We start from the raw sequence: 224,926 nt of genomic DNA, 5'->3' as shown, positions 1-224,926 counted from the left end.
TCGTCACCGGCTGCCTCGGGGCGGAGCCCGACTACATCACCGGCGCGCATCCGAAGGTGCTGGCCGTGACCGGGCCGCATCAATACGAGCAGGTGCTGGACGCCGTGCACGCCGCCGTCCCGCCGGCGCCCGATCCGTTCGTCGACCTGCTGCCTGCAAGCGGCGTCAGCCTGACGCCCCGGCATTTCAGCTATCTGAAGATCGCCGAGGGCTGCAATCACAAGTGCAGGTTCTGCATCATCCCCGACATGCGCGGGCGGCTGGCGTCGCGTCCCCATCGCGCGGTCGTGCGCGAGGCCGAGAAGCTGGTCGAGGCCGGCGTGAGGGAACTGCTGGTCATCAGCCAGGACACCTCGGCCTATGGGACCGACTGGAAGGACCGCTCGACCCGCCCGGGGCAGGAGATCGTGGACCTTGCGCGCGACCTGGGCAGCCTCGGCGCCTGGGTGCGGCTGCATTACGTCTACCCCTACCCCTTCGTGCGCGACCTCGTGCCCCTGATGGCCGAGGGGCTGGTGCTGCCCTATCTCGACGTTCCGTTCCAGCACGCCCATCCCGACACGCTGCGTCGCATGGCCCGGCCCGCCGCCGCCGAGAAGACGCTGGACCGCATCGCCGAATGGCGCGCGATCTGCCCCGAGATCGCGCTGCGCTCGACCTTCATCGTGGGCTATCCCGGCGAGACCGAGGCGGAGTTCCAGACCCTGCTCGACTGGCTCGACGAGGCGCAGCTCGACCGGGTCGGCGCGTTCCAGTACGAGAACGTCGCGGGGGCGCGGTCGAATGCCCTGCCCGACCACGTCCCGGACGAGGTGAAGGCCGAGCGGTTCGAGCGGTTCATGGCGAAGGCGCAGGCGATCTCGGCGGCCAAGCTGGAGGCGAAGGTCGGCACGCGGGTCGAGGTCATCGTGGATGCGGTCGACGGCGAAGGCGCGACCTGCCGCACCAAGGCCGATGCGCCCGAGATCGACGGGAACCTGTTCATAGACGAAGGCTTCGAGGGACTCGCGCCCGGCGACATCCTGACCGTCGAGGTCGAGGAGGCGAGCGAGTACGACCTGTGGGGGCGGCGGGAAAAAACCTGACCGGCGGCGATCAGGCGACCCGGGACAGACCCGCCTCCCTCCCGCCAAAACCGCCGGCCCGCTTCGGGCGCAGGGGCCGAGGCAGGTCACCCCGGCAGCACGATCTCGCGCAGCAGCGGGGCGTTGGCGCAGGCGCCCGGGATCTCGCGGCGGCCCTCGTAGGGCTCTGCCAGGAAGCGGCGGCAGCCCTCGACCCAGCGGCAGTCGCGGCAGCGGTTGACCGCCTCGCTCCAGCCCTGCGGATCGAGCGTGCCGTCGTCGAAGGCGCGGACCGTGTCGGCGCCGGTCTGCGCTGCCATGGTCCGGAGCAGCACCAGGTGCTTGCGCACGTCTCCCATCGGATGCGGTCGGCTCATCGGGCGGTCCTCCGTGTTGAGGCCTTGAGCTTGCGCGGCGCCCCGCGCCCGCGCCTTGATCCAGCGCAAGTCAGCCGAGGATTTCGTCCAGCAGACGGGCGAACCAGCCGCGCGGGATCAGGTGGCTGGCGGGATGGACGTCCATCGACACGCGCCCTGCGGCACAGTCCCATTCATGCCGGTCATGGGTGAGCCAACTCACCGCCTGCCAGTCGTAGCGCCGGTCCGGCGCCTTGTCGCAACCGAGCCGTTCGCGCCAGAGGGCGACGGCATGGGTCGGCGCGCCATCCGGGCCGTAGGGGAAGTCGAGAACGGTGTCGTCCGTGCCGTGGACATGGGCCACGCGCCTCGGCCGTCCCGCGCACGGGGTGCCGGGCGGGAAGGCGCCCGCGACGAGCAGCAGCGCATCGACCTCGGCCCCGCTCTCGCAGGCGAAGCGCGCGGCCATCAGCGCGCCCCAGCTGTAGCCGGACACGATCAGGCGGCCGTCGGTCGGGTAGCGCGCGGCGACCTCCGCCAGCACGGCGCGGGCGAAGGGCGTGTCGCGTGAGTTCGGGCTGCGGAACGCCCAGGACCGGCCCAGCCCGTCCGGCGCGACCAGCAGCACGCCGCGCGGCACCGTCGCGCCAGCGATCCGGGCGTGGGTCATGATCGTCTCGCCCTGCCGGCCCCAGCCGTGGAAATGGAGCATCACCGGCAGGGGCGTCACGCCGTCCCAGCCCTCTGGCTCCCGGACGTGATAGGCGCGGTCTCCGAGCGCGCATTCCTCGGCGCCGGTGCAAGCGAGGGCCGGGCCGGAGAGGAGAAGGCACAGAAGAAGGGTCAGGCGCATGCGCCCGACCCTATCGCCCGCGGGGATGCGGGCCAGTCACGTTCGCGTTGGCCGCTCAGGCCTCGGCCGGCACGAAGTCGAGCGCGACCCCGTTCAGGCAGTGTCGTTTGCCGGTCGGCGGGGGGCCGTCGTCGAAGATGTGACCCAGATGGCCGCCGCAGCGGGCGCAATGCACCTCCGTCCGCGGCAGGACGAGCTTGAAGTCGGTCTTGGTGCCGACCGCCTCGGGCGAGATCGGCTCCCAGAAGCTGGGCCAGCCGGTCCCGCTCTCGAACTTGGTCTCGGAGGAGTAGACGGGGTTCTCGCAGCCCCCGCAGACATAGGTTCCTTCGGCCTTGTTGGCGTTCAGCGGGCTGGAGAAGGGCGGCTCGGTCCCCTCCTCGCGCAGGACGGCGTATTCGGCGTCAGTGAGGCGCGCGCGCCACTCCTCGGGGCTGAGATCAATGGGATAGTCGCCGCTTTCGGCGGCGTTGCCGGGGCGCTGGGTGGCCCACCAGACGCCGCCCCCGGCGAGGGCGGCGACGGCGAGCGTCCCGGTCAGGACTTGGCGTCGTTCGGTCATCGGATCCTCCGTGAGTTACCCGGAAAACCCCCTCGACCGGCCAGACGTTCCCCTGATCTCAGAGAGTTGAGGCGACACGCCGCACGACGGCGATTCGGTCGGCATTGGGCGGGTGGGTGCCGAGGAAGCGGTCGCCCGGATCGGGGATGCGGGTGAAGAAGGCGGCGCCGCGGATCGGGTCGTAGCCCGCGCGGGCGGTGATGATCGTGCCCAGCGCGTCGGCCTCCAGCTCGTGCTCCTTCGAGAATCGCCGCGCCCCGACCTGCGAGCCCGCGCGCGCCAGCCCCTCGACCGTGGCCTGATCCCCGCCGAGGACGGACCCGATCGCCGCGCCGATGACCAGCCCGGCGGTCGCCGAATCCCGCTGGCGGGCGATGTGCTCCTCGACATGGTGGGCGGCCTCGTGGCCGATGACGAAGGCGATTTCGTCCTGGTTGCGCGCTTCGGCGATCAGCGCGCGCGTGAAGGTCAGCACCGGGCGCCCGCTCCGGTCGAGCGACTGGAAGGCGTTCGGCGGCAGGCGCGGATCGGGATCGACCCGGATCAGGAAGTCGCAGTTGAGGCGCGGCGCCCGGTCGCGGCAGAGCGACTCGGCCGCCGGTTCCACCCGGGCGACGGCGTCGCGGAAGTTGGCCACGGCGGTCGCGCTGCTCACCCGGTCGGTGGCCGGGACGGGGGGTGGCGCGGGGACGGGGGCGGGCGCGCCTCCCGTCTCGATCTGGCATCCGACGAGCAGGAGCGCCGAAAGCGCGGCGAGGATGGTTCGACGCATGGACATTGTCCCTCCGGTTCATACCTTTCCATGCAGTATAGACCGGAGGCGCGCGATGTCAGGACATGACGAAGAGACAGGCGAGGAGACCCGGGTGCTCTACAACGCGGAATGCCCGATCTGTTCGCGCGAGATCGACCACTACCGCGGCCGGGCGCAGCGCAACGGCCTGCCGATACGCTTCGACGCGTTGCAGGGGCCCGGGCTGGCCGACTGGGGCGTCGATGCCGACGCGGCGGCACGGCGGCTGCACGTCCGCCACCAAGGGCGCGTGGTCTCGGGGATGGAGGCGTTCCGCCTGCTCTGGCGGCAGATGCCGCAGATCGCGTGGCTGGCGCGGGTGACGGGCGCACCGGGGCTGCGGCAGGGGTCGGACTGGCTCTACGACCGGGTGGCGGCGCCGCTGCTCTACCGGATGCACCGGCGCCGGGTCGCGCGGAGGGCGCGCTGATGTTCACCATCGAGCACGAGTTCGACGCCACCGTCGTCACCCTGGTCGACGAGCCCGAGCCCGGCACGCCACCGGGCGAGGACGTCACCGTCTCGGCCTTCGAGGAATGCATCACGCTCAGGCAACTCGACCCGCGCAGCGGCGAGCCCGTGCAGGTCACGCTGACGATGGGACAGGTCCGCGACCTGCTGGTCGCGCTGGACCTGCCCGAAGGGGTCTACCGCCGCGAGGGATAAGCCCGCGTCAGGCGGCCAGGCCCTGCGAGCCCATCTTGAGGAACTTCTGCCGCCGCGCGTCGCGCAGCGCGTCGCGGTCCTGCCCGGACAGTTCGCCCAGCATCTGTTCCAGCGCCTTTCCGACGGCGGCGATGGCGGCCTTGCCGTCGCGATGGGCGCCGCCCAGCGGTTCGCGGACGATGCGGTCGATGACGCCCAGCTTGTGCAGGTCCTGCGCGGTCAGGCGCAGCGCCTCGGCGGCCTCGCGCATCTTCTCGGCGTCCTTCCACAGGATCGAGGCGCAGCCCTCGGGCGAGATCACCGAGTAGATCGAATGCTCCAGCATGGCGACGCGATTGGCGGTGGCGAAGGCGACGGCACCGCCGGACCCGCCTTCGCCGATGACGACCGAAACCAGCGGCACGCCGAGCCGAAGACAGGCCTGGGTCGAGCGGGCGATGGCCTCGGACTGCCCCCGCTCCTCCGCGCCCTTGCCGGGATAGGCGCCGGGCGTGTCGATCAGGGTGACGACGGGCAGGCCGAAGCGGTCGGCCATCTCCATCAGGCGGATCGCCTTGCGGTAACCCTCGGGCCGGGCCATGCCGAAGTTCCGCTCGATCCGGGTGCGGGTGTCGTGGCCCTTCTCGTGGCCGATCACCATGACCGCGCGATCGCCCAGCCGGCCGAGCCCGCCCATCACCGCGTGGTCATCGGCGAAGTTGCGGTCGCCGGCGAGCGGGGTGAACTCGGTGAACAGCGCCTCGATGTAGTCCTTGCAATGGGGGCGGGAGGCGTGGCGGGCGACCTGCGCCTTCTGCCAGGGGGTCAGGCCCTTGTAGAGCCCGGCGAGGATGTCCTTGGCCTTCTTGTCGAGCGCCGCGGCCTCCTTCTCGACATCCATCTTGGCGTCGGAGCGGGCCATCGCCCGGAGTTCTTCGGCCTTGCCCTCGATCTCCGAGAGCGGCTTTTCGAAATCGAGATACTGCGTCATCGTCGCCCCACGCCGGTGTCGCGCCTCATATGGCGGGGCCGCGGGGACGATGCAACCGACGCTCAGAGCCCGGTCAGGCGGTCCCGGTCGGTGGCAGGGCCGATCAGCCTGACCTCGAACAGGCGGTCGGCGGCGTTGAACAGCCGGGCGACCCCCGAGGGCGTGCCCTGCGCAGTGACGGCGGGCGGTGGCGCGGGATGCGCCGCGCGGGACCCGCCCGGGTCGAAGGCGCGGGCGAGTTCGCGGTAGGTCGGCAGGACGTCGAACCCCGCCGCGCGCCCCTCCATCCGCAGCCGGACCGAGGCCATGCCGGGCATCGCGATCGGCTCCTTCGTGGCGAAGTCGCAGGTCCGCGCGATCATGGCCTCGGCGTCGCCGACCGAGCCCCGCTCCAGGAAGGCGAGCACGGTGCCGTGCTCGATCATGCCGAGCTTCGCGCCCGGCGGCAGCAGGGCGAGCAGCCGATCGCGCAGAACGCAGAGCACCGCCACCTCGACCTCCGGCCCCCAGAGCGACAGTGCGAGGCGGCTGGACCGGACGCGCAGCGACAGGACCACGGCCCCGTCGCGGAAGCGGCCGGCGGCCTCGGCCGCGGCCAGGCTGCGGGCCAGCGCCTCGGCCCCCTCGAAGGTGGGCGCGGTGCGGGCGCCGACCGCGGCGCGGGCCCAGGCCTCGCGCTGCATGTCCACCCGCTGGCGTTCCAGCAGAAGAGCCAGCGCCGGGACGACCGTCAGATAGACCCCGCCGAGCAGCGCGGCGTTGTGCCTGAAGAACTGCAGCGCGAGCTCGGCGGGCAGAAGCAGCGCGGCCGCCATCGTCAGCCAGCAGCCCATTCCCAGCGCGACTGAACTGCGGATCGGGCGGTGCGCCGGCCCGACCGTGGCGAAGGACCAGGACATGCCGACCACCGCCGCCATCCAGATCGCCGTGACCCCGGACATCCAGCCGATCCCGCCGACCCAGAGCCGCATCGCCGTCGCGATCACCACCGCGATCATCGCCCCGCGCAAGCCGAGGAACGCCCCGGCCAGCACGATCGGGACCACGCGCAGGTCGACGATCACGCCGTCGGCAAGCTGCAGCGGGATGTTCATCATCAGCACCGCCACCCCACCAAAGAGCAGGCCCAGCAGTTGCGGCGCGAGCCAGGTGCCCGGAAGGCGCCGGCGCAGGATGCCGTAATTGCCGACCAGCAGGGTCAGCAGGCCGATGCTGAGGGCGATGTCGAGAATGGCCTGTGGGTGCAGCAACGCGGGCCTCCGGTCAGATGCCTCCCGCGCAGTCTAGACCGAAGAACCCCGCTTCGCCGAACGCCGAATGTCAAGAATTCGAGGCAATCAGCTCGGCCTGGCGCACGACGACCTCGGCCTGCTTGATCGAGGCGATGTCGACCAGCCGCCCCTTGTAGACCGTGGCCCCTGCCCCTTCGGCCTTGGCCTTCTCCATCGCGGCGAGGATCTCGCGTGCCTCGGCGACCTTGCCTTCGGAGGGGGTGAAGACCTCGTTGGCGAGTGCCACCTGCTTCGGGTGGATCGCCCATTTGCCGACCATGCCCAGCACCGCCGAGCGGCGCGCCTGGGCGCGGAAGCCCTCGTCGTCGGAGAAGTCGCCGAAGGGCCCGTCCACCGGCAGCACCCCATGGGTGCGGCAGGCGGCGACGATGGCGGCCTGCGCCCAGTGCCAGGGATCCGACCAGTGACGCTGGCCGTCCTGCAGCATGTAGTAGTCTTCCTGAGTGCCGCCGATGCCGGTCGTCTGCATGCCCATCGAGGCCGCGAAATCGGCGGCGCCGAGGCTCATGGCGGTCAGGCGTGGCGAGCCGGCGGCGATGGCCTCGACATGGGCCAGTCCGGCCGCGCTCTCGATGATGACCTCGAAGCCGATCTTCTTCGACCGCCCGCTCGCTGCCTCGACCGCCGTCACAAGCGCGTCGACGGCATAGAGGTCCTCGGCGCAGCCGACCTTCGGAATCATGATCTGGTCGAGCCGCTCGGAGGCCTGCTCCAGCAGGTCGACGACGTCGCGGTACCAGTAGGGCGTGTCGAGCGCGTTGATCCGCACCGACAGCGTCTTGTTGCCCCAGTCCTGCGCGCCGATGGCCTCGATGACGTTGGCGCGGGCAGCGTCCTTGTCGGTCGGCGCGACGCTGTCCTCGAGGTCGAGGTTGATCACGTCCGCCGCGCTCGCGGCCATCTTCGGGAAGAGCTTCGGGTTGGAGCCGGGGCCGAAGAGCTGGCAGCGATTCGGGCGGGCGGCGGGCGTGGGCTGCAGGCGGAAGCTCATGGCGGATCGGTCTCCGGGCAAGGATATTGCGTCAGGTTCTGGCCCTGCGCTACATTCTGCCCCGCAGCGATGCAAGTGCCGCGCCGCAGCGCGGCATCGGTCCGGCCGGGATTCAGATCATCGTCCAGAGATAGACCGCGTACCCGGCCAGCAAGGCCCCGCCCCCGAGCCGCCCGATCCGCCCCGAGGCCCCCAGCGCCAGCAGCGCGGCAGTCACCGCCACCATCACCGGCAGGTCGAAGCTGGCGAAGCGCGGCGAGGCGTCGAGCGGCGCGATCAGCGCCGTCGCCCCGAGGATGCCGAGCAGGTTGAAGACGTTGGACCCCAGCACGTTGCCCAGCGCCAGGTCGCCGCGCCCCCGGCGCGCCGCCGCGGCCGAGGCGGCAAGCTCCGGCAGGGAGGTGCCGACCGCCACGACCGTCAGCCCGATCACCGCCTCGCTGATCCCGAACCCGCGGGCCAGGCCGATCGCGCCGCGCACCAGGAACTCCGCGCCGAGCAGCACGCCCACGAGGCCCAGCGCGAAGAGCAGGATCGCGCGACCCATCGGCGGCGCCTCGACTTCTTCGACGGCCGCGCCCGTGCGCAGCTGCCAGGTCATCCAGACCGCCATCGCGCCGAGGAAGACCGCGCCGCCGATCCGGTCGAGCCCGTCGGCAAAGCCGAGCCACAGCGCGCCCGCGACGCTGATCGCCAGCAGCACGATCCCGTCGCGCAGGAAGGTCCGGCGCTCGATCACGATGGGCGCCATCAGCGCGGCGACGGCGAGGATCAGCAGGATGTTGGCGATGTTCGAGCCGACGACATTGCCCAGCGCCAGGTCCGGCGCGCCGGCCTGCGCGGCGCGCAGCGAGGTCAGAAGCTCCGGCATGGAGGTGCCCATGCCGACCAGCGTCACGCCGATCACCAGGGGCGACAGCCCCATCCGTGCAGCAAGACCCACGGCCCCGCTCACCAGCCAGCCGCCGCCGAGAAGCAGCGCCACGAGGCCTGCGAGCACCAGGAGAATGTCCATGAAGTGAGGTCCTTCGGCCGTTCCGCACGTCGCCCTCGAGGGTCGCGCCCCGGGACCGGGGAAGAGATTGGGCGCGGACCGGCGCTGGCAAGGGGCGTCGCGCGGTTTATTCCGCGAGCAGCGACCGCAACAGCGCCAGCGTCTCTGGCGCGTCCCAGTGGGCCTCGCCGGCGAGCTCGGCGAGGACGCGGCCCTCCCGGTCGAGGATCGCCGTATGCGGCAGGCCCTTCACACCGAAGGCGCGCGCCAGCTCCGACCCCGCATCGAGATGGAGCGGCAGGGACGTGATGCCTGCCTCCTCCCAGAAGCGCTTCATCTGCATCGGGTTGTGGCGCCCGAAGGCGACGGTCACGACCTCCAGCCCCTCGTCGCCCAGCGCGTCCTGAAGCGCCTGGAGCGAGGGCATCTCGGCCTTGCAGGGCGCGCACCAGGTCGCCCAGAAGTTCAGCACCACGACCTCTCCGGCATAATCGGACAGGCGGCCGCGGGTGCTGTCCTCGCGCGCGAATGTCTCGACCTCGGGCGACCAGGGCGTCTCGGCCGGATCGAGCCGGGACATCGTGCCGGTCAGCAGCGCGGCGTCGAGGGCCGCGGCGGGGGTGGCGAGCGACAGGCCGCCCAAGTATAGCGCGAAGGCAAGTCGATGCAGCATGATCGGGACCTCGATGACCAAATCCAACACCATGTGGGGGGGCCGCTTCGCCGAAGGCCCGGACGCGATCATGGAGGCGATCAACGCCTCCATCGGCTTCGACCGCCGCATGGCGCGGCAGGACATCGAAGGCAGCCGGGCCCATGCCGCGATGCTGGCCGCCACAGGCATCGTGACAGCTAGCGACGCGGAGGCGATCCGGGAAGGGCTGCTCACGGTCTTGTCGGAGATCGAGAGCGGGACATTCGACTATTCGACCGCGCTCGAGGACATCCACATGAACGTCGAGGCGCGGCTGACCGAGCTTATCGGGGCCCCCGCCGGACGGCTGCACACGGCGCGGTCGAGGAATGACCAGGTCGCGCTCGACTTCCGGATGTGGGTGCGCGACCAGGCGGATGCGGCCATCGACGCGCTGCCCCGGCTGATGGCCGCGCTGGTCGACCAGGCCGAGGCGGGCGCGGATTGGGTGATGCCGGGCTTCACGCATCTGCAGACCGCGCAGCCGGTGACCTGGGGCCATCACATGCTGGCCTATGTCGAGATGTTCGCCCGCGACCTGGGACGGATGCAGGACGCCCGGCGGCGGATGAACGAATGCCCCCTGGGCACGGCGGCGCTGGCCGGGACCAGCTTCCCCATCGACCGCGAGATGACGGCGAAGGAACTGGGCTTCGACCGGCCGGCGGCCAATTCGCTCGATGCCGTGTCCGACCGCGACTTCGCGCTGGAGTTCCTGTCGGCGGCGACGATCTGCGCGATGCACCTGTCGCGCCTCGCCGAGGAGCTGGTGATCTGGTCCAGCGCGCAGTTCCGCTTCGTGCGCCTGTCGGACCGCTGGTCGACCGGGTCTTCGATCATGCCGCAGAAGCGCAACCCCGACGCGGCCGAGCTTCTGCGCGCCAAGATAGGGCGCATCCTCGGCGCGCAGGTCGCGCTGCTGACGGTGATGAAGGGCCTGCCGCTGACCTATTCGAAGGACATGCAGGAGGACAAGGAACAGGTCTTCGACGCCGCCGACAGCCTGATGCTGGCGCTGGCGGCGATGACCGGGATGGTGTCCGACATGACGGCCGAGAAGGAGAACCTGGAGGCGGCGGCTTCTTCTGGCTTCTCGACGGCCACCGATCTCGCCGACTGGCTGGTGCGGGTGCTGGACCTGCCCTTCCGGGAGGCGCATCACGTCACCGGCGCGCTGGTGAAGCTGGCCGAGGAGGCGGGGATCGACCTGCCGGAGCTGTCGATGGAACAGATGCACGCGGTCGAGCCGCGCATCACCGAGGACGTGTTCGAGGTGCTGGGCGTGAGGAACTCCGTCGCCTCTCGCACCTCCTACGGGGGCACGGCGCCCGACAACGTGCGCGCCCAGGCGGCGCGCTGGAAGGAGAAACTGGCATGAGACTTCTCCCCGCGGTCCTTCTGGTCCTGCTGGGCGCCTGCGGCGTCGACGGCCCGCCCGTGCCCCCCTCCGAGGTCGAGGAGGAGGCCCGCCGCTCCGGCGTGACGGTCACCGGCAGCGCCGAGATCGGGGTCTCCGGCAGGCTCTGACGGCGCGGACTGGCCGCCGGTCGCCGGGCCCCTCCCTCCGGGGCGACGCGCTGCACGCCCGGAGACCGCCCACGCCCTGGACCGCCGCCACCTGCACGCCGGAGCCGGAGACCGCCCGCGCGATGGCGAGGCCCCACATCCCGAGCAGCCTCTTCTGAACGTCGTCTCCAATGCCGGCCGCACCCGGCCGCCGCGTAGCGTGTTCCATACCGACACATCCTATGAGGACCGCCCGCCTATACCGCGCTGAAGGCCGAGCGCATGCCCGAGGCTGGCGGCGAGACCGTCTTCATCAATCTCCGTGACGCCTGCGACCGGCTGCCCCCCGCCCTGCGGGAGCGGCTGCAGGGGGCGCAGGTGCTGCACGAGGTGACGGGCGTCACCCCGTCCGAAGGCGCGCAGAGCCGTCCCTGGCACCCGCTGTTCCGGCGGCATCCCGTCTCGGGCCGCGTCGCGCTGTGGTTGTCCACGCCCGAGCGCTGCACCGACCTGCTCCTGCCCGGCGGGACGCGGAAGCCCGAGCTCCCGGTCGAACTCTACGCCCACGCGACCGACCCGGGGCACGAGATGCGGCACACCCGGCGGCCGAGCGACGGGGTGATCTGGGAAAACCGCTGCATGCTGCACCGGGGCGACCATTCGGCGGTCTCGGGCGACCGGGCCCTCGATCGTGGCATGATCGAGGGCGAGGCGCCGCTCGCCGCTTAAACGTTGTTCATTCGGGGGCGAATGGCGGAGTTTCCCCTTGCGCCCAGCGCCCCGCCGGCTCACCTTTAAGGCGAGCGACCGCTCACGGCGCAGTCCCGCGCGAAGATCGAAAGCCCACGACCCATGAAGGCGATTCTCCTGGGCTCGCTCGAGGTGCTGTCGGACACGTCCGACCTTTGGCGGAAAGCCTTCCGCCAGGCATTTCTCGACCACAGCCTGTCTTTCGGGCCGCGCGGCGGCCGATCCCGGCTTTCCGGGCGCATGCCCGACCCTGCACAGGAGGGCCGCGTCCCGATCGATGCCGTGCTGCGCAGCCGCAACGCCCATTACCAGGCCGCTCTCGCGCGCGGGCCGATTCGGATGCGGGCCGGGCTGGTCGACACGCTGGACTCGATCGCGGCGCAGGGCCTGGCGCTGGGCCTCGTCGCGACGACGCCCTTCGAATGGGCGGTCTCGTTCTTCGAGGGCATCGGCCTCGCGCCCGAGCGGTTCGACGCCATCGTCACCGAGGATCATGTCCTCGCCGACAAGCCCGCCCCCGACTGCTATCACCTCGCCGCCGCGATACTGGCCGTGGCCCCCGAGAATTGCCTCGTCGTCGAGAACTCCGCCGCGGGCGTCGCGGCGGCGCGGGCCGCCGGGATGCAGGTGATGGACCTGCGCGGCGGCATGGAGCCGCTGTCCGGCCTGCGCGCGGCGCTGCCCCGGCCTCTCGTCGCCGCCCTGCCCGGCTGACCGCGCGCGCCCCGTTGCGCCCCGCCCGCGCCGTGCCTAGTGTCTGGCCAATCGAATTCGACCGGCGTGGGCCGCCCCCGCCGCAGGAGAGACCTTTGGAAAAGATCCCGATGACCCCGCGCGGCATGGCCGCGCTGCAGACCGAATTGAAGACGCTCAAGTCCGAGGAGCGTCCCGCGATCATCCGCGCCATTGCCGAGGCGCGCGAGCATGGCGACCTGTCCGAAAATGCCGAATACCACTCCGCCCGCGAGAAGCAGTCCTTCATCGAAGGCCGCATCAAGGAGCTGGAGGGGCTGATTTCCCTCGCCTCAGTGATCGACCCGGCGACGCTGTCGGGCTCGATCAAGTTCGGCGCGACCGTCACGCTGGTCGACGAGGAGACCGAGGAGGAGAAGACGTACCAGATCGTCGGCGAGCAGGAGGCCGATATCGAGAACGGGCTTCTGAACATCAAGTCGCCGCTGGCCCGCGCCCTGATCGGCAAGGAGGAGGGCGACTCGGTCGAGGTGCGCACCCCCGGCGGCGTGCGCGACTACGAGGTCACCGCCGTCTCCTACCGCTGACATGAGCGAAGCCCCGCGCCCCTTGCCCGTGCCGCACGTCTCGGGCGGCATCACCGCGGTCGAGATCGCGGCGCTGGTCGTGACCCTGCTCTGGCTGGGCGTGGTCGGCTGGTTCTTCCTCGCCGTCACCGGGGCCGAGGGCAACGTGGCGCGGGGCGATCCCCTGGCCTTCATGATGTCCGTCATGGGCATCTTCCTTCCCGTCGCGCTGATCTGGGTCGCCGCCTCGGCGGCGCGCACCGCGCGCACCATGCGCGAGGAGAGCGCGCGGCTGCAGGCCGCCATCGACGCGATGCGCCTCAGCTATGTCGAGAGCCAGGAAGCCGCCGGCGCCCACCTGCGCCGCGCCGTCCAGGAGCGGCTGGAGGGCGTGACCCGCGCGCAGGCCGTACTCGGGGCCGAGATCGCCGGGCTGCAGGCCGACCGCCCCGCCGACCGGCAGCCCGAACGCGTACTGACGCCGCCCGCCCGTCCCGAGGCCGTGTCCCCGGCACAGCCGAAGCTCGCCCTCGAGGAGGCCGAGCCCGGCGCGCCCCTGCCCCCGGCCGACTTCATCCGCGCGCTGAACTTCCCCAACAACGACCGCGATGCCGAGGGCTTCGAGGTGCTGCGCCGCGCGCTGGCCCACCGCCCGACTGCGCAGCTGGTCGCTGCGGCGCAGGAGGTTCTGACGCTGCTTGCGCAGGACGGGATCTATGTCGATGACTTCTCGCCCCACCGCGCCACGCCCGAAACCTGGCGGTCCTTCGCCGAAGGGGCGCGGGGTCCGTCCATCGCGGCGCTCGGCGGGGTCAAGGACCGCTCCTCGCTGGCGCTGACGGCGCGGCGGATGAAGGACGATCCGGTGTTCCGCGACGCGGTTCACTTGTTCCTGCAGACTTTCGACAAGGTCTTCCCGAGCTTCGCCCAGGACGCGACGGGCCCCCAGCTCGCCCGCTTCGCCGACAGCCGCACGGCTCGGGCCTTCATGCTGACCGGGCGCGTCGCGGGGCTGTTCGACGGCTGAGGCTCCGGCGATCCGGCAGGGGGCGCAGACGCTCCACCAGCCGAAAGCCCGAAGGTGCAGGGTTCTCTCCGAGGAACGTTTCGGGGGTCGCGTGGCGAGTGCGTTCGAACGCTCGAAAGGGCCTGCACCGAACGGCAGGGCGGGCAGGCGACGGGGGCGCCCGGTTCGCAGGCGCAGGCCCTCCGTGCGGCGGGATCGGTTTATCCCGGAAGGCGGGGTGCTACCTTCCATGCGGCAACGGATGGAGGCACCCCATGGGACAGCTGATCGACGGCACGTGGCACGACGACTGGTACGACACCGAGAAGACCGGCGGGAAGTTCGTGCGCTCGACGGCCGGATTCCGCAACTGGATCACCCCGGACGGCGCGCCCGGCCCCTCGGGCGAGGGCGGCTTCGCGGTCGAGGCGGGGCGCTACCACCTCTACATCTCGATGGCCTGCCCCTGGGCGCATCGGACGCTGATCTTCCGCGCGCTCAAGGATCTGGAGGAGCTGATCGGCGTCTCGGTCGTGCATCCCGACATGCTGGGCGACGGCTGGACCTTCGAGACCGACCCCGCGGGCGCCACCGGCGACAGGCTCTATGGATTGCCGTTCCTTCGCGACATCTACGTCAAGGCCAAGCCCGACGTGTCTGGCCGGGTGACGGTGCCGGTCCTCTGGGACCGGGAGCGCGAGACCATCGTGTCGAACGAGAGCGCCGAGATCATCCGGATGTTCAACTCGGCCTTCGACGGGCTGACCGGCAACGATCTCGACTTCTATCCCGAACCGCTGCGCCCGGAGATCGACCGGATCAACGACCGCGTCTACGACACGCTCAACAACGGCGTCTACAAGGCCGGCTTCGCCACCACGCAGGAGGCCTACGACGCCGCGGTCCACCCGCTGTTCGCGACGATGGATTGGCTCGACGGCCTGCTGGCCGGACGGCGCTACCTGGCGGGCGACCGGCTCACCGAGGCCGACTGGCGGCTGTTCACGACGCTGCTGCGCTTCGACCCGGTCTACCACCTGCACTTCAAGTGCAACCGGCGGCGGCTGATCGACTATCCGAACCTCTGGCCCTATGCGCGGGAACTGTTTCAGATCCCCGGCGTGGCCGGGACGGTGAACATGGCGCATATCGTGCGGCACTATCACTACAGCCACGAAAGCATAAACCCGCACCGGATCATTCCGATCAACCCGGAGATCGACTGGACCGCACCCCATGGGCGCGAGGCGCTGCCCGCTGCCGCGTGAAGCCCGCGGCCCGGGCGTATGACGGCCCCATCTACGTCGAGAACGCCCGGAGGGGTCTCCGGCGGACGATGCGCGGCAGCGGGCCTTCCGGTCGACTTCGCGCCCGGCGCTCTAGCGCCGCTGCGTGTCCGCCGTGGCGTGATGCGCGACGAGCGCGACCATGTCGGGCTCGGCCATGCCACGGGGGACATGGGCGCGGACGTTGGAGCAGTGCTGGAACAGCGATCCGTCCGAGAACATCGCCGTGTCGCTGACGAAGATGACCCGCGCGTCGGGGTGCCGGAAGCTGACGAAATCGGCCACGGCGAGCGGGCTGCCATCGGTGAGCCCGAGGTCGATCAGCACCACGGCGGGCTGCAATTCGAACATCATCGCAACGGCCTGCGCCTGGCTGTGGGCGACCTCGCTGCGGAAGGCGTTCAATTCGGCGGTCGCCTCGGACCCGGCCTTCAGGGCGAAGCCGACGCTCAGCACCAGCGGGCGGTCGTCGGAGGAGGCTTCCGCGGCGTGGCAGATCGTCGCCGCGGAGGGAGATTTCTCGTTCATGTCGCGGTCTCCACAGCCCTGCCTTCTCTTGATCCGATACTCCTCCGAGGATGGTTAACGTGCGGTTAAATAACCGGGACCGATCGGGGGTCATCGGCGGGTTTCCGCCCTGGCGGCGATAAGGCCGGCGGTCGCCCGCCGACGCTTGTCCTCGCCGGGACGCTGTGATCGACAGGCGCCGACCGAGAACGCCGGGAGCGGGCCATGACCACGACCATCACGATCTGCGACACCTGCAAGCGCGAGGGCTGGGACGCGACCTCCGGCGCGACCGACGGGGAGCGTCTGGCCACGCTCGTCGAGGCCGCGGCCGCGGGCGCGCCGGGCGTCGTGACCCGGCGGCATTCCTGCCTGATGGGCTGCGCGGGCGCCTGCAACGTGACGCTGCAGGCGCCGGGAAAGATGGCCTATACTCTGGGCCGGTTCGAACCCTCGGCCGAATCCGCGGAAGGCATCGTCGCCTATGCCGCGGGTCATGCCGCCTCGCCGACCGGTGTCGTGCCCTTCCGGGAATGGCCGCAGGCCGTGAAGGGGCATTTCGTAACCCGGCACCCGCCGCTCGGCTGAAATGGGCGCGCCCCGCGACCATGGCGGCGGGCTGGACGCGGCACGGCGGCGGCATGGCGGCGCGCGGGCCGACTGGCTCGACCTGTCGACGGGCATCAACCCGGAACCCTATCCGCTGCCCGACCTGCCGCCGGAGGTCTGGACTGCGCTGCCCGACACTCATGCGCAGGACGCACTGATCCGCGCGGCGCGCGCGACGTGGTCGGTGCCGGAGGAGATCGGCATCATCGCCGCGCCGGGCGCCTCTGCCTTGATCGCGCGGATGCCCGCGCTGGCGAGGGGCGGGCCGATCCATGTGCCGGGACCGACCTATAACGAGCATGCCGCCGCCTTAGCCGCCGCAGGGATCCCCGTGGCGGATGCCGCGCCGGAGGAGGGGCGGGCCTGCATCGTGGTGCATCCGAACAATCCGGACGGGCGGGTCTGGACGCGCGCGGACCTGCCCCGGCCGGGTCCGCTGACGGTCGTCGACGAGAGCTTCTGCGACGTCGACCCTGCGGCGAGCCTTCGGCTCTGGGACCGGCCCGGGGCGGTGACGCTCAAGTCCTTCGGGAAGTTCTGGGGGCTCGCCGGGTTGCGGCTGGGCTTCGCCATCGGCCTGCCCGAGACACTCGCCCCGTTGCGCGACGGGCTGGGGCCCTGGCCGGTCGCGGGTCCGGCGCTGGCCATCGGAACCGCGGCGCTGTCAGACGCGGACTGGGCGGCGGCGACGCGCACGCGGCTGCATCGCGATGCGGCCCGGCTCGACGCGCTGATGGCGCCGCATGGGCGTGTGCTGGGCGGCACCCCGCTCTTCCGGCTCTACGAGGTGGGGGACGCGCCGGCCTTCCAGGCGCGGCTTGCGTCCCACCGGATCTGGTCGCGGGTCTTCCCCTATTCGCGGACATGGCTGCGGCTGGGCCTGCCCGCTGCCGCGGGCTGGGACCGGGTGGCGGCGGCGCTGGCCTGATGCTCGCGCTCGCGCTGATCCTCGACGCGCTGTTCGGAGAGCCGGACTGGCTTTGGTCCCGCCTGCCGCATCCCGCGGTGGCGATGGGGCGCGCCGTCGGATGGCTGGACGCGCGGCTCAACCGGGGGACGCGACGGCAGGCGAAAGGCGCGCTGGCGGTCGCCCTGCTGGTCTCGGGCGCGCTGGCGCTTGGCGCGGCCATCGCCTGGCTGCCCGATTTCGGCCTTCTGGAGATCGCTGCCGCGGCGATCCTGCTGGCGCAGCGCAGCCTCGTGGATCATGTCCGCGCCGTGGCCGACGCGCTGCGGCGGGGGGTGCCGGAGGGCCGCCGCGCCGTCGCGATGATCGTGGGCCGGGACACCGGCGGGATGGACGCTGCCGAGGTCGCCCGCGCCGCGATCGAGAGCGCCGCGGAGAACCTTTCCGACGGGGTCGTCGCGCCCGCCTTCTGGTTCGCCGTGGCCGGGCTGCCGGGGATGCTAGCCTACAAGGCCGTCAACACCGCCGACAGCATGATCGGCTACCGCACCCCGCGGCATGAGGCCTTCGGTCGGGCCGCCGCCCGGCTGGACGACGCGCTGAACTGGATCCCGGCGCGGCTGACGGCGGTGCTGATTCTGCTGGTCCACGGCGCCTGGCGGCACTGGCCGCAGGTCCCGGCGGACGCCCGCCTGCACCGTTCGCCCAACGCGGGCTGGCCCGAGGCGGCGCTGGCGCCGGTGCTGGGCGTGGCGCTGGCCGGGCCGCGCAGCTACGACGGGGTCCTGCAGGACTTCCCCTGGGTGAACCCCGCCGGCCGCCGCGATCCCGGCCCGGCGGAGATCGAACGGGCCTCTGCCGCGCTCTGGCGCAGCTGGGCGGGCCTGCTGGGCCTGGCGCTGGTTCTCGCCTGGATGGGGCGCTGATCCGCACCCCGTGCTCCGCCGGGAAGGGTGGCGCAAGATATTGATCCGTCGCATCCGGAGCCGCCTTGACCCAGATCAAGGAAGTGACAATGTGGTCGTCATGAAGCTCCAGCCCATCAGCCCTTCCCTGACCGTCAACGGGTGCACCGACTGCCCCATCCGGGCGCGGGCCGTCTGCGCCGACTGCAACGACACGGAGCTGGTGAAGCTGGACAAGATGAAGAGCTACAAGTCCTGGAAGGCGGGCGAGACCCTCGTCCACGAGGGCGCGCCGCTCGAATTCGCCGCTTCCATCGTGTCGGGCTGCGCGACGCTCAGCCGCTCGCTGGAGGACGGTCGCCGCCAGATCGTCGGCCTGCTGCTGCCGTCCGACTTCATCGGACGGCCGGGGCGCACGCGCTCCGAATACGCGATCGAGGCGACGACCGACGTGACCCTGTGCCTGTTCCGCCGGGGGCCGTTCGAGACGCTGCTGCGCGAGTCGCCGCGCGTGGCCTCGCGCCTGCTGGAGATGTCGCTCGACGAGCTCGATGCGACGCGGGAATGGATGCTTCTGCTCGGCCGCAAGACTGCGCGTGAGAAGGTGTCGACCTTCCTGCTGGCGCTGCTGCGTCGAACTGCCACAGGAGTCGGCCCGTACCGCACGGACCTGCCGCTGAGCCGGGAGGAGATCGCGACCTTCCTCGGCCTCACCATCGAGACCGTCAGCCGCCAGCTGACCCTTCTGCGCAAGGCCGGCGTGATCGAGCTGGATGGTCTGCGCACCGTCATCTGCGCCGATCTGCACCTGCTCGCCGCCGAAAGCGGGGACGAGGTCGCCGAGGCGCTGCTACCCTGACGTGATCTTCTGACTTGACCCAAATCAAGGCGGCCCTAGGGCGCCAGTGAGATGTGCGATCCGTTCGAACGGAGCGGATGCACATGAACACCGACGTATTGAAGCTCGTGGTCTTCGCGCTGGTCGCGCTGGTCGCGGCCATCGCCGCCGACAAGGCGCACGATGCCGCCTACATGGTCCACGCCATCCTGATCTTGGTCCTCGCGGGCGGGGCCTTCCTGTGGCAGCTGCGCACGATGCCCGCCCCCGGCACCGCCCCGCTGGAATCGGTGCGCGAGGTGCCGACGGGCTACATGGACGGCCCCATCCGCGCCGGCGTCATCGCCACCGCCTTCTGGGGCGTCGTTGGCTTCCTGGCGGGCACCTTCATCGCCTTCCAGCTCGCCTTTCCGGAGCTCAACTTCGACTGGGGTCAGCCCTTCACCAATTTCGGCCGGCTGCGCCCGCTCCACACCTCGGCGGTGATCTTCGCCTTCGGCGGCAACGCCCTGATCGCGACCAGCTTCTACGTCGTGCAGCGCACCTGCGGCGCGCGGCTCTGGGGCGGCAACCTCGGATGGTTCGTCTTCTGGGGCTACAACCTCTTCATCGTGCTGGCCGCGACCGGCTACCTGCTGGGCGCCACCCAGTCGAAGGAATACGCCGAGCCCGAATGGTATATCGACCTCTGGCTGACCGTGGTCTGGGTCGCCTATCTCGCCCTCTTCATAGGCACGATCCTGCGGCGGAAGGAGCGGCATATCTACGTCGCCAACTGGTTCTACCTGGCCTTCATCGTCACCGTTGCGATGCTGCACGTGGTCAACAACCTCGCCATCCCGGTCTCGATCTGGGGTTCCAAATCCGTCGTCGTCTTCTCGGGCGTGCAGGACGCCATGGTCCAGTGGTGGTACGGCCATAACGCCGTGGGCTTCTTCCTGACCGCGGGCTTCCTCGGGATGATGTACTACTTCATCCCCAAGCAGGCCGGGCGGCCGGTCTATTCCTACAAGCTGTCGATCATCCACTTCTGGGCGCTGATCTTCCTGTATATCTGGGCGGGTCCGCACCACCTGCACTACACCGCCCTGCCCGACTGGGCCGCGACGCTGGGCATGGTGTTCTCGGTGATCCTGTGGATGCCCAGCTGGGGCGGCATGATCAACGGCCTGATGACGCTGCAAGGCGCCTGGGACAAGATCCGCACCGATCCGATCATCCGGATGTTCGTCGCCTCGCTGGCCTTCTACGGCATGTCGACCTTCGAGGGCCCGATGATGTCGATCCGCGCGGTCAACTCGCTGAGCCACTACACCGACTGGACCATCGGCCACGTCCATAGCGGCGCGCTGGGCTGGAACGGGCTGATCACCTTCGGCGCGCTCTACTTCCTGACGCCGAAGCTCTGGGGCCGGGTGCAGATGTACTCGATGCCGGCGATCAACCTCCACTTCTGGCTCGCGACCGTGGGGATCGTCCTCTACGCGGCCTCGATGTGGGTCTCGGGGATCATGGAGGGGCTGATGTGGCGCGAGGTCGATGCGAACGGCTTCCTCGTCAACAGCTTCGCCGACACCGTCGACGCCAAGTTCCCGATGTACGTGGTCCGCGCCCTGGGCGGCGTCCTCTACGTGGCGGGCGGGCTGGTGATGGTCTGGAACATGTGGATGACGATCCGCGCGCCCCGCGCGCAGGCCGTCGCAACCCCCGCGGAGTGATCGGACATGACCGACAACGACAAGAAGGGATCCCCGGATCCCCAGTCCCCCGACTACGCCCCCGAGGCCGACCCGAAGGTCGTCACCGGCACCGAAGGCATCAGGCAGGGCGAGGTCCCGAACGAGCTCGCGCCCGAGACCAAGACGATCACCTTCCACCAGCGGCTGGAGCGCAATGCGACCCTGCTGCTGGCGGGCAGCTTCCTGGTCGTCGCGGTCGGCGGCATCGTCGAGATCGCCCCGCTCTTCTGGTTGGAGAACACCATCGAGGAGGTCGAGGGCATGCGCCCCTACTCCCCGCTGGAGCTGGCGGGCCGTGAAATCTACGTCCGCGAGGGCTGCTATGTCTGCCACAGCCAGATGATCCGCCCGATGCGCGACGAGGTGGAGCGCTACGGGCACTACTCGCTGGCCGCGGAGTCGATGTACGACCACCCGTTCCAGTGGGGCTCCAAGCGGACGGGACCGGACCTCGCACGGGTCGGCGGGCGCTATTCGGACGAATGGCATGTCGACCACTTCATGGACCCGCAGAGCGTGGTCCCCGAAAGCGTCATGCCGAAATATGCCTTCCTCGCCGATACCCGGCTCGAGATCGAGCATATCGGAGATCTGGTCGCGACCCATGCGATGGTCGGCGTGCCCTACAGCGCCGAGATGGTCCAGGCCGCCAGCGCCGACATCCGCGTCCAGGTCGACCCGTTCGGCGATTTCGACGCCCTGCTGGAACGCTATCCCGGCGCGCAGGTGCGCAACTTCGACGGGCTGCCGGCGCTGACCGAGATGGACGCGCTGATCGCCTATATCCAGATGCTCGGGACGCTGGTCGACTTCTCGACCTTCACCCCCGACGCGAGCCGCTGAGGAGGGGACGATGGAGACCTATTCGTTCCTTCGCTACCTCGCCGACAGCTGGGTCCTGCTGGTCCTGACGCTGTTCTTCGTCGGGGTCTGGGCCTGGGCCTTCCGCCCCGGCTCCCGCAAGATCCACGACGACGCGGCGCAGGCACCCTTCCGTCACGACGACGGCCCCGCTGAGACGAGGCGATGACCGACCGCCCCGCTCCTGCGCCCTGCGGCAAGGGCTGCGACGACTGTCCCTGCCGCCGCACGGCCGAACGACCCCTTCCCCAGGAGAGCCGACATGGCTGACAAACCCCGGATCGACCCCGAAACCGGCACCGAGACCACCGGCCATGACTGGGACGGGATCGAGGAGTTGAACACGCCGCTGCCGCGCTGGTGGCTCTGGACCTTCTACGCGACCGTGGTCTGGGGGGTGATCTACGTGATCCTGTTCCCGGCCTGGCCGCTGGTCAATGGCGCCACGGCGGGCATCCTCGGCTGGTCCACCCGCGGCGACGTCGCCGCCGAGACGGAGCGCGTGGCGCTGTCGAACGCGGAGCTGACCGAGAGCCTGATGACCGTGGACCTGCGCGTTCTGGAAGAGAACGAGGCGCTGCACCGTTTCGCCGTCTCGGCGGGCGCGTCGGTCTTCCGCAACAACTGCTCGCAATGCCACGGAGCGGGCGCGGCGGGGGTGCAGGCCTCGGGCTATCCGAACCTGCTCGACGACGACTGGCTCTGGGGCGGCACGATCGAGGACATCGTCTACACCGTCCGCCACGGCATCCGGAACGAGGACGACCTCGACGCCCGCTGGTCCGAAATGCCCGCCTTCGACGGCATCCTGACCGAGGAGGAGATCTCGGCTGTCACCGCCCATGTCCGCGGCCTGTCTGGGTTGGAACATGACGAGGCAGTCGCCGCCATGGGCGCGGAGCTTTTCCTCGACAACTGCGCCGCCTGCCACGGCGACAACGGGCTGGGCGACCGCAATCTCGGCGCGCCGAACCTCGCCGACGCGATCTGGCTGCGCGGCGGCACGCAGGAGGCGATCGAGGCGCAGATCGCTGTGCCCCGTCACGGCGTGATGCCCCCCTGGGGCGAGCGCCTGGGCGAGGCCGAGGTCCGCGCCGTCGCGGCCTATGTCCACGGGCTGGGCGGTGGCGAACGCCAGGTCGCCGAGCCCTTGGACGCCGCCGAAAGCGAGGAAGCCGCCGACGTCCCGCCGGCCAGCTTCCCTGCCGGCGCCGAAGAGACCCCCACCGAGGCCGGGGAGCCTGCGGTCCGTCCCGTGGACTGACCGCGGCGCGCGTCGCCTGCGACGCGAGGTCACGCCCGGTCCGGCGCCCAGGTGCCGGGCCGGTTGACCCACATCAATGCCTCCTTCCCTGCCGATTGCGACACCCATCCCATGTCAGACGCCCCGCCCCTCTTCGCCGCGCGCGAGCCGATCTTCCCGCGCCGGGTGCGCGGGCGCTTCCGGTCGCTCAAATGGGCGATCCTGGTGATCACGCTCGGCATCTACTACCTGACGCCCTGGATCCGCTGGGACCGCGGCCCGAACCTGCCCGACCAGGCGGTGCTGGTCGATCTGGCGGGGCGGCGCTTCTACTTCTTCTGGGTCGAGATCTGGCCGCACGAGTTCTACTTCGTCGCGGGCCTGCTGATCATGGCGGGCCTCGGCCTCTTCCTCTTCACTTCGGCGCTCGGCCGGGTCTGGTGCGGCTATGCCTGCCCGCAGACGGTCTGGTCCGACCTGTTCTATGCCGTCGAGCGCTGGATCGAGGGCGACCGCAACGCCCGCATCCGCCTGCACAACGCCCCGTGGGACGGCCACAAGGCGCGGCTCCGGCTGACGAAATGGGCGGCGTGGCTGCTGATCGCGGTCGCGACCGGCGGCGCCTGGGTGTTCTACTTCGCCGACGCGCCGACGCTTCTGCGCGACCTCGTCACGCTGAACGCGCCCGTCGTGGCCTATGCGACCATCGGCATCCTGACCGCGACGACCTTCGTGCTGGGCGGCTTCATGCGCGAGCAGGTCTGCATCTACATGTGCCCCTGGCCGCGCATCCAGGGCGCGATGATGGACCCCGGCACCCTGACCGTCGGCTATCGCGACTGGCGCGGAGAGCCGCGCGGCAAGGGCGGCATCAAGCGGAGGCAGGAGGCCGCGGCCGAAGCCGTCGGCGGTGGCGACGCGACCCCGCGCTACGGCGCCGCAGCCACGCCTGACGGGGACAAGGACCATGCCGGCGGGCGCGTCGCCCGCGACGGGACCGTGCTGGGCGACTGCATCGACTGCAACGCCTGCGTCGCGGTCTGCCCGATGGGCATCGACATCCGCGAGGGCCAGCAGATGGAGTGCATCACCTGCGCGCTCTGCATCGACGCCTGCGACGACGTCATGTCCCGGATCGGCCGCCCGCGCGGGCTGATCGACTATCTCGCGCTCGACGACCGCCCGCCGGTCCTGCCGGGCGAGCATGCGCCGGTCCGCCCGCTGGCCACCGAGGGGGGCGACGCGCCCGAGACCGCCGTGCCGGCGCAGACCGCCGCGGCCCGCGAGGGGCTGGAGCCCGGCCGCCGCGCCACCGACGTCGACGGCAGCCCCGCGCCCGCAGCCCTGACGGCGGACCGGCCCTTCATCACGCAAGGCGTCGGCGACTGGAAACCGCAGCCGGTCTGGAAGCACATCTTCCGGCTGCGCACGATCCTCTACACGCTCGCCTGGGCGGGGATCGGCGTCGGCCTCCTCGTCGCGCTCTTCGTCCGGCCCGAGATCGACCTGACCGTCGCTCCGGTCCGCAACCCGACCTTCGTGACGCTGTCGGACGGCTCGATCCGCAACGCCTACGATATCCGGCTGCGCAACAAGCATGGCGAGGAACGGCCGTTCCATATCGGCCTGACCGGCGACGGCGTCCTGCGCATCGAGTTGGAGGGCGAGGACGACCTGACCGTCGACGTGCCCGCCAACGAGACCCGGCTGCAGCGCGCCTACGTGACCGCCCGGCCTCAGGACGCCGCCGCCGGCGAAGCGCGCAGCGACCTGCGCTTCTGGGTCGAGGACCTCGTCTCTGGCGAGCGCGCCTTCGAGGACACCATCTTCAACGGAGTGGAAAGCAATGACGAACGCTTCGGAAGCGCGGGCTGAGCGCCCGCTCACCGGCGCCAGGGTCGCCGCGATGTTCTGCAGCGGCTTCGGGGTCATCATCGCGGTGAACCTGGCGCTGGCCTACAACGCGGTCCACACCTTCCCCGGCGTCGAGACCAAGAACGTCTACGTCGTCAGCCAGGCCTTCGAGGCGGAGCGGGCGGCGCAGGACGCGCTGGGCTGGACGGTCGAGACGGTGCTCTCGGAAGACCGGCTGCACCTGTCGGTCACCGACGCCGCCGGTCCGGTCCGCGCCGAGATCGTCACGGCCACCTTCGGGCGGGCGACGACCGTGGCCGACGACATGTCGCCGGACTTCGCCTGGGACGGAACGGGCTGGACCGCGCCGGTCGCCGCTGGCCCCGGCAACTGGAACCTGCGGCTGGAGATGGCCGCCGCCGACGGAACTCCCTTCCGCCGCCGCATCCCGATCCGGATCGCGAAATGACCGCTGCCTGCCCTGCCTGCGTCGTGGCCCCCGACGCTCCGCGCCTTGCCGCCGAGGCGGCGGGCGAGGTCGTCCACCTGTCTCTGCCCGGCATCCATTGCGCGGCCTGCATCGCGGGGGTGGAGCAGGTGCTGGGCGCGCTGCCCTCGGTCCGCGCCGCCCGCGTCAACCTCGGCCGCCGCCGCGCGAGGGTCGTGCTGGCGCCGGGCGCGGAACTGGCTCCGGCCCTCTCCGCGCTGGAGGCGGCGGGCTACGACGCCCGCGAACTCGACGAGGCCGCGCTGGAGCCGGGCGACCCGGCCGCGCGGATGATCCTGGCGCGCATCGCCGTCGCGGGCTTCGCGATGATGAACGTGATGGCCCTGTCGGTCGCGGTCTGGTCCGGCGCGGACGACGCGACGCGCGCCCTGTTCCACTGGGCCGCCGCCGCCATCGCCCTGCCCGCGCTGGCCTTTGCCGCGGTGCCCTTCTTCACCTCGGCCTGGAGCGCGCTGCGCGCCAGGCGGCTCAACATGGACGTGCCGATCGCGCTCGCCATCGCGCTGGCGGGGGCGAGTTCGCTGATCGAGACGATCCGCGACGCCGGCGCCGACACCTGGTTCGATGCGGCGCTGTCGCTGACCTTCTTCCTGCTCGCCGGACGCTATCTCGACCAACGGGCGCGGGCGACCGCCCGCTCCGCCGCAGCCGAGCTGACCGCGCTGGAGCTGCCGCGCGCCACCCGGCTGGACGACGACCGGCCGGTCCGCGTCGCCGTGGCCGAGCTGATGCCGGGCGACCGCATCGCGCTGGCCGCAGGCGCCCGCGCGCCGGTCGACGGCATCGCCGAGGGGCCCGCGCGGCTCGACCGCTCGGCCCTGACCGGCGAGGCGGACCCGGCCCGGATTGCACCCGGCGACCTGGTCTGCGCGGGCGAGGCAGTGCTCGACGCGCCGTTGATCCTGCGCGCCACCGCGCGGGCCGAGGACAGCACGCTGCGCCGCCTCGCCGCGCTGGTCGAGATCGCCGAGACCGGCCGCCACCGCTACCAGGGCTGGGCCGACTGGGCCGCACGGCTCTACGCCCCGCTGGTCCACGGGTTGTCGGCGGTGGCGTTCCTCGCCTGGTGGGCCGCGACGGGCAGCGTCGGTACGGCGATCGCCGTGGCGACCGCCGTCCTCATCATCACCTGCCCCTGCGCGCTGGGCCTCGCCGTGCCCGCCGTGACGGCCAGCATGACCGGGCGGCTGTTCCGCGCGGGCGTCCTGCTGAAATCGGCTACCGCGCTGGAACGGCTGGCGGAGGTCGACACGATCCTGCTCGACAAGACCGGCACGCTGACGAGCGGGCGGCTGACCACGCCCGATCTCGACCCGGCCGCCGCGAGCGTCGCGCTGGCGCTGGCGCGGGGCTCGGACCATCCGGTCTCGCGCGCCGCCGCCGCCGCGCTGGCAGGCCACGCGCCCGCGCCGCTGACCGCCCTGCGCGAGGTGCCTAGCGAAGGGATGCACGGCCTCTGGGACGGGGCGCCCGTCTTCCTCGGCCGTGGACCGCAGGGCACCGAGCTGCGGCTGCCGGACCGGACCCTTCCGCTCGACATGCGCGAGGAGCTGCGCCCCGGCGCCGTCGAGGCCGTCGCGGCACTCACGGCGCAGGGTCATGTCATCCACCTCGTGACCGGCGACCATGCTCGTCGCGCCGCCGCTCTCGCCGCCCGGCTCGGGCTGGAAGAGGTCCATGCCGGCGTCGCGCCCGAGCAGAAGGCCGCGCTGGTGGCGGAGCTGTCGCGCCAAGGCGCGCGCGTGCTGATGGTTGGCGACGGCATCAACGACGCCGCCGCGCTCGCCACCGCCCATGCCTCCCTGGCACCCGCGACGGCGCTCGACGCCGCGCGCGTCGCGGCCGACGGGGTGCTGCTGGCCCCCGACCTGCGCGCCCTGCCCGAGACGCTGGCGACGGCACGCTGCGCTGCACGCCGCATCCGGCAGAACCTCGCCATTGCGGCGGCATACAACCTTGTCGCCATCCCGGTCGCGCTGGCCGGGCTGGCCGGGCCGCTGGCGGCGGCGATCGCGATGTCGACCTCCTCGGTCAGCGTCGTCCTGAACGCGGTGCGTCGATGAACGTCCTTATCATCCTGATCCCGGTCTCGGTCGCGCTGGGAGCGCTGGGCCTCGCCGCCTGCATCTGGACGCTGCGCCACGGGCAGTACGAAGACCTCGAGGGCGACGCCGCCCGCGTCCTTCTGGACAAGCCGCCGCCGGACGGCGAAGAGGGGGACGCGCCGAAGGGCGGTGTTTGACAGGGCCGCCTCCTGCCCCCTACTTTGCGCGCGTAAATCCCGGAGAAAAACCGATGAAATCGCGCCGTGTCCGCACGATGGAGGAGTTTGCCGCCCGGAGCGGGATCTCTCGCCCGACCGTGTCGAAATACTTCCAGGACCCGACCAGCGTCCGCGACACGACGCGGGCCCGGATCGAGGCGGCGCTGGAGGAGCTGGACTACCGCCCGAACATCTACGCGATGAACCAGAACCGGCGGCTGACGCGGAATATCGGCGTCGTCGTCCCGCTGCTGACCGACCCCTTCTTCTCGGAGATCTCGCGCACGATCGAGCGGCTCTGCGTCGCCGCCGGGTTCCGCCCGATCCTGCTGAGCTCCAACGGCGAGCCCGCGCAGGAGCTGGAGAACCTCCAGACGCTGCTGTCGCTCAAGCCCGCCGGCACGCTGATGGCGCCGCTCGGGCGCAGTTCGGACGTGGCGGGCCTCGCCGCCTTCGCCGCCGAGGTGCCGACGGTGCTGTTCGACAGCAATATCGACGGGATCGGCGCCGCCTTCATCGGCTCCGACAACGTGAGCTTCGTCGAGGCGACGGTCGACCATCTGTGCAGGACCGGCACGCCGCCCTGCTTCTTCGAGATGTGCGAGCCGCCCAACCCGAATGCCGGCAAGCGCCATCGCGCCTACATCGCCGCGATGGAGCGGCGCGGCCTGACGCCAACCTTCGTGCGGATCGAAGGCAGCAGCTGGGACTTCGAGCGAATCGGTCGGGACGGTGCCGCCGCGGCGATTCGGGATCGCGCGCTGCCTTCGGACACCGTGCTCTGCAGCAACGACCGCCTCGCCATCGGCTTTCTCGCCGCGGCCTATGCGGCGGGGCTGCGGGTCGGGCGCGGCGACGGCTGCGCGTTGCGGGTGGCCTCGATGGACGACCATCCGGTGGCGCAGTTCACCTGCCCGGCCCTCACCACCGCGGCCCACAATTACGAGGCGGTCGGCAGCCGCAGCGTGGAGACACTGCTTTCATTGATCGAATGCGAGGGTCCGCCGCCCGAGCGGACGGAGACCCTGATCCCGGCACGGCTGGTCCTGCGCGCCTCGGCCTAAACTTTACGCGCGTTACTTTTTTCTTGACGTAACTGCCCCCTGTATCCCATGATTGCTTCATATAGCATCAGGGAGGAAACGATGCGCCTGAAGACAACATTGCGCGCGGCAACGGCGATGGCCGTCTGCGCCGCGGGAACCTCTGCCTTCGCCGACAGCCATGTGACCACCGTCACCATCGCCACGGTGAACAACGGCGACATGATCCGCATGCAGGGGCTGACCGACGACTTCACCGCGAAGCATCCCGACATCGCCCTCGAATGGGTCACGCTGGAAGAAAACGTGCTGCGCCAGCGCGTCACCCAGGACATCGCCACCTCGGGCGGGCAGTTCGACGTCATGACCATCGGCATGTACGAGACCCCGATCTGGGCCGAGCAGGGCTGGCTGGAGCCGCTCGACGACCTGGGCGAGGAGTACGACGCCGACGACATCCTGCCCGCGATGCGGGCCGGTCTGTCCCATGAGGGCACGCTCTATGCCGCGCCGTTCTACGGCGAATCGTCCATGGTCATGTACCGCACCGACCTCTTCGAGGAGGCGGGGCTGGAGATGCCGAAGCAGCCCACCTGGGAGCAGATCGGGGAGTTCGCCCGCACGCTGACCGACAAGGAGGCCGAGCAGTACGGCATCTGCCTGCGCGGCAAGGCCGGCTGGGGCGAGAACATGGCCTTCATCACGACCGTCGCCAACAGCTTCGGCGCGCGCTGGTTCGACGAGGACTGGAACGCGCAGCTCGACAGCCCCGAATGGCTGGAGGCCGTCACCTTCTACAACGACCTGATGGCCGATGCCGGCCCTCCGGGCGCGGCCACCAACGGCTTCAACGAGAACCTGGCGCTGTTCCAGCAGGGCAAGTGCGGGATGTGGATCGACGCCACGGTGGCGGCCTCCTTCGTCACCAACCCGGAGGATTCCGAGGTCGCCGACTCGGTCGGCTTCGCGCTCGCGCCCAATACCGGCAAGGGCAAGAACGCCAACTGGCTCTGGGCCTGGGCGCTCGCCGTGCCGTCGGGTTCGGACGCGACCGACGCGGCTAAGGAGTTCATCGCCTGGGCGACCTCCAAGGACTATCTCGAACTCGTCGCCGAGAAGGAGGGCTGGGCCAACGTCCCGCCGGGCTCGCGGACTTCGCTCTACGAGAACCCGGCCTATCAGGCCGTGCCCTTCGCCGAGATGACGCTCGAGTCGATCCAGACGGCCGACCCGGAGAATCCGACCGTGGACGAGGTGCCCTATGTCGGCATCCAGTATGTCGCGATCCCCGAATGGCAGGGCATCGGGACGGCCGCGGGGCAGGAGTTCTCGAACATGCTGGCCGGGCAGCAGACGCCCGAGCAGGCGCTGGCCCGCGCGCAGGAGCTGGTGAACGAGGAGATGGAGGCCGCGGGCTACCGCTGAGCCCCGGCCGCATCCCCGCCGAGGGGCCGCCTGGCGGCGGCCCCTCCCCCTGATCAGGTCATGAGGCGTGTCCGATCCCGGTCTGATATCGGTCTGACGTCGGTCTGACCCGGACCGGCTGGCGCGCCCCTTTCCGATCCCGCTTCCTTTACGCGCGTAAAGTCGCGCGTGCCCCTTACGGTCCCGCAGGAAGGGTGTCCCGAGCCATGGCGACCAAAGCCTCCGCATCCGCCGCGCGCCTGATGATGGCGCCCGCCGTCACGCTGCTGCTGGGATGGATGCTCGTCCCGCTGGTGATGACGCTCTATTTCTCCTTCGCGGACTACCGCCCGCTGCGCGGCGCGTTCGAGCCCTGGATCGGCTTCGAGAACTACGAGCGCTTCGTCACCTCGTCCTCGTTCTGGGACGCGGTCACGACTACGCTGACCATGGTCGGCGGCATCCTCGTCATCACGGTCTGCTTCGGCATCCTGCTGGCGCTGCTGCTCGACAAGCCGATCTACGGGCAGGGCGTCGTCCGCATCCTCGTGATCGCGCCCTTCTTCGTCATGCCCACCGTTTCGGCGCTGGTCTGGAAGAACATGATGATGGACCCGGTGAACGGCATCCTGAGCCATGTCTGGCGCTTCTTCGGAGCCGCGCCGCATGACTGGCTGGTGCAGACGCCGACCCTGTCGATCATCCTGATCGTGTCGTGGCAATGGCTGCCCTTCGCCACCCTGATCCTGCTGACGGCGATCCAGTCGCTGGACGGCGAGCAGCTGGAGGCGGCCGAGATGGACGGCGCGCCGCCGCTCAAGCGCTTCTGGTTCATCATCCTGCCGCACCTGTCGCGGGCGATCACCATCGTGATCCTGATCCAGACGATCTTCCTGCTGTCGATCTTCGCCGAGATCTTCGTGACCACCCAGGGTTCCTTCGGGACGCGCACCCTGACCTACCTCGTCTATCAGCGCGTGCTGGAGAGCCAGAATGTCGGGCTCGGCTCCGCCGGCGGCATCATCGCCGTCATCCTCGCCAACATCGTCGCGATCTTCCTGATGCGGATCGTCGGCAAGAACCTGGACGCCTGACCCATGGCCCGTGCCGTCTCATCCCGCGCCCGCCTCGGCTGGTCCGCCGTCGCCTGGGTCATCGGGCTGCTGATCTTCTTCCCGATCCTCTGGACGATCCTGACCTCGTTCAAGACCGAGTCCGAGGCCATCGCCTCGCCGCCCTCGCTGGTCTTCTTCGACTGGACGCTGGAGAACTACGAGGTCGTGCAGGAGCGGTCGAACTACGCCCGGTTCCTGTGGAACTCGATCGTCATCGCGGGCGGCTCGACGCTGCTCGGCGTGCTGATCGCGGTGCCGGCCGCCTGGGCGATGGCGTTCCAGCCGACGCGGCGGACGAAGGACATCCTGCTCTGGATGCTGTCGACCAAGATGCTGCCCGCGGTCGGCGTGCTCTACCCGATCTACCTGATCTGCATCAGGCTGGGCGTGCTCGATTCGAAGATCGCGCTGGTCGTGATCCTGATGCTGATCAACCTGCCGATCATCGTCTGGATGCTGTACACCTATTTCCGCGAGATCCCCGGCGAGATCCTGGAGGCCGCGCGGATGGACGGGGCGTCCCTGCGCTCCGAGATCCTCTACGTGCTGACGCCCATGGCGATCCCGGGCATCGCCTCGACGGTCCTGCTGAACTTCATCCTCGCCTGGAACGAGGCGTTCTGGACGCTGAACCTGACGGCAGTGAGCGCCGCCCCCCTGACCGCCTTCATCGCCAGCTATTCCTCGCCCGAGGGCCTGTTCTTCGCCAAGCTTTCGGCCGCGTCGACCATGGCCATCGCGCCGATCCTGATCCTCGGCTGGTTCTCGCAGAAGCAGCTCGTCCGCGGCCTGACCTTCGGGGCGGTCAAATGAGCCGGATCCCGAACATTCACATCGGAGGCGCCTGAGATGGGCCAGATCACGCTGAACCAGATCACCAAATCCTTCGGCGAGACCCAAGTGATCCCGCCGCTGGACCTGCGGATCGAGGAGGGCGAGTTCGTCGTCTTCGTCGGCCCCTCGGGCTGCGGCAAGTCGACCCTGCTGCGCCTGATCGCGGGGCTGGAGGACGTATCGTCGGGCCATATCGAGATCGACGGCCGCGACGTGACCGACGTGCCGCCCGCGCAGCGCGGCCTCGCCATGGTGTTCCAGTCCTACGCGCTTTACCCGCACATGTCGGTGAGGAAGAACATCGCCTTCCCGCTGCGGATGGCGGGGATGGACGAGGCCGAGCAGAAGAAGCGCGTGGAGCGGGCGGCGACGGTGCTGAACCTCACCGACTATCTGGATCGGCGGCCCGGCCAGCTGTCGGGCGGCCAGCGCCAGCGCGTCGCCATCGGCCGCGCGATCGTGCGGGAACCGGCGGCCTTCCTCTTCGACGAGCCGCTGTCGAACCTCGACGCCGCGCTGCGCCACGGGATGCGGATGGAGATCGGAGAGCTGCACCAGTCGCTCGCCACCACCATGATCTACGTCACCCACGACCAGGTCGAGGCGATGACGATGGCCGACAAGATCGTCGTGCTGCGGGCGGGCGTGATCGAGCAGGTCGGCTCTCCGCTGGAGCTCTATCGCGAACCGCGGAACCTGTTCGTGGCGGGCTTCATCGGCTCGCCCACGATGAACCTGCTGACCGGGCCCGAGGCGAAGAAACACGACGCGACGACCATCGGCGTGCGGCCCGAGCATATCGAGGCGGGCGACCCGGACGCCTCGCCCTGGTCCGGCACCGTCGGCATCTCGGAGCATCTGGGCTCGGACACGTTCCTGCACGTGCATGGCACGGGGCTGGCCGAGACGATCACGGTGCGCGCCGACGGGGAAGTTCCGCTGCGCCACGGCGACCGGGTTGGGCTGACGCCGCATCCCGACCGCATCCACCGCTTCGACGCCAAGGGGCTGCGGATCGCATGAGCGGGCGGCTGGACGGAAAGGGCGCGCTGATCACCGGTGCGGCGCGCGGCATCGGCCGGGCCTTCGCCGAGGCCTACCTGGCCGAGGGCGCGCGGGTCTGCATCGCCGATATCGACGCCGGGGCGGTCGCCGCCACCGCCGCCGAGATCGGGGCCACGCCCATCGCGATGGATGTGACCGACCAGGCGAGCATCGAGGCGGGCGTGGCCGAGGCGGACGACGCCCTGGGAGGCGTCGACATCCTGATCAACAACGCGGCGCTCTTCACCGCCGACCCGATCGTCGACATCACCCGCGCCGATTACGACCGCGTCTTCGCCGTCAACGTCGCGGGCACGCTGTTCACGATGCAGGCGGTCGCGCGGGGCATGATCGCGCGCGGGCGCGGCGGGCGGATCATCAACATGGCCAGCCAGGCGGGGCGCCGGGGCGAGCCCTTCGTCGCCGTCTACTGCGCGACGAAGGCCGCCGTGATCTCGCTGACGCAGTCGGCCGGGCTGAACCTGATCTCCCACGGGATCAACGTGAACGCCATCGCCCCCGGCGTAGTCGACGGCGCCCATTGGGACGGGGTCGATGCGCAGTTCGCCCGGCTCGAAGGGCTTGCGCCGGGCGAGAAGAAGAAGCAGGTCGCCGCCGGCGTGCCTTACGGCCGGATGGGACGGGCCGAGGACCTGACCGGCATGGCCGTCTTCCTCGCCTCGGCCGAGGCCGAATACATCGTCGCCCAGTGCTACAACGTCGATGGCGGCCAATGGATGAGCTGACGGAGACAGCGATGGATGCGACCGCCACCCCCCTGCGCCGAACCGAGGTCGACCGCCTCCCGAAGGGCGTGCTGCGCCCCGCCTACACGGCGGAGGAGCTGACCCCCGGCATCGTCCATATCGGCGTCGGCAACTTCCACCGCGCCCACATGGCCTGGTACACCCACCGCCTGATGCAGGCGGGCGGCGCGCGCGACTGGGCGATCCTCGGGGCCGGGGTTCGGCCCTACGATGCCGAGATGCGCGCCCGGCTGCTGGCGCAGGACTGCCTGACCACGCTGATCCAGCTCGACCCCGCCGCGGGCCAGGTCGAGGTGACGGGCGCGATGATCGACTATGTCGAGGTGGCCGAGGGGCATGGGCCCCTGATCGCGGCCATGACGCACCCGCGCATCCGCATCGTCTCGCTGACGGTGACCGAGGGCGGCTACTACCGCGACGCGGCGGGCGGGTTCGACGCGGACCACGCCGATATCGCCCATGACGTGGCCCACCCGGACGCGCCCCGCACGGCCTTCGGCGCCATCGTCGCCGCGCTGCGGGCGCGCCGCGCGGCGGGGCATGGCGCCTTCACCGGCCTGTCCTGCGACAACCTTCAGGGCAACGGCCGGGTGCTGCGCGCGACCGTGCTGGGGCTGGCGGAACGTCAGGACCCCGGGCTGGCCGCCTGGATCGCCGAGCACGCGGCCTTCCCCGACAGCATGGTCGACTGCATCGTCCCCGCCACCGGCCCGCATGAGGTCGCCATGGCCGAGGCGGAGGGCATCGCCGACGCGGCGCCGGTGACGCATGAGCGGTTCCGCCAATGGGTGATCGAGGACCATTTCGCCGCCGGCCGTCCCGACTGGGACCGGGCGGGCGCGACCTTCGTCGCCGACGTGGTGCCCTACGAGGAGATGAAGCTGCGGCTTCTGAACGCGGGCCATCAGGTGCTGGCCAATGCCGGGGAGTTGCTGGGGCTTCGGACCATCGCGGACTGCATGGCCGACCCGGAGGTTTCGGGCCTGCTCGATGCGGTGCTGACCCGCGAGGTCGCGCCGCATGTCGCCGCCGTGCCGGGCACCGAGCCCGACGCCTATATCGAGACGATCTCGGCCCGCTTCGCCAACCCGATGATCCACGACACGGTGCGGCGTGTCGCCTTCGACGGGTCCTCGCGCCATCCGGGCTTCGTGCTGCCCAGCGTGCGGGACGCGCTGGCGGCGGATGCGCCGCTGGACGGGCTGGCGCTGACCGAGGCGCTGTGGTGCCGGATGTGCGCCGGTCTGCGGGAGGACGGCAGCGAGATCGCGGCAAACGACCCGCATTGGGCTGTTCGCGCCCAGGCGGCGGCGGCCGCGCGCGACGCCCCGGCGGCCTGGCTGGCGCAAGGGGACGTCTATGGCGCGCTTGGCAGCGAGGCGCGCTTTGCCGAGGCTTTCGCCGCGCAGCTTCGCGCGATCGAGGAGAGGGGCGTGCGCGGGGCGATCCGGAGGTTTCTTGGCGGCTGAGTCGCCCAATGGATGAGTCAGGGTCTGCATCGACAGGGGCGCGCATCGATGGGCCGCGGCGCGGCGATCCGACCTTTGAGCAGCGCGATTTATGCCCGCCGTATCAGGAAGATCTTCGAGCTAGGCGCCGAACCTCACCAAATCGCCGTGCCGTGGGTGCGGTCGCCAGCGTGGCGCCACCGGTACTAGCCCGCTGGCGACGCGATGCGCGGCATCCGCCTCCGGCGGATGCTGTTTCGCGCGGGGTGCATCGGCTTTCCCCTTGGAATTTGCAGCAAGCAGTCCCCCTTGCGTCCCCGCGCCCGAGCGGCCACCTGACGGCCCGACGCCATCCGGAGGTTCCCCATGCGCGCCCTGCCGCTTCTCTTCGCCCTCGCCGCCACCCCCGCCGCCGCGCAGACCTGCGGGGGTCCGTTCCCCGCCTTCCTCGACGGGCTTCAGGCCGAGGCGGAGGCGCGGGGCATCGACCCCGCCGCCGCCCGCGCCTTCCTGCAGGGGGCGCGGCTCGACGACCGCACGCTGCGCGCCGACAACAATCAGGGCGTGTTCCGGCTGGAGTTCGTGGAGTTCGCCCGCCGCGTGATCTCCGCTGACCGGATGCGGCGCGGGGCGGAGAACGCCGACCGTTGGGACGAAATCTTCGATCAGGTCGAGGCGCGCTACGGCGTGCCGCGCGGCGTGTTGCTGGCCTTCTGGGCGCTGGAGACGGATTACGGCGCGGTGCAGGGCGACTTCAACACGCGCGACAGCCTCGTCACGCTGGCCCATGACTGCCGCCGGCCGGAGCTGTTCCGCCCGCAGGTCCTGGCCGCGATGGAGCTTCATGCGCGGGGCCAGTTCGATCTCGACACGACCGGCGCCTGGGCCGGGGAGATCGGGCAGGTCCAGATGCTGCCGCTCGACATCCTGGAGCGTGGCGTGGATGGCGACGGCGACGGACGGGTGACGCTGAAGACCTCGGTGCCGGATGCGCTCATGTCCGGCGCGCGCACCCTGCAGGATTTCGGCTGGCGCGCCGGGGAGCCGTGGCTGGTCGAGGTCGACGTGCCGGCGTCGCTCGACTGGTCGCTCTCGGGGCTCGACACCAAGCGCCCGGTCGCGGACTGGGTGGCCGATGGCGTCGCTCCGCGCGGGCCGAGCTTCGGGATGACCGACGGGATGGAGGCCTCGCTGATCCTGCCCCAGGGCCGCGGCGGCCCCGCCTTCCTGGCCTTCCCGAACTACGAGGTGCTGTTCGAGTGGAACCAGTCCTTCGTCTACGTCACCACCGCCGCCTATTTCGCCACGCGACTGTCGGGCGCCCCGGTCTTCGACGCGGGCGATCCCGCGCCGCAGCTGTCGGGCGCGGAGATGGAGGAACTTCAGCGCAGGCTGATCGCGCAGGGCCATGACGTGGGTGCGGTGGACGGCATCCTCGGCCGCCAGACCCGTCGCGCCGTGCAGGCCGAGCAGCGCCGCCTTGGCCTGCCCGCCGACGCCTGGCCGACCCGGGAGCTGCTGGGCGCGCTGTAGGCGCGCTCAGCTCTCGATCAGGCAGGACACTTTCTGGAAGTAAAGCTCGGCCGAGCCGAAGACCGTAAGGAAGGACACGTCCGCCGCGTCGCGGCCGACGCCCATTACCGCCGTCTCGGACGGCTTCGCCATGCCGGTCGCATCCACCAGGTGCCAGGCGTCGGACAGCCAGACCTCGGCCACGGCGTGGAAATCGGGCGGATCGACATGGGGGGCGTAGACGCTCGCCATCCGGGCGGGCACGCCGCCCGCGCGAGCCAGAGCGATCATGACATGGGCATAGTCGCGGCAGACGCCCTGGCGCTGCACGAAGGTGTCGCGCGCCGAGGTGTCGGGGCCGCTGGAGCCCGAGACGTAGGAGAACTTCTCCTCGATCCAGTCGCGCAGCGCCGCGATCAGCGGGCCGCCGCCCAGCCCCTCGAACTCGGCGGCGACGAAGGCCTGGAACTCGTCCGAGGGGCAATAGCGCGAGGGCATCAGGAAGGGCGTCGCCTCGCCGGTGAGCGTCCGGGGCGCCGCGCCGATCAGCGAGCCGAGATCCGGATCGGGCCGGGTGATCGTGACGTCCGCCTCGTAGGTCAGCTCCAGCAGGCCCTCGGCGCGCATCCAGGCACGGGTGCCCAGCGCGGCATCCGCCGGGATGCGGCGGAAGTCCTCGACCGGCGTGGTGTAGAGCGCGTCATGGCGCACCTCCTGCCCTGCCATGCGCGCGACCTCGACCTGCAGCAGCAGGTCGGCGGGGGCGGCAAGCTGGTAGGAGAGCTTGGTTTCGATCTTCAGATCCATCGGGATAGACGCCTCGCAGCCGGTCCGGTTCCATGCCGCCTCACGCGACGAGCGCCTCGGCCCGGCCCAGATCGACCGAGACGAGCTGCGACACGCCCTGCTCGACCATCGTCACGCCGAACAGCCGGTCCATCCGCGCCATCGTCACCGCATGGTGCGTGATGACGAGGAAGCGCGTCTCGGTCCGCTCGGTCATCTCGTCGAGCATGTCGCAGAAGCGCGTCACATTGGCATCGTCGAGCGGGGCATCGACCTCGTCCAGAACGCAGATCGGCGCGGGATTGGCAAGGAAGACCGCGAAGATCAGGGCGAGCGCCGTCAACGTCTGCTCGCCCCCGGACAGCAGGCTGAGGGTGGAAAGCTTCTTGCCCGGCGGCTGGCACAGGATCTCCAGCCCGGCCTCCAGCGGGTCGTCGCTCTCGACCAGTTCGAGCCGGGCCTCGCCGCCCTGGAAGAGGTGCTTGAAGAGCATCGCGAAATTCTCGTTCACCGTCCCGAAGGCATCGAGCAGCCGCTGCCGCCCCTCGCGGTTGAGCGAGGCGATCCCGGCGCGCAGTTCCGCCACGGCGGCCTCCAGGTCGGCCTTCTCGGCGATCAGCGCGTCGTGTTCGGTCCGGATTTCCCTCGCATCCTCTTCGGCGCGCAGGTTGACGGCGCCCAGCGCGTCGCGCTGGCGACGCAGGGCGGCGATCTCTGTCTCCAGCGGGTCGGTCGCCGGGATCGTGGCGGGATCGGCGTCGAGCGCCGTCAGCAGCGCGGCGGGCGTCGTCTCCAGCGCCTCCATGATCCGCGCCTCGGCCTGGTCGACGGCCTCGCGCGCGGCCTCCAGCCGGGCTTCGGCGCGGGCGCGGGCCTCTCGGGCCTCGCCGGCGGCGCGGTCTGCGTCGCGGGCGGCGGCAGTGGCGGCGCGCTGCGCGCCCTCCCCCTCGGCCAGCGCATCGCCGGCCTTGCGGCGGCGGGCCTCGGCGGTCTCGATCTCGCGGGCGAGATCTGCGCGCTTCTGCGCCAGTTCCGCCGGGACCGGGGCCGCGGCCGTCAGGTCCCGGTCGGCGGCGTCGCGGCGGGCGGCGATCTCGGCCATATGCGCATCCGCGCCCTCCAGCCGCTTCGTCCAGCCCGCAAGCTCCTTCGCCACGGCGGCGGCGCGCTTGTCGCGGGCGGCGGCGTCGCGGACCAGCTCGTCGGCCTGGGCGCGGCGCGCCATCATCGCCATGCGCGCCGCCTCGACAGTGGTGCGGATCGTGTCGAGCGCGGCGCGGGCGCCGTCGAGCGGCGCCAACTCTCGCCGCGCCGCCTCGGCCTCGCTTTGGGCGGCCCGCGCCTCCAGCATCTCGGCCTCGTGCCGCGCGACGGCGAGCTGCGCCGCCTCCAGCCGCGAGGCGGCCAGCCCCTGCGCGCCCTCGGCCTGGGTGACGCGGCGCGCGGCCTCGGTCTGGGCGCGCTCCGCCGCACGGCGCGCCTCGCGGGCGGCGGTCTCGGCCTGTTTCGCCCCTGTCAGGGCGGCGCCCAGCGCGTCATGGGCCGCGCGCGTGCCGCGGGCCCGCTGCTCGGCCTCCTCCAGGTCCTGGCGCAACGAGGCGAGCCGGTTCACCTGCCGCAGCCGCAGCGCCGCCGCCGAGGGCGCCGCCTCGGCCGAGGCGCGGAACCCGTCCCAGCGCCACAGGTCGCCGTCGCGGGAGACGAGGACCTGTCCCGGCGCGAGCCCCGCCTGCAACGCCGCCCCATCGGCGACCACGCCGACATGCGACAGCCCCCGCGCCAGCACCTCGGGCGCGGTCACGTGGTCGGCCAGCGGGGCGACCCCCTCGGGCCAGTCCGGCCCCTCGGGATAGGCGGCAAGCGTCGTCCAGCCCGCCTCGCCCTCCTCCTCGCCGAGCCGCAGATCCTCGCCGAAGGCCGCGCCCAGTGCCGCCTCGTAGCCCGGCGCGACCATGAGCCGGTCGAGCAGCGGCGCCCCGTCCCCCGCATCCCGCGCCAGCAGCTTCGACAGGGCGGAGACCTCGGCGCCGATCGTGCCCGCCGCGCCCTCGGCCTCGGCCCGCTCCTGCCTTGCGGCGGCCTCGCGGTCCTGCGCGGCCTCGCGCGCCGTCTCGGCCTCGGCCAGCGCCGCATCCGCCGCCTCGGCGGCGTCCTGAGCGCGGGTCAGGTCGGCGCGGGCGGCGGCCTGCGCCGCCTCGGCCTCGGCCAGAGCGGCGCGCGCGCCCTCTCCCTGCCGCCTCGCCGCGGCGACCGCGTCCCCGGCCTTCGCCAGCCGGGCCTTCGCCTCGTCTGTCAGCCGCGTGACCGACTGGTGCCGCGCCGAGAGCCGGGCCAGGTCCTCGGTCAGGACCGAAAGCTCCGCCTCGCGGTCGATCAGCACGCGCGCGGCCTCCTCCGCCTCGCGGCGCGCCCCGGCGACGGCCTCGTCCTGATCGGTCCCGGCCTCTGCCAGTTCTGCCGCCTCTGCGCGGAGCCGGTCGAGATTCGCGCGCGCATCGGCGTTCAGCCCGGCCTCCCGATCCGCATCGCGGGCGAGCCGGGCGATCGCGGCCGTCAGACGTTCGACGGTGGCGCGGGCGGTGCTCTCGCGCTCGGCCAGGGTATCGCGCGAGACCTCAAGCCGTTGCAGGATGGCGAGGGCGACAGCCTCCTCCTCGCGCAGGGGCGGCACGGCCTCCTCGGCGGCGATGCGCGCCTGCTCGGCGGCGCGCGCGGCGCGCTCGGCGCCCGCCGCAGCGGTTGCCGCGGCCCGCAGGGCGGTGTCGGCGTCGCCGCGTCCGTCCTCGGCCTCGCGCCAGCGGCGCCAGAGCAGCATCCCCTCGGCCCGGCGCAGCGCCGTGCCGATCTCGCGGTAGCGCGCCGCCTGCCGCGCCTGCCGGGCCAGCGTGGCAAGCTGCGCGGCGAGTTGTTCGACCACGTCGTCGACGCGGGTCAGGTTGCCCTCGGTCGCGTTCAGCTTCAGTTCCGCCTCGTGGCGCCGCTGGTAGAGGCCGGAGATCCCCGCCGCCTCCTCCAGCACGCGGCGGCGGCGCTGCGGCTTGGCGTTGATGAGCTCGCTGATCTGCCCCTGCCGGACCAGCGCGGGCGAATGCGCCCCGGTCGAGGCGTCGGCGAACAGCATCTGCACGTCGCGCGCGCGGACGTCCTTGCCGTTGAGCTTGTAGGCCGAGCCCGCCTCGCGCGTGATTCGCCGCACCACGTCCAGCGCGTCCGCGTCGTTGAACCCCGCCGGCGCCCTCCGCTCCGAATTGTCGAGCGCCAGCGTGACCTCGGCGAAGTTGCGCGCCGGACGCGAGGCGGCGCCGGCGAAGATGACGTCCTCCATGCCCCCGCCGCGCATCGCGGTCGGGCGGTTCTCGCCCATGACCCAGCGCAGCGCCTCCAGCAGGTTGGACTTGCCGCAGCCGTTCGGACCCACGACGCCGGTCAGCCCGTCCGCGATCACCAGATCGGTCGGGTCCACGAAGCTCTTGAAGCCGTTGAGGCGCAGGCGGGAGAAGCGCATGGCGCGACATTCGCCCATGAGGGGGCGAGGTCAAGCGCGGAGGCTCCAGGTTTCGGCAAGGCGGCTCCTGCGCCCCCTCCTTCCTCACACCACAAACATCCCGGGGGCAGCGAACCCCCTCCGACGTCGCCCATCGCACCGGCGATGCCGCCTTCGCGCTTGCCCCGCCCCGTCGCCCCGCGCATACCGGAAGGCGCAAGGTTCCCCGACGCGCCACACGCGCAGGGGATCGAATGGGAATGCGGAGCGGGCGACCCAAGCCGGGGCCCGAAGCCGCAGCCGCCCCCGCGACTGTGAGCGGAGAGGGACGGGCGACATGCCACTGGGGAAACCCGGGAAGGCCGCCCCGACCGTCGACCCGCGAGCCAGGAGACCAGCCTTGCACCGTCCCGAATGGGGCGGGCCACGTAACGGACGGGGTGTTCCGTGACCGGGTGATGCTGCGATGCCCCCCGGCCGACCCCTCCACTGGATCCGGAGGGGATTCGAATGAACCGCACGCTCGCCGCCACCCTGGCTGTGACCTTCGCCACGCCCGCGCTTGCCCACCACCCGCTGCAGGGCCTGCCGATGGAGACCTTCGCCCACGGGCTGATGTCCGGCATCGGCCACCCGGTCCTGGGCTTCGACCACCTGTTCTTCGTCGCCGCCATGGGCGTCGCCGCCGCCTTCACCGGCCATGCCGTCCGGGCGCCGCTGGCCTATGTCGCGGCGATGCTGGCGGGCGTGGTTCTCACGACGCTGGGCCTCGCCCTGCCCGCCGCCGAGGCGATGATCGTGCTGTCCCTGCTGGCGATCGGCGGGGTCGTCCTGTCGGGCCGGGCGCTAACGCTGACCCCGGCGCTGATCCTCTTCGCGGCCTTCGGCCTGTTCCACGGCGCGGCCTTCGGCGGCGCGGTCGCGGGGCAGGAAGGCGGCGTCGGCGGCGCGGTCTTCACCGGCTATGTGCTGGGCCTCGCCGCGATCCAGTACGCCCTCGCGCTGGCCGCCGGCTTCGCCGCGCTGAAGCTGGCCCCCGCCGCCTCCTCGGTGAACGCGCGCCTCGCCGGCGCCGCCGTCGCGGGCGTGGGTCTGTTCCTCGCGCTCGAGATGATCGAGGGCCCGCTGGTCGCCGCGCTCGCGGGCTGACCTTCCCCTCCCATGGCGCGTGCGGAGGACCCGGCGCGCCGTGGGTATTCGCGGACCCGTGACGGGAGGCGTGCATGCCTTTCGTGACGGGTCTCCGAATGCCCAGATCCCGACGCCCGCTCCGGGCGCCGCCCCGTCCGTTTCGGAGAGAGCCATGAAGATCCCCGCCACCATCGTCACCGGCTTCCTCGGCGCCGGGAAGACGACCCTGATCCGCCACCTGCTGCAAAATGCCCAGGGCCGCCGCATCGCGCTGATCGTCAACGAGTTCGGCGATCTCGGCGTCGATGGCGGCATCCTGAAGGGCTGCGGCATCGAGAACTGCTCGGACGACGACGTGGTCGAGCTGTCGAACGGCTGCATCTGCTGCACCGTGGCCGACGATTTCGTCCCCACGATGGAGGCGCTGCTGGCCCGCGCCACACCGCCCGACCACATCGTGATCGAGACCTCCGGCCTGGCCCTGCCCCAGCCGCTCCTGCGCGCCTTCGCCTGGCCGGGGCTGAAGACGCGGGTGACGGTGGACGGGGTCGTCACGGTGCTCGACGGTCCCGCCGTCGCGGCGGGCACCTTCGCCGCCGATACCGAGGCGGTCGACCGCCAGCGCGCCGCCGATGACGGGCTCGACCACGAGACGCCCCTGTCGGAGCTCTATGCCGATCAGGTCGCCTGCGCCGACATGATCGTCGTCAACAAGACCGACCTGATGGAGGACGCCGCCGCGCTCGTCGCCCGGCTGCGCGGCGAGGCGCGTCCCGGCGTCCAGGTCGTTCCCGCCTCCCATGGCGCGCTGCCGGTCGAGGTGCTGCTGGGCCGCGCGCAGGGCGCCGAGGACGACATCGCGGCGCGCCACGAGGTGCATCATCATCACCATCACCACGACGATGAGGACGACCACCACGAGGACGACCACCATCACGACCACGGTCACGACGCCTTCGAGAGCTTCGTGGTCGAGACCGGAGAGGTCGCCGACCCCGCCGCCTTCGCGGGCAAGCTGTCGGGCGTGATCCGGGACCACGACATCCTGCGGCTGAAGGGCTTCGCTTCGGTCGCAGGCAAGCCGATGCGCCTGACGGTGCAGGCCGTGGGGCCGCGCGTGGACCACTATTTCGACCGCCCGCTGGGCGACGATCCGCGCGGCGCGCGGCTGGTGGTGATCGGGCAGGCCGGGCTGGACCGTGCAGCCATCGCGGCCGCGCTGGCGTGATCGAGGTCGGCCCCGCCGATCCGCGCGCGGCAGACTGCGCCGCGCTGCTGGGACAGTCGCATGCGCTGATGCGCTCGCTCTTCCCGGCGGAGGCGAACCATTACCTCGAGGTCTCGGCACTGGCCGCGCCCGACATCCGCTTCCTCGCCGCGCGCGAGGACGAAGCGCTGCTCGGCGTGGGCGCCATCGGGCTGCGCGACGGCTATGCCGAGGTGAAGTCGATGTTCACCGCGCCAGAGGCCCGCGGCCGGGGCGTGGGCGACGCGATCCTGCGCGCGCTCGTCGCGGAGGCGCGGGCCGAGGGGCGGCCCCTCCTGCGGCTGGAGACGGGGCGCGGGCTGGACGCGGCGCATCGGCTCTATGCGCGGCACGGATTCCTGCCCTGCGGCCCGTTCGGCGCCTACGAGGCCGGGCCTTACTCGCTGTTCTTCGAGCGTCCGTCTGACGCCTGAACCGGCCTCAGACCCAGGTCCCGCCCCCTGCCCCGGCCACGGCGATCCGCGCCGCGAGCCGGGCGTTGTTCAGGACCAGCGCGATGTTGGCCGCCAGCGCAGTCCCGTCCGTGCTCTCGTTCAGACGCCCCAGCAGAAACGGGGTGACGGCCTGTCCCGTGATTCCCTGCGCTTCGGCCTCGGCGAGGGCCGCGTCGATCGTGGCCGAGATCCCTGCGGCGTCCAGCGCGGCCTCCACCGGGATCGGGTTCGCGACCAGCATTCCGGCGCCGAGCCCCACGCCCGCGTTGGCGGCCCGCGCGGCGGCGATCAGGGCGGGGTCGTCGTACCGCTCGCCGGCGACGACGCCCGAATCGCGGGTGTAGAAGGCGGGGAAGGCGTCGGCGCCGAAGACCGCGACGGGGACGCGCAAGGTCTCCAGCATCTCCAGCGTGCGGGGGATGTCGAGGATCGACTTGACCCCGGCGCAGACGACCAGCACGTCCGTCGCGGCCAGTTCGGTGAGGTCGGCGCTCACGTCCATGCCGTCGCCGCGATGGACGCCGCCGATCCCACCCGTGGCGAAGATGCCGATCCCGGCCAGCGAGGCGATCCGCATCGTCGCGCTGACCGTCGTTCCGGCGCTGCGCCGCTTGGCGATGCAGGCGCCGAGATCGCGCGAGGCGGCCTTGACCACCGAGGTGTCGCGGCCCAGCCGCTCGACCTGCGCAGCACTCAGCCCGGCGCAGAGCGTGCCGTCGATCACCGCGATCGTGGCGGGCACGGCGCCCTCGGCGCGCACGGCGTCCTCGACCTGCAGGGCGGTCTCGGCATTCCTCGGCCAGGGCATGCCGTGGCTGATGATGGTGCTTTCCAGCGCCACGACGGGTCGGCCCTGCGTCACGGCCATCGCCACTTCGTCGGTCATCTGCGGTCTGATCTTGCGGGTCATGGCGGCCACCTCCGGCGCCCCTCTTGCACGAGGCGCCCGGCTCCCGCAAACCCCCCGGATGCACCTTCTCGCCGCCCAGCCCGGTGCCGTGGACGACGGCGAGCCCGTCGATCTCGGCCAGACGCCTGCCGACCTCGTCGTCATCTCCGCCGCCGATACGGAGCTGGCGATGCTGTCGGCCGCCCGCGCCGAGATGGCGGAGCCGCCCGGGCTGCGGCTTGCGAGCCTGATGCACCTGCGCCACCCGATGTCGGTGGACCTGCATCTCGACGCCTGCGCCACGCGCTCCCGGCTGGTCGTCGCGCGGGTGCTGGGCGGGCGCGGCTACTGGACCTACGGGCTGGAGCAATATGCCGCCCGCCTGCACGAAGCGGGCGTGCCCTTCGCCGCCCTTCCCGGCGACGACAAGCCCGACGCGGAGCTGCGCGACTTGTCGACCGTCTTGGGCGAGGATTACGACGCGCTCTGGTCCTGCCTCGTCGAAGGGGGCCCCGGCAATGCCGCGACCTTCCTCGCCCATGCGAAGGCCATGCTGGACGGTGCGCCCCGGCCCGCGCCGGCCCGGCCGCTGCTGCGCGCGGGCCTCTACTGGCCCGGCGCGGAGGAGGCCGGGGTGGCCGATCTCCGCGCGGCCTGGACCGAGGGCGCGCCGGTGGTGCCGGTCGTCTTCTACCGCGCGCTGTTGCAGGGGGCGGGGCTGAACCCGGTGAACCGGCTGGTGCGGGCGCTGCTGCGCGCCGGGCTGAACCCGATGCCGGTCTTCGTGGCCTCGCTGAAGGACCCGGTCTCGGCGGCGACGCTGGAGGCGCTGTTCGGCGAGGCGCCACCAGACGCGATCCTGAACCTGACCAGCTTCGCCGTGGGCGACGCGGAGGCGAACCCTCTCGCCGCCCCATGGGCCAACCGCGCGCCCGTCTTCCAGGCCGTCCTGTCGGGCGGGACCGAGGCCGCCTGGGCCGAGGGCACGACCGGCCTCTCGGCCCGCGACATCGCCATGAACGTGGCCCTGCCGGAGCTGGACGGCCGGGTCCTGACGCGCGCGGTGGGCTTCAAGGGCGAGGCCTTCTTCGACGAGGCGACCCAGTGCCCGATCGCGACGTGGAAGGCGGATGGCGACCGCATCGGCTTCGTAGCTGACCTGCTGGCCGCCTGGTGCCGGTTGCGCCGGCAGGCGCCGTCGGAGCGGCGGGTGGCGCTGGTGCTGGCGAACTACCCAAACCGGGACGGGCGGCTGGCGAACGGCGTCGGGCTCGACACGCCAGCAGCAACCGTCCATGTCCTGCGCCTGCTGGAAGGGGCGGGCCATGCCGGCGAAGACCTTCCGCCCGACAGCGCGGCACTGATGGCGCGGCTGCTGGCCGGTCCTACGAACTGGCTGACCGACCGGGCGGAGCGGGCGGGCGGCGAGTTGCTGGCGCTGGAGGACTACCGCGCCTTTCACGACGCCTTGCCCCTGTCGGCGCGGCAGGCGCTGGCCGACCGTTGGGGCGCGCCCGAGGACGATCCGTTCTTCGACCCGGAGCGCGGCGGATTCGCCCTGTCGATCCACCGCTTCGGCCGCGCGACCGTCGGCCTGCAACCGGCGCGGGGCTACAACGTGGACCCGACCGACAGCTACCACGCGCCCGATCTGGTGCCGCCGCATGGCTACCTCGCCTTCTACGCCTGGCTTCGGGCGAACGCGGACGCGGTGGTCCACATGGGCAAGCACGGCAATCTGGAGTGGCTGCCCGGCCGCGCGGTCGCCCTGGGCGCCGAGGACTGGCCCGAGATCGCGCTGGGGCCGATGCCGCATGTCTACCCGTTCATCGTCAACGACCCCGGCGAGGGCACGCAGGCCAAGCGGCGGGCGCAGGCGGTGATCGTGGACCACCTCACCCCGCCGCTGACCCGGGCCGAGAGCTACGGGCCGATGCGCGACCTCGAGGCGCTGGTGGACGAGTATTACGAGGCGGCGGGGCTCGACCCGCGCCGGATCGAGAGCCTGCGCGCCGACATCCTGTCGCTGGCCTCGGTCACGGGGCTGGACCTCGATGCCGGGTTCGACGGGGGCGAGGGGGATCTGGCGAAGCTCGACGCCTATCTCTGCGAGTTGAAGGAGGCGCAGATCCGCGACGGGCTGCATGTCTTTGGTGTCTCGCCGGAGGGGCGGCTGGAGGACGACCTGCTGCAGGCGCTGATGCGCCTGCCGCGCGGCGAGGGGGCCTCCCTGCCCCGCGCCATCGCCGCCGATCTGGGACTGGGCTTCGACCCGCTCGACTGCGACATGGCCGCGCCCTGGGAGGGGCCGCACCCCGAGATCCTGGGCGGCGAGGGCGCGTGGCGCAGCCATGGCGACACGGTCGAACGGATCGAGGCCTGTTCGGCCCGGCTGCTGCGGGGCGAGGCGCCCGCGCCCGGTCCGGTGACGGCCACCGCGCTGGAGGAGGCCCGCGCCTTGCGCGCCACGCTGCGGCGCTGCGGCCCGGCCGAGGGAGAGGGGCTCCTCACCGCCCTTGCAGGGCAATTCGTCGCCCCTGCGCCGTCCGGCGCCCCCACCCGCGGGCGGCCGGACGTCCTTCCGACCGGGCGCAACTTCTATTCGGTCGACAGCCGCGCCGTGCCGACGCCCACCGCCTGGAAGCTCGGCTGGAAGAGCGCCAACCTGCTGATCGAGCGGCATCTTCAGGACCAAGGCGATTGGCCCCGCGCGATGCTGCTGACCGCCTGGGGCACGGCGAACATGCGCACCGGCGGCGACGACATCGCGCAGGCGCTGGCGTTGATGGGGGTGAAGCCGCGTTGGGACAGCGCGAACCGCCGCGTCGTCGGCTGGGAGATCATTCCGCACACTGCCCTGGGGCGGCCCCGCGTGGACGTGACGCTGCGGGTCTCGGGCTTCTTCCGCGACGCCTTCCCGCAGCAGATGGCGCTGGTGGACGGTGCCGCGCGCGCGGTGCAGGCGCTGGAGGAACCCGAGGACGTGAACCCGGCCGCGGCGCGGGCGCGCGCCGGAGAGGGCATGGCGCGGGTCTACGGGTCGAAGCCCGGCGCCTATGGCGCGGGGCTGCAGGCGATGATCGACGAGCGGTTGTGGCACGACGCCGCCGATCTCGGCGCGGCCTATGTCGAGTGGGGCGGCTATGCCTATGGGGCGGGAGAGGGCACGGCCGACCATGACGGGTTGCGCCAGCGGCTGGGGCAGGTCGAGGCGATCGTCCAGAACCAGGACAACCGGGAGCACGACCTGCTCGATTCCGATGACTATTATCAGTTCGAGGGGGGTGCTGCCGCAGCGGTCGAGGCGATCCAGGGCAGCGCCCGGCCGATCTACCACAACGACCATTCCCGGCCCGAACGGCCCGTGATCCGGACGCTGGAGGAGGAGATCGGGCGCGTCGTCCGGTCCCGCGTGGTGAACCCGAAATGGATCGCGGGGGTGCGCCGGCACGGCTACAAGGGCGCCTTCGAGATCGCGGCGAGCGTGGACTACCTCTTTGCCTTCGCGGCGACGACGGGGGCGGTGCGGGACCACCATTTCGACCTCGTGGCCGCCGCCGTGCTGGAGAACGAGGAAGTCCGGGACTGGATCGCGGAGGTGAACGCCCCGGCCCTGGCCGACATCGCCGACCGGCTGGCCGAGGCGGTGGAGCGCGGGCTGTGGCATCCCCGGTCGAACGCGGCGCGGGGGCTGATCGCGCGGCATGGACGGAGCGCCGGTGCCTGAAATCTCCAGTCCAAGATATTGATTCAAAACATTTTCTTTGTCTTGGATCATCCGAAGAGGAGCGGGCCTGTGCCCTCCGGCGCATGCGGCCGGCTTTCACGGATCACCGTCACGCGGGACGGGTCGGCGCAGCGGTCTCAGTTCGCTGGGGGTGCGATAAGGGGCCGCGCGCCTTGCCGGACCGTGTTCCGCGGGGCGCTAAGGACAGTCGAGCCGCATCCTGAGCAGGGCCACGTCGCCGACGGTCGTGCCGGGCAGGACCGCGCAGCCCGTCACCTCCTCCGTGGCGAGGATCGCGCCGCGCGTGACCTCCGCCAGGTCGGGGCGCCAGGTGGCGTTGGTGCGCGTCGCCTGCGCCTCGGTCCGATTCCAGTTCACGCGGTAGCTGTAACCGTTGCCCGTCGCGGTGCCGGACTCGACCAGCCCGTCCATCGGGTGAGGCATGCCGCAGGCGAAGAGCGGGAGGAGAGCGAGGAGGCGCCACATGCGCGCAGCATCGCGCTTCACGCTTAACGAAGGGTTAACCGGCCTCCGCTTGACCTCGGCTCCCCCGCGCCGGACAGTCCTGCGGAGCCAGAACGGGACCGGATCATGAGCGACGACGACACCGACCGCCACAACGCCAAGATGGCGAAGAAGAAGGCCGCCCGCGACAAGATCATGGCGACGAAGACCGAGGAGCGCGGCCTCGTCATCGTCCATACCGGCAAGGGAAAAGGCAAGTCTTCCAGTGCCTTCGGGATGATCTTCCGGTGCATCGCGCATGGCATGCCTTGCGCGGTCGTGCAGTTCATCAAGGGCGGCATGGGCACGGGCGAGCGGGACCTGATCGCGGCGCATTTCTCGGATCTTTGCGACTTCCACACGATGGGCGAGGGATTCACCTGGGAGACGCAGGACAAGTCGCGCGACATGGAGATGGCGCAGGCGGCCTGGGCGAAGGCGAAGGAGCTGATCCTCGACGAGCGCAACCGGATGGTATTGCTGGACGAAATCAATATCGCGCTGCGCTACGACTATCTCGATGCGGGCGAGGTGGTGGCCTGGCTGAAGGCGAACAGGCCGGCGATGACCCATGTCGTCCTGACCGGCCGGAACGCCAAGGAAGAGGTGCTGGAACTGGCCGATCTCGCCACCGAGATGGAGCTGATCAAGCACCCGTTCCGGTCGGGCGTGAAGGCGCAGGCGGGGGTGGAATTCTAGGTATGATCCACGGGTGATCCGCGTCGGATCCCCGTCATACGCGATCCGCGCACGGTCTGCTGCCCGGTGAGGGTGGTTCGTGCGGCAATCGTGGGAGGGGGGCTCTGCCCCCCGTCGCCTTTGGCGACTCCCCCCGAGGTATTTCGGGCGAGATGAGGGAGGCGGGGGCGCCGCGGTGTCGGGCGAGGCTGTCGGGGTGCGAGGTCCGGGGAGGAGCGACGGGGTCCTTCCGGGCCGACGGCGCCCGCCGGCGCGTCAACCCGGGCGACCGGGCCGGAGGCGGCGGAGGCAGATGGGCCCTATCGCTGTCTCGGCATCGACGCGGGCGCCGCCTTGGGTCGCCTCGATCTGGGGCAGGGTCGCGGCGACGGCGCGGATGCGTGGCATGAGCGGGCGCCAGTCGGCCGAGAGGGCGCGGGCGGCCTCGGAGGGGCAGATGGTTCGCGGCGTGCGGGCCTCGGTCAGGCGCAGGATCGTGGCGGCGATCCGTGCATCCGTCGGGCTGGCGGTCACGCCGTCAGCGGTGCGGCGTCGCCCGGCCGCGGCTGCGTCCGCCGGGCCTCGGTCGGGACGAGGGCGGCGAGCGGGGCGCGCAGGGTCCAGACAACGCCCTCGGGCTCGATCCGGTGATCGGCCGCGCCGCCGAGGGCGGCAGGCACGACGCTGGTAAGGAGACGCGCGCCGAAGCCCGTTCCGGCGCCGAGGCTGCCCCGGGGCGGGGGGGCGCTGGTCGTCTCGCGCCAGGTCACGCGGAACATGTCCTCGCCTCCCTCGGTCCGCTCGACCTCCCAGCTGAGCTGCACCTGCCCCGTCTCGCTCGACAGCGCGCCGTATTTCTGCGCGTTGGTTCCGAGTTCGTGGAAGGCGAGCGCCAGGTGCTGGGCGGCGCTCGTGCCGGTCCGGACCGGCGGGCCGGAGATGGCGAGACGCGACCCGAAGGTCATCAGCAGCGGCTCGAGCTGGTCGCGGGCCACCGTCTCGACCCAAGCGCCGGTCTCGGAGCCGTCGCGCATCACCGCCGTCGTGGCCCGGGCCAGCGCGTCGATCCGGCCGGTGAAGGCCGTGATGAAGGCGGCGAGCTCGGTCACGCCGCGCGCGCTCTGCCGGGCGAGGGCGTTGACGACGGCGAGCAGGTTGACGCTGCGGTGGACGGCCTCGCGCATGGCGATCTCGGTGCGGTCGTTGGCCTCGGCCAGTTCGGCCGTGCGCGCCTCGACGCGGGCCTCGAGCTCCGCCTGGAGGCGGCGGAGGTCGTCGAGCGTCGCGTCGCGCTGGCCGATGGCGGCGCGCAGCTCGTCGTTCGCCGCCTGGAGCTGGGCCGGGCTGGGGATCGTGCGGAGGACCGGGACGAGGCGGAAGAGCACGATGGCCGTGGTCATCGATACGAGCCCCGTCGCGAGCTTCACCCAGCCCATCGGCGGGTAGATCGGGAACCAGAGCGTCACGATCGACAGCACATGGGTCAGGCCGCAGAGCATGATGAACGAGGCGAAGAGCGCCATCAGCCCGCGGAAGCGGATGTCGGGCCGGGCGCGAAGCACCCGGAGAATCGCGAAGGGGATCGCGAAGTAGCTGAGCGAGATGAGCGTGTCCGACAGCACCCAGAGGCCGACCAGCCACGGCTCCCAGAGGAGGCACATGCCGTGGGGCATGTATTGCGAGAAATCCATGTGATTCATGGGCCCGTTTCCTCTGCGGAGCGGCGCCGTGCAGGCGGCGCCTCATCCTTATTCGGGTCGAACGGGGCTGTCAGCCGTTAAGCGTTGCAAGTCCGAGGGTTCTGCGCTGCGCCGGTCACGGTTTGGGGGGTCGGCGGAAGGTTGCCGATGGGGGGCGGGCGAGAGGGCGGGATCGGGGCGTCCGCTGCGCTCCACGCGGCGTGTCTTTCGGTCGGGAGACGGAGGGCGCGCGGGAACTCGGCCCGGAGCGGGGCGCGAGAGTGTGGGCGGCGGCGAGGTCGGGCGCAGGCGGCGGCGGAGGGGAGCCGTCCTGAGGCGGTAGCAGATCAGACGCTGCTCTGGCAGGCCGGGGCGGCGACGGGGACGCAAGCGTCGTCCCCGGCTGGCAGCGCCGCCGGCAGGGGCGGATCGGCGACGGCGCCCCGGTCCGTCTGCTCCGGGTGACCCGGCGCGGCGAGGGCCATGACCGCCATCCGTTGGGCGCTCATGGACATGTGGTTCAACCCGGCGGGTCTTCCCGCCGGGTCAGGTGTGCCGCGAGGAACCCGACGGCCGCCTCGGGCCAGCCGTCGGGTCCGGTCAGGACAGGGCGTCGTCGCAGCGGCCGCAGACGCCGTCATGGCCGTGGTGGCCGACGTCGGGCAGCACCTTCCAGCAGCGCTGGCACTTGCCGCCCTCGGCGTGGCGGAAGACGACGGCGACGCTGTCGTCCCCTTCGGGGCGGAAGGCGCCTTCGGGGGCGGGGTCGGTCGAGACCTCGATATCCGAGACGATGCAGATGTCGTCGAAGGCGGCCTCCGCCAGGATCGCGGCCGTCCCGGCATCGACATGGACGAGGGGCGCGGCCTCCAGCGAGCTGCCGATCACCTTGTCGCGGCGGGCGACTTCCAGGGCGCCGGTCACGGCGCGGCGGGTGCGGCGGATGGTCTGCCACTTGGCCGCGAGCGCGTCGTCGCGCCAGTCGGGGCGCGGTTCGGGGAAGTCCTGCAGGTGGACCGAGGAGTCGTCGCCCGGATGCACCTCCAGCCAGACCTCCTCCATGGTGAAGGGCAGGATCGGGGCGAGCCAGGTCGTCAGCCGCTCGTGCAGGAGGCGCAGGACCGTGCGGGCGGAGCGGCGGCGCGTCGTATCGCCGTCGCAATAGAGCGCGTCCTTGCGGATATCGAAGTAGAAGGCCGACAGGTCGACGGTCGCGAAGTGGAAGATGAGCTGGTGGACCTCGGCGAAGTCGTAGCGGGCATAGGCGTCGCGGACCTGCTCGTCGAGTTCGGAGAGGCGGTGGAGGACCCAGCGTTCGAGCTCCGGCATCTCCAGCGGATCGGCCTCGTCGGCGGGGCGGTAGTCCGAGAGCGAGCCCAGCAGGAAGCGCAGGGTGTTGCGCAGCCGCCGGTAGCCGTCGGCCACGCCCTTCAGGATCTCGGGCCCGATGCGGTGGTCGGCGGTGTAGTCCACCTGTGCCACCCAGAGCCGCAGGATGTCGGCGCCGTACTGGTCGACCACGTCCTGCGGCGCGATGGTGTTGCCGATGGACTTGGACATCTTCATGCCCTTCTCGTCCAGCGTGAAGCCGTGGGTGACGACGGCGCGATAGGGCGCGCGGCCCTTGGTGCCGCAGGCCTGCAGCATCGAGGAATGGAACCAGCCGCGATGCTGGTCGGTGCCTTCGAGATAGACGTCGGCGATGCCGTCCTCGGTGCCGTCCGCGCGGTCGCGCAGGACGAAGGCGTGGGTCGAGCCCGAGTCGAACCAGACGTCGAGGATGTCGTCGACCTTGTCGAAAGCCTCGGGGTCGTGGTCCGGGGCGAGGAAGCGTTCCTTGGCGCCGGGGGCATACCAGGCATCGGCGCCCTCGGCTTCGAAGGCGTCGATGATGCGCTTGTTGACGGCCTCGTCGCGCAGCAGGAAGTCCGGGTCGCTGGCCCTGGCGCCGCGCTTCGTGAAGGCGGTCAGCGGCACGCCCCAGGCGCGCTGGCGCGAGAGCACCCAGTCGGGGCGGTTCTCGATCATCGAATGGAGGCGATTGCGGCCGGTCTTCGGCGTCCATTCCACGAGCTGGTCGATGGAGGTCAGGGCGCGGGCGCGCACCGTCTCGCCGTATTCGTCCTTGCCGTCGCCGACGGGGCGGTCGATGGCGGCGAACCATTGCGGGCGGTTCAGGCGGATGACGGGCGCCTTCGACCGCCAGCTATGGGCGTCCGAGATGGTGATGCGCTTGCGGGCCAGCAGGGCGCCGGTCTCGACCATCTTGTCGATCACGGCCTTGTTGGCGCCGCCGGGCTTGCCGTCGGGCTTGAGGATCGCCTCGCCGCCGAAGAACGGCAGGTCCGCGCGGTAGGAGCCGTCGGCCTCGATGTTGTAGGTCATCGGCAGCCCGTGCTTCAGGCCGATGGCGTAGTCGTCGTCGCCATGGCTGGGCGCGGTGTGGACGAAGCCTGTCCCTGCATCGTCGGTGACGTGGTCGCCGGGGAAGAGCGGCACGGGGTAGTCCCACTCGCCCCCTGCCCCCTCGGCCCCGCGCAGGGGGTGGGCGCACTTGACCGAGGCCAGTTCCTCGGGCTGGACGGGGCGCAGGCGACGCCACTGGCCGGGTTCCAGCCGCGCGGCGGCCAGCGTCTGCTCGGCCAGCGCGTCGGCGATGAGGTAGAGATCGCCCCTGGTCGCCCAGCATTCCCCGGGCGTGTCCGTCACCTCGTAGAGGCCGTAGTCGATGCCGGGTCCGAAGCAGATCGCCCGGTTCTGGGGGATGGTCCAGGGCGTGGTGGTCCAGATCACGACCTGCGCCGCCTCGAGCTGCTTCTGGCGCGACAGGTTGGCAGCGGTCTCGGCCGCGCGGGCGCTCTGCAGCTCCTCCTCCTCGGCATAGGCCGTCTCGCGGTCGTAGAGGTCGGATTGCGCGTCGGTGACCGGGAAGGCGACCCAGATCGCGTCGGTCTGGCGGTCGTGATACTCGACCTCGGCCTCGGCCAGCGCGGTCTTCTCGACCGGGGACCACATCACCGGCTTGGAGCCCTGGTAGACCAGCCCGTTCATCAGGAAGGTCTGGAATTCGGCCGCGATCACCGCCTCGGCGTGATGGGCCATCGTCAGGTAGGGATCGGCCCAGTTGCCGGTGACGCCGAGGCGCTTGAACTCCTCTCGCTGGACGTCGACCCAGCCGGCGGCGAAGTCGCGGCATTCGCGGCGGAACTCGACCACGTCGACCGCGTCCTTGTCCTGCCCCTTCTGGCGATACTTCTCCTCGATCTTCCACTCGATCGGCAGGCCGTGGCAGTCCCAGCCGGGCACGTAGCGCGCGTCGAAGCCCATCATCTGGCGCGAGCGCACGACCATGTCCTTCAGCGTCTTGTTGAGCGCGTGGCCGATATGGAGGTTGCCGTTGGCGTAGGGCGGCCCGTCATGGAGCGTGAAGGGCGTGCGGCCCTGCTTCTCGCGCAGGCGGTCGTAGACGCCGATCTCCTGCCAGCGGGCCAGCCAGCCCGGCTCGCGCTTGGGCAGGCCCGCGCGCATCGGGAAGTCGGTCTTGGGCAGGTTCAGGGTCGACTTGTAGTCGGGGGCCTCGGAGGTCATCTCGGGCGTCCTTCGGAATACGGTTGGGGAGAGGCGGCGCGCGTCCCGCAGCGCCTTGGCCCGGCCGCCCCGAAGATCAGGGCGCCGGGGGGATAATTCGCGTCGATATGACCGTTCGTCCCGTCATCGCGCGCCTTATAGGCAGGGAGAGACGGAGACGGCAAGGAGGGCCGGATGGCACGGATCGGGATCGCGGGGGCGGGGATCGGCGGGCTTGCCGCCGCCGCGGGGCTGGCGGCGGACGGGCATCGCGTGACGGTCTTCGACCGCTGGGACGAGCCGCGGGCCGTGGGCTCGGGCCTCGTGGTGCAGCCGGTAGGGCTGGCGGTGCTGGACGGGCTGGGCGCGGAGCTGCGCCCGCGGGGCCGGGCGATCACGCGGATGTCGGGGCACGAGGCGCGGTCGGGCCGGGTGGTGCTGGACGTGACCTACGACGTCGAGGGGCGCGGGCGCACGGGCCTCGCCGTCCACCGCGCGGCGCTGCACGGGGTCCTGCTGGCGGCGGCACGGGCCGCGGGGGCGGAGCTGCGGCTGGGCGCGGCGGTGACCGGGCGGGAGGGCGGGCGGCTTCTGACCGCCGGCGGTCCGACCGAGCCCTTCGACCTGCTGGTCGACGCGGCGGGGTCCGGGTCGGTCCTGTCGCCGCTCCGCGCCCGCACGCTGCCCTTCGGCGCGATCTGGGGCAACGTCCCCTGGCCCGCGGGGACGGAGCTGCCGCGGGACGAGCTGCGCCAGTGCTACCTCCGCGCCGACCGGATGCTGGGGGTGCTGCCGATCGGGCGGCCCGAGCCGGAGGGGCCGGAGATGGCGGCGATCTTCTGGTCGATGCCGCGTGGCGGGCACGCGGCCTGGCTGGCCCGCCCGCTGGAGGCCTGGAAGGCGGAGGCCTGCACGCTCTGGCCCGCGATGGCGCCGTTCCTGGGCGGCGTGACCGCGCATGACCAGATGACGATGGCGCGCTATTCGCACGGGACGCTGCGGCGGCCCTGGGACGACGGGATCGTGCATCTGGGCGATGCCTGGCACCGGGCCTCGCCGCAGCTGGGACAGGGGGCGAACATGGCGCTGCTCGACGCCCATGCGCTGCGGCTGGCGCTGCGGACGGGGCCGGTCGCGGAGGCCGGGGCGCGGATGTGGAACGCGCGGCGGCTGCATGTCGCGGCCTATCAGGCGATGAGCCGGGCCTTCACGCCGCAATACCAGTCCGACAGCCGGGTGCTGCCGATGCTGCGCGACCATGTGCTGGTCCCGCTGTCGCGGGCCTGGCCCGCGCGCCGCATCCTGCCCGCGCTGGTGCGCGGGACGATGGTGCCGCCGGTTATGGCAGGGTTGGCGGAGGGCGGGACGGCGGCGGCGTCGAGGATCGGAGGTGCCAGGCCAGATCACGGATATCCTCCCGCGCCTTAACCTGACCTTCACGATTGGCGGTCAGTGTCGGGGCAGGAGGACCCGCCATGACCACACCCCTTGCCCTTGCCCTGATCGGCACCGCGATGATCGTCCTGCTCCCCGCCCTGCTGCCGCCGAAACGGCGCGAGAGGGCCTTCGCGCGGCGCTGAGGCGTCGGGTGCCTTCGTCGGGCGCCCTACTCGGCGGCCAGTTCCGTCTCCTCCTTCTGGCGGGACACGTGCTCCCAGACCTTGGAGATCACGACGGAGCCCTCGCCGACCGCGCTCGCCACGCGCTTGACCGATCCGGCGCGCACGTCGCCCACGGCGAAAATGCCCTCGGCGGAGGTGCCATATGGGCTGTCGCTGCCGACCGCGTCGCCGGTCAGCAAGAAGCCCTTGCCGTCGCAGGCCGCCGCACCGCCCAGCCAGCCCGTGTTGGGCGCGGCGCCGACCATGACGAACAGGCCGCGGGTCTCGACCCGCTCCTCTCCCGGCGCGACGCCCGCGCCCTTCAGCGTGACCGCCCCCAGATGGGCGTCGCCGTGGAGCGCCGCGACCTCAGTCCGGTAGCGGATGCGGATGGACGGATCGGCCTCCAGCCGCGAGGACAGGTAGGAGGACATGGAGGCGGCGAGGCTGTCGCCCCGGACCAGAAGGTGCACGCATTTCGCGTGGCGCGACAGGAACATGGCCGCCTGCCCCGCCGAGTTGCCTCCGCCGATGATGACGACCTCGCAGTCGCGGCAGAACCGCGCCGCGGTCTCGGTCGCGGCGTAGTAGACGCCCGCGCCCTCCAGCCGCTCCAGCCCGTCGAGCGGCAGGCGGCGGTACTGGACGCCGGTGGCGATGACGAGCGCGCGGGCGCAGGTCTCGGTTTCGTCGTCGAGCGTGACGCAGAAGGTGCCGTCGGGGCGGCGGGCGAGCGCGGTGGCCCGGCGCGGTACGGCGAAGCGGGTGCCGAACTTCATCGCCTGGACCTCGCCGCGCCAGCAGAGGTCCGCGCCGGAGATGCCCGTGGGAAAGCCCATGTAGTTCTCGATCCGGCTGGAGGTGCCCGCCTGCCCGCCGATGGTGGCGTCCTCGACGACCAGCGCCGAGAGCCCCTCGGCCCCGGCATAGACCGCGGCGGAGATGCCCGCAGGGCCGCCGCCGACGATGAGCACGTCATGGATCGCGCCGTCGTCGAAGGTGAGGTCGAGCCCGTAGAGCTGCGCGACCTTCCGCGGCGTCGGGTTCTCGATGACCCTGTCCCTGCCATAGACCACCGCCGGGTGCCTCGGGGCGAGGTCACAGGCGCGGGCCAGCTCTCCGGCCTCGTCCGTGTCGAGGTCGAGCGCGCGGAACGGGATGCGGTTGCGGGCGGCGAAGGCGCCGATCATGCGGATGTCGCGGTCGCGGTCCATGCCGATCAGCGTGAGCGAAGCCTGGTCGCCCTCCAGCAGGCGGCGGCGGCGCGCGGCGAGGACCGTGACGACGATGTCGGATATTTCGGGGACGTCCTGCATCAGGCGCAGCATCGGCGCGCGATCGGCCACCAGCAGGCGCGAGGCGCTGACTGCCCGGATCGGCAGCATCGAGGCGGCCCCGGTCAGGAAGCTGATCTCGCCAGCGAACTGGCCCGGCCCCAACGTCGCGCCGTCACCGTAGCGGCCGCCGGTGACGGGATCGACCGCCTCGAGTTCGCCTTCGAGCACGTAGATGAACCGCTCCTGCGGCGCGCCGAGTTCAGCAAGGAATTCCCCGGGAGCGGCGTCGATCTCCTGCCCGATCTCGCGGATGCGGGCGACATGGGCCTCGGTCAGGGGTGTGCGGGCCATGGTGCGCAGGTCGGCGGCAAGGCTTTCCATCAGGCGTCCTTTCGGTCGAAGAGGCCGGTGAGCGAGCGGCCGATGAGTTCGGTGATGCGGGGCGGGCGGGTGTTCGTGAACGGCAGCGGGCGGCAGACTTCCATCGCGGCGAGGCCCACGCGCGCGGTCAGAGCGCCGTTGACCAGCCCCTCGCCGAAGCGGCGCGAGACGCGGGCGAGGACACCGCCGCCCGCGACGGAATGGATCAGGTCGTCGCCCACGGCAACCGCGCCGGTGGCGGCGAGATGGGTCAGGACCGTGCGCGCCAGCCGCCACGACCCCAGCGTGCCCGCCCGGCCGCCGTAGATCAGCGCGATGCGGCGGATCATGCGCAGGTTCGAGGTCAGGGCCGCGACCACGTCGGCCAGCGCCAGCGGCACGACCGCCGTGACGAGGGCGACCTGACGGGCGGCGGCCTCGACCTCCTTCGCCGCGGCGGCGTCGAGCGGGGCGAGCAGGTCGCGCTCGATCTCGGCGACGAGGGCGGGCGCGTCGCGGATGTCGTCGCGCCGCGCGGCCAGCGCCTCGCGGCCCCAGCGCGTGTCGGGGCGGCCCGCGTAGAAGGAGACGATGCGGTCCGACAGCTTGCGGGCGGAGGTCAGGTCGGTGACGGCGGCGGCCTGCCGCCGGATGCCGTCGATCCGGTCCAGCCGCGACAGCGCGCTGAGTTCCCGGATGATGACGGCGGAGCAGGCCAGCAGGAACGCCCCGATCAGCAGCGCCGCGATCCAGCCGAGGATCGGGTTGGCGGCGAGCATCGCGGTCACGAATTCCCAGGCGGCGACGCCCAGAACGAAGGACAGCACGGCGCCGAGCGTCGTCCAGACCCACTTCGCCAGCGAGTGTTCCTTGCGCGCGGCGAGAAGGGCCACGGTCTGCATGGCGCGGCCGGAGGGGGACGGCGCGACTTCCTCGTCGGGGACGGGCGGGGCGGAGGCCGGGTCGAAGGCGCCCGGCCCGGCGGCGGGCTCGGGCGGCAGCTCGGTGCCGGGGCGGGGGCCGCGCGGCGTCTCGGGAGGCGCGTCGATCTCGAAGAGGATCCCGCCCTTGCGCGGCGGGGTCCGGGGCGGGGTGGTCATGCGGGCCTCCGTCGGGGTCTTGCGGAGAGATATGGTCGGCATGCCCGGTTGCAAAGGAGGCGTCGCCGGTCGACCGGAGGCCGCCGCGCCTAGAGCCGATCGGCCAGCAGGAATTCCGCCGCCCGGTCCAGCCGGATGAAGGGCGGGCCCTCGTTCGGGCGCAGCGTCAGCGGCGCGGGGGCGAAGTCCATGATGTCGTAATCGGCGCCGAGCCAGTCCTCGGCGCCCTCCAGCGCGGGGGTGAGGATGTGGGAGGCGTCGGGCGGCAGCTCTCCGGGATAGAGCGCCGCCTCGCGCCCCGTCTCCAGCAGGCGTCCGCGGACGACGGGCAGGGTCTCGCCCTTGTGCTCGCGGGTTTCCTCGACCGTGGCGCGCAGGGCGGCCAGCGCCAGCACCTCGGTGCGGGCGCCCGCAAAGTCGGCACGGCGGCGCGCGTCGGAGACCATGCCGTCGAGGATGTCGGTCAGGCGGGCGTGCTGGCTGTGATGCAGGTGGTCTGCCTTGGTCGCCGCGAACAGCACCCGGTCGACGCGGCGCGCGCCGAGCAGGCCCAGAAGCCAGTTCAGCCTGCCCGGCTTGAACGCCTGCAGGATGTCGGCGATGGCGGCGCGCATCTCCTCGACCGCGCGGGGGCCGCGGCGGATGGCGCCGAGCACGTCGAGCAACACCACCTGTCGGTCGAGGCGCGAGAAATGGTCCCGGAAGAAGGGCTGCACGACCTTGGCCTTGTAGGCCTCGAACCGCCGTTCCATCTCGCGCCGCAGCGAGCCGCGAGGGCTGTCTCCCGGCGGCAGGGGCGCGAAGGTCAGCGCCGGAGAGCCTTCGAGATCGCCGGGCAGCAGGAAGCGTCCGGGGGTCAGGTCGTAGGCGCCGGCCTCGCGGGCCTCGCGCAGGGCGTCGGTGTAGGCACGGGCCAGCGCCTGGGCGGTCGGCTCCGCCAGCTTCGCGGCGGGGTCGGCGTTCTCCATCTCGGTCAGGTAGCCGGTCGCGCCCCAGTCGCGCAGGCGGTGGAGCGCGCGGTCGGACCAGTCGTCGTAGCTTTTGCCGATGAGGCCCAGGTCCAGCAGCCACTCGCCGGGATAGTCGACGATGTCGAGATGCACGACCCGGGCGCCGCGCATGCCGCCAAGCAGGCCGCGGGGCTGGATCTTCAGGGACAGCCGCAGTTCCGAGACGGCGCGGGTGCCGTCGGGCCAGCGCGGCTCGCGCGAGGTGAGCGAGGCGAGGTGCCGCTCGAAGTCGAAGCGGGGGATGGTGTCGTCGGGCTGGGGTTGCAGGAAGGCCGTCTCGATCCGGGCCGAGGGCGAGAAGGCCGCCATCCGGCCCCGGTCCATCAGGTTGGCGACGAGCGAGGTGATGAACACCGTCTTGCCGGCGCGGCTGAGCCCGGTGACGCCGAGCCTGACGGTCGGGTCGAAGACATCGGTGACGCGTGCCGTGACGTCCCCCACCCCGCGCGTCACCGCATCCGCCAGCCGTCCGATCATGCGCGTCGTCCTTCGTCTCGCCGTTCGGGGATACATAGGGGACATGCGCGCGGGGGTGAACAGGCGCGCGACCGGACGCCTGCGGCCGTGGCGCGCGGCCCTGCCGGGAAAGAAGTCTTCCCTCCACGTCACCCCGCGCGACGAGCCATCCCCCGGGGGCGCCTCCCGCGCTTGGACCCGTCGGGGCGCGCCGGGACGAGCCCTGCTCCACCCGCGTCACCCCCCCCTTGCCACCGCCTGCCCGAGCGTGTTGACCGGCCCGGTTGCCCCGCATCGAAGGCCGTTGCCCATGACGATCCTCTCCTCCCTCGCGCTCAGCCGCGCGCCTGTCGCCGCCTTCATGGCAGTCGGCCTGACCTGGGGTTGCTTCGCCGCGATGGCGCCGGTGCTGAAAGCGCGGATCGGGGTGGACGACACGACCTTCGGCCTGCTGCTGCTGGGGACGGCAATCGGGCTGTCGACGACGCTCTGGGCGGCGGCGCGGTGGGACCGGCTGCTCGGATCCTGGGCGATGCCGATGGGGACGGTGATGCTGGGGCTGATGGCGACGCTGCCCGGCTGGGCCGGGGTCAGCACGCTGTCGCTGTTCCTCGTGCTGGTCGTGCTGGGCGGGTTCAGCGGGCTGACCGATGTGGTGATGAACGCCCGTGTCTCGGAGGTCGAGGCGCGCACCGGGCAGAGCCTGATGAACGTCAACCATGCGATGTTCTCGGTCGCCTACGCGATCTCGGCGCTGCTGACGGGCGCGATGCGCGAGGCGGGCTGGGGGCCGGAGGCGATCTTCGCCGTCACCGGCCTGCTGATCCTCGCCACGGCGCCCTTCCAGTGGATGGAGGTCGCCCCGCAGGACGAGGACGGCACAGGGCCGAAGGTCGCCCTGCCCCTGTCGCTGGTCGCGGTCTGCGGGACGATCGTGCTGATCGCCTTCATGGGCGAGGCCACGGTCGAGGCCTGGTCGGCCCTGCATATCGAGCGCACGCTGGGCGGCGGCGCGGCCGAGGGCGCGTTCGGCCCGGCGATGCTGGGCCTGACGATGGCGGTCGGGCGGTTCTCGGGCCAGGCGGTCGCGGCGCGGCTGTCGGAGCTGATGGTGATCCGCCTCGCCACCGGGCTCGCCGTCATCGGCGTGCTGATCGCGGCGGCGGCGCCCTCCCCGGCGGTGGCCTATGTCGGCTTCGGCCTGCAGGGGCTGGGCATCTCGGTGATCGGGCCGATGGGGCTGGCACTGGCGGGGCGGCTGGCCGCGCCGCGCCAGAGGACGGCGGTGATCGCGCGGGTCGCGGTGATCGGCTTCACGGGCTTCTTCCTCGCCCCCGCCCTGATGGGACTGGGAGCGGGGGTGTTCGGGCTGCGCTGGGCCTTCGCCTGCGTGGCGCTGCTGCTCGCGATGCTCTGGCCGCTCAGCTATTCGGCGCGGGTCGCTCCCACTCGCCCCTGAAGCCCTTGGGCACCAGCGTGACATGCGGGCCGACATCGTGGATGTCCTTCTCGCCGCAGAGCGCCATGGTGGTGTCCAGCTCCTTGCGGATGACCTCCAGCGCCTGGGTCACGCCCCTCCGGCCCATCGCGCCCAGCCCGTAGATGAAGGCGCGGCCGATATAGGTGGCGCGCGCGCCCAGCGCGACGGCCTTCAGCACGTCCTGGCCCGAGCGGATGCCGCCATCCATGTGGACCTCGATCTTGTCGCCCACGGCCTCGACGATGTCGGGCAGCACCCGGATCGAGCTGAGCGCCCCGTCGAGCTGGCGGCCGCCGTGGTTCGACACGACGATGGCGTCGGCGCCCATGTCGAGTGCGAGCCGCGCGTCCTCGGCGTCGAGGATGCCCTTCAGGATGACCTTGCCCTTCCACTTGTCGCGCAGCTTGCGGATCTTGCCCCAGTCGAGCCGGGGGTCGAACTGCTCGGCCGTCCAGGAAGTCAGTGACGAGACGTCGGTCACGCCCTTCGCATGGCCCACGATGTTGCCGAACTTGCGGCGCGGCGTGCCCATCATCTCCATCCCCCAGCCGATCTTGGTGGCGAGGTTGGCGATGGTGGCCGGCGTCATCTTTGGCGGGGCCGAGAGGCCGTTCTTGAGGTCCTTGTGGCGCTGGCCGAGGATCTGGAGGTCGAGCGTGATGACCAGCGCATCGCAGCCCGCCGCCTCGGCCCGGGAGATCAAGTTGTCGACGAACTCCTCGTCGCGCATCACATAGAGCTGGAACCAGAACGGCGCATTGGTCTTGCGCGCCACGTCCTCGATCGAGCAGATCGACATGGTGGAAAGGGTGAAGGGAACGCCGAAATCCTCGGCGGCCTGGGCGGCGAGAATCTCTCCGTCGGCATGCTGCATGCCCGTCAGGCCGACCGGCGCCAGCGCCACCGGCATCGTCACCTCGCGGCCCACCATCGTGGTCTTCAGCGACCGGCCCTCCATGTCGACGGCGACGCGCTGGCGCAGGCGGATCTCGGCGAAGTCGGTCTCGTTCTCGCGATAGGTCTGCTCGGTCCAGCTGCCCGACTGGCAGTAGTCGTAGAACATCTTCGGGACGCGGCGCCGGTAGATGGCGTGCAGGTCGTCGATACTGGTGATGACGGGGGGCATGGGCGTCCTCGGGGCGGTGCGGCGGATTGGTAAGGATTCCTAACCAACGGCGTGCCGCCGCGCAATCCAGCGCGCGCCGCGGCGTCGCCGCATCCGGCCGACGCGCCGCTCAGCCGGGGACGCCGGGGCGCAGCGACCTGGCATGAGCCTCGAGCTGCGTCGCGACCGTGCCCCAGCCTTCGAAGAACCCCATCTCCTCGTGGCGCTGCCGCGCCTCGGACGAGCGGTGGCGCGCCGTCGCGGTATAGCTGGTGCCGCCGTCGGGATGATCCTCGAAGTCCACGATGGCAGTCAGGAACGGGTCGGGCGCGGGTTTCCAGCCCTCGGAATAGGCGTCGGTGAAGACGAGGCGGCGGCCCTCGACCACCTCCAGCCAGACGCCGTCATTGCGCATCTCGTTGCCGTCGACGCGGAAGGTCGTGTTGAAGCGCCCGCCCGGCCGCAGGTCGATCTCGCAATCCACCAACTCGTGCGGCTTCGGCACGAAGAAATGCTTCAGATGCGCGGGCGTGGTCCAGCATTCCCACAGAAGCGCGCGCGGTGCGTCGAGCCTGCGGGTGAAGGTCAGGTCGGTAGAGGGGTCCAGGGTCATGGGTCTCGCTCATTCTTCAGGGTGGCGACATAGGCGTCGAAACGGTCCAGCCGGCCGGTCCAGATCTCGCGCTGCTCGGCCAGCCAGTCCTGCGCCGGTGCAAACGCGTCCGGGGCGAGCTGGCAGACGCGCACGCGCCCGTCCTTCGCGGTGGTGATCAGGCCTGCCTCCTCCAGCTTCCTCAGATGGCCCAGGAAGGACGGCAGGGACATGTCATGGGGCGCCGCCAGTTCGCCGACGGTCGCCCTGCCCCGCGCGAGGCGGGCAAGGATGCTGCGCCGGGTCGCGTCGCCCAGCGCGGAGAAATGGCGGTCGAGCCTGTCGTCATACTTAGCCATGTAGCTAAGTATGCGGGTCCGGTGCTTGCGGACAAGCGGATTCTCAAGGGGCTTGCGCCGGGCGGCGCTGCGCGAAAGGCGCCTCGGACGGACAGGCGGAGTCGGCGCTTGCATCTGGTTCAATGTTGAACTATCTTGTTCGACATTGAACCAATGGAGCCGACCATGCCCGACCTCTCCCGCCGCAAGACGCTCGCCCTGCTGGGCGGAGGCACGATCTTCGCCGCCACCGCCGCCTCGGCCGCCTTCCTGACCACCCGCACGCCCCATGCCGCGCTGGCGCCCTGGGACCGGGCGGGCGCCTATCCCGATCCGCGCCTGCGCGCACTGAGCTGGGGCCTGCTGGCGCCCAACCCGCACAACCGCCAGCCCTGGGAGGCGGAGCTGCGCGGCGAGGACACCATCGCGATCTGGCGCGACCCGGCCCGCGACCTGCCGGTCACCGACCCCTTCGCGCGGCAGCTCACCATCGGCATGGGCTGCTTTCTGGAGCTGACCCGCATGGCCGCCGCCGAGGAGGGGCTGGCGGCGCAGACGCGGCTCTACCCCGAGGGCGAGGAGGGGCCGGTGGCGGTGATGACCCTGTCGCCTGGCGGCACGCCCGACCCGCTCTTCGTGCATGCGCTGGACCGGCGCACGCACAAGGAGGGCTTCCTCGACCGGCCCGTCGGCGACGAGGCGGCCGTCCTGGAGCCCTTCGCCACCGTCCATGGCGGGGCGACCCATGCCGCGCTGCAACGGATCGCCCATGACGCCTGGCTGACCGAGATGCACACCCCCGCCGCCCTGAAGGAGAGCATCGACCTGCTGCGAATCGGCCGCGCCGAGATCGAGGCCAATCCGGACGGCATCGACCTTGGCGGGCCGCTGATGGAGAGCCTGGCCCTGGCGGGGGTCCTGACCCGCGAGGCGGCGATGGACCCGGGGAACGCCGGGACCAGGGCGAATATCGAGGCCACCGCGGCGGCGATCCTCGCCGTGCCTGCCACCGTCAGCCAGGTGACGGCGACCAACACCCGCGCCGACCAGATCGAGACCGGGCGGCGCTGGCTGCGGCTGAACCTGGCCGCGACCGGTGCCGGGCTGGCGCTGCGCCCCGTAAGCCAGGCGCTGCAGGAATATCCCGAGATGGCGGAGCATCACGCCGCCGTTCACGCGCTGCTGGCGCCCGAGGGCGGGACGGTTCAAATGATCGGCCTGCTGGGCTACGGAGAGCGGACGGCCCGCACCCCGCGCTGGTCGCTGGAGACGCGGCTGAGGACCTGAATGCAAGACGACGACGCCCTGCGCGAGACCTTCGCCATCTTCAACGAGATCGGCATCGTCTCGCAACTCAGCCGCGCCATGTTCGAGGCGCGGCTGCCCGAGGGGGCGGGGCTGCCGCATTTCTCGCTGCTCAACCACCTGATCCGGGTCGAGGACGGGCGCACCCCGCTGGCTCTGGCCCGCGCCTTCCAGGTTCCGAAGAACACGATGACCCACACGATCTCGGGCGCCGTGCGCCACGGCTGGGTCGAACTGCGCCCGCATCCGACCGACGGGCGTTCCAAGACCGTCTGGCTGACCGAGGCGGGCCGGCGCTTCCGGGACGACGCCATCGCGGCGCTGGCCCCGGACCTTGCGGCGGTGATCGACGCGACCGACGCAGAGGGGCGCGCGGTGCTGCTGGAGCGGCTGACGGAGCTGCGCGTCTTCCTCGACGGCTATCGCGACCGGAACGGGTCGGCCTCGTAGCCCACACCGGTCAGGCACAGCCCGTCCGGGGGCGCGACCGGGCCGCAGGCGGCGCGGTCGCGGGCCTGCAGCGCCTCGGCGACGCGCTCCGGCGGCCATGCGCCCGCCCCGACCCGCTCCAGCGTGCCGGCGATGGAGCGGACCTGGTTGTGCAGGAAGGACCGCGCGCGCAGATGCAGGCGGATCTCCTGCCCGCCGGGGGTGGGGCACTCCTCGACGGTGATCTCGTCGAGCGTCTTCACCGGCGACTTCGCCTGGCAGATCGAGGCGCGGAAGGTCGTGAAGTCGTGATGCCCGACCAGATGCGCCGCGCCGTCGCGCATCAGCCCCGCGTCGAGCGGGCCGATGACCCGCCACGCCTGCCCGGCGTCCAGCGTCAGCGGCGCACGGCGGGCGACGATGCGGAAGGTGTAGCGCCGCTCGATGGCGGAAAAGCGGGCATGCCAGTCGTCCGCGACACGGACGCAGGCGGTGATGGCCACCGGGGCGGGCTTCAGGTGCCAGTTGACCGCCTCGGACAGGCGGAACGGGTCCCAGTCCTTCGCCAGGTCCGCATGGGCCACCTGCCCGGTCGCGTGGACCCCCGCATCCGTCCGCCCGGCCGCGCCGATGGAGGGCATGTCCGGCTCCAACGCGCGCAGCGCCTCCTCCAGCGTCTGCTGGACGGAGGGGGGGCCGTCCTGGCGCTGCCACCCGGCGAAGGGGCGGCCGTCATACTCGACGCGGAGGGCGTGGCGGGGCATCGCGGGTCAGGCGCCGGCTTCTTCGGGGACGCCGGCCACGATCGTCGAGGATCGCGGCGCCCGCCTCATCCGTGCTCCTTCAGCAGCCTGGCCTTCTGGCGCTGCCAGTCGCGTTTGGCGGTCGCCTCGCGCTTGTCGGCGGTCTTCTTGCCCTTGGCAATCCCGACCTTCAGCTTGGCGATGCCCTTGTGGTTGAAGTAGAGCACCAGCGGCACGATCGTGTAGCCCTCGCGCGCGGTCGCGTTCCAGAGCTTCGACAGCTCCTTCTTCGAGACCAGCAGCTTGCGGCGGCGCTTCTCCTCGTGGCCGAAGGTCTTCGCCTGGGCATAGGGCGCCACGTAGCTGTTGACGAGCCAGAGTTCGCCGTCCGAGACCTCGGCATAGCTCTCGGCGACGTTGGCGCCGCCTTCGCGCAGCGACTTCACCTCGGACCCTTCCAGCACGATCCCGCATTCGAGATCGTCCTCGATCGCGTAGTCGAAGCGCGCGCGCCGGTTCTCGGCGATCACCTTGTAGTTCTTGTTCTCGTCTTTCTTTGCCATCGCCGCCAGATAAGCCCCGGCGGCCGGACTGTCTAGGACGCCCCGAGCGACGGCCCGAAGAGCCAGAGCCCGACCTGCCCCAGCACTGCCGCGCCGCAGACCGCCATGCCCAGCACCGGCCAGCCGATCCAGACATCCGGCACGCCCTCGGGCTGGCCCTGCCGCTTCAGCCGCCAGAGCGCCGCGTTGACGGCGGCGAAGACGACGAGGATGGCGAGGCTGGTGCCCTGCGCCAGCGTGCCCAGCGGCACGAACATCGCCAGCGCCAGCACCACCGCACCCGAGGCGAGCGTCGCCATCAGCGGCGTATCGGTGGCGTCGTTGACGCGGGCGAAGATGGCGGGCGCGCGATTGCCGTCTCGCGCGAGCTCCAGCAGCAGCCGCGCGGCGGCGATGATCTGGGTCAGGCCGCCGTTCACGATCACGAAGAGCGACGCGATGGCGAAGGGCAGGCCGGGCCAGCCGTGGCGCTCCACCGCCCGGACCAGCGGGGCCTCGGCCTCGGCCAACGCCTCGGTGTCGCCCGAACCGGTCACGGCCATCGCGATGACGACATAGGACACCAGCACGACCCCCAGCACGATCATCATCGCGCGCGGCAGGGTCTTGCGGACGTCCTTCACCTCCTCGGCGGTCTGCGCGACGTCGCCGAAGCCGATGAAGGAATAGACCGACAGGAAGGCCGCCGCGAAGAGCCCGGCGCCGAGGCCGCCGGTGCCGTCACCGGTGCCCTCGCCACCGAAGGCGCCGAGCATCGCGCCGGGCGAGGCCATCAGCCCCTCGCGGTTGATCCAGACGATCAGGACCAGCGTGCCGAGGCCCACGATCGTCGTCGTGGTCATGAACCAGGCGGACTGCTTCATCCCGATCGCGGCGATGGCGACCAGCAGCGCGACCAGCCCCACCGTCGCGATCCAGCCCGGCAGGTCGACGAAGGCGCCGAGATAGCTGACGAAGCCGGTCGTGATCGTGGCCCCCGACACGATGTTCGCCGCGACGAGGACCCAGCCGACCGTCGTGGCGAAAAGGCCGCGGCCGAAGGACTGCTCCATGTATTCGACGGCGCCCCCGGCCGAAGGGATGCGGGCGCCGATCTCGCTGAAGGTCATGGCGGAGGTAACGGCCACCGTCGCGCCGATCACATAGGCCAGCGGGGAGAGCACCCCCGCCTTGGCGATCACTTCCCCGATGACGACGAAGATGCCCGCCCCGAGGATCGTGCCGATTCCGTAGAAGATCAGGCCGGTCAGGCCCATGGACCGCTCGAGGCCCTGGTCGCTCGTCGTCTCTGCCATCGCGGGAAGAACGGATCGGCGCGGCCGGGGTTCCCCCGCGGGCCCTCAGGCGGTTGCGTTCCGCACCGGGGTCAGCCGATGCGAGACGAGGATGGTGACGATGGCGAGGATCGCGCCCGCGCCGCCCGCGACGCCCAGCGCCGAGAGTCCCGCCTCCGAGACGACGGCCCCGCCGATGGCCGCCCCGATGGCGGCGCCGCCATAGATGCAGGCCGCGTTGAGCGACAGCGCCACCGGCGCCTGCGCCCCGGCCAGCGCGACGAGGCGCGTCTGCTGGCCTGCCATGAAGGCATAGCCCGCCGCGTTCCAGCCGAAGAACAACGCCACCGCCCAGGGGAGCGGCAGCGGCAGCAGCGACAGGAGCGGCATGACCGCGACCTGCAGGCAGGAGAGCATGAGCAGCGTGCGGAACGGGCCGAGCCGGTCCGACAGCGCTCCGCCCAGCAGGTTGCCCGCCACCGCGCCCAGGCCGCAGACCGCCAGCGCCGCCGTCACCCCGTTGCGGTCGAGCCCCATCCGAGTCTCCAGCAGGGGCGCGAGATAGGTGAAGGGCACGTAGATCGCCCCGAGGAAGATCGCGGTGAAGGAGATGGCCAGCATCAGCCGCCCGTTGGCCAGCACCGAGCCGAGATCGCCCAGCGTCACCCTCTGGAAGGCGAGCCCGGCCGGCACGATCCGCCAGATCGCGACCGTGGCCAGCAGGCAGAGCGCCGCCACCACCCAGAAGGCCGCGCGCCAGCCGAAGGTATAGGCGATCCAGCTGCCCGCGGGCACGCCCAGCACCTGCGCGACCGTCAGCCCCATGAAGACGAAGGCCAGCACCCTGCCCCGCGCCTCGGGCGCGGCCAGGGCGGCGGCCACCGCCGCGGCCACCGGCGTCGTCAGCCCCGCCCCCGCCGCGGCGACGACCCGCGCGGCGAGCAGCGCCTCGAGCGACGGCGCCAGCGCCGAGCCGAGCGCGCCGAGCCCGAACAGCGCCATCCCCGCCGCGACCACGCGGCGGCGGCCGAAGCCTCCGGTCAGCGAGACCAGCAGCGGCGACAGGACAGCATAGGCCAAAGCGTAGGCCGTCATCACCCAGCCCGCCTGCGCGGCCGGGAGCGCGAGGTCGCGCGCCAGCGGCCCGAGCATCCCGATGACGAGGAACGCCCCCATCCCGATGACGAAGTTCGCGCCCGAGAGGACCGGGATCAGCCCCCTCGGCAGCCCGCCCATGTCAGTTCAGCAGCCCCGCATGGCGCATCGCCTCGGCAATGCGCGCCCTGGTGCCCTCGGTCGCCGGGGTGAGCGGCAGGCGCACGTCGGGGGCAGCGCGGCCCAGCAGCGACAGCGCATATTTGGCGCCGACAACACCCGGCTCGGCGAAGATCGCCTGGTGCAGCGGCATCAGCCGGTCCTGCACCGAAAGCGCGGTCGCATAGTCGTTCGCGGCGCAGGCGTCGTGCATCTCGCGCAACAGGCGCGGCGCGACGTTGCAGGTGACCGAGATGCAGCCGACGCCGCCCTGGGCGTTGAAGCCGTGGGCCGTCGCGTCCTCGCCCGAGAGCTGCGCGAAATCGGGCCCGCAGGTGAGGCGCTGCGCGCTGACCCGGGCCAGGTCGCCGGTCGCGTCCTTGACGCCGACGATCGCGGGCAGCTTCGCCAGCTCACCCATCGTGGCAGGGCTCATGTCGACGACGGAGCGGCCGGGGATGTTGTAGATCACGATCGGCAGTCCGATCTCGGCCAGGGCCGAGAAATGCGCGATGAGCCCCGCCTGGGTGGGCTTGTTGTAATAGGGCGTGACCACGAGCGCGGCGTCGGCGCCCGCCTGCTTGGCGTGCTCGACGAGGCGGCGCGCCTCGGCGGTGTTGTTCGATCCCGCCCCCGCGATCACCGTCGCGCGGCCGGCGGCGCGGGCCACCACCCGGGCGACCACGGCATCGTGTTCGTCATGGGTCAGGGTCGGGCTCTCTCCGGTGGTGCCGACGGGAACAAGCCCTTGCGTGCCCTCGTTGATCTGCCAATCTACCAAGGCGTCGAGCGCGTCGAAGTCCACGGCCCCTTGCTTGAAGGGCGTCACCAGGGCAACCATGGAGCCTTTGAACATCGGTGCGACCTCCTACCTGGAGCGTGGAATTCGACGGACACCTAGCCGCAGCTTTCCGGCGCGGCAAGACGATGACGTGAGACATCAAGACCGTATCGCCGACCTGACCGACAGGGAGCCGTTTCAATGCTGAAAGCCATCCTCGCCGCCTGCGCCGTCCTCGCCGCCTCGGCCCCGTCGCTTCGGGCCGATCCGGACCTGACCGCCGGGCTGGCGCAGATCCGCGCCGGAGACTGGGCCGCCGCGCGCGCCGCCATGGCCCGGATCGAAGACCGCGCCGTCGCCGACGTCGTGCTGTGGCACCTGCTGCGCAACCGGCAGGGCGATTTCGACGAGGCGGTGGCCTTCCTCGACCGCAATCCCGACTGGCCGGGCGAGGACCTGCTGCTGTCGCGCGTGGAGGCCGAGCTGCCTGCGACAACGCCGCCCGCCGAGATCATCGCCCATTTCGAGGAATACCCGCCCTCCACCTCGCGCGGGGCGCTGATGTTCGCCATCGCGCTGCGCGCGGAGGGGCGGGCCGACCGGGCCGAGGCGCTGGTCATCGACTGGTGGCTGACCGAGCCGATGCCGGCCTCAAGCCAAGCGGGGTTCCTCGAGCTCTTCGGCGAGGTGCTGGAGCCCTACCACGCCGCCCGGCTCGACGCGCTGGCCTGGCAGGGCGACGTCGAGTCGGCCGAGCGGATGCTGCCGCTCGTCCCCGCAGGGCCCGAGGCGACGCTGGCCCGCGCCCGGATCGCGCTGCGCGAGGACCGGCCCGGGGTGGACGCGCTGATCGAGGCGGTGCCCGAGGAGTGGCGCGCGCATCAGGGCCTCGCCTATGAGCGCTTCCGCTGGCGGCTCGACCGGGGCCGGCGCGAGGACGCGCTGGACCTGCTTTTCGCCTATGACGAGAGCGCGAACACGCTGGGCGCCCCCTCGGCCTGGGCCCCGCATCGCGAGACGCTCGCGCGCGGGCTCAAGCAGGACGGGCAGCCCGAGGCGGGCTACCGCGTCGCGGCGAACCATCACATGCCGGAGGGGTCCGAGGACATCGCCTCGCTGGAATGGCTGGCGGGCTACATCGCGCTGCGCTTCCTCGACCGGCCCGAGGACGCGGTTGCGCATTTCCGCCGGTTCGAGGCGAACGTCCTGTCCCCGATCTCGAAAGGGCGCGGTTTCTACTGGCTGGGCCAGGCGCTGGAAGCGACGGGCGACACCGAAGGCGCGATGGACGCCTGGAGGGACGGCGCGCGCTACCAGACCAGCTTCTACGGCCAGCTCGCCGCCGAGCGGGCGGGGCTTCCGGCCGATCCCCTGCTGACTGGCGAGGAGGTCTTTCCGCCCCTGCCCGCCACCGGGATGGCCGGCAGCAGCGTGCTGCGTGCGGCCATGGCGCTGGACGATATCGGCGAGGGCGACCTCGCGGAGCGTTTCTTCGCGCACATGGCCGAAAGCCTGCCCCGCGCCGAGATCGGCAGCCTGATCGACGAGATCCTTGACCGTGGAGAGCCGCATATCGCGCTGATCACCGCAAAGCGCGCCGCGCAGCGCGGGTTCGAGCTGCATCGCGGCTATTTCCCGGTGACGGAGCTGGCGGCGCTCGACACGCCCGTCGCGCCGGAGCTGACCCTGTCGATCGCCCGTCGCGAGTCGGAATTCGATCCGGTCGTCGTCTCCGGTGCGGGGGCGCGGGGTCTGATGCAGCTGATGCCCGGTACCGCCCGCGAGATGGCGGGGGACCTGGGCCTGCCCTACAGCGCGACGCGGCTGACCTCGGACCCGCTCTACAACGCGGCGCTCGGCACGACGTACATCCAGGAGCTGGAGGCAGAGTTCGGCCCTTCGGCCATCCTCGTCCCTGTGGCCTACAATGCGGGCCCGTCGCGGGCACGGCAATGGACGGACCGGTTCGGCGATCCCTCTGACCCCTCGGTCGACGTGGTCGACTGGATCGAGAACGTCCCCTTCTCGGAGACCCGCAACTACATCATGCGCGTCTCGGAGAGCCTGCTGCCCTACCGCGCCCGTCTGACCGGCGAAGCCGGAGAGGTGCGGCTGACCGACTGGCTGCGCGACGGCTATGACAGTTTGCGGGCCGAGGGGGGATAGGGCCCCACGCCGAAGGTCGTGACTGGCGACGGTCGGGCGACGCGGCATCGGCAACCCCGATGCGGTATCGCGCGGCGCTTCGGCCCGAGCGCGGTCGGAAGGGATCACCCTAGCCCAGCAACGGGGCGACCGTCGGCCAGAGCGACGCGACCAGCAGCCCCGCCATCGTCCAGTTGAACGCCCGGAGCCGCGCGGGCGAGGTCAGCCAGCGCCGCATCTGCACCCCGAGCAGCAGCCAGACTCCGATGGACGGCAGGTTCACCACGGTGAACACCGCCGCGACCGGCACCACCGCCAAAGGCCCGCCCGCCGTGTAGAGCGTCACCGCCGTCAGCGCCATCGTCCAGGCCTTCGGATTGACCCACTGGAAGGCCGCGGCCTCGGCGAAGGTCAGCGGACGCCCGTCGGCCTTGGCCCGCTCGGGCGGGGGCGCGCTCGCGATACGCCAGGCGAGCCACAAGAGATAGGCGACCGAGACCGCGGCAAGCGCCGGCCTGGCCCAGGGGAAGGTCTCGAACACCTGCCCGAGGCCGAGGCCCACGAGCACGATCATCGCCCCGAACCCGACCGAGATGCCAAGAACATGCGGGACCGACCGCGCCGCGCCGAAATTTGCCCCGGAGGCGAGGATCATGAGATTGTTCGGCCCCGGCGTGATCGAGGAGGCGAAGGCGAAGGCCACGAGGCCGAGGAGTAGATCGGAGGTCATGGCGCAGGATGTGCCCCGGAACCGGCGGCAGGTGCTTGCTTCCGGCGCGCGCCGAGGCCAGATTACGCACGTCATGGCCGAAAATGACCCGTTCGACGACAGGATCTTGCGTATACTCGCGCGCGAGGGGCGGATCACCAACCAGGCGCTGGCCCAGCGGGTCGGGCTGTCGCCCTCGGCCACGCTGCGGCGGGTGCAGGCGATGGAACGGTCGGGGCTGATCCGCGGCTACCGGGCGGTGATCGACCCCGACAAGGCCGGCATCGGCTTCACCGCCTTCATCGCTGTCGGGCTCAACGAGCACAGCAAGGCCAGCCAGCAGGCCTTCGAGCGCGCCGTCGCCCGCGCGCCCGAGGTGCGGGAGTGTCACAACGTCACCGGCGCCGTCGAATACCTGCTGCGCGTCGAGGCCCGCGACCTCGCCGCCTACAAGCATTTCCACACCGAGATCCTCGGCGTGCTGCCGCAGGTCGCGTCGCTCACGACCTATGTCGTCATGGGATCGCCCAAGGACGAGCGCGCCTGACGGGGGCGCAGACGCCGCCCCGGCGCCGCACCCGAAGGGGCAGGCCTTGGCGGCCCGGGGGATCGCCCGGCCCGGGCCCCGTCAGAGCAGGACCACGAGGCCGATCACGACGACGAGCACGCCGAGGACGATCCAGAGGATCGTGCGGGTCGGCCGGCCGGAGTCGGCGGAGGTCGCGGGGGTCGCCACGCCCGGGGACCGGCTGGCCGGCGGCAGCTCGCGCGGGGCGGAGTCGGCCTCGGCCGGGGCGAAGCTGCCGATATGGGTCAGCTCCGGCCGGGGCTGAAGCTCGGACAGCCCCTCGACCGCGCGCGGCGCGAGCACCGCCACGTCGCCCGAGAGGCCGTCGAGCCGCGCGGCCTCGGCCGACAGCCTCTCGGGCGGGATGTCGTGGGCCTGGGCGAGGTAGTCGCGCAGCCTCATCGGCGCGATGTCGGCGGTCGAGAAGACTTCGGCATAGGTGGTGTCGATGGCGGCGCCGAAGGCCTCCTGCAGGGGGGTGGCGTCGACCGGCGTCTCGTCGAGCCGCGAAAGATAGGTCTGGTGGGCGAGCTTCACGTTGCCGTCGCTGACGGAGAAGACGTGGACGCGCGGGTCGCGCGGGGCGAGGGTCAGGGTCATGGAAAGCACCTCCGGACTGGTTCGGCTTGGGACAAAGCTAGGGCGCCCGAGACGGAAGTTGACCCTTCCCCGCGTGGCGACGGGTCGAGGGCCCGGTCGGCAGGGGCCAGCGGAACACAAGCTCGGGACGGTCCGTCCCGTGCAGCCTGCCGGTCTGCGGCGGGGCGGGTTGCGCGATCCGGTGGAGGTCATGCCGACGAATCGCTCGGGCGCCGCGATGGGTGACGAAGCCTTCGAGGGCTCCGCGGGCTCGGGCGACCGCAGGCATGGGACACCGGGTCCATTGGCGGGACGGTCGCGGCGCGCGGCGGCTCGATGAAGCCTCTTGCGTCCGCCGCGCTCTCGCGGCTTGCTGTGCCTGGAAGGAGCGCGCGCATGTCTCACACCCCCGGCATCGGCCACAATTCCGGCAAGGACCTGCAGGGCTATACCGGCCGCCTGCATCAATGGCGGCGCGCGCGCCGGGCGTTGCTGGGGCCGATCCTGCCGGTCGAGGTCGTGCGGATGCGGGTGCGGCGGGCCGCCGCCTTGGGGCTCGACTACGGGACCTATGCCAGCGTGCGGGCGGGCACGGGGCGGGACATCGCGGCGCTGCTGTTCTCGTCCAATGCGCTGCGCATGATCCGCAGCGCCGAGATCGAGGCCGTCCGCGCGGCCAAGCTGGCCGGGGCGCGGGCCGAGCGCGCGGCGCTGGTCCATCGCCCGCTGCCGGTCGCGGCGCCGGCGCCTCTGGACTGGGCCGGGCGCGCGCCCTCCTTCGCGGACAGCCCGGCGGCGCTGCGGGCGCGGCTGCAGGAGATGCTGAAGGCGCACCGCCTGCCCGCGGACGCCGTGCTGATGATCGGCGACACGGCCTTCGAGGCGAGCTGGTGCCCGGCGGTGCGGGCGGCGGGCTACCTGACGGCCGAAGGGTATTTCGGCGAGGCGGGGTGAGGCTGCGGCCGTCGGTCGGCCGCTCTTTCAGGCCGTAGCCCCCGCGAAGCGGCACCGCCGGGCCCTCAGATCAGCGCCGTCGACAGCCAGGGAAAGCGGCTGAGCAGCACCAGCACCACCGCGACCGCCAGCAGGAACGGCCAGAGCGAGCGCAGGATGCGGCCCGGGCTCACCCCGCTCATCGAGGAGGTGATGTAGAGGCCGACGCCGACCGGCGGGGTCAGCAGCCCCAGCACGAGGTTGAGGCAGATCACCACCCCGAACTGGAACGGGCTGATGTCGTAATTGCCCGTCGCGATCGGCAGCAGGATCGGGGTGACGAGGATGACGGCGGCGATCCCGTCGATCAGCATCCCGACGCAGAGCAGGACGAGGTTCACGATCAGCAGGAACAGGAACGGGTCGTCGGTGATCGTCACCATCAGCGCGGCCAGCTTCTGCGGCAGGGCTTCGTAGATGATGACCCAGCCGAAGACGCTGGCCGCCGCGATCATGAAGACGATCATCGAGGCGTTGACCGCGGTGCGCACGAACATCGCCCAGAGCGCCGAAGGTTTCAGCTCCCGGTAGACAAGCCAGCCGACGAGGAAGGCGATGGTCGAGGCGACGGCCGCCGACTCGGTCGGCGTGGCGATGCCGAGGAGGATACCGCCGATGATCGCGACCGGGATCGTCAGCGCGGGCAGGCAGGCGGCGAGCGCGCGCAGCGCCTCGCCCCGCGCATACCACGACCCGGCGGGGAAGCCGCGGACCAGACCGATGCAGAAGATCACCGCCGCGAAGCTGGCCGAAAGCAGCAGGCCCGGCAGGATGCCGGCGAGGAACATGTCGCCGATGGGCACCTGCGCCAGCACGCCGAATATCACGAACAGCATCGAGGGCGGGATGACCGGCGCCAGCAGCCCCCCGGCGGCCGTCGTGGCAGCGGCAAAGCCGGTGTCGTAGCCCTCCCGCTCCATCTCGGGGGTCATGGCGCGGGCCATGACCGCGATCTGCGCCGTGGCCGAGCCGATAATGGCGGCCATGAACATGTTGGCCAGCAGGTTGATATAGGCCAGCCCGCCCCGAAACCCGCCGACGAAGACGCGGGCCGCGTTGATCAGGCGGCGGGTCATGCCGCCCTCGTTCATCATCTCGCCCGTCAGCATGAAGAGCGGGATCGCGAGCAACCCGTAATTCTCCAGCCCCGAGAACATCTTCTGCGCGAAGCTGTCGTAGAGGACGAGGTTGTCGCTTTCCCAGACATACCAGATGGCGGTCAGCGCCAGGACCAGCGCGACCGGGACGCCGATCAGCAGCTTGAAGGCGAAGACGAAGGGGGTCATGCGGCGGACCCGGTCGGGCGGCTCTCGTGCGGGGTCAGCAGGTTGGCGAAGCCGTGGAGCGTGGCGCCGCCGGCGAAGAGCCACATGACGCTCCAGACCCAGGCCTTGGGGATCCCCAGCGTCGTCGTCGGTTCCGCGTAGATGAAGTTGAAGGTCGCGCCCTGGAAGGCCATCACGTCGAAGCCCGCCCGCGCCAGCTCCAGCGGGGCATACCAGCGCCAGCAGAACCACAGCATGAACAGCGCGAAGACCAGCACGAGGACATCGACGATGCGCGCCGCTACGCGCCGGGCGGGCGCGGGCAGCGGGTCGGTCAGGACCGTGATCGCGACCGAGTTGCCGAAATGCAGCGCGGCCGAGGCGCCGAGGAAGGTCATCCAGGCCATCGCGTAGATCGCCAGCTCGTCCACCCAGTAGAGCGCGGCCCCCATCGACCGCGTCACCACGTTGAGCAGGATGAGCCCGGTCACCGAGACGGCCAGCACGGCGGCGGCGGCGATCTCCAGCCGGGCCCAGCCGGCCGAAAGACGCATCAGCATGGGGCTCTCCTCCGGGGGCCGGGGCGCTGGACCGCCCCCCGGGGCCGGGATCACTCGGCCGTCGCGGCGGCGACGTCGCGCAGCATGTCCAGCGCGCCGGACTTCTCGGACCAGATCGCGTTCCACTGCGCGACGGCATCGCCGAAGAAGTCGGCATCGACCCGGGTATAGGTCGTCTCGGTCGCGGCGATCTGGTCGAGCCAGTCCTGCTCGAGCGCGACATAGGAGTCGATGGTGCTGTCGACGTGCTTGGCCACCAGCTCGGCGATGAGCGCCTTGTCCTCGTCGGAGAGGCCGGCCCAGACGCGGCCGGACACGAGGCCGACCATCGGGAACATCATGTGGTCGGACTGCACGACGGTATCGGCATGCTCGTAATATTTCAGCAGCCAGATCAGCTCCGCGTCCATGTCGATGGCGTCGACCTGCCCGTTGGCCAGCGCATCGTAGACGTCGGGCAGCGGCATCGGTGTCGGCGCGGCGCCGAGCGCGTTGTAGAAGTCGAGGATCGGCGCGAAGGGCGTGATCCGCAGCTTGAGGCCCGCGAGGTCCTCGGCGCTGGCCACGTCGCCCCGGCTGACGATCTGGCGCAGGCCTGCCATGCCGTAGCCCAGGCCCACCACGCCCACGGTCGCGGGAAGCTGGTCCATCATCCCCTTGGCCTCGTCCGAGCGCAGGATGCGGGCCGCGTGCTCGATGTCGTTGGCGAGGAAGGGTGCGTAGAAGGCGCCGAAGTCGGGGGCGCGGTTCGAGACCTCGGCCACGGTCATGAAGGCCATGTCCAGCGCGCCGGTCTGAAGCTGCTGCAGCATCTCGGCCTCGTTGCCGAGCTGCTGGGCGGGGAAGACGGTGACGGAATGTTCGCCGCCCGAGCGTTCGGCAAGCTCCGCCCCGAAGGCCTCGGCCGCGCGGGTCCAGACATGGGGCGGCGGCGTGATGAGGCCCAGGCGGAACTCCTCGGCCATGGCGGGCATGGCCATCGCCAGCCCGATGGCGCTGCCGAGCAGCGTCTTCGTGATCGTCTTCATGCGTCGTCTCCCCGTTTGTTCCCGGCGGCTCGTCCGGCCGCCTACAGCGTCACCCAGCCCTCGGGCGGCTTTCCCTTGCCGGGATGCACCGCGCCGCAATTCGGGCAGGTCCGGGCTTCCATGTCGGCATGGAAGGCCTCGTAGATCTTCGGCAATTGACTGACGATTCCCTCGGCCCCGTCAAGGGCCACGTCGGCGCGATGCACCAGCCCCTCGCACTCGAAGCAGTACCACTCGAACCCCTCCTGCATGCCGGGCTGGCGCGGCGCCTCGACGACGATGCCGATCGACCCCTCCTGCGGGCGCTGCGGCGCGTGGCGGACATGCGGGGGCAGCAGGAAGACCTCGCCCTCGCGAACGGGCACGTCGTAGATCTTCCCGCCGTCGGCGATCTTCAGGACCATGTCGCCCTTCTGCTGGAAGAACCATTCCTCGACCGGGTCGTCGTGGAAATCCATCCGGGTGTTCGGCCCGCCGACGACCATGACGATCATGTCGCCCTCCTTGTGGAGAAGCTGGTTGCCGACCGGCGGCTTCAGCTTGTCGGCGTTGTCGGCGACCCATTGGCGGAAGTTGAACGGCTTCAGCGTCGGATGGGCGTGCATCGGCACCTCCTTCGGGTTCGCGGCAGGGTAGCGGATATTCGGTGCAGCGAAAGGCGGGTTTCGAGCGAAAGCGCTATCCGAAATCCCGATAGCGCGGTCAGAGCCGCAGCCCGCAGCCCTCGAAGGCGGCGCGCGTCGCGTCCTTCTCGGCCTCGGTCAGGTTCAGCATCGGGTGGCGCACCGGGCCGCCGACCTGGCCCAGCAGCTCCTGCCAGTACTTGCCATGGGCGGTTGGCTTGCCGCCGGGCTTCGTGTCGCGGATGGCGGCGCGGACCGGCTCCAGGCTGTCGCGGACGCGGCGGGCCTCGGCGAAGCGTCCGGCGAAGGCCAGTTCGGTATATTCGTTCATCCGCTGGTCGTTCGCCGTCTGAAGCTGGTAGGGCGGCGAGGAGCAGAGATAGAGCTGCCAGCCCAACTCCTCGATATTGTCGAGCCAGTCCTCCTCGCGCGAGGTCGAGACGAGGATGCGGTCGCCTGCCAGCCGGGTCAGGCGGGCATACATCTCGCGCGGGACGGAATACTTGATCGCCATGATGTTGGGCAGGTCGGCGATGCGGGCGCAGGTCTCCGGCTCCATCAGGTAGCCCGCGTCCGGATGGCTCCACATCGCGATGCCGATGTCGAGCCGGTCGCAGAGGTATCTGTAGTAGTTGTAGAGAACCTCGTCGCGGTCGTGGCAGAAGCTGAGCATCGGCGCGTGGACGACGACGTAGTCGGCGCCGATGGCCTCGGCGTGGCGGCCGAGCTCCAGCACCGTGTCGACGTTCTGGTCCGAGATCGACAGGATCGTCCCCGCCCTGCCCGCGCATTCCTCGACCGCGATGGACATGCAGCGCTTCCGCTCGTCCAGCGACATCGCCCAGAACTCGCCCTGCTTGCCCGCGACGAACAGGCCCGCGATGCCGAGGTCGCGGATCCAGTGGCGGATGTTGGCGCGGAAGCCCGCGTCGTCGATCGAGAGGTCGGGCGCGAAGGGCGTTAGCGCGGCGGCCCAGATGCCGCGCATGGTCTCGCGGGCATGGGCCTTGGCCTCGTGCTTGGCGTAGTCCATCGGGGACCTCCTTTCGCGGGCATATGGCGGGCGCGACGCGCGCGCGGCCAGCGCTTGGACAGGATGCGGCTATCCGAATATGCTATAGCCGACGCGCTTGCCACGGGGGAGAACGCATGACCATCGGCATCATCGGCGAGGGCGCCATCGGCAGCTACGTCCGCGCGCATCTGAGCGGCGTGAGCGTGGCACTGGTGCGGCCCGCGCGGGCGGGGCCGGGGCGCGTGACCTCCGCCGAGGCGCTGCCCGGGGAGGTGACGCTGATGCTGGACTGCGCGGGCCATGCCGCGCTGGCCGAGCATGGGCCAACGATCCTGGCGCGCGGCATCGACCTCGTGACGGTCTCGCTGGGGGCGCTGGCCGACGACGCGCTGCACGACCGGCTGCGCGAGGCCGCCCGGCGCGGCGGGGCAAGGCTGCACCTCGCCAGCGGGGCGATCGGCGCGCTCGACTGCCTTGCCGCAGCCCGGGTCGGCGGGCTGGAGCGCGTGACCTACACCGGCCGCAAGCCGCCCGCCGGGTGGCGCGGGTCCCCGGCGGAGGACGCGCTGGATCTCGACAGGCTCGACGCCCCCGCGACGCATTTCGAAGGGACCGCCCGCGCCGCCGCGCTGGCCTATCCGAAGAACGCCAATGTCGCCGCCGCCGTGGCGCTGGCGGGCGCGGGGTTCGACGCGACGCAGGTCCGGCTGATCGCCGATCCGGAGGCGCCGGGCAACGTCCACGAGATCGCCGCCGAGGGCGCCTTCGGCCGCTTCGACTTCCGCATCGAGGGCCGCGCCCTGCCCGACAACCCGCGCAGCGCCGCGCTCGCGGCGATGAGCGTCGTTGCCACCGTCCTGCGCCAGCGCGCGCCGGTGGCGATCGGATGATCCCGCGCCATGCCCGCATCCTCGACCGCGCGCTGACGCGGCTGAAGCTGCGGCAGTTGCGCCTGCTGGTTGCGGTCGGGCGCGAGGGCAGCATCCAGGCCGCGGCGAAGGGGCTGGGCATCTCTCAGCCCGCGGCGACCAAGATGATCCAGGACCTGGAGCTCGACTTCGAGGTCCGGCTCTTCGACCGGACCAATCGCGGCGTGGTCCCCACCGCCTTCGGCGCCAGCCTGATCCGTCATGCCACGCTGATCTTCGCGCAACTGTCCAACGCCGCGCAGGAGTTGGACGACCTGAGCGAGGGCAACAGCGGGCGCGTCACCGTCGGCACCCTGCTGGCGGCCTCCCCCGCGCTGCTGCCCGCCGCCATCGACCGGCTGCGGGCCGAGCGGCCCAAGGTGGCGGTGAAGATCGTCGAGGGGACGAACGAGGTGCTGATGCCGCGCCTTCTGGCGGGCGAGATCGACATGATCGTGGGCCGCCTGCCCCGGGAGCGGCATCGCGCGCAGATCGTGCAGGAGACCTTCTTCGAGACCCGCGTCCTGGCCGTCACCGGACCGACCCATCCGCTGGCCGGTGCGGCGGAGGTCACCTATCCGCAACTCGCCCGCCATGGCTGGATCCTGCCCCCCTCCGAGACGACGCTGCGCCGGCAGGCGGACCAGTTCCTCGCCCGCCAGCCGCAGGCGCCGCCATTGATCGCGGTCGAGTCGGTCTCGTATCTCGCCAACCGCGCCCTGCTGCGCAGCAACGATTTCATCGGGTTGATGCCCGCACCTGTCGCGGCGCTGGACATCGCGCATGGCCTGCTGGTCGCGATCGACTGGACGGCGCCTTTCGGCGCGGGTCCGGTTGGTGTCTCCCATCGCGGCCAGGAGGGCCTGTCCCCCGCCGGAACGGCTTTTCTGGACGCTCTGCGGGCGGCGTCGGACGGGCTGGCTATCGGCCAATCGGATAGCGACATGCGCTGAATGGCCTTGAGCCGGGGGCCACCCGGCGCGACCCCTCGGAAGACCGTCGCCGAGGACATGATGCCCACCTATCCCGACCTGCAGCTCTATATCGGCGGCGTGTGGCGGCGGACTTCGGACACGCTGCCGGTCGTGGACCCGGCGACAGAGGCCGAGATCGGGCGCCTGCCGCATGCCCGCCTTTCCGATCTCGACGACGCGCTGGAGGCAGCCGAGGCGGGCTTCCGCGTCTGGCGCCGCACATCACCGCGCGACCGCGCCGGCGTGATCCTGCAGGCCGCCGCGCTGATGCGGGAGCGGCAGGAGGAGATCGCGCAGGCGATCACCGCAGAACACGGCAAGCCGCTGGCGCAGGCCCGGCTGGAGGTGATCCGGGGCTGCGAGTTCTTCGAGTGGGACGCCGGCGAGGCCGTGCGGACCTATGGCCGCGTCATCCCCGCGGCGCCGGGCGTGCGCTATGTCGTGCATCACCAGCCGATCGGCGTGACGCTGGGCCTGTCGCCCTGGAACTTCCCGATGTCCCAGCCCGCGCGCAAGGTCGCCGGGGCGCTGGCCTCGGGCTGCTCGATCATCCTCAAGGCCGCCGAGGAGACGCCGGCGGGCGCGCTGCACATCGTGCGGGCCTTCCACGACGCGGGGCTGCCGCCCGGCGTGCTGAACCTCGTCTTCGGCAATCCGGCGGAGATCTCGGACCACCTGATCCGGCAGGACCCGGTGCGGCTGGTGGCCTTCACCGGCTCGACGAAGGTCGGGCGGGAACTGGCCTCGCTGGCGGCGCAGCACGACACCCGCGCGCTGATGGAGCTGGGCGGCCATGCGCCGGTCATCGTCTGCGAGGACACCGATGTCGACCGCGCGGCGGTCAGCGGCGCGGTGCGCAAGTATCGGAACGCCGGGCAGGTCTGCACCTCTCCGACGCGGTTCTTCGTCCACGAGAGCATCTTCGCGCGCTTCCTCGACGCCTTCGCCGCGCGCGCTGCGGCGGTAACGGTCGGCGACGGGCGGAAGCCGGACGTCGAGATGGGGCCGCTGGCCAACCACCGGCGCCTGCCCGCGCTGCGCGACCTGATCGAGGACGCGCGCGCGAAGGGCGCGGAGGTCATCACTGGAGGAGAGCGGATCGGCAATCAAGGCTATTTCCTGCAACCCACCGTGCTCGCCAACGTGCCCGACGGGGCGCGCGTCATGCAGGAAGAACCGTTCGGACCGCTGGCCGTCGTCAATCCCGTCGCCTCGCTGGACGAGGCGATTGCGCGTGCCAATTCCGTACCTTACGGGCTCGCTGCCTACGGGTTCACCAACCGCGCCGATCATGTCGACCGGATGACGGACGAGGTCGAGGCGGGGAACCTGTCCATCAATACGCTGGAAGCCTCGCTGCCCGAGACGCCCTTCGGCGGCGTCAAGGCGAGCGGGACCGGGCGCGAGGGCGGGACCGAGGGGCTGGGGAACTACATGATCGTCAAGACGGTTTCGCACGCGATGGAGATCGTCTGAGGCGCCTTGCGAAGCCGCGAAGCGCCACAAGTATCGGTTGGTTCACGAGTGTTAGGTAAATGTGGCGACGGGGGCGCGCGTTCGCGCGTGCCCCCCGAGCGCCCCGAGCACCCAGTCAGCGACGCCAGAGATGGGCCTGGGTGGCGAGCGCGCCCTGGGCTTTGGAGAGCATCCGGTTGGCCGGGCCGGGGCGCGGATGCGGCCCGTGGGCGAGGCGGTGGACGGCGATCTCGGGCGGGCAGGCCTGGCCGAGGATCGGGTCGAAATACCTTGGATAGTCAATGAGAACCGCGTGGACCAGCGCGTCGAGCGAGGGGCGCGCGGCGCGGCGGCGGGCGGGGACTTGGCCGCGGTCGTCGGTGAGGCCCCAGCCCGCGTAGAAAGGCGCGCCGAGCGTGGTGACGGGCGTGCCGCGGAGCAGCGCCTCGAAGCCCAGGAGCGAAGTCAGGGTCCAGACGCCCGAGGCCGCCTCGATCAGCGGAACCGGGGGCGCATCGGTGGCGACGAGGTCGGCGTCGAGGGCGTCGATGGCGCCCTCCCGCAGTCCCGCCTCGACATCCGGATGGGGCTTGTAGACCAGGATCGCGTCCGGGTTAGCGGCGCGGGCGGCTTTCAGGAGTCCCGCGTTGTCCGTGACTTGCGTCGTCCCCAGCCGGATCGACGCGTCGTCGGCGACCTGCCCCGGGACCAGCAGGAAGGGGCGGTCAGGAAGGTCGGGGGCGGGGCGGTCGAGATTGTATTTCGTGAGGCCCAGCGCGGTGATCGCGGCCCGCAGGGCGCGGGCGCGGGCGAGCGCTTCGGGCGGGAGCGCGGCGGCGCGGAGGATCGCGTCCTCCAGGTCCGAGCGGCGGGTCGGGTCGTAGTAGAGGCCCTGCCCGTCGAGGACGAGGGAGAGAGGCGGCACTAGCTCTGCCCCCAGCCCGCGGGAGCGGAGGAAGCCGTCTTCGAGGCGGGTGATTTCATGGGTGACGCGCGGGTGATCCGCGTCGGATATGCGTCCGACGTCGGAAATACCCCATTCGAGCCGCCTGCACCCCGCCGTCTCCCGGAAGGTCAGGTTGCCTGACAGGAACCGGCGCAACGGCGCGCGCTTCCACAGGCGCAGGCCGGGGGCGCACCAGCCCGCGCGGTCCTCGCGCCAGGCGCGGGCGCGGGCTTCAAGGACGCGGACGACGTCGACGGGCTCGCAGAGCCGATCGCGATGGGGGTCGTACCAGCGCGGGTAGAGGACCGCCGCCGCGGCGAAGAGCTGGGTTCGCGTAAGTTTGCGCTGACGTCTCGGCGTCGGGTTGCGCGGCTCGTCGAGGCCCCAGCCGGACCAGGCGGGGCGGCCGAAGGTCTGGGGGCGATGGCCGTGGAGGATCGCCTCCAGCCCGAGCCCGGAGCTGACCGTGTAGACCGCCGTCGCGCCGGCCAGCAGCGTCGCGGGCGGCAGGGGCCGGTCCTCGAGCGTGGCGCCATGGGTGGCGTCGGCCTCGGAATAGTGGCCGGGGCGCAGGCCGCGCTGGGCTTCCGGGTGGGTCTTGATGAGGATGGGGCTGGCCGGATGCTCTTCCCGCGCGAGCATCAGCATCTCGCGGAAGGTGGTTTCGGTCGCGCCGGAATGGCGGATCGAGGCGTCGCCCCGGGTCTGGTCGACGACCAGCACGTAGCCCGGCGCGGGGGGGGCGAGATCGGCGCGGGTCGCGGCGTATTTGGTCACGCCGGAGCGGCGCCATTCCTCCATCGCCGCGCGGGTGCGCGCGAGCAGGTCGCCGTCGTCGAACGGGTGGGTGGCGAGCAGGGTCTCAAGGTCGCTGGGGCGGCTGGCGTCGTAATGCGCCGTCCGCTCGTCGATCAGCAGGCCCAGCGGCGGCTCGCCGGTGCGGCCGGGGTGGAGGGAGCGGAGCCACGGGTCCTCCAGCCGCAGGATCGGCGCGCCGGTCCGGGCCGAGACCGCGGAGGCGCGGCGCGCGGAGGGACCGTCCATCCCCCAGGCGGCGAGGTGGTCGCCGGGGCGCGGCCAGCCGGGCTTCAGGTCCCAGCCCGCCAGCCACGCGATCCGGCGGATGCGGGTCGAGAGCAGGCCGAGCGACAGGACCCGCGCGGTGCGCGGGGCCGTCATCCCGAGGCGGCCCGCGCGCGGCCCTCGGGCGCGCGCGTCACCGCTTGCCGGGGCCCGCGACCGTGCTCGTCGCCAGCGCCGCGACGGCCAGCGCCGCCAGCAGCACGATCATCGCGCCGCGCAGGAGGGCCGGGCCGTCCTCGGGCGGGATCAGCGCCCAGACAAGGCCGGTGGCGAGCGCGGCCTGGATCAGGCCACGGGCGGGGCCGATGCGGTCCTGCAGGGTCATCAGTTCACCCCCAGCGTGTTGGCGGTCGAGGCGATCGGCGTGAGCGAGCCGAAGATCGCGGCGACCGAGCGGTTCCACCGGACGATGGGCGCCTCGGTCACGTAGACCGTATCGCCCGCGCGGATCAGGAAGTCGCGGGCCTGGAACATGCCGTTCGGCTCCGTCAGGTCGAGCACGTAGACCACGCGTTGCGTCCCGATCAGGTCGTCGCGGCCGAGCACGGCCTCGGCGATCTCTTCGGGTTCGTTGCGGAAGATGAAGACGCCGGTCGGGTTGGCGAGCTGGGGTTGCAGGCCGCCGACCTGGGCCAGCGCCTCGATGGCGGTGACGATGTCGGTCTCGAACTCCAGCCGCTGCTGCGTGCCGGTGGCGCCGAGCACGGTGAAGGCGCGGCTGTCCTCCTCGATGAAGATGCGGTCGCCGTCGCGCAGCGCGATGTCGAGCTTCGGGTTGCGGTAGAGGTCTTCCAGCAGGACGGTCTCGGTGTGGTGCCCACGGGATACGGTGACGCGGGCGACCTCGGTCGGGATCGCCACGCCGCCCGCCGCCGCGATCATGGCGGTCAGGGTGCGCGTCGGACGCTCGATCGGGTAGACGCCCTGGGCCGTGGCGCCGCCGACGACTGAGACCGTCGCCCCGTCGCCCGCGATCCGGCGGACGAGGACCTGCGGGTCGGGGGTCTGCTGGTCCAGCCGCCGCGTGATGATGTCGCGCAGCGCCTCGGGCGTGTTGCCCGCCGCGCGGATGCGGCCCGCATAGGGGATGAAGATGAAGCCCGCGCTGTCGACCTGGACCTCGTCGATGAGCGAGGCCGAGGCGCCCGCGTTGGTCAGAAGCCCGTCCTCGACGTTCTCGTAGACGATCAGTCCCAGCGTGTCGCCGGGACGGATCGTGTCGGCGCCAAGCAGCCCGGCATTGAGGAAGGCGTGGCTGAAGCCCAGGGCCGGGACGACGGCGGTGGCCCGCGTCACCCGGTCATTGACCGAGACGATGAAGGCGTCGCCCTCGCGCAGGACCGATCCGGCGAAGATCTCGGACTTGGTCGGCCCCGGGCGCGGCACGACACCGCAGCTGGCGATGGTGGTCAGGGCCAGGCACAGGGCCACGGCCCGCGCCCCCCGGCTTTTGTGCATGATCACGTGACTGCCCTTTCGTTCTGCCTCTGGTGCCTCTTCGCGGGGGTTGGCCCCCGTCTGGCGGGGGGTGTCCCCCGCCGGGCGAATTCGGTCATGGCCCCGGCGTCAGCCGGAGACAAGTTTCAGGTTCTGCCTCGGCGCCGGCTTGCCGGCTTCGAGGCGGTCATAGGGGTCGAGCTCCGACAGCATCATGTCGACGACCTGTCGAAGCAGCTGCCTGCGTCCGCGCGCGGAGTAGAATCCGCCCGCCACCTGGCTCGTTTCCAGCAGGTAGTGGCGGTAGTCGCGATAGGCGCGGCTGTCGGGCCGGGTCGGGTCGGCGAAGAAGGCCTCGACGCTCTGATCGGCGACGAATTCCGGCTTGGAATAGACCGACCGCCCCAGCGCCAGCACCGGCAACCCGCGCCAGAGCGCCTGCTGCGCCGCGGTCGAGTTGACGGTGATGGCCGAGCGCGCCTCGTTCATCAGCGCGGCGAGCTTGCCGCCGCGCAGGTAGTGGACGCGGCCTTCCAGCCCGTGCTCTTGCGTGAGGCGCCGGATCGTCTGGACGATGGGCGCGCGGCCGTCCTCCAGCGGGTGGGCCTTGAGCACGAGGTGGTGATGCGAGGGCGCGCCGGCGGCGAAGCCCGCCACGACGACCTCCAGAAACTCGGTCATCGAGGCGAAGGGGGAATGGGCCTTGAAGCTCGAGTCGTGGGCCAGCTGCATCAGGCAGAGGTGGTAGGGAAAGCCGCCCGTGGTGATCCGGTGGGTGCGGATGCGGCGTTCCAGCGCGGTGAGGGGCATCGTCACGAGGCGGCGCAGGTAGAGCCGGAACTCGGTCAGGACGGTCACGTCGCGATGCGGTCGGTAGGCGCGGTAGCGGCCCGGACGCGACAGCACGAACCAGTGATAGAGCATCCCGTAGAAGACGTGGTGGCGCATGTCGCCCCAATGGGCGGGCGCGTCCGGCAGGTCGAGGTCGAGCTGCGCCAGCGCCGCCTGCATCTCGGGCACGGTCTTGCCCATCAGCCGGGAATTGGCGTTCGACCCGCCGCGTTCGTAGCTGACCCACCAGGGGCGCAGGTAGCCCTCCTCGAAGACGTGGACCGTGAGCCCGCGCGCCTTCGCCGCGGCGACCGCCTCGGCGTGGATCGGGCGGGTGTCGCCGTAGAGGACGATGTCGGTGATCCCCTTCTCGCCCAGGATCGCGTCCAGCCTGTCGGGCCAGGCCTCCGGCGCGGCCTGGAAGGGGATGTAGGAGGGGCGGTCGAACCAGAATGCCTCGTCCCCGCGGTTGAAGCCCACGCGCCACGTCTCTGCCCCCGCCGCGCGGAGCAGGCGCCCCAGGCGGTCGAAGAAGGGCCCGTGAGGCCCTTGCAGGAACAGGAATCGGCGTAGGGGCCGCATCGCGCCCTCCGGGTTTCAGTCACCTGCAAGCTGCCCCAGCAGTTTGGCGGGAATGGGGCACTTGCGGCCGGGTGTGGCCCGAATTAGCAGCAAATACGCAACATGCGGCGCGAGGAAAGCGGAATGTTCACGGGAATCGTCACCGATATCGGCAGGGTCCGGGCGCTGGAGCGGCGCGGCGACCTGCGGGTGCGGATCGGCACGGGCTACGACCCTGAGGGCATCGACATCGGCGCCTCGATCGCCTGCGACGGGGTCTGCCTGACCGTGGTTGACCGGGGCCGCGACGCCGAGGGCGGCTGGTTCGACGTGGACGTGAGCGCCGAGACGGTGTCGAAGACCGCGCTGGAGCGCTGGACCGAGGGCCGGCGGATCAACCTGGAGCGGGCGCTGCGGGTGGGCGACGAGCTGGGCGGTCATATCGTGTCGGGCCATGTCGACGGCGTCGCGCGGATCGTCTCGGTCACGCCCGAGGGCGATTCCCGGCGCTTCGTCTTCGAGGCGCCCGAGGCGCTGGCGCGGTTCGTGGCGTCCAAGGGCTCGATCGCGCTCGACGGCACCTCGCTCACCGTCAACGAGGTCGAGGGGCGGCGCTTCGGCGTCAACATCATCCCCCACACCCGGGAGGCGACGACCTGGGGCGAGGCAGCCGAGGGCGATCTGGTGAACCTGGAGATCGACACGCTGGCCCGCTACGTCGCGCGGCTGGTCGAGGCGGGATAAGACCGGCCGACGCGGTCCGGGCGGTCCGCGATCTTTCGATGCTTTGCGACCGGCCGACGCCGTGGCGTCAGGCCCCTGCCCCGTCAGAGCCGCGCGAGGATCTCGTCGGTCAGCGCGGCGATCTCCGCCGCGGCCATGCCCGCGCCGGGCATCTCGGCCACGCCGAGTCCGGCGCCCAGCGCCTCGGCATAGGCGACGCGGTTGGCGACGACCGCCTCGGCGGCCTCGGCCTCCAGCCCCGAGAGCGCGGCCTTGACCGAGTTGGTCAGCTTGGTCCCGGCGCGGGCGCGGTTGAGCACGGCGAGCGGGCGCTTCTTCTCGCGCCCCGCCATCTCCAGCACGCCCTCGGTCGCCCAGAGATCGACCTGGCTGGCCGTCACCGGCACCACGATCAGGTCCGAGGACTTGAGCGCGGGCTTGAGGTCGCTGTCGATCTTGGGCGGCGTGTCGATCAGGACGTAATCGTGTGTGTCCTTGTACTTCGACGCCTCGTAGCTGACGCCCCAGGCCGAGGAGGTCGAGAAGGTGATGTCGCCTTTGAGGCCGCTGTCGCGCTCGAACCGGGTCATGAACCAGCGCCCGAGCGACCCCTGCGGGTCGCTGTCGAGAAGCGCCACGCCGTGGCCCCGCGAGGCCAGCTCGACGGCGACATGGGCGCAGAGCGTCGTCTTGCCCGACCCGCCCTTCTGCTGGGCGAAGGTGATGATCCTGGCCATGGCGGTCTCCGGGCAGTCATGCGGCGCCGCAGCATCGCCCGCCCCCGTCCCGGCGTCAATGCTTGCCCCTGCCCCTGGGGCATGTCAGCCTTCCAGCCGACAGGAGGGTTCCATGACCGCATTGAAGAAAAGCTCCGCCGAGATGGTGGCCGAGGCCCGCGCCCGGATCGAGGAGGTCGAGACCGCCGACCTGATCGCGCAGATGGACGACCCGGACCTGGTGATCGTCGACATCCGCGACCCGAGGGAGCGGTCGCGGACGGGCTACATCCCCGGCTCGGTCCACGCGCCGCGCGGGATGATCGAGTTCTGGGTCGACCCCGACAGCCCCTACCACAAGCCGGTCTTCGCGAAGCCCGGCGCGCGCTACGTCTTCCACTGCGCCTCGGGCTGGCGCTCGGCGCTGACGGTGGCGACGCTGCAGGACATGGGGTTCGAGGCGGCGCATCTGAAGGAAGGCTTCTCGACCTGGGAGGAGAAGGGCGGGCCGGTGGAGCGGGAGGCGTAGGGGGGCGACGTTCGCTTTGCGGGACGAAGCAGACCTTCGGGGCATTTCCTCGAAGTATTCGACGGTCAGTCTATGATCATCAATACTTCTTGCAGAAAGAGTAACCGGAATCACACGATGCCAAAACCGGAGCTTATGTCAGACGCAGAATTCTCTGAGCTTCTGAACCTGTTCGAAGACGACTTAAAGAGCCTAGTGGAGCTTACGTTCCCCAATGCTCCAGTGCAGAATCGCCATGTCCGCCAGGCTTCCGTTATCGTTCGACGTTGGCTTTGCGATAACGAACTTCGCCGCCTTACGGATCAATTATGCGTGCCCTTCACTTTTCCAGTGCGAGACGATACGAGTATCTTTGAAAGGATAACGAACGACCCCAACATCAACTATTATCTATCTGCCGGCGTCAGGTTCCATGGCAAACCAATCTGGTCTCTGTATCATTCAATCTCTGATGAGCCGCCACAATGGGTGAGCGAACTGGCCAATTTGAATGTCGAGATGATGAAGCTGGGAAGTTTAATGAAACGTCCTGTGCTTCATTTTGAGGGTAAGAACTTTTCGATGGAGCAAACGCTTCGATTTGCGTGCAACAAACTTGGCGGCGCACACTACGATACATCTCGAAACAAGCGAGAGAAAGAGCTGGACGCTGCAATGCGCTATCTAACATTCGGCCCTCCCGAAGACAGTCTTGAACCAGGAAGGACCGGGGTCATTCATCTTCCATTGGAGCCAACTGGGTCTGAAGCCCTGAGCGGTATATCCGTTGTCGTCATCGTCGCAGCGGCGATGATGGTGAACATTCACCTCGACGGCCAACCGTTAGTGGAATTGAAGCAAGAGCCGGCTTCATCAATAACAGCCCACTCATAAATAATATAATGTCGAGGACCGAAATACTATCGTGTTCGGACCTCGTGCATTCAGTTCGCAACATGCAGCGCTCCGGGCTCGAACCGGACATCCGCCCTCACATCCCCAACCCCGCCGCATAGTCCCGCGCGCGCGTGTCCTCCACCGTGTCCGCCTCGACCGAGTCCACGGTCCGCATGACCTTCCGCCTGTACTCCGCCGCCTTCGACGGGAGGTTCGGGCCGCGGGCGATCTTGGCCTCCAACTCGGCGCGGGAGCGGGTGTAGTAGTGGTTGAGCTGCAGGCGCTCGGCCGAGACGAAGCGCCGGTCGCGGGCGGAGGCCGTCGCCACACGGTCGCCACGGTCGTTCCAGGTCGCCTCGGACCCGTCGCAGGACAGGGAATGGACCCGCATCGAGGTGATCCGGCAGGGATCGGCCAGCATCTTGAAGGCGCGCAGGCCGGGCGCGTCTCCACCGACCTCGCGGGCGCGGCGGGTGTAGTTGGCGAGCACGCCGCCCTCGGGCGCGGTCTCGTGGCCGCCATGCCCAAACATGTGCCAGGGCAGCGAGAGGGAGGGGACGTCCAGCCCCTCCAGCGCGGCGGGGATCGAGGGGGCGGAGACGGGGATCAGGAACTCGTCCACGTCGATGAAGCCCATCCAGCGGAAGGCGCCGCCGAAATTCGACGCGGCGTGGGCATAGGCGAGCACCTGGTTGTGGATCTCGCGCCCCAGCCGCGCGTCCTCCAGCCGCTGCGCCCAGGGAATCACGGTCAGGGCGTCGCCCAGCACGGCGCGCAGGGCCTCGGCCGTGCCGTCGGTCGAGCCGTCGTCGTAGACGAAGAACGCCCGCACCCCCGCCGCGCGGTGGAAGCGCGCCCATTCGGGGGCGTAGCGCGCCTCGTTGCGGATGATGGCGGCGAGCGCGACGCCGTGGCGGTCGGGCGCCGGAGCGGGGGGACGGAGGCCGACGCTGCCGATCTTGAGGCGCTGGCGCAGGCGGTCGCGCCAGCTCATTCGACCCAGGTCTCGCGGACCCAGCCGGTCGGCTTGATGTAGTGGCGCAGGTAGCGCATCCGCGACCCAGCGTGTTCGGGCGCGGTCAGCGCGGCCCGGACGTGGTCGCCGCGCGACAGGACCGGCAGATGCGGCCACCAGCGGCCGGCGATGGCGTCGGGCGGATTGAGGCCGCCGGCGAAGATCACGACCCTGGCCTCGGGCGGAAGCCGCGGCTCGGCGAAGTAGTTGAGCGGGAAGGTCCGCGCGCAGTGGTGGCGGAAATGCGCGACCCAGCCGCGGGGCCAGAAATGCGCGCCGCCGGGGGCGTTGCGGGTGACGAAGCGCTGCTCGAACTTGTGCTCGGCGGCGATGCGCACGGGATCGGCGCGGAACTTCTCCCAGAGCGGGACGAGTCCGCCGACAGGAAAGCGGTAGAGCGAGGTCTGGCCGAGCTTCTCGAACGGGGTCGTGGGATTGCGGGCAAGGATCACGTCCTCGGGGGCGCCGACCTCGAAGAAGCCGTCGAGCGGGCCAGTGACGACGAGGTCGAGATCCATGAAGAGGACCGGCCCGGTGATGTCGCCCAGTTTCGGCTGCCAGAGCCGGGACTTGTCCCAGACGCCGTGGCGGATGCCGTCGAGCGTGAAGCCCAGCTCCGGCAGGGGCACGACCCGCACCTCGGGCCTCAGCCCCGCGCCGTCGTCGGTGATGCAGAAGAAGTCGAAGGGCGGCGCGAGGTTGCGCGCGACCATCCCGTAGAGCCGGTTGACATAGTCGGGGCCGTACTTGGTGCCCCAGCGGATGCAGATGACCTGCTTCTTCATCGCGTGCCTCCGGTGCGGCTCGGGCGGCCCCGGATGGCAGACGCTGGGGCCGGGACATGACCGGCGTCGGCGCGCTGGGGTGCCGGCGGATGCGGGACCGTCCGGCAGGTCCTTGCCTTTGCTGAAATTCTCTTCATCCCGGTCCGACGCGTCCTCTCCGTTATTGTGACGTCCCTCGTAGCAATAACGGGAGCGGGACGCGATCAGGAAGACCCGCCGTCGCGCGGGGCGCTGGCCGGGAGGTGGCAGGCGATGGCCGGGACCCGCTGCCGGCCTCACGGGTCCGGGTGTCGTGCGGATGGCGAGGCGCGAGCCCGCCGGGCGACGGTCCCACCTTCCCGGTCGGGCCGGACACAGCCGTCTCGGCGGAAGTGAGGGTGGGCTGCGAAAGGCCGTTCCGCGCCTTCGGGACGCGCGGCCGGGATCGGACAGGATCAATTCAGGGCCGGACGCGTTACCTCCCGAAAGAAGCAGGAAGGTCCATGTCACGGCTGAAACGAGAACAATCGCCCGTCACCGAAGCCGCGCCGGGCGGCGCGCCATGCATGTCACGCCAGGGGAGCCAGACATGAGCGACCGCCGCGACGCAATGCTCGCCCGGGCGATCCTGCACGCCGATGCGCCCGCGGTCGCGCCCGAGGACTGGTGGCGCGGCGCCGTCTTCTACCAGATCTACCTGCGCAGCTTCCGCGACGGTAACGGAGACGGGATCGGTGACCTGAAGGGCGTGGCCGAGAAGCTCGATTACCTCGCGGATCTGGGGATCGACGGGATCTGGCTCGCGCCGTTCTACGCCTCGCCGCAGGTCGATTTCGGCTACGACGTCAGCGACATGCGGGCGGTCGATCCCTCCATGGGGACGATCGAGGACCTCAAGGCGGTGATCGAGGGCGCCCATGACCGAGGCATTCGCGTCCTGGCCGACTTCGTGCCCTGCCACACCTCGGACCAGCACGAGTGGTTCCAGCAGAGCCGCAGCGGGCGCGACGCGCCCCATGCCGACTGGTATGTCTGGGCCGACCGGAGCGAGGACGGCACGCCGCCCAACAACTGGCTATCCTCCTTCGGCGGGCCGGCCTGGACCTGGGAGCCGCGGCGGTCGCAATACTACTACCACCCCTTCCTGACCTGCCAGCCGGCGCTGAACCTGCGCAACGAGGACGCGCTCTGCGCGGTGCTGGACGCGATGGCCTTCTGGCGGGACGTCGGGATAGACGGCTTCCGGCTCGACGCGGTGCAGTGCCTGTGCTGGGACGAGACGCTGCGGTCGAACCCGCCGCGGGGAGAGCCCTTCGACGATGTCGCGATCGGCGGCGGACCGAACAACCCCTTCGCCGCCCAGAGCCACCTCTTCGACCGGGACGTGCCCCACGGGCTGAGGATCATCGAGCGGATGCGCCGGGAGCTGACCGAGGGGCATCCGGAGTTCGCGCTGATCGGGGAGCTCGCGGATGTCGACAGCTCGCGCCTCGCGGTCAAGTACACGGCCGGGCGCGAGCGGCTGCACGCGGTCTACGATTTCGACCTGATCCAGAAGTCCGACCCGGTCGCGCGGCTGATCGAGACGCTGCGCGTGCGCTCGGACCATGTCGGCTCGGGCTGGTACTACAACGTGCTGACGAACCACGACACGCAACGCGCGGTCTCGCAGCTGACCGGCTTCGCCGAGGACGCGGGCCGGCGCGAGGAGGCGGCGAAGCTGCTGCTGTTCCTGCAGGCGACGCTGCGCGGCGGGGCGATCGTGTTCCAGGGCGAGGAGCTGGGCCTGCCGCAGCCCGAGGTCGCGCGCGAGGACATGCACGATCCCTGGGCCATCAACCTCTATCCCGACTTCGTGGGCCGCGACGGGGTGCGGATGCCCTTTCCCTGGGATGCGGGCGCCGACCATGCCGGGTTCACCGACGGCGACGACCCCTGGATGCCGGTCGCGGAGGCGCATCGCCCGCTCGCCGTCTCGGCGCAGGCCGAGGAGGAAGGCTCCGTCCTGTCCTTCTTCAAGGCGCTGCTCCGCTGGCGGCGGGAGCACGGGTTCCTGCGGCTGGCGGACGAGACCATCGCCGAAGGGGAGGACGGCCCCGTCCTCGCCTTCACGCGCGCGGGCGACGGCGAGGAGATGACCTTCCTCGCCAATCTGGGGCTGGCGCCGCAGGTCCATTCCGCCCCCCGCGGCGCGAAGCTGGAGGCGGTGCCGGGCTCGGCCGCCCGCGCGAAGGAGGAGGGCATCGCGCTGCCACCGCTCGGCTTCGCCGCGGTCCGGCTGGGCTGACGCCGCCCCCTCACGGGGCCCCGAGCCGCCCTGCGTCGGGCGGCTCGACGGCGCGCCGCCCCCGGTGCTGGAGATGGCGACGGACAAGGGGGTGACGGCGACTCTCGTGAAAGACGTCGCTCGCCTTCGTTGAGCGGATGCGGGACCCGGCGCTGGCGGGGGCCTCGCCAGCCGATCCGGCTGAACGGCGTGCCGGTCGGAGGGAGGGACGCCTCCGGCCCCGAGGATGCCGCTCGGGTGGCGGCGGCGCTGGCGGAGCCGGGCGTCGACCCGGCCTGACCTGCTCGCCATCTGGCGGCTGTCGCGCAGGATGTAGGCGCCGTTCTCGGCGATGGAGCACTTCAGGCCGCGCTAGCGGAGGGGCACGAGGCTCGCCGAGTCCCACAACCATGCTGCTGGACGCGGGATGTGAATCCGACAAGGCTTTGCGCAACGAGGCCCGCACGGCCGCGACCAGCCGCGCCACGAGCGCGGGGACCAGTGCCCTCCCGCAAGCTTTTGCTCCCGGTTCCGCTCGGGCGCGGGCAAGGGAAACCCGCAAGAGCCTGGAACCCTGAGAGCATCTGGAGGTTGATCACCGACTGCCGCCCGCGGAAGGGTGGCGCTTCCTCATCCGGAGCGACCCGTTGCCCGTCCTCCTGAGCCTCCTCCGAGCCCGGTCGGAGCCGACCGTCGCCCCGCCGTGGCGTCCGTCCGGACGCTGCACGAAGCCCCGGCACGGGAGGACGTCCCGATGATCCCCACCCCCCTGCACGCAGCGCTCGACGCCGTATCCGCGGCGGCGCTGATCGCGGGGCCGCGCGCGCGGGGCTGGCCGAAGGGGCTGCGCGGGCCGTTCGCGGCGGCCGGGCTGGGCGTGGCGGGCTACAGCCTCCTGACCCGCTACCGCCAGGGCTCGGCAGCCCCGCTCTCGATGGGGGAGCACCTCGCGCTCGACGCGCTTCAGGGGGCGGGGTTCTGTGCGGCGGCGGCGCTGCTCGACCGGGCGCCGCGCGAGGTGCGGACCACGATGCTGGGCTACGGGCTGTTCTCGCTCGCCGCCGCGCTGCTCACCGACCGGCCCGAGCAGGGACGGAGGACAGTCGGACGGCAGGTGGCGGTCCCCTCCGAGGCCCGTGCCAGCATCGGCGAGGGTCCGGCGCACGAGGTCGTGCCGGGCCTCGCCTATCGGAGGCTCGGGATCGTCAACCTGGCCTTCCTCGGGGCCCGCGGCGCGGGGGACCGCGGCTGGGTGCTCGTCGATGCGGGGCTGCCGGTCAGCGCCGGGGCCATCACGCGCGCCGCCGAAGCCCGTTTCGGACCGGGCGCGCGACCGGCCGCCATCGTGATGACCCATGGCCATTTCGACCATGTCGGCGCGCTCGAGCATCTGGCCGAAGCCTGGGACGTACCCGTCTACGCCCATCCCCTCGAGCATTCGTATCTCGACGGCACCGCCTCCTATCCGCCCGGCGATCCCACCGTGGGCGGAGGGGCGATGGCGGCCGTCGCAGGGCTTTATCCGACCGCGCCTGTGGACGTGAGCCGGCGCCTGCGCGCGCTGCCCGAGGACGGCACGGTGCCCTTTGCGCCGGACTGGCGCTGGCTGCACACGCCGGGGCACACGCCGGGCCACGTCTCGCTCTGGCGCGAGGGGGACCGCACGTTGCTGTCGGGGGATGCCGTGATCACCACGCGGCAGGAGGCGGCCTATGCCGTCGCCCTCCAGTCGCCCGAGATCCATGGGCCTCCGGCCTACTTCACCCCCGATTGGGCCGCGGCGCGCGCCTCTGCCCGCACCTTGGCCGCGCTGGAGCCGGAGGTGATCCTCTCGGGTCACGGCGCACCGCTCGGCGGCCCGGAGATGCGTCGGGCGCTGCACCGGCTGGCCGATGCGTTCGACGCGCTCGCCGTCCCGGACGCCCGCGACAGATCCCTCCCACCCGACCGATCTGAAGGACGCGCATGAAGCCCCTCAACACGACCCCCGACCGCCTGACCTCCGCGATCGAGGCCGAGGAGCGTCTGGACGCACCGGCCTACGACGTCGCCAACGCGGTCTCGCTTGTCCTCCAGCCGCTCGGCACCGCGGCGCAGCCGATCCAGAACGCGCTGCACGGAACCTGGCTCGGCCACCCGCTCCACCCCGCCCTGGCGACGCTGCCCGTGGGCAGCTGGACGCTTGCGGCGATGCTCGACGCGGCCGAGGTCTCCGGCGCGGTGCGCGACCCGGGCGCGGCGCGCGCCGCCGACATCGCGCTCACGGTCGGGTCGGCCGGGGCGGTCGCCGCCGCGGCCTCGGGCCTGGCCGACTGGCGGCAGGTCCACGGGCGCGACCGCCGCACCGGGCTCGTGCACGCGGCGGCCAACTCGACGGCGCTCGTCCTGACCCTCGGCTCACTCGCGCTGCGTCGGCGGGGAAAGCGCCGCGCGGGGCAGGCGCTGAGCGGGGCGGGCTGGCTCGCGATGGGGCTCGGTGCCTATCTCGGCGGCCATCTCGCCTATCGCCGCCGCGTCGGCGTGGACCAGGCCGACCGATCGCCCGAGCCTCGCGCCTTCCAGCCCGTGATCGCCGAGGCGGAGCTGGAGGAGGACCGGCCGCGGCGCGTCGCCGTCTGGGACCCCGTGGCGCGTGCCGAGATCGGCATCGTGCTGGTCCAGCACCGCGGGCAGGTCCACGCCATGGGCTCGCGCTGCTCGCATATGGGCGGGCCGCTGGACGAGGGCTGGGTGCAGGATGGCGGGCTGGTCTGCCCCTGGCATGGCTCGCGCTACTGCTTGCGGTCGGGGCGCGTACTCGACGGCCCTTCCACCGCCCCGCAGCCGCGCTACGAGGTCCGGCTTCGGGACGGGCAGGTCGAGGTCCGGCGCGAGATGGAGCCGGGCGACGAGGCGCTGACGCCGCGCAAGATCCTGGCCGCGCAGGCACGTGAGGCGCCTGCCGACCCGCCCCCGGGCGCGCGCCGCGCCGACGAGGTCCTGCGCGAGCACCACGACCTGATGCGCCGCCTGTTCGAGCGCATCCGCGCGATGGATCCGTCCGACCCGGAGCGGCGCGACCTGATGCGCCTGCTCGCCGGCGAGCTGGAAATCCACGAGCATGTCGAGGACGAGATCTTCTACCCTGCCGTCCGCCCCGTCAGCGAGGACGTGCCGCTCGCCCATGCCGAGCACCAGCAGCTGGCCGACATGCTCGCAGTGACGCTGCGGCTGGGGACGTCGGACCCGGAGTTCGACGAGCACCTCCGCACGCTGCACGAGGCCGTGGATCATCATGCAAGCTCCGAGGAAACCTCGATGTTCCTCGAGGCCGAGCGCTTGGGCGACGCCCGCCTGCGGGAGCTGGGCGCGAAGATCGAGGCGATGCTCGACCACGAGCGCGAGTCCCGCGCGCGCAGCGCCTTCCGGGACCTGAAGATCCGGCTTCTCGAGGGCGCGTGAGGCCCTGACGGTGGGGGCCGCCCCTGACGGCATCCGGTTGTCCACGGTGGGGGCAGGACGATCCACGGGGACGCAGCCGTCACATCATCAGGGCCGGATTACCCGCTACGAATGGGCGCGAACGAAGCTTTTTCAATGGGATCCGTCTTGCCCGGCTTTCGGCTCGCCGTCGGCGAGCGGCCCGTGGCGGACCGCGCCTGCGACCCTTGCCTGCATAGCCGTTCGGAAGATCCGCTCGGGTGCTCTGGACGAAATCACCAGGTGCCCAGGGAGCATGCAGCAGAGGGCTGAACGACCGTCCCAACTCTATGCGATATGGTGGAGCCGAGGGGAATCGAACCCCTGACCTCGTCATTGCGAACGACGCGCTCTACCAACTGAGCTACGACCCCAACGGGGCGCGCTATGCACCGCGGGGCGGGCGGCGTCAAGCGGATCGGAGGGGTGATCCGCGGGTGACGCCGGGGTGATCCGGGTCCGACGCAGAGGCGCAAGGGCGGGGTTGCGGGGAAGCGGGGTCAGGAGGCCGCCTTGCGCCGGGCGCGGCCGCCCTTGGGCGCGGCGGCGGCGGCGAGCGGGGGGCATCGCCTCGTAGAGGGCGAAGAGATGCTCGACCCGTTCGCGGTCCGTCGCGGAGCCTTGGCGGCGGTAGAGCCGGTCGGTGTCGCGATGCGCCCGGCGCAGGTCGGCGGGCATCAGGTCGGGGTCGTAGAGGTCCGCGGGCGTGGCGCCGGGGTGGCTCGCCCGGGAGCCTTGTGCCATAGGAAACCATTCCTTAACCCTTTGAGGATACACCCGCGGCAGACGGGCGCAAGCGAGGGCGATCCCATGAACCACCTAAACTACGGCGACAACCTTGCCGTCTTGCGCAACCACATCGCCGACGAGCGCGCCGACCTGATCTATATCGTTCCACCGCCGCAGTTGCATTGAGGCCAAGATGAACTGCATGAAGCTGTTCGGGCAGAAGCAAATGTCCGTTCGGCATCGGCCTCGGACCGATGTCGGCTCGATGCCTCACCCTCGACCGCCAGACCGCCGAGTTCCAACTCCGCATCGCCATCCTCAACCGCTTCACCGAGTTCGCCATTCCCGTCACGCAGCCCGTCGGCTAACGTCAGGCAGGAAAAGGGGCGGTCTGACCTTCAACCGCTTCATGCAACAGCGCCCCTCGACGATGATCTCGCCGGGCCAGAACGGCCGATGAAGCCGGTCTGGCCCGAAAGCTTGTGGACCGCGTGCTCGTAGATGGCGACGCGCCGCCGCTTCACGACGAAGATGCGGAAGAAGGCGTTGTAGAAGGACCGGGTCTCGCCCGTCTCGTAAGGGGCATTCGCCCGGTCGCGGGCGAAGTCTGCGGCGCGGGCGCGGCTCTCGGGTCAGCACAGGGACATGGCGCCGACGGTGCCCCGGGCGCGGGGCGGGCGGCAAGCCAAGTCTCGGGCGGGACTCCCCTGCCCCGGCCCGCGTGCTAGCTCCGCCCCATGTTGCAATCCGTCGGCCTCTTCAAGCTGCGCGCCCTTGCCCGCCTGATCTGGGTGCGGATCGCGCTGATCTCGGCGCTGGCCTTCGTGGCCGCCGCGACCGCGCCGCTGCTCTCGCCGCTGCTGCCCGACGAGATGCGCGACCGGATCGACGAGGTTGCGGTGTCGGACATCATCTCGGTGCTGTCGGGCTCGATGCTCGCCGTCGCGACCTTCTCGCTGTCGGTGATGGTCTCGGCCCATCACTACGCCGCCAGCCAGGTCACGCCGCGGGCCCACCGCCTGCTGCGCAACGATGCGCGGACGCAGTCGGTGCTGGCCACCTTCATCGGGGCCTTCGTCTTCTCGCTGGTGGCGGTGATCATCGTCAATGCGGGGCTGTTCGACGGGCGCGACTTCGCGGTGCTCTACGGGATGACGATCCTCGTCATCGGGCTGGTCATCCTGGCGCTGGTCCGCTGGGTGCAGCAGCTGAGCGACCTGGGCTCGATCGAGCAGACGACGGACCGGGTCGAGGAAACCGTCATCGCCGCCATGCGCGAGCGGATGGATCTGCCCTGGCTGGGCGGCCGCCCGGCCCTGAAGGTCGTGCCCGGGGACGCAATCCCCATCGTCGCCCAGCGCTTCGGCTGGGTCGCCCATGTCGACGTGGAGCGGCTGTCGGCCCTGGCCGAGGAGATCGGCGGGACGGTCCATCTTTATGGCGTGCCGGGGGTGATGGTGACGCCGGGGACGGCGCTGATGGATGTGGACGTGGCGCGATTGTCGGTGGAGCAGCAGGACGCACTGGCGGCGGCAGTGCTGGTGCAGGACCGGCGGAGTTTCGACCAGGACCCCGGCTTCGGGATCGAGGTCATGGCCGAAATCGCGCAGCGCGCGCTGTCACCCGGGCTGAACGACCCGCGTACGGCGATGGACATCGTCACGCGGCAGGTGAAGATCCTGTCGCTGTGGCAGGACGGGCCCCCGGGGGCGGAGCCGCGCTTTCCGAGGCTTTACGTGCCGCCGCTGCGGGCCGAGGTCCTGCTGCGCGAGGCGCTGGACCCGATCGCCCGGGACGGGGCGCATCTGGTCGAGGTGCAGATCGCGGTGCAGGACGCGCTGGCGGTGCTGTCGCGCCATGGCTCCGAGGAGGTGTCGCGCAGCGCGCACCGGCTCTCGACGCGCTGCCTGGAACGGTCGGATGCCGCCCTGACCCTGGCCGAGGACCGCCGCCGCGTCCGCGCCGCGGCGCCGGGCGCGCGCGAGGGGTAGGGGCCTGCAGCCGAGAACCGGTCTCACGCGCAGGTTGCGCCGGGGGCGCAGTCGCTCGCACAAGAGGCGCGCCGGCTGGGTCTCCTCCCCGATGGACAAGATCGTCACCATCATTTGCCACCGGCGGATCTAGATGACGGTGAGCGAGATTTCTGACGGCGGCGAAGGGACAGCGCCTTGCCGGTTTACGGCGGGCTGGAATCCATTAGGGGTGAAGGCGCGCAACGAGCCGGAGCGCAGCAGATCACCGGCAGCCCACTTGCTGGACATCAGGTGTCAGGAAAGCGTTCTTGGCCAGACTTCGATCATGGGACATCAGGACAATGTCAGACTACATCTTTAACATCGGCATGAACAAGGCCGGCACGTCATCCCTTTCCCGGGCATTCAAGATCCTCGGTATCCCCTCGGTCCATTTCAAGGTGCAGCTCGAAGATCAGGACGCGAGGCAGACGCGGCTTGTTCATCTCCTCAAGAACAACCTGAAGAATGGGAGACGAGCTTTCGCGGGCATTGACGAGACCTATCGCGCGTTTCTCGACTTCTCGGGTGGCCACTACATCCGGGTGCTGGACGAGCAATATCCGGGAAGCAAGTTCATCCTGACCTACCGGGAGAAAGATGCCTGGATCCAGAGCCGCATCAAACACGAGCTGCGCAAGATCGAACGTCCGGACTACGACGGCTCCCGGGTCATCATCGCGCCCAACGAGTGGGGTGCGTACTACGACGAGGTCATGGAGACAGTCGAGACCCATTTCAAGGACCGCCCGGACGATCTGTTGCGCCTCAATATTCCGGAAGGAGACGCATGGGACCCCTTGTGCAACTTCCTGGGTGTTCCGGTTCCGGAGAAGCCCTTCCCGCAACTCAATACCGCCAAGGCGAAGAGCCAGCAGATCCGCAAGGAGGCCGACCCTCAACGTCCCGACTGACATTGCATCGGTCGCGGCGCGCCGCATGGAATGCGGTCCTCCGTCGGACGGTTGATCCCCCTAGAGCGCGGGCGCTGGGAGGCCGCCGACCCTACGGTTCGGTAGTCTGCTTGTTCCTCGGATGGTCCGTCGCGCGCGGCGCCCGGGCGGGCGCCGCGGGCGGTCACTCGGCCGCTTCGAGATAGTCCTCGACCGGCGGGCAGGTGCAGACGAGGTTGCGGTCGCCCGCGGCGTTGTCGACGCGGTTGACCGGGGGCCAGTACTTGTCGACCCGGAAGGCACCCGGCGGGAAGCAGCCCGCCTCGCGCGAATAGGGACGGTCCCAGTCGCGGACGAGATCCTCCATCGTGTGGGGCGCGTTCTTGAGCGGGTTGTTGGCCGGGTCGATCCGGCCTTCCTCGATCTCGCGGATCTCCTCCCGGATGGCGAGCATGGCGTCGATGAAGCGGTCGAGCTCGGGCTTCGGCTCGGACTCGGTCGGCTCCACCATCAGCGTGCCGGCGACGGGCCAGGACATGGTCGGCGCGTGGAAGCCGTTGTCCATCAGCCGCTTGGCGATGTCGTCGACGGTCACATGGGCGCTGTCGGCGAAGGGGCGGGTGTCGAGGATGCATTCATGCGCGATCCGGCCGCGCCGCCCGCCATAGAGCACGTCGTAGGAGCCCTTGAGCCGCGCGGCGATGTAGTTCGCCGAAAGGATCGCGACCTTCGTGGCCTGCGTCAGCCCGGCCCCGCCCATCATCATCACGTAGGCGTAGCTGATCGGCAGGATCGAGGCAGAGCCGTAGGGCGCCGCCGAGACCGGCCCTTCCGTCCCCTGTTCGGGGTGGCCGGGCAGGTAGGGCGCCAGATGCGCCTTCACGCCGATCGGGCCCATGCCGGGGCCGCCGCCGCCATGGGGGATGCAGAAGGTCTTGTGGAGGTTCAGGTGCGAGACGTCGGCGCCGATCTCGCCCGGCTTCGCAAGCCCGACCAGCGCGTTCAGGTTGGCACCGTCGAGATAGACCTGCCCGCCATGGGAATGGGTGATCTCGCAGACCTCGCGGACGGTGTCTTCGAAGACGCCATGGGTCGAGGGATAGGTGATCATGCAGGCAGCGAGGTCGGAGCCGGCCGCCTCGGCCTTGGCGCGGAAGTCGTCGAGGTCGATGTCGCCGTTCTCGGCCGCCTTGACGACGACCACCTTCATCCCCGCCATTTGCGCCGAGGCGGGGTTGGTGCCGTGGGCCGAGGTCGGGATCAGGCAGATGCGCCGGTCCTCGCCATTGGCCGTGTGATAGGCGGCGATGGTCAGCAGGCCCGCATATTCGCCCTGCGCGCCCGAATTGGGCTGCATCGACATGGCGTCGTAGCCGGTGATGACGCAGAGCCGGTCGGACAGTTCGCCGATCATCTCCTTGTAGCCTTCGACATCCTCGGCGGGGGCGAAGGGATGGATGCGGCCGAATTCGGGGAAGGTGACGGGCATCATCTCGACCGCCGCGTTCAGCTTCATCGTGCAGGAGCCGAGCGGGATCATCGCCCGGTCGAGGGCGAGATCACGGTCGGCGAGGCGGCGCATGTAGCGCATCATCTCGGCCTCGGCCCGGTTCATGTGGAAGATCGGGTGGGTCAGGTAGTCCGACTGGCGCCTGAGCGCCTCGGGGATGTCGGTGCGGGTGGCCGCGACATGGCCCTCGATGCCGAAGGCGCGCAGGAGGCGGGTCAGCACCTCCGCGTCGGTCAGCTCGTCGCAGGCGATGCCGATTCGGTCGGTGCCGATGCGGCGCAGCGTGATCCCCTCGGCCCGGGCCGACCGCCAGATCACGCCCTGCATCGCGCCGACGGTGACGGTCAGCGTGTCGAAGACATGGGCGGGCGCGACCTCGAAGCCCGCGCCCGCCAGCGCGTCGCGCAGGGCGACGGCATGGGCGTGGACCATGGTGGCGATGTGGTGCAGGCCCTTCGGCCCATGGAAGACGGCGTAGAAGCTGGCCATGACGGCGAGCAGAGCCTGCGCGGTGCAGACGTTCGACGTCGCCTTCTCGCGGCGGATATGCTGCTCGCGGGTCTGGAGGCTGAGGCGGTAGGCCTTGTTGCCGTGGCTGTCGACGGACACGCCGACGATCCGGCCCGGCATAGACCGCTTGTGCGCGTCGGCGCAGGCGAAGAAGGCCGCGTGCGGGCCGCCGTATCCCAGCGGCACGCCGAAGCGCTGGGCGGAGCCCACGGCGATGTCGGCGCCCATCGCGCCCGGCTCCTTCAACAGGCAGAGCGCGAGCAGGTCGCAGGCGACGATGCCGAGGGCCTTCTGGTCGTGCAGGGCGGCGATCTCGGCGCTGTAGTCGCGCAGATGGCCGTGGGTGCCGGGATACTGGAAGATGGCGCCGAAGACCTTCGTGGCGTCGAGCTCGTCGGGCGTGCCGACGATCAGCTCGATGCCGAGGGGCTCGGCGCGGGTGCGCATGACGGCGATGTTCTGCGGGTGGCAGCCTTCGTCGACGAAGAAGGCCGTGGCCTTCGACTTGGCGACCCGCTGGGCCATCACCATCGCCTCGGCGCAGGCGGTCGCCTCGTCCAGAAGGGAGGCGTTGGCCACCGGCAAGCCGGTCAGGTCGGCGATCATGGTCTGGAAGTTCAGCAGCGCCTCCAGCCGCCCCTGCGCGATCTCGGGCTGGTAGGGGGTGTAGGCCGTGTACCAGGCCGGGTTCTCGAGGATGTTGCGCTGGATCGCAGGGGGGGTGACCGTGTCGTGATAGCCCTGCCCGATCATCGACGTGGTGACGCGGTTGCGGTCGGCCAGGTCGCGCATCCGCGACAGGATCGCGTGCTCGGTCATCTGCGGCCAGGGCAGCGGGTCCTTCTGGCGGATCGACCTCGGCACCGTCTCGTCGATCAGCGCGTCGAGGCTGTCGGCGCCGACGGCCTTCAGCATCTCGGCCATCTCCTGCGGGGAGGGGCCGATATGGCGGCGGTTGGCGAAGTCGTAGGTGTCGTAGTCGGTCAGGGTCATGGGGCGGGTCCGGTCTGGAGGCTGTCGGGTGGGCATCACCATGCCCACCTCTGCGGGGCGCGGTGGGCATGGGGATGCCCACCCTACGGAAACTATTCGATGAATTCCTTGTAGGCGTCCTCGTCCATCATGTCGTCCATCTCCTCGGGGGTGGTGGTCGTCATGCGGAAGAACCAGGCGGCCTCGGCGTCCTCGTTGACGAGGCCGGGGTTCTCGGCCAGCGCCTCGTTGACCTCGGTGATCTCGCCGTCGAGCGGCGCGGTGATGTCGGAGGCGGCCTTGACGCTTTCGATCACGACGATCTCTTCGCCCTTGGTGACCTCGCGGCCGACCTCGGGCAGTTCGATGAAGACGATGTCGCCGAGCTGCGTCGCGGCGTGCTCGGTGATGCCGACGGTGATGACCCCGTCGGCGGGGTCGAGCCATTCGTGCTCTTCGGTGAATTTCATGGCGTGTCCTCCTGAAGGGATCACCGCTTGTATCGCGGCGTATGGAAGGGAAGGTCCGTGACCGTCACGGGCAGCCGTCTGCCCCGGACGTCACCGTAGAGCGTGGCGCCCGAGGTGCAATCGGCGGGAACGTAGCCCATGGCGACGGGCGCGCCGACCGAGGGGCCGAAGCCGCCGGAGGTGACCGTCCCGACCGGATCGGCCGCATCCTCGGTCGCGTAGAGCGTCACGCCCAGGCGCATCGGCGCGCGGCCCTCGGGGCGCAGGCCGACGCGCTTGCGGGCGGGGCCGTCGGCGAGTTGGGCCAACACGGTCTCGGCGCCGGGGAAGCCGCCTTCGCGGGCGCCGCCCGTGCGGCGGACCTTCTGGATCGCCCAGCCGAGGCCGGCCTCGACCGGAGAGGTCTCGGCGGTCAGGTCCTGCCCGTAGAGCGGCATCCCCGCCTCCAGCCGGAGCGAGTCGCGCGCGCCGAGGCCGATGGGGGCGACATCGTCATGCGCCAGAAGCGCGCGGGCGAAGGCCTCGGCCCGGGAAAGCGGTACGCTGATCTCGTAGCCGTCCTCGCCGGTATAGCCGGAGCGGCTGACCCAGAGTTCCGTGCCGTCCCAGTCAAGCGTCGCCACGTCCATGAAGCGCATTGCGGCAGCGCCGGGGACGAGGGCGGACAGCACCGCCTCGGCCGACGGACCTTGCAGGGCCAGCAGGGCGCGGTCCTCCAGCAGGGTGACGTCATGGTCCGGCATGCCCGCCTGCACGATCTCCAGGTCGAGGCATTTCATCGCGCCGTTCACCACCATCAGCAGGTGGTCGCCGCGATTCGCCACCATCAGGTCGTCGGCCACGCCCCCGCCGGCCAGCATCAGCAGGCCGTAGCGCTGGCGCCCTTCCTTCAGGCCCTGCACGTCGATGGGCAGCAGGCGTTCCAGCGCCTCGGCCCGGCCCTCGCCGCGGATCACCATCTGGCCCATGTGGGACACGTCGAAGAGCCCGGCCTTCTCGCGGGTGTGCAGATGCTCCGCCATCACCCCCATCGGGTATTGCACGGGCATCGAATGGCCCGCGAAGGGCACCATCTTGCCGCCGAGCTCCCGGTGAAGGGCGTCGAGGGGCAGCTTTATCGCGTCGTCGGTCATGGCATCTCCTGGGACGGCCGCGCGCCGCCGGTCGATGCCCCCTCTGTCCTTGTCGCCTGAGATCGCTATCCCTTCGGCGCCCCCTTTCGAGGGTCTCTCCAGAGTGTTCAACGCGACCGGTCCGTTGTGCCTGAGAGTTTACCGGGGCGGTTGCTCCTTCGGCCCTGCCTTTCGGCAGCGTCTCCCGTGTCGCGCGGGTTTCCGATACGAAACTTGACCCCGGTCGCGCAAGGGGGTTCTTCGGGGGGCATGACGAGGTTCTTCGGATATGGCTCGCTGGTCAATCTGGCGACGCATGACTACGCGGATGCGCGCCCGATCACCGTCAAGGGATGGGGGCGGGCCTGGCGACACACGGCGCTGCGGGAGGTGGCCTTCCTGACCGCCGTGCCCGACCAGGACGCGGAGATCGACGGGATCGTTGCCTCGGTCCCAGACGCGGACTGGAGCGCGCTGGACCTGCGCGAGGCAGCCTATCTTCGCATCGTCCTGCCCGAGGGGCCGTCCATCTACCACATCCCCGAAGGCCATCACGAACCGGCGAGCCGGGCGCACCCGGTCCTGCTGAGCTATCTCGACACGGTCGTGCAGGGCTACCTGCGGGTCTTCGGCGAGGCGGGCGTCGACCGCTTCTTCGCGACGACCCATGGCTGGGATGCGCCAATCCGCGACGATCGCGCCGCACCGGTCTATCCGCGCGCGCAGGCGCTGAGCCGGGAGGAGAGGGCGCTGGTCGACGCGAGGCTGCGCGAGGTCGGGGCGCGGCGGATGGGGTGAGGCGCCGGGGTCAGCAGGCGCGACAGCGCCTCGTCCGGCAGTGACGGCGAAGGGGGCGGGACCGGGGGCCAGCCCCCGGACCCCCGGAGTATTTGCGGCCACAGGAAGGAGGAGGGCATCGGCCTTGTCCCGGAGGGAAGGCCGATGTCCGGCGGGCCGCTCAGGCCGCGACCGCTGCCGGTTCCTCTTCCAGCCTTCGGGCAAGCCAGAGCCCGGCCAGCCCGCAGAGCGCGGTCCCGACCAGAAGCGGCAGCGGCGTGCCGTCGAAGGCGAGCCCGATCGGCGCCGCGATGGCCACCGCGCCGACGGTGGAGACCGCCGCAATCACCGAGGAAGCCATCCCAGCGATATGCCCCAGCGGTTGCATCGCGATGGCCTGAACGTTGCCGATGCTGAGCCCCGCGAGCGAGAAGCTGGCCGCCTGCCAGACGAGAAACAGCGGGAAGCGCAGCGTCTCGGGCACCAGCGTCCAGCTGAGCAGCAGCAGCACCGACAGCGACAGATGCGCCAGCAGCGCGCGCCGGATCAGCCAGATCATCCCCAGCCGCTCCACCACGCGGGCGTTGACGAAGCTCGCCCCCGCCGAGACCAGCGCGACAAGAGCGAACCAGTAGGGGAAACTGTCGGCCCGGTCGAAGAAGACCTCGTAGACCTGCTGGATCGAGCTGATCGTCGCGAAGAGCAGGCCGAAGATGCAGGTCTGCACCAGGATCGCGCGGCGCACGTTGGGATGGACCAGCACCTCCCGGGCGGCGGCGCGCAGGCGGCCGAGATCCAGCGGGCGCCGGCGCTCCGGCGGCAGGGTCTCGGGCTGGCGGAGGCCCAGCCACAGGGTCGAGATCGCCGAGAAGACCACGAAGGAGGCGAAGATCCCGCGCCAGCCGAAGCCCGCGATGATGAAGCTGCCGATCAGCGGCGCCATCGCCGGGACCAGCGTGAAGGTCATCATGATGAAGGACGACACCCGCGCCTGCGCCCGCCCGGAATAGAGGTCGCGCACCATGGCCTGCGCGGCGACGCGCGGCCCGCTGGCCCCGATCCCCTGGATGACGCGCGCGACCAGCAGCGCCTCGAGCGAGGGCGCGAAGACCGCCGCCACCGCCGCGAGGCAGTAGAGGATTGCGCCCGCGACGATCAGGCGCTTGCGCCCGAACGCGTCCGAGAGTGGCCCCGCGAAGAGCGTGCCGGCCCCCATCCCGAAGACGAAGCTGACGATGACGAGCTGCGCCACGTTGGGCGCGCCAGGCGACAGGTCCCGCCCGATTTCCGGCAGGGCGGGCAGCATCGAGTCGATCGAGAAGGCGATGGTGGCAACCAGCATCGCGGACAGGGCGACGAATTCGGTCTGCGACAGGGCGCGGGTCGGCGGGCTCATTCCGCGTCCCGGCTTCGGAGCTGCTCGGCGATCTCGTCGGCGATCTGGGCCCAGATTTCGGGCGGCTGGGCGCCCGACAGCACGTGCTGGCCCGCGATCACGAAGGTCGGCACGCCACGCACCCCGCGTGCGCGGGCATGGGCGTCGCGGGCGCGGATGTCGTCGGCATCCGCGTCAGAGGCGAAGAGCCGTTCCAGCATCGCGGCGTCGAGGCCGAGGCGCGCGCCGATCCGCACCAGGGTCGGCACGTCGCCGATATCCTCGCCCTTCTCGAAATAGGCCTCGAACAGGGCGGTCGCGACGGGGGTCTGGCGGCCCTCCAGCCCGGCCCAGTGGATCAGGCGATGGGCGTCGAGCGTGTTCGGCACGCGCGGGATGCGGTCGAACTCGATGGCGAGCCCGGCGTTCCCGGCGGCCTCGCGCACCGGCGCATAGGCGCGCGCGGCGCCCTCCGGGCCGCCGAACTTCGCCTCCAGATACTCGGTCCGGTCCATGCCGCCCTCGGGCATGTCGGGGTTGAGCTGGAACGGGTGCCATTGCAGCGCGAAGGGATGCTCGGGCCGGGATTCCAGCGCGCGGAACAGGTTGGCGCGGCCGATATGACACCAGGGGCAGATCGGATCGGAGAGGATGTCGAGCTGGATCATGGGTCGGCTCCTTTTGCGCCTTCCCTAGTCCCCGGGCCGGGGGGGCGAAAGGTGCATCCCCGCAGGACCGACCCTGCGGAGATGTCAGGTCAGCCGGTCGCGGATCAGCTTTCCGTTGGCGTTGCGCGGAAGCCGCGCGCGGCGCAGCCAGAGGCGCGGCTGCTTGTAGCGCGCGAGGCGGGCGGCGGCATGGGCATTGGCCGCGTCCTCGTCGAGCGGGGCGCCGACATAGTAGGCGGCGAGCACGGTCGCGCCGCCCTCCAGCGTGACGCAGCCGACCGCGATCTCCTCGACGGGAAGGTCGGCCAGCGCCGCCTCCACCTCCTGCGGAGAGACGCGGTGGCCGCCGGGGTTGAGCAGGTCGTCGCGCCGCCCCTCGTGGACGATGGCGCCGTCGGGGCGCTGCGAGACGCGGTCGCCGGTGTCGAAGCCCTCGGGCCCGACGGGGACCGGGGCGCCGTCCTGCCAGTAGCCCAGCATCAGGCCCGGGTCGTCGGCGCCAACGACGAGCCGGTCGCCCTCGACCCGCGCGGACCGGCCGGGCTGGACATAGCCGCTGGCGCCCTCGGGCGCGGGGCGGCCGGGCGCGCCGCTGACGAAGGTCGAGCATTCCGTCATTCCCAGCGCCTCGTGCAGGTCGAGCCCTGTCGCCTGCTGCCATTGGGTGCGGAGCGCGGGGGGCAGCCGTTCCCCGGCCGACAGGCCGTGGCGCAGGGTGGGCGTGGCGGGCCAGTCGTTGCGCAGCATCCGGCGGTAGATACCGGGGGCTGCGGCGAAGATCGTGGCGCCCTCGGCGGCGATCAAGGCGGGCAGCGCGCCGGCCTCGGTCCCGGGGGCGGGGACGATGGCGGTCGCGCCGACGGACCAGGGGTCGAGCAGGCCGGTGCCCAGCGTGTAGGTCCAGTTGAAGGCGCCCGCATGCATCATCCGGTCGTCGGCGCGCAGGCCATACCAGCCCTCGCGCATCGACGCCCGTGCGCTGACGGCGCGATGGGCGTGGGCCACGGCCTTGGGAATGCCGCCCGAGCCGGAGGTGAAGACGATGTAGCCCAGCCGGTCGGGCGCGTCCTGAACCCAGTCGTCGAAGGGCAGCGGGTCGGCGTCGAGCTCCGCCGCGGCAACGGCGGGCCGCCCCGCTGGCAAGGCAATGTCGGGGCCGGACACGACCAGCGCCGGGTCGACGCGGTCGGCCATGGCGCCGATCTCGGAGGCGGTGAGCTGCGCCGAGGTCGGGACAGGGACCAGCCCGGCGGCGCAGGCGGCGAGGAAGGTGATCGGAAAGTCCGGCTCGTTGCCGAGCCGCAGCAGGACGCGGGCGCCGGGCGGCAGGCCACGGGCCTGGAAGCCGCCCGCGCGTCGTTCGACGGCTTCGAGCAGGTCGGCATGTGTCAGGTGCGCCCGCCCCGGCACGATCAGGGCGGGATGGTCCGGCCGGGCGCGGCCGGGTCCGAGGACGTAGCTGGCGAGATTGAAATCCATGGGCACGGGCTAGCCGTGTCATCGTCCGAGGCCAAGCCTCCAAACGCGAAGCGCCTCCCGCCGGGCCTTGGCCGGGCGGGAGGCGCCGGCGCGCGGCGCAGGCTGGGGGATGAGAATGCGCCGCGCCTCCGGAGCCGGTCAACGGAGAGAAACCCCGGCCCCGGAGGATGTCAGCCGGTCACTCGGTCTCGCGGCTCTCGGCGGCGATGCGGGCGTGGATGTGGGCGGCGGTGGCCGGCGCGCCCGAGACCACGGTCGCGCCCTGCAGGCCACGCAGGTCATTGCGGTTGTCGGCATCGGCGTTGAAGCGGTCGAAGGCAGCACCAAGGGCGCCCGAGCGGGTCGAGACGGAGGCGCCGGAGGCCTCGCCAGACACCTGGGTGATACGGTCGCGCTGGGCGTCGGCCGACTGGTTGAAATGTGCGATGGCGGAGGCGGCGGTCGGGGCGACCTGCTGCGCGGCCACGGGGGCGGCGGCGAGGGCGATCAGGGCGGAAGCGATGATGGTCTTCATGGCGGTATTCCTTTGTGCTTCGGGGCCGTGTGGCCCGCGTCGTGTGTGGCGGTGGCCGTCTTGGCCGGTGCCGATGGGAGGGATATGCGCCCCTCCGCCCTCACACTCAACGAACGAGAGCGTGATACCTCGCGCATCACCGCGCGCATATGCACATAGGCCCTCCCGTCCTGCACCGCCCTCACGGCCGCGCGACGGACGCTCACGCCGGCGCGACCGATTCCCGACTTTCCGCAACATGCCACGGCCGGACGGCGCCGCTTCCCCTGCCGTCGCGGGGCGCGAAACATTCGAACCTCGGCCCAGGGCCACGCACCCGGAGCGGAGCGCCCGACGTCAGGTGAACTGCTCGCGCAGCAGCCGCTCCTCCAGCCCGTGGCCGGGGTCGAAGAGCAGGCGGTGGCGCACCTCCGCGTCGCTCGCCACCTCGACGCGGACAACGTCGCGGACCGAGAAGCCGTCCGCCTCGGCCATCATCGGGCGCTTGCCTGCATCGAGCACGTCGAAGCGCACCCTTGCCCTTTTCGGAAGCAGCGCCCCGCGCCAGCGGCGGGGTCGGAAGGCGGACATCGCGGTCAGCGCCAGCACTTCGGAGCCGATCGGCAGGATCGGCCCGTGGGCGGAGTAGTTGTAGGCCGTCGATCCGGCGGGCGTGGCCAGCAGCGCGCCGTCGCAGACCAGCTCCTCCATGCGGATGCGCCCGTCGACGGCGATGCGCAGCCGGGCCGCCTGCGGTCCGGCGCGCAGCAGCGAGACCTCGTTGATCGCCAGCGCCTCCACCTGCGAGCCGTCGCCGCGGGTCGCCACCATCTTGAGCGGGTTGATCACCGCCTCCTCGGCGGCGGCGAGGCGCCAGAGCAGGTCGTCCTCCTCGTATTCGTTCATCAGGAAGCCGACGGTCCCGCGGTTCATCCCGTAGGTCGGGACCGGCAACTCCGTCGTCGCGTGCAGGGTCTGGAGCATGAACCCGTCGCCGCCCAGCGCCACCACGACATCGGCCGCCTCGGGCGCGTGCTGGCCGTAGCGCCCGGTCAGCCGGGCGAGCGCGGCCTGCGCCTCGGGCGTCGGCGAGGCGAGGAAGGCGATCTTCTGGGCGTCGTTCGGCATCGTCTCTCCCCGTCCGCGGGCAGGGTTGCGGGGCGCGGATCGGAAACGCAAGTGTCGCCTGTGGCGCCGACCGCGTCGTCCCGCCCCTTTCACGGATGGCCCCGGGCGCGTATGAGGCGCCAACCCGCCCCAGAGGAGCCGTGCCATGAACGCCCCCCATCGCGACCCCAGTTTCTTCACCGCCAGCCTGGCCGAGACCGATCCGGAGATCGCCGAGGCCACCCGCAAGGAGCTGGGCCGCCAGCGCGACGAGATCGAACTGATCGCCTCGGAGAACATCGTGAGCCGCGCCGTCATGGAGGCGCAGGGCGGCGTGATGACCAACAAATATGCCGAGGGCTATCCGGGCCGGCGCTATTACGGCGGCTGCCAGTATGTCGACATTGCCGAGGAACTCGCGCGCGACCGCGCCAAGCAGCTTTTCGGCTGCGGCTATGCCAACGTGCAGCCGAATTCGGGCTCGCAGGCCAACCAGGGCGTCTTCACCGCGCTGCTGACGCCGGGCGACACGATCCTCGGAATGTCGCTCGACGCGGGCGGGCACCTGACCCATGGCGCCAAGCCCAACCAGTCGGGCAAGTGGTTCAACGCGGTGCAATACGGCGTGAAGCGCGACGACCTGCGGCTCGACTACGACCAGGTGCAGGCGCTGGCGACGGAGCACCGGCCGAAGATGATCATCGCCGGGGGCTCGGCCATCCCGCGGATCATCGATTTCGCCCGGATGCGCGAGATCGCGGACTCGGTCGGCGCCTGGCTGCTGGTCGACATGGCGCATTTCGCCGGGCTGGTCGCCTCGGGCCACTACCCCTCGCCCTTCCCGCACGCGCATATCGCGACGACCACGACGCACAAGACGCTGCGCGGGCCGCGCGGCGGCATGATCCTGACCAACGATGCGGACATCGCCAAGAAGGTGAACTCCGCCATCTTCCCAGGCATCCAGGGCGGGCCGCTGATGCATGTCATCGCCGCCAAGGCCGTCGCCTTCGGCGAAGCGCTGAGGCCGGGCTTCAAGGACTACCAGGCGCAGGTGATCGCCAACGCGAAGGCGCTGGCGGACCAGTTGATGCGCGGCGGGCTGGACATCGTCACGGGCGGGACGGACACGCATCTGATGCTGGTCGACCTGCGCCCCAAGGGCGTGAAGGGCAACGACACCGAGGCCGCGCTGGGCCGCGCCCACATCACGACCAACAAGAACGGCATCCCCTTCGACGACGAGAAGCCGACCGTGACCTCGGGCATCCGGCTGGGCACGCCGGCCGGCACGACCCGCGGCTTCGGCGAGCCGGAGTTCCGGGAGGTGGGCGACCTGATCGTCGAGGTGGTCGACGGGCTGGCCGCGAACGGCGCCGAGGGCAACGCGGAGGTCGAGGCGCGGGTGCGCGACAAGGTCCAGGCGCTGTGCGACCGCTTCCCGATCTACCCCGGGCTCTGAGCCCGGGCCGGGGGCGCCGCTCAGATTGGCGTTGAACTTCCTCGCCGTCTCGCGCCAGATCGCGGGATGACGGGATTCTTCTTCGACGAGCGGTGCTTCTGGCACGGGGGCGGCAACTATGCCGAGATGGCGCCGGTGGGCGGGCTGGTGCAGCCCATCTCCGGCGGCGGCGGCCTGCCCGAAAATCCCGAGACGAAGCGGCGGCTGGTCAACCTGATGCGCGTGACCGGCCTGATGGACGTGCTGGAGCAGCGCGGCGCGGCGCCCCTGACGCGCGAGGACCTGCTGCGGGTGCATCCGGCCGACTACCTGGACGCGTTCAAGGCCGCCTCGGACGCGGGCGGAGGCGAACTTGGCCTGCGCACCCCCTTCGGGCCCGGCGGCTACGAGATCGCGGCGCTGTCGGCGGGGCTGGTCGCCGACGCGGTCGAGGCGGTGCTTCGAGGCGAGATGGCGAACGCCTACGCGCTGAGCCGCCCGCCCGGCCATCACTGCCTGCCCGACTGGCCGAACGGCTTCTGCCTCATGGCCAACATCGCGCTCGCCATCGAGCGGGCGCGGGCACGGGGGCTGGCGCGCCGGGTCGCGGTGCTGGACTGGGACGTGCATCACGGCAACGGGACCGAGGCGATCTATGCCGCCGACCCCGACGTCCTGACCGTCTCGATCCACCAGGAGCGGAACTATCCGCTCGACACCGGCGCCTTCGAGACGGACGCTCAGGCCAACCTCAACGTGCCCCTGCCCCCGGGCGGCGGGCATGTCACCTATCTTGCGGCGATGGAGCGGCTGGTCCTGCCCCGGATCCAGGCGTTCAAGCCCGACCTCATCGTCGTCGCCTGCGGGCTGGACGCCGCCCTGCCCGACCCGCTGAGCCAGATGATGGCGACCGCCGCGACCTTCGGTGCGATGACCCGGCAGGTGATGGACCTGGCCGCCGAGACCTGCGGCGGCCGGCTGGTGATGGCGCATGAGGGCGGCTATTCGCAGCTCTACGTGCCGTTCTGCGGCCATGCCGTCATCGCCCAGATGGCGGGCAGCGCGATCTCGGCCCCTGACCCCTTCGCCGAGGCCTATGCGATCCGCCAGCCGGGGCCCGAGTTCGACGCCTTCGCACTGGGCCGGATCGAGGCGATGGCTGCGGCGCTCTGACCCGCCCTTCGCGGGGCACGATTGAAAGCGTTCCGCGCCTCGTCTATGAATCCGGTGGACGACGGTATTCCGAGGGGAGCGGCGATGAAGAAGGTCTATGGCTCGGCGGCGGAAGCGCTGGATGGGCTGCTGTTCGACGGGATGTTCATCGCGGCCGGCGGGTTCGGCCTGTGCGGCATCCCCGAACTGCTGCTCGACGCGATCCGCGAGGCCGGAACCAAGGACCTGACCTTCGCCTCCAACAATGCGGGCGTGGACGATTTCGGCATCGGCATCCTGCTGCAGACGCGGCAGGTCAGGAAGATGATCTCGTCCTATGTCGGCGAGAATGCCGAGTTCATGCGGCAATACCTGTCGGGCGAGCTGGAGCTGGAGTTCAATCCGCAGGGCACCCTGGCGGAGCGGATGCGCGCCGGAGGCTGCGGAATCCCGGGCTTCTACACCAAGACCGGGGTCGGCACGATCATCGCCGAAGGCAAGGAACACAAGACCTTCGTCGGCCATGACGGCAAGGAAGACACGTATATCCTGGAGCGCGGGATCTTCGCCGACCTGTCGATCGTCAAGGCGTGGAAGGCCGACACGACCGGCAATCTCGTGTTCCGCAAGACCGCCCGGAACTTCAATCCGCCGGCGGCCATGTGTGGCAAGGTCTGCGTCGCGGAGGTGGAAGAGATCGTCGAGCCGGGGGGGCTCGACCCCGACGGAATTCACCTGCCGGGCATCTATGTGCACCGCCTGATCCAGGGCGCGCATGAGAAGCGGATCGAGCAGCGGACGGTGAGGCCCGCCGCATGACGAACGACGCCCCGACGCCAGACCCGTCGGGGGCCGAAAAGGCCGCTGCCCCAGCGTTGGACGTGCGGGGCATCTCCGGCCGGAGCGGAGACCCTGTGGGAGGGGGAACGACCGTGAGTACGCGCCGCAAGCTGGCCTCGGTGATCGAGGACAAGGATGCCTTGGCGGGGTTCAGCCGCGCCAAGGTCTCCATGATTCTCACCGACCCGCGGGCCGAGGACAATCCGATCGTCTACGTCAACGCCGCCTTCGAGCGGACGACGGGCTATGCCCGCTCGGCGGTGATCGGCCGCAACTGCCGCTTCCTCCAGGGCGAGGAGACCGCCAAGGATTCCGTCGACCGCCTGCGCACCGCCGTCGAGGCGGAGCGGGACACCACGGTCGACATCCTGAACTACCGCGCCAACGGCACGCCCTTCCTCAACCGCCTGATCATCGCGCCCATCGCCGATTCGGACGGGACCGTCATCTACTTCCTGGGCATCCAGAAAGAGGTCTACGACACCGAGCGCGGGGAGGACGCCGCCAGCGCGCTGCTGGTCAATGTCCGCGCCCGGGTGCAGGAGGATCTGGGCGTCGTGCTTGACAGCATCGGCGCGCCGAAAGGCGACGAGGCGCTGGATTACGAGGCGATCACGCGGCGGCTGGAATGCCTCCAGCTCGTCTACGAGTCGATGAAGCTGTCGGACGAACAGGAATGGCGCCGGCACGGAATCGACCTCGGCTCGCTCATCAGCCGCGTCGCCACCGCGGTCGCCCATGAGGAAGGCCGCCCCGGCATCCGCTACATCCAGCAGATCGAGCCGCTGATGGCCAATACGGATGCGGCGGTGCGCGTGTCCTTCCTCGTCTCCGAGGTGCTGTCGAACGCCTTCTCGCATGCCTTCGAGCGGATGGAGGAAGGGCTGGTCGAGCTGCGCGTCACCGAACTGGCCGCCGGCGGCCTGCGCGTCACCATCACCGACGACGGCGTCGGCCTGCCCTCCAACACGCCCTTCCCCAACCCCGACACGATCGGCGGGCGTCTCATCACCCTGCTGAGCCAGGGGCTGGACGCCACGGTCACGCCCGTGCGCGGCGCCGCCGGGACCGTCGTCATGATCGACGTCCCCGTCGGCATCACGGACACCTAGAACCCCCCGACAGGAGAGCCCATGCCCTGGGACCGCAATCAGATGGCCGCGCGCGCCGCGCAGGAGCTTCAGGACGGCTGGTACGTCAATCTCGGCATCGGCATCCCGACGCTGGTGTCGAACTATATCCCCGAGGGGATCGAGGTGACGCTGCAATCCGAGAACGGGATGCTGGGCATGGGCCCCTTTCCGATCGCGGGCCAGGAGGACCCGGACCTGATCAACGCCGGCAAGCAGACCATCACCGAGCTGCCCAAGACGGCCTATTTCGACAGCGCGCAGAGCTTCGGGATGATTCGCGGCGGCAAGATCGCAATGGCGATCCTGGGCGCGATGGAGGTGGCCGAGAACGGCGACCTCGCGAACTGGATGATTCCCGGTAAGCTGGTCAAGGGCATGGGCGGCGCGATGGACCTGGTGGCGGGCGTCGGCCGCGTGGTCGTGGTCATGGACCATGCCAACAAGCACGGGCAGTCCAAGGTGCTGAAGGAGTGCACCCTGCCCCTGACCGGCGCGGGCGTCGTCGACCGGATCATCACCAACCTCGCGGTGATGGACGTGGTCGAGGGCGGGCTGAAGCTGGTCGAGCTTGCCGACGGCGTGACCGAGCAGGAAGTCCGGGACCTGACCGAGGCCACCCTCGTCGCATGACCGAGGTGGCCCGCGAGGATTCGGAGTCCCGCGGGCGCTGGGTCGTGACCGTCGACGGTCACGAAGCGGAAATGACCTATTCCCGGCTGGGGACGACGAAGCTGATCGTCGACCATACCGACGTGCCCGGGGCGCTGCGCGGGCGCGGCGTCGGCCTGATCCTCGCCGAGCGGATGATCGCGGACGCGCGGGCCGAGGGGCTGCGGGTCATCGCGCTCTGCCCCTTCGTGAAGGCGCAGGCCCGCCGGCATCCCGAATGGGCCGACGTCATCGAGTGAACCCGGATCGGGGACCTGGTGCGCGCGCCGGGCCCCGGCCGGGCCTCACGAATCGCTGAACGGCGCCTTGAACACGCAGCCGTCGCCCGGCATGACCGGCGGCGTCGTGCACATCATGCGCGCCACGTTCCAGGCGGCCAGCACCTTGGGCACGTAGGCCCGCGTCTCGCCATAGGGGGGCACACCGGCATAGCGGCGGACGGCGCCCTCGCCTGCGTTGTAGCCGGCGAGCGCGAGCACGGGATCGTTCCCGAACTCCTTCATGAGCCAGTCGAGATAGGCCACGCCGCCGCGGATGTTCTGCACCGGGTCGTTCGCGTTGGTGACGCCGAACCGCGCTGCCGTGGCGGGAATGAGCTGCATCAGCCCCTGCGCCCCGGCTTGGCTGAGCGCATCGGTCCGCCCCGCCGATTCGACCGAGATCAGCGCCAGCACCAGCGCAGGCGAGACCCGGGTGCCGACGGAATGGCGCAGGATGGTGTCGCCATGGGACATGGCGATGTTTTGCAGGTGGCGCAGCGACGGAGCCGAGATGCCGCTGCCCTGCGGCGGGCGCGCGGCAAGGCGCGCGGCCTCGAGGAAGCGGCCGTTCTGCACGCCGATATCGGGCGAGACGGCGGTCCAGAACCACTCCTGGTGGTTGCTGCGCCCGCGCGGGCGCGCCTGCGCCTCGCCCGGGCGGGTGGCGGCGACGACGATGTCGGGCGGCTGCGGCCGCGTGGGACGCGGCGCGGCGACGGGCGCGGCGGGCCGGTCCGGACGGTCGGCGCTGGTGATCTGGACGTTGATTCGGCGCGTGGCGTTGGCCGCGGGCGGCTTCACCCGCTTGAAGGTGAATTCCCCGGCGGAGGCAGGGCCGGCGACCGGTGCCGCCGCGACGAGACAGGCCAGCACGGCCGGCAGGAGCTGCTTGAGGAGGTGCATGATCTGTCCACTCGGTCTTTTGCGACGGTATTGCCATCGACGCCCCTCGTCTGTCAGCTAGGGGTGCTCGCGTAACCGCGCCGGTGTGACATTCGTCTGCGAAACGGGGGCCGAGGACGCGCCGATGGTCCCGACACCCCGGACGCGCCCCCGATTGTTGCCACCAAGGCGTTAATGTTGCGTGAATTCGGGATTGTCCCCAATTCGCGCCAAATCGGACAAGATTTCGCCCCATTCCTCCGCCATACCAGTTCTCACCGGATGGCACGGCCCTGGCAGACGGCCCCGCCGCTTCGGTCAAGAGCAAGCACCGAGACACTCGGGCAAGGAACGGTGGCGATCGAGCAGTCCCCGCGGGACCCGTTGGCAGGCGGGCCCGGTCAAAAGAGGGATAGCGTCACTCAGTTTCCTGCGGTCCACATCGGATCGAGGGACGAAGGGCCGTGCTGGCAGGCACGGCCCTTTTCCGTCGTCGCGGCCGTCGCGCTCGTTTCCTTCCCCAAGGGCACATTCCCCTGAATGTCCGCGGAGGCGTCGCATTCCCGCCTTCATTAACCTCAACAACGGGGGCATCGAAAGGGCCAGCAGCCCGACGATACGCAAACCGAGTTTAAACCTGAGGAACAAACTCATGCTGAACGCGATCAAGACCTTCGCCGCCGACGAAGCCGGCGCCGTCACCGTCGACTGGGTTGTGCTGACCGCCGCCCTGGTCGGCCTAGGCCTGGCCGTCATGGCCGTCATCTCCACCGGCCTTCAGGATCTGTCGGGCGACATCCTGACTGTGCTGGAGGACGACCACATCACGACGGCGTTCCCCGTCACCCCTTGATCCCCTGACACCGATCCGTTCGGGCAACAGATCTTAGATAGGGAAACACAGGGCGTCTCGCTGATTGCGGGGCGCCCTTCGCGTTGACGCAATTCGTACTGCTAGCCGCATAAGCGCACCTCAAGAGACCGGCCGACAGCGCGGCCATGCTCCACCGTCTCTCCTCCGCCCGTCCACGAAACTGCCGCATTCCAGGGCCAGATGCGAAACGATGGCGCCGCGCCATAGCGGCGAGAGCAGAACTAGGAAGTTAACGATGCGCTTGATCTTCGGCCTTGCCCTTCTCATCGGTCTCGCCCTGGCGGGCTTTGCGATCCACACCGCCCAATCCCGCTTCGCCGCCTATCAGAACGCGCTCGCCGCTTCAGAGAACAAGATCATCCCGACCGCCAGGGTCTTCGTGGCCAGCCGCTCGCTGCGCTACGGCGACGAGCTCCGCGAAAGCCACGTGCAAGAGGTGGAGTGGCCCGCCAACCACATACCGACGGGCATCTTCACCTCGATGGAGCAGATCTTCCCGGCGGGCGAAGGCTCGCGCACCGTGCTGCGGCAGATCGAGCGGAACGAACCGCTGCTGGCCTCCAAGGTGACCGGTCCCGGGCAGGAGGCGGGCATCGCCGCGACGCTGACGCCCGGCATGCGCGCCTTCACGATCAGCGTTGACGTCAACTCGGGCGTCTCGGGCTTCCTGCGTCCCGGCGACCGGGTCGATATCTACTGGACCGGCGGCAGCAACGGCGGCGGCGGCGGGGTGACCAAGCTGATCGAGCCGAACGTGCAGCTGATCGCCATCGACCAGCAGACCGACGAGCAGCGCAGCGATCCCACCATTGCCCGCAACGTCACCATCGAGGCGCTGCCCAGCAAGGTCGCCAAGCTGGTCCAGGCCCAGGCCACCGGGCGGCTGACGCTGACCCTGGTCGGGGTCCAGGACGAGACCGAGTCCGAAGCGGTGGAAGCCACGCTGCGCGAGGTGCTCGGCGCCGAGGAGCAGGTCGCCAACAAGGTCTGTACGACCCGCCAGCGCCGCGGAGCGGAAGTGGTCCTCGTCCCCATCCCCTGCCCCGCCGAGTGATGCTCTGCCGGCCGGACCGGCCTCGTGCAGAAAGACGCCCCGCTGCCCAAGCGGGGCGTCTTTTCGCCTTGACCGCCTGCGCGCCTGGGCCCGGGTCCGGCCGGCGTGGCCCTATCCATGGCCCAGGCCCCGGCGTACCGGGCCTGCCCCCGGCATCGCCCCCTCCGATTCGCGGCGCCTGAGCCCCGCGTGCAGGTCGCCAAGCGCCCAAGGGTGCGATCGGCGCTGTCGGCGACGGTCGACAGGCCGCGACGCGGGCGCGATCCGGTTCATCCGTCTGCCTGTCCGGGCCTGCGGGCGGTCACGTCAACCCCTTGACGAATCACCCTCCGGGACCGGGCGAGACGGTTCGGTCGGGGATCTCCAAAGCTGCCGTCCGCCGCCCTGCCGGCCCGCATCGGACGTCCGGAGCCGCCCCGGAGATGCCCGTCGGCCCCCGTTCCGAATGTGACCGGATTGCGGCCATCTGTGTCCGGGACGCCCCCCAGCCAAGGCAAAAAACCCGAGATCGTTGCAATAATCTGGGGAAAAGTCATCGTTGGCGCCGATGCGGACGCAATAATCCGCACTCGAGAGCAGTGATCCTAGAGAGGCAGGACACATGATACTTAGCACACCCATCCGGGCAGCGATGCTTGGCGTCCTGATCACAGGCGCGCCGCTCGCGACGACTGCCCTCGCCGATACCTTGAGGATCGCCGAAGGCCGCGCGCAATCGTCCCTGAAGGTCGCACTCAACCGCGCCATCGTGCTGGAGTCGGAGGTTCCCTTCGCGGAGTTGTCGGTCGCCAACCCCCTGATCGCGGACATCGCCACCCTGTCGGAGCGCACGGTCTACGTGCTGGGCAAGGCGCCCGGCCGGACGACCCTGACGCTGCTGGGTCCGGACGGACGGCTGATCACGAATGTCGACGTGCAGGTCACCCCGGACGTGGCCGAGTTCAAGGAGCGCCTGCAGGAGCTGTTGCCTGGCGAACCCATCGAGGTCAGGACCGCCAATGACGGACTCGTTCTGTCGGGCACTGTGTCGTCCATCCAGAAGCTGGATCAGGCGCTCGAGATCGCCAACCGCTACGCCCCCGAGGCGGTGCTGAACCTGATGAATGTCGGCGGCATCCAGCAGGTGCAGCTGAAGGTCCGCTTCGCCGAGATGTCGCGCAGCCTGTCGAAGCAGATCGGCGCGCAGCTGGGCATCACCGGCGGCGACGATGGCGACAACTTCACCGGCACCACCGGGCCGGTCGCCGGCAACGCGGGGTCGCTGCAGCTGAACTTCGGCACAAACTCGTTGAACTTCAACGTGCTTCTGCAGGCGCTCGAGGAGAAAGGCGTCGTCCGCACCCTGTCCGAACCGAACCTGACCGCGCTGTCGGGCCAGTCGGCCAGCTTCCTCGCGGGCGGGGAGTTCCCGATCCCGTCGATCGACACGGAAGGCAATGTCGGCGTCAACTTCAAGCCCTTCGGAGTCAACCTGACCTTCACGCCGACGGTCGTGGACGATGACATCATCAACCTCCAGCTCGCCTCCGAGGTATCGTCGGTCGACTTCGACAATGCGGTGTCGATCCAGGGCGGCCTGGTGCCCGGCACCTCCTCGCGCCGCGCCCAGACCACGGTCGAGCTGCGCGACGGCCAGTCCTTCGCCATCGCCGGCATCCTGCAGGACGACTTCCAGGACAGCATCGACCAGGTGCCCTTCCTGGGCGAGCTGCCGGTGCTGGGCGCCCTGTTCCGCTCCGCCAGCTTCCGGCGCCAGCAGACCGAGCTGGTCATCATCGTGACGGCCCATCTGGTCACCCCGACCCGCGGCGAGGCCCTGGCCCTGCCGACCGACCGGATCCGTCCGCCGACCGAGAACGAGCTGTTCCTCTATGGCCGCGTGTCCAGCACCCCGTCCACCGGCGCCCGCGCCTCGACCCGTGGCGATGCGGCGTCGCAGGACTTCTCGGGCAGCTACGGCTACGTCCTGGAGTGAATGAGATGAAGATGCACAACAGAACCCGCCGCTTCGTCCTCGCCGGACTGGGACTGGGCGCCCTGGGCGCCTGCACGGGCACGCGTTTCAACGACGTCGCCGGGGCCGAGGTCGACGAGGGCGGCTTCGGCAACCCGACCATGCGCAACATGGTCGCCATGTCCTCGGGCGACGCGCTCGGCCATCTCGGCGGGCGCTTCGCCGGGGCGGTCCCGACGACGATCAACTTCGCCTTCAACTCGGCTCAGCTTGGCCCCGAGGCGCGCGCCATCCTCGACCAGCAGGCCAACTTCATGCGCCAGTTCCCCGAGGTGCGATTCTCGGTCTACGGGCACACGGACGCCGTCGGCTCCGACGCCTACAACGTTGCGCTTGGCCGCCGCCGCGCCGTGGCCGCAGTGGACTACCTGACGACCCGGGGAATTTCCCGCTCGCGGCTCGACGCCCTGGTGAGCTTCGGCGAGAGCCGGCTTCTCGTCCCGACCGACGACCGGGAGCGGGCGAATCGCCGCACCGTCACCGAGGTCGCGGGCTTCGTGAAGGGCAACGGATTGGTTCTGGACGGAAAATACGCCCAGATCGTCTATCGCAGCTATGTTGCCTCGGCGGGATCCGTCGAAGGCTGACCGTCCTCTCTTTTGGGACCGACCGCGCCCCGCATGCCCCTCCGGCATGCGGGGCGTGCGATTCTGGATGGGAAACCATCGCGGGTGCGACGGATTTTAGGTTCCGTATTTCCGGTAAATTCACCTCTCTCGTCCAATTATCGCCGGAATTCGGCGTCATCCCGAAACCTGGCGGGACGCCTTTGCCATGTTGGCAGGCAAGCCCGACAGGCCCCTCCCGTTCGGAAGACAGGGGCGGATGAGAGGAAACGGTGATTTAGATGGCAAGCAACCTCGCCCACCTGCCCGAGCCGGAACCGCTGCGCGCGATCACGATCTCCCGCGACGTGCAGGATTTCGACCTTCTGATCGAGGACATGGAGGCGGAGCTTGGCGAAGGCTGGGGTGATCTCAGCTTCGTCGAGGCCTCGAACTTCCTGCGCCAGGACGAGGCGCGCGAACTGGAATTCGTGGTGATCGCGGCCAACCAGATCGACGAGGAACGGCTGACCCTCGTGATAGACGTGATCCGCGACGCCAAGCGCGCGGGCCTCAAGGTGATCCTCGTGGCCGAGGGCATCAGCCCGATCTCCATGCACGAGCTGTTGCGCGCGGGCGCCGACGACTTCGCCCCCTACCCCCTGCCCGAACAGGCGCTGGCCGAGGCCGTCGCGCGGGTGCGCGCGCCCGGCAGGCAGGACGCCGTCGACGTGCTCAGGCGCGCGGGCGCGGACATGGTCGAGACGACCGCCCTGCCCGCCCCCGGCGCCCATGTCGGCACCGGCGCGGCCACGCTGACGGCGGTTGCCGCCCCGACCGGCGGCGGCTTCGTCAGCACCCCGGGCGACGGCGCGCTGTTCGCGCTGCAATCCACCTCCGGCGGCAACGGCGCGACGACGATCGCGGTCAACCTCGCCTGGGAATGGGCGAACATCTCCAAGTCCGAGGCGCCGAAGGTCTGCCTGATCGACCTCGGGCTCCAGTTCGGCTCGGTCGCGACCTATCTCGACCTGCCGCGCAAGCCGACGATCTACGAGGTGCTGACCGACATCAACTCCATGGACGAGCAGGCGTTCAAGCAGGCGCTGACCCCGTTCAAGGACAGGCTGCACGTCTTCACCGCGCCCCAGGACGTGCTGCCGCTGGACGTCGTCGGCCCCGCGGAGATCACCGGCCTGCTGACCTTCGCGCGCAAGGCCTTCGACGTCGTGATCGTCGACATGCCCAACGCCGTGACCCCCTGGACCGAGGCGGTCCTGGGCATGACCGACCTGTTCTTCCTCGTCTGCGAGCTGGAGATGCGGTCGGCGCAGAACACGCTGCGGTTCCAGCGGCTGCTGCATGGCGAGGGCATCGCGACGGACCGGCTGGGCTATCTGCTCAACCGCGGTCCGGGCAAGCTGGACATGTCGGGCCGCGGGCGCATCGACAAGTTCGCCTCCAGCCTCGACATCAAGTTCAAGGCGATCCTTCCCGATGGCGGCAAGCAGGTGACCGAGGTGAACGACCAGGCCCTCCCCCTGCGGGAGCTGGCAGCCTCGAACGCCCTCACCAAGGAGATCGCGAAGCTCGCGAAGGAGCTTCATGCCGCCCGCCTGGCCATCGAGGGCAAGGGCGAGACCACAAGGAAGAAGTCGCTCTTCGGATTGTCGTTCGGCTGAGGATCAGGAGGTTCGGATGTTCTCGCGTTACAAGAAGCCCCAGATCCAGGGCGCCAAGCCCATCGGCGCCCCCGCCGCCGCTCCGGCCCAGGCGGCCGGCCCCAAGGCCGCGCCCGATGCCGCCCCGTCGAAGCCGCTCTCGGCGCGCAAGCCCGCGCCCGCCCCCGCCGCCGCCGCGCCCGCAGACAAGGACCTCAAGCGCCGCGAGCGCATCGAGGAGCTCAAGACCGAGATGCATCACAGGTTGCTCGACAACCTGAACCTCTCGGCCGTCGAGAAGGCGGACGCTGCCGCGCTCCGCGCGGAGATCGTGTCGATCACGACCGAGGAACTGGCCGAGATGGGCGTCGTGCTCGGCCGCGAGGACCGCAAGACCCTCAACGACGAGCTCTTCGACGAGGTCACCGGCCTCGGCCCTCTGGAGCCGCTGCTGAAGGACGACAGCGTCAACGACATCCTCGTGAACGGCCCGCACAACATCTATATCGAGCGCAACGGCAAGCTGCAGAAGTCGGACATCCGCTTCAAGGACGAGCGGCACCTGCTGCGCATCATCGACAAGATCGTCTCGGCCGTGGGCCGGCGCGTCGACGAATCGAACCCCTATGTCGACGCCCGCCTCAAGGACGGCTCGCGCTTCAACGCGATGGTGCCGCCGGTGGCCGTGGACGGCTCGCTCGTCTCGATCCGGAAGTTCAAGAAGGAGAAGCTGGGCGTCGACGACCTCGTCCGCTTCGGCGCCTTCACCGAAGAGATGGCGACCTACCTGCAGGCCGCCGGCGCCTGCCGTCTCAACATCATCGTCTCGGGCGGGACCGGCTCGGGCAAGACGACGACGCTCAACGCGCTCAGCTCCTTCATCGGCCCCACCGAGCGGGTGCTGACGATCGAGGACACCGCGGAACTCCAGCTCCAGCAGGACCATGTCGGCCGGATGGAGAGCCGTCCGCCCAACGTCGAGGGCAAGGGCGCCGTGACCCAGCGCGACTGTCTCAGGAACGCGCTGCGGATGCGTCCGGACCGCATCATCGTCGGCGAGACCCGCGGCGAGGAGGTCATCGACATGCTCCAGGCGATGAACACCGGCCATGACGGCTCGATGACGACGATCCACGCCAACTCCGCCCGCGACGCGGTCTCGCGTCTGGAGAACATGATCGCGATGGCCGGCATCGAGATGCCGATCAAGGCGGTGCGTGCGCAGATCGCCTCGGCCGTGAACCTGATCGTGCAGGCCTCGCGCCTGCAGGACGGCTCCCGCCGGATGGTCTCCATCTCCGAGGTGACGGGAATGGAGGGCGAGGTGATCACCATGCAGGAGATCTTCCGCTACGAGCGTCTCGGGCTGGAACCGGACGGCACCATCATCGGCCGCTTCACCGCCACGGGCATCCGCAGCCACTACGCCGACCGCTTCAAGGCCTGGGGCTACGACCTGCCCAGCTCCATCTACGAACCCGCCGGAGGCCGCTGAGCCATGCAACTCTCGATCGAGCCGCTGATCTACCTGGCGATCTTCGGCAGCATCTACCTCATCATCGGCGCGATCTACATGCTGGTCTTCGGCAAGTCGATCAAGCTGAACAACCGCGTCAACCGCCGCCTCGAACTGATGGAGAAGGGCGCGACGCGCGACGAGGTCATGGCCCAGCTCCGCAAGGAGATGAGCCAGCACGAGAGCGCGAAGAACATCCCGCTCTACTCGCTGCTGGCGGAACGGGCGCAGAAGGCGAACCTGGCCTTCACGCCGGGCATGCTGATCGGCGTGATGATCCTGATCTGCTTCATCACCTTCGGCCTGCTGACCCTGTTCACCGCATCCGCCATCCCGATCCGCATCCTGGTCTCGGTCGCTTTCGGGGTCGGCGGCGTCTACTTCTGGGTCAACAAGCAGGCCAAGAAGCGGCTCAACCTGCTGGAGGAACAGCTTCCCGACGCGATCGAACTGATCGTGCGCAGCCTGCGGGTGGGCCATCCGCTATCCTCGGCCATCGGCATCGTCGCCAAGGAGGTGGCCGACCCGATGGGCACCGAGATGGGCTTCATCGCCGACGAGGCCGCCTACGGCCGCGACATCCCCGAGGCGCTGCGCGCCCTCGCCGAACGGGTGGAGCTTCAGGACCTGCGCTTCCTGGCCGTGGCCGTCGCGATCCAGCAGAAATCGGGCGGGAACCTCGCCGAGATCCTCGAAGGGCTCAGCCGCGTCGTCCGCGCCCGCTTCAAGCTGTTCCGCAAGGTGAAGGCGATCACCGCGGAGGCGCGCTGGTCGGGCATGTTCCTGTCGGCCTTCCCGATCCTGGCGCTGGTCGGCATCAACGTGATGAAGCCGGACTACTACGCTGACGTAAAAGACACGGCCTACTTCATTCCTGCGGCAGCCGTTGTCTGCGTCTTCCTGATCGTGAACATCTTTTTCATGCGCGCCATGGTCAACATCAAGGTCTGAGGGACGAGCGTCATGGACTACATGCAGATATTCGACTCCGTCGTCGCCGGCATCCTCGGACCCGACGGGATGATCTACATCGCGGGCATCGCCGGGATCCTGCTCGTCCTGCTCGCCCTGCCGATGGTCATGGTCAAGAAGATCGACCCGCTGGACCGCATCGCGCAGGAAAAGAAGTCCGTCACGATGGAGCTTCTGGGCAATGAGCGGCTCAACCGCCACGGCAACCGCAACGAACATCTCGCGAAATACGCCAAGTTCCTCGACCCCGAGGACGCGGAGGAGATGTCGAAGACCCGGATGATGCTGAGCCGCGCGGGCTATGGCCACAAGGACGCGGTGCGCACCCTGACTGCCTCGCAGTTCCTGCTGGGCCTGGGCCTGCTGACGCTGGGCGCGATCTACACCTTCGTGCTGACCTCCGGCCACAGCCCGCTGTCGATGTTCCTCTACACGGTGCTGCCCGGCGCGGTGGGCTACCTCGCGCCAAAATACTGGCTCCAGAAACGCGTCGAGAAGCGCAAGCAGGAGATTCAGGACGGCTTCCCCGACTCGCTCGACCTGCTTCTGGTCTGCGTCGAGGCAGGCCAGTCGCTCGACCAGTCGATCATCCGCATGGCCACCGAGATCGAGCCCTCCTATCCCGCGCTGGCCAGCGAGTTCATCATGGTCGCGCAGGAGATGAAGGCCGGCAAGGCCAAGCCCGATGTCCTGCGCTCCATGGCCGAACGCTGCGACCTGACCGACATCACCTCCTTCGTGACGGTGCTGATCCAGTCGGCCAGCTTCGGCACCTCGATCGCCGACGCGCTGCGGGTCTATGCCGACGAGATGCGCGACAAGCGCGTCATGCGCGCCGAGGAGAAGGCGAACGTCCTGCCCACCAAGCTGACCGTCGGCACGATGATGTTCTGCGTGCCGCCGCTTCTGATCATCCTGATCGGGCCGTCACTGCACGGCATCGCCGAGACGCTCGGCGGCGGCGCGGTGGGCTTCTAGATGCGCGCCCTGGCGATCCTCTGCGCGGCGGTCCTCGGGGCCGCCTGCACGCCGTCGGACGACCTGGTCGGGCGCGGCCTGCCGCCCGACACCCCGCTTGCAGCGCCGGGCCATGTGCCGGGTGCCGCCGACGAGGTCGATCCGATGATCGTGGGCGACCGCCTGCTGGCCGCCGACCAGCCGGAACTGGCGATCGACGCCTATCTGCGCGCCGCAGCGCGCGACGGGATGACCCAGGGCATCAGGCTTTCGATCGCCTCGGCCAATATCGAGCTCGGCCGCCTGGGCCAGGCCGAGGCGCTGCTGCGCGACGTGCTGGAAGAGGACCCGCAGAACGCCGGCGCGATGAACAATCTCGGCGTCGTCCTTCTGGAACAGGGCGAATGGGGCGAGGCGCACCGCGTCCTGCGTGCGGCTTTCGCGCTACAACCCACCCCGGAAATCAGGGACAATCTTCTCGTCTCCGAGACAAAGCTGGCCTCCCGGACATACGCTGACGCGCACAACGAGAACGCCTTCACGCTGACCGAGCGGGGGAACGGGGTGGTCACCCTGTCCGCACCCTGACGGCAATGAAAAACCCCGAAGGCAGAGAGCAGAGAAGGACGCATCTCATGCGCCACCGTATCGCCGTGGCCCTCCTCGCCGGGGGCACTCTGGTTCTGTCCGGCTGCAACGCGATGAGCGATGCAGACGTCGCCCGTGCCGTCGCCAACGCCGAGGCCGCGGAGGCCGACAGCATCCGGGAGATCATGCTGACCGTGGCCGAGCCGCGAGAGGCCATCGACTACTTCAACCGCCGCATCGCCACCGAACCCGACCTGATCGAGCCCCGGCGCGGCCTCGCCACCAGCCTCGCGCGCGGCGGCCGCGCCTCCGAGGCGGTGCTGGCCTGGCGCAAGGTCATCGCCCATCCGGACTCGGGCCACGAGGACAAGGTGATGCTCGCCGACGCGCTGATCCGGACCTCCGACTGGGCCGAGGCCAAGACTGTGCTCGACTCGATCCCGCCCACCCACGAGACCTTCGATCGCTACCGGCTGGAAGCGATGGTGGCCGACGCCAACCAGCAATGGTCCCGCGCCGACAGCTTCTACGAGACCGCGGTCGACCTGACGACCAAGCCCGCGGGCGTCCTGAACAACTGGGGCTTCTCGAAGCTGACGCGTGGCGACACCGGCGCCGCCGAGAGGCTGTTCATCGAGGCAATCACCTACAACGAAGACCTGTTCACCGCGAAGAACAACCTCGTCCTGGCCCGCGCCAAGTCGCGCAACTACGCGCTGCCCATCGTTCCCATGACCCAGGAGGAGCGGGCGCAGCTGCTGCATACCGCCGGCCTCGCCGCGGTGAAGCAGGGCGACACCGATATCGGGCGCACGCTGCTGCAGGACGCCATCGACACCCATCCCCGCCATTTCGAGCCCGCGGTCCGCGCCCTGCAGGCGCTGGGCTGACCCGACAGGAGCCGTCATGTTCGTCGACCTCGCCATCACCCCGCTTCAGGCCCTGATCTTCGGCGTCCTTACCCTGCCGGTCACGGTCTGGGTCATCTACACGGACGTCACCGAGATGAAGATCAAGAACCTCGCGGTGCTGGCGATGCTGGCGGTCTTCGCGGTGGCGGGCCTGTTCCTGCTGCCGCTCGGCGACTACGGCTGGCGCTGGGCGCAGTTCGGGATCGTGCTGGTCGTGGGCTACATGCTCAGCGCCGGGCTCGGCTTCGGCGCAGGCGACATGAAATACGCCGCCGCGGTCGCCCCCTTCGTGCCGGCCGCCGACGTAACTCCGCTGGCGATGCTGTTCGTGGTCTGGTCGGTGCTGCTGCTGGCCTTATTCTTCTCGGCCCGCCGCTCGACGGCGCTGCGCAGCTCCGCGCCGGGCTGGGTCTGGCTGAACGATCAGGCGCACGGCAAGGCGCACAAGCTGAAGACGCCCTTCGGCGTGGCCCTCGCCCCCACCGTCAGCACGTATTTCTTCCTCGGCGCCATCGCCTGATCCCCGGAGGGCACGTCCCATGAACATGCAGGTCGATCCCGCCGCCGTCGACACCGGCGTCCCCACCCCGAGGCAGCCCCGCACCCTGCAGGAGACGGGGCTCAGCGGCGTCACGCTGCGGGACGTGCTGCTCAAGACGATGTTCCGCAAGTCGGTCGAGACGGTGCGCGAGGTCTCTGCCGCAATCCGGCTGACGACCGGCCTGACCCAGCAGCTGATCGAACAGGCCCGCGACGCCGGGCTTCTGCAGGCGACCGGCACAATGCATGCCGGGTCGTCGGGCGAGATGGGGTTCCAGCTGACCGACCAGGGCAAGGCCCGGGCGCTCGACGCGCTGAAGCAGTCTGAATATTACGGCGCGATGCCCGTGCCGCTCCGTGACTATTCCAGTCAGGTCAAGCTGCAATCGGTGAAGAACGTGGCGCTGACCCGGCAGCGCCTGCTGCAGTCGATGGGCCACCTGATCCTGCCCGAGAACCTTCTCGACCAGCTCGGCCCGGCGGTCGGCTCCGGCCGCTCCGTCCTGCTTTACGGCCCGCCCGGAAACGGCAAGTCCTCGATCGCGGAAGGCATCCGCGCCGCGCTGGGCGACACGATCTGGATTCCCCACGCGATCGAGTATTCGGGCCAGATCATCACCGTCTTCGACCCGATCGTCCATACTCCCGTCGCCGAGGAGGTGGACAGCACCGCGCTGCGCAAGGTGAACAAGCGCATCGACGAACGCTACGTGCTGTGCAAGCGGCCCACCGTGATGACCGGCGGCGAGCTGACGCTCGACATGCTGGACCTCAAGTACAACTCGATCGCGCGGACCTACCAGGCCTCGCTCCAGCTGAAATCCTCGGGCGGCGTGTTCATCGTCGACGACCTCGGCCGCCAGGTCGAGCCGCCGCAGAAGATCATCAACCGCTGGATCGTCCCGATGGAGATGGGCTACGACATCCTCGCCCTGCAATCGGGCGAGAAGTTCGAGGTTCCCTTCGACACGCTTGTGGTGTTCTCGACCAACTTCCATCCGAACAGGATCTTCGACCAGGCCGCGCTGCGGCGGATCTTCTTCAAGGTGCTGATCGACGGGCCGACCCAGTCGGAGTTCCTGCAGATCTTCGCCATGGTCGCGAAGAAGAAGAAGTTCGAGCTCGACGAGGCGTCGCTGATCCATCTGCTGAGGAACAAGTACCCCGAGATCGACAACGTCTACGCCAACTTCCACGGGCAGTTCCTGATCGACCAGATGATCGCGGCCTGCAATTTCGAGGGGCTGCCCTATCGCATGACCCCCGAGCTCGTGGACCGCGCCTGGGCCAACCTGTTCGTCGCCGAGAGCGATATCGCCCATTGAGCCGGGGGGCGCCGCCCCCTCCCGCCCCCTTGCGCCGGAGGCCGTCCGCCATCGCCGTCTCGATCCACGCCAGGCCGGAACCTCGCATAGCGCCGCGATTGATCCTGCCGTCCATTCTCGGCGCAGCCACGGTGCTGGCGGGGCTGCTGACGCTTCAGGTCGCCGTCACCCCAGCCCCCGCGACGACCGGGACCTCGACGACGGGCCCCCTCGCCGCTTCGGCGGCGGCATTGGGCACCGCCTTCCAGGACCTCTGCCAGGAGACCGGATGCGATGCCGATGCACTCACCCGGGCGATCGGGGCGGGCGCGGCCGCGATGTCCGAGGCGGAGCTGCGCGCGGCCCTCGCCGCGCAGACCGACCTGCTCGCCCGCATGACGTCCGCTGCCTCCACGGCCGGCGGCGAGGGTGCGCCGCCCCGCGCCCTCGCCGCCGAACGGCGGATCGCCGAACTCTACGCAGCCACCCTGGCCGGGCGCACAGGCGACCTCTGACCATCCGCCCCTCGGGCGGGCGAGCCCGATATCGCCACATTCCCGCCTTGAGTGGGGCAGCCCGCACGGGGCGGATCACCCGCGGGACGCAGCGTCAGATTCACGAATATCGCCTGAACGCGGTCACAGACCCGCCCCTTTTTCCCGACATCACTTCGCTCAGGGACCGATCCCGTGATCCGCAACCTGAAGGTTCGATAAAATGTTCAACAAAGACTTCATCAATGACGAATCCGGCGCCGTCACGGTCGACTGGGTCGTCCTGACCGCCGCGTTGGTCGGCCTGGGGCTCGCCGTCATGGCCGTAATCTCGACAGGCCTGCAATCCCAGTCCACCGCCGTCCAGACCCAGATGTCTGATGGCACGATCATCAAGACGGCGTTCTCCGGCCTGAACTCGGATATCGCCGGGCTTGGCGGTCTTTCCGCAGGGGATGTGAGCAACTTCGGAAAGACGGCTCTGAACGACGCCTACGGCGTCATCGATCAAGGTGCGGTCGCCGACGGCGCAACCGAGATCGCGGCCATAGACAACACGTTCGTTGAAGGCGTCGGCTATACCGTTGGGGGCGTGGAGTACACGACCAAGGCCGATGCCTACGAGGCAGCCGCCGCTACCTCGACGAACATCCAAGCTTATTCCGACAACGCGACGTTGCTCGACGAAGCGAACCAGCGCGGCCTATCGTGGAACGAGGCCACCAGCGAATTCGAGTAAGCTCCGTCAAAATCTCCCAAGAGGGCGGCCCCGCGGCCGCCCTTTCTGCGTGCCGTTTCGCGCGCTACCTGCAGCGCCATGGACCTGCCCGCCCCCCTCGCCGCCTTCTTCGCCCGCCGCCACTGGACGCTGCATCCCCACCAGCGGGAGATGCTGGAGCGCAAGGACCTCCCCTCCCTTCTGCTGATCGCGCCCACCGGGGGCGGCAAGACGCTGGCGGGCTTCCTGCCGACCTTGGCCGAGATCGCGGAAACCGGGCACCAGGGCCTCCACACGCTCTATGTCTCGCCGCTCAAGGCGCTCGCCAACGACATCCGCCGCAACCTCGCCACGCCGATCGAGGAGGCCGGCCTGCCGATCCGCGTCGAGGACCGCACCGGCGACACCAGCCAGGCCCGGCGCAAGCGCCAGCGCGCCGACCCGCCCCACATCCTGCTGACCACGCCCGAGAGCCTGGCGCTGATGATCTCCTACGAGGACGCCGCCCGCACCTTCGCCGGGCTCAGGCGCATCGTCGTGGACGAGATCCACGCCCTCGCCGACAACAAGCGCGGCGACCAGCTGATGCTCTGCCTCTCGCGCCTGCAGACCCTCGCCCCCGGCCTGCGCCGCGTCGGCCTGTCGGCCACGGTCGACGACCCCGCCGTGATCGCCCATTACCTCGCCCGCCACCCGGACCCCTGCCCGATCCTCCACGCCGATCCCGGCCCGCCCCCCGACATCGACATCCTCGAGATCGAGGAGGATCCGCCCTGGGCAGGCGCTGGTGGCCGCTATGCCATCCCCGCGGTCCTGCGCGAGGTGCGGCGCCACAAGACGACGCTGATCTTCCACAACACCCGCGCCCAGGCCGAGATCTTCTTCCACCACCTCTGGCTCGCCAACGAGGACGGGCTGCCCATCGGCATCCACCACGGCGCGCTCGCGAAGGAGGCCCGGCTGCGCGTCGAGCAGGCGATGGTGGCGGGCCAGTTGAAGGCCATCGTCGCGACCGGCTCTCTGGGCCTCGGGATCGACTGGGGCGATGTCGACCTCGTCATCCAGATCGGCGCACCTAAGAAGGTGAAGAACCTCGTCCAGCGGATCGGCCGGGCGAACCACCGCTACAACGCGCCCTCCAAGGCGCGGCTCGTGCCGGCGAACCGCTTCGAGGTGATCGAATGCGCCGCCGCGCTCGAGGCGGTGCGTGCGGGAGAGCTCGATGGCGACCTGCGGCTCGACGGGCCGCGTGACGTGCTCTGCCAGCACATCGCCTGCGTTGCCTGCGCCGGGGACTTCGCTGCCGACACGCTGTTCGCCGAGGTAAAGACAGTCGGCCCCTATTCCACGCTGAGCCGCGCCGCCTTCGACGACTGCCTCGATTTCGTGGCCACCGGCGGCTACGCGCTGCGCGCCTACGACCGCTACCAGCGCCTGAAGGAACGCCGCCCCGGCGTCTGGGGCCTGCGCGACCCGCGGTCCGCCCGGCAGATCCGTATGAACCTCGGCACGATCATCGGCACCGACAAGCTGAAGGTCCGCTTCCGCGGCCGCGGCGGCCAGCCGCTGGGCGAGATCGAGGAGGGCTTCGCCGCGACCCTCACCAAGGGCGACACCTTCCTGATGGGCGGCCAGGTCGTCCGCTACGAGGGCATGCGCGAACTGACGGTCGAGGTGTCCCCCCGCCCCGACAAGGAGCCGCGGATCGCCACCTATATCGGCTACAAGTGGACCACCTCGGTCCAGCTTGCCCACCGCATCCAGGACATGCTGCACGAGATGCGCTTCGACGCCCTTCCGCAGCACACCCGCCACTGGCTGGAGCTTCAGGCGAAGCATTCCTCGCTGCCCGAACCGGGCCGCCTGCTGGTGGAGCACTTCCCCCGCGACGGGCGCCACCACACCGTCATCTACGGCTTCGCGGGCACGAACGCGCATCAGACGCTGGCGCTTCTGGTCACCAAGGGGATGGAGGAGGCCGGCCTCGACCCGCTGGGCTTCGTCTCGAACGACTACGCGACGATGATCTGGGGCCTGAAGCCCATGGGCGACATCCGCCCCCTGCTCTCCCATGACGGCATCGCCGTGGCGCTCGACAGCTGGCTCAAGGGCAACGCGGTGATGAAGCGGACCTTCCGCAACGCCGCGATCATCGCCGGTCTGATCGACCGCAACTTCCCCGGCAAGCGCTCGACCGGGCGGCAGGCCGCCTTCTCGAGCGACATCCTCTACGACACGCTGCACCGCTACGACCCGGACCACCTGATGCTGCGCATCACCGAGGAAGAGGCGATGCGCGGCCATATCGACTTCGGCCGGGTGGAGTTGCTGCTCGACACGGTCGGCGACCGCATCGACCAGTTGCGCCTGTCCCGCGTCTCGCCGCTCGCCGCGCCGATGTTCCTCGAACGAGGGATCGTCCCGATCAGGGGCAAGGCCGAGGGCCGCCTGCTCGAGGACGAGGCGGCGAAGCTGATGGCGGAGGCAGGGCTCAGCCTCGACTGATCGCGCCGACTCGTTAAGGTTAACGCGCGCCTGCGCTTCTTTCGATGCTCCCCAAATATGCCGGGGGAGCGAGCGAAGCGAGCGGGGGCAGAGCCCCCTTGCCCCCGCCCCCCCGAAGTGATTCATCGGAACGCATGCGGAACGCCCATGACTTCACCTTTGCAGGCCAGCGCCTGACCGCCCGCGCTACCGGCGCGCTCTGGTGGGATGCCGAGGGCGTGCTGATCGTCAGCGACCTGCATCTCGGCAAGTCCGAGCGCCGCGCCCGCCGCGGCGGCAGCCTGCTGCCCCCCTACGAGACCGAGGACACCCTGATCCGGCTGCAGGCCGACATCCTGGAGACCGGGGCCGCCCATGTCGTCTGCCTGGGCGACAGCTTCGACGATCTCGAGGCCGCTGCAGGGCTCGCCGCGCGGCCTCGCGACCGGATCGCCCGGCTGATGGCGGGGCGGGACTGGACCTGGATCACCGGCAACCACGACCCCGCCCCGCCGGGCCTGCCCGGCCGGGTCGCCGATACGCTGGCGCTCGGGCCGGTGACGCTCTGCCATGTCGCGACCGGGGCCGACCGGCCCGAGATTTCCGGCCATTATCACCCGAAGGCCGCGATCCATGTGCGTGGCCGCGCCATCTCGCGCCCCTGCTTCCTGCGCGACGCGCGGCGGCTGATCCTACCCGCCTACGGCACCTATACCGGCGGCCTGCGGTCCCGCGACCCGGCGCTCGCGCGGCTGATGGCGCCGGACGCGCGCGCCATCCTCGCCGGGCTGCCGATGGTCGAGATCCCGATGCCCAGATGAGGGCCCTGCTGCTGCCGCTGGCGCTCGCCGCCTGCATCCCGTCCGAGGTGGTCTCGCCGCTCCTTTCCGGCTATCGCGACGCCTCGGTCCCGATCGCCTCCAAGGCGGATTTTGACCCGGCCCGTTTCGCCGGACGCTGGTACGAGATCGCCCGCTTCCCGGTCCCGTTCCAGTCGGACTGCGCGGGCGCCATCGCCGAGTACGGTCCGCCCGAGGACGGCGTGCTGTCGGTACGCAACCTCTGCCTCGACGCCGAGGGCCGCGTCACCGACAGCATCGAGGGCGCGGCGCGGCCGGTCGGTCCGGGACGGCTGCGCGTCACGCTCGACGGCGTGCCCTTCGCCGCGCCCTACTGGGTGCTGTGGACCGACGAGGGATATCGCACCGCGGTGGTCGGAACCCCCGACGGCCGGGCGGGATGGATCCTGAACCGGGCACCGACCCTGCCGCGCGACCGGCGTGTCGCCGCGCTCGAAGTGTTGGCGTTCAACGGTTTCGCGGTCGAAAAACTAGCGTGGACGGAGCAGGAGTGAAGCTGGAGGCAGAAAATGATTCGCAAATGCGAATCTCTGTTTGACCAGCGATTCGCTCACCTGCTACGTCCTCCGTGCGGTCGAGCAGTTGACCGGTAAAAAAGCAAACAAAACACCGGGCTAGAACGGGGTGGGGATGAGGGGTACGTGCGCCTCGGCGCAAGTCGTCATGTTTCATCAGGTTCGGGTGGACGGCGCCGTCCCGTCCACCCGATGCCCGTTCCCGGCCGGCCAGATGCTGCGCTGGACCGGAACCGCGCTCCGGCTCGACGGGCCGCAAGCCCACCTGCTCACCAGATTGGAAGAGATTGACGCCGATTGGCGTGACCGCGTGCCCCATGCCGCCGCGCGGCTGGCCCGCACCCGCGGCGAGGCGCCCCGGTCCCGGCCAGGCCCCGCCGCGCCCGAGGCGAGCCTGCTGCTCGCCCATGGCGACGACCGCTACCACGGCCAGATCGTCCACGCCTCGGACGGAGAGCCGTTCCTGCTGTTCGAGGACGGCCTGCCGCCCGCGGATCGCGACCTGATGATCCTGCGCGCCTCCGCGCCCGTGCCGCGCCTCGCCGCGACCGGCACCGTCTGCTTCACCCCCGGCACCGTGATCCTGACCGAGGACGGCCCGCGCCCCGTCGAGGCGCTGCATCCCGGCGACCGCGTCCTGACCCGCGACGACGGCGCGCAGGAGATCCGGTGGATGGGCCTGCGCTGCCTGTCCCGCGCCACGCTCGCAGCGCGGCCCGACCTGCGCCCGATCCGCCTGCGCCGCGGCGCGCTGGGTCCCGGAGAGCCGCGGCCGGACCTGATCCTCTCGCCCGACCATCGCGTCATGCTGACCGGACCGAAGGCCCGCGCGCTCTGGGGCGAGGCGGAGGTGCTGGTCCGCGCCGGCGATCTCGTGGACGACGCCCGCGTCCTGCGCGACCACGGCGCGCGGGAGGTGACCTATATCCACCTGCTCTTCGCCCGCCATCAGGTGATCTGGGCCAACCGCGTCGAGGTCGAGAGCTTCCATCCCGGCGACGCCGACCTCTCGCGCCTCAACCCGTCCGAGCGGGAGGAGCTGCTGGAGATCGCGCCCGGCGCCGACACCGACCCCTCGGCCTACGGCCCCCATGCCCGCCGCTGCCTGACTGCGGCGGAACTGGCGCTGCTGCGCCATGACGGCGCGCCCGCCTACCTGTCCTGACCCCTGTTGACACCGGTCCCGGAGGGCCGTATCGGCGCGGCTCCAATTGGTGTTGGTGGCCCCCGCGAGGGGATGCCTGTCGGCCGACCGGAGGGTCCGGGACGCGAAGGACAACGCCCTCTTACATGAGGAGATCAGACGGTGACCAAACGCACCTCTGCCAAGTACAAGCTCGACCGCCGCATGGGCGAGAACATCTGGGGCCGCGCCAAGTCCCCGGTCAACCGCCGCGAATACGGCCCCGGCCAGCACGGCCAGCGCCGCAAGGGCAAGATGTCCGACTTCGGCTTGCAGCTGCGCGCCAAGCAGAAGCTGAAGGGCTATTACGGCGACCTGACCGAGAAGCAGTTCAAGCGCATCTTCGCCGAGGCCCAGCGGGTCCGCGGCGACACCGGCGAGAACCTGATCGGCCTGCTGGAGCGGCGGCTGGACGCGGTGGTCTACCGCGCGAAGTTCGTCCCGACCATCTGGGCCGCCCGGCAGTTCGTCAATCACGGCCACGTCACGGTGAACGGCCAGCGGGTGAACATCCCCTCCTACCGCGTGAAGGAAGGCGACGTGATCGCCGTCCGCGACAGCTCCAAGCAGCTCGCCTCGGTGCTGGAAGCCACCCAGATGGCCGAGCGCGACGTGCCCGACTACATCGAGGCCGACCACTCCAAGATGACCGCGACCTTCGTGCGCGCCCCGGGTCTCGGCGACGTGCCCTACCCGGTCATGATGGAGCCGAACCTCGTCATCGAATACTACGCGCAGAACTGATCGCAGGCTGCGCGCCGCGGGATCGGGCCGTCCTTCGGGGCGGCCCTTTTTCGTGCGCGATCACGTCGGCGGCGGCGTCAGCATGAACCCTCCGCACCAGTCCGAAAGCGCAGCGAGGAAGACCGCATCCGGGGCCTCCTCGTGCGGCGCGTCGAATCCCGGCAGGTCCGACAACATCGCCCGAAGGGTCGCCCCCTCCCCTTCCGCCAGCCGGCGCCTCGCCATCTCGTACAGCATGTCGGGCATCCCCACGATGTCGTGCCCGTGACTGAAATACGCGGCGAAGGGCGACGAGCGGAGCGACTCGATCAGATCCGAGACGTCGGCTGGCTCGACCTCCACGCCCAGCCGCACCAGACGCGCCATGGACCGGCCCTTGACCACCGTCTGCGTCGTCGACAGCAGGAAGCTCACCGACAGGGTCAGCACGACCATCCCCATGATGCCGACCACGACACCCGTTGCGCTCCACATCGTGCTCGCCGGTGCCGTCGTCGCGCCGCCCAGGGTCGACAGCAGATGGCCGACATGGGACCAGTGGTCCCAGAAAACCGGCGCCTGGCCCTCGGGCGGCCCCTGAAGCCGGATCGAGGGCGACCCGGACAGGTAGACCAGCGTCCAGCCGAACGAGAAGCCGACGACCCAGAAGGTTCCGACCCCGGTCATCACCACCGTCCCGGCCACCGCCTGGATCGTGCCGCCCATGCGCGTGCCCTCCGCGCGCCGGTAGAGCCAGCGCATCCCGGCCGCGATGCGGGCGGCCAGCCTTCCCGCCAGAACCGGGCGCGTGACCGCGCCGATCGTCGTCAGCAGGAAGTCCACGAAGAGGATGGCGAGCATCGCCAGCCCGAGAACGAGCGAAACGAGAGAGAGCATGCCTCAACCTAGGCCATGTCCCCGACGGGCGATACGCCACCCGGACGGTTTCCATCGCCGATGCCCGGCCTTATAGCGTCGGCGACTTGAAGCCGGAGGCCCCCATGTCGGACCAGATCCACGCCCGTATCGACGGCGCCGTCGTCATGATCGGCTTCGGCTCCATCGGGCGGGGCACCCTGCCCCTGCTGGAGCGGCATTTCGACTTCGACCGCTCGAAGTTCCTGGTGATCGAGCCCGCCGACGCCGCCTGCGCCGAGCTCCGCGCCCGCGGCATCGCCCACCGGCAGGTGGCGCTCACGCGCGAGAACTATCGCGAGGTGCTGGGCGAGGTGCTCACCCCCGGCGCGGGCTTCTGCGTGAACCTCTCGGTCGACACCTCCAGCCTGGACCTGATGAAGTTCTGCCGTGAGCTGGGCGTCCCCTATATCGACACCGTGGTCGAGCCCTGGGCCGGCTACTACTTCGAGACCGAGGACAACGCCGCCCGCACCAACTACGCCCTGCGCCAGAAGGTGCGCGACGAGAAGGCCGCCAATCCGGGCGGCACCACCGCCGTGTCCTGCTGCGGCGCCAATCCGGGGATGGTGTCCTGGTTCGTGAAGGCCGCGCTGCTGCGGCTGGCCCGGGATATCGGCGCCGAAGGCGCGACGCCGGACAGCCGCGAAGGATGGGCCCGCCTGATGCAGGGCCTGGGCGTCAAGGGCATCCACATCGCCGAGCGTGACACCCAGGCCCGCGCCGTCCCGCGCCCGCGAAACGTCTTCGTCAACACCTGGTCGGTCGAGGGCTTCATCGCCGAAGGCTTCCAGCCCGCCGAGCTGGGATGGGGCACCCACGAGACCTGGTTCCCCGAGAACGGCCGCCGCCACGGCACCGGCTGCCAGTCGGCGATCTGGCTGAACCGCCCCGGCGCGATAACCCGCGTCCATACTTGGTGCCCGACGCCCGGGCCGCAATTCGGGTTCCTCGTCACCCATAACGAGGCGATCTCCATCTCGGACTACTACACCGTCGGCAGCGGCTCCTGGCCGGAATACCGCCCGACCTGCCACTACGCCTATCACCCGAGCGACGACGCCGTGCTTTCCCTTCACGAGATGTTCGGCTCGGGCCGCCAGCAGGCGGAGCATCACATCATGCACGAGGACGAGATCGTCGAGGGCATCGACGAGCTGGGCGTCCTGCTCTTCGGGCACGCGAGGAACGCGCTCTGGTACGGCTCCCGCCTGTCGAACGAGGAGACGAAGCGCCTCGCCCCCGACCAGAACGCGACCGGCCTGCAGGTGTCGAGCGCGGTGCTGGCGGGCATGGTCTGGGCGCTCGAGAACCCGGGCACGGGCATCGTCGAGACCGACGAGATGGACCACGCCCGCTGCCTCGAGATCCAGAGGCCGTATCTCGGCCCGGTCGAGGCGCATTACACCGACTGGACGCCCCTTCAGGATCGCTGGCAGCACTTCCCGGAGGACATCGACGAGCGCGATCCCTGGCTGTTCCGGAACGTCCTGGCGAGCTGAGATCCGGATGCTGGCGCCGCTGTTCGACAGGCTCGAGGAGCGTGGCTACGACCGCATCCGGTCCCGTGACGCGCTCCGGCGCGCGTCGCAGACCGCGATCAGCGGCGTCCTCGCCTGGCTGGCCATCGGCGCGCTGCCGCTGACCGGCACCTTCGTCGCCGTCCTCGCGGCGGTGCTCATCGTCCAGCCTTCGGCGGACGGGACCTTCCGGTCGGCTGTCAGCCGGATTTCGGCGACGGTGCTGGGCTGCGCCGTCGGCAGCGCCTGTCTGCTGCTGCTTCCCGACGGCTGGAACGCGGTGGTCGGGCTTGCCATCGCGCTGGCGCTGCTGAACGCCATCGCCACCTTCCGCCCCGACTGGACCTACGGGGTCGTCGCCGCCGTGGCGCTGGCCACGACCGAGGGACAGGAGGTCTGGGTCGCCGCCCTCGACCGGACCGCCTCCATCGCGCTGGGCGCCGCCATCGGCATCGCGGTGTCGGCGGTGCTGTGGCGCGACCGGGCCGGCCGCAGGTTCGACCGCCACATGGCGGCGGTCCTCGTCGCGTTGAGCCAGGCAGCCAGCCAGACCGCCGGCAAGTCCGGAAGCGACGAGCCCGAGGTCGGGATCGACGCCATCCCCACGGTCCGGCGGCGCATGGGGCTCGCGCAGGAGGCGCTCGACGTGCTCGCCGCGGACGAGCGCGAGACCCGCCGCCGCCGGCTCGACGCGGCGCGCGACCTGCTGGGCGCGATCGAGTTCCTCAACCGCGTCACCGCGAGCGAGGAGAGGCTGACCGACGAGCCGGCCCTGCGCGAGGCCATCGGCCGGTTCCGGGACGCCGTGGCGGACATCGCCCGCGACCCGGCGCAGGAGATCGGGATCGACGGCGATCTGCATGACGGTCCCGTCACCCGCGCCCAGAGGCAGGTCACCCGCTGCGCCGAAAGCGGCAAGACCGGCCACCGGCGCCGCGCGACCGTCCTCGCCTTCGCGATGGACGAGATCGACCGCGCGCTGATCGAGCTGCACCGCGCCTGCGCCGACTGATCCGGGCCGCCGCGAACCCGGCGCGCGCCATCTGTGCGCAAACCCGCAATGGACAGGCGGTCGCGGCGGGCCTAAAGCCTTCTGATGCGCCTGTTTCCCCTCTCCCACGCCCGTGACCTGCCGTTCTGGCGCAGGCCCGAGGCGCTGCTGATGCTGATGGCCTTCGCCATGCCGGTCAGCTTCGCGACCTGGTCGGCGCTTCTGGACAACTACACGGTCCGCGTCATCGGGTTCGAGGGATCCGACACGGGGCTTCTGCATTCGGTGCGCGAGATCCCGGGCTTCCTGGCGGTCGGCGTGATCGCCGTCATCATCTTCGTCCGCGAGCAGGTGCTGGCGCTGACCTCGCTGATCCTGCTGGGCCTCGCCACCGCGCTGACGGCACAGTTTCCCAGCATGGGCGGGCTGCTGACGATCACCCTGCTCAGCTCCATCGGCTATCATTACTACGAGACCGTGAACCAGAGCCTCCAGCTCCAGTGGCTCCCGAAGGACCGGGCGCCGAAGATGCTGGGCGTGCTGCTCTCGATCGGGGCGGGGGGCACGCTTCTGGCCTATGGCGCCATCGTCCTGACCTGGCGCGCCTTCGACCTGAGCTACGACCTCGTCTACTGGGTCGCGGGCGGCTTCACCGCCGTCATCGCCGCGCTGGCCCTGATCCTCTATCCCCAGTTCGAAAGCCCGCATCCCCAGACCAAGGAGTTCGTGCTGCGGCGCCGCTACTGGCTCTACTATGCGATGCAGTTCATGTCGGGCGCCCGGCGCCAGATCTTCATCGTCTTCGCGTATTTCATGATGGTGCAGCGCTTCGACCTCGACCCCGCCGAGATGACGCTGCTGCTGATGGTCACGATGCTGGTCAACATGCTGACCGCGCCGCTGGTCGGCCGGGCGGTCGCCTATTTCGGCGAGCGGCGGGCGCTGATGGTCGAGTATGGCGGGCTGTTCGTCGTCTTCGTGCTCTACGCCGCGCTCTACGTCTACGACTGGGGGGTGGAAGTCGCCTGCGCGCTCTTCGTGGCCAACAATGTGTTCTTCAGCCTCGCGCTGGCGATCAAGACCTACTTCCAGAAGATCGCCTCGCCCGGCGACATCGCCCCCACCGCCGCCGTGGCCTTCACGATCAACCACATCGCCGCCGTCTTCCTGCCGGTGACGCTGGGCCTTCTGTGGGACGTCGCGCCCACGGCGGTGTTCGCCGCCGCGGCGGCGATGGCGCTCGCCTCGTTCGGGCTGTCGACGCTGGTGCCGCGCCATCCGTCCGAAGGCCACGAGACGACGCTGGCCCCGCGACTGGCAGCGGCGGAGTAGCGGCCCCATATACCGGGCAACACCGCAAGTCCGCGCGCCCCTCGGGGCGCCTTCCAGGAGGTCATTCGATGTTCAACCTGCTCCGCCCCAAGGCCGAGAAGCGCGCCCCCGAGGATACCCTTCCCGGCCGCGACACCCCCATCCCCACGGCCGAGACGCATCACGTCTTCGGAACGCCGCTGTCCAACGACGTGCCCGAGGGCATGGAAGAGGCGATGTTCGGCATGGGCTGCTTCTGGGGGGTCGAGCGGATGTTCTGGAAACTGCCCGGCGTCCACATGACCCTCGTCGGCTATGCCGGCGGCGAGACCCCGAACCCGACCTACCGGGAGGTCTGCTCGGGCCAGACCAATCACAACGAGGTCGTCCGCGTGATCTACGACCCGAAGATCGTGAGCTACGAGGACCTGCTCCGCGTCTTCTGGGAAGGACACGACCCGACCCAGGGCATGCGCCAGGGCAACGACACCGGGACGCAGTACCGGTCGGGCATCTACACCTATTCCGACGCCCAGCGGCAGGCCGCCGAGGCCACGCGCGACGCGATGGCGCCCCGGCTGCGCCAGGCGGGCTATGGCGCGATCACGACCGAAATCGTTCCGGCCCCGGCCTTCCATCACGCCGAGGACTACCACCAGCAGTACCTGTCCAAGAACCCGGGCGGCTATTGCGGCATCGGCGGCACCGGCGTCACCTGCCCCGTCGGCACCGGCGTCTGAGCGGCGGGCGGCCCGGCGGCGTCCCGCCACCCGCCCGGCCGCGCGATTCGAGGCCGGCCCGGCGGCGCGCCGTTGGTACGGGCGCGCGGCCCTGCGACGCGCCGATATGCCCGCCGCCACCCCCTTGGGGTCATGGCAGAAGGGCAACGACAAGATTTGGTCAAGCAAATGCCCCCGCAATGGTCTAGCAATTTCCCTAAGGGCACGTTAACGATTTTGGAAAGCCGGTCGTGAGCGCGGTCGGACCAGTGCTTGAAGCGTTTAAGATAGAGGTCGCCATGTCTGTGAAACTCCTGCTCGCTGCCGGCGCCGCCGCAATCGCCTTGGCCGGCAGCGCGTCTGCAGCCACGGTGAAGCTGACGGAGACCGGTCGCGATCAGGTTGCCGGCACGATCGTCCTTTCGGACCCTGGCGCGCAATACAACCTCGGCACGGTGACGGCGACCGAATCGGCCGCGGCCTATGGGCGCGTCTTCGCCAGTCAGGACAGCTACAATTTCCAGACCACCGAGGCGAACACCGAGGTGAACTTCGTGTTCGGCGGCCTCGCGCTGCAGGGCGGCGGAACGACCGCTGAGTCCGGCCTTCTCAGGACGGATCCGCTGGCCGCCCCGAAGTCGGTTCTCTTCACCCTGCTGAACGAGACCGCGCCGACGATCTTCAACATCGTCGGGTCCATCGCCTTCGACACGCCCCGGACCAGCGGAAACCCGACGATCTTCGGGGGCTTCGGACCCGGCAACTACCAGCTGCTCGTGAGCGGTCAGGGTGTTTCCGGCGGCGTGCTCTACGACCTGGAATTCTCCGCCGCTCCGATCCCGTTGCCGGCCTCTGTCCTGCTGCTTCTGGGCGCGATCGGCGGCCTCGGCGTCGCGTCGCGCCGCAAGAAGGCCTGAGAGACAGACATCCCTCGCAAGTTTAAGAACGCGGCTGGTTAAAACCGGCCGCGTTTTTCGTTTCGCGACCGGATGCTGGCGGCCGTTACAATTCGATAGGTTTCGGAAACACCCAGGCAGGAATCGTCCCGCATTTGTCCCGCATGCCGGGGGTCCTCTCCCGGCGCGCTTTGGGGGGAGCCGAGAATGACGAAGACCGACCTGCGGACGATTCCGGATTTCCTGGACCGCAACGCCACCGTCTTTGCCAAGGCGCCCGCCTATCGCGAGAAGGAGTTCGGCATCTGGCAGGAATGGACCTGGTCGGACGCCAAGGCCGAGATCGAGGAGATGGCGCTGGGCCTCATCGCGCTCGGCATCGAGATCGGCGAGCATGTCGCCGTCATCGGCCGCAACCGCCCGCAGCTCTATATGGCGATGGTCTCGGCCCAATGCGCCGGGGCCATTCCCGTCCCGCTCTATTCCGATGCCGTCGGCGAAGAGATCGCCTATGTTCTCGGCCACTGCTCCGCCAAGTTCGTCATCGCCGCCGATCAGGAGCAGGTCGACAAGGTCATCGAGGTCCGCGAGCGGATCGAGGGCCTGCGCCACGTCGTCTATCTCGATGGGCGCGGCCTCCGGAAATACGACCATTCCGCCATGTCCTCGATGGCGCAGCTGCGCGAGGCGGGCCGCGGGGCCGACCGGGCGGAGCTGGACCGCCGCCGCGCGCAGCAGACCGGCGCCACGACCTGCGTCATGCTCTACACCTCGGGGACAACCGGCAAGCCGAAGGGCGTGGTGCTGAGCCACGACAATATCGTCGCGACCTCGAAGGCCTCCGCCGAGTTCGACAACTTGCGCCAGACGGACGAGGTGCTGGCCTACCTTCCGATGGCCTGGGTCGGCGATTTCATCTTCTCGATCGGCCAGGCGATGGTGACGGGCTTCTGCGTCAACTGCCCCGAGTCCGAAACAACGATCATGCAGGACCTGCGCGAGATCGGGCCGACCTACTACTTCGCCCCGCCCCGCGTGTTCGAGACGCAGCTGACCAACGTCATGATCCGGATGGAGGACGCGAGCCCGCTGAAGAAGAAGATGTTCGACCGCGCGATGGCCCATGCCAAGACGGTCGGGCCGCGCATCCTCGACGGCAAGTCGGTCTCGGCCGCCGACCGGGCGCTCTACCGCCTAAACGAGCTGCTCGTCTTCGGGCCGCTCAAGAACACCCTCGGCCTCTCCCGGGTCAGGGTGGGCTACACCGCCGGCGAGGCCATCGGGCCGGAGCTCTTCGACTTCTACCGCTCCATCGGGATCAACCTGAAGCAGCTCTACGGCCAGACCGAGGCCTCGGTCTTCATAACCCAGCAGAAGGACGACGAGGTCCGCGCCGACACGGTCGGCACCCCGACCCCGGGGGTCGAGCTTCGCATCGCCGACTCCGGCGAGGTCTTCTACCGCTCGCCGGGCACCTTCCAGGAATACTACCAGAACCCCGAGAGCACCGCCTCGACCAAGGACCCCGAGGGCTGGGTCGCGACTGGTGACGCGGGCTTCATCGAACCCGACACGGGCCACCTCCGGATCATCGACCGGGCCAAGGACGTCGGCAAGATGGCCGACGGCGCGCTGTTCGCGCCGAAGTTCGTCGAGAACAAGCTGAAGTTCTTCCCCGAGATCTACGAGGCCGTCGTCTTCGGCAACGGCCGCGACCGCTGCGTGGCCTTCCTCAACATCGACCTGACGGCCGTCGGCAACTGGGCTGAGCGCAACAACATCGCCTACAGCTCCTACCAGGAACTGGCCCAGCACCCCCGCGTGCTGCAGATCATGCGCGGTCACGTCGCCTCGGTGAACAAGTCCGTCGCGAAGGACGAGATGCTGGCCGGCTGCCAGATCCACCGCTTCCTCGTGCTCCACAAGCAGCTCGACGCGGACGACGACGAGATGACGCGCACCCAGAAGGTCAAGCGCCGCACGATCGAGGAGAAGTATTCCGACCTGATCGCCGCGTTGTACGACGGAAAGGACGAGGTCTACACCGAGACCGAGGTCACCTACGAAGATGGCCGCAAGGGCAAGATCCGGGCGACGCTGACGCTGGTGGATGCGGAGGTCGTGCCGGTGCCGACAAGGACGCCCGAACGCGTCGTGGAAGCCGCAGAGTAGCGGCGCCGTATCGTCGGCATGACCATGCCCACCACTCCGCATCGTCCAACGCAGGAAGATTGACAAACCTTGCCAACGCTCCCCACATATCCCCTCACGGAGGTGCGCCATGGCGACGATGAACGTGTCCCTGCCCGACGGGATGAAGGCCTGGGTCGAGGATCAGGTCCGTTCGGAGCGCTACGGCAACGCCTCCGACTACGTCCGCGACCTGATCCGAAAGGACCAGGACCGGCAGAGGGCAATCGCGGAGCTTCAGGCCGAGATCGACAAGGGCCGGGCCAGCGGGCCAGCGGCGGCGTTCGACATGCAGGCCTTCCTGAGGGCGAAGCGCGCGCAGCATGGCGGCTGACGCGCCAGCCTGGCGCTTGTCGCCTGGCGCCGCGCAAGACCTCGACGAGATCTAGGACTACACCGCGGCGCAATGGTCCATCGATCAGGCCGAGTCATATCTTTCCGGCATGGCATCGACTTTCGCCCTCCTGGCGGACCATCCCGAGATCGCTCGCCTTCGGCACGAAGTCGATCCGCCGATCCGCGTCCATCGGTACCGCTCCCATCTCGTCTTCTTCGACGCGACACCGGAAGGAGTGGAGATCGTCCGCGTCCTTCATGGCCGCGTCGATTGGCGCGCTGTTCTGGACTAGTGCCGCCGCCGCCGACCTCACCTCCGAATGGCGCGACCTGCAGGCGCGGTGCGGGGCGGCCGTCGCGCGGGGGGCGGCGCTCGACCTGTCGGGCCTGCGCGAACGGGCGCCCGATTTCGCCTACAACCGCGACGTCACCGACGGCACCCGCCGCTACCTCGCGCCGGGCGCCGCGACCGTGGGGGGCCGCCTCGTCCCGCGCAACTTCGAGGCGCCGGACGGCGCGCTCCGCCTGCGGCTGATCGAGTATCGCACCCGCCCCGGCACCCGTGCCATCTGCGAGATCGTCCCCCGCCGCGCCCTGACAGGCGACGAAGCCCGGACGCTGCTGGACGCCTATCGCGACATGATGCGCGCCGCCCTCGCCCAGGGCGACTGGCAGCGCGCGGATCTGCGCTCCGACGCGACCGTCATCCGCGAGGGCATGACCGCCACCGAGCCCAACGCCCGCGCCTGCCCCGTCATCGCCAGCGTGACGGTCCGGCCCGCCGAGGGGGACTTCCGTTCCTCGGTCAGCGAGATGGCCGGCGCGCCGGAGTGCGGCGGCGCGTCCCTCCTGGACCGCCCCGCGCCGCGAAGACCGGGCGAAGACACGTGAGAAGGATCGATCATGCTCGACGCTGAAAGATACGTCACCGCCGACGGCCGCACGATCGGCGGCACCGTCCTCGACCTGCGCAACATCACGCTGCGCTTCGGCGGGGTGGAGGCGATCAAGGACATTTCCTTCGACATCCGCGAGGGCGAGATCCGCGCGATCATCGGCCCGAACGGCGCCGGCAAGTCCTCGATGCTGAACGTCATCTCGGGCTTCTACGTCCCGCAGGAGGGGGAGGTCTGGTTCCGCGGCGCGCCCCGCCCGCCGATGAAGCCCTACCAGGTCGCCCGCCAGGGCATCGCCCGCACCTTCCAGAACATCGCGCTCTTCGAGGGGATGTCGGTGCTCGACAACGTGATGACCGGGCGGCTGGGCTACATGTCCTCGAACCTCTTCACACAGTCGCTCTGGTGGACCGGCGCCGCGAAGGAGGAAGAAGAGAACCGCGCCGCCGCCGAGCGGGTCATCGACTTCCTCGAGATCCAGGCCATCCGCAAGACGCCCGTCGGCCGCCTGCCCTACGGCCTGAAGAAGCGTGTGGAGCTGGCCCGGGCGCTCGCCGCCGAGCCGAAGCTGCTGCTGCTCGACGAGCCGATGGCCGGCATGAACGTTGAGGAGAAGGAGGACATGTCCCGCTTCATCCTCGACGTGAACGACGAGTTCGGGACCACCATCGCGCTGATCGAGCACGACATGGGCGTCGTCATGGACCTGTCGGACCGGGTCGTGGTCATGGATTACGGCCGCAAGATCGGCGACGGCACCCCCGACGAGGTGCGCAACAACCAGGATGTGATCGACGCCTATCTCGGGGTGGCGCATGACTGAGCCAGTCGCCGCGCCCGGCTTCGAGGGCGGGAGCGAGGGGCCAGCCCCTCGCGCTCCCCGGAGTATTTGCGGCCACAGGAAGGGGCGGAACATCGACTTCGCCGCGCCGTTGGTCCTTCCAGACGGAAGGAGACCTGCACATGTCCGATCACGAGACCTGGTTGAAGAAGACGCTGGCCGACATCCTGGGCGAGGACCGGGGGTTGCCCGACTACACGATCCAGCGGCTGAGGGGCTTTCGCCCGGACGACCTGGAGGAGTTGCGGATCAACGAGCGGCAGGCGGTGTTCGACGCCTTCAAGCGCGTGGCGCACCAGTCGCGCGACACCCGCGCCGCCGAGATGGGCGAGGACGGCCAGTCGCGCCCGCCGCTGGTAGATGGCGACATCGACTGGGGGCTCCGGGCGGCCAAGTCCGCGCTGGAGGCGATCCCCGCCGGCAAGCGCTCGGAGAAGGCGAACGAATTGCTGATGGCCTGCACCTGCCCCGCCGCGACCGGCCCCAATCCGGGGATCGACGGCGGCTCGGCGGCCTATCGCGACCCGCAGCCCGCGCTGGAGCGGCCGGACCCCGGCTCGCCGGAGAAGCCGCTGCCCTACTGACATTCCGCGGCCTCGCCGCGACGGAGAGACATGGCCCGCGCCCGGCACCCGCCGGGTCGCGGGCCTTCGCGTTCAAGGAGGCCCGACATGCCTGACACCCTTCTCTACGGAATGGAGGTCGCGCTGAACGGCCTCATGGCCGGCGTGATGTATTCGCTCGTGGCCCTCGGCTTCGTGCTGATCTTCAAGGCCTCCGGCATCTTCAACTATGCGCAGGGGGTCATGGCGCTCTTCGCGGCGATGACGCTGGTGGGAATCCAGAACGGGCAGGTGCCCTTCGCCCACCTGATCAACGCGACCTTCGGGACGAACATCCATCATTTCGGCTGGACCGTCCCGGCTCTGCTGGCGATCCTGCTGACGGTCGTCGTGATGATCGCCTTCGCCTGGGCGGTGAACCGCTTCGTCTTCCGCCACCTGGTGAACCAGGAGCCGATCATCCTGTTCATGGCCACCATCGGCCTTGCCTTCTTCCTCGAAGGCGTGGCCGACCTGATGTGGGGGGCGGACATCAAGACCCTCGACGTGGGCATCCCGCAGGGCATCAACGAGTGGATCGACGGGACCACCTTCGAGGTCTTCGGCTACGGCTTCTTCATCGACAATCTCGACATCACGGCGACGGTCATCGCGGCCCTTCTCGTGGCGGGCCTGGTCGCCTTCTCGCATTACACCAAGCAGGGCCGCGCGCTGCGCGCGGTGGCCGACGACCATCAGGCGGCGCTCAGCGTGGGCATCTCGCTCAACTTCATCTGGGTACTGGTCTGGTCCATCGCGGGCTTCGTGGCGCTGGTCGCGGGCATCATGTGGGGCGCGAAATCGGGCGTGCAGTTCTCGCTGTCGCTGATCGCGCTGAAGGCGCTGCCGGTTCTGATGCTGGGCGGCTTCACCTCGATCCCCGGCGCCATCGTCGGCGGGCTGATCATCGGCGTGGGCGAGAAGCTGTTCGAGTTCTGCTTCGGCACCGGCCAGTGCTTCGGCGGCGTCATCAACCTCGGCGGGGCGACCGAGAACTGGTTCGCCTATGTGCTGGCGCTGATCTTCCTGGTGTTCCGGCCACAGGGCCTGTTCGGGGAGAAGATCATTGAGAGGGTGTGATGCGCGACCCGAGGCAGGCCTTCGCCCGCTCGACGGGCAGCCGCGTCTGGCTGCGGCAGGCCGTGCAGGCGGCAATCGCCGCCGCGCTGTCGGCCTGGCTCTTCGCGCTGGGCGGGCCGGTCTGGCCGCTGCTGGCCTGCGTGACGCTGGCCATCGCGCTGGGGCGCGGGTGGCAGGCGTGGCGGCTGTGGCGGACATGAGGACGTGATGGCCGAGCCCATCCGCCTCACCTGCCATTGCGGCGCCACCGAGCTGTCGGTCGTGCTGGCCGACGGGCTGGCCACGGCGCGGCGCTGCGACTGCTCCTTCTGCCGCAGGCGCGGGGTGGCGCCGGTCACCGTGAAGGAGGGCGACCTGACCGTGGTGAAGGGCGACACGCTGACGCTCTACCAATGGGGGACGATGACGGCGGAGCACTGGTTCTGCTCGGTCTGCGGCATCTACACCCATCACCGCCGCCGGTCGAACCCGAGGGAGTTCGGGGTGAACATGGGCGCGCTCGACGGGGTGAACCCGCGCGACCGGGAGCCGATCGGCTGGGTCGACGGGGTCAACCATCCCTCGGACGCGGGGGCGGCGTGATGGGTCAGGCCTCGTTCATGAACAGGAAGACGAGCACCAGCGCGAGGGCCATCAGGCCCAGCGCGCCCAGCGCGACGGCCCCGGCTTCGGTCAGCGCGATCAGGGTCGTGGCGCCGATCAGGACGCCGGTGGCGACGATGATCGTGAAGAGCCCGCGCCCGAAGGACGCGAACAGGCCCCAGCCGCGCCGCCGCGACGAGGGGGTCATGACGGATTGGGGCCCGGGGCGCAGCACGCGGGCCTTCGCCGTGGCGAACTCCGCCTCGGTCAGCTCGCCCGCGTCGCGCAGCTCGAGCAGCTTCTGCAATTCGGTGGCGGGGGTGGCCATGCGGACCTCCTGTCAAGGCGCCACCAGCCTGGGAAAGAAACCTGCCGGTTTCATGGCAGGACGGGGGCGCAAGCCCGGAGGAGAAACCTGATGCTTTACCGCGAGGCCGGAGACTTCAAGACGTCCTACGGCGAGGACAACCAGACCTTCCCGATCAGGTTCGACCGGAGGGCCTACTGGGTGCTGCTGGTCGTGGCGGCCGTGGTCCTGCCCTTCCTGGTGACGGACTACTGGGCGAACGCCTTCCTGGTGCCGTTCCTGATCTACGCGATCGCCGCGCTCGGGCTGAACATCCTGACCGGCTATTGCGGGCAGGTCAGCCTCGGCACCGGCGGGTTCATGGCGGTGGGGGCCTATTCTTCCTACAAGCTGATGACCGCGTTCGCCTGGATGGACATGGTCACGGTGACGATCCTGTCGGGCGTCATCACCGCCATCGTCGGCGCGGCCTTCGGCCTGCCCAGCCTCCGGATCAAGGGCTTCTACCTCGCCGTCGCGACGCTGGCCGCGCAGTTCTTCCTCGTCTGGCTGTTCAACCGGGTCGGCTGGTTCTACAACTACTCCGCCTCGGGCCAGATCAACGCGCCCGAGCGGACGCTGTTCGGGCTCGAGATCACCGGCCCCAATACCGAGGCCTGGGCGCAGTACCTCTTCTGCCTGTTCTTCGTCGTCATCCTGGCCTGGGTCGCGCGCAACCTGACGCGCGGGACGGTCGGGCGGCAGTGGATGGCGATCCGCGACATGGACATCGCCGCCGAGATCATCGGGGTGAACCCGCTCCGGGCCAAGCTGACCGCCTTCGCGGTGTCGTCCTTCTTTGTCGGCGTCTCGGGCTCGCTGTTCTTCACGGTCTATCTCGGTGCGGTCGAGGTCGGCGAGGCCTTCGGCATCCAGAAGTCGTTCCTGGTGCTGTTCATGGTCATCATCGGCGGTCTGGGCTCGATCTTCGGCAGTTTCGCGGGTGCTGCGTTCCTCGTGCTGCTGCCGGTAGTGCTGAAGATCGTCGGGGTCGACCTGCTGGGCTGGCCCACGGACATCGTGGCGCATCTGAACCTCGTCGTCGTCGGCGGGCTGATCGTCTTCTTTCTCGTGGTGGAGCCGCATGGGCTGGCGCAGCTCTGGCGGCTGACGAAGGAGAAGCTGAGGTTGTGGCCGTTCCCGCACTAGGCGCGGCCATGGAAGGCGGTGGGCATCGTGATGCCCATCTCACGGGCCGGGCCAACCGGCGCATATCGGATCATCCAGGGAGGAAACACCGATGAAACTAGGCACCCTCACCGTCGCCGCCATCATGGCCGCGGCCCCCGCGATGGCGGACCTCGTCATTCCGGACCTCAGCTACCGGACGGGCCCCTACGCGGCCGGCGGCATCCCGTTCTCGGACGGCTACCAGGACTACTTCACCCTGCTCAACGAGCGTGACGGCGGCATCGGCGGCGAGCCGATCCGGCTGATCGAGTGCGAGACGGGCTACAACACCGAGAAGGGGGTGGAGTGCTACGAGGCGACCAAGGGCGAAGGCTCGCTGGTCTATCAGCCGCTGTCGACCGGGATCACCTACCAGCTGATCCCCAAGGCCGAGGCCGACGGCATCCCGCTGCACACGCTGGGCTACGGCCGCACCTCGGCGGTGAACGGCGCCGTCTTCAACAACGTCTTCAACTACCCGGCAAACTATTGGGACGCGGCCTCGGTGGCGGTCAACTACCTGCTCGAGCAGAACGACGGCTCGCTGGACGGCAAGAAGATCGCGCTGGTCTACCACAACTCCGCCTACGGCAAGGAGCCGATCCGCACGCTTCAGGTGCTGGGCGAGAAGCACGGCTTCGAGCTGACCGAGATCGCCGTCGACCATCCCGGCCAGGAGCAGAAGTCCCAGTGGCTCCAGATCCGGCGGGACCGTCCCGACTACGTGATCATGTGGGGCTGGGGCGTGATGAACCAGGTCGCCGTGCAGGAGGCCGCGAACATCCGCTATCCGATGGACCAGTTCATCGGCAACTGGTGGGCCGGGGCCGAGCATGACGTCATTCCCGCGGGCGCGGCGGCGGACGGCTACCTGTCGCTCAACATGAACACGATCAACCCGGACTACCCGATCTTCGGCGAGATCCGGGAGCATGTGGTGGATGCGGGCCTGGCGGCCGGCGACGGCTCCAACCTGGGCTCGGTGCTCTACCACCGCGGCATGTACGCCGCGATGCTGACCGCCGAGGCGATCCGCAAGGCGCAGGAGATCCACGGCGTCACCGACATCACGCCCGCGATGATGCGCGACGGCATGGAGGCGCTGGAGGTCACCGAGGCCACCATGGAAAGCTGGGGCGCGCCCCAGATCGGGCCGGTCTTCTCGGTGAGCTGCGAGAACCACGGTGGCTCGGGCGAGGGCATCGTGCAGCGGTGGAACGCCTCCGAGCAGCGGTTCGAGCCGCTGACGGGCTTCATCTCGCCGGACGCCGAAGTGATCGCGCCGCTCGTCGAGGAGGACTCGATGGCCTACGCCGCCGAGGCCGGCATCACGCCGGGCTGCGCCGAGCCGAGCTGAACCGAGACACCGGGGCGGTTCTCCGCCCCGGCCCCCCGGCCGGACCGCGCGCGGTCCGGCCTTCATGACGCTTCGAGGGAGGACGAGGATGCTGGACGCCGAGGCCGGAACGGCCCCCAAGACCGAGGGGGTGGAGGGCGAGCGCCTTCTTGAGGTCAACAATATCGAGGTGATCTACAACCACGTCATCCTCGTGCTGAAGGGCGTCAGCCTCTCGGTCCCGAAGGGCGGGATCACCGCGCTGCTGGGCGGCAACGGCGCGGGCAAGACGACGACGCTGAAGGCGATCTCGAACCTGCTGCGCTCCGAGAGGGGCGACGTCACCAAGGGCTCGATCACCTATCGCGGCGAGCGCATCCAGGACCTCAGCCCTGCCGACCTCGTCGCGCGCGGCGTCATCCAGGTCATGGAGGGACGCCATTGCTTCGAGCACCTCACCGTCGAAGAGAACCTGATGACCGGCGCCTATACCCGCAAGGACGGGTCGGCGGCGATCCGGAAGGATCTCGAGATGGTCTACGACTACTTCCCCCGCCTGCGCGAGCGGCGCGGCTCGCAGGCCGGCTATACCTCGGGCGGCGAGCAGCAGATGTGCGCCATCGGCCGCGCACTCATGTCCCGCCCCGAGACGATCCTTCTGGACGAGCCGTCGATGGGCCTCGCCCCGCAGCTCGTCGAGGAGATCTTCGGCATCGTGAAGTCGCTCAACGAGGACCAGGGCGTCAGCTTCCTTCTGGCCGAGCAGAACACCAACGTCGCCCTGCGCTTCGCCCATTACGGCTACATCCTCGAGTCGGGCCGCGTCGTCATGGACGGCCCCGCCAAGGAGCTGCGCGAGAACCCCGACGTGAAGGAATTCTACCTCGGCATGTCCGAGGAGGGCCGGAAATCCTTCCGCGACGTCCGCAGCTACCGCCGCCGCAAGCGGTGGCTGTCGTGAGCGGCGGCGGGTTCTGAGGTTCCCGATGAGGCGCCCCTGCTCCGATCCCGGCGTTCCCTCCACCCCGGGCGCCGCATCGCGGGTCGGCCCGCGATGCGCCTCCGGCCGGCCGGAGGCGTGCCCGGCATGACCCGGGTCGCCACCTGCCTCTGGTTCGCGGACAACAACGGCCACGAGGCCGCCGCCTTCTATTGCGGGCTGCTGCCGGACAGCCGGATCACGATGACGATGCCCGGCGAGACCGGCGCCCCGGTGGCCGTCGCCTTCGAACTGATGGGCACGCCCTACCAGGCGCTGAACGGCGGCGACCGCAACCGGCTGGGCGAGGAGACCTCGATCGTGGTGGCGACCGAGGACCAGGCCGAGACGGACCGGCTCTGGGCCGCGCTGGCGGATGGCGGGCAGGAGAAGGCCTGCGGCTGGCTGGTGGACCGCTTCGTCGTCCATTGGCAGATCGCGCCCAAGGGCTTGTGGGAGATGATGTGCGACCCCGACCGGGAGGCGGCGGGCCGCGCCTTCGCCGCGATGCTGGAGATGGTGAGGATCGACATCGCCACCGTGCGCGCCGCGTTCGAGGGGCGCGCATGACGCCCCGCGGGCCTCGCGCGCATCCGGCGGCCGATGCGACCGCCCGGGACCACGGCCGGGGCGCGGCTTGACGGGCGGCGCGCCGCATATCTCTGCCGGGACCGTCACCGCACTCTGCCGGCACCCGGGCGTCGACCTGATCGAGGGGCTGGACCGCACCCGGCGGAAGACGGCCGCGCCCACGACGACCCTCACCGCCTGCGTCGGAACCGCGACGCGCGCCGTGCTGCGCTTCGCCCACCGCGCGAACGCGGCCGGGCCGACGGGCACGCGCAAGCCCGAGGGTCGCCTCCCGCATGGGGCGGTCTCCGAGGCAACGGGCCGCGTCACCTCCGGCCCCCTCCTGCCCCGCCGTCCGGGGCGCAGCACGGCCGGCGTCGTGCTGGGTGCGCCCGAGGCTCCCGCCTCCGGGCGCAGGCCCTGCCCACTCCCGGCCGAGCCCGGGCCGACCGTCGCGCGGCAGGCACGGACGCGCCCGGGCAGATGAGGACCTTCCTCGCCCTTCCCGTCCCCGAGAGCTGGATCGCGCCGCTCGAACGGGCGCAGGAGAACCTGCGCGGCGGGCGCGCGGTCGACGCCGACGACCTGCACCTGACGCTTGCCTTCCTCGACGACCAGCCCGAGCCCGCGCTGGAGGCGCTGCACGAGGAGCTGGAGGCCCGCACGCTCTTCCCCGCCGAACTGACGCCCACCGCCTATGGCGTCATCGGCGGGTCGAAGGCGCGCGCCGTCGTGCTCGACATCCGGCCCACCCCGGCGCTGACCGCCCTGCGTGACACCGTGCGCCGCGCCGTCCGCGCCGCCTGCATCGACCTGCCGCGCGAACGCTTCCGCCCCCATGTAACGCTGGTCCGCCATCCCGCCTCCGCTCCCGCCGACGAGCGGCTGCCCGGGCGGCTCGCCCGGCTCGGCACGCCCGAGATGGCGCCGGACATGTCGGGGCCGGTGACGCTCTGGTCGTCGCGGCTCACGCCGCAGGGGCCGGTCTACGAGGTGCTCGCCACCTATCCGGGCAGGCCCGCATGACCCGGCGCGCCGCGTTGACCCCGCAGGCCCGCCCGGTGCAGGTATCCGCCATGGCCCAGACCTTCCGCTCCGTCCTCCTGCCCGCCGCCCGCCGCGTCGAGGCCCTGATCGAACGGGTCGGCCGCCGCCCCGGCGGCACGCCGGTGCTGGAGCCCTATATCGGCTACGCCACGCCCGAGGGACTGCTCCTGCGCGGCCGCGTCCTGTCGCATCTGCGCCGGGCCGAGCCCTCGGCGGCGCAGTCGCGCTGGACCAACCTCCGGCAGATGGCCTCGCTTTTCTTCACCGACGAGGTCGCGGGCGTGACCGTGCTGGGCGGCGAGTCGCGCGCGGTCTCGGATGCCGAAGGCTACGTGACCCTGACGGTGTCGCGCCATGCGTCGCCCGGCTGGACCGACGTGCCCGTCCGCATAGAGGGCCAGGACGGCCCGGCCACCCCCTTCCCGGTGCGGGTGCCGTCGCCCGAGGCCGACTACCTGATCATCTCCGACATCGACGACACGGTGATCGAGACCGGCGCCCACTCGCTGCTCCGCAACCTCTGGACGACCTTCACCGTCTCGGCGCTGACGCGGCAGGCGCACGAGGACGCGCGGCACCTGATGGCGGCGCTGGTCGACGAAGGCCGCAACCCCGTCTTCTACGTCTCGTCCAGCCCCTGGAACCTGCACGACTTCCTCGAGGCGCTGTTCACCCGCCACGACATCCCGCGGGGCCCGATGTTCCTGCGCGACCTTGGGCTGACCGAGGAGGGCGTCGGCAACAGCCACGGCACCCACAAGGGCGCCGCCATCGATGCGATCCTCGCCGCCAACCCGACGCTTTGCGCCTGGCTCATGGGCGACAGCGGCCAGAAGGACGCCATCGTCTACCGCGACGCCGTCCGCCGCCATCCCGGCCGCATCCTCGGCGTCGCGCTCCGCGAACCCGCGCCCGGCGCGGGCGCCGACGACGCCGCCGCCATGGCCGAGATCGAGGCGCTCGGCGTGCCATGCTTCCACGGCCCCTCCTTCGACGGGGCCCGATACCATTGGGGACAGGAATGAGCCACTACGACGAGCTGGAGACGCGCTCCGCCGACGAACGGGAGGCGGCGCAGCTGGCCGCCCTGAAGAAGCAACTGACGCAGGTCCCGGACGCCGAGGGCGTCCGCATCGACAGCCTCTCGGACCTCGCCCGCCTGCCGGTGCTGCGAAAGTCGAAGCTGGCCGAATGGCAGGCCGCGCAGCGCCCGTTCGGCGGCATCCGCGTCTCGAACGTCACCCACATGTTCCAGTCCCCCGGCCCGATCTACGAACCCGGCTCGGTCGCCTCGGGCGACTGGTGGCGCCTCGGCCGCTTCCTCCACGCGGCAGGGATCGGGACGACGGACGTGGTGCAGAACTGCTTCGGCTACCACCTCACCCCCGCGGGCCACATGTTCGAAAGCGGCGCGCGCGCCGTCGGCGCCGTCGTCATCCCGGCGGGGACCGGCCAGACCGACCTGCAGGTCCGCGCCGCCGCCGACCTGGGGGCCACCGCCTATGCAGGCACGCCGGACTACCTGAAGGTCATCCTCGACCGCGCCGACGCCATGGGCGAACGACTGGGCTTCACCCGCGCCGCCGTCGGCGGGGGCGCGCTGTTCCCGTCCCTCCGCCAGGAATACGCCGATCGCGGCATCCTCTGCCTGCAATGCTACGCCACCGCCGATCTGGGCAACATCGCCTACGAATCCGAGGCGCAGGAGGGCATGATCCTCGACGAGGGCGTCATCGTCGAGATCGTCCGCCCCGGCACCGGCGACCCCCTGCCCGCCGGAGAGGTGGGCGAGGTCGTCGTCACCGCGCTCAACCCGGACTACCCGCTGATCCGCTTCGCGACCGGCGACCTGTCCGCGATGATGGAGGGGCAATCACCCTGCGGCCGCACCAATGCCCGCATCAAGGGCTGGATGGGCCGCGCCGACCAGACCACCAAGATCAAGGGCATGTTCGTGCGCCCGGAGCAGGTCGCCGAACTCGTCGCCCGCCATCCCGAGATGCAGGCCGCCCGTGTCGTCGCCACCCGCGACGGCGAGATGGACGTCATGACCGTGCAGGTCCGCGCCGAGGGCGGGGACGAGGCCGCCTGGTCCGACAGCGTCGCGCAGGTCCTGAAGATGAAGGGCCGGGTCGAGCGGGTCGAGACGCTCCCCAACGACGGGCTCGTGATCGAGGACCGCCGCGACTACGGCTGACGGCGACCCCGCCCGCGGGCGGAGCCGTCGTCGTCCCCTCGGGGCCGCGCCTTTCTCATCCGAGGATCACGTCCCCCGGATGCGGCCGGTCGCCGCCGTCGAAGGTGAACAGAAGCTCCGCCTCGGCCCCGCCGCGCCCGTCCAGGTCGATCCGGACCGCGCCGGTCTGCGGATCGTAGAGCAGCCGCGTGTCGGCCTGCCGCGCGACGCTGCCAAGTTCCGTATAGGCCATGTCGAGCCCCCCCTCGGCGACGCCCAGCAACTCGGCCTCGATCCAGATGCGGTCCTCGCCCCGGCTGTAATCCGTGACGATGTCGGCATCCGCCGCCCCGGCGGGCCCGGTGAAGACGAAGACGTCCGCCCCGGCCCCGCCGGCCAGCAGGTCGTTGCCGTCGCCACCCAGCAGGATATCGACGCCGGTGCCGCCCTCCAGCGTGTCGTCGCCGCTCTCGCCGCGCAGCCAGTCGTCGCCCGCGCCGCCGTCGAGCAGGTCGTCCCCCTTCCCGGCCCAGAGCTGATCGCGCCCCGCGCCGCCGCGCAGCAGGTCGTGATACCAGCCGCCGCCCAGATGGTCGTCGCCGTCGCCGCCGTCGAGCGTGTCGCGCCCGCCCTTGCCGATCAGCCGGTCGTTCCCCGCGCCGCCCTCCAGCAGATCATGGCCGCCGAGCCCGTCGAGCAGGTCGTCCCCCGCCCCGCCCGTCAGGTGGTCGTCGCCCTCGGTGGGGGTCGTCGAGACCTCGGGCTCCGGTTCGGGTTCCGGCGTCGGTTCGGGCTCTGGCTCGGGGGCAGGCTCCGGCTCGGGGGCAGGCTCCGGCTCCGGCTCGGGCTCGGGCTCGGGCTCGGGCGTGGGTTCCGGGGGCGGCGCAGGAACCGGTTCGGGTTCGGGCACCGGCTCCGGGTCCGGCACCGGCTCCGGCGCGCCCAGGTCCAGCGACACGGACCCGCCCGTGAAGGCGAATTTCTGCGTCACCACGATCGACGGCAGATCGAACGCGCCGGAATACCGGAACCCGCCGGTCTCGATGCCGATGCCCACATAATCGTAGCGCGGGTTGAGGATGTTGGCCCGGTGCCCGGCGCTGTTCATCAGCGACGCATGCAGGTTCGCGACGTCGTCCTCGAAGCCCGCCGGGCCTCGGATCGACTGGATCGCGATGTTCTCGGCCGACCCCCACCCGCCCGACAGGTCGAACCCTGCCTCGCGCATCCGATCCGCCGGGCGGCTCCCGCCCTCGCCCGCATGGTCGAACGTATCGGTATCGAGCATCCAGCGACTGTGATCCTCGGCCGCCGCGTTCAGGTCGAGTTCGAGCTTCAGCTCCCCCAACCCGCGCGCCAAACGCTCGCCGTTGATGAGGTCGAGCATCGCCCGTTCGAGATCGGTCGCAATCGACATGGCAGTTCCTCGTGCGGTGTCGCGCGACACGGTGACGGGAAAGCTGCACGGCGGAGCGGCAGGATTGTGGTGCGCGGGGGGAGACTCCCGCGAATTGTCCGCGACAAAGGCCAACGCTCGCGCGGACGGGGCCGGCGGGCCGCGACAATCCGCGGCCCGCCGCCCGGGATCAGCCGCGCAATTCGCCGCCCGTGGCCTTCGTGACCTTCTCGACCACCCTGGCCGCGACGGCCTCGATCTCCTTGTCGGTCAGCGTCTTGTCGGTCGGCAGCATCCGCACCGTCAGGGCCAGCGACTTGCGCCCCTCGCCCAGGCTCCCGCCGACGAACTCGTCGAAGACCCGCACCTCCGAGATCAGCGCCTTGTCGGCGCCCTGCGCCGCCTGAACCAGCTGCTGCGCCTCGACCCGGGCATCGACCACGAAGGCGAAGTCCCGCTCCACCGCCTGCAGGTCCGAGAGCGCGAGCGCCCCCCGCGACGTGCCCTGCGCCTTCGGGAAGGGCACCTCGGCGGGCCAGACCGTAAAGGCCACCGCCGGCCCCTTCACATCCATCGCGCGCAGCACCTTCGGGTGGATCTCCCCGAACTCGGCCATGACCTTCTTCGGCCCGAGGCAGATCCGGCCCGACCGCCCCGGATGCCACCACTCGGGCAGGTCGCGCAGGATCTGCGCGCGGGCCGGCGCGCCGATGGCGGCCAGAACGGCCTCGGCGTCGGCGCGCACGTCGAAAACGTCGACCGGCCGCCGGTCGCCATGCACACCCTTCGGCCCGGTATGGCCGACCAGCAGGCCGGTCAGCGACAGCTGCTGCTCCCCCGGCTCGCCGCCGTGGAAGGCGGCCCCGATCTCGAACAGCGCGAGGTCCGCGAAGCCCCGCGCCTGGTTGCGCGCCGCAGCCCGCAGCAGGCCGGGCAGCAGCGCGGGCCGCATGTGGCTCATGTCCGAGCTGATCGGGTTCTCCAGCCGCGTGGCATCGGACCCGCCGCCGAACAGCGCCGCCGCCTCGGCATCGATGAAGCTGTAGGTCACGCATTCGTCGTAGCCCAGGGCCGCCGCCGTCCGCCGCGCCATCCGCTCGCGCTGCTGCATCGGCGTCAGCACCGGGCGCAGCACCTGCGCCGGGCGCGCCATCGGCCGGCCCTCCAGCTTCGTCAGCGAGGCGATGCGCGCGACCTCCTCCACCAGGTCGGCCTCGCCCTGCACGTCGGGCCGCCAGGGCGGGACCGAGGCCATGTCACCGTCGAGCGCGAAGCCCAGCGCCTCCAGCGTGGCGCGCTGCGTCTCGGCGGGGATGGCCATGCCGACCAGGCTCTCGACCCGGCCGGTATCCAGCCGGTAGGCGCGGGACGTGTCGGGCACGGCACCGGCGACCACCATGGCCGAGGCCTCGCCCCCCGCATGGTCCAGGATCATCCGCGTCGCATGGTCCAGCCCCTCGGGCGTGAAGGCCGGGTCCACGCCCCGCTCGAAGCGGTAGCGCGCGTCGGAGTTGATCTTCAGCGCCCGTCCCGTCATCGCGATCTGGACGGGGTCCCAATATGCGCTCTCGACCAGCACGTTGACCGTGTCTTCGGTCACGCCCGACTGCGCACCGCCCATGACGCCCGCGATGCTTTCGGGACCCGTCTCGTCCGAGATCACCATCGCGCCCTCGGGCAGCGTGTAGTCCTTGTCGTCCAGCGCCGTGATCGTCTCGCCGCCCGCGGCGCGATGCACCCGCAGGTCGCCCTTGACCACGTCGGCGTCGAAGACGTGCAGCGGGCGGTTCAGGTCGTAGGTGAACCAGTTCGTCACATCGACGAGGAAGCTGATCGGCCGCAGCCCGATGGCGCGCAGCTGGTCCTGCAACCAGTCGGGCGACGGCCCGTTCCGCACGCCCCGGATCAGGCGAAGCGCGAAGATCGGGCAGCCGTCCCGCGTGTCCTCGTCGATGGTGACCTTGACGGGGCAGTCGAACCCGCCCTCGATGACCGGGCTTTCCAGCGGCTTCAGCGTCCCCAGCCCCCGCGCGGCCAGATCGCGGGCGATGCCGTGCACGCCCAGCGCGTCGGGCCGGTTCGGCGTGATCGCGATCTCGATCACCGGGTCGACCTTGGCCGGATCGTTCTCGGCCAGCCAGTCGGTGAAGCGCTGCCCGACCTCGCCCGAGGGCAGCTCGATGATGCCGTCATGCTCGTCCGACAGCTCCAGCTCGCGCTCCGAGGCCATCATGCCGAAGCTCTCGATCCCCCGGATCTTGCCGACGCCGATGGTGGTGTCGATGCCGGGCACGTAGACGCCGGGCTTGGCCACGACGACGGTGATTCCGGCCCGCGCGTTGGGCGCGCCGCAGATGATCTGCTTGACCCCCTCGTCGGTCTCGACCTGGCAGACGCGCAGGCGGTCGGCATCCGGGTGCTTCTCGGCCGATCTGACATGGCCGATCGTGAAGCCCCTCAGCTGGGCGGCGCGGTCCTCGACCCCCTCAACCTCGAGCCCGAGATCGGTGAGGGCCTCGGCAATTTCCGCCACCGTGGCGGAGGTGTCGAGATGGCGCTTGAGCCAGGACAGGGTGAATTTCATCGTCGAACGAGCCTCGAAGGTCAGCGTTGCGCCCGCCTAGCGCGACGGGCGGAAACATGGAACCGGAAAGGCGGCGCCAGGCGCGGCTTCCGGGCCTCCACAGCATCGATCCCCTCCGTCCGACAAGAGCCGATTTCCAGCTGCGCCCCGACGGCACGGCGATGTGGCGAGGCTCTCAGCTTGGCTCCAGGGTCTCCGGACGCGGCAGCCATGACCGGCCCGGAACAGACGCCGGGTCGCCGAAACCCGGCCCGGCGATCCGCGCCCGGACGTCGACCTCCGATGCGCCTGTCCCTCCCCGGGATCAAAGGTCGAACCCGACCCGCCACGCCTTCACCGGATGGCCGACCAGCACGTCGTCCACCGCCCCCTCGTTTACCCCGCCCTGCGCCAGATAGAAGGCCAGCGCCCGCGGGTTCGACTGCAGCACCGTCAGGTAAGCCCGTGCGAACCCGTCCACGGCCAGCGCGGCCTTCGTGGCCGAGATCAGCGCGGCACCCGTCCCGCGCCCGCGCAGGCCCGGATGCACATGCAGGTTGTCGATCAGCGGCGGGTCGCGGTCGGTCAACGCGCAGGAGAAGCCCTCGATGCCGTCGTCACCCTCCGCGACCAGCGTCAGTTCCGGCGACGCGAAACGGCGCGCCGCCCATTTCCCGCGCATCGCCCCGGGCAGCTCGTCGCGCAGGAAGTCGGCGGGCAACTCGCCCCCGTAACTGTCCTGCCAGGAGGCGAGGTGCAGCGCGCAGATCGCGTCCCGGTCGGCGGACGTCGCGCGGCGGATCACGGGCGCACCCCGTCCCCCAGCGCGACCCGCCCCGGCGTGACGACCGAGGCGCACCAGCCGCCGTGATGGCGCACGGCGCTGTAGCCGCCCCGGCCCAGCGTCTCCTCCATCCGCGAACAGGGCGCGCAGGGGCCGGTGATCCGCAGAACCGCTTCGCCCACCGCGACCTCCCGCCCGCGCAGCGCGGCGAGGTTGAGACCCGAGACGACGAGATTCCGCCGCAGCGCCTGCGGCGTGACCTCGCCCTCGCAGAGCGCGGCGATCACCGGAAGATGCTCCGCCTGGACCAGCGTCACGGCGCGCTTGCCCGGCCGGGAATGGTCCCCGTCGAGCCCGCCCTCCGCGATCTCGGCGGCCTCGACGGCAGCCATATCCGCCCGGCGCTCCGGCCGGAGCCCGATCCAGTCGATCCGACCGTGCCGCGCATGGGTCGCCATCAGCTCCGCCAGCGTCCTCACCGGGCAAAGACCGCATCAAGGATTCGCGCCAGTTCCACCGCGTCGGTCTCGTCAAAGGCGTCGGGAAGGTCGCTGTCGACGTCGAGCACGGCGATCAGCGCGCCCTCCCGGTCCCGCACCGGCAGCACGATCTCCGACCGGGTGGAGGAGGCGCAGGCGATATGCCCCGGGAAGGCGTCCACGTCCGGCACGATCTGCACCTCGCCCGTCCGCGCACAGGCCCCGCAGACGCCCCGCTCGAAGGGGATGACGAGGCAGCCATGCCCGCCCTGGTAGGGTCCGATCTTCAGCAGCCCGGGCGAGACGACGCGGTAGAACCCGGTCCAGTCGAAGCGGTCGTCGGCATGGTGCAATTCGCTGGCGACGGTGGCCATGAGGGCGACCGAATCGTCCTCGCCCTCGGTTAACGATTGGATCGCAGCGTTAATCTCCCGGTAATCTATGCGCCGCCCGGCGTCCGACGCATATCCGACCTCCGTCACCCGTGGATCACCCATCGATTTCCAGGGCGATGGCCGTGCCCTCCCCGCCCCCGATGCAGATCGCCGCGACGCCCCGGCGCGCGCCCCGCGCCTCCATCGCGTGCAGCAGCGTGACCATGATCCGCGCCCCCGAGGCGCCGATCGGATGCCCCAGCGCACAGGCGCCGCCGTTCACGTTCACGATGTCGGCGGGCAGCCCCATCTCGTGCATGAAGGCCATCGGCACGACCGCGAAGGCCTCGTTGACCTCCCACAGGTCGACATCGCCCACGGACCAGCCCAGCCGCTCCAGCAGCTTCCTCGCCGCCGGAACCGGCGCGGTGGTGAACAGCCCCGGCTCCTGCGCGTGGGAAGCATGGCCGACGATCAGCGCCCGCACCGGCAGCCCCTCCTTCTCGGCCACCGAGGCGGAGGCCAGCACCAGCGCCGCCGCCCCGTCCGAGATCGAGGAGGAATTGGCCGCCGTCACCGTGCCGTCCTTGCGGAAGGCAGGCTTCAGATGCGGGATCTTGTCGGGCCGCGCCGTGCCCGGCTGTTCGTCATGGGCGACGGAAACCTCGCCCTTCCGGGTGGTTGTCGTGTAAGTCGTAACTTCCCCGTCGAAGGCCCCGCTCTCGATGGCGCCCTGCGCCCGGCTGAGCGACCGCAGCGCGTATTCGTCCTGCGCCTCGCGGGTGAACTGGTAGGCCTCGGCGCAATCCTCGGCGAAGGTGCCCATCAGGCGGCCCTTGTCGTAGGCGTCCTCCAGCCCGTCGAGGAACATGTGGTCAACGGCAGCGCCATGGCCCAGCCGCGCGCCCCCGCGCATGCCGGGCAGCAGGTAGGGCGCGTTGGTCATCGATTCCATCCCGCCCGCGACCATGACGCCGGTCTGGCCAAGCGCGATCTGGTCATGCGCCATCATCGCGGCCTTCATGCCAGAGCCGCACATCTTGTTGAGCGTCGTCGCAGGCACCTCCTTCGGCAGTCCGGCGGCGAAGCCCGCCTGCCGCGCCGGCGCCTGGCCCTGCCCCGCAGGCAGCACGCAGCCCATCAGCAACTCCTCCACCCGGCCGGGCGCGACACCCGCATCGCCCAGCGCCGCCGCGATCGCCGCCCCCCCCAGCTGCGAAGCCGTCGCAGAAGAAAGCGCGCCCTGAAACCCGCCCATCGGCGTCCGCCGCGCCCCGGCGATGACGACCTTCTCCATGCCGCTTACTCCCTGTTAAGATTTTGGCCCTAGCACTCTACCCGAGAGCGGAGGCGGAGCGCCACCCAACCCTTAGGTAGCGGAGAGCTGCAGATGGAACTATCCCGCGCGACATATGGCGATATCCTCGCGCTCACCATCGAGGAGGAGCGTCTGGACGCCGCCGCCGCCCTGGCCTTCAAGGAGGAGATGCGCGACGCGACCGCTTCCCACAGGGGGCGCGTGCTGATCGACATGGGGCGCGTCAACTTCCTCGACAGCTCGGGCCTCGGCGCGCTGGTCGCGGGCATGAAGATGCTCGACGGGGGCCGCCGGCTGGAACTCGCGCGCTGCGGGCCCGTCGTCGACAAGGTCCTGCGGCTGACGCGCATGGACACCGTCTTCATCCTCCACGCGGAGCGTCCCTGGATGGCCGACGGGCAGGACGCGGCGTGAAGCGCCCGACACAGCACGGTCGGCCCGTCTTCACCGGCCGGATCGAGGGCACGATGGAGGCCGTCCGTTCCCATCTCATCGCCGTCGAAGTGGCCGCCGCCGAACGCCATATCGAAGAAGCGCGTCGCGCCGACATGCTGATCGTGCTGGGCGAGGTGCTCAACAACATCGTGGAGCACGCGCTGTCGGACGCCCCCGAGGGATGGATCGACTGCGCCGTCTCGCTGGTCGAGCGCGACCTCTCGATCGAGACCTGCGACAATGGTGCGCCGCTGCCCCCGACCCTCGTCTCCTCCGCCGCTCTCCCCGATGTCGGCGCGGAGGTGGAGACATTGCCCGAAGGCGGCTGGGGATGGTTCATCGTCCACAGCCTGACCGACGACATGACCTATGAGCGGCGCGACGGCATGAACCGGCTCTGCTTCTCGCTCAAGGGCAACCCGGCGGCCTTTCCCGCCACCGACCTGCGGACCCCGCGCGGCGTCTCGGCCCGATGAGGCGGCGGAGGGACGCGCGAAGCCGGGGGCGAAGACAGCGCGTCCGGCTCGGACTGCTCCCGCACTTGACGAGGGTTTTTCGTCGAGGCGCCCCCGGCCGTCCCGAGGCTGTGGCAGGCACGGCGTTTCCGATTCCATGTCCGCGCGCGACGCTCTAGCGTCGCCGCGACATGAAAAGGAGAGGCTGATGCGCGACTTCCACCTGCCGGGACGCTCCCCGGTGATGGCCACCAACGGAATGGTGGCCACGTCGCACCCGCTCGCCGCCCGGGTCGGCGTCGAGACCCTGGCGCGGGGCGGTTCCGCCGCCGACGCGGCCATCGCGGGCGCGGTCCTGCTGGGCCTGTGCGAGCCACAGATGACCGGGCTCGGCGGCGACTGCTTTGTGCTGGTCAAGCCTGCCGGGTCCGATGAGGTGCAGGCGCTCAACGGTTCGGGCCGCGCCCCGGCGGGGGCCGACGCCGCCGCCTTGCGCGCGGCCGGCCACCCCGCGATCCCGACCGGCTCGGCCGACGCCGTCACCCTGCCCGGCGCCGTCGACGCCTTCTGCACCCTGGCGGAGCGGCACGGGAAGCTCGGCCTCGCCGCCGTGCTCGAACCGGTGATCCCCTATTTCGAGCAGGGCGTCCCCATCGCCCCGCGCGTCGCCTTCGACTGGGCCGAGGCGGCGGCCAACATCCAGGCCAGCGCCCGCGACACCTACCTGCCCTGGGGCAGCGCGCCGACCGCCGGCACGCATTTCGCCCTGCCGGGCCAGGCCGAGGTCCTGCGCCGCATCGCCGCCGAGGGCCGCGCCGGCTTCTACGAGGGCGAGGTCGCCGCGGACATGGTCGCCGCCCTGAAAGCCGCGGGCGGATGTCACACCGAAGAGGATTTCGCCGCGACCGCCTGCGACTGGACCCAGCCGATCGAGGGCCCGATCGCCGGCGGGAACCTGGTCGAGCATCCGCCCAACGGCCAGGGCGCGACCGCGCTGCTGATGGCCAACATCCTGTCCCATTTCGATATCGCCGCGCTCGACCCGCTCGGCGCCCCCCGCGCCCATCTGGAGGCGGAGGCGGCGAAGCTTGCCTACGACGCGCGCAACCGCTTCCTCGCCGATCCGGATCACATGACCCGGCTCGACCACATGCTCTCGCCCGAGACGGCGCGCGCCCTTGCCGCGCTGATCGACCCCGCCCGGGCGATGGCCGCCCCGGCCGAGATCAGCGAGCAGGTCCACAAGGACACGATCTACATCACCGCCGTGGACCGCGACGGCATGGCGGTCTCGCTGATCTACTCGATCTTCCACAGCTTCGGCTCGGGCCTCGCCTCGGACAAGTTCGGCATCCTGTTCCAGAACCGCGGCGCGGGATTCACCCTGCAGGAGGGGCACGCCAACGAGATGGCGCCGGGCAAGCGCCCGATGCACACGATCATCCCCGCCATGCTGCGCGAAGAGGGGCGCATCACGATGCCCTTTGGCGTGATGGGCGGGCAGTATCAGTCCAACGGCCATGTCCGCTTCGTTTCGAACATGCGAGAGTTCGGGATGGACCCGCAGACCGCCATCGACGCACCCCGCGCCTTCGCCGACGGAGGCGTGCTGAAGGTCGAACGGGGCTATTCGGACGCCGTCCGCGCGGCGCTGTCCGACATGGGCCACACGGTCGAGATCCCGACGACCGCCATCGGCGGCGCGCAGGCGATCCGCATCCATCCAAGCGGCTATCTGGAGGGCGCGTCGGACCCGAGGAAGGACGGCTGCGCGCTGGGCTACTGACCCCCGCAGGGTGGGCATCCCCATGCCCACCCTCCCGCAGGCCTCAGACCCGCTCGATGGCGAGCGCGATGCCCTGACCGCCGCCGATGCACATCGTGATCAGCGCGCGGCGGCCGCCGGTCCGCTCCAGCTCGGCCAGCGCCTTGACGGTGATGATCGCGCCGGTCGCGCCGACCGGATGGCCCAGCGCAATGGCACCGCCGTTCGGGTTCACCCGCGCCGGGTCCAGCCCCAGCTCGCGGGTGACGGCCAGAGCCTGCGCCGCGAAGGCCTCGTTCGACTCGATCACGTCGAAATCCTCCGGTCCCAGGCCCGTCCTCTCGAACAGCGCGCGGCAGGCCGGGATCGGGCCGAGGCCCATGACCTCGGGCCGGACGCCCGCATGGGCATAGCCGAGGATGCGCGCCCGCGGCGTCAGCCCCCGCGCCCCGGCCTCGGTCGCCAGCACCAGCGCCGCCGCGCCGTCGTTGATGCCCGAGGCGTTGCCCGCGGTGACCGAGCCGCCCTTGGCGAAGGCCGGGCGCAGCCCCGCCAGCGCCTCGGCGGAGGTCGCCTTCGGATGCTCGTCGGTGTCGAAGGCCACCTCCTCGCGCCGCTTCTTCACCATCACCGGCACGATCTGCTCGGCAAAGCGGCCCTCTGCGATGGCCGCCGCCGCCCGCTCCTGAGACTGAAGGGCGAAGGCGTCCTGGTCCTCGCGCGAGATCGCGTGCTCGGCCGCCACGTTCTCGGCCGTCACGCCCATATGGCCGGTGCCGAAGGGGCAGTTCAGCGCGCCCAGCATCATGTCCAGCGAGCGCACGTCCCCCATCTTCGCGCCCCAGCGCGCGTCGGGCAGGATGAACGGAGAGCGCGACATCGATTCCGCGCCGCCGACCAGCGCGATCTCGGCATCGCCCAGCATCAGCGCCTGCGCGCCCGAGACGATGGCCTGCACCCCCGACCCGCAGAGCCGGTTGACGTTCATCGCCGGGACCTCGTCGGGCACCCCCGCCTGCCGCGCGGCCGCGCGGGACAGGTACATGTCCCGCGGCTGGGTGTTGATGACATGGCCGAAGACGGTCGTGCCGATCCGGTCGGGCGCGATGCCCGCCCGCTCCATCGCCGCGGCGGCAACGGTCGCGGCCAGGTCGATCGGCGGCGTCGCAGCAAGGCTGCCGCCGAAGGTGCCGATGGCGGTGCGCGCGCCGGAAAGGATATAGATGTCGGTCATGGAAGCCCCCCGCATCGGGGACCCTCGGCCCCCCTTCGGGGCCGGTTCTAGAGCGTCGGAGGGCCCCGGGGAACAGGGTCCGCCGCAGCGTCACGCGCTCAGCGCTTGCGGGCCTTGCCCATCAGCACGGAGAGGACGAATTTCAGCGGGTCGATCTCGGCCATTTCTGCGATCCTTGCCTTGCCCTTCGCGCCGGCGCCTACGCTCGCTGCGTTGCAGAATCGTGACGTTCAGACGAAGTCCTCGCAATGATATCCCTGCAAATGGAGCAACGCGGTCAGATCTCCATGGTTGATCCGCAAGGCCGCCTCGGCCTGGACGGCGGGCTTCGCGTGCAGCGCGACGCCCATGCCCGCGCGTTTGAGCATGCCGAGATCGTTGGCGCCGTCGCCCACGGCGATGGCGTCGGCGGGGGCGATGCCCATCGCGGAGGAGATCTCCTCCAGCGCCGCGACCTTGGCCTCGCGCCCGAGGATCGGCTGTCCGGGCTCACCGGTCAGCGCACCCTCTGAGACGAGCAGCGTGTTCGCCCTGTGCTCGTCGAAGCCCAGTCGCGTCGCGATCACCGAGGTGAAGGCCGTGAACCCGCCCGAGACCAGCACGGCGCGGGCGCCCTGGGCCTTCATCGTCGCCACCAGCGTCGCGCCGCCGGGCATCGGCGTGATCCGCTCGGCGATGACCTTGTCGATCACGCGCGCGTCCAGCCCGGCGAGCAGGCCGACCCGCTCCCGCAGGGCGCCTTCGAAGTCGATCTCGCCGTTCATCGCCCGGGCCGTGATCGCCGCCACGCGGTCGCCGACCCCCGCCTCGGCTGCCAGCTCGTCGATGCATTCCTGCCGGATCATGGTCGAATCCATGTCCGCCAGCAGCAGCCGCTTGGCCCTCCCCTCGGCGGGCACGACGTTCAGGTCGATCCCCAGGGCGTCCATCTCGCCCCGCGTCGCCTCCAGCGTGTCGGGGACGCGGTCGAGCTCGAACTCGGCCGCGTCGCCGGGCGAAAGCCAGCGCGCGTCGCGCCCGCCCCACCCGTTCCGCAGGGCTTCGACCAGAGGCGTTTCGATCCGGCCGGATCCGGGGGCGCAGGTCAGGACACAGGAGAACACGGGGAACCTCGGGCAGTTGGACGTGCCGCCCCGACTACAAGCTCGGAGCGGCTCAGGCGAGTCCCCGAAAATGTCTCCTTCCTGCCCGGCATTCCCGACAATCGGTGGACAAAGCGGTCACGTATCCCGGACCTTCGCCTTAACTCAACTTTCTTGAAATAAAGGTGAGAACTGGGCAAAAACAGCAAGATGTTGCCCCGAACGGTTCCTAGACACTGAGTCGTCACTCACCTGCAACATCAAGGACGCTCCCATGGCTCTCCTGATCCGCTCCTCCAGTTCGTTCCGCGTCGCCCGCACCGCAGCCGCGCTCGGCGTGTTTCTCTCAGTGACAATCGTTGCCGGCCTTAATGGCCAGGCTGCCCTCGCCGCCGCCCCCGCGCAGATCGAAGCGTTCGACGACCCACTCGTCACCCGGAGCCTCTGGCTCGCGAACGGGGCGCTGATCGCCATGCTCGGCTACCGGCTCTTCCCGCAACTCGTCCTCGGTGTCCTCCTCGTGCTCTGCGCGGGACTGGCCGCGACCGTCGTCGGGGTCTCCCCGGTGCTGGCGGCGATCACGGTCGCCGTCCTCCTCGCCTTCGGCCTCGACCTCCGGAAGCGGACGCTGATGGAGGACCGGATCGACCGCCGCCTGTCGCAGTTCCGCGTCATGAGCCGTCTGTGACGCCGGCCGGGCGCCAGGCCCGGCCCCGTCACCCTGCCTCCTGCCGCCTCGATCCCGGCGATCGAGGCGGTGGCCCCGCATCGTGCGAACGCTGCCGATGACCCATTGCCTTTGCATCTCGCCTCGCATACCGCTTGCGGCGGGACACCCCTCCCCAACGAGGGGCGCGTATCTGCAAGGGTAGACATGACAGACCTGACGAAGCCGGCCCTGCGGCCGGAAGACCCCCGTTTCTCCAGCGGACCGTGCAAGAAGCACCCCGGCTGGACCCCCGACAGCCTCGCCTCCGCCCCGCTCGGCCGCTCGCACCGCGTCGCCGTGGGCAAGTCGCGCCTGAAAGAGGCGATCGACCGGACGCATGCCCTGCTGGGCCTGCCCGACGACTACCGCGTCGGCATCGTCCCTGCCTCCGACACCGGCGCCTACGAGATGGCGATGTGGACCATGCTGGGCGCCCGCCCCGCGACCATGCTCGCCTGGGAAAGCTTCGGCTCCGGCTGGGTGACGGATGCCGTCAAGCAGCTGGGTCTCGACGCGAAGGTCATGGAGGCGCCCTACGGGCAGCTGCCCGACCTCTCCGCCGTCGATTTCGCCACCGATGTCTGCTTCACCTGGAACGGCACCACCTCGGGCGTGCGCGTGCCGGATGGCGACTGGATCCCCGCCGACCGCGAAGGGCTGACTCTCTGCGACGCGACCTCGGCCTGCTTCGCGATGGACCTGCCCTGGGACAAGCTCGACGTGACCACGTTCAGCTGGCAGAAGGTGCTGGGCGGGGAAGGCGGGCATGGCGTCATCGTCCTCGGCCCCCGCGCGGTTGCGCGGCTGGAGAGCTACACGCCGAAATGGCCGCTGCCCAAAATCTTCCGCCTGACCAAGGGCGGCAAGCTGATCGAGGGCATCTTCAAGGGCGAGACGATCAACACGCCCTCCATGCTCTGCGTCGAGGACTACCTCCGCGCGCTCGACTGGGCCGAGAAGGTCACGCTGCCCGGCCTGATTCGCCGCGCCGAGGACAGCGCGGGCGCGATCTGGGACTTCTGCGACGCCAACGACTGGATCGCCAACCTGGCCGAGGCGCCGGGGACCCGTTCCACGACCTCGGTCTGCCTGAAGTTCACGGCGCCGGACCTGCCCGACGACTTCGCCAAGCGCGTCGCCAAGCGGCTGGAGGCGGAGGGTGTGGCGCTCGACATCGCCAGCTATCGCGACGCCCCTCCGGGCCTGCGCATCTGGTGCGGATCGACCGTGGATCCGTCCGACGTCGCCGCGCTGATGCCCTGGATCGATTGGGCCTACCACGCCGAGCGCGCCGCCTGATTTCCCGAAGCGGTGGGCATCGTGATGCCCACCCGACCGCACCGCAGGCCGGGCATCGCCCTGCCCGGCATCCCCCAATTCCTCAAGGACCAGACCCATGGCCCCCAAAGTTCTCGTCTCCGACAAGCTGTCGGACACCGCCGTCCAGATCTTCCGCGACCGCGGCATCGACGTCACCTTCGACCCGAGCCTCGGCAAGGACAAGGACAAGCTCCTGTCCGTGATCGGCGAGTATGACGGCCTTGCCATCCGCTCGGCCACCAAGGTGACCGAGAAGCTGCTCGAGGCGGCGCCGAATCTGAAGGTCGTCGGCCGCGCCGGGATCGGCACCGACAACGTCGACAAGCAGGCCGCGTCGAAGCGCGGCGTGATCGTGATGAACACGCCCTACGGCAACATGATCACCACCGCCGAACACGCCATCGCGATGATGTTCGCCGTCGCCCGCCAGATCCCCGAGGCCAACGCCTCGACCCATGCCGGCAAGTGGGAGAAGTCGCGCTTCATGGGCGTGGAGCTGACGGGCAAGACGCTGGGCGTGATCGGCGCCGGCAATATCGGCGGCATCGTGTGCCAGAAGGCCGTCGGCCTCGGCATGAAGGTCATCGCCTACGATCCCTTCCTCAGCGAGGAACGCGCGACCGAACTCCGCGCCCGCAAGGTCGACCTCGCCGACCTGCTGGCGAAGGCGGACGTCATCACCCTGCACGTCCCCCTGACCGAGCAGACGAAGAACATCCTTTCGGCCGAGAACCTGGCGAAGACCAAGAAGGGCGTCCGCATCGTCAACTGCGCCCGCGGCGGCCTCGTCGACGAGGCGGCCCTGGCCGAGCTCCTGAAGTCCGGCCATGTCGCCGGCGCCGCCTTCGACGTCTTCGCCGAAGAGCCGGCGACCGAGAGCCCGCTCTTCAACCTGCCGAACGTCGTCGTCACGCCCCATCTCGGCGCCGCCACGACCGAGGCGCAGGAGAACGTCGCCCTCCAGATCGCCGAGCAGATGGCCGACTACCTGCTGACCGGCGCCGTCAGCAATGCGCTCAACATGCCCTCGGTCACCGCCGAGGAGGCGCGGATCATGGGGCCCTGGCTGAAGCTCGCCGACCATCTCGGCGCCTTCGTCGGCCAGATGACGGACGAGCCGATCGACGCGATCGAGATCGTCTATAATGGCGTCGCCGCCGACATGAACCTGGAGGCGATGAACTGCGCGGTCATCGCGGGCGTCATGAAGGCCACGAACCCGGACGTGAACATGGTCTCGGCCCCCGTCATCGCCCGCGAGCGGGGGGTGGAGATCAGCACGACGCGGCAGGACAAGACCGGCGTCTTCGACGGCTACGTCAAGCTGATCGTGAAGACGGCGAAGCGGGTGCGCTCGATCGCGGGCACCGTCTTCTCCGACGGCAAGCCGCGCTTCATCCAGATCAAGGGCGTCAACATCGACGCCGAGGTCGGCGCCCACATGCTCTACACCACCAACCGCGACGTGCCCGGCATCATCGGCACGCTGGGCCAGACCCTGGGCGACAACGGCGTCAACATCGCCAACTTCACCCTCGGCCGGGACGAGGCGGGGCAAAACGCCATCGCGCTGCTCTATCTCGACGACCAGCCGCCGGCGGCGGTGCTGGAGAAGCTGCGCGCCACGGGCAAGTTCCAAAACGTCGCCCCGCTGCGCTTCGACCTCTGACCCGCGCGAGGCCGCGCCCCCGCCCGGAGGGACGGGCGCGCGGCCTCCCCTTTCGATGCTCGGCAAATATGCCCGCCGGAGGCATCCGCCCTCACGGCACTCACAACGGCAGGAGACGGCGGGCTGCCTTCGACGGCGGGGGTCCGGGGGGCGTCCCCCGGCCGCCGGCCGTCAGAGCCCCGCTTCGGCGGCGATCTCGGCCCGCGACTTCCGCGCCCGCTCGGTCGCGGACTTGAGCTGCCCGCAGGCCGCCATGATGTCCTCGCCGCGCGGCGTGCGGATCGGCGAGGCATAGCCCGCCTGCATCAGGATCGTCGCGAAGGCACGGATGCGGTTGTTCGACGACCGGCGATAGGGCGCGCCGGGCCATTCGTTGAACGGGATCAGGTTCACCTTCGCGGGGATGCCGTCGAGCAGCGCGACCAGCCGGTGCGCGTCGTCGTCGCTGTCGTTCACCCCGTCCAGCATGACGTATTCGAAGGTGATCCGCTCCGAATTCGTGGCCTTCGGATATTCCTTCAGGGCCGCCAGCAGCGTCTCGATGTTCCAGCGCCTGTTGATCGGCACCAGCACGTCGCGGACGGCGTCGGTCGTGGCGTGGAAGCTGACCGCCAGCAGGCACCCGATCTCTTCGGCCGTGCGCGCGATCTCGGGCACGACGCCGGAGGTCGACAGCGTGATCCGCCGACGCCCCAGCGCGATGCCCTCGCCGTCCATGACGATCTTCATCCCGTCGCGCACGTTCTCGAAATTGTAGAGCGGCTCGCCCATCCCCATCAGCACGATGTTCGACAGAAGCCGCGGCCCCGACTCGCCGGTCCCCGTGCCCGGCTCGGGCCATTCGCCGAGGTCGTCGCGCGCGAGCATCACCTGCCCCACGATCTCGGCGGCGGTCAGGTTGCGGACCAGCTTCTGCGTGCCCGTATGGCAGAAGGAACAGGTCAGCGTGCAGCCCACCTGCGACGAGATGCAGAGCGTCCCGCGCCCCTCCTCGGGGATGTAGACCGTCTCGACCTCATGCCCGCCCGCGATGCGGATCAGGTACTTGCGCGTCCCGTCACCCGAGACCTGCCGCGTCACCACCTCCGGCAGGGCGATCTCGAAATGCTCGGCCAGGACGGCGCGGAAGGCCTTGGACAGGTTCGTCATCGCGGCAAAATCGCGCACGCCCCAATGGTAGACCCATTGCCAGACCTGCCCGACCCGCATCTTCGCCTGCTTCTCGGGCGTGCCCACGGCGATCAGTGCGTCGCGCAGCGCCTCACGCGTCAGCCCGACGATATTCCGCTTGCCTCCCTCCGCCTCGCGGCGGGGGATCGTCACGACATCCTGGGTGATCGGCGCTTTCATGGCAGGCTCCGGCGACGGGGGAAGCCCGCCATATAGGGAAGGCCGCGACGGAACTCAAACGCTGCCATCGCGGGGCGATCCGCGATGCGCCGCCGGTCGACCGGCGGCGGCCCGGCCTCAGCCGGTGCAGCGGCTCTCGGCGTCGGTGACGGCGGCCGTGAAGCCCAGCAGGCTGAACGTGTCCTCGGTCTGCGTACCCCGGCCCGACTGTCCCGTGACGACGGCCTGCGCCCCGCGCTTCATCGCGGAGATGATGCGCTCGTCGTCGGTGGGCGAGGCGGCCCAGGCCAGCTCCCCGTCGGTGAACATCTCGAAGCGGTCCGTCCCGATCTCCAGCACGACGGTCGAGCCGTCGGCATAGGGATAGCCGCCCGTCACCGAGACCTCGCCGTTCTTGTCGGACCCCGGCCAGTAGCTGACGAACAGGCGGATGTCGCCGCGGCGGGCCGCGACCTCCTGCCCGTCGCGCAGGTTGCGGATCGACTTGGGCGCCGAGACGATCCAGCACTGGGTCGGGTTGTCCTCGACGAAGACGGACCAGTCCGTCTCGGTGTTCACGCGGTTCGCGCTTTCCTGCGCGGTGGCCGGCAGGGCCAGGGTGGCGGCCAGGATGGCGGCGCCGAATACCTTGCGGATCATCTGTCGGTCGTGCCTCAACTCTCGAGCCGCAGCCAGCCGTCCCGGTTCTCCCGGGATCGTCTCCGGCCTGCGGTGTTCCATTCAACAGGGCGGAATGATAGCGCAGCCGCGCCGGGGCAGAAACCCCGTGCGGCGCAAAATCGCGGATGAGGATCGAGCCATGGCCGGAGATGTCGAACTTGTGAGGGTGGTCCGGGGCGACCTGGTCGAATCGGTCCATCGCGGCCATGCCGTGATCTGCGACGGCGCGGGAACGGTGATCGAGGCCTGGGGCGATCCGGCGGCGGTGATCTACCCGCGCTCGGCCTGCAAGATGATCCAGGCGCTGCCCCTGCTCGAGACCGGGGCGGGCCGCGACCTGACTTCGCGTCATCTGGCTCTGGCCTGCGCCTCGCACCAGGGCGCCGACATCCATGTCGACCTCGCCCGGAACTGGCTGGCCGACATGGGGATGGGCGACGACGACCTTCGCTGCGGGCCCCACATGCCCTATTCCGACGAGGCCTCCGCCACGCTGATCCGTGCCGGCGACAGCCCCTGCCAGGTTCACAACAACTGCTCGGGCAAGCATTGCGGCTTTCTGATGGTGGGCCGGCAACTCGGCGCCGGGCCGGATTATGTCGATCCCGACCACCCGGTGCAGCGCGCCGTGCGCGCGGCCTTCGAGGAGGTCACGGGGATGGAGAGCCCCGGCTACGGCATCGACGGCTGCTCGGCCCCGAACTTCGCGACCCGGCTCGACGCCTTCGCCGCGGCCCTGGGCCGCTTCGCGCGGCCCGGCTCCGACAGGCGGGGCGCAGCGATGGCGCGGCTGACCGCCGCCATGGCCGCCCATCCGGAGCTGGTCGCCGGCGAGACCCGGGCCTGCACCGACCTGATGCGCGCCATGGGCGGACGGGTCGCGGTCAAGACCGGCGCCGAGGCCGTCTTCGCCGCGATCCTGCCCGAGCAGGACCGCGGCATCGCGGTCAAGATCACCGATGGCGGCACCCGCGCTGCCGAGGCGGTGATCGCCACGCTGCTCATGCGCCTCGGCGCGCTGGACCCGCAGGCGCCGATCGCGCGCAAGCTGACCCATGGCCCGATCATCAACCGGCGCGGGATCGAAACCGGCCATCTGGAGGTCGCGCTCGCCTGACGGAGGCGACCGGAAGCCGTCAGCCCCGCCCCGCGCCCAGGGCGTCGGCCATCGCCGCCAGCAGCTCCGCCTTGCGGACCGGCTTCTTCTGGTGGCTCGCGAAGCCCGCCTCGCCGAGGCGGGCCTCGATCTCGGCACCGCTATGGGCCGTCAGCGCGATGACCGGAGCCGCGGTGCCGCCGCGCTCCTCCTCGAGGGCGCGAATCGCGGCGAGGGCCTCAAACCCGTCCATGCCGGGCATGCTGATATCCATCAGCACGAGATCAGGCCGCCGGTTGCGATAGGCGGCGACGGCGGTCGAGCCGTCCTCGGCCAGCTCCATCGCGTAGCCCTGCGGCGACAGCATCCGCTCCAGCAGGAAGCGGTTGGTGGCGTTGTCGTCCACAATCAGGATGCGGGGCCGAACGTCGCCCTCCACCGGCCCGCCCGCCTGCACGGCGCGCAGCGCGGCCAGCAGCTCCGCGCCCGCGACCGGCAGGTCCAGCCGCCAGCCGACCGACTCGGGCACCCTGTCGGACGGACCCAGCGCGACGGTCGGCACCCCCTCGGGCAGCTGCGGCGCAGCGCCCTCCCCGAAGGGCACGACCGCCACCGCCGCCTCGCGGGCGCGCGCCACGCTCACGCCCGCCGCCGCGAGGCGCCGGGCCAGCACGTCGCCCTGCACGCCGGTGTCCGGAGGCACGGCCAGCGCGGGCAGGTCCGGGCGCGCGGGCCAGTCCTGCGCCTGCCGGAACGGGATCGACAGGCGGAAGCGGCTGCCCGCCCCCTCCTCCGGGTCGGTGGCGATCAGCGTCCCGCCCATCCGTTCCGCCAGCCCGCGCGAGATCGTCAGGCCCAGCCCCGTCCCCTCGGCCTGCGGGCGCCCCGCATCGACCTGGGCGAAGGCCTCGAAGATGGTTTCGCGCTGGCCCTCGGGGATGCCCGGGCCGGTGTCGATCACGTCGATGACGACACGCACGCCCCCCTCGACGCGCGAAAGCACGGCGCGCACCAGCACGTGGCCCGCCTCGGTGAACTTGGTGGCGTTGCCCAGCAGGTTCATCACGATCTGCCGGATTCGCCCCGCATCGCCCGCGACGCGGGCCGGCGCGTCCAGCGGATAGTCGAGCACGACCTCCACCGGCCGCCCCTTCCGCGCCGCCTCCGAAAGGCGGATGCAATCGATCAGCAGCGCCTCGAGGTCGAAGGTCTCCTCCCGGATTTCGACCCGGCCGGCTTCGAGCTGCGAGACGTCCAGCGTGTCGCCGACGATCGTCAGCAGCGCCTCGGCGCTGTCGCGGATCGTCCGCGCGAAGGTCTGCGCCTCGGGGTCCAGATCCCGCTCCACCAGCATTTCGGACAGCCCGAGGATGCCGTTCATCGGGGTCCGCATCTCGTGGCTCATGCGGGCGAGGAAGGCCTGCTTGGCGCGCGCGGTCGCCTCGGCGGCGTCGCGGGCGGCGGCGAGGCTGTCCTCGCGCGCCTGTTCCTCGGTGAGGTCGATGGCGAGGCTGACCAGGTCGCCGTCGGGGGCGCGGTGATCCTGGAAGCGGATGGTGCGCCCGTCATAGGTGCGCAGGATCTGCGACCCGATCCGGTCCGCCTTCCAGCGCGCAAGCTGGGCCTCGACCCATTCGTCGGGCTCGCCGTCGAGCTCGAACGCGCCCTCCTCGGCGGCGACGCGGAACAGCTCTTCGGCCGAGGCGCCCGGTCCGATCTCGGAGGCGACGTCGAAGAGGCCCAGATAGACCGAGTTGGCCGCCACCAGCCGGGCATTCGTGTCGAACAGCGCGAAGCCGTCGCGCATCGCCTCCAGCGCGTGCCACAGGCGGCGGCGGGCGCGGTCGGCCTTTTCCGCAGCCTCCTTGCGCTGGGCGAGGATGGCGCGCTGGCGGTCGGTGAGGCGCAGGTTCGCCTCCCGCTCAGACAGGTAGCGCAGCGACAGCCGGTCGGCATTGGCGACCAGCGCGCGATAGGCGCGCGACAGCTCGGTCCGCGTCCGCTCCAGCGTGCGCTCGGCCGCGAGGCGCTTGCGGCGCTCCAGCGTGTAGCGGTCCTCGAGCGTGGCGCCATCCATGTCCTGCGATCACCCCAACGCGGCAGACCCGCCGTCCCGGGGTCGCGTCAGGTGTGGCAGCGACAGGTGAAGGCGACGTTAACCGCCGCCCGGTCCCGCCGCGCGCTCAGTTCAGGTCGACATGCAGCGGATAGGACCGCCCGTCGAAATCGCCGAACAGGTCGCCGATATCGGGATGCGTGACCGGCTCGCCGGAGCTGTCGAGCATCAGGTTCTGCTCGGAGACGTAGGCCACGTAATAGCTTTCCTCGTTCTCGGCGAGCAGGTGGTAGAACGGCTGGTCCTTGCGGGGACGCGCCTCGGCCGGGATGGCGTCGTACCATTCCTGCGAGTTGGAGAAGACCGCGTCGACGTCGAAGATCACGCCGCGGAACGGATGGCGCTTGTGACGGACGACCTCGCCCAGCGCGTATTTTGCCTCGTTGTGCATCATAGCATTGCCCTTTCCCCTGCCCCGTTCCTAGACCGCCGGGCCCGGACTTGTAAATCGGGCGCGCTGCGAATCGGCGGAAACACAGTGTGACAGTGGCCTTTACAGTCCTTCAGATCGTCGCGCCGGTCTTCCTTCTGGCCGCGATCGGCTTCGTCTGGGTGCGATTGGGGCTGGAATACGACACGGCGTTCGTTTCCAGGCTCGCGATGAACCTGGCCGTTCCCTGCCTTGTTTTCGTCGCATTGGCCGAAGGCGGGATCGAGGCCGAATCGGCCGGCCGCCTGACCCTCGCGGCGCTGGCGGCCTACGGGGCGGTCCTTCTGGTCTTCCTGGCGCTCTGCCTGCTGCTCGGCCTCGACCGGCGGACCTACTGGGCGCCGCTGGCCTTCGGCAATACCGGCAATCTGGGCCTGCCGCTCGCGCTGCTGGCCTTCGGAGAGACCGGGCTCGGCTATGCCGTAGTCGTCTTCTCGGTCACGTCGATCCTGCAATTCAGTCTTGGCGTCTGGATCGTGTCGGGCGGCGGCAATCCCGCGCGGGCCCTGCGCGAGCCGATGGTCGCGGCAACGCTTCTGGGTGCGCTGTTCCTCTGGCAGGGCTGGGCCGTGCCCGAACTCGCGCTGAACGCGCTGGGGCTGGTCGGCCAGATGGCCATCCCGTTGATGCTGCTGACCCTGGGGGTGGCGATCGCGCGGATGCGGCTGGCCGCCTTCGGGCCGGTCGCGGTGCTGTCGGTGGTCAAGCTGGCGGGCTGCGCGGCTATCGCCTGGACCGTGGGGCGGGCCTTCGCGCTGGAGGAGGTGCAGCTCGCCGTCCTCACCGTCCAGCTCGCCACGCCGGTCGCCGTGACCTCCTACCTGCTAGCCGTCCGCTACGGCGCCGAAGCGGAGCCGGTGGCGGGTCTCGTCGTGGTCTCGACGCTGATGTCCGTGGCAGCCCTGCCAGCCCTGCTCGCGCTCTTCGTCTGACCTGCTTGGCAAAAGGCGGATGACCGGGCTAACCTGCCGCCAATCAGGTCCCAGAGAATGGCCGAGCAGTTATGACCAAACGCCTCATGCAGATCCTCTGCCTGTTGCTTCTGACCGCCTGCGGGGGCGGCGGCGGCTCGGGCAGCGCACCGCGCAACCTCGACAACGCCTGTTCCATCCTGGACCAGCGGCCCGGCTACCTCAGGGCCTTCAAGGCGACCGAGCGCAAATGGGGCGTGCCCGTCCATGTCCAGATGGCCACGATCTACCAGGAATCGAAGTTCATCGCCGATGCCCGCACGCCGCTGCGCTACGCGCTGGGCGTCGTGCCGATCGGGCGGCAGAGCAGCGCCTTCGGCTATTCCCAGGCGCTGGACGGCACCTGGAAGGAATATGTCGCCGACCAGAGGGCGCGCCGCGCCCGGCGCGACGACATCCGCGACGCGACCGATTTCATGGGCTGGTACATGGCCGGGACGAATCGCGCGCTGGGCATTCCGCTGACGGATGCGCGCAACCAGTATCTCGCCTATCACGACGGACGGACCGGCTACACGCGCGGGACCTACCGCGCCAAGCCCTGGCTGATTCGCATCTCGGGCGAGATCGAGGCGCGCGCCGCGATGTATCAGTCGCAGCTCTCCTTCTGCAGCTGAACGCCTCCGGCGCCCGTCAGCCCTGCCGCATCAGCGACGCCGCGATCGCCTCGGCCAGCCCTGTCTGACCGGAAGAGGTCACGGCCTCGGCCTGCGCGGTCCTGAGGAAGCCCTCGAAGGGCGAGTCGGTCCCCGCCATCCCGGGCGGGCCGGTCCCGGACGCCTTCAGCATCTCGGCAAAGAGCAGCGCCTCGAGCTGCCGCGCCTGCTCCAGGATCCGCTGCGCCTTGGGGTCCGGGGCGGGCGGAGCCACCAGTCGCGTGGCGCCCGTCGGGTCGCGTGTCGGGTCGGTCGGGAACATCTCGCATCCTTTCTCGGCGCGCGGGGCGCGGTCTGCGCCTCTCCGGCGTCCCCAACCGTAACGGACCGGCGGTAAAGGCTTTCGTAACGGGATGCGGCCTAGATGCCTCCGAACCAGCCAGAACGGAGGATTCGTGGACCCGCTCGCCCCCCTCTCGCGCCTCGGCGCGCCATCCGGCCAGACTGCCGCCGACGGCCAGCCCGCCGATCCGTCCGGGGCGCAACTGTTCCGCAAGGCCCTCGCCCTCCTCCGCCCTCCGCCTGACCAGCGCGCCGCCCCGTCGAGGGCCGGCGACGGCCCCGACCCGCTTGACCCAGAGCCGTCGGACACGGAAAGGGCCGACAAGGGGGAAGAGGCCGCGACCGCCGCTCCGACGGGGGAGGGGGAGACCGGCCAGGCGAAGGGCGACATCGCGGGTCATGCCGCCACCGCATCGCCTCACTCCTCTGCCCAGGGCCCGACCGCCCCGGCCTCCGCGCTCCCCGACGCGCCCCGCGGGGACTTCCTCGCCTCGGCGGCGAAACCCGTCCCCGGCACCCAGCCCGAAGCGGCGCAAGCGGCCTCCACCGCCATCCGCCCCGCCTTCCCCGGCGCACCGGATGCGCAGATTTCCCCACCCCCGACGCCGCAGCCTTACAGGCCCGCCATCGGGGACAAGCCCCGGCCGGAAGCCGGAGTCCCGTCGGCTGATCGCACAGCCAGTCAGGACCGGGAGGGGTTCCAGCCGACCTCGCCGACAACCGCAACGCGCGACGCAACCGGCGCGCTTGCCGGGCGGACCGACCGCGCCGGGCCCGCGCCCGCCGGCAGCGAGGCATCGCGGCCCAACCCGGGCATGTCGTTTGGTGCACCCGTCCCGATCCCGGCGCGCGCGCAGCCCGATGCCACCGCCTGGCCCGGCCATCTCCCGACCGCCTCCGCCACTCGTCTGCTTTCCGACCCAGTCCCCGGCGGCGCCCTCCGGGGCAGTCCCGTCGCCGACGGGTCCGCCCCGGCCCTCGCGCCGGACGTGGCGGACGGCAGATCGTCCCGGCCCAACCCGCCCGAGGCCCGGACCGGCCCGACCGCCATCGACCGGGCGGGCGGGCCAGTGACCGCAGCTCCCCTTGCCGCCACCGCGCCCGCCCAGTCCGGGGACCAACCGGCGCTGGCGACCCCAATGGCCCCGCCCCGCCCCGTCGAGCCGGGCATGTCCGGCCGGGCCATCGGATCGCCAACCCCGACCACAGCCCTCGCCTCCGCCTCCGCCCCCGCGCCCGGCGTCGACGGCCAAGCCCACCCCGCCCTCGGCGTCCGTCCGGTCCGGAGGTCCAATGCCGGCCCCGAAGCGGCGAACCCCCGTACCGCCACCGGCCAGCCGGCACGAACAGAGCCGCCCTCGACCGCCCTCCAGCCAGGCGCACGGCGGCCGAGCCAGATCGCCTCGCCGGCCGCGGTCGCCCTCCCCGTCGCCACCCGTCCTGATCCGGTCGCAGCTACGGTGCGGACCACCCGCTTCCCCGCGCCGGCCGGAACTCCCTTCCGGCCCGTCGCCGGCGATGGCGGCACGGCGCGCCAGGCCCCAGCGGCCCGATCGACGCCCGACGCGCCGGTCCCCGCTGCTCCAGCGACCTCCGTGCCCCCTGCCGGGGCCTCCGGCGCGCCCAGCGCCGCGGCAGATGTCCGGGGACCGGCCCCCTTCCCCTTTCCGCTGCCGACCGGCCGACCAGCGGCCGAGCCCGCCCGAGGGCCGGCGTCCTCGTCACAGCCGTGGTCTGGGATTCCTCCGACCATCCCCGAGCCCTCCTCCCCGATGCACGCGCTGGTTCAGGCCCAATCCGCACCGATGCCGTCGGCCCGCCACGTGGAGGCAGCCACCAGCCTCGGCGCCCCGACCCCGTCGCCCGCCACGCCCGCAAGCGCCATCCGGACCACGGCCGAGCCGGGCACAGGGACGTCCGACGGCGCCCCGGCGCGCCCCGATCAGCCGGCGCGCTTGGCCTCGGCGCCCTTCACCCTCCGCGGGACCGGGCCGACCCCGGGCGCGACTCGCCTCACCGCGGGCGTCGCAGGAGGCACCGCACCGCGACCGACAACGGCACCCACCTTCGCGCAGCGCGCCCAAGCGGAGGTGAGCGGCGCCGATCCCGTTCCCAGCGGATCGGACCTTGCCAGATCCCGCCCCTCTTTCCCTCGGACCGGCTCGGCCGATCCGCACTCCGCCCGCCGCACCGGTGCGCCCCCCGCCCCGCAGGGCGCCATCGCGACAAGCCCCGGCGCGGAGGTCCCGCATGTGCCCGCCAACGGGGGCGCGCCTTGGGCGACGCAGCCCGAAGGCGCGGTGCGCCCCGCCTCCCCCTTGATGTCAGGAAACGGTTTGGCCGTCGGAGATGCGCGACCGACCCGGCCCGGCCGGACGACGTCTGCGGATGCCACAACCCCGCGCCCTCTCGAGGCTCCCGGCGGAGCCGAAGGACGTCCCGGTCAGGTCCCGGTCGGGGTCGCGGCGCACGCACCTGCCGGGGCAAGGACCGCCGGCGCCCGCGCCGCGCAGCCCCCGCCTGTCGCCCCGGCGACGACAGCCACGCCGCTGGAGCGGCCCACCAGCCGCCCCGAACCCCGCGCCGCGGAGCACTTGCCCCCGACCGTGCCGCTTGCCGTGCCCACGGCGCTGGCCTCCACCCAGCGCGCCATGTCGCCGCCCGGCGAAGCGTCGATCCCGGCCAGCAACTCGCGCGCCCCTGCGGACCAGGGTGCTCCGACCGTCGCGCTGGCCGCGTCCCGCCCGGTCTGGCCGGATGACCGTGGTCCCCGCGGCTCCGCTGGCGCCGCGGCGACCCATACCGTCCCGCCGCACGCGCCTCCGGGCGACGGCATCGCCCTTCGCACCGACGGGGGCCCGCCACCGGCGCAGGATCCCGGCGCGCGCCGGGATCCGGTCGTGTTCCCATCCGCCCCGCCTGCGGATCGACTCGCCCCCGACCCGCGGCCCTTGGCCGACGGGCCGCAGGCCGACGCCGCCCCGGGCCTGCGCCCAGGCGACGCCCTCGCGCCGCCCCGGGGCGAGCCGCCGGTGACGCAGGCGGCGCTGCCCGCCGCGCTCGACACCCGCGTCCGGACGATGATCGAGCAGATCTCGACCCGGCCCCGGCAGGCCTCCGAAGGCAGCCTGCAGACCGAGATCGAGCTCTCTCCGGCAGAGCTGGGGCGTCTGCGGATCGTCCTGCGGGACACGGCGCAGGGGCTCCACATCCAGATCGCCGCCGACCGGCCCGAGACGCTGGACCTCGTCCGACGCCATGTCGACGGACTTCAGCGCGCGCTGGCATCCGACGGCGCCGTGCTGGCCGGGCTCGACCTGTCGGGCGGCGGCACCGCGCGCCGCTTCCCAGGCGCGCCGCAGAACACCGCCTCCGCCGCCCCGGACGGGGACACGCCGACCGCGGCAGCCCCGGTCGCGGCGGTGCCTTCCTCCTCCCCGTCGGGCGGTTCGCGCCTCGACATCCGCCTCTAGGACCCCGCGATGGACATCTCTCCCGTCACCGCCCCCGCCGCCTCCTCCGCCGAGGCGAAGTCGACCGCCGCGCTCAGTTCGGATTTCGACACCTTCCTGTCGCTGCTCACGGCGCAGATCCGCAACCAGGACCCGTTGCAGCCCGCCGACGGCACCGAATACGCGGCCCAGCTCGCGCAGTTCGCCAATGTCGAGCAATCGGTGCGCACCAACGAGCTGCTCGCGCAGATGAGTGCCGCGCTCGGCGCCGGCAGCGCCTCGGACGTGGCCGGGTGGATCGGGCTCGAAGTGCGCCATGACGGGCCGGTGACCGTCGCCCCCGGGCGCACGACGCGGCTGCATTTCGACATCCCCGAGGTCGCGGACCGCGCCGAGCTCGTCGCGCTCGACGCCGCCGGGGCCGAGGTCATGCGCCGGCCCCTCGACCCGGACGCGGCGCATCTCGACTGGCATGGCGGCGACGGCAAGGGCGGGCAGCTGCCGGACGGGATCTACAGCCTTCAGGTCGAGGCAGGCGCCGGGGACCAGGCGCTCGCGCCCCGCCCGGTGCGCAGCTTCGCGCGGGTGGACGAGGTCGCGCTGACCGCCGCCGGGCCGGAGCTGATCCTCGACGGCGGCGCCCGCATCGCGCCCGACCGCCTCGACCTCCTGCGCGCGGGCGCCTGAGCGGACCCCGGGCGACGGCCCGCTCGCCGCAGCGGAGACGGGCCAGCCCCAGGCCTCTCGCGTTGGCGCGATCCTCCATCGGGACGTGGAACCTGCCTGTCGTGACCTGGCCCCGCGGCCTCCGGCGAGGCGGCCCCGCGCCCACTCGACGCCCGTCACCTCCGCAGTGACCCGCAGCGCCGCGATCTCGGACCCTGCATCGAAATGGCGGACGCCAGCATCGGCCCGCGGAGATCCGGCCAGGCGTCGCCCTCCCAGAACCTCTCCGACACAGCTCGACCGCCCGGGAACCCGGGCCACGCCCTACCCCAGCGCGCCCACCACGAGGACCGCCAGCGCCATCGCGACCGCCCCCGCGACGAACCACAGCGGGCCCGCCCGCGCGCCGTCGCGCGAGACCACCGTCACCGGCGCCCGCTCGCGCCGCAGCACGGCGTCCACGGTCTGCGGCAGGTGCGGGCCGAAGCGCGACAGGACCTGCGCCGTTCGCCACAGGTCGCGCGCGAAGGCCTGCGGGCCGAGGTTGTCGCGGATGTAGCGCTCGACCTCGGGGCGCGCGGCCTCCCAGATGTTCATGTGCGGGTTCAGCGTGCGCGCCACGCCCTCGACCACGACCATGGTCCGCTGCAGCAGGATCAGCTCGGTCCGGGTCTCCATCCCGAACCGCTCCGTCACCTCGAAGAGGTAGGCCAGCAGCCGCCCCATCGAGATGCGCGAGGCGTCCATGCCGAAGATCGGCTCGCCCACCGCCCGCAAGGCCTGTGCGAAGAGGTCCACGTCCCGGTCCGCGGGCACATAGCCCGCCTCGAAATGGACCTCCGCCACGCGGCGGTAGTCCCGGCGGATGAAGCCCATGAGGATCTCGGCATAGACGCGGCGGGTATACTCGTCGAGCCGTCCCATGATCCCGAAGTCGAGCGCCACGATCTCCCCCGAGGGCGCGACCTTCAGGTTCCCCTGGTGCATGTCGGCGTGGAAATAGCCGTCGCGCAGCGCGTGGCGCAGGAACAGCTGCAGCACCCGGTCAGCCAGCGCGCGGCGGTCATGCCCGGCCGCGTCGATGGCGGCGATGTCGGCCATCTGAACGCCCTCGGCCCAGTCGAGCGTCATCATCGACCGCCCGCAATGGTTCCACTCCACGCCCGGCACCGAGAAGCCCTCGTCCCGCGCGGTCGTCGCCTTGAACTCGCTCGCGGCGGCGGCCTCGGTGCGCAGGTCCAGCTCCTGCTGCACGGTGGCGTCGAAATGTGCGATCACGTCCATCGGGCGCAGCCGCCGCGACCCGGGCGCGACCAGCTCGACGACCCGCGCGCCGAGGTAGAAGGCGTCGATATCCTTGCGGAAGGCACGGGCGATGCCCGGGCGCAGCACCTTCACGGCGACCTTCTTGCCGTTCTCGGCGAGGCGCGCGCGGTGGACCTGCGCGATCGAGGCGGCGGCGACCGGCTCCGAGAACTCCGAGAAGGCGGTCTCCAGCGGCACGCCCAGCTCCCGCTCGACGACGCGGCGCGCCGCGGCTGTCGGGAAGGGCGGCAGCTTGTCCTGCAGCACCCGCAGCTGCACGGCGAGGTCGGGACCCACGAAATCGGGCCGCGTCGACAGGATCTGCCCGAACTTGATGTAGCTCGGCCCCAGCGCCGTGATCGCGCGCGTCACCGGCGGCAGGGTCGGGTCGCCCTCGTAGCCCAGCCAGCGGAACGGCCAGCCCAGCACCCGCGCGGCGATCCGCACCGGCTTCGGCGCCGCCATCTGGTCCAGGACGACATCCATCGCACCCGTCCGCTCGAAGGTGCCGGCGGTCCGGGCCAGCCGCCAGATGTTGTGAGGTCCCCTCAAATCTTCCAGCCCGAATGGAGCGCCGCGATCCCGAAGCTGAGGTTGCGCCAGTTGACGTTGCCGAAGCCCGCCCCGGCGATCATGTCCGCGAAGCGCGCCTGGTCGGGGAACCGGCGGATCGATTCGACGAGATACTGGTAGCTTTCCCGGTCGCCCGCGATCGCCTGCCCCATGCGCGGGATAACGTTGAAGGAATAGAGGTCGTAGGCCTTCTGCATCAGCGGGTTGGGCAGCTGGCTGAACTCCAGCACCATCAGCCTCCCGCCCGGGCGCAGGACGCGGTAGGCCTCGGCCAGGGCGTCCTCGATCCGGGTCACGTTCCGGATGCCGAAGCTGATCGTGTAGACGTCGAAGCTGCCCGCGTCGAAGGGCAGCGCCATCGCGTCGCCCACGACCCAGTCCAGCCGGTCGGCCATCGCCTCGGCCTCGGCCCGCTCCCGCCCGGCGACCAGCATCCCTTCGGTCATGTCGCAAACGACGGCCGTGGCCCCCGGCGCGCGCTTGAGGAAGCGGAAGGCGATGTCGCCGGTCCCGCCCGCCACGTCCAGCAGCCGCTGATTCGGGCGCGGCGCCAGCCAGTCCATCATCGCGTCCTTCCAGACGCGGTGGATGCCCATGGACATGGCGTCGTTCATCACGTCGTATCTCGACGCCACGGACGAGAACACGCCATGGACCCGGCCCGCCTTTTCCTCTTCGGGGATGTCCTGATACCCGAAATGGGTGGTCCGTCCGGTCTCTTGCGTCATCTCGCGCGCGTCCTCATCTGGTCCGGGTGACTTATAGGGCGCCCGCGCCCGCCTGCAACGAGGCCCCCGATGCCGGAGCTTCCCGAAGTCGAGACCGTTCGTCGCGGCCTCGCCCCCGCGCTCGAGGGCGCGCGCCTGACCCGGGTGGAAATCAACCGCCCCGACCTGCGCTGGCCCTTCCCGCCGCGCATGCGCGAACGGCTGGAGGGTGCGAGGATCGTCCTGCTGGGGCGGCGGTCGAAATATCTCCTGGCCTATCTCGACACCGGCGAGACGCTCGTCGTGCATCTGGGCATGTCGGGGCGCATGGTCGTCGACGACGTGTCGCTGGGCCGGTTCCACCGCGACCCCGCCTGGCTGCCGCAGCACGATCATGTCGTCCTCCATACCGACCGCCACCGCGTGACCTTCAACGACGCGCGCCGCTTCGGCTTCATGGACCTCGTCCCGACGGACGGGCTGGAGACGTCGCGGCATTTCGCCCGGATGGGACCGGAGCCGCTGGGCAACCACTTCCACGCCGAACATCTCGTCGCCGCCTTCGGGGGCAGGCAGACGCCGGTCAAGGCGGCGCTGCTCGACCAGCGGGTCGTGGCGGGCCTGGGCAACATCTATGTCTGCGAAGCGCTGCACCGCGCGGGGATCGCGCCGACCCGGAAGGCGGGCCGCATCGCCGCGCCGCGGGTGGCCGCGCTGGTCCCGATCATCCGCGAGGTGCTGATCGAGGCGATCGGGGCGGGCGGAAGCTCCCTGCGGGACCATCGGCAGACGGACGGGACGCTCGGCTATTTCCAGCACGGCTTCCGGGTCTACGACCGTGCGGGCGCGCCCTGCCCGACCGAGGACTGCACCGGCACGATCCGCCGGATCGTGCAGTCCGGCCGCTCGACCTTCCACTGCATCGCCTGCCAGCGATGACCGTCCGTGGCCCGTGCCGATCCGCGCCCGGGACCGGTTCCGCGACGGCATTCCCCTTCACTGACGTCTTGACCGCCCCCCCGATCCGGGGGCAGGCAGACGGACCGGCTGCAACATGCGGAGCGTGCCCATGGGATACGAGACCCTGAACGTCGACGTCAGCAACCACGTCTGCGTCGTCAAGCTGAACCGCCCGGACGCGCTGAACGCGCTCAACTCGAAGCTGCTGGGCGAGCTGGCCAAGGCGCTGACCGCCGCGCAGGCCGACCAGAAGGTGCGCTGCATCGTGCTCACCGGCTCCGAGAAGGCCTTCGCCGCCGGGGCCGACATTCGCGAGATGCGCGAGAAGGACTTCATCGACGTCTTCATGGGCGATCTCTTCGGGCCCGAGACGGGCGCGATGATGCGCGTCCGCAAGCCGATCATCGCCGCCGTCGCGGGCTTCGCGCTCGGCGGCGGCTGCGAGCTCGCGATGATGTGCGACTTCATCATCGCCGCCGACACCGCCAAGTTCGGCCAGCCCGAGATCAACCTCGGCGTCGTCGCGGGCATCGGCGGGACCCAGCGCCTGACCCGCGCGGTGGGCAAGGCCAAGTCGATGGACATGCACCTGACCGGCCGCATGATGGACGCGCAGGAAGCCGAGCGGGCGGGCCTCGTCAGCCGCGTCGTGCCGGCCAAGAAGCTGATGGACGAGGCGATGGCCGCGGCGGGCAAGATCGCCGAAAAGTCGATGGTCACCGCGACCGCCGTCAAGGAGGCGGTGAACCAGTCGCAGGAGATGGGCCTGTCCCAGGGCCTTCTGTTCGAGAAGCGGTTGTTCCACGCGCTCTTCGCCTCCGAGGACCGGACCGAGGGCATGTCCGCCTTCGTCGAGAAGCGCGAGCCGCAGTTCCGGGACAAGTAGCGAGAGTCGGCGCAGCCGGCCCCCTGCAGTGCGGAGGAGCGTGCCGCGCAGCGGCGCGCGGTCCGGCACCCGGCCAGAGCGGAGCGCGCCCGCACCAAGACGCATTACTGACGCGCCTTTCGTGCGCAGATCGCGTCGGACGGAGATCCGACCGGGATCACCCGCGGATCACCCGTCCGTCACCCCTCGCTCCGCTTGACCGCGCCCCGCGGCTCGCATAGACGCCGCCCATCATGCGTGTGAGGCCCGCTCTGGCCGGATTGGACCCGCCTTGGCTTTGCCAAGGCCATCGGGGTCGGCCTCTCGTGCGACATATTGAGACCCGATCCGAAGGACCGATCACATGGCAAACACCCCCCAGGCCAAGAAGCGCGCCCGCCAGAACGAGCGCCGATTCGCCGTCAACAAGGCGCGCCGGTCGCGCATCCGTACCTACCTTCGCAAGGTCGAGGAGGCGATCGCCTCCGGCGACCAGACCGCCGCCGCGGACGCCCTCAAGGTCGCCCAGCCGGAGCTGATGCGCGGCGTCACGAAGGGCGTTTTCCACAAGAACACGGCCTCGCGGAAGATGTCCCGCCTCGCTTCGCGCGTGAAGGCGATGGGCGCCTGAAGGGCGATTTTCCGGGCGATTCCGCGACGCGGATCGAGCGGGCAAAACACAGTCAAGAGATTCGAGAGCCCGCCGCCGTGCGGGCTCTTTTCTTTACCAATTTCAAATACTTGATCAGGATATGACAGATTCTTTGCGGTCCTCGAAAGAGTCAAGATCGAAGAGTCGTTGCCGCCTCTCGCCCCCTTGGCTACCTCAGGGCGACGGGTGAGTCAGATCGCCCGGCACGGGGATGAGAAATGAGCACGGATGCGGGTAGGCCCGTCGACGAGGTCGATCCTCGCGGCGCCTGGAAAGTTCTGTCCGACGACGGCGACGCCCTTCTGGTCGACGTCCGGAGCGCTGCGGAATGGGGCTTCGTCGGAGGCCCGGACCTCTCCGCGCTCGGCCGGGAGGTCGTTCGGATCGAATGGCAGACCTGGCCCGGCATGTCCCCCAACCCGGCCTTCGTCGGGGCGCTGATGGACCGGGTCGGGGACACGCCTCCGACGCTGCTGTTCCTCTGCCGCTCCGGGGTCCGGTCGAAAGCGGCCGCCCGCGCGGTGACCCAGGCCTATGCCGGCCGGGGCGTCGCGGTCCGCTGCCTGAACGTGGCCGAAGGCTTCGAGGGCGACCTCGACCCCGACGGCCACCGCGGCGCGCTGGGCGGATGGAAAGCGAGCGGTCTGGCATGGCGCCAGACATGACGCGGCAAGTGAACACGGGGGCGGAGCGAGACGCGATGACGGATGCGGGTTGGGCAGCGGCGAAGGGCAGCATCGGCAGGGACGTCGGCGCCCATAACTACAAGGCCTGGATCGAGCCGCTCGACTTCCGCTCGCTCGAGGACGGCACGCTTCGCCTCGTCTCGCCCACGGACTTCATCGGGCGTTGGGTCGTGCAGAACTTCTCGGACGTGATCCTGCAGCACGTCGCCGCCGCCGGCGCGCCCGCCACCCGGCTGGTCTGCGCCGCCGCTCCGGCTGCCGCGCCCGCGCGCCCGGTCCCCGCGATGCGCACCGAGAACCCGCTCGACCGCCGCTTCACCTTCGACAGCTTCGTCGTCGGCAAGTCGAACGAACTGGCCCATGCCGCCGCCCGCCGCGTCGCCACCGGCGACAGTGTGTCCTTCAACCCGCTGTTCCTGCATGGCGGCGTCGGCCTCGGGAAGACCCACCTGATGCAGGCCATCGCCTGGGAGCTGGCCGACAAGCAGCCCGAGATCCGGGTCATGTTCCTTTCGGCGGAGCAGTTCATGTACCGCTTCGTGCAGGCGCTGCGCGACAAGTCGACGATGGACTTCAAGCACCTCTTCCGCACCGTCGACGTGCTGCTGGTCGATGACGTCCAGTTCATCGCCGGCAAGGAGAGCACGCAGGAGGAGTTCTTCCACACCTTCAACGCACTGGTCGATCAGGGCAAGCAGGTCGTCATCTCGGCCGACCGCTCTCCGGCGCAGATCGGCGACCTGGAGGAGCGGATCACCTCGCGGCTGCAATCGGGCCTCGTCGTCGACCTGCACCCCGCCGATTACGAGCTGCGCCTCGGCGTGCTGCAGCATCGCGTCGACACCTTCGCCGCCCGCCACCCGGATTTCCGCATCGCCGACGGTGTGCTGGAATTCCTCGCGGCCCGCATCTCGACCTCGATCCGGGTGCTGGAGGGCGCGGTCACGCGGCTCTTCGCCTATGGCGACCTCGTCAAGCGCGAGATCACTGTCGAGCAGGCGACCGACGTGCTGGGCGACCTGCTGCGCGCCTCCGAGAAGAAGCTGACGATCGACGAGATCATGAAGAAGACCTGCGAGCACTACAACCTGCGGATGTCCGACATGACCTCGTCGCGGCGCTCGCGCTCGGTCGCGCGGCCGCGCCAGATGGCGATGTACCTGTCCAAGAAGTTGACTCCGCGCAGCTATCCCGAGATCGGGCGCAAGTTCGGCGGCAAGGACCACACGACGGTTCTCTATGCGGTGCGCAAGATCGAGGAGCTGATGGCGACCGACCAGCAGATCGCCGAGGATGCGGAGCTGCTGCAGCGCAAGCTGGAGAGCTGAGACAAGCGGCGGGCTGGAGGCGCGCGTCGCGCCCCATGGCCCGCGCAGCCTGTTCCGACAAACCCGTTGCACCGCCCCCGGACGCGGCTATTCTGCGCGTCCCGAAAGGCAAGGATCACCCCAATGAAGTTCTCCATCGAGCGAGCCGCGCTCCTGAAGGCGGTCAGTCAGGCGCAATCGGTCGTCGAGCGGCGGAACACGATCCCGATCCTCGCCAACGTCCTGATGAGCGCCGAGGGCGACACCGTCTCCTTCAAGGCGACCGATCTCGACATCGAGGTGATCGACACCACCCCCGCGCAGGTCGAGCGGGCGGGCGGCACCACCGTCAACGCCGTCCTTTTCCACGAGATCGTGCGCAAGCTGCCCGATGGCGCGCTAGTGCAGATCGCCGAAGACCAGGCGGCGGGCCGCCTTGCGGTCACGGCGGGGCGGTCGCATTTCCAGCTCGCCACGCTCCAGAAGGAAGACTTCCCGGTCATGGCGACGTCCGACTACGACGCCAGTTTCACCTGCGATGCCAAGGTGCTGCGCCGGCTCTTCGACAAGACGCGCTTCGCGATCTCGACAGAGGAGACGCGCTATTACCTCAACGGCGTCTACATGCATGTGGCCGAGGGCGAGGACGGGCGCGCCCTGCGCTGCGTGGCGACCGACGGCCACCGGCTTGCCCGCGTCGACGCCCCCCTGCCCGAGGGCGCCGAGGGGATGCCCGGCGTGATCGTGCCGCGCAAGACCGTGGGCGAGCTGCGCAAGCTGCTGGAAGACGACGACGCGCAGATCCGGGTCTCCGTCTCCGAGACGAAGATCCGCTTCGCTACCGAGGACATCACGCTGACGTCCAAGGTCATCGACGGCACCTTCCCCGACTATGCCCGCGTCATCCCGATGTCGAACACCCGCAAGCTGGAGGTGGACGCCGCCGATTTCGCCCGCGCTGTCGATCGGGTCGCCACGGTGTCCTCGGAACGCTCGCGCGCGGTGAAGCTGTCGCTCGACGAGGACCGGCTGACCCTGTCGGTGAACGCCCCGGATTCGGGGAACGCCGAGGAGGAGCTGGCCGTCGCCTATGCCGACGAGAAGCTCGAGATCGGGTTCAACGCCAAGTACCTTCAGGAAATCGCCTCCCAGGTGGACCGGGAGAACGCCGTCTTCCTGTTCAACAACGCGGGCGACCCGACGCTGATGCGGGAAGGCGACGACCGGAGCGCGATCTACGTCGTCATGCCGATGAGGGTGTGACGCCCCGCCTCGCCTCCCTCGCCCTCTCGCATTTCCGCTCCCACCGCCGCACGCGGCTCGAGTTCGACGGACGGATCGTCGCGATCCACGGGCCGAACGGGGCGGGCAAGACCAACCTGCTGGAAGCGATCTCCCTGCTCTCGCCCGGTCGCGGCATGCGCCGGGCCCAGGCCGAGGAGATCATCCGGCGGCCCGAGGCGATCGGCTGGCGCATCCTCGCCGGGCTCGCCCCCGACCACGAGGTCGAGCTGCGCGCCGAGCCGGGCCAGCCCCGGACGACCCGCATCGACGGCAAGGCGCAGCCGCAGGTGGCGCTGGCGCGGCTGCTGCGCGTCCTCTGGCTGGTGCCGTCCATGGACCGCCTCTGGCTGGAAGGGGCCGAGGGCCGCCGCCGCTTCCTCGACCGCGTGACGCTCAGCTTCCTGCCGGAGCATGGCGAGGGCGTGCTGCGCTACGAGAAGGCGATGCGCGACCGCAACCGGCTGCTGCGCGACGGGGTGCGCGACGCGCGCTGGTTCGACGCGCTGGAGACGCAGATGGCGGAGGCCGGGCATGCCATCGCGCTGCGCCGGGCCGAGGCGCTGGCCCGGCTCGCCACCGCGCAGGACCCGGACGGCCCCTTCCCCGCCGCGGAGCTGACGCTGGTCGACGAGGGGCCGGCCGCCACCGACGAGGAGCTGCGCGACGCGCTCGCCGCCTCGCGCAACCGCGACATGGCGGCGGGGCGCAGCCTGGTCGGGCCGCACCGGGCCGACATGCTGGGGGTCTACGCCGCCAAGGGAATGGAGGCGCGGCTCTGCTCGACCGGCGAGCAGAAGGCGCTTCTGATCTCGCTGGTCCTCGCCAATGCCCGGGCCCTGCGGGCCGAGACCGGCGCCGCGCCGATCCTGCTGCTCGACGAGGTCGCCGCCCATCTCGACGCCGACCGACGCGCCGCGCTCTATGGTGAGCTTGCGGCGCTCGGCGGGCAGTGCTTCCTGACCGGGACCGGGGCCGAGCTGTTCGAAGGGCTCGACGCGCAGCGCCTGCGCGTCACCGAGACCGAAGGCGAGAGCGAGGTGGCGGAGGTCGACTGACGCGTCGCGGGGCAGCGCGGCGGAGACAGCCCGGAAAGCCCGCAGGACCCACCAAATATGGTGTCATCCCCGTGACATTGCCCGGCCGAGGGCATATATCTTGGGCAGTCGAAGGAAAGAGCTCACAATGGCAGACCCCGCCCGCGTGCCCGAGGAATACGGCGCCGATTCCATCAAGGTTCTCAAGGGCCTGGAAGCCGTGCGCAAACGGCCTGGCATGTATATCGGCGACACCGACGACGGCTCCGGCCTGCACCACATGGTCTACGAGGTCGTCGACAACGGCATCGACGAGGCCCTGGCCGGGCATGCCACCGAGGTGAGCGTCACCATCCACGCCGATTCCAGCGTCTCGGTCAAGGACAATGGCCGTGGCATCCCTGTCGGCATCCACGAGGGAGAGGGGGTGTCGGCCGCCGAGGTCATCATGACCCAGCTTCATGCAGGCGGGAAGTTCGACCAGAATTCCTACAAGGTCTCCGGTGGCCTGCACGGCGTCGGGGTCTCGGTCGTCAACGCGCTGTCGGACTGGCTGGAGCTGCGCATCTGGCGCGACGGCAAGGAACACGTCGCCCGGTTCGAGCGCGGGGAGACAGTCGAGCATCTCAGCGTCGTCGGCCCCACCGACGAGACCGGCACCGAGGTGCGGTTCATGGCCTCGCTCTCGACCTTCTCGAATCTCGACTACGTCTACAAGACGCTGGAAACGCGCCTGCGGGAGCTGGCCTTCCTCAACTCCGGCGTTCGGATCGTCCTCTCCGACGAGCGCCCGGCCGAACCGCTGCGCACCGAGCTCTTCTACGAGGGCGGCGTGCGGGAGTTCGTGAAGTATCTCGACCGCTCCAAGTCGCCCGTCATGCCGGAGCCCATCTACATGGAGGGCGAGCGAGACGGCATCGGCGTCGAGGTCGCGATGTGGTGGAACGACAGCTACCACGAGACGGTCCTGCCCTTCACCAACAACATCCCTCAGCGCGACGGCGGCACCCACATGGCCGGCTTCCGGGGCGCGCTGACGCGGACGATCAACCTTTACGCCCAGTCCTCCGGCATCGCCAAGAAGGAGAAGGTCAGCTTTACCGGCGACGACGCCCGCGAAGGGCTGACCTGTGTTCTGTCGGTGAAGGTGCCCGACCCGAAATTCTCCAGCCAGACCAAGGACAAGCTGGTCTCGTCCGAGGTCCGTCCGGCGGTCGAGAACCTCGTCAACGAGAAGCTCTCCGAGTGGTTCGAGGAGAACCCGCAGGTCGCGCGCCAGGTCGTCGGCAAGATCATCGAGGCCGCGCTGGCGCGGGAGGCGGCGCGCAAGGCGCGGGAGCTGACGCGCCGCAAATCGGCGATGGACGTCGCCTCGCTGCCCGGCAAGCTGGCCGACTGCCAGGAGAAGGACGCCTCCAAGGCGGAGCTCTTCCTGGTGGAGGGCGACAGCGCCGGCGGCTCGGCCAAGCAGGGCCGCGCCCGCCAGAACCAAGCCGTCCTGCCGCTGCGCGGCAAGATCCTCAACGTGGAGCGGGCGCGCTTCGACCGGATGCTCGGCAGCCAGGAGATCGGGACGCTCATCACCGCAATGGGCACCGGGATCGGGCGCGACGAGTTCAACCTCGGCAAGCTGCGCTACCACAAGATCGTCATCATGACCGATGCCGACGTGGACGGCGCGCATATCCGCACGCTGCTTCTGACCTTCTTCTACCGCCAGATGCCGCAGATCATCGAAGCCGGACATCTCTACATCGCGCAGCCGCCGCTCTACAAGGTCGCGCGGGGCAAGTCCGAGGTCTACCTCAAGGACCAGACCGCGCTGGAGGATTACCTCGTCCAGCAGGGCGTCGACGGGGCCGTCCTGCGCCTGCCCTCGGGCGAGGAGATCGCGGGCCAGGACCTCGACCGCGTCGTCCAGGCCGCGCGCCAGTTCCGCCGCATCCTCCAGGCCTTCCCCACGCATTACCCGCGCCACATCCTCGAACAGGCCGCGCTGGCCGGGGCCTTCGAGGCATCCGGCCTGACGGACCTCCAAGCCGTGGCCGACAAGGTGGCGGAGCGGTTGGACCAGGTGGCGCGGGAATACGAGCGCGGCTGGACCGGCCGCATCACCCAGGATCACGGTATCCGCCTCGCCCGCGTGCTGCGCGGCGTCGAGGAGGTGCGGACGCTCGATGGCGCGGTCCTGCGCTCGGGCGAGGCGCGCAAGCTGGCGCAGGTGGCCGAGGGCACGCGGGACGTCTATCGCGATCCCGCCCGCCTCGCCCGGAAGGACCGCGAGACGCCGATCCATGGGCCGATCGACCTGCTGGACGCGATCTTGGCCGAGGGTGAGAAGGGCCTGACGCTGCAGCGCTACAAGGGCCTGGGCGAGATGAACCCCAACCAACTCTGGGAGACGACGCTGGATCCGGAGGCGCGTACGCTGCTGCAGGTCCGGGTCGAGGACGTGGTCGAGGCCGACGACGTCTTCACCAAGCTGATGGGCGACGTCGTCGAGCCCCGGCGCGAATTCATCCAGGACAACGCGCTGAGCGTCGAGAATCTCGATATCTGAGGACGCCGGGCCCGGTCAGGCCCGGTAGCCGAAGGCCGGCATGACCTCCAGCACGTCCAGAAGCGGGCTCCCGTCGGGCTGCTTCGGCCCGCGCCCCTCGAGATGGAGCGAGACATAGCCATGGACGAGGCTCCAGAGCATCATCTCGGTGCGCAGGGCCTCGATCTCCGGACCGCGCGCAGGCCCGGGCGCGGGCCAGTCGAGCCCCTCGGCGATGCTGCGCAGGACGCCATAGCTCTCATTGCCGGAGGCGATCAGGTCCGCGTCGTCGCTGTCCCGGAACCGGGGTGAGAACATCAGCTTGAACAGCGCCGGATTCTCCTGCGCGAAGCGCACATAGCCCTGCGCCGCCGCCTCCAGCCGGGCCCGGCCGGGCGGCATGCCTTCCACCCCGCGCCGCATCTCGGCGGCATGGAGCCGGAACCCTTCGGCCGCGATCGCGGCGAGCAGCCCGTTCAGGCCGTCGAAGTGATTCTTCGGTGCCGTATGGCTGACCCCGACCCGCGCCGCGATGGCGCGAAGCGAGAGCCCCTCCAGCCCCGACTCCTCGAGAATCTGCAGCCCCGCCTGCACCAGAGCGGGCTTCAGGTCGCCGTGGTGGTATTTTTTCTTCTTTTTTTCCAGCATCCTGCCACCTTTTTATTTCCATCTTAAACATTTTCTCTGGACTCCGCAACGCGGTCCTGCACATAAGTTTCCATCGCATACTTCCAATGGAGATATCCAGGTGACACCGGACGTCCTCTTCTCTCACGCGGGCACGGCCGCGATGGCCGGGTGGGCCTTGCTCATCCTCGGGCCGCGCCGCTTCTCGCTCGTCAATGCGATCCCGCTCTGGATCCTCCCTGCCGGGCTGTCGGCGGTCTACGCGCTGATCGTGCTCAGCCGCTTCTCCGGCATGGGCGGCGGTTTCGACAGCCTCGCCTCGGTCGCCACGCTGATGGCCGACGACTGGGCGCTGCTGGCGGGCTGGGTGCATTACCTCGCCTTCGACCTCTTCATCGGCGCCGTCATGGCCGCGCGGATGGACCGCGCGGGCATCGGCCGGGTGGTGCAGGCGCCGATCCTCGGCGCGATCTTCCTGCTAGGGCCGCTCGGCTTCCTGATCGCCGGACTGACCGAACTCGGCCTACGCGCCTTCCGTCTGCCGACGCAGACCCGTGCCCTGAAAGGACCCGTCCATGGCGCTGCTTGACACCAACCCGCCCGTTCTCGACGCCGAGGCGCCCTCGCAGTTCAAGGTGCTGACCGTCGTCTCGATGCTGCTTCTGTCGCTCTCGATCGCCTGGGCCTTCGTCGACCCCCGCCTGATCGACGGCGTGCCGGTCTGGATGAAGCCGCTGAAGTTCTCGCTGAGCTTCGTGGCACTGTTCGGAACCCTTGCGCTGATCGAGCCGCTCCTGTCCGACCGCGCCCGCAGGGGCGTCACGCTGAAGCTCACCGGCTGGGCCATGGCCGCGGCCTATCTGTTGGAAATGGCCTACATGTTCTACATGGCGGCCCGCGCCGAGGCGTCCCATTTCAACCTCTCCACGCCGTGGCACCAGACGATGTACACGCTGATGGGCGCCGGCGCGGTGACGCTGATCGCGGGGGTCGCGGTCTTCGGCTGGGTCGTGCGGCAGGACGAGCGTGCGGCGATGGGCCCGGCGCTGCGCGAAGGCATCTGGCTCGGCTTCCTCGCCACCTTCCTGCTCACCTTCGTCGTCGCGGGCTATCTCAGCTCCTCCGGCGGCCATTTCGTGGGCCTCCACCCCGAGGGCGCGCCGACCCTGCCACTCTTCGGCTGGTCCGGCGTGACCGGGGACCTGCGCCCCGCCCATTTCGCCTCGATCCACGCGATGCAGGCGCTGCCGCTGCTGGGCCTCTGGCTCGACCGGCGCGGCGGTGCGGGGTCGGTCCGGACGGTCCGGATCGCGGCATTAGGCTATGGGGGGCTGACCCTGGCGCTGTTCGGCCAGGCGCTGCTGGGCCTGCCGCTCATCCTGCTCGGATAACGCCCGGCGCATCGGCCGAGACGCGGGAGGTCGCCAGGCGCAAGCGTCCGGCGGCCCTCCGCCGCTCGACCGGACGGCCGCAGAGGGCGATGGGCCTCAGGCCGCCTCGCGGGAGGCGTGGCGCGACACGAGGGCGGCGACCAAGGGGTCGCGGATCTCCATCCAGCGGGCGGCAGTGCTGTCGGGGAAGCGCCAGAGCACGATCTGGCGCAGGGCGACCAGACCGTAGGTCAGGGCAGCGAAGAGAGTGGCGAGCAGTGCAAGCATCATTCCTAGCCTCGTTCGTTTCCTGAGGCAGATCTACGCGTCCATTCTGGCCTTCGAAGGGCCGGATTGGCGCGCCACCGGCGACAGTGACGCGGCCTTGCGGGCATCGTCCCCGTGTCGGGACCGATCAGCGCTGCTGGCCGAAGATCCGGTCGAGCCGCTGGAGGAATTGCGACATCGGATGGACGGGCAGGAACGCGAGCATCGCGAATCGGGCGATAGCAAGGCCAAGGCCGAGGGCAAGGCTCACGATCAGGATCTCGAACAGGTGCATCTCAGTTTCCCCCTATTTCTGCCGTAGTTGCCCGGCTTTCGGGCGATTTCATGGCCGGATTGATCGCGGTTGCGGAAACGATGGCCGCCGTCGGTCGGCATCGTCGTGCGGTCAGTGGAAATCCCGCGATTTCGGGATCACCGCGACGTCGCGCGGATGGCGCGAGGTGTGGCTGGATACCGGTTTCACCACCTCGTCGGCGCGGGACAGTTCGGGCGCCAGCGCGTCCTCGGACAGCCGGGTCAGGGCGTCGTTGCGATCGACGATCTCGTGCGCGACGACATGGATCACCGCGTCGTCGAACTGCACGTGCCCATGCACCGCCATCAGCCGTGCCGACATGATCGCCCTGCGGAAGCGCGCGAAGAGGTCGGGCCAGATCACCACGTTGATGACGCCCGCCTCGTCCTCGAGCGTGGTGAAGCAGACGCCCTTGGCGCTGCCCGGCTTCTGCCGGATCAACACCAGCCCCGCGACCGAGCAGCGCTGGTTGAACCGCAGGGACCGCAGCGCGTCCGACCGGGTGTAGCCCTGCGCCGCCATCGACCGCCGCAGGAAGGCCACCGGATGCGCCTTCAGCGACAGGCGCGCGGTCTGATAGTCGGCCACGACCTCCTCGCGCAGCGGCATGACGGGCAGCGGGGCCTCGGCCTCCTCCCCCGTGTCCGGCGCCTCGGCATGGGAGAACAGCGGCAGATCCGGCGCGGTGCGGATCGCCTTCGCATCCCAGAGCGCCGCGCGCCGGCCCTGCCCGCAGGAGCGGAAGGCATCCGCCGAGGCGAGGATCTCGATCGCCCGCTTGGAGATGCGGGTGCGGCGGCGCAGGTCCTCGACGCCTCCGTAAGGTCTGTCGCGGGCGCCCGTCAGGCGCGCCATCTCCTCCTGCCGCAGGCCCGAAAGCTGCCGCAACCCCAGCCGCAGCGCGTGGCCCCGACCCTCAGGCTCCAGCGTGCAGTCCCAGTCGGAATAGTTCACGTCGACCGGCAGCACCGTCACGCCGGACTTCCGCGCCATGTCCACGATCTGCGCGGGCGCGTAGAACCCCATCGGCTGCGAGTTCAGCAGCGCGCAGGCGAAGACGTCCGGGTGGTGGCACTTGAGCCAGGACGAGACATAGACCAGCCGCGCGAAGCTGGCCGCGTGGCTTTCGGGGAAGCCGTACTCGCCGAACCCCTCGATCTGGCTGAAGCAGCGCGCGGCGAAGTCCGGGTCGTAGCCGCGCTCGACCATGCGGCCGACCATCCGCTCCTTGTGGTCGCTCACCTGCCCCTTCGACCGGAAGGTCGCCATCGCCTTGCGCAGCCGGTTGGCCTCGGCCCCCGAGAAGCGCGCGGCGACGAGGGCGATCTTCATCGCCTGCTCCTGGAAGATCGGCACGCCGAGGGTGCGGCCGAGGATGTTCTTCAGCTCGTCCTGGTCATGCTCCGGCCCGGGCTTCGGAAAGTCGATCGTGTCGATCGTCTCTCCGGCGCGGCGGCGCTTGAGGTAAGGATGCACCATGTCGCCCTGGATCGGGCCGGGACGGACGATGGCGACCTGGATCACCAGGTCGTAGAAGACGCGGGGGCGCAGCTTCGGCAGCATCGCCATCTGTGCCCGGCTCTCGACCTGGAAGACGCCGAGGCTGTCGCCCCGGCAGAGCATGTCGTAGGTCGCCTCGTTCCCCTCCTCGACGGTGGCGAGGTCCATCTCCAGCCCCTTGTGGGCGCGCATCAGCCCGAAGCTCTTGGCGATGCAGGTCAGCATCCCCAGCGCCAGCACGTCGACCTTGAAGATGCCCAGCGCGTCGATGTCGTCCTTGTCCCATTCGATGAAGCTGCGGTCGGGCATGGCGCCGTTGCCGATGGGGACGGTGTGGCTGAGCGGCTCCCGGGTCAGGATGAAGCCGCCGACATGCTGGCTGAGGTGGCGCGGCATCCCGATCAGCTGGTCGGTGAGCTTCAGCACCCGGCGGATATGCGGGTCGGCGACATTCACCCCCGTCTCTTCGGGATGCATGTCATTGGTCGAGCTGCCCCAGCTTCCCCAGGTCGTCCTGGCGAGCGCGGTGGTGATGTCCTCAGTCAGGCCCATGACCTTGCCGACCTCGCGGATGGCCATGCGCGGGCGGTAGTGGATGACCGTTGCGCACAGCCCGGCATGATGCCGGCCGTAGCGGTCGTAGATGTGCTGGATCACCTCCTCGCGGCGCTCGTGCTCGAAATCGACGTCGATATCGGGGGGCTCGTCGCGGTCTGCCGAGAGGAAGCGCTCGAACAGGACGTCGTGCTGCGCGGGGTCGACCGAGGTGATCTCGAGGCAGAAGCAGACGACCGAGTTCGCGGCCGAGCCGCGACCCTGGCAGAGGATGCCGCGACTGCGCGCGAAGGCCACGATCTCCTGGATGGTGATGAAGTAGCGGGCGAGATCGCGCTCGGCGATGAAGGCGAGCTCCATCTCGATGATCTCGGCGATCCGCTCGGGCACGCCCCCGGGGTAGCGGCGGGCGGCGCCCTCCCCGGTCAGGATGCGCAGGTGGTCGTCCGGGCTGCGGCCCGGGGGGACGTCGTCCTGGGGGTATTCGTATTTCAGCTCGCGCAGCGAGAAGGAGAGGCCGTCGGCGATGGCCACGCTTTCGGCGATGGCATGGGGCCAGCGGGAGAAGAGCCGCGCCATCTCCTGCGGAGACTTGAGGTGGCGCTCGGCATTGGCGTGCAGCCGGTAGCCCGCGGTGGCGAGCGTGCATTTCTCGCGGATGCAGGTCATCACGTCCTGCAGCGGGCGCCGCGCCGGCTCGTGGTAATGCACGTCGTTCGTCGCCACGAGGCGCAGGCCGTGGGCGCGGGCCAGCCGGTCCAGCCGCTCGATCCGCGCATGGTCGTCGCCCCGGTAGAGATGGGCCGCGGCGATATGGGTCAGAGAGGGCAGCGCGCGGGTCAGGCGGGAAAGGTCCGCGGCGAAGGCGTCGAGCTCCTCGCCGGGCAGCACGATCAGGACGCTGCCCTGCTGGCAGCTCGCGAGATCGGCGAGGCTCAGGTCGCAGCGCCCCTTCTCTTGCCACGCGCCGTCCGGGCCGGTCATCCGCCCCTTCGAGATCAGCGCGCAGAGCCGCCCATAGGCGGCACGGTCCTTCGGATAGGCCAGGAATTCCGCCCCGCAGGTCAGGATCAGCCGCGTCCCGATCAGCGGGGTCATCCGCGCGACCTCCGCCTCGACATGCAGCCGCACGACCCCGGCCATGGTGTTGCGGTCGGCGACGCCGATCCGGTCGTAGCCCATCCGCCAGGCCGTCGTGACGAGATCGACGGCGTCCGAGGCGCCATGCAGGAAGGAGAAGGGTGTGGTCACCCCAAGCTCGACGAAGGGCGCGGGCGGGTTCGGGACGAAGGGCTGCGCGGGGTCGAGCCTGCGCTTGTCGGGGGTCAGAGGGGCGTCGGGCATGAGGGGGCGCAGACGTCACGGCGAGCGTGGCGCGGAAGGGACAGACATTCGACGGAGGACGGGGCCTGCAGGACGGTCGGAGGGGGGCGCTGCCCCCCGCCTTCGGCTCCCCCCGGAGTATTTCCGGCCACAGGAAGAGAGGCCCCCTGCCGGTAACCTGCCGTTAAGGTCAACGTGCCAGGACGGCGTTGCGGAACAGGCTGGAGAGCCGATGACCGTGCCACGGGAAGGCGCCCCGTTGCCCGTGCCGCCAGGCTGATGCCGGGCGCGGGGCGCTGGACCGTCTTGCCTTCCTGTGGCTGGCAATACTCCCGCCGGAGGCTCCCGCAGAGGCCAGGGGCGTTGCCGATCCCGGTCGGGCGCCTTCATGCGAACAGCCCGTGCAGGAACCAGTCGGGCGCGCCGCCGCGGCCGTCCCCCGCCACACCCTCCCGGAACAGCCAGTAGCGCGCCCCGTCCGCGACCTCGACCTTGTAGTAGTCACGCAGCCGGGCCGTGGCCGGAGCCTGCCACCATTCGGGGGAGATCCGCTCCGGCCCCTGATGGCGGCGGATCAGGAAGGGGCGGCGGCGCCAGCGGAAGCGGATCGGCGGGCCTTCGGGGACGGCGTAGAGCACCTCGATGCGTTCGGGGGCGCGCAGCAGGCGCAGGGGGCGGGCGCGGGCGGGCGCGACGAGGCCGCCGCCGCCGAGTCCGCCCGGCGCCAGGCGGTCGGACGGCGCCTGCATCGGCCGGGCGCGCCCAGGTCCGCCGGCCCCTGCCGCGGAGGACGGGTCGCGGCGGGCGGAGTCTTTCCCTGCCGCGGCGACGACGGCGAGGCGCGGGCCCTCGGCCGGGGCCCGGGGAGCGGGATGCGGCCCCCGCGCGTCCGGCGGCCTGCTGCCGGCAGGGACCGGGCCGACCGGGAGCGGGGGTGCGGCGAAGCCCGGCTGGCGCCTGCGGGAGGCATCGTCCCCCGCGACCGGCACGGAACCTCGCCCTTCGGCCGCCGGACCGGAGAAGGGCCGCGCGACGGGGACGGCGCGGGCCGGAGACCAGCGTTCGGCCCGTTCCGGCAGATGACTGGCGCGGGGGTCGGGGCTGCGCACGGCGGCGCCGACGCGGCCGGTCAGGCGATCGATCAGGGTGGCCAGCGCCACCTCCGCCCCGTCGGAGCCGTCGAGCGCGGCCTGCGCCCCGGTCTGCGCCTCGGTCCGGGTCGCCTCCAGCGCCAGCGTGTCGAAGCCGAAGCCTGCGTCGAGCGACTCGAAGCGCCGCTCCAGCAGGCGGTGCAGGTGGCCCGCGTCGCGCGTCGCGCGGGCGGTGACGGCCTGGAACAGGCTCGCCTGCCCGTCGATGCGGTAGAGCTCCAGCCGGATCTCGCGGGCGCCGTGGCCCTGGCGGACGAGGTCGGCGCACAAGGTTTGGAACAGGCCCGCGAGCCAGGGCTGCGGGTCCATCACCGGCTCGGGCAGGCGCTGCACGGTGCGGAAACGATGCGGCGGCGGCGGGCTCACGACCGGCTCGGGCAGGTGGCCCAGCGCCTGGTCGAGACGGCGCAGCGGCGTGGCGAGCGCCGTCCCGTCGCGCCCGAAACGGCGGTCGAGCGCGGCGCGCGGCAGCGCCATCAGATCGCCCACCCGCTTCAGCCCCAGCCGGCGCAGCGTCAGCCGCGTCTGCCCGTCGAGGCGCAATGCTGCGACCGGCAGCATGGCGAGCCTTGCGCGCAGCGCGTCGGACGTGCCGATCTCGCGAGGATCGCCGTGGCGCGCCAGCGCCCATGCGGCGCCGTGGGTGTGGGCGGCGGCCAGCCGGGCCGCCTGGCCAAGAGCCGCCAGCCGCGCCTCCATATCGGCGAGCATCGCCGCCTCGCCGCCCCAGAGATGCGCCGCCCCGGTCGTGTCGAGCACCAGCCCGTCGGCCCCGTCGGTGGCCGACCAGGGGCACCAGCGCCGCGCCCAATGCGCCAGCCGCGTCAGCGCCGCCGCGTCGCCGGGCAGGTCGGCGGGCTGGACGACCAGCTCGGGCGCGATGGCGCGGGCATCGACGACCCGGGCGCCGACCGAGGCGCCGGCCCGCGCGGCGGCCTCCGAGACGGCGTGGATGACCGGGCCGTGCCGCCCCTCGGCGGCCAGCACGACGGGGGCGTCCGCGTCGAGGCCGGACTCAGCCTCCTCCCAGGGCGCGGTCGGGGCCGGGGCGGTCCGCCCCCTCTCCCACCGGGCCATCGCGAAGCGGGGCAGCCAGATCGAGACAATGCGCCGCCCGATCATGGCAGGCCACCCAGGCGCCGGGGCGCGCGCGGCGGGAACGGAACAGCTCCGCCCGCCAGAACGCCCTGCCCGGCGCCTCGGCGTCCAGCGGATGCGCGGCCGAGGGCGCGGACGCCAGGCGCCAGCGGTCGGGCGCCACCGACAGGCCCGGTGCCGCATCCGTCCGCAGGAGCCAGAGCGGCACGCCCGAGCGCGCCGCACGCAGGCTCAGCCGCTTGGTCGCGGTGAAATCGAGCGCCCTGGGCGCGCCCCAGACCTCTCCGATGACGGCGGACAATGCGGCGCATTCCAATCCCTCCTCCATCGCCCAGAGCGCCTGGGCCGCGTCCTTCGCCGCCACGTGAAGAAGCGGTACCTGTCGTCCCAACACCTCCGCAACCCCTTGAAGACAGGGCAATCCCCCCTCCTGCATGGAAAGGCGGTCCTGCACCCAGAGGATCGGCCCCTCGCGCCCCATGGCGTCGAGCTGGGCCAGCACGAAACCGGTCGCCGCCCCGTCCTGCGACGAGGCGAGCACCTCCGTCACCGGAGGCAGGCGCGAACTGGATGCCGTCATGCGGGACCACCCCCGGGGGAATCGGTCAGATGTTCCCTATATGTTCTAGTTCCGGGACCCGTTTGTCGAGTCCCAACTCCGCCCGCGCCCGGTCAGGGCGCGAGGCAGGCGGCCATGCTGTCGGCCATGCGCCTGAGAATGCTGGAATATCCACCGGGCCCGACATCGCCCTCCTGCCCGACCGGGTCGAGGGTCGCGAGCGGGATGTCCGTGCCTTCCAGCAGGCGGCGGGCGACGCGGTCGTCGAGCTGGGGCTCGGTGAAGAGGCAGGCGATTCCGTCCACCTCGAGCCGCGCGCGCAGTTCCGACAGGTGCGACGGGCCCGCGTCGGCGGCGTCGGAGAGCCGGATCGACCCGGCGGAGTCGAGCCCCGTTCGATCCTCGAGATAGCCGTAGGCGTCGTGCAGGGTCAGGTAGGGGCGGTCGCGCAGCGGCGCGAGGATGGCGATCAGGTCCTCCTCCAGCGCGCGCAGTTCGGCGGCGCCGGCCTCTGCATTGGCGCGGTAGGTGGCGGCGTTCTGCGGATCGGCCGCGGCGAGCGTCTCGGCGATGGCGGACATCCAGACCGCGCCGTTGCGGGGGTCGAGCCATGCATGGGAATCGATGGGCCCCTCGACGGCACCGGCCGTCTCATGCGCGTGATCGCCATCGGCATGATCGGGATGGGCATGCTCCTCATGGGCATGATCGTCATGCGCATGCGCGTGGTCTTCCCCATGATCCTGGCCGTGATCCTCGTGCTCGGCGTGATCCTCGCCGTGGTCGTCTTCTCCCTCGTGCCCATGGTCGTCGTCGCCGTGGTCATGCCCCTCGCCCAGCGCGCGCAGCACCGTGCCGGGCGCGTCCAGCAGAACGAGCCCCGTCGCCTCGGGGGCGAGCGCGGCGGTCGCCTCCTCGAACCAGGGGGCGAGCGCCGGGCCGATCCGAATCACGACATCGGCCTGCTCGAGGGCGGCGGCCTCGGAGGGGCGCAGCGCGTAGCCATGGGGCGACGCCATCGGCGGGACGACCAGGCTCGGTGTGCCGAGCCCTTCCATCACGCGGGCGGTCAGGGCGGCGGTGGGAACGATGTCGACGGCGACGCGCGGAACGTCGGCGAGGACGGGGGTGACGAGGGCGGGCGCGGCGAAAGCCAGGAAAGCGAGCGATCTGTTCATGGGAGCGCTTGCTAAAGGTGATATTATAACATATCAAGCCCCCATGATCGGCTTCGATCCCCATGACCATTCCGCCTGCATCCGCGATGCAGTCGCGGCCGCCGACGCGCTCTGCATGCACGCGGGGCTGCGGCTGACGCCCGTGCGCCGCCGCGTGCTCGAGATCCTGCTGGAGCGGCACCGCGCGATGGGCGCCTACGAGATCCTGGAGCTGCTGCGCGCCGAGGGGCTCGGCTCCCAGCCGCCGGTGGCCTACCGGGCGCTCGACTTCCTGACGACCCATGGGCTGGTCCACCGGATCGAGCGGCTCAACGCCTTCGTCGCCTGCGCCACCCCCGGCGCGGCCCACGATCCCGCCTTCCTGATCTGCCGCAAATGCGAGTCCGTGGCCGAGACCGAGGCCGATCTCGCGCCCGTGGCCGCCGGCGCCGGGTTCGAGCTGGAGGCGACCGTGGTCGAGATGCAGGGCCTCTGCCCGCGGTGCCGCGAATGACGCCCCTGATCCGCGTCGAGGGGCTGTCCGTGCGCCACGGGTCGTTGCCGGTGCTGCACGACGTCGACCTGAGCCTCGCGCCCGGCGAGATCGTGACGGTGGTCGGGCCGAACGGCTCGGGCAAGTCGACCCTGGTCCGCGCGCTGATCGGTGCGGTGCCGCCCTCGGCGGGACGGGTAACGCGCAAGCCCGGACTGCGGATCGGCTACGTCCCGCAGAAGCTGGGCCTCGACCCGACCCTGCCGATGACGGTGCGCCGCTTCCTCGGCCTGCCCGGCCGCGTCCCGGCCGACGTCGCCGCCGAGGCGCTGGAGAAGGCCGGCGTGCCGGGCCTGGCCGACCGGCAGATCTCGGCCCTGTCCGGCGGGCAGGTGCAGCGCGTCCTGCTGGCCCGCGCCCTGCTGGGCGCGCCGGAGCTTCTGGTCCTCGACGAACCGACGCAGGGGCTGGACCAGCCCGGCTCCGCCGCGTTTTACCGCCAGATCGAGGCGATCCGGTCCGAGACCGGCTGCGCCGTCCTGATGGTCAGCCACGAGCTGCACGTCGTCATGGCGGCCTCGGACCGCGTCATCTGCCTGAACGGCCATATCTGCTGCGAGGGCCGCCCCGAGCAGGTCGCCCGTGCCGCCGAATACCGCGCCCTCTTCGGCACCGGCACCGGCGGGGCGCTGGCGCTCTACCGGCACGAGCACACCCATTCCCACGACCACGATCACGACCACGGGCATTCGCACGACCACGGGCATGGATCCGCCGCGTGAGCCTTCTCGACGGGTTTCTCGCGCGCGCGCTTCTGGCGGGGCTTGGCGTGGCGCTGGTGGCGGGGCCGCTGGGCTGCTTCATCGTCTGGCGCCGCATGGCCTATTTCGGCGATGCCACGGCCCATGCCTCGATCCTGGGCGTGGCGCTGGCGCTGGCCCTGTCGCTGCCGGTCTTCGTCGGCGCGCTGGTCGTCGCGCTCGCGGTCGCGGGAGGGATCACGGTGCTGACCACGCGCGGGCTGGCCACCGACACGGCGCTCGGCGTGCTGGCGCATTCGGCGCTGGCGGCGGGGCTGGTGGCCGTGGCGCTGCTGGGCCTGCGCGTCGACCTGGAGGTCTATCTCTTCGGCGACATCCTCGCCGTGGGCCGGACGGACCTCGCGGTGATCTGGGCGGGCGCACTGGCGGTGCTGGCCCTGCTGGCCTGGCGCTGGCAGCGGCTGCTGATCGCGGTGCTCAACCCCGACCTCGCCGAGGCCTCCGGCATCGACGCGCGCCGCGAACAGATGGCGCTGACCCTCGCGCTGGCCGTCGTCGTGGCGGTCGCGATCAAGGTCGTCGGCGCGCTGCTGATCTCGGCGATGCTGATCATCCCCGCCGCCGCGGCGCGCCCGCTGTCGGCGACGCCCGAGCGCATGGCGGCGCTCGCGGCGGCGCTGGCGGCAACCTCGGCGGGGGGCGGCGTCTGGGCGTCCTGGACCTTCGACACGCCTACCGGCCCGACCATCGTCTGCGCCGCCGCGGCCCTGTTCCTCTGCGTGACCGCGGCGACCTGGCGGCGGCGGTAGCGCCTGTCGGGACGCGTAGCCGGCCGGCCGGCTACGGGCCTCCGGTCGACCGGAGGCCGCCTCACTCGAACTGCGCGCCAAGCCCCTCCATCAGCCCGCGGAAGATCGGAAAGGACGTCGCGATCGGCCCCGCATCATCCACCGTCACGGGCCGGCGCGCAGCCATCCCCGCGATCAGGAAGCTCATCGCGATCCGGTGGTCCAGGCGCGCCTGCACGGTGACGCCGCCCGGCAGCCCTCCGGCGCCGAGGCCGTCCACCTCCCACCAGTCCGGCCCGTCCCGGACCTCGACCCCCATCGCGCGCAGGCCGGTGGCCATGGCGTCGATCCGGTCGCTCTCCTTGACCCGCAGCTCAGCCACGCCGCGCATGACGGTCGTCCCTTCCGCGCAGGCGGCGACGACCGAGAGGATCGGATATTCGTCAATCATCGAGGCCGCACGCTCCGGCGGCACCTCCACCCCCCTCATGTCCGGCGAGAAGCGGGCGCGGAGGTCGGCGGCGGGCTCGCCCCCCTCCTCGCGCGGGCTCTCGTAGGTCAGGTCGGCGCCCATTTCGCGCAGCGTCTCGAACAGGCCCGCGCGGGTCGGGTTCAGCCCGATATTCGGCACCAGCACGTCCGAGCCGGGCACGATCAGCGCGGCGCAGACCGGGAAGGCCGCCGAGGACGGGTCGCGCGGCACGGCGATGCGCTGGGCCGTCAGCTCGGGCCTGCCCTGCAGGCGGATGACGAAGCCCTCCCCGGTCCGCTCCGTCTCGACCTGCGCCCCGAAGCCGCGCAGCATCCGCTCCGAATGGTCGCGCGTCGCCTCGCGCTCGGTCACGACGGTCTCGCCGGGGGCATTGAGCCCCGCCAGCAGCACGGCGGACTTGACCTGCGCGCTCGCCATCGGCGTCGTGTAGGCCACCGGCACCGGGTCGGAGGCGCCGACCACCGTCATCGGCAACCGCCCGCCCGACCGCCCATGCGCCTCGGCCCCGAACAGGGCCAGAGGCTCCGTCACCCGCGCCATCGGCCGCGAGCGCAGGCTTGCATCCCCGGTATAGGTCACCGCAAAGCCATGCGTCGCCGCCACGCCCATCAGAAGCCGCACGCCGGTGCCGGAATTGCCGCAGTCGATCACGTCCTCCGGCTCCAGCAGGCCACCCACGCCAACGCCGTGGACGACCCAGTCCTCCCCGTCCTTGCCGACCGTGGCGCCGAAGGCCTGCATGGCCCGCCCGGTGTCGAGCACGTCCTGCCCCTCCAGCAACCCGCTGATCCGGGTCTCCCCCACGGCCAGCGCACCGAGGATCAGCGAGCGGTGGCTGATCGACTTGTCGCCGGGCACATGCGCCGTACCGTGGAGCGGCCCCGAGGCAGGCGCGGTCAGGGGCTGGGCGGGTCCGTGGCTCATGGGTCTCTCCTCCTGTCCGGGCCAGCCGATACCCCCGCCCCCGGAGCGCGTCCACCACCCGGCTTCGATGCTCCACAAATATGCCCGCCGGAGGCGTCCGACCCTCGCCCCACGCACCGCGCCCGCCTATCTGGCACGCGATGAAACGCAGAACCCTCCTCTCGCTCGCGGGCGTCACCGGCGCGCTCGGCGCCGCCGCCTGCGCCGTCCAGCGCACGGGGGCGTCGAACCCCTACTACCAGGGGCCGGTCACGGACCATTTCGACGGCACCCGCTTCTTCAATCCGGACGGGCAGGACCCGAGGGGCTTCGCGGATCTGCTGCGCTGGCAGCTCGGCGGCGACCGGGCGGAGTGGCCCGGCAGCGTCGGCATCACCCAGGACCGGCCCGAGCCGCGGGTGGCCGACCTGCGCGTGACGATGGTCGGCCATGCCACCGTCCTGATCCAGGCCGGGGGCCTGAACCTGCTGACCGATCCGGTCTGGTCGACCCGGGCCAGCCCCTTCTCCTTCGCCGGGCCCGCGCGCGTCACCGCGCCAGGCGTGGCCTTCGACGCCCTGCCCCCGATCGACGCGGTGCTGCTCAGCCACAACCACTACGACCATCTCGACATCGCCACCCTGCGCCGCCTGCACGACCGCTTCGCGATGCCGGTGCTGACGCCGCTCGGCAACGACGCGGTCCTGCGGGACGAGATCCCCGGCATCGACGCCCGCGCCGCCGATTGGGGCGAGGTGCTGGAGACGGGGCCGCTCTCGGTCCGGCTGCTGCCCTGCCACCACTGGTCGGCCCGGGGCACGCGGGACCGGTCGATGGCGCTCTGGGCGGCCTTCGCGATCGGGACCCCGGCGGGCCGCATCTATCATGTCGGCGACACCGGCTACGATTTGGGCCGGCCCTACGCGACGGCGGCGGAGCACGGGCCCTACCGGCTCGCCATCCTGCCCATCGGGGCCTACGCGCCGCGCTGGTTCATGGCGCCCCAGCACCAGAACCCCGAGGAGGCGGTGGGGGGCTTCACGGCTCTGGGCGCGCGCCACGCGCTGGCGCATCACTGGGGCACCTTCCAGCTGACCAACGAGGCGCGGGACGAGCCTCCGGCCCGCCTCGCCGACGCGCTGGCCGCGCAGGGCGTCCCGCCGGAGAGGTTCCGCGCCATCGCCCCGGGGCAGAGATGGGACGTTCCGGCCTGAGCCCGGAAGTCTTCTAAGAATTTGGTCAGAGCCTTCGAAGGCTCTGATCCTCCTCAGACCCGTCGGAAGGTCAGGTAGTGTGGCGGCCGCCCCTCCCGCACCGCCTTCGCCTCATAGCGGGTTCGGGTCCAGTCGGCCCAGGGCGTCGAGAAATCGTCGGACAGAAGCTCGAACCCGACGGGCGGGACCTCTTCCAGGGTCTGGCGGACATAGTCCTCGATATCGGTCGCGACCCGGAGTTCGGCGCCGGGGGCGAGGCAGCGATGCAGCGGGTCCAGATGCTCCGGCGTCACGAAGCGGCGGCGGTGGTGGCGCGCCTTGGGCCAGGGGTCGGGATAGAGCAGGAAGGCCCTGGCGATGCTCTCGGGCGGCAGAACGTCGAACAGGTCGCGCACGTCGCCCGGATGGATGCGGACGTTCTCCGCTCCGGCCCGACGCAGCTTGCCCAGCAGCATGGCGACGCCGTTGATATAGGGCTCGGCCCCGATGATCCCGACATCCGGATTCAGCACCGCCTGATGGATCATGTGCTCGCCCCCGCCGAAGCCGATCTCCAGCCAGACGGGACGGCCGCCGAACAGCGCGCCGAGGTCCAGCGGCGCCCGCGCGGGGTTCTCTTCCCAGGACACCGCGCCGGGCGAGAGCGCGGCGAGGTCCTCCGCCAGATAGGCCTCCTGCGAGGCCTTCAGGTGCTTGCCCTTGCGGCGGCCGTAGAAGTTGCGATGCGGTCTGTCGGTCATGGGCCCCCCGGGATCGGCTGGCGCGCCCCTACCCCGTCCGGGCGCCGTCGGCAAACGGGGGCGGTCGCCGGTCGACCGGCGACGCAGCGGCGGTCGATGGCCGCTCGCCCCGCCGGCTCAGCGCGCGACGATCCGGGTGGCGTGGCCCATCTTGCGGCCCGGGCGCCGTTCGGCCTTGCCGTAGAGATGCAGCCGCGTGTCGGGCGCGGCCAGCAGGGCGGGCACGCGGTCCATGTCGTCGCCGATCAGGTTCTCCATCACCGCGTCCGCATGGCGCCGCCCGTCGCCCAGCGGCAGGCCCGCGACGGCGCGGATGTGCTGCTCGAACTGGTCGACGGCGCAGGCGGCCTCGGTCCAGTGGCCGCTGTTGTGGACGCGGGGGGCGATCTCGTTGACGACCAGTCCCGTGTCGGTGACGAACAGTTCCACCCCCATCACGCCCACGTAATCCAGCGCCGAGACGATGCGCCCGGCCAGCAGCACCGCGTCCTGCCGCTGCGCCGCCATCAGCGCGGCGGGGACGGTCGTCGTGCGCAGGATGCCGCCCGCATGGACGTTCTCGCCCGGATCGAAGCAGACCGTCTCGCCGGTCAGCCCGCGCGCGACGATTACCGAGACCTCGCGCGAGAAGCTCACGACGCCTTCGAGGATCGCGTCGGCGCCCTTCATCGCCTCGAAGGCCGCCGCGGCCTCCGCCGGGTCGTCGATCCGGACCTGCCCCTTGCCGTCATAGCCCAGCCGCCGCGTCTTGAGGATGGCGGGGGTGCCCAGCTCGCCCAGCGCGGCCGTCAGCCCCTCGGCAGAGGCCACCTCCCGGAACGGCGCCACGCGCAGGCCCAGCCCGTCGAGAAAGCGCTTCTCGTCGAGCCGGTCCTGGCTGACGCGCAGCGCCTCGCGCCCCGGCCGGATCGGGCGCGAGACCTCCAGCAGGTCGAGCGTCGGGGCCGGCACGTTCTCCCATTCGTAGGTCACGACATCCACCGCCGAGGCGAAGCCGGCCAGCGCCTTGCCGTCGCTCCACTCGGCGCGGGTCCAGTCGTTGGCGACCTGCGCGGCAGGCGCGTCGCCCGGCTCGTAGACATGGGTGCGGTAGCCGAGCCGCGCGGCCGCCATGGCCAGCATCCGGCCGAGCTGGCCGCCGCCGAGAATGCCGATGGTGGCGCCGGGGGGAAGCGGTGTCTCGGTCATGGCGAAGGGTCCGTATGCGGCCGCGGGCGAAGCGGGGGGCCAGCCCCCCGCACCCCCCGGCATATTTGGAGAGCATCGAAAGCGAAAGCGAGGAGGCGCGCTATTCCGGCGTCTCGGGGATGCTGTCGGACAGGGCCTGCCGCCAGGCGTCGAGGCGGGCGGCGAGTTCCGGGTCCGAGAGCGCCAGGATGGCAGCCGCCATCAGCCCGGCATTGGCGGCGCCCGCCGCGCCGATGGCCATGGTCGCGACCGGGAAGCCGCGGGGCATCTGGACGATGGAATAGAGGCTGTCCACGCCCGACAGCGCCCTGGTCTGGACCGGCACGCCGATCACCGGCAGCGGCGTCTTCGACGCCATCATGCCGGGCAGATGCGCCGCGCCCCCCGCCCCGGCGATGATGACCTTGAGACCCCGGCCCGCCGCCTCCTTGCCATAGGACCAGAGCCGGTCGGGCGTGCGGTGGGCCGAGACGATGCGCGATTCGCAAGCCACGCCCAACGCGTCGAGGATCTCGGCGGCCTCCTTCATGGTCGGCCAGTCGGAGGTGGAGCCCATCACGATGCCGACGGGCGGGGTGCGGGTCATGTCCGGGCCTCAGGCGATGATGTCGGGGGTAAGCTCGTCCTCGATCCGCGCGATGCGGTCCTTGAGCGCCAGCTTCTGCCGCTTGAGCCGGCGCACCGCCAGCATGTCCGGCGCGAGGCTCTCCTCGTAGGCGCGGATGGCGGCGTCGAGGTCGCGATGACCCTGCCGCAGCACCGCGAGTTCCGCGCGCAGCACGTCCTCGTGGTTCATCTCCTGAGGGGGATTGGTCATGCGGCTCCTCGCGCGGGGTCCTGCGCTTGCTACACCGCGGGCGCCGTTTTTCAAAGGGCGCATGGAACCATCGCTCTTGTCCCGGCGCGCCCGTGGCCCCACATTCCTTTCGACGGGACGCCGATGCCGCGATCGGGTCGGCGCCCCACGGATCGCTTGAACGAGGACCCGGACGACATGAGCAAGCTCAGCTTCGGCACGCATCCCTACCTGCTCGGCTTCGACGAGCTGGAACGGCTGGTGGAACGCACCGCGCGCACCGGTAACGACGGCTACCCCCCCTACAACATCGAACAGACCGGCGAGAGCGGCTTCCGCATCACCCTCGCCGTGGCCGGCTTCGCCGAGGCGGACCTCTCGATCACGCTCGAGGACCGGCAGCTCGTCGTGCGCGGCCGTTCCGGCGAAGAGGGCGAGCGGGTCTACCTGCATCGCGGCATCGCCGCGCGCCAGTTCCAGCGCGCCTTCGTGCTGGCCGACGGCGTCGAGGTCGGTGGCGCCCAGCTCGAGAACGGGCTGCTGCACATCGATTTGAACCGGACCGCCCCCGAAAACGTTGTTCGGCAGATCCGCATATCAACAGGCCTCTCCGGTGCGTCCGGAGACGTGGACATGGAAGGACAGACGTGATGGCCCATCAGCAGTTCGACACGACCATGGGAACACTTGTCTATGTCAGGCGCGTCGAGATGCGCGACCTGCCGCGGGACGTCCGCCGCGAGGCCGAGGAAGGCGGGCTGGAGATGCTCTATGCCGTCCATCGCGAGGATGGCGAGCAGGTCGCCCTGGTTGGCGACCGGGCGCTCGCCTTCAACCTGGCGCGCCAGAACGACCTGACCCCCGTCAGCGTGCACTGAGGAGGCGCCCGACCGCGCCAAAGGAAACGAGCCATGGCCGCCACGGAAGTGGCGGCCGTTTTCGTTCAGGCGGAATCAGGGTCGGAGAGGGAAGTCGCCCGACGCGGGGCGACGGTGTCAGAGGTCGGCGGAGATGGCGGCAGGCCCTTCCCGCCCGCCCGCCCAATGCGCGGCCCGCAACTCCGAGAGGACCTTGACGATAGCGCGCTCGCCGGCGGGCTTGGACAGCACAACCACATCGCCGTAACGCGCGCTGAGCGCGGCGACGTCGTAGCGGCCGGTATGGAAGATGAACGGCGTGCCGTTCTCGCGGAGCCGGTCCGCGACGGGGAAGACCGAACGGCCATGAAGATCGACATCGAGGATTGCCGCGTCGATCGAGGGATCGACGGCGGCGAAGGCGTCCTCGACGGTGCCGCAGGGGCCCAGCACGTCCGCGCCGCTCTCTTCCAGGATCATCGACAGGTCGAGACCGACGATGGCTTCATCCTCGACGATGAGGATCTTCATATCATCCAACATAACAACCTTCCGGTCCCGATTGAGGGCCTCAACACGAAGATGGTAGAGCCCGATGGCACACGTCAAGAGGACGGCCATGCGGCGTGCTGGTTTCCATACAGGACTCGAACCGGCGAGCCCGGGTCCGGTTCCGGAAAAATGCCGAAAACTTCGGATCTGTCGTCTACGTGCCGCAGGCGAGGCTACGCCCGCCGGAAGCGGGCGGCCCGGGACGCCTCGGCGCCGGGCCGCCCGCGGGCGCATATCAGCCGTTGATCAGCCCCATCGCCTCGAGCTTCAGCAGCACCTGCTGGGCGCAGAAATCGACGTCCTGCCCTTCGGTGTCGACCCGCAGCTCGGGATCGGTCGGCGCCTCGTAGGGGTCGGAGATGCCGGTGAATTCCGGAATCTTGCCCGCCCGCGCCAGCTTGTAGAGCCCCTTGCGGTCGCGGCGCTCGCATTCCTCCAGCGAGGTGGCGACATGCACCTCGACGAAGGCGCCATAGGCTTCGATCATCTCGCGCGCCGCCCGCCGCGTCGCGGTATAGGGCGCGATCGGCGCGCAGATCGCGATGCCGCCGTTCTTGGTGATCTCGGAGGCGACATAGCCGATCCGGCGGATGTTGATGTCGCGATGCTCCTTCGAGAAGGTCAGCTCCGACGAGAGATGCTTGCGCACCACGTCGCCGTCGAGCAGCGTCACCGGACGGCCGCCCATCTCCATCAGCTTGACCATCATCGCGTTGGCGATGGTCGACTTGCCCGAGCCAGAGAGCCCGGTGAAGAACACGGTGAAGCCCTGCTGCGCGCGCGGCGGCGAGGTGCGGCGCAGCTCGGCCACGACCTCGGGGAAGGAGAACCATTCCGGGATCTCCAGCCCTTCGCGCAGGCGGCGGCGCAGCTCGGTGCCGGAGATGTTGAGGATGGTGACGTTCTCGCGATCCTCGATCTCGCCCTCGGGCTCGTATTGCGCCCGCTCCTGCACATAGACCATCTGCTTGAAGTCGACCATCTCGCAGCCGATCTCGTCCTGGTGCTGGCGGAACAGGTCCTGCGCGTCGTAGGGGCCGTAGAAATCCTCGCCCTGGCTGTTCTTGCCGGGGCCCGCGTGGTCGCGGCCGACGATCATGTGGGTGCAGCCGTGGTTGCGGCGGATGATGCCGTGCCAGACCGCCTCGCGCGGGCCGGCCATGCGCATCGCCAGGTTGAGCAGCGACATCGTCGTGGTCGCGGCCGGGTACTTGTCGAGCACCGCCTCGTAGCAGCGCACGCGGGTGAAATGGTCGACATCGCCGGGCTTGGTCAGGCCGACGACCGGGTGGATCAGCAGGTTGGCCTGCGCCTCGCGCGCCGCGCGGAACGTCAACTCCTGATGCGCGCGGTGCAGCGGGTTGCGCGTCTGGAAGGCGACAACCTTGCGCCAGCCCAGCTTGCGAAAATAGGCGCGCAACTCGTTCGGCGTGTCGCGGCGGGCGCGGAAGTCGTAATGGACCGGCTGCTGGATGCCGGTGATCGGGCCGCCCAGATAGACGGGGCCCGCGACGTTGTGCAGGTAGTTCACCGCCGGATGCGCCAGGTCGTCGGCACCGAACACCTTCTCGGCCTCGCGCGCCTTGTCGGGGCTGTACTTGGACGCGACCGACAGGATGGCGAGGATCACGCCTTCGGGGTCGCGCAGCGCGATGTCCTGACCTTCCGAGATGCCCTCGGCGAACTTCTCGGACACGTCCAGGGCAATTGGGATCGGCCACAGCGTGCCGTCGGCCAGCCGCATGTTCTCGACCACGCCCTCGTAGTCGTCCTGATCCAGGAAGCCCTTGAGCGGCGCGAAGCCGCCGTTCATCAGCAGCTCCAGATCGCAGACCTGGCGCGCCGTCAGGTCCCAGGACGGCAGGTCCGCCGCCTCCATCTTCAGCTTCTGCGCGCTTTCGGGGCTGACGAACAGTTCGGGGACGGGGGCGAGGTTGGAGTATTGCAGCGACATCGACAGCTCGTTCTCTGAAATGCGGCACGGACGGGCCAGCGACCGGCACGGGGTGCCGCGCGCCTAGCCCGCGGCTTGGCAGAGTTCAAGTTGACAGCCGTGCATATCCGCCTTGTCCCGAGGGCGTGCGCCCTCCGCCGCTCAGCCCCTCCCGACGCGACGAAGCCCTGCGAGCATCCCGACAGCTCCCATCAGCAGCAGAAGTCCCGCCGGCAAAGGGATCGGCGCCATCCGCTCGACCGAATGGGTATGCGCCGGCAGGTTTGCCGCAGTCAGGTTCAGATTGGCCGAGCCGACCCTCTGCCCCAGCGAATAGAGACTGAGCCCCGGCCCCTGCCCGGCGCCGATGGCAACGCGGTCCTGAAGATCCGGCAGCGCGAAAGTCGTCTTCCCGTCCCCGCCAAAGTTCGTCCCGAGGATCGAGAAGAGCGCGGCATTCGACGCGATAGGCAACAGCGAGCCATCCGCAAGCGCGAAACCGCGAGGCACGAAATTTCCGGCGAACAGCGCGATCTCGCCCAGGAACGGAAAGTCCGGATCGGTGCTTCTGGCCAGAAGGTCCGATCCGTCCCCGGCAATCAGGCTGCGCGACGGAAAGATCCCTTCCGTCGCGATCAGGTAGTTGAGCGTAAGGCTGGGTTGCTCGTTCGAGACGGGCAACCCGCCGCCCGCAATCGATGTGGGCCCCGGCGCGTCCCCATGGGCGTGGGCCGGCATGGACGCCCCGGTCAGGGTGACGTCCTCCGCTCCGGTCCGAAAGCCGAGAGGATCCGTGGACGCCCCCCCGGTCCCGGTCACGATGCGCCCGCGAAGATCGGGAAGGCCGAAGGTGGTCCTGCCATCCCCGCCATAGGCCGTTCCGAGCAGCGAGAAGAGCGCCTGGTTCTGGCCGATCGACAGCAACTGCCCGCTCGCCGGAAGCTGGTCAGGATCCTCGATGGAGCGGAGCGCCGCATCCATCGTCACGAATCCAAACGTGTTCTCGGCGCTTCTGTCGAAAGAGTCGCGGGTCGGATAGATACCGAACTGCGTGACCTCGAAATCGAGCCCAAGCCCGGGCTGGCGATTCTCGAAGGCCGCCCCCCCGCCGGTCTGGGTGCTCAGCAGCCCGTCGGCCGAGAGATGCGCGTGGGCAGGCATGTTCGCCTCGCCCAGGACAACGTCTTCGACGCCGAGAAATTCGCCCGGCGAGACATCGCTCAGGCCAGGCCCCTGCCCGATCCCGACAGCCGCCCGCCCGCGCAGGTCCGGCAGCCTGAAGGTCGTCACGCCGTCCCCGCCATAGGTGGTGCCCATGGTGGAGAACAGCGCCTCGTTGCCGTCGATGGGCAGCACGCTCCCGTCGGCCGCCGCCCAGCCGATCGGCACGAAATTGCCCGCGAAGAACTTGACCGTCCCCAAGTCGTTGAAGAGGCCGTCCACCCGCACGATCGGCGTCAGCGCCAGCGATGGCTGGACCGTCGAAACCGGCGCACCCACCCCCACCGGATCGAAGGTGGCGGCAAGCCCCTCCCCGGTCAGGACCAGCCCCGCCGCCAGAACGGCGGCTCCCTTCTGAAGAATCGCGAAATCGAACATGACGGCCCCCGTAATCCCGCGCCCCCCGGCGCGAGTCACCGTTCAGCCTAGGCCCGAGATCGCCCTCCGTGCACCCGAAATCTTCCCGAAAACGCCCCTATTCGGCCGCATCGACCGGCGCGCCGTAGCCCAAGGGCTCCGTCTGGTCCCGCTCAATCTCCGAATCGAGCCCGTGCTCGGCGAGAAACCGCTCCGCCTCCAGCGCGGCCATGCAGCCCATCCCGGCGCTCGTCACGGCCTGCCGGTAGACGTGGTCGGTCAGGTCGCCCGCGGCGAAGACGCCCGGGATCGAGGTCGCCGTCGAGTCCGGCTTGGTGACGACATAGCCGCCGTGATGCAGCTCCAGCCAGTCCTTCACCAGCTCCGATGCCGGCGCATGGCCGATGGCGACGAAGAAGCCGTGGACCGCGATCTCGCGCGTCTCGCCGGTCTTCGCGTGGCGCAGGCGCAGCCCCTCGACGCCGCGCGGGTCCTGCGCGCCCAGCACCTCGTCGATCTCGTGATCCCAGATCACTTCGACCTTGGGATGCCTGAACAGCCGGTTCTGAAGGATCTTCTCGGCGCGCAGGCTGTCGCGCCGGTGGATCAGCGTGACCTTCGAGGCGAAGTTAGTCAGGAACAGCGCCTCCTCCACGGCGGTATTGCCGCCGCCGACGACCGCCACCTCCTTGCCGCGATAGAAGAACCCGTCGCAGGTCGCGCAGGCCGAGACGCCGAACCCCTTGAAATGCTCCTCCGAGGGCAGGCCCAGCCACTTCGCCTGCGCCCCCGTGGCGAGGATCATCGCGTCGCAGGTATAGGTGGTGCCGCCGTCCGAGACGGCGGTGAAGGGCCGCTTCGACAGGTCGAGCGAGGCGATGTGGTCCGACACGATCCGCGTGCCGACGGCCCGCGCATGGGCCTCCATCCGCGCCATCAGGTCGGGGCCCTGCACCTCGGTGTCGCCGGGCCAGTTCTCGACCTCGGTGGTGATCGTCAGCTGGCCCCCGGGCTGGATGCCCTGCACCAGCACCGGCTCAAGCATGGCACGCGAAGCATAGACGGCGGCGGTATAGCCGGCCGGGCCGGAGCCGATGATGAGGACCTTGGAATGGATCGTGTCGGGCATGGCGGGGCCTCCTGTTCGGGCACCCGATATGGGTCCGAATCGCGGTGGAGGAAACCCCCGGCCCCGGGCCGGCCCCGGACATCCCGCCGTGCCGCGTCGCAGCACAATTAACTTGCGCGATCGAGAAACAATCTTGCGCGCCCTTGGCCATCGTGAGAATAACCCGCAAGCCAACCCCCGGAGACCCGATGCCGTCCTCGAAGCTCGATCCCATCGACCGCCAGATCCTCGCCGAGCTTCAGGCCGACGGACGCATGACCAACGTCGAACTCGCCCGCCGCGTTGGAATCAGCGCGCCGCCCTGCCTGCGCCGCGTCCGCGCGCTGGAGGAGGCGGGCCTGATCCAGGGCTACCACGCCGACGTGAACGCCCGCGCGCTGGGCTTCGAGGTGCAGGTCTTCGCCATGGTCTCGCTGGTGCGGCAGGCCGAGGCGGACCTTTCGGCCTTCGAGGCGCTGGCGCGCAGCTGGCCGCTCGTGCGGGAATGCCACATGCTCAACGGCGAGATCGACTTCATCCTGAAATGCGTGGCGCCCGATCTCAGCACCTTCCAGTCCTTCCTGACCGGCAAGCTGACCGCCGCCGAGAACGTCGCCTCGGTCAAGACCTCGCTGGTCATCCGCGGCGCCAAGGACGTGCCCGGCGTGCCCTTCGACATCCTCGAGGCCCGGCTCGCGATGGAGGCCTGAGGGCCGCGCCGCCTCAATTCGACCCGAATTCCATGCAACCTGGGGTCATGGCTCATGCCCTCGCCCCTGCTGACGGCTTCCTGCGCGCCGAATCCGGCGCGATCGCGGTCGACTGGGTCGTGCTGACCTCCGCGCTGGTGGGCCTCGGGCTCGCGGTGATGGCCGTCATCCGGCTCGGGCTCCAGGACCTCTCGACGGACACGCGGGCCGCGATGGAGGGCACCCTGATCCGCACCAGCTTCGCGCGGCTCGGCGCGCTGTTCGGGACCGACTTCTCGAACGGCCCCGAGGGCTGGTCCGGCGGCCGGGTGGTGACGCTCGCGGGCTTCGGCGAGGTCCTCCAGATCGGCCCGAACGAGACCGCCGACCTGCTGGTCGACGTGCCCGAGAGCGCCTCGCGCACGACCATAACCTTCGACCTGATCGGCGCCGATGACCTCAGCGGCGAGCCGGCCGCCATCCTGATCGACGGTGAGGAGGTCGCGCTCTACAGCGACAACCACGGGCGGATCACGCTGACCGACCACGAGATCCCGGGCGTCACGATCTCGGTCGCGCAGCACTATGCCAACGAGCCGATGGGTTCGGGCGGTCACGGCCATGACAGCCGCGCGACCTACACGATCACGGTCGACGACCCGGAGCGGGAGCTCGTCCTCGGCATCGCCTCGCGCACCGCGCAGGCTACGACCGGGGAATTCTACGCCATCGACGACGTGAGCGTCACCGCGCAGTAGCGCCCGCGCGCGATCCCGGTCAGGCTGGGGCGACCCCACCCACCGGAGAGCCGCATGCCCCTGCCCGACTTCCACATGATCGCCGCCGCGCCGCAGCCCGTCGCCACCTTCAGCCACGCGACCGAACTCGACGGCTGGGTCTTCCTGACCGGCCAGATGCCGACCTGGCCCGGAGAGCCCGACCGCCCCCTGCCCGAGGGCGTCGAGGCGCAGACGGCCCGCGTCATGGACAACCTCACGCTGGTGCTGGACGGCCTCGGCCTCGGGCTGGAGCATGTCGTTCAGGCCCGCATCTACCTCACCGAGTTCGAACGCGACTACGCCGCCATGAACCTCGTCTATGCCGGCTACTTCGCCAAGGGCCGCCTGCCCGCCCGCACCTGCATCGGGGTGACGGCGCTGGCTGTCGGCGCCCTGGTCGAGATCGACATGGTGGCGCGGCGGCCCTGATCGGGCTCCGGATGTTCCTGCCATCTCCCGCAGACTGGGATGGGCCTTTGCCGAATGGCAGCTCCGAGCCCAAACTGACCCTGACGCCCCGCGCCGCGTTCGCACGTGCAGCGGAGCGCGACTCGGCGCTCTCGGCCTAGAGCCGCCATTGCTCCACCTTCCCGATGCTGCGCCGCAGCTTCACCAGACCGGCCGTTCGTTCGTTCGTCGGGCAGCATTTTCCTGATGCATGGGATGCCGGTAAGCGGCGTAGCACTCGGGCCCGGCACGGCTGGACGACACTCTTCTTTACAGGGTCGCCGTTTCGGCTGACACCATGGTTTCTACGGCCGCGCGCAGGGATGTGATGAGCTTCCTCTCAGACCATATTCATGCCGGCGACTGTGCCGTATGGTGGCCGAGCAGGAGTGCGCACAGATGGGGCTGATGTTGGGTAGCATGTCGCCGGTGTCTCTCAGTCAATCCACTTGCAGCGATGATTCTCCCGGCCGATGCGGTGCAAAGAGCGTCTTCGATCGGGCATCGACTGAGGATCGATTAGATGACGGATTTTGAGGCGTCTCCTTCGTCCCAACGATGGCGCGCTTGGCTGCCAAACTCGTCGCGGCGCCCGAGACTCGAAGCGGCGATCGTTGTGTGCTTCGTGGTCGTCGCGTCTGCGCTCGTCCTGGCGCAATCCTTTCGATATGCTCTGAACGACGCGCGCACCACGGCCGGCAATCTGACAACGCTGCTCACAGAACACACGCGGCTCGCGCTGCGCGGGACGGATGCGGCGCTCTTGTCGATGGTGACCATGCTGGAACGCACGAGGCCACCTGAGGGCGACCGCGAATTCGCCTCCTATCTGATCCGACTTAGCGAACAACTTGATTTTGTGCGCAGCCTCTACGTTGTCGGACCAGATGGCTATGCGACCCATACGTCCCAACCGGACGCGCCGCGCGTGTCGCTGGCCGACCGGCGATACTTTCAGATCCTTCGTGACGACCCGACAATAGGCCTGTTCGTGGGACGTCCCGTCCAGTCGAGGACAACTGGGGGCTGGTTTGTGCCGGTCGTCCGACGGATCGAATCTGTAGATGGCAGCTTTGCCGGCATTGCCGTAGCGGCGGTCGAGCCAAGCTTTGTAGAGCAGACATTCCAACTTCTGCAACTGCGGGAATTCGACACCATAGCCCTGCTGCACGTCGACAGCACCTTGATCGCCAGCGTGCCGCCACTCCCCGACTTTTACGGCATGCAGCTTACCGATCATGAACTCTTCCGAGATAGGCTGCCGCAAGCCACGAGCGGCGTCTACACCAGCATCAGTGGCCTTCATATGCGCCCCGTGATCATTG

The 224,926-nt window shown here is 70.5% G+C and carries 217 protein-coding genes, 1 tRNA gene, 2 pseudogenes and 3 riboswitches (1 of these 223 cut by a window edge); of the genes and pseudogenes, 133 read left to right on the top strand and 87 right to left on the bottom strand.

Translation table 11 applies throughout. From position 1 onward, the window contains the following. A protein-coding gene (gene rimO, locus DR046_RS06835) for a 30S ribosomal protein S12 methylthiotransferase RimO (RefSeq protein WP_167766946.1) crosses the window boundary here: on the top strand, positions 1-1,085 show its 3' portion. The gene continues 289 nt to the left of window position 1, outside the view; only the last 1,085 of its 1,374 coding nucleotides appear in the window; its start codon lies off the left edge, out of view; its stop codon occupies positions 1,083-1,085. Positions 1,086-1,171: 86 nt separating this feature from the next. Here the strand turns inward: rimO and DR046_RS06830 are convergent, their stop codons facing one another. The 4 genes from DR046_RS06830 to DR046_RS06815 all read right to left on the bottom strand — a co-directional run bounded on the left by DR046_RS06830 (position 1,172) and on the right by DR046_RS06815 (position 3,607). Continuing rightward, a complete protein-coding gene (locus DR046_RS06830) occupies positions 1,172-1,441 on the bottom strand; it encodes a DUF6455 family protein (RefSeq protein WP_135227265.1) in 270 nt (89 codons plus the stop codon). A 70-nt stretch (positions 1,442-1,511) separates the two neighbouring features. Beyond that, entirely contained in the window at positions 1,512-2,273 is a 762-nt protein-coding gene (locus DR046_RS06825; RefSeq protein WP_115381258.1) for a CE1 family esterase, read from the bottom strand. A gap of 55 nt (positions 2,274-2,328) precedes the next feature. Further along, complete coding sequence (gene msrB / locus DR046_RS06820; RefSeq protein ID WP_115381257.1) at positions 2,329-2,835, bottom strand: peptide-methionine (R)-S-oxide reductase MsrB; 507 nt, start codon at positions 2,833-2,835, stop codon at positions 2,329-2,331. A 58-nt stretch (positions 2,836-2,893) separates the two neighbouring features. Then, positions 2,894-3,607: a M48 family metallopeptidase gene (locus DR046_RS06815; protein WP_115381372.1), complete on the bottom strand. Its 714-nt coding sequence runs from the start codon at positions 3,605-3,607 to the stop codon at positions 2,894-2,896. A 55-nt stretch (positions 3,608-3,662) separates the two neighbouring features. Here DR046_RS06815 and DR046_RS06810 point away from each other — a divergent pair, with 55 nt between their 5' ends. Together DR046_RS06810 and DR046_RS06805 are read left to right on the top strand one after the other, a co-directional pair. Next, positions 3,663-4,058, top strand: coding sequence for a thiol-disulfide oxidoreductase DCC family protein (locus tag DR046_RS06810; RefSeq protein ID WP_115381255.1), 396 nt, complete (start codon positions 3,663-3,665; stop codon positions 4,056-4,058). Beyond that, positions 4,058-4,294, top strand: a complete 237-nt coding sequence (locus tag DR046_RS06805) for a DUF8831 family protein (RefSeq protein WP_115381253.1) — start codon at positions 4,058-4,060, stop codon at positions 4,292-4,294. The genes DR046_RS06810 and DR046_RS06805 overlap by 1 nt, the downstream gene beginning before the upstream one ends. A gap of 7 nt (positions 4,295-4,301) precedes the next feature. Here the strand turns inward: DR046_RS06805 and DR046_RS06800 are convergent, their stop codons facing one another. From DR046_RS06800 to DR046_RS06780, 5 genes are all read right to left on the bottom strand, one after another. After that, on the bottom strand, positions 4,302-5,264 hold the full coding sequence (locus DR046_RS06800; protein ID WP_115381251.1) for an acetyl-CoA carboxylase carboxyltransferase subunit alpha: 963 nt from the start codon (positions 5,262-5,264) through the stop codon (positions 4,302-4,304). Between the two features lie 62 nt (positions 5,265-5,326). Further along, complete coding sequence (locus DR046_RS06795; RefSeq protein WP_115381249.1) at positions 5,327-6,514, bottom strand: LytS/YhcK type 5TM receptor domain-containing protein; 1,188 nt, start codon at positions 6,512-6,514, stop codon at positions 5,327-5,329. A gap of 70 nt (positions 6,515-6,584) precedes the next feature. Then, entirely contained in the window at positions 6,585-7,547 is a 963-nt protein-coding gene (locus tag DR046_RS06790) for an L-malyl-CoA/beta-methylmalyl-CoA lyase (protein WP_115381247.1), read from the bottom strand. A 112-nt stretch (positions 7,548-7,659) separates the two neighbouring features. Then, positions 7,660-8,562 carry a calcium/sodium antiporter gene (locus DR046_RS06785; RefSeq protein WP_115381245.1) on the bottom strand — a complete coding sequence of 301 codons (903 nt, stop codon included), beginning with the start codon at positions 8,560-8,562 and terminating at the stop codon, positions 7,660-7,662. 106 nt (positions 8,563-8,668) lie between these two features. Continuing rightward, positions 8,669-9,214 (bottom strand): TlpA family protein disulfide reductase, encoded by a 546-nt coding sequence (locus tag DR046_RS06780; protein WP_245190832.1) that lies wholly within the window; start codon positions 9,212-9,214, stop codon positions 8,669-8,671. 13 nt (positions 9,215-9,227) lie between these two features. Between DR046_RS06780 and argH the strand changes: the two genes are divergently transcribed. The 7 genes and pseudogenes from argH to DR046_RS06750 all read left to right on the top strand — a co-directional run bounded on the left by argH (position 9,228) and on the right by DR046_RS06750 (position 15,024). Then, positions 9,228-10,613: an argininosuccinate lyase gene (gene argH, locus DR046_RS06775; RefSeq protein WP_115381368.1), complete on the top strand. Its 1,386-nt coding sequence runs from the start codon at positions 9,228-9,230 to the stop codon at positions 10,611-10,613. After that, positions 10,610-10,762, top strand: a complete 153-nt coding sequence (locus DR046_RS23575) for a hypothetical protein (protein WP_167766944.1) — start codon at positions 10,610-10,612, stop codon at positions 10,760-10,762. The genes argH and DR046_RS23575 overlap by 4 nt, the downstream gene beginning before the upstream one ends. 240 nt (positions 10,763-11,002) lie before the next feature. After that, positions 11,003-11,470, top strand: a pseudogene (locus DR046_RS06770) (TauD/TfdA dioxygenase family protein); the annotation flags it as partial. A 123-nt stretch (positions 11,471-11,593) separates the two neighbouring features. After that, positions 11,594-12,205, top strand: a complete 612-nt coding sequence (locus tag DR046_RS06765; RefSeq protein WP_115381242.1) for an HAD family hydrolase — start codon at positions 11,594-11,596, stop codon at positions 12,203-12,205. Positions 12,206-12,300: 95 nt separating this feature from the next. Beyond that, positions 12,301-12,771 carry a transcription elongation factor GreA gene (gene greA, locus DR046_RS06760; RefSeq protein ID WP_115381240.1) on the top strand — a complete coding sequence of 157 codons (471 nt, stop codon included), beginning with the start codon at positions 12,301-12,303 and terminating at the stop codon, positions 12,769-12,771. 1 nt (position 12,772) lies between these two features. After that, positions 12,773-13,777 (top strand): hypothetical protein, encoded by a 1,005-nt coding sequence (locus tag DR046_RS06755; protein WP_115381238.1) that lies wholly within the window; start codon positions 12,773-12,775, stop codon positions 13,775-13,777. Positions 13,778-14,031: 254 nt separating this feature from the next. Continuing rightward, positions 14,032-15,024: a glutathione S-transferase family protein gene (locus DR046_RS06750; RefSeq protein ID WP_115381235.1), complete on the top strand. Its 993-nt coding sequence runs from the start codon at positions 14,032-14,034 to the stop codon at positions 15,022-15,024. 111 nt (positions 15,025-15,135) lie between these two features. Here the strand turns inward: DR046_RS06750 and DR046_RS06745 are convergent, their stop codons facing one another. Continuing rightward, positions 15,136-15,570 (bottom strand): response regulator, encoded by a 435-nt coding sequence (locus DR046_RS06745; RefSeq protein WP_115381233.1) that lies wholly within the window; start codon positions 15,568-15,570, stop codon positions 15,136-15,138. A 204-nt stretch (positions 15,571-15,774) separates the two neighbouring features. Here DR046_RS06745 and DR046_RS06740 point away from each other — a divergent pair, with 204 nt between their 5' ends. The 20 genes from DR046_RS06740 to DR046_RS06645 all read left to right on the top strand — a co-directional run bounded on the left by DR046_RS06740 (position 15,775) and on the right by DR046_RS06645 (position 36,464). Continuing rightward, positions 15,775-16,137 (top strand): DUF1636 family protein, encoded by a 363-nt coding sequence (locus DR046_RS06740; protein ID WP_115381231.1) that lies wholly within the window; start codon positions 15,775-15,777, stop codon positions 16,135-16,137. Position 16,138: 1 nt separating this feature from the next. Continuing rightward, positions 16,139-17,086, top strand: coding sequence for a threonine-phosphate decarboxylase (locus DR046_RS06735; protein ID WP_115381229.1), 948 nt, complete (start codon positions 16,139-16,141; stop codon positions 17,084-17,086). Next, positions 17,083-17,991 (top strand): adenosylcobinamide-phosphate synthase CbiB, encoded by a 909-nt coding sequence (gene cbiB / locus DR046_RS06730; protein WP_245190836.1) that lies wholly within the window; start codon positions 17,083-17,085, stop codon positions 17,989-17,991. The genes DR046_RS06735 and cbiB overlap by 4 nt, the downstream gene beginning before the upstream one ends. Before the next feature lie 100 nt (positions 17,992-18,091). Then, positions 18,092-18,829, top strand: a complete 738-nt coding sequence (gene fnrL, locus DR046_RS06725) for a transcriptional regulator FnrL (protein ID WP_115381366.1) — start codon at positions 18,092-18,094, stop codon at positions 18,827-18,829. A gap of 83 nt (positions 18,830-18,912) precedes the next feature. Next, positions 18,913-20,526 (top strand): cytochrome-c oxidase, cbb3-type subunit I, encoded by a 1,614-nt coding sequence (gene ccoN, locus DR046_RS06720; protein ID WP_115381225.1) that lies wholly within the window; start codon positions 18,913-18,915, stop codon positions 20,524-20,526. Between the two features lie 6 nt (positions 20,527-20,532). Next, positions 20,533-21,390, top strand: coding sequence for a cytochrome-c oxidase, cbb3-type subunit II (gene ccoO / locus DR046_RS06715; RefSeq protein ID WP_115381223.1), 858 nt, complete (start codon positions 20,533-20,535; stop codon positions 21,388-21,390). A gap of 10 nt (positions 21,391-21,400) precedes the next feature. Beyond that, on the top strand, positions 21,401-21,577 hold the full coding sequence (locus DR046_RS06710) for a cbb3-type cytochrome c oxidase subunit 3 (RefSeq protein ID WP_115381221.1): 177 nt from the start codon (positions 21,401-21,403) through the stop codon (positions 21,575-21,577). Positions 21,578-21,670: 93 nt separating this feature from the next. After that, entirely contained in the window at positions 21,671-22,672 is a 1,002-nt protein-coding gene (ccoP, locus tag DR046_RS06705) for a cytochrome-c oxidase, cbb3-type subunit III (protein WP_115381218.1), read from the top strand. Between the two features lie 111 nt (positions 22,673-22,783). Beyond that, a complete protein-coding gene (locus DR046_RS06700) occupies positions 22,784-24,526 on the top strand; it encodes a 4Fe-4S dicluster domain-containing protein (protein WP_115381216.1) in 1,743 nt (580 codons plus the stop codon). Then, the gene (locus tag DR046_RS06695; protein ID WP_115381214.1) at positions 24,498-24,974 is read left to right on the top strand and encodes a FixH family protein; all 477 of its coding nucleotides are present in this window, start codon (positions 24,498-24,500) and stop codon (positions 24,972-24,974) included. The genes DR046_RS06700 and DR046_RS06695 overlap by 29 nt, the downstream gene beginning before the upstream one ends. Further along, positions 24,971-27,076 carry a heavy metal translocating P-type ATPase gene (locus DR046_RS06690; protein WP_115381212.1) on the top strand — a complete coding sequence of 702 codons (2,106 nt, stop codon included), beginning with the start codon at positions 24,971-24,973 and terminating at the stop codon, positions 27,074-27,076. The genes DR046_RS06695 and DR046_RS06690 overlap by 4 nt, the downstream gene beginning before the upstream one ends. After that, a complete protein-coding gene (gene ccoS / locus DR046_RS06685; protein WP_115381210.1) occupies positions 27,073-27,255 on the top strand; it encodes a cbb3-type cytochrome oxidase assembly protein CcoS in 183 nt (60 codons plus the stop codon). Before DR046_RS06690 ends, ccoS begins: the two co-directional genes overlap by 4 nt. A 53-nt stretch (positions 27,256-27,308) precedes the next feature. Then, positions 27,309-28,340 carry a LacI family DNA-binding transcriptional regulator gene (locus tag DR046_RS06680; protein ID WP_115381208.1) on the top strand — a complete coding sequence of 344 codons (1,032 nt, stop codon included), beginning with the start codon at positions 27,309-27,311 and terminating at the stop codon, positions 28,338-28,340. An 81-nt stretch (positions 28,341-28,421) separates the two neighbouring features. Further along, complete coding sequence (locus DR046_RS06675; RefSeq protein WP_115381206.1) at positions 28,422-29,744, top strand: ABC transporter substrate-binding protein; 1,323 nt, start codon at positions 28,422-28,424, stop codon at positions 29,742-29,744. Between the two features lie 206 nt (positions 29,745-29,950). Then, entirely contained in the window at positions 29,951-30,817 is an 867-nt protein-coding gene (locus DR046_RS06670) for a carbohydrate ABC transporter permease (RefSeq protein ID WP_115381204.1), read from the top strand. Between the two features lie 3 nt (positions 30,818-30,820). After that, entirely contained in the window at positions 30,821-31,651 is an 831-nt protein-coding gene (locus DR046_RS06665; protein ID WP_115381202.1) for a carbohydrate ABC transporter permease, read from the top strand. A 36-nt stretch (positions 31,652-31,687) separates the two neighbouring features. Further along, on the top strand, positions 31,688-32,695 hold the full coding sequence (locus DR046_RS06660) for an ABC transporter ATP-binding protein (RefSeq protein WP_115381200.1): 1,008 nt from the start codon (positions 31,688-31,690) through the stop codon (positions 32,693-32,695). After that, positions 32,692-33,462, top strand: a complete 771-nt coding sequence (locus DR046_RS06655) for an L-iditol 2-dehydrogenase (protein ID WP_115381198.1) — start codon at positions 32,692-32,694, stop codon at positions 33,460-33,462. The genes DR046_RS06660 and DR046_RS06655 overlap by 4 nt, the downstream gene beginning before the upstream one ends. Positions 33,463-33,473: 11 nt before the next feature. Further along, positions 33,474-34,952 carry a mannitol dehydrogenase family protein gene (locus DR046_RS06650; RefSeq protein ID WP_245190831.1) on the top strand — a complete coding sequence of 493 codons (1,479 nt, stop codon included), beginning with the start codon at positions 33,474-33,476 and terminating at the stop codon, positions 34,950-34,952. A gap of 345 nt (positions 34,953-35,297) precedes the next feature. Beyond that, positions 35,298-36,464, top strand: coding sequence for a lytic murein transglycosylase (locus tag DR046_RS06645; RefSeq protein ID WP_115381195.1), 1,167 nt, complete (start codon positions 35,298-35,300; stop codon positions 36,462-36,464). 6 nt (positions 36,465-36,470) lie between these two features. On the opposite strand, the gene DR046_RS06640 is transcribed toward DR046_RS06645, so the two are convergent. Together DR046_RS06640 and smc are read right to left on the bottom strand one after the other, a co-directional pair. Next, positions 36,471-37,250: a transglutaminase-like domain-containing protein gene (locus DR046_RS06640; RefSeq protein ID WP_115381193.1), complete on the bottom strand. Its 780-nt coding sequence runs from the start codon at positions 37,248-37,250 to the stop codon at positions 36,471-36,473. 40 nt (positions 37,251-37,290) lie between these two features. Beyond that, the gene (gene smc / locus DR046_RS06635) at positions 37,291-40,734 is read right to left on the bottom strand and encodes a chromosome segregation protein SMC (RefSeq protein ID WP_115381364.1); all 3,444 of its coding nucleotides are present in this window, start codon (positions 40,732-40,734) and stop codon (positions 37,291-37,293) included. 181 nt (positions 40,735-40,915) lie between these two features. Continuing rightward, positions 40,916-41,130: riboswitch (cobalamin riboswitch) on the top strand. Between the two features lie 93 nt (positions 41,131-41,223). Here smc and DR046_RS06630 point away from each other — a divergent pair. The 3 genes from DR046_RS06630 to DR046_RS06620 all read left to right on the top strand — a co-directional run bounded on the left by DR046_RS06630 (position 41,224) and on the right by DR046_RS06620 (position 43,524). Further along, positions 41,224-41,862, top strand: coding sequence for a HupE/UreJ family protein (locus tag DR046_RS06630; RefSeq protein ID WP_115381191.1), 639 nt, complete (start codon positions 41,224-41,226; stop codon positions 41,860-41,862). Positions 41,863-42,016: 154 nt separating this feature from the next. After that, the gene (gene cobW, locus DR046_RS06625) at positions 42,017-43,072 is read left to right on the top strand and encodes a cobalamin biosynthesis protein CobW (protein ID WP_115381189.1); all 1,056 of its coding nucleotides are present in this window, start codon (positions 42,017-42,019) and stop codon (positions 43,070-43,072) included. Continuing rightward, positions 43,069-43,524 (top strand): GNAT family N-acetyltransferase, encoded by a 456-nt coding sequence (locus DR046_RS06620; RefSeq protein WP_245190829.1) that lies wholly within the window; start codon positions 43,069-43,071, stop codon positions 43,522-43,524. The genes cobW and DR046_RS06620 overlap by 4 nt, the downstream gene beginning before the upstream one ends. A 7-nt stretch (positions 43,525-43,531) precedes the next feature. On the opposite strand, the gene DR046_RS06615 is transcribed toward DR046_RS06620, so the two are convergent. Then, a complete protein-coding gene (locus DR046_RS06615) occupies positions 43,532-44,455 on the bottom strand; it encodes a pseudouridine-5'-phosphate glycosidase (protein ID WP_115381187.1) in 924 nt (307 codons plus the stop codon). A gap of 58 nt (positions 44,456-44,513) precedes the next feature. On the opposite strand from DR046_RS06615, the gene cobN reads away from it, so the two are divergent. Next, the gene (gene cobN / locus DR046_RS06610) at positions 44,514-48,161 is read left to right on the top strand and encodes a cobaltochelatase subunit CobN (RefSeq protein ID WP_115381185.1); all 3,648 of its coding nucleotides are present in this window, start codon (positions 44,514-44,516) and stop codon (positions 48,159-48,161) included. Between the two features lie 198 nt (positions 48,162-48,359). Here the strand turns inward: cobN and DR046_RS06605 are convergent, their stop codons facing one another. Continuing rightward, positions 48,360-48,647, bottom strand: coding sequence for a hypothetical protein (locus DR046_RS06605; RefSeq protein WP_115381183.1), 288 nt, complete (start codon positions 48,645-48,647; stop codon positions 48,360-48,362). Between the two features lie 105 nt (positions 48,648-48,752). Between DR046_RS06605 and cobO the strand changes: the two genes are divergently transcribed. Further along, positions 48,753-49,364: a cob(I)yrinic acid a,c-diamide adenosyltransferase gene (gene cobO, locus DR046_RS06600; protein WP_115381181.1), complete on the top strand. Its 612-nt coding sequence runs from the start codon at positions 48,753-48,755 to the stop codon at positions 49,362-49,364. Positions 49,365-49,619: 255 nt separating this feature from the next. Here the strand turns inward: cobO and DR046_RS06595 are convergent, their stop codons facing one another. From DR046_RS06595 to ileS, 4 genes are all read right to left on the bottom strand, one after another. Beyond that, complete coding sequence (locus DR046_RS06595) at positions 49,620-49,877, bottom strand: DUF3253 domain-containing protein (protein WP_245190827.1); 258 nt, start codon at positions 49,875-49,877, stop codon at positions 49,620-49,622. Continuing rightward, on the bottom strand, positions 49,874-51,043 hold the full coding sequence (locus DR046_RS06590) for a sensor histidine kinase (protein WP_115381180.1): 1,170 nt from the start codon (positions 51,041-51,043) through the stop codon (positions 49,874-49,876). The genes DR046_RS06595 and DR046_RS06590 overlap by 4 nt, the downstream gene beginning before the upstream one ends. A gap of 326 nt (positions 51,044-51,369) precedes the next feature. After that, a complete protein-coding gene (locus tag DR046_RS23570) occupies positions 51,370-51,531 on the bottom strand; it encodes a hypothetical protein (protein ID WP_167766942.1) in 162 nt (53 codons plus the stop codon). Positions 51,532-51,622: 91 nt separating this feature from the next. Then, complete coding sequence (gene ileS / locus DR046_RS06585; RefSeq protein WP_115381178.1) at positions 51,623-54,610, bottom strand: isoleucine--tRNA ligase; 2,988 nt, start codon at positions 54,608-54,610, stop codon at positions 51,623-51,625. A 174-nt stretch (positions 54,611-54,784) separates the two neighbouring features. On the opposite strand from ileS, the gene DR046_RS06580 reads away from it, so the two are divergent. Beyond that, a complete protein-coding gene (locus tag DR046_RS06580; RefSeq protein ID WP_115381176.1) occupies positions 54,785-56,017 on the top strand; it encodes an FAD-dependent oxidoreductase in 1,233 nt (410 codons plus the stop codon). Between the two features lie 178 nt (positions 56,018-56,195). Here the strand turns inward: DR046_RS06580 and DR046_RS06575 are convergent, their stop codons facing one another. The 3 genes from DR046_RS06575 to DR046_RS06565 form a co-directional block, all read right to left on the bottom strand. Then, entirely contained in the window at positions 56,196-57,848 is a 1,653-nt protein-coding gene (locus DR046_RS06575) for an FAD-dependent oxidoreductase (protein WP_115381174.1), read from the bottom strand. Continuing rightward, positions 57,848-58,927 (bottom strand): YcjF family protein, encoded by a 1,080-nt coding sequence (locus DR046_RS06570; RefSeq protein ID WP_115381172.1) that lies wholly within the window; start codon positions 58,925-58,927, stop codon positions 57,848-57,850. The genes DR046_RS06575 and DR046_RS06570 overlap by 1 nt, the downstream gene beginning before the upstream one ends. Positions 58,928-59,016: 89 nt before the next feature. After that, a complete protein-coding gene (locus DR046_RS06565) occupies positions 59,017-60,414 on the bottom strand; it encodes a YcjX family GTP-binding protein (protein ID WP_115381170.1) in 1,398 nt (465 codons plus the stop codon). 289 nt (positions 60,415-60,703) lie between these two features. Between DR046_RS06565 and DR046_RS06560 the strand changes: the two genes are divergently transcribed. Further along, positions 60,704-61,852, top strand: a complete 1,149-nt coding sequence (locus DR046_RS06560) for an MFS transporter (RefSeq protein WP_115381168.1) — start codon at positions 60,704-60,706, stop codon at positions 61,850-61,852. Here DR046_RS06560 and DR046_RS06555 read toward each other — a convergent pair. The 3 genes from DR046_RS06555 to DR046_RS06545 all read right to left on the bottom strand — a co-directional run bounded on the left by DR046_RS06555 (position 61,815) and on the right by DR046_RS06545 (position 63,929). Further along, entirely contained in the window at positions 61,815-62,999 is a 1,185-nt protein-coding gene (locus DR046_RS06555) for an alpha-hydroxy acid oxidase (protein ID WP_115381166.1), read from the bottom strand. The two genes, DR046_RS06560 and DR046_RS06555, sit on opposite strands and share 38 nt — an antisense overlap. Positions 63,000-63,108: 109 nt before the next feature. Next, the gene (locus tag DR046_RS06550; RefSeq protein WP_115381164.1) at positions 63,109-63,591 is read right to left on the bottom strand and encodes an SRPBCC family protein; all 483 of its coding nucleotides are present in this window, start codon (positions 63,589-63,591) and stop codon (positions 63,109-63,111) included. Next, the gene (locus DR046_RS06545) at positions 63,588-63,929 is read right to left on the bottom strand and encodes an ArsR/SmtB family transcription factor (RefSeq protein WP_115381163.1); all 342 of its coding nucleotides are present in this window, start codon (positions 63,927-63,929) and stop codon (positions 63,588-63,590) included. The genes DR046_RS06550 and DR046_RS06545 overlap by 4 nt, the downstream gene beginning before the upstream one ends. A gap of 165 nt (positions 63,930-64,094) precedes the next feature. Here DR046_RS06545 and DR046_RS06540 point away from each other — a divergent pair, with 165 nt between their 5' ends. Beyond that, positions 64,095-65,195, top strand: a complete 1,101-nt coding sequence (locus tag DR046_RS06540) for a nitroreductase family protein (RefSeq protein WP_115381358.1) — start codon at positions 64,095-64,097, stop codon at positions 65,193-65,195. After that, positions 65,196-65,663: a MarR family winged helix-turn-helix transcriptional regulator gene (locus DR046_RS06535; RefSeq protein WP_115381161.1), complete on the top strand. Its 468-nt coding sequence runs from the start codon at positions 65,196-65,198 to the stop codon at positions 65,661-65,663. Here DR046_RS06535 and truA read toward each other — a convergent pair. From truA to dapA, 5 genes are all read right to left on the bottom strand, one after another. Beyond that, complete coding sequence (gene truA, locus DR046_RS06530; RefSeq protein ID WP_115381159.1) at positions 65,633-66,406, bottom strand: tRNA pseudouridine(38-40) synthase TruA; 774 nt, start codon at positions 66,404-66,406, stop codon at positions 65,633-65,635. The two genes, DR046_RS06535 and truA, sit on opposite strands and share 31 nt — an antisense overlap. Positions 66,407-66,471: 65 nt before the next feature. Then, positions 66,472-66,948: an SsrA-binding protein SmpB gene (smpB, locus tag DR046_RS06525; RefSeq protein WP_115381157.1), complete on the bottom strand. Its 477-nt coding sequence runs from the start codon at positions 66,946-66,948 to the stop codon at positions 66,472-66,474. Positions 66,949-66,980: 32 nt separating this feature from the next. Then, the gene (locus DR046_RS06520) at positions 66,981-68,243 is read right to left on the bottom strand and encodes an APC family permease (RefSeq protein WP_115381155.1); all 1,263 of its coding nucleotides are present in this window, start codon (positions 68,241-68,243) and stop codon (positions 66,981-66,983) included. Between the two features lie 45 nt (positions 68,244-68,288). Beyond that, a complete protein-coding gene (locus tag DR046_RS06515) occupies positions 68,289-69,458 on the bottom strand; it encodes an MFS transporter (protein ID WP_115381153.1) in 1,170 nt (389 codons plus the stop codon). 1 nt (position 69,459) lies between these two features. After that, positions 69,460-70,332 carry a 4-hydroxy-tetrahydrodipicolinate synthase gene (gene dapA / locus DR046_RS06510; RefSeq protein ID WP_115381151.1) on the bottom strand — a complete coding sequence of 291 codons (873 nt, stop codon included), beginning with the start codon at positions 70,330-70,332 and terminating at the stop codon, positions 69,460-69,462. 126 nt (positions 70,333-70,458) lie between these two features. Between dapA and DR046_RS06505 the strand changes: the two genes are divergently transcribed. Continuing rightward, a complete protein-coding gene (locus tag DR046_RS06505) occupies positions 70,459-72,423 on the top strand; it encodes a lytic transglycosylase domain-containing protein (protein WP_115381149.1) in 1,965 nt (654 codons plus the stop codon). Positions 72,424-72,532: 109 nt separating this feature from the next. Here the strand turns inward: DR046_RS06505 and DR046_RS06500 are convergent, their stop codons facing one another. Then, entirely contained in the window at positions 72,533-73,132 is a 600-nt protein-coding gene (locus DR046_RS06500) for a LysE family translocator (protein WP_115381147.1), read from the bottom strand. 73 nt (positions 73,133-73,205) lie between these two features. Here DR046_RS06500 and DR046_RS06495 point away from each other — a divergent pair, with 73 nt between their 5' ends. Beyond that, positions 73,206-73,658 carry an Lrp/AsnC family transcriptional regulator gene (locus DR046_RS06495; protein ID WP_115381356.1) on the top strand — a complete coding sequence of 151 codons (453 nt, stop codon included), beginning with the start codon at positions 73,206-73,208 and terminating at the stop codon, positions 73,656-73,658. 81 nt (positions 73,659-73,739) lie between these two features. Here the strand turns inward: DR046_RS06495 and DR046_RS06490 are convergent, their stop codons facing one another. Then, positions 73,740-74,279, bottom strand: coding sequence for a hypothetical protein (locus tag DR046_RS06490; protein WP_115381145.1), 540 nt, complete (start codon positions 74,277-74,279; stop codon positions 73,740-73,742). 375 nt (positions 74,280-74,654) lie between these two features. Between DR046_RS06490 and DR046_RS06485 the strand changes: the two genes are divergently transcribed. After that, the gene (locus DR046_RS06485) at positions 74,655-75,212 is read left to right on the top strand and encodes a hypothetical protein (RefSeq protein ID WP_115381143.1); all 558 of its coding nucleotides are present in this window, start codon (positions 74,655-74,657) and stop codon (positions 75,210-75,212) included. Positions 75,213-75,277: 65 nt separating this feature from the next. Here the strand turns inward: DR046_RS06485 and DR046_RS06480 are convergent, their stop codons facing one another. The 5 genes from DR046_RS06480 to DR046_RS06460 all read right to left on the bottom strand — a co-directional run bounded on the left by DR046_RS06480 (position 75,278) and on the right by DR046_RS06460 (position 79,760). Beyond that, positions 75,278-76,537 carry a TRAP transporter large permease gene (locus tag DR046_RS06480; RefSeq protein WP_115381141.1) on the bottom strand — a complete coding sequence of 420 codons (1,260 nt, stop codon included), beginning with the start codon at positions 76,535-76,537 and terminating at the stop codon, positions 75,278-75,280. Beyond that, entirely contained in the window at positions 76,534-77,076 is a 543-nt protein-coding gene (locus DR046_RS06475; protein WP_115381139.1) for a TRAP transporter small permease, read from the bottom strand. Before DR046_RS06475 ends, DR046_RS06480 begins: the two co-directional genes overlap by 4 nt. 50 nt (positions 77,077-77,126) lie before the next feature. Further along, positions 77,127-78,104, bottom strand: a complete 978-nt coding sequence (locus tag DR046_RS06470) for a TRAP transporter substrate-binding protein (protein ID WP_115381137.1) — start codon at positions 78,102-78,104, stop codon at positions 77,127-77,129. 41 nt (positions 78,105-78,145) lie between these two features. Continuing rightward, on the bottom strand, positions 78,146-78,709 hold the full coding sequence (locus DR046_RS06465) for a 3-hydroxyanthranilate 3,4-dioxygenase (RefSeq protein ID WP_115381135.1): 564 nt from the start codon (positions 78,707-78,709) through the stop codon (positions 78,146-78,148). Between the two features lie 97 nt (positions 78,710-78,806). Continuing rightward, complete coding sequence (locus tag DR046_RS06460; RefSeq protein WP_115381133.1) at positions 78,807-79,760, bottom strand: dihydrodipicolinate synthase family protein; 954 nt, start codon at positions 79,758-79,760, stop codon at positions 78,807-78,809. 116 nt (positions 79,761-79,876) lie between these two features. Here DR046_RS06460 and DR046_RS06455 point away from each other — a divergent pair, with 116 nt between their 5' ends. Genes DR046_RS06455 through DR046_RS06445 form a run of 3 tightly spaced genes read left to right on the top strand, consistent with a single transcriptional unit; the run spans position 79,877 to position 83,100 of the window. Then, positions 79,877-80,632, top strand: a complete 756-nt coding sequence (locus tag DR046_RS06455; RefSeq protein WP_115381131.1) for an aspartate dehydrogenase — start codon at positions 79,877-79,879, stop codon at positions 80,630-80,632. After that, on the top strand, positions 80,629-81,603 hold the full coding sequence (locus DR046_RS06450; RefSeq protein WP_115381129.1) for a LysR substrate-binding domain-containing protein: 975 nt from the start codon (positions 80,629-80,631) through the stop codon (positions 81,601-81,603). The genes DR046_RS06455 and DR046_RS06450 overlap by 4 nt, the downstream gene beginning before the upstream one ends. 60 nt (positions 81,604-81,663) lie before the next feature. Further along, entirely contained in the window at positions 81,664-83,100 is a 1,437-nt protein-coding gene (locus tag DR046_RS06445) for an NAD-dependent succinate-semialdehyde dehydrogenase (protein WP_115381354.1), read from the top strand. Positions 83,101-83,215: 115 nt separating this feature from the next. Here DR046_RS06445 and DR046_RS06440 read toward each other — a convergent pair whose 3' ends face one another. The 4 genes from DR046_RS06440 to DR046_RS06425 form a co-directional block, all read right to left on the bottom strand. Then, the gene (locus DR046_RS06440; protein WP_115381127.1) at positions 83,216-85,204 is read right to left on the bottom strand and encodes a capsule polysaccharide biogenesis protein; all 1,989 of its coding nucleotides are present in this window, start codon (positions 85,202-85,204) and stop codon (positions 83,216-83,218) included. Positions 85,205-85,241: 37 nt separating this feature from the next. Further along, positions 85,242-85,433, bottom strand: coding sequence for a hypothetical protein (locus DR046_RS06435; RefSeq protein WP_115381125.1), 192 nt, complete (start codon positions 85,431-85,433; stop codon positions 85,242-85,244). Next, entirely contained in the window at positions 85,433-86,566 is a 1,134-nt protein-coding gene (locus DR046_RS06430) for a polysaccharide biosynthesis/export family protein (RefSeq protein ID WP_115381352.1), read from the bottom strand. Before DR046_RS06430 ends, DR046_RS06435 begins: the two co-directional genes overlap by 1 nt. 108 nt (positions 86,567-86,674) lie before the next feature. Continuing rightward, entirely contained in the window at positions 86,675-87,958 is a 1,284-nt protein-coding gene (locus DR046_RS06425) for a capsule polysaccharide biogenesis protein (RefSeq protein ID WP_115381123.1), read from the bottom strand. 123 nt (positions 87,959-88,081) lie between these two features. Here DR046_RS06425 and DR046_RS06420 point away from each other — a divergent pair, with 123 nt between their 5' ends. Further along, the gene (locus DR046_RS06420) at positions 88,082-88,681 is read left to right on the top strand and encodes a riboflavin synthase (protein ID WP_115381121.1); all 600 of its coding nucleotides are present in this window, start codon (positions 88,082-88,084) and stop codon (positions 88,679-88,681) included. An 83-nt stretch (positions 88,682-88,764) separates the two neighbouring features. Here DR046_RS06420 and parA read toward each other — a convergent pair whose 3' ends face one another. After that, positions 88,765-89,397 (bottom strand): ParA family partition ATPase, encoded by a 633-nt coding sequence (gene parA, locus DR046_RS06415; RefSeq protein WP_115381119.1) that lies wholly within the window; start codon positions 89,395-89,397, stop codon positions 88,765-88,767. Between the two features lie 112 nt (positions 89,398-89,509). Between parA and DR046_RS06410 the strand changes: the two genes are divergently transcribed. Together DR046_RS06410 and DR046_RS23225 are read left to right on the top strand one after the other, a co-directional pair. Then, positions 89,510-89,905 carry a rhodanese-like domain-containing protein gene (locus tag DR046_RS06410; RefSeq protein WP_115381117.1) on the top strand — a complete coding sequence of 132 codons (396 nt, stop codon included), beginning with the start codon at positions 89,510-89,512 and terminating at the stop codon, positions 89,903-89,905. A gap of 117 nt (positions 89,906-90,022) precedes the next feature. Beyond that, entirely contained in the window at positions 90,023-90,778 is a 756-nt protein-coding gene (locus DR046_RS23225; protein WP_167766940.1) for a hypothetical protein, read from the top strand. A gap of 97 nt (positions 90,779-90,875) precedes the next feature. On the opposite strand, the gene DR046_RS06405 is transcribed toward DR046_RS23225, so the two are convergent. Next, complete coding sequence (locus DR046_RS06405; RefSeq protein WP_115381110.1) at positions 90,876-91,775, bottom strand: glycosyltransferase family 92 protein; 900 nt, start codon at positions 91,773-91,775, stop codon at positions 90,876-90,878. Beyond that, positions 91,772-92,581 (bottom strand): glycosyl transferase, encoded by an 810-nt coding sequence (locus DR046_RS06400; protein ID WP_115381108.1) that lies wholly within the window; start codon positions 92,579-92,581, stop codon positions 91,772-91,774. Before DR046_RS06400 ends, DR046_RS06405 begins: the two co-directional genes overlap by 4 nt. 568 nt (positions 92,582-93,149) lie before the next feature. Here DR046_RS06400 and DR046_RS06395 point away from each other — a divergent pair. The 3 genes from DR046_RS06395 to DR046_RS06385 all read left to right on the top strand — a co-directional run bounded on the left by DR046_RS06395 (position 93,150) and on the right by DR046_RS06385 (position 98,267). Then, complete coding sequence (locus DR046_RS06395; protein ID WP_167766938.1) at positions 93,150-94,847, top strand: alpha-amylase family glycosyl hydrolase; 1,698 nt, start codon at positions 93,150-93,152, stop codon at positions 94,845-94,847. 733 nt (positions 94,848-95,580) lie between these two features. After that, the gene (locus DR046_RS06390) at positions 95,581-96,795 is read left to right on the top strand and encodes an MBL fold metallo-hydrolase (protein ID WP_115381104.1); all 1,215 of its coding nucleotides are present in this window, start codon (positions 95,581-95,583) and stop codon (positions 96,793-96,795) included. Further along, a complete protein-coding gene (locus DR046_RS06385; protein ID WP_115381102.1) occupies positions 96,792-98,267 on the top strand; it encodes a Rieske 2Fe-2S domain-containing protein in 1,476 nt (491 codons plus the stop codon). The genes DR046_RS06390 and DR046_RS06385 overlap by 4 nt, the downstream gene beginning before the upstream one ends. Positions 98,268-98,583: 316 nt before the next feature. Here the strand turns inward: DR046_RS06385 and DR046_RS06380 are convergent. Continuing rightward, positions 98,584-98,659, bottom strand: a tRNA-Ala gene (locus tag DR046_RS06380). Further along, positions 98,619-99,029: a type IIL restriction-modification enzyme MmeI gene (locus tag DR046_RS24810; RefSeq protein ID WP_370815791.1), complete on the bottom strand. Its 411-nt coding sequence runs from the start codon at positions 99,027-99,029 to the stop codon at positions 98,619-98,621. Before DR046_RS24810 ends, DR046_RS06380 begins: the two co-directional genes overlap by 41 nt. Positions 99,030-99,177: 148 nt before the next feature. On the opposite strand from DR046_RS24810, the pseudogene DR046_RS24125 reads away from it, so the two are divergent. From DR046_RS24125 to DR046_RS06365, 3 genes and pseudogenes are all read left to right on the top strand, one after another. After that, positions 99,178-99,382 (top strand): annotated as a pseudogene (locus tag DR046_RS24125) (hypothetical protein); the annotation flags it as partial. Between the two features lie 369 nt (positions 99,383-99,751). Further along, positions 99,752-101,005, top strand: a complete 1,254-nt coding sequence (locus tag DR046_RS06370; protein WP_115381100.1) for a DUF2254 domain-containing protein — start codon at positions 99,752-99,754, stop codon at positions 101,003-101,005. Between the two features lie 323 nt (positions 101,006-101,328). Further along, positions 101,329-101,940 carry a sulfotransferase gene (locus DR046_RS06365; RefSeq protein ID WP_115381098.1) on the top strand — a complete coding sequence of 204 codons (612 nt, stop codon included), beginning with the start codon at positions 101,329-101,331 and terminating at the stop codon, positions 101,938-101,940. Positions 101,941-102,103: 163 nt separating this feature from the next. On the opposite strand, the gene gcvP is transcribed toward DR046_RS06365, so the two are convergent. The 3 genes from gcvP to gcvT form a co-directional block, all read right to left on the bottom strand. Next, positions 102,104-104,932 carry an aminomethyl-transferring glycine dehydrogenase gene (gene gcvP, locus DR046_RS06360; RefSeq protein WP_115381096.1) on the bottom strand — a complete coding sequence of 943 codons (2,829 nt, stop codon included), beginning with the start codon at positions 104,930-104,932 and terminating at the stop codon, positions 102,104-102,106. 92 nt (positions 104,933-105,024) lie between these two features. Further along, positions 105,025-105,381: a glycine cleavage system protein GcvH gene (gene gcvH / locus DR046_RS06355; RefSeq protein WP_115381094.1), complete on the bottom strand. Its 357-nt coding sequence runs from the start codon at positions 105,379-105,381 to the stop codon at positions 105,025-105,027. Positions 105,382-105,401: 20 nt separating this feature from the next. Beyond that, positions 105,402-106,514, bottom strand: coding sequence for a glycine cleavage system aminomethyltransferase GcvT (gene gcvT / locus DR046_RS06350; RefSeq protein ID WP_115381092.1), 1,113 nt, complete (start codon positions 106,512-106,514; stop codon positions 105,402-105,404). A 39-nt stretch (positions 106,515-106,553) separates the two neighbouring features. Further along, positions 106,554-106,620: riboswitch (glycine riboswitch) on the bottom strand. A gap of 2 nt (positions 106,621-106,622) precedes the next feature. Further along, positions 106,623-106,711: riboswitch (glycine riboswitch) on the bottom strand. A gap of 52 nt (positions 106,712-106,763) precedes the next feature. Here gcvT and DR046_RS06345 point away from each other — a divergent pair. Next, positions 106,764-107,291 (top strand): gamma-glutamylcyclotransferase family protein, encoded by a 528-nt coding sequence (locus DR046_RS06345; RefSeq protein ID WP_115381090.1) that lies wholly within the window; start codon positions 106,764-106,766, stop codon positions 107,289-107,291. A 160-nt stretch (positions 107,292-107,451) separates the two neighbouring features. Here the strand turns inward: DR046_RS06345 and DR046_RS06340 are convergent, their stop codons facing one another. The 5 genes from DR046_RS06340 to DR046_RS06320 all read right to left on the bottom strand — a co-directional run bounded on the left by DR046_RS06340 (position 107,452) and on the right by DR046_RS06320 (position 112,413). Then, positions 107,452-108,666 (bottom strand): multidrug effflux MFS transporter, encoded by a 1,215-nt coding sequence (locus DR046_RS06340; RefSeq protein WP_115381088.1) that lies wholly within the window; start codon positions 108,664-108,666, stop codon positions 107,452-107,454. Continuing rightward, entirely contained in the window at positions 108,663-109,313 is a 651-nt protein-coding gene (locus DR046_RS06335) for a DsbA family oxidoreductase (protein ID WP_115381086.1), read from the bottom strand. The genes DR046_RS06340 and DR046_RS06335 overlap by 4 nt, the downstream gene beginning before the upstream one ends. A gap of 84 nt (positions 109,314-109,397) precedes the next feature. Continuing rightward, entirely contained in the window at positions 109,398-110,792 is a 1,395-nt protein-coding gene (locus tag DR046_RS06330) for a class I adenylate-forming enzyme family protein (protein ID WP_115381084.1), read from the bottom strand. A 178-nt stretch (positions 110,793-110,970) separates the two neighbouring features. Then, a complete protein-coding gene (locus tag DR046_RS06325) occupies positions 110,971-111,306 on the bottom strand; it encodes a hypothetical protein (protein WP_115381081.1) in 336 nt (111 codons plus the stop codon). A gap of 336 nt (positions 111,307-111,642) precedes the next feature. Then, positions 111,643-112,413 carry an NAD kinase gene (locus DR046_RS06320; RefSeq protein ID WP_115381079.1) on the bottom strand — a complete coding sequence of 257 codons (771 nt, stop codon included), beginning with the start codon at positions 112,411-112,413 and terminating at the stop codon, positions 111,643-111,645. 145 nt (positions 112,414-112,558) lie between these two features. On the opposite strand from DR046_RS06320, the gene glyA reads away from it, so the two are divergent. The 6 genes from glyA to DR046_RS06290 all read left to right on the top strand — a co-directional run bounded on the left by glyA (position 112,559) and on the right by DR046_RS06290 (position 117,866). Further along, positions 112,559-113,854 (top strand): serine hydroxymethyltransferase, encoded by a 1,296-nt coding sequence (glyA, locus tag DR046_RS06315; protein ID WP_115381077.1) that lies wholly within the window; start codon positions 112,559-112,561, stop codon positions 113,852-113,854. 66 nt (positions 113,855-113,920) lie between these two features. Then, positions 113,921-115,006 (top strand): histone deacetylase-like amidohydrolase, encoded by a 1,086-nt coding sequence (locus tag DR046_RS06310; RefSeq protein WP_115381075.1) that lies wholly within the window; start codon positions 113,921-113,923, stop codon positions 115,004-115,006. 84 nt (positions 115,007-115,090) lie between these two features. Next, the gene (locus DR046_RS06305; RefSeq protein ID WP_115381073.1) at positions 115,091-115,804 is read left to right on the top strand and encodes a CoA transferase subunit A; all 714 of its coding nucleotides are present in this window, start codon (positions 115,091-115,093) and stop codon (positions 115,802-115,804) included. Positions 115,805-115,917: 113 nt separating this feature from the next. Then, on the top strand, positions 115,918-116,937 hold the full coding sequence (locus tag DR046_RS06300) for a PAS domain-containing protein (RefSeq protein WP_245190826.1): 1,020 nt from the start codon (positions 115,918-115,920) through the stop codon (positions 116,935-116,937). Positions 116,938-116,958: 21 nt separating this feature from the next. Continuing rightward, entirely contained in the window at positions 116,959-117,588 is a 630-nt protein-coding gene (locus DR046_RS06295) for a 3-oxoacid CoA-transferase subunit B (protein WP_115381069.1), read from the top strand. Beyond that, positions 117,585-117,866, top strand: coding sequence for a GNAT family N-acetyltransferase (locus DR046_RS06290; RefSeq protein ID WP_115381067.1), 282 nt, complete (start codon positions 117,585-117,587; stop codon positions 117,864-117,866). The genes DR046_RS06295 and DR046_RS06290 overlap by 4 nt, the downstream gene beginning before the upstream one ends. Before the next feature lie 45 nt (positions 117,867-117,911). Here the strand turns inward: DR046_RS06290 and DR046_RS06285 are convergent, their stop codons facing one another. Beyond that, entirely contained in the window at positions 117,912-118,790 is an 879-nt protein-coding gene (locus tag DR046_RS06285; protein WP_115381065.1) for a lytic transglycosylase domain-containing protein, read from the bottom strand. A 631-nt stretch (positions 118,791-119,421) separates the two neighbouring features. On the opposite strand from DR046_RS06285, the gene DR046_RS06280 reads away from it, so the two are divergent. The 19 genes from DR046_RS06280 (at position 119,422) to rpsD (ending at position 138,703) form a co-directional block, all read left to right on the top strand. Next, positions 119,422-119,622, top strand: coding sequence for a pilus assembly protein (locus tag DR046_RS06280; protein ID WP_115381063.1), 201 nt, complete (start codon positions 119,422-119,424; stop codon positions 119,620-119,622). A 256-nt stretch (positions 119,623-119,878) separates the two neighbouring features. Next, on the top strand, positions 119,879-120,697 hold the full coding sequence (gene cpaB, locus DR046_RS06275; RefSeq protein ID WP_115381061.1) for a Flp pilus assembly protein CpaB: 819 nt from the start codon (positions 119,879-119,881) through the stop codon (positions 120,695-120,697). Positions 120,698-121,298: 601 nt separating this feature from the next. Then, positions 121,299-122,672: a type II and III secretion system protein family protein gene (locus tag DR046_RS06270; protein WP_115381059.1), complete on the top strand. Its 1,374-nt coding sequence runs from the start codon at positions 121,299-121,301 to the stop codon at positions 122,670-122,672. Positions 122,673-122,677: 5 nt separating this feature from the next. After that, positions 122,678-123,298, top strand: coding sequence for an OmpA family protein (locus tag DR046_RS06265; protein WP_370815746.1), 621 nt, complete (start codon positions 122,678-122,680; stop codon positions 123,296-123,298). A 260-nt stretch (positions 123,299-123,558) separates the two neighbouring features. Next, positions 123,559-124,938, top strand: coding sequence for a CpaE/TadZ family protein (locus DR046_RS06260; RefSeq protein WP_115381055.1), 1,380 nt, complete (start codon positions 123,559-123,561; stop codon positions 124,936-124,938). 16 nt (positions 124,939-124,954) lie between these two features. Then, on the top strand, positions 124,955-126,412 hold the full coding sequence (locus DR046_RS06255) for a TadA family conjugal transfer-associated ATPase (RefSeq protein WP_115381053.1): 1,458 nt from the start codon (positions 124,955-124,957) through the stop codon (positions 126,410-126,412). Positions 126,413-126,415: 3 nt separating this feature from the next. Then, positions 126,416-127,384, top strand: coding sequence for a type II secretion system F family protein (locus tag DR046_RS06250; RefSeq protein ID WP_115381051.1), 969 nt, complete (start codon positions 126,416-126,418; stop codon positions 127,382-127,384). A gap of 12 nt (positions 127,385-127,396) precedes the next feature. Continuing rightward, a complete protein-coding gene (locus DR046_RS06245; RefSeq protein ID WP_115381049.1) occupies positions 127,397-128,383 on the top strand; it encodes a type II secretion system F family protein in 987 nt (328 codons plus the stop codon). Continuing rightward, positions 128,384-128,950 (top strand): tetratricopeptide repeat protein, encoded by a 567-nt coding sequence (locus DR046_RS06240; protein WP_115381047.1) that lies wholly within the window; start codon positions 128,384-128,386, stop codon positions 128,948-128,950. It abuts the gene before it with no gap. A gap of 47 nt (positions 128,951-128,997) precedes the next feature. Beyond that, positions 128,998-129,840: a tetratricopeptide repeat protein gene (locus tag DR046_RS06235; protein WP_115381045.1), complete on the top strand. Its 843-nt coding sequence runs from the start codon at positions 128,998-129,000 to the stop codon at positions 129,838-129,840. A gap of 16 nt (positions 129,841-129,856) precedes the next feature. Beyond that, positions 129,857-130,381 carry a prepilin peptidase gene (locus DR046_RS06230; RefSeq protein ID WP_115381043.1) on the top strand — a complete coding sequence of 175 codons (525 nt, stop codon included), beginning with the start codon at positions 129,857-129,859 and terminating at the stop codon, positions 130,379-130,381. 19 nt (positions 130,382-130,400) lie between these two features. After that, a complete protein-coding gene (locus DR046_RS06225; protein WP_115381041.1) occupies positions 130,401-131,726 on the top strand; it encodes a DUF8689 domain-containing protein in 1,326 nt (441 codons plus the stop codon). 98 nt (positions 131,727-131,824) lie between these two features. Then, a complete protein-coding gene (locus DR046_RS06220) occupies positions 131,825-132,220 on the top strand; it encodes a hypothetical protein (protein WP_115381039.1) in 396 nt (131 codons plus the stop codon). A gap of 202 nt (positions 132,221-132,422) precedes the next feature. Then, positions 132,423-132,938: a hypothetical protein gene (locus DR046_RS06215; RefSeq protein ID WP_115381038.1), complete on the top strand. Its 516-nt coding sequence runs from the start codon at positions 132,423-132,425 to the stop codon at positions 132,936-132,938. Between the two features lie 78 nt (positions 132,939-133,016). Continuing rightward, complete coding sequence (locus DR046_RS06210) at positions 133,017-135,422, top strand: ligase-associated DNA damage response DEXH box helicase (RefSeq protein WP_115381036.1); 2,406 nt, start codon at positions 133,017-133,019, stop codon at positions 135,420-135,422. Between the two features lie 134 nt (positions 135,423-135,556). Further along, positions 135,557-136,222 carry a ligase-associated DNA damage response endonuclease PdeM gene (gene pdeM / locus DR046_RS06205; RefSeq protein ID WP_115381034.1) on the top strand — a complete coding sequence of 222 codons (666 nt, stop codon included), beginning with the start codon at positions 135,557-135,559 and terminating at the stop codon, positions 136,220-136,222. Then, positions 136,219-136,755 carry a lipocalin family protein gene (locus tag DR046_RS06200; RefSeq protein ID WP_115381032.1) on the top strand — a complete coding sequence of 179 codons (537 nt, stop codon included), beginning with the start codon at positions 136,219-136,221 and terminating at the stop codon, positions 136,753-136,755. Before pdeM ends, DR046_RS06200 begins: the two co-directional genes overlap by 4 nt. 169 nt (positions 136,756-136,924) lie before the next feature. Next, positions 136,925-137,941 (top strand): Hint domain-containing protein, encoded by a 1,017-nt coding sequence (locus DR046_RS06195; RefSeq protein WP_167766936.1) that lies wholly within the window; start codon positions 136,925-136,927, stop codon positions 137,939-137,941. Positions 137,942-138,082: 141 nt separating this feature from the next. Beyond that, the gene (rpsD, locus tag DR046_RS06190) at positions 138,083-138,703 is read left to right on the top strand and encodes a 30S ribosomal protein S4 (protein WP_115381028.1); all 621 of its coding nucleotides are present in this window, start codon (positions 138,083-138,085) and stop codon (positions 138,701-138,703) included. A gap of 60 nt (positions 138,704-138,763) precedes the next feature. On the opposite strand, the gene DR046_RS06185 is transcribed toward rpsD, so the two are convergent. After that, positions 138,764-139,579 carry a hypothetical protein gene (locus DR046_RS06185; protein ID WP_115381026.1) on the bottom strand — a complete coding sequence of 272 codons (816 nt, stop codon included), beginning with the start codon at positions 139,577-139,579 and terminating at the stop codon, positions 138,764-138,766. Between the two features lie 104 nt (positions 139,580-139,683). Here DR046_RS06185 and DR046_RS06180 point away from each other — a divergent pair, with 104 nt between their 5' ends. From DR046_RS06180 to DR046_RS06115, 14 genes are all read left to right on the top strand, one after another. Beyond that, positions 139,684-141,099, top strand: coding sequence for a homospermidine synthase (locus tag DR046_RS06180; RefSeq protein ID WP_115381024.1), 1,416 nt, complete (start codon positions 139,684-139,686; stop codon positions 141,097-141,099). Between the two features lie 7 nt (positions 141,100-141,106). Continuing rightward, a complete protein-coding gene (locus DR046_RS06175; protein ID WP_115381022.1) occupies positions 141,107-142,129 on the top strand; it encodes an FUSC family protein in 1,023 nt (340 codons plus the stop codon). Positions 142,130-142,213: 84 nt separating this feature from the next. Beyond that, positions 142,214-143,440: an MFS transporter gene (locus tag DR046_RS06170; protein ID WP_115381020.1), complete on the top strand. Its 1,227-nt coding sequence runs from the start codon at positions 142,214-142,216 to the stop codon at positions 143,438-143,440. 68 nt (positions 143,441-143,508) lie between these two features. Further along, positions 143,509-144,159, top strand: coding sequence for a peptide-methionine (S)-S-oxide reductase MsrA (gene msrA, locus DR046_RS06165; protein ID WP_115381018.1), 651 nt, complete (start codon positions 143,509-143,511; stop codon positions 144,157-144,159). Between the two features lie 230 nt (positions 144,160-144,389). Next, positions 144,390-145,055, top strand: a complete 666-nt coding sequence (locus tag DR046_RS06160) for a VPLPA-CTERM sorting domain-containing protein (protein ID WP_135227263.1) — start codon at positions 144,390-144,392, stop codon at positions 145,053-145,055. Positions 145,056-145,241: 186 nt separating this feature from the next. After that, positions 145,242-147,206 carry an AMP-binding protein gene (locus DR046_RS06155; protein WP_115381014.1) on the top strand — a complete coding sequence of 655 codons (1,965 nt, stop codon included), beginning with the start codon at positions 145,242-145,244 and terminating at the stop codon, positions 147,204-147,206. Positions 147,207-147,315: 109 nt separating this feature from the next. After that, complete coding sequence (locus DR046_RS06150; RefSeq protein ID WP_115381012.1) at positions 147,316-147,558, top strand: type II toxin-antitoxin system ParD family antitoxin; 243 nt, start codon at positions 147,316-147,318, stop codon at positions 147,556-147,558. 109 nt (positions 147,559-147,667) lie between these two features. Next, a complete protein-coding gene (locus DR046_RS24805) occupies positions 147,668-147,853 on the top strand; it encodes a type II toxin-antitoxin system RelE/ParE family toxin (RefSeq protein ID WP_370815738.1) in 186 nt (61 codons plus the stop codon). Beyond that, positions 147,819-148,451, top strand: coding sequence for a hypothetical protein (locus DR046_RS06140; protein WP_115381008.1), 633 nt, complete (start codon positions 147,819-147,821; stop codon positions 148,449-148,451). Before DR046_RS24805 ends, DR046_RS06140 begins: the two co-directional genes overlap by 35 nt. Positions 148,452-148,463: 12 nt before the next feature. Beyond that, complete coding sequence (locus DR046_RS06135; protein ID WP_115381006.1) at positions 148,464-149,279, top strand: ABC transporter ATP-binding protein; 816 nt, start codon at positions 148,464-148,466, stop codon at positions 149,277-149,279. 140 nt (positions 149,280-149,419) lie between these two features. Further along, the gene (locus tag DR046_RS06130) at positions 149,420-149,881 is read left to right on the top strand and encodes a hypothetical protein (RefSeq protein ID WP_115381004.1); all 462 of its coding nucleotides are present in this window, start codon (positions 149,420-149,422) and stop codon (positions 149,879-149,881) included. 87 nt (positions 149,882-149,968) lie between these two features. Further along, on the top strand, positions 149,969-150,979 hold the full coding sequence (locus DR046_RS06125; protein WP_115381002.1) for a branched-chain amino acid ABC transporter permease: 1,011 nt from the start codon (positions 149,969-149,971) through the stop codon (positions 150,977-150,979). Beyond that, positions 150,979-151,179 carry a hypothetical protein gene (locus DR046_RS06120; protein ID WP_115381000.1) on the top strand — a complete coding sequence of 67 codons (201 nt, stop codon included), beginning with the start codon at positions 150,979-150,981 and terminating at the stop codon, positions 151,177-151,179. Before DR046_RS06125 ends, DR046_RS06120 begins: the two co-directional genes overlap by 1 nt. 7 nt (positions 151,180-151,186) lie before the next feature. Then, entirely contained in the window at positions 151,187-151,561 is a 375-nt protein-coding gene (locus DR046_RS06115) for a GFA family protein (RefSeq protein WP_115380998.1), read from the top strand. Positions 151,562-151,565: 4 nt separating this feature from the next. Here DR046_RS06115 and DR046_RS06110 read toward each other — a convergent pair whose 3' ends face one another. Further along, positions 151,566-151,889, bottom strand: a complete 324-nt coding sequence (locus tag DR046_RS06110; RefSeq protein WP_115380996.1) for an SHOCT domain-containing protein — start codon at positions 151,887-151,889, stop codon at positions 151,566-151,568. Positions 151,890-151,979: 90 nt separating this feature from the next. Between DR046_RS06110 and DR046_RS06105 the strand changes: the two genes are divergently transcribed. The 8 genes from DR046_RS06105 to DR046_RS06075 all read left to right on the top strand — a co-directional run bounded on the left by DR046_RS06105 (position 151,980) and on the right by DR046_RS06075 (position 159,206). Further along, positions 151,980-153,056: a branched-chain amino acid ABC transporter permease gene (locus tag DR046_RS06105; protein ID WP_115380994.1), complete on the top strand. Its 1,077-nt coding sequence runs from the start codon at positions 151,980-151,982 to the stop codon at positions 153,054-153,056. A gap of 91 nt (positions 153,057-153,147) precedes the next feature. Further along, complete coding sequence (locus DR046_RS06100) at positions 153,148-154,434, top strand: ABC transporter substrate-binding protein (protein ID WP_115380992.1); 1,287 nt, start codon at positions 153,148-153,150, stop codon at positions 154,432-154,434. An 88-nt stretch (positions 154,435-154,522) separates the two neighbouring features. Next, positions 154,523-155,374, top strand: coding sequence for an ABC transporter ATP-binding protein (locus tag DR046_RS06095; protein WP_115380990.1), 852 nt, complete (start codon positions 154,523-154,525; stop codon positions 155,372-155,374). Positions 155,375-155,500: 126 nt separating this feature from the next. After that, complete coding sequence (locus tag DR046_RS06090; protein ID WP_115380988.1) at positions 155,501-155,962, top strand: VOC family protein; 462 nt, start codon at positions 155,501-155,503, stop codon at positions 155,960-155,962. A gap of 67 nt (positions 155,963-156,029) precedes the next feature. Next, a complete protein-coding gene (locus DR046_RS23565; protein ID WP_167766934.1) occupies positions 156,030-156,449 on the top strand; it encodes a hypothetical protein in 420 nt (139 codons plus the stop codon). Further along, complete coding sequence (gene thpR, locus DR046_RS23560) at positions 156,446-156,988, top strand: RNA 2',3'-cyclic phosphodiesterase (RefSeq protein WP_167766932.1); 543 nt, start codon at positions 156,446-156,448, stop codon at positions 156,986-156,988. The genes DR046_RS23565 and thpR overlap by 4 nt, the downstream gene beginning before the upstream one ends. Positions 156,989-157,038: 50 nt before the next feature. Continuing rightward, positions 157,039-158,034, top strand: a complete 996-nt coding sequence (locus DR046_RS06080) for a phosphatase domain-containing protein (RefSeq protein WP_167766930.1) — start codon at positions 157,039-157,041, stop codon at positions 158,032-158,034. Then, positions 158,031-159,206 carry a phenylacetate--CoA ligase family protein gene (locus DR046_RS06075; RefSeq protein WP_115380982.1) on the top strand — a complete coding sequence of 392 codons (1,176 nt, stop codon included), beginning with the start codon at positions 158,031-158,033 and terminating at the stop codon, positions 159,204-159,206. Before DR046_RS06080 ends, DR046_RS06075 begins: the two co-directional genes overlap by 4 nt. Before the next feature lie 55 nt (positions 159,207-159,261). Here the strand turns inward: DR046_RS06075 and DR046_RS06070 are convergent, their stop codons facing one another. The 6 genes from DR046_RS06070 to DR046_RS06045 form a co-directional block, all read right to left on the bottom strand. After that, positions 159,262-160,602, bottom strand: a complete 1,341-nt coding sequence (locus DR046_RS06070; protein WP_115380980.1) for a CAP domain-containing protein — start codon at positions 160,600-160,602, stop codon at positions 159,262-159,264. A 169-nt stretch (positions 160,603-160,771) separates the two neighbouring features. Further along, positions 160,772-163,165 carry a phenylalanine--tRNA ligase subunit beta gene (gene pheT / locus DR046_RS06065; protein ID WP_115380978.1) on the bottom strand — a complete coding sequence of 798 codons (2,394 nt, stop codon included), beginning with the start codon at positions 163,163-163,165 and terminating at the stop codon, positions 160,772-160,774. A 304-nt stretch (positions 163,166-163,469) separates the two neighbouring features. Next, entirely contained in the window at positions 163,470-163,949 is a 480-nt protein-coding gene (locus DR046_RS06060) for a GNAT family N-acetyltransferase (RefSeq protein ID WP_115380976.1), read from the bottom strand. Then, on the bottom strand, positions 163,946-164,407 hold the full coding sequence (locus DR046_RS06055; RefSeq protein WP_245190824.1) for an MOSC domain-containing protein: 462 nt from the start codon (positions 164,405-164,407) through the stop codon (positions 163,946-163,948). Before DR046_RS06055 ends, DR046_RS06060 begins: the two co-directional genes overlap by 4 nt. After that, on the bottom strand, positions 164,404-164,904 hold the full coding sequence (gene msrC / locus DR046_RS06050; RefSeq protein ID WP_115380974.1) for a free L-methionine (R)-S-oxide reductase MsrC: 501 nt from the start codon (positions 164,902-164,904) through the stop codon (positions 164,404-164,406). The genes DR046_RS06055 and msrC overlap by 4 nt, the downstream gene beginning before the upstream one ends. Then, on the bottom strand, positions 164,897-166,078 hold the full coding sequence (locus tag DR046_RS06045) for an acetyl-CoA C-acyltransferase (protein WP_115380971.1): 1,182 nt from the start codon (positions 166,076-166,078) through the stop codon (positions 164,897-164,899). Before DR046_RS06045 ends, msrC begins: the two co-directional genes overlap by 8 nt. A 93-nt stretch (positions 166,079-166,171) precedes the next feature. Here DR046_RS06045 and DR046_RS06040 point away from each other — a divergent pair, with 93 nt between their 5' ends. From DR046_RS06040 to DR046_RS06030, 3 genes are all read left to right on the top strand, one after another. Beyond that, the gene (locus DR046_RS06040; protein WP_115380969.1) at positions 166,172-166,513 is read left to right on the top strand and encodes an STAS domain-containing protein; all 342 of its coding nucleotides are present in this window, start codon (positions 166,172-166,174) and stop codon (positions 166,511-166,513) included. Next, positions 166,510-167,010 (top strand): ATP-binding protein, encoded by a 501-nt coding sequence (locus DR046_RS06035; protein WP_115380967.1) that lies wholly within the window; start codon positions 166,510-166,512, stop codon positions 167,008-167,010. Before DR046_RS06040 ends, DR046_RS06035 begins: the two co-directional genes overlap by 4 nt. Before the next feature lie 187 nt (positions 167,011-167,197). Then, entirely contained in the window at positions 167,198-168,775 is a 1,578-nt protein-coding gene (locus DR046_RS06030) for a gamma-glutamyltransferase family protein (RefSeq protein WP_115380965.1), read from the top strand. Between the two features lie 43 nt (positions 168,776-168,818). Here the strand turns inward: DR046_RS06030 and DR046_RS06025 are convergent, their stop codons facing one another. Together DR046_RS06025 and serB are read right to left on the bottom strand one after the other, a co-directional pair. Beyond that, complete coding sequence (locus tag DR046_RS06025; protein ID WP_115380963.1) at positions 168,819-169,988, bottom strand: acetyl-CoA C-acyltransferase family protein; 1,170 nt, start codon at positions 169,986-169,988, stop codon at positions 168,819-168,821. A gap of 230 nt (positions 169,989-170,218) precedes the next feature. Continuing rightward, positions 170,219-171,091 carry a phosphoserine phosphatase SerB gene (gene serB / locus DR046_RS06020; RefSeq protein WP_115380961.1) on the bottom strand — a complete coding sequence of 291 codons (873 nt, stop codon included), beginning with the start codon at positions 171,089-171,091 and terminating at the stop codon, positions 170,219-170,221. A gap of 253 nt (positions 171,092-171,344) precedes the next feature. Here serB and DR046_RS06015 point away from each other — a divergent pair, with 253 nt between their 5' ends. The 3 genes from DR046_RS06015 (at position 171,345) to serA (ending at position 174,768) form a co-directional block, all read left to right on the top strand. Beyond that, positions 171,345-171,758 carry a hypothetical protein gene (locus DR046_RS06015; RefSeq protein ID WP_115380959.1) on the top strand — a complete coding sequence of 138 codons (414 nt, stop codon included), beginning with the start codon at positions 171,345-171,347 and terminating at the stop codon, positions 171,756-171,758. A 186-nt stretch (positions 171,759-171,944) separates the two neighbouring features. Next, positions 171,945-173,078: a phosphoserine transaminase gene (locus tag DR046_RS06010; protein ID WP_115380957.1), complete on the top strand. Its 1,134-nt coding sequence runs from the start codon at positions 171,945-171,947 to the stop codon at positions 173,076-173,078. 97 nt (positions 173,079-173,175) lie between these two features. After that, a complete protein-coding gene (serA, locus tag DR046_RS06005; protein WP_115380955.1) occupies positions 173,176-174,768 on the top strand; it encodes a phosphoglycerate dehydrogenase in 1,593 nt (530 codons plus the stop codon). A 171-nt stretch (positions 174,769-174,939) separates the two neighbouring features. Here the strand turns inward: serA and rlmN are convergent, their stop codons facing one another. Together rlmN and DR046_RS05995 are read right to left on the bottom strand one after the other, a co-directional pair. Next, a complete protein-coding gene (rlmN, locus tag DR046_RS06000) occupies positions 174,940-176,118 on the bottom strand; it encodes a dual-specificity RNA methyltransferase RlmN (protein ID WP_115380953.1) in 1,179 nt (392 codons plus the stop codon). A gap of 117 nt (positions 176,119-176,235) precedes the next feature. Next, complete coding sequence (locus tag DR046_RS05995) at positions 176,236-176,757, bottom strand: invasion associated locus B family protein (RefSeq protein ID WP_115380951.1); 522 nt, start codon at positions 176,755-176,757, stop codon at positions 176,236-176,238. A gap of 160 nt (positions 176,758-176,917) precedes the next feature. Here DR046_RS05995 and DR046_RS05990 point away from each other — a divergent pair, with 160 nt between their 5' ends. Further along, complete coding sequence (locus DR046_RS05990) at positions 176,918-177,895, top strand: asparaginase (protein ID WP_115380949.1); 978 nt, start codon at positions 176,918-176,920, stop codon at positions 177,893-177,895. Positions 177,896-177,914: 19 nt separating this feature from the next. Here DR046_RS05990 and DR046_RS05985 read toward each other — a convergent pair whose 3' ends face one another. Together DR046_RS05985 and hspQ are read right to left on the bottom strand one after the other, a co-directional pair. Beyond that, on the bottom strand, positions 177,915-179,951 hold the full coding sequence (locus DR046_RS05985) for an ATP-binding protein (protein ID WP_115380947.1): 2,037 nt from the start codon (positions 179,949-179,951) through the stop codon (positions 177,915-177,917). A gap of 106 nt (positions 179,952-180,057) precedes the next feature. Further along, a complete protein-coding gene (hspQ, locus tag DR046_RS05980; RefSeq protein ID WP_115380945.1) occupies positions 180,058-180,384 on the bottom strand; it encodes a heat shock protein HspQ in 327 nt (108 codons plus the stop codon). A gap of 86 nt (positions 180,385-180,470) precedes the next feature. On the opposite strand from hspQ, the gene DR046_RS05975 reads away from it, so the two are divergent. Next, positions 180,471-181,352, top strand: a complete 882-nt coding sequence (locus DR046_RS05975; protein WP_115380943.1) for an AEC family transporter — start codon at positions 180,471-180,473, stop codon at positions 181,350-181,352. A 71-nt stretch (positions 181,353-181,423) separates the two neighbouring features. Next, complete coding sequence (locus DR046_RS05970; protein ID WP_115380941.1) at positions 181,424-182,008, top strand: transglycosylase SLT domain-containing protein; 585 nt, start codon at positions 181,424-181,426, stop codon at positions 182,006-182,008. Between the two features lie 16 nt (positions 182,009-182,024). Here the strand turns inward: DR046_RS05970 and DR046_RS05965 are convergent, their stop codons facing one another. Then, positions 182,025-182,309: a flagellar biosynthesis protein FlgJ gene (locus tag DR046_RS05965; RefSeq protein WP_115380939.1), complete on the bottom strand. Its 285-nt coding sequence runs from the start codon at positions 182,307-182,309 to the stop codon at positions 182,025-182,027. Between the two features lie 2,626 nt (positions 182,310-184,935). Between DR046_RS05965 and DR046_RS23555 the strand changes: the two genes are divergently transcribed. After that, complete coding sequence (locus DR046_RS23555; RefSeq protein WP_167766928.1) at positions 184,936-185,802, top strand: flagellar hook-length control protein FliK; 867 nt, start codon at positions 184,936-184,938, stop codon at positions 185,800-185,802. Positions 185,803-185,811: 9 nt separating this feature from the next. Next, the gene (locus DR046_RS05955) at positions 185,812-186,468 is read left to right on the top strand and encodes a flagellar hook capping FlgD N-terminal domain-containing protein (RefSeq protein WP_115380935.1); all 657 of its coding nucleotides are present in this window, start codon (positions 185,812-185,814) and stop codon (positions 186,466-186,468) included. A gap of 303 nt (positions 186,469-186,771) precedes the next feature. Here DR046_RS05955 and ubiB read toward each other — a convergent pair whose 3' ends face one another. Together ubiB and ubiE are read right to left on the bottom strand one after the other, a co-directional pair. Beyond that, positions 186,772-188,304, bottom strand: coding sequence for a 2-polyprenylphenol 6-hydroxylase (gene ubiB / locus DR046_RS05950; protein WP_115380934.1), 1,533 nt, complete (start codon positions 188,302-188,304; stop codon positions 186,772-186,774). Further along, on the bottom strand, positions 188,301-189,053 hold the full coding sequence (gene ubiE, locus DR046_RS05945) for a bifunctional demethylmenaquinone methyltransferase/2-methoxy-6-polyprenyl-1,4-benzoquinol methylase UbiE (protein ID WP_115380932.1): 753 nt from the start codon (positions 189,051-189,053) through the stop codon (positions 188,301-188,303). The genes ubiB and ubiE overlap by 4 nt, the downstream gene beginning before the upstream one ends. A 69-nt stretch (positions 189,054-189,122) precedes the next feature. Here ubiE and mutM point away from each other — a divergent pair, with 69 nt between their 5' ends. From mutM to gyrB, 8 genes are all read left to right on the top strand, one after another. Then, the gene (gene mutM / locus DR046_RS05940) at positions 189,123-189,971 is read left to right on the top strand and encodes a bifunctional DNA-formamidopyrimidine glycosylase/DNA-(apurinic or apyrimidinic site) lyase (protein WP_115380930.1); all 849 of its coding nucleotides are present in this window, start codon (positions 189,123-189,125) and stop codon (positions 189,969-189,971) included. Positions 189,972-190,101: 130 nt separating this feature from the next. Further along, the gene (locus DR046_RS05935; protein WP_115380928.1) at positions 190,102-190,878 is read left to right on the top strand and encodes an enoyl-CoA hydratase; all 777 of its coding nucleotides are present in this window, start codon (positions 190,102-190,104) and stop codon (positions 190,876-190,878) included. A 343-nt stretch (positions 190,879-191,221) separates the two neighbouring features. Beyond that, entirely contained in the window at positions 191,222-191,488 is a 267-nt protein-coding gene (rpsT, locus tag DR046_RS05930) for a 30S ribosomal protein S20 (RefSeq protein ID WP_115380926.1), read from the top strand. A gap of 239 nt (positions 191,489-191,727) precedes the next feature. Beyond that, positions 191,728-192,174: a rhodanese-like domain-containing protein gene (locus DR046_RS05925; protein ID WP_115380924.1), complete on the top strand. Its 447-nt coding sequence runs from the start codon at positions 191,728-191,730 to the stop codon at positions 192,172-192,174. A gap of 35 nt (positions 192,175-192,209) precedes the next feature. Continuing rightward, complete coding sequence (gene dnaA / locus DR046_RS05920) at positions 192,210-193,523, top strand: chromosomal replication initiator protein DnaA (RefSeq protein WP_245190834.1); 1,314 nt, start codon at positions 192,210-192,212, stop codon at positions 193,521-193,523. 123 nt (positions 193,524-193,646) lie between these two features. Next, complete coding sequence (gene dnaN / locus DR046_RS05915) at positions 193,647-194,765, top strand: DNA polymerase III subunit beta (protein WP_115380922.1); 1,119 nt, start codon at positions 193,647-193,649, stop codon at positions 194,763-194,765. Further along, entirely contained in the window at positions 194,762-195,841 is a 1,080-nt protein-coding gene (recF, locus tag DR046_RS05910) for a DNA replication/repair protein RecF (RefSeq protein ID WP_115380920.1), read from the top strand. Before dnaN ends, recF begins: the two co-directional genes overlap by 4 nt. Positions 195,842-195,968: 127 nt before the next feature. Beyond that, positions 195,969-198,380 carry a DNA topoisomerase (ATP-hydrolyzing) subunit B gene (gene gyrB, locus DR046_RS05905; protein ID WP_115380918.1) on the top strand — a complete coding sequence of 804 codons (2,412 nt, stop codon included), beginning with the start codon at positions 195,969-195,971 and terminating at the stop codon, positions 198,378-198,380. Between the two features lie 15 nt (positions 198,381-198,395). On the opposite strand, the gene DR046_RS05900 is transcribed toward gyrB, so the two are convergent. Further along, positions 198,396-199,007 carry a TetR/AcrR family transcriptional regulator gene (locus DR046_RS05900; RefSeq protein ID WP_115380916.1) on the bottom strand — a complete coding sequence of 204 codons (612 nt, stop codon included), beginning with the start codon at positions 199,005-199,007 and terminating at the stop codon, positions 198,396-198,398. A gap of 100 nt (positions 199,008-199,107) precedes the next feature. Here DR046_RS05900 and DR046_RS05895 point away from each other — a divergent pair, with 100 nt between their 5' ends. Together DR046_RS05895 and DR046_RS05890 are read left to right on the top strand one after the other, a co-directional pair. Further along, complete coding sequence (locus tag DR046_RS05895) at positions 199,108-199,575, top strand: ABA4-like family protein (protein ID WP_209313554.1); 468 nt, start codon at positions 199,108-199,110, stop codon at positions 199,573-199,575. Then, positions 199,562-200,377, top strand: coding sequence for a hypothetical protein (locus tag DR046_RS05890; RefSeq protein ID WP_115380915.1), 816 nt, complete (start codon positions 199,562-199,564; stop codon positions 200,375-200,377). The genes DR046_RS05895 and DR046_RS05890 overlap by 14 nt, the downstream gene beginning before the upstream one ends. A gap of 96 nt (positions 200,378-200,473) precedes the next feature. Here DR046_RS05890 and DR046_RS23550 read toward each other — a convergent pair whose 3' ends face one another. From DR046_RS23550 to DR046_RS05875, 6 genes are all read right to left on the bottom strand, one after another. Further along, a complete protein-coding gene (locus tag DR046_RS23550; protein ID WP_167766924.1) occupies positions 200,474-200,647 on the bottom strand; it encodes a hypothetical protein in 174 nt (57 codons plus the stop codon). Between the two features lie 124 nt (positions 200,648-200,771). Beyond that, complete coding sequence (locus DR046_RS23545) at positions 200,772-200,918, bottom strand: hypothetical protein (protein WP_167766922.1); 147 nt, start codon at positions 200,916-200,918, stop codon at positions 200,772-200,774. Between the two features lie 111 nt (positions 200,919-201,029). Continuing rightward, positions 201,030-204,338 carry an error-prone DNA polymerase gene (locus tag DR046_RS05885; protein WP_115380913.1) on the bottom strand — a complete coding sequence of 1,103 codons (3,309 nt, stop codon included), beginning with the start codon at positions 204,336-204,338 and terminating at the stop codon, positions 201,030-201,032. A 365-nt stretch (positions 204,339-204,703) separates the two neighbouring features. Next, positions 204,704-206,590, bottom strand: coding sequence for a Y-family DNA polymerase (locus DR046_RS05880; RefSeq protein WP_167766920.1), 1,887 nt, complete (start codon positions 206,588-206,590; stop codon positions 204,704-204,706). Next, a complete protein-coding gene (locus tag DR046_RS23540; protein ID WP_167766918.1) occupies positions 206,484-207,146 on the bottom strand; it encodes an ImuA family protein in 663 nt (220 codons plus the stop codon). The genes DR046_RS05880 and DR046_RS23540 overlap by 107 nt, the downstream gene beginning before the upstream one ends. 92 nt (positions 207,147-207,238) lie before the next feature. Continuing rightward, the gene (locus DR046_RS05875; RefSeq protein WP_115380909.1) at positions 207,239-208,303 is read right to left on the bottom strand and encodes a zinc ABC transporter substrate-binding protein; all 1,065 of its coding nucleotides are present in this window, start codon (positions 208,301-208,303) and stop codon (positions 207,239-207,241) included. Between the two features lie 43 nt (positions 208,304-208,346). On the opposite strand from DR046_RS05875, the gene DR046_RS05870 reads away from it, so the two are divergent. Genes DR046_RS05870 through DR046_RS05860 form a run of 3 tightly spaced genes read left to right on the top strand, consistent with a single transcriptional unit; the run spans position 208,347 to position 210,345 of the window. After that, the gene (locus tag DR046_RS05870; protein ID WP_115380907.1) at positions 208,347-208,796 is read left to right on the top strand and encodes a Fur family transcriptional regulator; all 450 of its coding nucleotides are present in this window, start codon (positions 208,347-208,349) and stop codon (positions 208,794-208,796) included. Continuing rightward, on the top strand, positions 208,793-209,557 hold the full coding sequence (locus tag DR046_RS05865; protein ID WP_115380905.1) for a metal ABC transporter ATP-binding protein: 765 nt from the start codon (positions 208,793-208,795) through the stop codon (positions 209,555-209,557). The genes DR046_RS05870 and DR046_RS05865 overlap by 4 nt, the downstream gene beginning before the upstream one ends. Further along, positions 209,554-210,345, top strand: a complete 792-nt coding sequence (locus DR046_RS05860) for a metal ABC transporter permease (RefSeq protein WP_115380903.1) — start codon at positions 209,554-209,556, stop codon at positions 210,343-210,345. The genes DR046_RS05865 and DR046_RS05860 overlap by 4 nt, the downstream gene beginning before the upstream one ends. Before the next feature lie 61 nt (positions 210,346-210,406). On the opposite strand, the gene aroA is transcribed toward DR046_RS05860, so the two are convergent. After that, a complete protein-coding gene (aroA, locus tag DR046_RS05855; RefSeq protein ID WP_115380901.1) occupies positions 210,407-211,741 on the bottom strand; it encodes a 3-phosphoshikimate 1-carboxyvinyltransferase in 1,335 nt (444 codons plus the stop codon). Between the two features lie 140 nt (positions 211,742-211,881). Between aroA and DR046_RS05850 the strand changes: the two genes are divergently transcribed. Further along, positions 211,882-212,934 carry an MBL fold metallo-hydrolase gene (locus tag DR046_RS05850; protein ID WP_115380899.1) on the top strand — a complete coding sequence of 351 codons (1,053 nt, stop codon included), beginning with the start codon at positions 211,882-211,884 and terminating at the stop codon, positions 212,932-212,934. A gap of 53 nt (positions 212,935-212,987) precedes the next feature. Here the strand turns inward: DR046_RS05850 and trmB are convergent, their stop codons facing one another. The 4 genes from trmB to DR046_RS05830 form a co-directional block, all read right to left on the bottom strand. Next, on the bottom strand, positions 212,988-213,674 hold the full coding sequence (gene trmB, locus DR046_RS05845; RefSeq protein WP_115380897.1) for a tRNA (guanine(46)-N(7))-methyltransferase TrmB: 687 nt from the start codon (positions 213,672-213,674) through the stop codon (positions 212,988-212,990). Positions 213,675-213,791: 117 nt separating this feature from the next. Next, positions 213,792-214,862 carry a 5-(carboxyamino)imidazole ribonucleotide synthase gene (locus DR046_RS05840; RefSeq protein WP_115380895.1) on the bottom strand — a complete coding sequence of 357 codons (1,071 nt, stop codon included), beginning with the start codon at positions 214,860-214,862 and terminating at the stop codon, positions 213,792-213,794. A gap of 100 nt (positions 214,863-214,962) precedes the next feature. Then, positions 214,963-215,448, bottom strand: coding sequence for a 5-(carboxyamino)imidazole ribonucleotide mutase (purE, locus tag DR046_RS05835; RefSeq protein WP_115380893.1), 486 nt, complete (start codon positions 215,446-215,448; stop codon positions 214,963-214,965). A 9-nt stretch (positions 215,449-215,457) separates the two neighbouring features. Then, complete coding sequence (locus DR046_RS05830; protein ID WP_115380891.1) at positions 215,458-215,679, bottom strand: YdcH family protein; 222 nt, start codon at positions 215,677-215,679, stop codon at positions 215,458-215,460. A gap of 177 nt (positions 215,680-215,856) precedes the next feature. On the opposite strand from DR046_RS05830, the gene DR046_RS05825 reads away from it, so the two are divergent. Both DR046_RS05825 and DR046_RS05820 read left to right on the top strand, forming a co-directional pair. Continuing rightward, positions 215,857-216,309, top strand: a complete 453-nt coding sequence (locus tag DR046_RS05825; protein ID WP_115381345.1) for an Hsp20 family protein — start codon at positions 215,857-215,859, stop codon at positions 216,307-216,309. Continuing rightward, positions 216,309-216,536 (top strand): DUF1150 family protein, encoded by a 228-nt coding sequence (locus DR046_RS05820; protein ID WP_115380889.1) that lies wholly within the window; start codon positions 216,309-216,311, stop codon positions 216,534-216,536. Before DR046_RS05825 ends, DR046_RS05820 begins: the two co-directional genes overlap by 1 nt. A 117-nt stretch (positions 216,537-216,653) precedes the next feature. Here the strand turns inward: DR046_RS05820 and DR046_RS23535 are convergent, their stop codons facing one another. The 4 genes from DR046_RS23535 to trxB all read right to left on the bottom strand — a co-directional run bounded on the left by DR046_RS23535 (position 216,654) and on the right by trxB (position 221,707). Continuing rightward, positions 216,654-217,055: a response regulator gene (locus DR046_RS23535; RefSeq protein WP_167766916.1), complete on the bottom strand. Its 402-nt coding sequence runs from the start codon at positions 217,053-217,055 to the stop codon at positions 216,654-216,656. A 247-nt stretch (positions 217,056-217,302) separates the two neighbouring features. Continuing rightward, positions 217,303-219,021 carry a bifunctional sulfate adenylyltransferase/adenylylsulfate kinase gene (locus tag DR046_RS05810; protein ID WP_115380886.1) on the bottom strand — a complete coding sequence of 573 codons (1,719 nt, stop codon included), beginning with the start codon at positions 219,019-219,021 and terminating at the stop codon, positions 217,303-217,305. A gap of 141 nt (positions 219,022-219,162) precedes the next feature. Further along, positions 219,163-220,599: a phage tail protein gene (locus DR046_RS24115; protein ID WP_245190823.1), complete on the bottom strand. Its 1,437-nt coding sequence runs from the start codon at positions 220,597-220,599 to the stop codon at positions 219,163-219,165. Between the two features lie 97 nt (positions 220,600-220,696). Next, complete coding sequence (gene trxB / locus DR046_RS05790; RefSeq protein WP_115380884.1) at positions 220,697-221,707, bottom strand: thioredoxin-disulfide reductase; 1,011 nt, start codon at positions 221,705-221,707, stop codon at positions 220,697-220,699. A gap of 188 nt (positions 221,708-221,895) precedes the next feature. Between trxB and DR046_RS05785 the strand changes: the two genes are divergently transcribed. The 4 genes from DR046_RS05785 to DR046_RS05770 all read left to right on the top strand — a co-directional run. Continuing rightward, positions 221,896-222,396 carry an Lrp/AsnC family transcriptional regulator gene (locus DR046_RS05785; RefSeq protein WP_115380882.1) on the top strand — a complete coding sequence of 167 codons (501 nt, stop codon included), beginning with the start codon at positions 221,896-221,898 and terminating at the stop codon, positions 222,394-222,396. A gap of 47 nt (positions 222,397-222,443) precedes the next feature. Beyond that, positions 222,444-223,133, top strand: a complete 690-nt coding sequence (locus DR046_RS05780) for a hypothetical protein (protein WP_115380880.1) — start codon at positions 222,444-222,446, stop codon at positions 223,131-223,133. 54 nt (positions 223,134-223,187) lie between these two features. Next, positions 223,188-223,583 (top strand): RidA family protein, encoded by a 396-nt coding sequence (locus DR046_RS05775; RefSeq protein ID WP_245190822.1) that lies wholly within the window; start codon positions 223,188-223,190, stop codon positions 223,581-223,583. 541 nt (positions 223,584-224,124) lie between these two features. Beyond that, a partial coding sequence (locus DR046_RS05770) for a PDC sensor domain-containing protein (protein ID WP_135227262.1) occupies positions 224,125-224,926 on the top strand: 802 nt, incomplete at its 3' end.

It is taken from the genome of Jannaschia formosa (assembly GCF_003340555.1).
Lineage (GTDB): Bacteria > Pseudomonadota > Alphaproteobacteria > Rhodobacterales > Rhodobacteraceae > Jannaschia > Jannaschia formosa.
The sequence above is the reverse complement of the archived record's forward strand: the minus strand, read 5'-3'. Positions and strand labels throughout refer to the sequence as shown.

Coding starts and splice junctions, on each gene's coding strand:
- DR046_RS06455 (WP_115381131.1), top strand. CDS start 79,877: ATGACCATCGGCATCATCGGCGAGGGCGCCATCGGCAGCTACGTCCGC.
- ubiE (WP_115380932.1), bottom strand. CDS start 189,053: ATGACGCAAGAGACCGGACGGACCACCCATTTCGGGTATCAGGACATC.
- DR046_RS06750 (WP_115381235.1), top strand. CDS start 14,032: ATGGGACAGCTGATCGACGGCACGTGGCACGACGACTGGTACGACACC.
- DR046_RS06410 (WP_115381117.1), top strand. CDS start 89,510: ATGACCGCATTGAAGAAAAGCTCCGCCGAGATGGTGGCCGAGGCCCGC.
- msrB (WP_115381257.1), bottom strand. CDS start 2,835: ATGACCGAACGACGCCAAGTCCTGACCGGGACGCTCGCCGTCGCCGCC.
- DR046_RS06365 (WP_115381098.1), top strand. CDS start 101,329: ATGTCAGACTACATCTTTAACATCGGCATGAACAAGGCCGGCACGTCA.
- msrC (WP_115380974.1), bottom strand. CDS start 164,904: ATGGGTGATCCACGGGTGACGGAGGTCGGATATGCGTCGGACGCCGGG.
- DR046_RS06265 (WP_370815746.1), top strand. CDS start 122,678: ATGAAGATGCACAACAGAACCCGCCGCTTCGTCCTCGCCGGACTGGGA.
- DR046_RS06340 (WP_115381088.1), bottom strand. CDS start 108,666: ATGAGCCCGCCGACCCGCGCCCTGTCGCAGACCGAATTCGTCGCCCTG.
- DR046_RS06630 (WP_115381191.1), top strand. CDS start 41,224: ATGAACCGCACGCTCGCCGCCACCCTGGCTGTGACCTTCGCCACGCCC.
- DR046_RS06745 (WP_115381233.1), bottom strand. CDS start 15,570: ATGAACGAGAAATCTCCCTCCGCGGCGACGATCTGCCACGCCGCGGAA.
- DR046_RS05850 (WP_115380899.1), top strand. CDS start 211,882: ATGAAACGCAGAACCCTCCTCTCGCTCGCGGGCGTCACCGGCGCGCTC.
- DR046_RS06580 (WP_115381176.1), top strand. CDS start 54,785: ATGGCACGGATCGGGATCGCGGGGGCGGGGATCGGCGGGCTTGCCGCC.
- cobN (WP_115381185.1), top strand. CDS start 44,514: ATGCACCTTCTCGCCGCCCAGCCCGGTGCCGTGGACGACGGCGAGCCC.
- mutM (WP_115380930.1), top strand. CDS start 189,123: ATGCCGGAGCTTCCCGAAGTCGAGACCGTTCGTCGCGGCCTCGCCCCC.
- truA (WP_115381159.1), bottom strand. CDS start 66,406: ATGCCCCGCCACGCCCTCCGCGTCGAGTATGACGGCCGCCCCTTCGCC.
- DR046_RS06140 (WP_115381008.1), top strand. CDS start 147,819: ATGGCCGCGTCGATTGGCGCGCTGTTCTGGACTAGTGCCGCCGCCGCC.
- DR046_RS23550 (WP_167766924.1), bottom strand. CDS start 200,647: ATGATGCTTGCACTGCTCGCCACTCTCTTCGCTGCCCTGACCTACGGT.
- DR046_RS05970 (WP_115380941.1), top strand. CDS start 181,424: ATGACCAAACGCCTCATGCAGATCCTCTGCCTGTTGCTTCTGACCGCC.
- DR046_RS06515 (WP_115381153.1), bottom strand. CDS start 69,458: ATGGGCGGGCTGCCGAGGGGGCTGATCCCGGTCCTCTCGGGCGCGAAC.
- rlmN (WP_115380953.1), bottom strand. CDS start 176,118: ATGAAAGCGCCGATCACCCAGGATGTCGTGACGATCCCCCGCCGCGAG.
- DR046_RS06655 (WP_115381198.1), top strand. CDS start 32,692: ATGAGCGGGCGGCTGGACGGAAAGGGCGCGCTGATCACCGGTGCGGCG.
- smc (WP_115381364.1), bottom strand. CDS start 40,734: ATGCGCTTCTCCCGCCTGCGCCTCAACGGCTTCAAGAGCTTCGTGGAC.
- DR046_RS06235 (WP_115381045.1), top strand. CDS start 128,998: ATGCGCCACCGTATCGCCGTGGCCCTCCTCGCCGGGGGCACTCTGGTT.
- DR046_RS23570 (WP_167766942.1), bottom strand. CDS start 51,531: ATGAGCGCCCAACGGATGGCGGTCATGGCCCTCGCCGCGCCGGGTCAC.
- DR046_RS23540 (WP_167766918.1), bottom strand. CDS start 207,146: ATGACGGCATCCAGTTCGCGCCTGCCTCCGGTGACGGAGGTGCTCGCC.
- DR046_RS06325 (WP_115381081.1), bottom strand. CDS start 111,306: ATGAAGACCATCATCGCTTCCGCCCTGATCGCCCTCGCCGCCGCCCCC.
- DR046_RS06475 (WP_115381139.1), bottom strand. CDS start 77,076: ATGCTGATGCGTCTTTCGGCCGGCTGGGCCCGGCTGGAGATCGCCGCC.
- DR046_RS06555 (WP_115381166.1), bottom strand. CDS start 62,999: ATGCCCCCCGTCATCACCAGTATCGACGACCTGCACGCCATCTACCGG.
- DR046_RS06590 (WP_115381180.1), bottom strand. CDS start 51,043: ATGAATCACATGGATTTCTCGCAATACATGCCCCACGGCATGTGCCTC.
- DR046_RS06675 (WP_115381206.1), top strand. CDS start 28,422: ATGCGCCTGAAGACAACATTGCGCGCGGCAACGGCGATGGCCGTCTGC.
- DR046_RS06345 (WP_115381090.1), top strand. CDS start 106,764: ATGACGAGGTTCTTCGGATATGGCTCGCTGGTCAATCTGGCGACGCAT.
- trxB (WP_115380884.1), bottom strand. CDS start 221,707: ATGCCCGACACGATCCATTCCAAGGTCCTCATCATCGGCTCCGGCCCG.
- aroA (WP_115380901.1), bottom strand. CDS start 211,741: ATGAGCCACGGACCCGCCCAGCCCCTGACCGCGCCTGCCTCGGGGCCG.
- trmB (WP_115380897.1), bottom strand. CDS start 213,674: ATGACCGACAGACCGCATCGCAACTTCTACGGCCGCCGCAAGGGCAAG.
- DR046_RS06400 (WP_115381108.1), bottom strand. CDS start 92,581: ATGAAGAAGCAGGTCATCTGCATCCGCTGGGGCACCAAGTACGGCCCC.
- DR046_RS06710 (WP_115381221.1), top strand. CDS start 21,401: ATGGAGACCTATTCGTTCCTTCGCTACCTCGCCGACAGCTGGGTCCTG.
- DR046_RS06180 (WP_115381024.1), top strand. CDS start 139,684: ATGTCGGACCAGATCCACGCCCGTATCGACGGCGCCGTCGTCATGATC.
- DR046_RS06395 (WP_167766938.1), top strand. CDS start 93,150: ATGAGCGACCGCCGCGACGCAATGCTCGCCCGGGCGATCCTGCACGCC.
- DR046_RS06420 (WP_115381121.1), top strand. CDS start 88,082: ATGTTCACGGGAATCGTCACCGATATCGGCAGGGTCCGGGCGCTGGAG.
- DR046_RS06465 (WP_115381135.1), bottom strand. CDS start 78,709: ATGCACGCCCATCCGACGCTGAAGCCGTTCAACTTCCGCCAATGGGTC.
- DR046_RS23225 (WP_167766940.1), top strand. CDS start 90,023: ATGCCAAAACCGGAGCTTATGTCAGACGCAGAATTCTCTGAGCTTCTG.
- DR046_RS06810 (WP_115381255.1), top strand. CDS start 3,663: ATGTCAGGACATGACGAAGAGACAGGCGAGGAGACCCGGGTGCTCTAC.
- DR046_RS06435 (WP_115381125.1), bottom strand. CDS start 85,433: ATGACCCTGCAGGACCGCATCGGCCCCGCCCGTGGCCTGATCCAGGCC.
- DR046_RS06540 (WP_115381358.1), top strand. CDS start 64,095: ATGCCCGACCTCTCCCGCCGCAAGACGCTCGCCCTGCTGGGCGGAGGC.
- DR046_RS05840 (WP_115380895.1), bottom strand. CDS start 214,862: ATGACCGAGACACCGCTTCCCCCCGGCGCCACCATCGGCATTCTCGGC.
- DR046_RS06320 (WP_115381079.1), bottom strand. CDS start 112,413: ATGCCGAACGACGCCCAGAAGATCGCCTTCCTCGCCTCGCCGACGCCC.
- DR046_RS06755 (WP_115381238.1), top strand. CDS start 12,773: ATGAGCGAAGCCCCGCGCCCCTTGCCCGTGCCGCACGTCTCGGGCGGC.
- gcvH (WP_115381094.1), bottom strand. CDS start 105,381: ATGAAATTCACCGAAGAGCACGAATGGCTCGACCCCGCCGACGGGGTC.
- DR046_RS05780 (WP_115380880.1), top strand. CDS start 222,444: ATGGCTCATGCCCTCGCCCCTGCTGACGGCTTCCTGCGCGCCGAATCC.
- DR046_RS06155 (WP_115381014.1), top strand. CDS start 145,242: ATGACGAAGACCGACCTGCGGACGATTCCGGATTTCCTGGACCGCAAC.
- DR046_RS05885 (WP_115380913.1), bottom strand. CDS start 204,338: ATGCCCGACGCCCCTCTGACCCCCGACAAGCGCAGGCTCGACCCCGCG.
- DR046_RS24805 (WP_370815738.1), top strand. CDS start 147,668: ATGGCATCGACTTTCGCCCTCCTGGCGGACCATCCCGAGATCGCTCGC.
- thpR (WP_167766932.1), top strand. CDS start 156,446: ATGAGGACCTTCCTCGCCCTTCCCGTCCCCGAGAGCTGGATCGCGCCG.
- DR046_RS06565 (WP_115381170.1), bottom strand. CDS start 60,414: ATGATCGGACGGCTGGCGGATGCGGTGACGCGCGGGGTGGGGGACGTC.
- ccoO (WP_115381223.1), top strand. CDS start 20,533: ATGACCGACAACGACAAGAAGGGATCCCCGGATCCCCAGTCCCCCGAC.
- dnaN (WP_115380922.1), top strand. CDS start 193,647: ATGAAGTTCTCCATCGAGCGAGCCGCGCTCCTGAAGGCGGTCAGTCAG.
- DR046_RS06650 (WP_245190831.1), top strand. CDS start 33,474: ATGGATGCGACCGCCACCCCCCTGCGCCGAACCGAGGTCGACCGCCTC.
- DR046_RS06830 (WP_135227265.1), bottom strand. CDS start 1,441: ATGAGCCGACCGCATCCGATGGGAGACGTGCGCAAGCACCTGGTGCTG.
- DR046_RS05935 (WP_115380928.1), top strand. CDS start 190,102: ATGGGATACGAGACCCTGAACGTCGACGTCAGCAACCACGTCTGCGTC.
- serA (WP_115380955.1), top strand. CDS start 173,176: ATGGCCCCCAAAGTTCTCGTCTCCGACAAGCTGTCGGACACCGCCGTC.
- DR046_RS06785 (WP_115381245.1), bottom strand. CDS start 8,562: ATGGACATTCTCCTGGTGCTCGCAGGCCTCGTGGCGCTGCTTCTCGGC.
- DR046_RS05775 (WP_245190822.1), top strand. CDS start 223,188: ATGCCCCTGCCCGACTTCCACATGATCGCCGCCGCGCCGCAGCCCGTC.
- DR046_RS06450 (WP_115381129.1), top strand. CDS start 80,629: ATGATCCCGCGCCATGCCCGCATCCTCGACCGCGCGCTGACGCGGCTG.
- DR046_RS06615 (WP_115381187.1), bottom strand. CDS start 44,455: ATGACCCGCAAGATCAGACCGCAGATGACCGACGAAGTGGCGATGGCC.
- DR046_RS06825 (WP_115381258.1), bottom strand. CDS start 2,273: ATGCGCCTGACCCTTCTTCTGTGCCTTCTCCTCTCCGGCCCGGCCCTC.
- DR046_RS06225 (WP_115381041.1), top strand. CDS start 130,401: ATGAACATGCAGGTCGATCCCGCCGCCGTCGACACCGGCGTCCCCACC.
- DR046_RS06250 (WP_115381051.1), top strand. CDS start 126,416: ATGCAACTCTCGATCGAGCCGCTGATCTACCTGGCGATCTTCGGCAGC.
- DR046_RS06075 (WP_115380982.1), top strand. CDS start 158,031: ATGAGCCACTACGACGAGCTGGAGACGCGCTCCGCCGACGAACGGGAG.
- DR046_RS24810 (WP_370815791.1), bottom strand. CDS start 99,029: ATGGCACAAGGCTCCCGGGCGAGCCACCCCGGCGCCACGCCCGCGGAC.
- DR046_RS06370 (WP_115381100.1), top strand. CDS start 99,752: ATGTTGCAATCCGTCGGCCTCTTCAAGCTGCGCGCCCTTGCCCGCCTG.
- DR046_RS23545 (WP_167766922.1), bottom strand. CDS start 200,918: ATGCACCTGTTCGAGATCCTGATCGTGAGCCTTGCCCTCGGCCTTGGC.
- DR046_RS06100 (WP_115380992.1), top strand. CDS start 153,148: ATGAAACTAGGCACCCTCACCGTCGCCGCCATCATGGCCGCGGCCCCC.
- DR046_RS06790 (WP_115381247.1), bottom strand. CDS start 7,547: ATGAGCTTCCGCCTGCAGCCCACGCCCGCCGCCCGCCCGAATCGCTGC.
- DR046_RS06495 (WP_115381356.1), top strand. CDS start 73,206: ATGGCCGAAAATGACCCGTTCGACGACAGGATCTTGCGTATACTCGCG.
- DR046_RS05785 (WP_115380882.1), top strand. CDS start 221,896: ATGCCGTCCTCGAAGCTCGATCCCATCGACCGCCAGATCCTCGCCGAG.
- DR046_RS06695 (WP_115381214.1), top strand. CDS start 24,498: ATGACGAACGCTTCGGAAGCGCGGGCTGAGCGCCCGCTCACCGGCGCC.
- DR046_RS06660 (WP_115381200.1), top strand. CDS start 31,688: ATGGGCCAGATCACGCTGAACCAGATCACCAAATCCTTCGGCGAGACC.
- cobO (WP_115381181.1), top strand. CDS start 48,753: ATGAGCGACGACGACACCGACCGCCACAACGCCAAGATGGCGAAGAAG.
- DR046_RS06390 (WP_115381104.1), top strand. CDS start 95,581: ATGATCCCCACCCCCCTGCACGCAGCGCTCGACGCCGTATCCGCGGCG.
- DR046_RS06280 (WP_115381063.1), top strand. CDS start 119,422: ATGCTGAACGCGATCAAGACCTTCGCCGCCGACGAAGCCGGCGCCGTC.
- DR046_RS06460 (WP_115381133.1), bottom strand. CDS start 79,760: ATGGACTACGCCAAGCACGAGGCCAAGGCCCATGCCCGCGAGACCATG.
- DR046_RS06045 (WP_115380971.1), bottom strand. CDS start 166,078: ATGGAGAAGGTCGTCATCGCCGGGGCGCGGCGGACGCCGATGGGCGGG.
- DR046_RS06115 (WP_115380998.1), top strand. CDS start 151,187: ATGGCCGAGCCCATCCGCCTCACCTGCCATTGCGGCGCCACCGAGCTG.
- DR046_RS06665 (WP_115381202.1), top strand. CDS start 30,821: ATGGCCCGTGCCGTCTCATCCCGCGCCCGCCTCGGCTGGTCCGCCGTC.
- DR046_RS05965 (WP_115380939.1), bottom strand. CDS start 182,309: ATGTTCCCGACCGACCCGACACGCGACCCGACGGGCGCCACGCGACTG.
- DR046_RS06040 (WP_115380969.1), top strand. CDS start 166,172: ATGGAACTATCCCGCGCGACATATGGCGATATCCTCGCGCTCACCATC.
- DR046_RS06385 (WP_115381102.1), top strand. CDS start 96,792: ATGAAGCCCCTCAACACGACCCCCGACCGCCTGACCTCCGCGATCGAG.
- glyA (WP_115381077.1), top strand. CDS start 112,559: ATGAACGCCCCCCATCGCGACCCCAGTTTCTTCACCGCCAGCCTGGCC.
- DR046_RS06815 (WP_115381372.1), bottom strand. CDS start 3,607: ATGCGTCGAACCATCCTCGCCGCGCTTTCGGCGCTCCTGCTCGTCGGA.
- DR046_RS06245 (WP_115381049.1), top strand. CDS start 127,397: ATGGACTACATGCAGATATTCGACTCCGTCGTCGCCGGCATCCTCGGA.
- DR046_RS05820 (WP_115380889.1), top strand. CDS start 216,309: ATGGCCCATCAGCAGTTCGACACGACCATGGGAACACTTGTCTATGTC.
- DR046_RS06330 (WP_115381084.1), bottom strand. CDS start 110,792: ATGGATTTCAATCTCGCCAGCTACGTCCTCGGACCCGGCCGCGCCCGG.
- DR046_RS06010 (WP_115380957.1), top strand. CDS start 171,945: ATGACAGACCTGACGAAGCCGGCCCTGCGGCCGGAAGACCCCCGTTTC.
- DR046_RS06105 (WP_115380994.1), top strand. CDS start 151,980: ATGCTTTACCGCGAGGCCGGAGACTTCAAGACGTCCTACGGCGAGGAC.
- DR046_RS06335 (WP_115381086.1), bottom strand. CDS start 109,313: ATGATCCAGCTCGACATCCTCTCCGATCCGATCTGCCCCTGGTGTCAT.
- DR046_RS06470 (WP_115381137.1), bottom strand. CDS start 78,104: ATGAAGACGATCACGAAGACGCTGCTCGGCAGCGCCATCGGGCTGGCG.
- DR046_RS06485 (WP_115381143.1), top strand. CDS start 74,655: ATGTCTCACACCCCCGGCATCGGCCACAATTCCGGCAAGGACCTGCAG.
- DR046_RS06490 (WP_115381145.1), bottom strand. CDS start 74,279: ATGACCCTGACCCTCGCCCCGCGCGACCCGCGCGTCCACGTCTTCTCC.
- DR046_RS05955 (WP_115380935.1), top strand. CDS start 185,812: ATGGACATCTCTCCCGTCACCGCCCCCGCCGCCTCCTCCGCCGAGGCG.
- DR046_RS06015 (WP_115380959.1), top strand. CDS start 171,345: ATGGCTCTCCTGATCCGCTCCTCCAGTTCGTTCCGCGTCGCCCGCACC.
- DR046_RS06480 (WP_115381141.1), bottom strand. CDS start 76,537: ATGACCCCCTTCGTCTTCGCCTTCAAGCTGCTGATCGGCGTCCCGGTC.
- msrA (WP_115381018.1), top strand. CDS start 143,509: ATGTTCAACCTGCTCCGCCCCAAGGCCGAGAAGCGCGCCCCCGAGGAT.
- DR046_RS05810 (WP_115380886.1), bottom strand. CDS start 219,021: ATGTCGCTGCAATACTCCAACCTCGCCCCCGTCCCCGAACTGTTCGTC.
- DR046_RS06690 (WP_115381212.1), top strand. CDS start 24,971: ATGACCGCTGCCTGCCCTGCCTGCGTCGTGGCCCCCGACGCTCCGCGC.
- purE (WP_115380893.1), bottom strand. CDS start 215,448: ATGACCCGCACCCCGCCCGTCGGCATCGTGATGGGCTCCACCTCCGAC.
- DR046_RS05990 (WP_115380949.1), top strand. CDS start 176,918: ATGGCCGGAGATGTCGAACTTGTGAGGGTGGTCCGGGGCGACCTGGTC.
- DR046_RS06185 (WP_115381026.1), bottom strand. CDS start 139,579: ATGCTCTCTCTCGTTTCGCTCGTTCTCGGGCTGGCGATGCTCGCCATC.
- DR046_RS06425 (WP_115381123.1), bottom strand. CDS start 87,958: ATGCGGCCCCTACGCCGATTCCTGTTCCTGCAAGGGCCTCACGGGCCC.
- DR046_RS06215 (WP_115381038.1), top strand. CDS start 132,423: ATGTTCAACAAAGACTTCATCAATGACGAATCCGGCGCCGTCACGGTC.
- DR046_RS05830 (WP_115380891.1), bottom strand. CDS start 215,679: ATGACCAATCCCCCTCAGGAGATGAACCACGAGGACGTGCTGCGCGCG.
- DR046_RS06780 (WP_245190832.1), bottom strand. CDS start 9,214: ATGCTGCATCGACTTGCCTTCGCGCTATACTTGGGCGGCCTGTCGCTC.
- DR046_RS06700 (WP_115381216.1), top strand. CDS start 22,784: ATGTCAGACGCCCCGCCCCTCTTCGCCGCGCGCGAGCCGATCTTCCCG.
- hspQ (WP_115380945.1), bottom strand. CDS start 180,384: ATGATGCACAACGAGGCAAAATACGCGCTGGGCGAGGTCGTCCGTCAC.
- DR046_RS05925 (WP_115380924.1), top strand. CDS start 191,728: ATGAGCACGGATGCGGGTAGGCCCGTCGACGAGGTCGATCCTCGCGGC.
- DR046_RS06230 (WP_115381043.1), top strand. CDS start 129,857: ATGTTCGTCGACCTCGCCATCACCCCGCTTCAGGCCCTGATCTTCGGC.
- dapA (WP_115381151.1), bottom strand. CDS start 70,332: ATGTTCAAAGGCTCCATGGTTGCCCTGGTGACGCCCTTCAAGCAAGGG.
- DR046_RS23575 (WP_167766944.1), top strand. CDS start 10,610: ATGAGACTTCTCCCCGCGGTCCTTCTGGTCCTGCTGGGCGCCTGCGGC.
- DR046_RS06310 (WP_115381075.1), top strand. CDS start 113,921: ATGACGGGATTCTTCTTCGACGAGCGGTGCTTCTGGCACGGGGGCGGC.
- DR046_RS06570 (WP_115381172.1), bottom strand. CDS start 58,927: ATGACCACCCCGCCCCGGACCCCGCCGCGCAAGGGCGGGATCCTCTTC.
- ccoN (WP_115381225.1), top strand. CDS start 18,913: ATGAACACCGACGTATTGAAGCTCGTGGTCTTCGCGCTGGTCGCGCTG.
- DR046_RS06535 (WP_115381161.1), top strand. CDS start 65,196: ATGCAAGACGACGACGCCCTGCGCGAGACCTTCGCCATCTTCAACGAG.
- gcvP (WP_115381096.1), bottom strand. CDS start 104,932: ATGACCCTGACCGACTACGACACCTACGACTTCGCCAACCGCCGCCAT.
- DR046_RS05900 (WP_115380916.1), bottom strand. CDS start 199,007: ATGCTGGAAAAAAAGAAGAAAAAATACCACCACGGCGACCTGAAGCCC.
- DR046_RS06765 (WP_115381242.1), top strand. CDS start 11,594: ATGAAGGCGATTCTCCTGGGCTCGCTCGAGGTGCTGTCGGACACGTCC.
- DR046_RS06735 (WP_115381229.1), top strand. CDS start 16,139: ATGGGCGCGCCCCGCGACCATGGCGGCGGGCTGGACGCGGCACGGCGG.
- DR046_RS06285 (WP_115381065.1), bottom strand. CDS start 118,790: ATGCACCTCCTCAAGCAGCTCCTGCCGGCCGTGCTGGCCTGTCTCGTC.
- DR046_RS06175 (WP_115381022.1), top strand. CDS start 141,107: ATGCTGGCGCCGCTGTTCGACAGGCTCGAGGAGCGTGGCTACGACCGC.
- DR046_RS05985 (WP_115380947.1), bottom strand. CDS start 179,951: ATGGATGGCGCCACGCTCGAGGACCGCTACACGCTGGAGCGCCGCAAG.
- gcvT (WP_115381092.1), bottom strand. CDS start 106,514: ATGACCGACGACGCGATAAAGCTGCCCCTCGACGCCCTTCACCGGGAG.
- DR046_RS06150 (WP_115381012.1), top strand. CDS start 147,316: ATGGCGACGATGAACGTGTCCCTGCCCGACGGGATGAAGGCCTGGGTC.
- DR046_RS06025 (WP_115380963.1), bottom strand. CDS start 169,988: ATGACCGACATCTATATCCTTTCCGGCGCGCGCACCGCCATCGGCACC.
- DR046_RS06255 (WP_115381053.1), top strand. CDS start 124,955: ATGTTCTCGCGTTACAAGAAGCCCCAGATCCAGGGCGCCAAGCCCATC.
- DR046_RS06670 (WP_115381204.1), top strand. CDS start 29,951: ATGGCGACCAAAGCCTCCGCATCCGCCGCGCGCCTGATGATGGCGCCC.
- ccoP (WP_115381218.1), top strand. CDS start 21,671: ATGGCTGACAAACCCCGGATCGACCCCGAAACCGGCACCGAGACCACC.
- DR046_RS05875 (WP_115380909.1), bottom strand. CDS start 208,303: ATGAACAGATCGCTCGCTTTCCTGGCTTTCGCCGCGCCCGCCCTCGTC.
- DR046_RS05995 (WP_115380951.1), bottom strand. CDS start 176,757: ATGATCCGCAAGGTATTCGGCGCCGCCATCCTGGCCGCCACCCTGGCC.
- DR046_RS06520 (WP_115381155.1), bottom strand. CDS start 68,243: ATGGCAGAGACGACGAGCGACCAGGGCCTCGAGCGGTCCATGGGCCTG.
- DR046_RS06640 (WP_115381193.1), bottom strand. CDS start 37,250: ATGGATCTGAAGATCGAAACCAAGCTCTCCTACCAGCTTGCCGCCCCC.
- DR046_RS06575 (WP_115381174.1), bottom strand. CDS start 57,848: ATGGAAAGCCTTGCCGCCGACCTGCGCACCATGGCCCGCACACCCCTG.
- DR046_RS06120 (WP_115381000.1), top strand. CDS start 150,979: ATGCGCGACCCGAGGCAGGCCTTCGCCCGCTCGACGGGCAGCCGCGTC.
- DR046_RS06545 (WP_115381163.1), bottom strand. CDS start 63,929: ATGGCTAAGTATGACGACAGGCTCGACCGCCATTTCTCCGCGCTGGGC.
- DR046_RS05865 (WP_115380905.1), top strand. CDS start 208,793: ATGACGCCCCTGATCCGCGTCGAGGGGCTGTCCGTGCGCCACGGGTCG.
- DR046_RS06740 (WP_115381231.1), top strand. CDS start 15,775: ATGACCACGACCATCACGATCTGCGACACCTGCAAGCGCGAGGGCTGG.
- DR046_RS06200 (WP_115381032.1), top strand. CDS start 136,219: ATGAGGGCCCTGCTGCTGCCGCTGGCGCTCGCCGCCTGCATCCCGTCC.
- DR046_RS06680 (WP_115381208.1), top strand. CDS start 27,309: ATGAAATCGCGCCGTGTCCGCACGATGGAGGAGTTTGCCGCCCGGAGC.
- cobW (WP_115381189.1), top strand. CDS start 42,017: ATGAAGATCCCCGCCACCATCGTCACCGGCTTCCTCGGCGCCGGGAAG.
- DR046_RS06240 (WP_115381047.1), top strand. CDS start 128,384: ATGCGCGCCCTGGCGATCCTCTGCGCGGCGGTCCTCGGGGCCGCCTGC.
- DR046_RS06805 (WP_115381253.1), top strand. CDS start 4,058: ATGTTCACCATCGAGCACGAGTTCGACGCCACCGTCGTCACCCTGGTC.
- DR046_RS06445 (WP_115381354.1), top strand. CDS start 81,664: ATGCCCACCTATCCCGACCTGCAGCTCTATATCGGCGGCGTGTGGCGG.
- DR046_RS06210 (WP_115381036.1), top strand. CDS start 133,017: ATGGACCTGCCCGCCCCCCTCGCCGCCTTCTTCGCCCGCCGCCACTGG.
- fnrL (WP_115381366.1), top strand. CDS start 18,092: ATGAAGCTCCAGCCCATCAGCCCTTCCCTGACCGTCAACGGGTGCACC.
- DR046_RS06560 (WP_115381168.1), top strand. CDS start 60,704: ATGACGATCCTCTCCTCCCTCGCGCTCAGCCGCGCGCCTGTCGCCGCC.
- DR046_RS06070 (WP_115380980.1), bottom strand. CDS start 160,602: ATGTCGATTGCGACCGATCTCGAACGGGCGATGCTCGACCTCATCAAC.
- DR046_RS06170 (WP_115381020.1), top strand. CDS start 142,214: ATGCGCCTGTTTCCCCTCTCCCACGCCCGTGACCTGCCGTTCTGGCGC.
- DR046_RS06090 (WP_115380988.1), top strand. CDS start 155,501: ATGACCCGGGTCGCCACCTGCCTCTGGTTCGCGGACAACAACGGCCAC.
- DR046_RS06095 (WP_115380990.1), top strand. CDS start 154,523: ATGCTGGACGCCGAGGCCGGAACGGCCCCCAAGACCGAGGGGGTGGAG.
- DR046_RS06605 (WP_115381183.1), bottom strand. CDS start 48,647: ATGTGGCGCCTCCTCGCTCTCCTCCCGCTCTTCGCCTGCGGCATGCCT.
- rpsT (WP_115380926.1), top strand. CDS start 191,222: ATGGCAAACACCCCCCAGGCCAAGAAGCGCGCCCGCCAGAACGAGCGC.
- pheT (WP_115380978.1), bottom strand. CDS start 163,165: ATGAAATTCACCCTGTCCTGGCTCAAGCGCCATCTCGACACCTCCGCC.
- DR046_RS06130 (WP_115381004.1), top strand. CDS start 149,420: ATGTCCGATCACGAGACCTGGTTGAAGAAGACGCTGGCCGACATCCTG.
- DR046_RS05870 (WP_115380907.1), top strand. CDS start 208,347: ATGATCGGCTTCGATCCCCATGACCATTCCGCCTGCATCCGCGATGCA.
- ileS (WP_115381178.1), bottom strand. CDS start 54,610: ATGACCTCCGAGGCCCCCGACTACAAGTCGACCCTGAACCTGCCCAAG.
- DR046_RS24115 (WP_245190823.1), bottom strand. CDS start 220,599: ATGTTCGATTTCGCGATTCTTCAGAAGGGAGCCGCCGTTCTGGCGGCG.
- DR046_RS06125 (WP_115381002.1), top strand. CDS start 149,969: ATGCCTGACACCCTTCTCTACGGAATGGAGGTCGCGCTGAACGGCCTC.
- DR046_RS06295 (WP_115381069.1), top strand. CDS start 116,959: ATGCCCTGGGACCGCAATCAGATGGCCGCGCGCGCCGCGCAGGAGCTT.
- cpaB (WP_115381061.1), top strand. CDS start 119,879: ATGCGCTTGATCTTCGGCCTTGCCCTTCTCATCGGTCTCGCCCTGGCG.
- DR046_RS05825 (WP_115381345.1), top strand. CDS start 215,857: ATGAGCAAGCTCAGCTTCGGCACGCATCCCTACCTGCTCGGCTTCGAC.
- DR046_RS06135 (WP_115381006.1), top strand. CDS start 148,464: ATGCTCGACGCTGAAAGATACGTCACCGCCGACGGCCGCACGATCGGC.
- DR046_RS06030 (WP_115380965.1), top strand. CDS start 167,198: ATGCGCGACTTCCACCTGCCGGGACGCTCCCCGGTGATGGCCACCAAC.
- DR046_RS06500 (WP_115381147.1), bottom strand. CDS start 73,132: ATGACCTCCGATCTACTCCTCGGCCTCGTGGCCTTCGCCTTCGCCTCC.
- DR046_RS06430 (WP_115381352.1), bottom strand. CDS start 86,566: ATGCACAAAAGCCGGGGGGCGCGGGCCGTGGCCCTGTGCCTGGCCCTG.
- DR046_RS06505 (WP_115381149.1), top strand. CDS start 70,459: ATGCTGAAAGCCATCCTCGCCGCCTGCGCCGTCCTCGCCGCCTCGGCC.
- DR046_RS06800 (WP_115381251.1), bottom strand. CDS start 5,264: ATGACGCAGTATCTCGATTTCGAAAAGCCGCTCTCGGAGATCGAGGGC.
- DR046_RS06080 (WP_167766930.1), top strand. CDS start 157,039: ATGGCCCAGACCTTCCGCTCCGTCCTCCTGCCCGCCGCCCGCCGCGTC.
- DR046_RS06290 (WP_115381067.1), top strand. CDS start 117,585: ATGACCGAGGTGGCCCGCGAGGATTCGGAGTCCCGCGGGCGCTGGGTC.
- gyrB (WP_115380918.1), top strand. CDS start 195,969: ATGGCAGACCCCGCCCGCGTGCCCGAGGAATACGGCGCCGATTCCATC.
- DR046_RS06405 (WP_115381110.1), bottom strand. CDS start 91,775: ATGAGCTGGCGCGACCGCCTGCGCCAGCGCCTCAAGATCGGCAGCGTC.
- pdeM (WP_115381034.1), top strand. CDS start 135,557: ATGCGGAACGCCCATGACTTCACCTTTGCAGGCCAGCGCCTGACCGCC.
- DR046_RS05890 (WP_115380915.1), top strand. CDS start 199,562: ATGGCGCTGCTTGACACCAACCCGCCCGTTCTCGACGCCGAGGCGCCC.
- DR046_RS06260 (WP_115381055.1), top strand. CDS start 123,559: ATGGCAAGCAACCTCGCCCACCTGCCCGAGCCGGAACCGCTGCGCGCG.
- dnaA (WP_245190834.1), top strand. CDS start 192,210: ATGACGGATGCGGGTTGGGCAGCGGCGAAGGGCAGCATCGGCAGGGAC.
- DR046_RS05880 (WP_167766920.1), bottom strand. CDS start 206,590: ATGATCGGGCGGCGCATTGTCTCGATCTGGCTGCCCCGCTTCGCGATG.
- ccoS (WP_115381210.1), top strand. CDS start 27,073: ATGAACGTCCTTATCATCCTGATCCCGGTCTCGGTCGCGCTGGGAGCG.
- DR046_RS06305 (WP_115381073.1), top strand. CDS start 115,091: ATGAAGAAGGTCTATGGCTCGGCGGCGGAAGCGCTGGATGGGCTGCTG.
- smpB (WP_115381157.1), bottom strand. CDS start 66,948: ATGGCAAAGAAAGACGAGAACAAGAACTACAAGGTGATCGCCGAGAAC.
- DR046_RS06550 (WP_115381164.1), bottom strand. CDS start 63,591: ATGACCCTGGACCCCTCTACCGACCTGACCTTCACCCGCAGGCTCGAC.
- DR046_RS06440 (WP_115381127.1), bottom strand. CDS start 85,204: ATGACGGCCCCGCGCACCGCGCGGGTCCTGTCGCTCGGCCTGCTCTCG.
- DR046_RS06270 (WP_115381059.1), top strand. CDS start 121,299: ATGATACTTAGCACACCCATCCGGGCAGCGATGCTTGGCGTCCTGATC.
- DR046_RS06110 (WP_115380996.1), bottom strand. CDS start 151,889: ATGGCCACCCCCGCCACCGAATTGCAGAAGCTGCTCGAGCTGCGCGAC.
- parA (WP_115381119.1), bottom strand. CDS start 89,397: ATGGCCAGGATCATCACCTTCGCCCAGCAGAAGGGCGGGTCGGGCAAG.
- argH (WP_115381368.1), top strand. CDS start 9,228: ATGACCAAATCCAACACCATGTGGGGGGGCCGCTTCGCCGAAGGCCCG.
- DR046_RS06645 (WP_115381195.1), top strand. CDS start 35,298: ATGCGCGCCCTGCCGCTTCTCTTCGCCCTCGCCGCCACCCCCGCCGCC.
- DR046_RS06195 (WP_167766936.1), top strand. CDS start 136,925: ATGTTTCATCAGGTTCGGGTGGACGGCGCCGTCCCGTCCACCCGATGC.